The following is a 230,686-nucleotide window of genomic DNA, read 5'->3' as shown; positions in this document are numbered from 1 at the left end:
CTGCAAGGTATAATGCACCGCATTCATGGCGCTATCAGAAAAATCGGTAAGAAGTAATATACGTTTCATAAGAATGATGTAATTACTTAAAGTTACACAATTCTTTCAAGAAAAACCATGACGAAAGTCATTTATATAGCTTAATGACACTCAATGGCACTAGATGCCATATCTGCGATAGGAGCAGGAGAGAGGTAAGGAATACCTAAGCCTAAGCCTCTAAGAATGAATAATAAACCGATAATCACAACGGCAACAGGAATCGCTTTTTGAATGCGTTGTTTCATAGAGGTGTTTAGAAATTTACCAAGATAGATCGCTGTCGTCATCAATGGAATCGTTCCAAGACCAAACAATACCATATACAAACTGCTTTCTAAAGCACTTGCCATAGCCAAGGAAGCAAAAACGGCCATGTACACCAGTCCACAAGGTAAAAATCCGTTTAAAAATCCGATGGTCAATAAAGTGTCAGCCGATTTCTTTTTAAGGGCTTGTCCTAAAGCCGATTTCACCTTGGAAATGATACGATACAAGGGTTTTGAAAAATTGTATTTGTTGAAGGTTGTTGCAGGAATCAGAACGACAACAATCATCAAGATGCCGATAGCAATCGATAATTGTTGTTGGATGCCAAAAATATAAAGGCTTTTTCCTATTAGTCCGAAGAACAGTCCAATCAAGGCATAGGCCAACAATCGTCCTAAGTGATAGGTTGTAATCTGAGTGACTTTTCTAAACGAATTACTGCGATCTACTGGAAGCATAAAGGCAATTGGGCCACACATGCCTACGCAGTGAAAACTTCCCAATAAACCAAATATGACTGCAGACCATAACATCTAGTACACGATTTCCTTTTTGTATAGATACGATTTTCCTTTATATTGCCAATCGATTTTAATGTTCCAACGACCATCCAACAAACGTTTGTCAGGTATGAGCAAATTGTGGTCAGACAGAGAAATTGAGCTTTCAAAGTCTACTTGTTTGTTAGATGGTCTATATAGGAACACTTTTCCCTCAATAAATTTAGGTTCAAAGTTTTCAGGAAACTGGATCACCAAACCATCAATGGTGCGTTTCCAAGAAATATCAGTATCTAAAGCTTTGGAGTTTTTCTCTTTTTCAATATCGTTTTGATATTCCAACTCCGCTTTGTAATAGTTTTCATTAACCAGATCATGATCTAGCTTTTTATCGGTATGCATTGTGATAACGAAGTACAGGATAAAGCATATAAATCCAATAAAGGCTAAAACAATTCCGGTTCCCCAATTCATTTTCATAGTCTTATCTTTTTTGGCATTCACACATCAGCTCTGCTTCTGTGTGTCAGGCTTTCGGTAGTCGCTTTTTTGTGTTACAAAAAGAGCTCCAACAATACCTCAATCCTTAATGCGGTTTATTTTATTATTTGTTTTGCAACAAAAGTTAAATGATATACGTACATCTTTCCATTGGCATCTATCTCACTACTCATATCTCATTACTCTTAGTTGTAACTTCTCGGACCTAAAAAGTTGACTGTTGTGTTTTCGATTAATTTGTCGCCACTGTAGACGTCAATCATTAACTTCACCTTGTCGCTTTTTAAATCCTTTTGATCAATTTCTATGAACAGCGTGCCTTCAGCCAGTCCTTGTTCAGGTACTTCAATCTCACCAGTATTCGATACCAATTTGATGGTGCCTTCCATTTTTCGAAGCTTAAAATTGACATCCTCAATTTTCTCTGTGGTCTTATTGATCAGTTTATAGGTAAATACATTACTAATCATAGTCTCACCTTTGTGCTCATAGAGTTGTCCCGGTAATCTTAACACTCTAGCTTCAACATCATTACGTAATAAAAGCATACCAATCAACACACCAATCAAAATAATTAAAACGGCTGTGTAACCTTTCAATCGAGGCGAAAACTCAAATTTCTTTTTCTTTTCAATATTCTCCTCACTAGCATAACGAATCAAACCTTTAGGGAGATTGATGCTTTCCATAATGGTATCACACTCATCAATACAAGCCGTACAGTTTACACATTCCAATTGTGTTCCGTTTCTAATGTCAATACCTGTCGGACACACATGTACACACTGCAGGCAATCAATACAGTCGCCATGGCCTAAAGCCTCACGATCTTCATTCTTTCTAAATTTCTTTCTTCCGTTTTCACCTTCACCACGTTTATGATCATAGGCTACAACAATCGATTTGTTGTCTAATAACACACCTTGTAATCGTCCATACGGACAAGCAATGATGCAAACCTGTTCTCTAAACCAGGCAAAAATGAAATAAAACACACCTGTAAAGATGATTAATGGGAACAAAGTTCCTAGATGCTCCATAGGACCATCACTAATATATCTCAACAGTTTATCGCTTCCAATGAGATACGCTAGGAAAATATTCGCAATCAAAAAGGAGATGATCAAGAAAATGGTCCATTTCAAAAGCCGTTTTCTAATCTTTTCAGCATCCCATTTTTGACGATCGAGCTTACGTTGTTTATTTCGATCTCCATCAATCCAATACTCGATACGTCTAAAGACCATTTCCATGAAAATGGTTTGCGGACAAATCCAGCCACAGAAAATACGCCCAAAACCTACTGTAAACAATGTGATGAATACCACGCCAATAATCATTGAGATGACGAACAGGTGAAAATCCTGTGGCCAAAATGGGAAACCGAAGATGTTAAAACGACGTTCCAAGACGTTGAACATCAAGAATTGGTTGCCATTGATTTTTACAAATGGTGCTGCAAAGAGAAATGCTAATAAGATATAACTTACCAGTTTTCTTTTATCATAATACCTGCCACTTGGTTTTTTTGGATACACCCAAGCACGTTTACCTTCATCAGTTATGGTTCCAATGGAATCTCTAAACTTTTCGTTGTCCTCTGTATTCACAATTACATTTTTAAATTAAGGTTTGGTGTTGGCTGGTAATGTGACTTTTTACAGTATGGTTTTTAGTTGATAATATCGGTTGTTTCCACTTTAATAACCGAATCTGTTTTGATTTCCATGGCTTCTGTTGGAATGTCTTCAGCAGGTGCATCTTCTGCAACCCAAATGTCACCTTCTGCAGCTTTTGGTTCAGCTGGAGTAGTGCCTTGGAATTGTAAAACATAACTCGCAACCTGAGCCATTTCAGATGGTTTCAAACTTTGTTTCCAAGCTACCATACCTTTACCATCTCGACCACCTTCAGAAATAGTTTTAAAAACGTTTTTGATACCACCACCAAGAATCCAATGTTGATCGGTAAGATTCGGACCAATACCGCCACCACCATCAGCTTTGTGACAAGCGACGCAGTTGGTTTCAAAAATGGCTTTTCCAGCCTTTAGGTCATTGGCATCAGTAAGCACTTGTACCGTATTAAAATCTACAAGATCTTTTGCTGTTTTTTTGTATTCTTCAATCTCAATTTTTGCTTGAGCCAAACTCGCCTCTAATTCTTCAAATTGATTTTCACCATTGAAAATATGGAATCGCACCAAGTAAATAGCTGCAAAAACAATCGACGCGTAGAAACCGTAAAGCCACCATGGCGGAAGATTATTGTCAAGCTCCTTGATGCCATCATAATTATGGTCAAGAATAATCTCATGTTCTTCCTCCATAGGTTTGCCACCTTTGAGCTTTTCATAGGTGTCGTTAACCCATGCTACAAGCTTTGAAGGTTGTGATTTTTGAGTGTCAAATCGGGCTTTTGCTTCCTCATCCAAACTTTGGTAAAGTACATTTTTGATGGATGATACAATACCTTCAACCGCAAGGATAATCAGTAAAACTAATACTAAGAATAAAAGCACCATTGGTTCCTTGATAAATGCTGGCTTGTCACCAGAATCTATGGCGTATTCAACAATACCCATGATTATAAAGAATACGACAGGTACTCTTATCCAAGATGGAATAAAATTTCTCATAATTCAGTTGTATTTTGGTTGTCTAACGGAAGGTTACTCACCTTATTGATATAGTCTTTTTTTGCAGTTATTACCCACCAGAATAGGATGACGAAAAAACTGAAAAATATTAGTAAGGAAATCACAGGATATATCTCAACTCCTGTAATGGTTTCCATATGGTTTTTTACAAATTTTAGCATGACAAATTAGTTTTGTGTTGATGAAACTTCGTTATCCTTAACCTTAATATCGGTTCCTAATCGCTGTAGATAAGCAATAATGGCTACAATTTCACGATTGCGCATCTCAACAAAATCAGCTCCTCCTGCTTTTTTATCAGCTTCATAGGTTTCCGCAAAGTCAGGATCAGAATACAGGTTCTTTTCAATTTGCGTACCTTGTTCTGCCATCGACTGTTGTGCATTGGCAATGTCTTCTTCGGAATAAGGAACACCAAGTTTTACCATCGTTCTCATCTTGGCTTCAGTCTGAGTTTTATCTAGCTCATTTCTAATTAGCCATTGATAAGCTGGCATGATAGAACCAGAAGACGTACTTTGTGGATCATACATATGGTTGAGGTGCCAGTTATCGGAATACTTACCTCCTACACGATGTAGATCTGGTCCAGTACGTTTACTTCCCCAAAGGAATGGATGGTCGTAAACGTATTCTCCAGCTTTGGAGTATTCACCATAACGCTCAACTTCACTTCTAAAAGGTCTGATCATTTGAGAGTGACAACTTACGCAGCCTTCTCTAATATAAATATCACGACCTTCTAACTCAAGAGGTGTATAAGGTTCTACACTGCTAATTGTTGGTATATTGGATTTCACCATAATGGTAGGCACAATTTGTACAATACCACCAATCAAGATTGCAATAGTGGCATATATGGTTAATTTGATTGGCTTACGCTCTAACCAAGTATGCCAACCTTCACCAGCAACACGTCTTTTAGAGACACGTTGTAAAGCTGGTGCTTCAGCCAATTCGTCTGTAACCTTGCTTCCTTTGGAAATGGTTACGATAATGTTGTAAACCATGATGAGCATACCCGTTATGAATAGCGTACCTCCAATAGCACGCATCCAATACATAGGGATGATTTCAGAAACTGTTTCCAAGAAGTTACCGTAAACCAAGGTGCCATCAGGATTAAATTGTTTCCACATACTGGCTTGGGTAAATCCTGCAACATACATTGGCAACGCATACATGATGATACCTAAAGTACCAATCCAGAAGTGGAGGTTTGCCATGCCAACAGAGTAGAGTTTTGTTTTAAAGAGTCTAGGTACGAGATAGTAAATCATACCAAAGGTCAAGAAGCCATTCCACGCTAAAGCTCCAACGTGCACGTGGGCAATAATCCAATCGGTAAAGTGTGCAATCGCATTGACGTTTTTAAGGGAAAGTGTTGGCCCTTCAAAGGTAGCCATACCATAACCTGTAATAGCCACAACCATAAATTTTAGAACAGGATCGGTTCGAACTTTATCCCAAGCACCACGCAGTGTTAAGAGTCCGTTGATCATACCTCCCCAAGATGGCATCAATAACATGACAGAAAACGTCACACCCAAGTTTTGTGCCCATTCAGGAAGTGCTGTATATAATAAGTGGTGTGGTCCAGCCCAAATGTAAATAAAGATTAAAGACCAAAAGTGTACGATAGATAATCGATATGAATACACAGGTCTGTTAGCAGCTTTTGGAACAAAGTAGTACATCAACCCTAAAAAAGGTGTGGTCAAGAAAAATGCTACTGCATTATGGCCATACCACCATTGTACCAAGGCATCTTGTACACCTGCATAAACCGAATAACTTTTTAATCCATTAACAGGAAGTTCTAAACTGTTAAAAATATGAAGTACAGCAACGGTTACAAAAGTTGCGATGTAGAACCAAAGCGCAACGTATAAGTGACGTTGTCTACGCTTTAAGATGGTTCCAATGAGGTTCCAACCAAAGACCACCCAAACCAAAGCAATGGCAATATCGAAAGGCCATTCCAATTCAGCATATTCTTTAGATGTTGTATATCCTAACGGAAGTGTGATTGCAGCTCCAACGATAATTAACTGCCAACCCCAGAAATTTATTTTACTCAAAAGGTCGCTAAACATTCTGGCTTTTAGCAAACGCTGAGACGAATAGTACACACCCGCAAAAATGGCATTACCTACAAAGGCAAAGATAACAGCGTTGGTGTGTAACGGTCTTAATCGACCAAAACTCAACCAGGAATATCCATCTGTTAGGTTAGGGAATAAAAACATAAATGCCAGTAGTAGACCTACCAACATTCCTACAACTCCCCAAAGCATCGTTGCATAGAGGAAATTTTTAACGATTTTGTTATCGTAATGAAACTGTTGAACTTCCATAATAATTTAATTAGTCTTATTTGATTTAATAGATGGTTTTTGTTGCTTCTTGACGAGTTCATCTTCAAAAAGCATTCGTACAGATGGTGTGTAACTATCATCGTACTGTCCATTTCTTACAGCCACAATAAAGGCCACAAAAAAAATGACAGCTACTACAATGCTCACACTCAATAAAATATATATAACGCTCATACCTACTTGAAGTTATGGTTCAAAAATACTCTGATTTAGCAGCACATAATATGATTTTTGTCATGTTTGAAAAAAATTAAATGGTCATTGAAAATACTTGGGTTTCTGGTCGACTTTCATGAAGCCTTAAATCAAAGGCCATGCATATATTTCTAATGAAAGGTTTGGCTTCTTCCCTCACGATTAAATTAGTTTTATCAACCACAATCAATCCATCTTTTTCCGTTTCTTTTAAAGCTGATAAAACCGAATTCAATTTTGAGAATTTTAAGTTTTGGTCTTCCCACGAGGTTTCCAAATGACACATGATATTTAAAATATGTTGTCTGATTACAATGTCTTCTTCGGTTAAAATATGCCCTCTTAATACTGGAATCTCACCAGAATTGACTAGGTTTTCATATGCCTTTACGGTTTTGACATTTTGCGAAAATCCATACCAACTGTCACTAATAGCAGACATTCCTAAGCCTACCATTAATTGGGTCGTGTTGGTGGTATAACCCATAAAATTTCGGTGTAAGGTTTTATCAATCGTTGCTCGGTACAAGGCATCATTTTTTAAAGCAAAATGATCCATACCGATTTCTTCGTAACCCAAATCCATCAACTGTTGTTTGCCCATATCATACAAGGCTCTTTTTTGATCACCTTTAGGTAAATCCGCTTCGTCAAATCCGCGTTGTCCAACACCTTTAACCCAAGGCACATGCGCATAACTGTAAAATGAAATGCGATCGGGTTTTAAGGCTTTGGTTTTGTTTATGCTATCAGACATTGTTTCCAAGGTTTGAAATGGTAACCCAAAAATAAGGTCATGACTAATAGAGGTATAACCAATCTCTCGAGACCATTCGGTCACCTTTTTCACCTGTTCAAATGACTGTACTCTATGAATGGCCTCTTGAACTTTAGCATCATAGTCTTGAATGCCAAAACTAACTCTTGTAAAACCTAGATTGTAAAGAGTTTGCAATTGTTCTTTTGTTGTATTGTTTGGATGACCTTCAAAACTAAATTCATATTTGTCATGTAAATCGGCATCTTTTAGAAGTCCGAGCATCAACTTTTCCAAATTCTCAGCAGAAAAAAACGTTGGTGTTCCACCACCTAAATGGATTTCCTTGATGATGGGTTTCTTCTCCATTAAATTCAAGTACAGCTTCCATTCCTTTAAAACCGTTGCGATGTAAGGATCTTCAACAGAATGCCTTTTGGTAATATGCTTGTGGCAAGCGCAAAATGTGCACAAGCTTTCGCAAAACGGTAAATGAATATATATACTAATACCTTGATCTGAATTACTTTCAATAAAGGATTTTTGAAAGGTTTCAATCCATTTGTCTTTAGTGAATTTGGATTCATCCCAAAACGGAACGGTTGGATAACTTGTATATCTCGGACCAGGAACGTTGTATTTTTGAATCAGATTTGCAGTCATACTTTAGATAATTTTCTTCCTAAAACATTAGTAGCAATGGTTGTAAATACTACGATGCTGATAGAACTTAATGGCATTAAAATGGCAGCTATCACTGGAGCTAACTGACCTGTGACTGCAAAATATAAACCAATGGTGTTGTAGATAAATGATAAGACAAAGCTCCATTTAATGATAGAAATGGCACCTTTTGAAGCTTTTATAAACTCATAAAGTTGTTTGAATTTTGTCGCATCTAAAATTGCATCACAAGCAGGAGAAAAGACATTGACATTTTCTGAAATAGCGATCCCAACATCACTTTGAGCTAAAGCACCTGCATCATTCAAGCCATCACCAACCATCAGTACTTTTGCACCTTCCGATTGATGATACTTGATGTATTCCAGTTTGTCATCAGGTTTTTGATTAAAAATCAATTTAGTTTTTGAAGGCAATAGTTTTTTTAAATTTTCTTCTTCGCCTTCATTGTCTCCTGAAAGAATTACCAAATCGTAATCTGGTTTTAATCGGTTGAACAATTTAGACAAGCCTTTTCTATAGCTATTGTAAAAAGTAAACTTTCCTTTATAGGTATTATTGGTGCTAACATGCACAGTTGTATTTAAAACGGAAGATTCTTGAGCACCAACAAAACTGGCAGAACCGATTTTGATTTGTTCATTATTATACGAAGCTTCAATACCTTTACCTAAATGTTCTTCAAAATGGTTTAGAGGAATGATGTTGTGTTCATCTAAAATATCATACAAACTCCTACTTAAAGGATGGTTAGAACCTCGGAGTGTGTTTTTCAAGAGTTCTTCTTCGGAAGCTGTTAAGGCAATACCTTCATAATTAGCCGTACTTTTTCTATTAGAGGTAATGGTTCCGGTTTTGTCGAAAATAATAGTGTTTATAGAAGCTAATTGTTCAATGACAGAAGCATTTTTGACATAAAACTTAAGTTTTCCGAAGATGCGCAACAAGTTACCAAAAGTAAAAGGCGCTGATAAAGCAATGGCACACGGACAAGCAATTATAAGTACAGCTGTAAAGACATTCATAGCTTTGGAAGGGTCTACAAACAACCAGTAGGCTGTAGCAATAAAGGCAATGCTAAGCACTACAATGGTAAAGCGTTTGCTAATGGTATTGGTTAAATTTCGGAAACCATCTTCCTTGTTTTTAGAAAACACATCATTACTCCAAAGTTGTGTAAGATAACTTTGCTCAACAGAATTTATGGCTTCCATTTCAATCACTCCAGAAGTTTGCTTACCTCCTGCAAAGAGTTTATCGCCAGATGATTTTCTAACCGCTTCAGATTCACCAGTGACAAAACTGTAATCAATTTTAGCTTTTCCGTTTATTAAGATACCATCCACTGGAATCAACTCTTCATTTCGTATCAATAGACGATCTCCTTTTTTGATATCGTAAACCTGGATAGGTGTTTCTGTCTTATTGTTATCAATTTTTGTGATGGCAATTGGGAAATAGGATTTGTAATCACGTTCAAAGGATAGGAAAGTGTACGTTTTTTGCTGAAAGAACTTTCCGAGTAATAAAAAGAATACCAAACCAGTAAGGCTATCAAAAAATCCAGAGCCTAAGTCAAACGCAATATCGACAGTACTTCTCAAAAATAGAACTGCAATTCCAAGTGCAATAGGTACATCAATATTGAGCAGTTTTGATTTCAACCCTTTGTAGGCCGATACGAAATAATCTTGTCCAGCATAAAACACCACAGGTAAGGAATAGGTAAACATCAACCAACGAAATAGTGGCTTGTATTGTTCTAACCAATACTCACCAATTTCAAAGTATTCGGGAAAGGAAAGGAACATCACATTTCCAAAGGCAAATCCAGCAACACCTAACTTGTAGATCAAACTCCTGTTGACGTTCTGTTTTCCGGTTTTAAAATCGTCAAGAGAAATATAAGGCTCGTAACCAATGGAACTTAATAGTAGCACTACGTCCTTTAATGAACAAGCTTCAGCTTTATAAGTCACACGAACGGTTTTCTTACCAAAATTGACTTGAGAACTTGTAATATTGGGATTGAGCTTGTTGAGGTTTTCTAAAATCCATATACAGGAACTGCAATGGATATGAGGAATATAAAGCGTAGCAATTTGTGTTTGTCCGTCATTAAATTCCGTAAGCTTATCAATAATATTGTCTTGTGATAGAAAGTCGTACTTACCTTCGATTTCCTTTGGAATAGCTCCAGGCGACTCCTGTAGATCGTAGTAACACGTGAGATCGTTCTCAGAAAAGATTTCATAAACCGTTTTACAACCATTGCAACAAAACGGTTTGTCGTTATAAGTGATAACGTTTGTACCACAATCGTCACCACAATGGAAACATATTGTCTGCTCCATATTAATTTGCTCATTTATACCTGTGACAAAGGTTACATTAAAAGCCATAATAAAATATGATATTTGTCATGCTTTTATTAAATTTGAACAACGATTTTTTTACTAGGTATGAGTAAATGTGAACAATGCATAATAAGGGAGTTTAACTCGCTTAAAGCTTTGACAAAGGATGAGTTAATACGTATTTCTGGATGCAAAACTTCAAAGGAAATCAAAAAAGGCGATGTCATTTTTGAAGAAGGTGATACTATAAATGGTGTCTATTGTATTAAGGAAGGTATCTGTAAACTTTCCAAATTGAGTGCCAATGGTAAGGACCAGATTATTAAACTGGTTGTGAAAGGCGATTTGTTAGGTAAGAATTCTATTATACGAGAGGAAACCTCAAACCTAACAGCAACTGCACTTAATGATATGGAGGTCTGCTTTATACCAAAAAATGAGATTATTAATGATTTGAAAAAGAATACAGATTTCTCATTGGATGTATTGAAACAAATGGCAAAAGACCTCAAGGATTCAGACAATATTATTGTTAATATGGCACAAAAATCCGTAAAGCAACGTCTTGCAGATATTTTAGTGTACATCCATGAAAGTTTTGGAGTTGATGATGATGGTTATTTGAGTGTTATTTTATCAAGAGAAGATTATGCCAATGTGGTTGGAACTGCTACGGAATCTGCAATTAGAATTCTATCCCAATTCAAGAAAGAGGATCTAATTTCTACACATGGTAAACAGATTAAGATTATAGACCTTAATGGTTTAAAGCAAATGGAATAAAAAAAGCCCTATCGTCGATAGGGCTTTTTCTGTATCATTATTTATTTCACTAATCCAGACTGAATGTTTTGGTGTCTTTAAATCTTGATACTTCAATGGCTTCCATTTTGGTTTTATAAGCGCTCCAAGATTCATTAAAAAACGCATTTGTTTTGTTTAGTGCGTCCTTTACAGCTTCTTCGGCATGTAATAATAATGTTTTTTCTGTTTCGGTAATTCCGTTTTGTCTGGAACCAACATACCAATTAGCTGTTCCAATACGATCATTTACAGTAACTTCGGACGAGTTTGTAATGCCTTGGCGCTTATCGACTTTACCAAGATAAATGTCAATCAAACTATCTATTTTTTTGACAATGTCTTTCGAAGCGTTGATGTCGTCTTTATATTTATCCTTGTCTAATTTAGACAATTCCGATTTGAATGCATTGGCAATATCCTTGCTTTCAACCAATTGCTTGACCGCATCTGCAACAGTAGCTTGCATAGCTTCAATCTGTTTTGAGGCTGCATAGACTTCATTGATATTTTGTGTTGAAACCTTTAATCTAGGGTCACTTTTTACCGTAATCATTTCTTCTGAAGTTTGATCGCCAAAATGAAGTACCGCTTTGTATGTTCCTGGTTTTACTGAAACACCACTCGGTTCCCAATCTCGATTTCTGATACGTCTGGATGCTCTATCTACACCAGCTTCATCCATGTTCCATGTCCATTTATAAACACCTGTGGAATCTGGAGCTTTTTGTTTCAACGTTCTAATCAAACGTTCTCCATCATAAATTTTAAGATATAAGGAATCCCATGTAACTTCTGCATCTTTTATTTCAGTTTCTTTGTCTTCATTGTCTTCATTGTCTTCATCCTTGTCTTTGTCCTCTTTTGCCTTGTCTTCCTTTTTCATGGCATCAATTTTAACAAAGTAGGAGAATCGTGCACCATAACCTCTATTTTCTCCATGATACATCGCATCGGCACCAAAGCGACTTCCGGTTGGTTGCTGATAAGCTGCTTGGTAAGCAGTTGGAGGTTCAAAAAGTTCTAGTTTTTGATTTACTACGTTTTTGTCTTTAGCCATAGCACGTAACGGACGAATATCATCCAAAACCCAGGCAGCACGACCAAAGGTACCAATGATTAAATCATGTTCTCTTGGATGGATGACTAAGTCTTTCACGGAAACCGTTGGAAAACCATTGGTCCATTTGGTCCAATTTGTGCCAGCGTTAATCGAAATATACAAGCCATCATCTGTTCCCAAAAACATTAAGTTTTTCTCTATTGGGTCTTCTACAATAGACAAGGTGTAACTTTCTACGTCATCAGTATCTACAATACGCTCCCATGTTTTGCCGTAGTTTATGGTTCTGTAGGCATATGGTGTATAGTTAAAGCGTCTGTAATCATTGGCAATAAGAAGTGCTTCTCCTTTATTTTTATTGGAAGCTTTAATTTGAGGAATCCAACTGCCTTGTGGTAAGCCCTTAATGTTTTTGGTGACTTCAGTATAGCTTTGTCCACCATTTTGAGTATAGTGTACTCGACCATCATCGGTACCAACCCAAAACATGTTTTGCTCCACAGGAGATGGTTCGATAACTAGAATGGTACAATGATTTTCGGCTCCAGTAGCATCCATGGTTAAGCCACCACTTTCGTTTTGTTTTAGTTTTTCAGGATCATTGGTGGTAAGATCAGGAGAAATGACGGTCCATGTGTCACCTTTATCAGTCGATTTGTGTACAAACTGACTTCCAAAGTAAAGTGTATTATTATCAAAAGGATCTATGTTTATAGCTGCATTCCAGTTAAAACGCAATTCGACTTCCGGATCAGGATGCGTTGGTCTAACCGTATAATTGTTTCCCGTTTGCCAATCGTAGCGACTCACATACCCTTGTTGGCTCATAGACCATCCAAAGCGAGAATCATCTTTATCGGGAACGACATCAAATCCGTCACCAAAACTAATCTCTTGCCAGTAGCTGTTTCTAATACCTTGAACTCGCCATGTGTAAGCTGGTCCACGCCAAGAGCCATTGTCTTGCATACCTCCATAGACATTGTAAGGAATGTCGTTATCTACATTAATGTGATAAAACTGCGCTACTGGCAGGTTGCCAATAAAACGCCATGACTTACCACCATCTTTGGTGATATTCATGCCTCCATCGTTTCCATCAATCATAAAGGCGCCATTTTTAGGATGAATCCACCAAGCATGATGATCTGGATGCACTCCATTGCTTACGCCATAAGCAGGCATAAGTTGCTTGAAGTTTTTTCCTCCATCCTCAGAAACATTCACATATGTATATATGGAATACACGCGATTTTCATTTTGAGGGTCCACATAAATTTCAGAGTAATAAAAAGGACGATTGCCAATGTCGCTTTTGGAATTGATATTTTGCCATGTCATACCACCATCCTCACTTCTGTAAAGTGCATTTTTTTTGGCTTCAACCAACGCATAAACAATATTGGGTTTATTCTTTGCAATAGCGATTCCAATACGACCTAACTCTCCTTTAGGAAAGCCCTCTTTATCAGTGATTTTTTTCCAAGTCTTTCCACCATCATGAGTTATGTGTAGTCCAGAGCCTTCACCACCAGATTTAAAAAACCAAGGATCACGTTTGTGTTCCCAAAGTGCTGCTATAAGTTTGTTCGGATTAGTAGGGTCCATCACCAAATCAGCTGCTCCAGTCTTGTTGTTGGCAAAAAGGATTTTCTTCCAAGTCAGACCACCATCAGTCGTTTTATAAACACCGCGTTCGGGATGTATACCCCAAGGAGAACCAATTGCAGCTACATAAACCACATCGGGATTAGTAGGGTCAACAATAACACGATGTATGTGTCTTGTTTGTTCCAAGCCCATTAGCTTCCAACTTTTCCCAGCGTCAAGCGATTTATAAATGCCATAACCGCCATTCAGACTGTTTCTAGGATTACCTTCGCCAGTTCCTACCCATATTACACTTGGATTGGATTGTTGAATTGCCACAGCACCAATAGAAGCGGTTACTTCATTATCGAAAACAGGAGACCATTTTATGCCACCTGAAGTCGATTTCCAAAGTCCACCAGAAGCCGTTCCAACATACATAATATCTGTGTTATTGTGAACCACATCAATAGCGGTTACACGTCCAGACATGCCGCCAGGACCAATGTTTCTTGGTGTCATGTTTTTGATTAAATCCATTGAAATTTCTTGGGCAAATATTGAAAATGATGCAAAAAGCATCAAAAGAGGGTAAAGTTTTTTCATTTGTAGTTAATTAGTTTTTAAGAGTTCTAAAGATAAACAAAACTTATCATTGGATATCTAAAATAGATGTTAATGCTATTTACAGTCAAATCAAAAAATATTATTTTTATAATGCTATGAAATCACAGTCCAATTATAGAAAAGGCTTTATTTTTAAATCGTATGAAGCTCCAGAACAATCTCCTTTTGAAAAACTCTTTGAAATATTTAAAGAGCTCATCACATATACCTCTGGAGATTTTGATGAAGCTATAGATTGGCTTCGACAACTTGATGAGGAATACAATTTGACTACTGAAGACTATACGATAGAAGATTTTATAGAGGAATTAAAGAAAAAAGGGTATATCAAAGAAGACATCGATTCTGATGGAAATGGAGGCATGGTAATTACAGCCAAAACTGAACGTGCGATTCGTCAACAAGCTTTAGAGCATATTTTTGGTAAAATCAAACATAGTGGTCGAGGTAACCATAGAAGTAAAACCACTGGTTTTGGCGATGAGCATACAGGTGACTTTAGGGATTATCAGTTTGGGGATTCCTTAGATAAAGTCTCAATGACAGAAAGCTTACGTAACGCTCAGATTAATCATGGTATTGGAGCTTTCAATTTAACTGAAGACGATTTGGTGGTTGAAGAAACCCATCATAAGGCTCAAATGAGTACGGTTTTGATGATCGATATCAGTCATAGCATGATTCTTTATGGTGAAGATCGCATCACACCAGCAAAACGTGTAGCAATGGCATTGGCAGAATTGATTACAACTCGTTACCCAAAAGACACCTTGGATATTATTGTTTTTGGAAATGATGCTTGGCCAATAGAAATCAAGGATTTGCCCTATCTGAAAGTTGGACCTTATCACACCAACACTGTAGCTGGACTTGAGTTGGCGATGGATTTACTTCGAAGAAAGCGAAATACCAACAAGCAAATTTTTATGATTACCGATGGAAAACCGAGTTGTTTGCGTTTACCTGATGGACAATATTATAAGGATAGTGTTGGACTCAATCCTTACATTACCAATAAATGTTATGCTATGGCGCAACAAGCTAGGAAACTACATATTCCAATCACGACATTTATGATTGCTCAAGATCCGTATTTAATGAAATTTGTACAGGAGTTTACCCAAGCCAACAAAGGCAAAGCGTTTTACACTGGATTGAAAGGTTTAGGTGAAATGATATTTGAAGATTATGAAAACAATAGAATAAAACGAATCAAAGGATAAAATGATAGAAAACATAAAAACTTTAGGCGATTTAAAGAAAGCAGGTTACCAGTCGAAATCTATTAAAGATGAATTGAGAGATAATCTGATTGCAAAAATAAAAGCAAGGGAAACTGTTTTTCAAGGCGTGCATGGCTATGAAAACACAGTGATTCCAGAGTTGGAACGTGCCATTTTATCAAGACATAATATTAACTTCTTAGGTTTAAGAGGTCAGGCCAAAACACGACTAGCGCGATTAATGTTGAATTTATTGGATGAGTATATTCCTTATGTTGAGGGTTCAGAAATCAATGATGATCCATTTCAACCTATTTCTAGATATGCCAAAACACTCATTTCTGAAAAGGGAGACGAGACTCCAATTGCCTGGTTACATCGCAGTGAAAGGTTTTCTGAAAAGTTGGCAACTCCAGATGTGACTGTAGCAGATCTTATAGGAGATGTAGACCCAATCAAAGCAGCTAATCTCAAATTGAGTTATGCTGACGATCGCGTGATTCATTACGGGATGATTCCGAGAGCCAATCGCTGTATTTTTGTAATTAATGAGTTGCCCGATTTACAAGCGCGAATTCAAGTGGCTTTATTTAACATTCTTCAGGAAGGCGATATACAGATTCGCGGATTCAAATTGCGATTACCATTGGATGTACAATTTGTGTTTACGGCCAATCCCGAAGACTACACAAACAGAGGAAGTATCGTTACGCCTTTAAAAGATCGTATCGGAAGTCAGATACTCACACATTATCCTGTTGATATTGAAACCGCTAGATTGATTACAGAACAGGAAGCCAATTTAGATAAGAACCAAAAGGAAACCGTTATCGTTCCAGATTTGGCGAGGGATTTATTAGAGCAAATTGTATTTGAAGCTAGAGAAAGTGATTATATAGATGCCAAAAGTGGTGTAAGTGCGCGGTTAAGTATCACAGCTCTTGAAAATTTAATGAGCACAGCTGAACGCCGTGCTTTATTGAATGGCGACAAACAAACCATGGTACGATTAGGCGATTTTTTAGGTGTGATTCCTGCTATTACTGGTAAAGTGGAATTGGTGTATGAAGGTGAACAGGAAGGAGCCTCTGTAGTTGCTTATAATTTATTAGGTGAAGCGGTTAAAAGTTTATTCCCTGAGTTTTTTCCGAAGATTGAAAAGTTAAAGAAAGAAGACGATGAAACGCCTTATGATGATATTGTGTCGTGGTTTTTCAATCAGTCTGAAGGCTTTGAGATTTTAGACGATTTAAGAGACAAAGAATACCAGAGCCTATTGGATGCTATTTCGCCATTAGATGATTTATTGGGAACATACCAACCAAAATTAAAAAAGGAAGAAAGTTATTTTGTTAAGGAATTTGTGCTTTGGGCTTTGGTCGAATTTAAACAATTGAACAAATTCAGATTTACGGAAGGTATTCAGTTTAAAGACCCTTACGGAACCTTTATTAGCGGACTGTAACTGAATTTTAATCAGATTCTACTAAAACTGGCATATTTTCCTGGTCTTCCTTATTGGTCAATAACCATTGAGTACCATAGATGTCTTCGTATAGTATTTCAAAATCAATAGATCTTGTACTAAATACCTCCTTGAAGGCATTGCTACTTTGCTTACCGTAAATTTCAATGACATTTATAGATTCATTGGCTGGAAGTACAAAGCCTTTTACAAATGTACTGGTAACAGTTTGTACTGAATCTAAAGTTGGAGAAGAATTGAATAATTCCACAAAAAAATCATCTGTGTTGTCAAAAGATTTTTTTGAGTCTAATACGATATTGACATCCTTTATAAAAGCTGGTCCAACCCCTTTGTTGCCAATGATCACTTTGAAATTCCCATTGAGATCACTGTACCACTGATTGAGGTGTGGCAACACACTGGCACTTTGTTGTTTTTGAATAAGCTTGTTCTCTTCGCGAGCTAAGTAAGATTGATATAATAAAGCTATAAGGGAAATCACACTAATAAATAGTGCTGAGGTACTCATGATTTTATCTGTAGTCCAATTGACTTTCCAACGTTTTTTCTTTTTAGGCGTTTCTTCACTCATTTTCAATTACTTTAATGGTTTTAGTATTGACCTCTGGTTTTTATGTTTTTTATACATAACTCGATAATTTCTGTTATGCGTTTCTGTCTGGTGTTTTCTCTTTTAGCTTGATGTAGCCAATATAGATAACTTTTTTGGTATGAAGGTGCAAATGCTTTATAGTTAGTAAAAGCTTTTTTGTTTTTATTGAATGCGTTTTGTAAATCTTCAGGAATGATGCCATTTTCTACGTCATCAAGAGCTGACCAGCTACCGTTTTCCTTTGCAATTTTAATCTTGTTCAATCCGCTTTGATGCATCAAGCCAGCTTTTGAAAGCTCCTTTATATAAGATTTATTTAAGGCGCTCCAAGCACTTTTGTCGTTTCTCTCACAAAAATATTGTTGACGTTTGCCATTACCTAAACTTTTAACAGTTGAGTCAATCCAACCATAACATAAAGCTACTTTTACCGCTTCTTCCCATCGCATCGATGCGTTCTCATGTGCAACCTTATAAAAGATTAAGTAAATTCCTTTGGATGAATCATGATTATTGTGCAGCCATTCTCGCCATTCAATGTCATTTTTAAAATAGTATTCCATTAAACATTTGTGTAAATAATTGATTATTTGGTCGTTATATTGTAAAAGAATATAATTATGTGTTGTTTATCGATATTTTTAACAATCGCATTCAATTTATCGATTATTTTCCACAATTGAACAGTTTTTCAACATCTGAATCTATTTCTGCACATACTTTTACATCGTTATTGAAATCGTAATCAACATGTTACGAGGTATTCGGCCCCAAACCAATATTCCTTTTTAAGTTTCAATTTCTAGTTAATCCATCCTCCCTCAGCATTGAACAAGTTGTTCATACAAATTTTATAAACTAGAAAAACCTACTAATATGAAAACAATTACTCAATTAGGAATTTTTAACAACAAGATTGCTTCTTTAACTTATTTGTTTGTAATCTTTATTTCTTTAGGAACATTTGCCCAAAATACTGGTGATCCAAATGGTGAAGGTGATGACAGAATGAAAATCATCATGGAATTTACATCTACTGATTTGAATGTAAGAGAGATTGAAGTTATTGCTGATAATAATGCGACATCAAATTATGATTTAGATTTTGACGTTCAATTAAACAATGCATTGTCACAAGACATGTACTGGATGATAGGTGGTGCTAAATTCACGCAACAAGGTATTGACGAAATTTCAACTGAGACTGTTTTGCCACTTGGAATCAAAACAGATATGTATGGAATGAATAGTATTGCCATAGACAAATTGGAGAACATGCCATCAACCACAAAAACCTTTTTACACGATAAGGATTTAGATGTTTATTTTGATTTAGCCGATGGTGCTTATGAAGTAAATCTAGCTGCTGGTGAATATAACAACCGTTTTGAATTGGTTTTTCAAGCTCCTGAAACTTTAGGATTGACAAATTCTCAACTTAACGACAAATCAATCCGTGTTTTTTACAACAATTCAACATCACAGATCAATGTGCAAAATAAGTCTAATGTTAAGATAGAAGGAGTAGAGGTTTATGCAATTAACGGACAAAGAGTGTATGCAGAAAACACCATCAATTCAAGAGATAGCATTAAAGTGAATACATATAACATGGGTACTGGAGCTTACATTGTTTTAGCCAAAACAGAAACTCATGTAGAAACCCAAAAAATCATAATTCATTAGATTTTAGTTAGTTAGTTTTATTTAGTTGTGAAAGGGCTGCCAATTTTATGGTAGCCTTTTTTTTTATCTCATGACATCGTTTGGAAAGGTAACCACGCTCTCAAATCCGTTTGCTCCAACGGAAGCCACTCCAAAATAAAAATTATCGATAACAATACCTTCAAGTGTGAATTCAGTTGTATTTTCTACATATTTACTATGGTCCCAAGTTGGCGATGTGGTATCTCTCCAATAAATTGTATAGCCTTTGGCACCTTCAACAGAATTCCATTTCAATTTCACTGAAGCTTCAACAATACCGCCAATACTAACTGTTTTAGGAGCAGGTGGAGCAGCAGCGAGGCTTGCCAAATTTATGGCATTAACAGCCGTAAGCTTTTTGGCGTATTCAAAATTAACATGTTCATACGTATCACCATAGGCAATTCCATTTTCGATTCTGATGTCTTGGTGTTGTTGCGTGTAATTTTCATGAGCTTCCATAATTCGAACACCTGCAAAACCAACATCGTTAAATGGTCTGTGATGACCACCACGACCAAAACGATCTAAGCGATATACCATCATTGGATTCATTTCTGGCATATATGATTTTACGGTTTTATGTACATATCTTGCTAATTGTCTAGAAATACCATCAACTTCGCCGCCATAAAATCGTCGCATTCTTCGTTCCCGTTCTGTTTCAGTTGGTGGAACAGGTTCCGAAAATATTCTGAAAGTTCTGTTGTCAATAACACCATCAACTCCTTTGATGTTGCCTATCATATCATTATTAAGAATACCAATGATTTCCCACTGCTGCGCCTTGGCGTAATCAGCTAATCCTTTTCCACCGTACAAACCTTGTTCCTCACCAGACAAACCGACATAAATGATGCTACTTTCAAACTTGTATTTTGACAACACTCTTGCGGCTTCTATGGTGCCAGCCATTCCTGAGGCATTGTCATTTGCTCCAGGTGAATCTGAAGTGTAATTATTGGGATCAGATACTCGTGAATCAATATCGCCACTCATAATGATAAATCGGTTGGGATATTTTGTACCTCGTTGTATGGCCACAACATTAACGACCCATACATCTTTTACGATACGATCATTGTCACCTTTCTTGACGAAATTCTTTTGATTGAACACGTCTAAACATCCATTGCAATCTTCTGAAATCATTTCAAATTCCTTTTTGATCCACCGTCTTGCAGCACCAATACCTCTAGTTTCTGAAACCGTATCGCTTAGCGTATGTCGCGTTCCAAAATCGGCTAAAATCTTGATATCTTTTTTAATCCGTTCAGCGGAAACCGAATCAATAATATTATAAATTGCTGGTTGTTGTTGTCCTTGTCCGTAAGCGGAAAAGCATATACAAAATAGGAGGAGTAATATTCTCATGAAAAACTAGGATTTATGGATGAATTCATTCAGAATGTCTCGAACTTCATCGGTATTCTTAATATAGTATTTGGCACTGGTTTTTTGAAAGCCTACCTTGACAGTATATGCAGATTCGGGTAATTCCTTGAACATATATTCATCGGTCCAATCATCTCCGATACAAAACATAAAATCATAATTTGTTCCATTTAATAGTCTTGAGGATGCACGACCTTTGTTAACACTGCTGCTTTTTATTTCAATCACCTTATTTCCTTTGAGAACCGATAAATCGTTGTTGGATGTTAAGCTAGTCAATACGGTTTCTATTTCCAAGGTTCTGGTTTGTGCAAGTTCAGGATCGGCTTTTCTATAATGCCAAGCCAGAGAATATTTTTTAGCTTCAATAAATGTTCCAGGTGTTCGATCGACAAAGGTTTCCAAAATAGGCCTGATGTTTTCCATCCAATCATTTTTGAGACGTTCTAAGGCAACCCAATCCTTATTGGGCTCTTTCAGCCATACACCATGATCTGTAATTAAAGTATAAGGTTTGTGGGTAAACCATTCCGTAAAGGTTTCCTTATCTCGTCCACTAATAATCACTACGTGGTTTCTAGGATCAGATTGCAGTTCATCCAAGAGTTTGTAAAGATTTTGGTCCGGACTTGCATCTTTCGGATTGTCTTTAAAACTGGTTAAAGTTCCGTCGTAATCCAATAAAAATAGTCGACGTTCAGCAGCATTGAATCCAGAAATCATCTGCTTTTGAATAGTTTGGTTTAATCGGTTGGCGACAATTACTTCACCGAGATTTTTTGTAGCATGCAAGGATTTCATAAACTCTTCAGCCCATTTTTCAACGGTATAACGACGTAAGCGCTTCTGAAGGATTTTCATTCGCGATTGTTGCTCTTCCAATGGCATTTCCAAGGCATATTTTAAGGTGTCTGCTATTTGCTCGAAATTATTCGGATTGATAAGTATGGCTTCGTTCATTTCTTTAGAAGCTCCAGCCATTTCGCTCAACATCAACACACCATCTTGTTCTGTTCGTGTTGCCACATATTCTTTGGCGACCAGATTCATTCCATCTCGAACAGGAGTAATCATGGCCACATGTGATGAGGTATACAGATCAATAAGGTTTCCAAAAGGCATAGAACGATAGAAATACCAAATGGGAGTCCAGCTTACTGTGGCAAAATTTCCATTGATGCGACCAACGAGCTCATCCGTTTCGCGTTTCAATCGTTGGTATTGAGGTACATTTGATCGCGACGGAACAGCGAGCATAATCAATCGAACTTTCTCCTTAAATTCTGGATACTTGTTCAAAAAGTATTCAAACGCACGAATGCGATTTGGAATTCCTTTGGTATAATCCATCCGGTCAATCGATAAAATCATTCGTGCCTCAGTGCTAGATTGAATGTGGTCATCCAAACGTTTTTGTAGCTCTGATTTTTCTTCATTTTTCTGCTTTAGGGCAGAATTGTAAAACTTATCGTAGTCAATTCCCATAGGGAAAGAATCCACTTTAACAATGCGATCGTGATAGGTAATTTCATTAAAATTAACATCCAATCGCAAAATACGTTTCACAGAACTCAAAAAGTGACGTTCGTAATCATAGGTATGGAAACCAATTAAATCGGCTCCTAACATACCATGGAGCAGTTGCTCACGCCAAGGAAAAGTTCTAAAAATTTCATAGGAAGGATATGGAATATGTAAAAAGAAGCCTATAGTTGTGTTTGGTTTTTTATCTTTTATAAGTTTCGGAAGCAGTAATAATTGGTAATCGTGAACCCAAATGGTATCGCCATCTTCAACGTGCTCCAAAACTGCATCTGCAAATTTTTGATTAACGGTTTTATAGGATGCCCAAAATGTTTCTTCAAACTCTGTATATTCCATGAAATAGTGGAAGAGAGGCCAAAGTGTTCGATTACTAAAACCATAATAAAAATTGTCTAGATCATGCTGGCTCAAAGTCACGGTATCACACTTTTCCTTTTTAACTAAAGCCTTCACTTCCTTTGATAGTTCTGGTGTGAGTTCTTCTTCGGTAAGCCCAGACCAACCAATCCATAAACTTTTCCCATCTTGGTGAACCGACTTTAAACCCGTAGCGAGTCCACCAACACTTGGTGTAACCTCAAGTTTATTGTCTTCTAATTTTATCTGAAGTGGAAGTCGATTGGAAACAATTATTGTTTTATTCATTTGAAATCTTTAGTTTGTATTTTCTTAGGCTAATTAAAAAAGCGAGTGTTGAATTTTAATATATAAAAAAGATTTGAATAATAACTTAAACTACGGCATAATTGGTAATTGTAGAAGTGCAGCGTTGATTTCCAAAACTGGATCATTGGATTGGTGTTGCTTACCAGAATTTGATTCCTCTTCAGTTTTTGCAAAATTATTGGACGAAAATAAAGGTGGAAGCTTTGATATTTCAGTTGCAGATGAGTATAAAATTTCACAACACTATCTCAAAAACACCTGTATATTAATCACGCGCTTTGAAACAACATCTGATGCATTTGAAGTTCATGATTTCATGCCTCGCTATAGAAAAGAGAATAAAAAATATTATGCGCCACCAGAAGTCGTTCGCTATTTCAAACTTATTAAAGGGACACCAGAGTTTAAGATTAACTATAATCCGAAATTAGAGTATGCTATTGGAAATACCAATGTTTATATCAAGGAAGATTTTATCGTAAGTCTAACCGATAAGGAGAAATATGACACTTTGTTTTTATATACCAACTTTGACAAGGAAAAAGTTGTAGAAGGGAAACCGATAGTTTTGGAGAAAGATGGCTTTTGTCTTTTTGGTTATAATGAAAAATTGTTTTTACCTACAGTAGATAAAATCAGTTTAGAGTTAGAACGTACCAAAGTATATTGGCTCAATTGGATGGAACGTACACCAACCTACAATCTGTATAACGATTACATTTCTAGAAGTGCTTTAACTTTAAAATTACTCAGTTATGAAAAAACAGGAGCAGTTTTGGCTGCTGCTACAACATCATTACCAGAAACCATTGGCGAAGTCAGAAATTGGGATTATCGATTTTGTTGGATTCGTGATGCCTCTATGGTGATTAAAGTAGTATCTCATTTAGGGCATAAGCGCATGGCAAAGCGCTATTTGCGATTCATCACTAATCTGATTCCGGATAAGGATGAGAAATTACAAATTATGTACGGAATTAATGGCGAAAAACAGTTAACTGAAATTATATTGGACCATCTTGATGGTTATATGGGTTCAAAACCTGTTCGAATAGGAAATGCAGCTTATACCCAACGCCAAAATGATATCTACGGAATTTTAATGGATGTAATTCATCAACAACTCACATATTTTAGTACAGATATTGAAAATGGGGAAGAACTCTGGTCAATTACCAAGGGCATCGTTTGGGTTGTAAATAAACACTGGAAAGAAGCCGATAAAGGGATTTGGGAATTCAGAACCGAAGATCGCCATTTCACTTTTTCAAAAGTATTATGTTGGGTTGCGGTTGATAAAGCCATTAAGGTGGCTGAAATCCTAGGAAAAAACCACAAAAAGAGTAAATGGCAAAGTTTGGAAGAGGATATTCGCAATGATATCATGCAAAACGCTTGGAATGACGATGTACAAGCCTTTACACAAAGCTATGGTTCTACAGATTTAGATGCTTCGGTGTTGCTCATGGAGCCTTATGGATTTATTGATGCCAAAGATCCAAAATATGTCAGTACAGTTAAGGCGATAGAGCAGGAGTTGAGTAATGATGGCTTGTTATATCGTTATAAAAATAAAGATGATTTCGGATTGCCATCATCCTCCTTTACCATTTGTACATTTTGGTTTATCAATAGTTTGTTTAAAATTGGTGAAACCCAAAAGGCTAAATATATGTTTGACCAACTATTGAGTTACAGTAATCACTTAGGACTTTTTAGTGAAGATATTGATTTTGAAACCAAACGTTTGTTAGGGAATTTCCCTCAAGCTTATTCACATTTAGCATTGATAGAAACGGCAGTCAATTTATCAAAAATCACAGAAGAGGAAAAGGTCAAAGAATTTATTGGATAAGTGAAAATGTGATGAGTTGAATTATTTCTTATAACTGAACTTCACAATTTCAATGTCGCCATTATCATTTTCAATATCTACGAAAACATTCATTTGATTGTCGCTAACTTTTTCAAAAGTCATGCCTTCAAAAATAACTTGAGTTGCAGTGATTTTCTTAAGTGGAAAATCGACCGTTTCATTTTTGGTTTCCCAGCCTTTCAAATCATTATCGAAATGCTTGAGTTGTAATATAAGCGTGTTATTGATTTCTCTTATGACTTCAATTTCATAAAATGACACCTTTTCGTCAACAACAAGCTTAAAGGTAGCCATCATTGAATCGCCTAAAGGTGCACTCCAATTTTCTTCAACCTGTCCTCCAAAGGCTTCACCCTTCCAGTTTCCCGCAATCCATGCACAATTTTCCAATTTGGGTTCTAAAACCGTTTGACTTTGGCTGAAAGAAAAGGTCAATGACCATACAATGATTAATACAACTGATTTCATATTTATTGAATAAAGGTAACTTTAACGATTTTTCCATTTTCTACTTCATAAATGGCGACTGCATTAATAATTTGTCCGTTGGCAGTCACTTGTTCTTCATCTATGATTTTATTTTTGAACACGATTCGTTTTTTTACAAAGGCTCTCAAATCTGGTACGCCTTCAAACCAATCCTTATAACTTTTGCGCATGGCTTCTTTCCCTTCGGTTTGCAATGTGTTCGGATATGCGTATAACTTGACGTCTTCAGCATAGTCAGCCATAAACGCGTCTATATCTCTGTTGTTGTAAGCCTCTAAGTTTCTTTGTACAATGGCTTCAACAGTGGCTTCGTTACTAGTGCTGTTTTCACTAGTATTGGTATTTTCATTCGAATTTTCAGTTGTTTCTTCTGAAGTGGTGTTTTTTGTTGAAACTTCACCAGCAATAAGTAATTGCCCTTGTGTATTGTCTACTGCTAAGCGAGTAATGTTTGTGATTCCATAAGTACTCAAGTCTGAAACAGGTTTCCAATTGTTGTCACGTTTAAGTCTTAACTTGTATAATGTGCTTTCTTTTCCTGACAGAAGCGTTTTATCATCAAGCCAACAAATATCTTCAACGCCTTCAAGGGTATTGGCAATAACTTTAGTCACTCCAGTTTTTGGGTCTAAGGATTTAATTTGCCATTGATTTTCGTCACTTTTTGAAATGAAACTAACCAAGTTGGAGTTTGGGATTTTATGAAAAGAACGACCTACATTGGTGACATATTTTCTATTGATGCCATCGTGAATATTAGAGGTAAATAAATTCAGCTGATTGTCTTCAATAACTGCAGAAACAATAGTGTGCTCATCAAACCAAGTGTAATAAGCCACCACCAAATCTGGAATTAATTCTCTTGATTCTCCATTACTTCTATTATATGCGTACAATCGTTGTTTGCCATCAGAATCTAATCGTACAGCAGAAATATCTCTATTATTCGGAATCGCCAAAGGTGTATATTCTCCTCCTGGAGTGAAATTTATCCAAGTTTTGGAATCGTATCTTGTATCGTATTTGGCAATATCAGTTTGACCATTTCTTGTAGAAGAGAACAGGATGTAGCGGTCGTTTAAAAAAGACGGCTGATTGTCATAGCCTTCATTATTGGAAATATTTTTACCTTGACTGATTTCAATTTGGGAATCTTTCTGAAGGATATCAAATAAGAAGATTTCAGTGTTGGTTTGCCCAAAGCAAATGATGCTGATACATAGGAAAAGATAAAGGAATGGACTTTTCATGATATTAATTTTGAACTTTTTAAAGATAAGGAAATAAAAAAGCCAATTCAAAACATGAACTGGCTTTCTATTGTTTAAAAATTTGAATTAGCCTAAATCTTAAAAACAATATTTATTTTCAGCTTTCACTTTTTCAGCGATTTCGTTTCTTAGATCCACAATATCAGGATAGTTTTGATATTTCGTGAATCGTTTTAATCCCATAAGCATCATACGTTGCTCATCGCCTTCAGCAAAAGAAATAATACTTTCTTTGCCTTTTGCTTCCACAAGACTTACAGCATTGTATAAGTACAGTTTAGACATTGCAATCTGCACTTTTTGAGCCTCTTCACCAAAACGCTTAGCATTCTTTTCAGTTCTCAAAATGGCTGATTCTGCCATGTAGATTTCTATTAAAATATCAGCAGCAGCAATAAGCAGTTGTTGGTGTTTTTCCAAATCTGGACCAAACTTTTGAACAGCAGCTCCAGCAACCATTAAGAAGACTTTCTTAAGTTTGGCAATCATATCTTTTTCTTCTGAAAACAACTCTGAATAATCAGGTGTATCAAAAGAAGGAATGCCCATTAATTCTTCTTGAACTTTCATTGCAGGACCAAGAAGGTCAACATGCCCACGCATGGCTTTTTTAACCAACATACCAACACTCAGCATTCTATTAATTTCGTTGGTACCTTCATATATTCTTGCAATACGTGCATCTCTCCAAGCTGATTCCATTGGAGTTTCCTCTGAGAATCCCATACCACCAAAAATCTGGATGCCTTCATCTGCACAATTTTGAACATCTTCAGAAACTGCAACTTTTAAAATGGAGCACTCAATAGCATATTCTTCAACACCTTTAAGCTCTGCTTCTTGATGAGAATTTCCAGAGGCTTCTCTAATTGCAATTCGGTCCTCAATATTTTTAGACGCTCTATAAGTTGCAGATTCTCCAGCATAAGCATCAGTAGCCATTTTTGCCAACTTCATTTTTATAGCACCAAAATCTGCAATAGGTCTATTGAATTGCTTACGCTCATTGGCATATTGAACAGCAGTTGTTGTAATACGACGCTGAGAATCCAAACATGCAGCGGCCAATTTGATTCGACCAACATTAAGGGCATTCATAGCAATTTTGAATCCGTTACCACGTTCAGACAACATATTTTCTACTGGAACAACAGTGTCGTTAAAAAACACTTGACGTGTAGAACTTGCTCGAATACCTAATTTGTGTTCTTCTTCACCTAGAGTAATACCGTTTGATGGATCGTTTTCTACAATAAAACCTGTAATGTTTTTATCATCTTCAATTCTAGCGAATACAATAAATAATTTACAGAAACCAGCATTTGAAATCCACATTTTTTGTCCGTTGATCTTATAAGACTTTCCATCTTCAGTTAACTCTGCAGTGGTTTTTCCAGAATTTGCATCAGAGCCAGCGCCAGGCTCGGTTAAACAATACGCTCCGAACCACTCACCAGTAGCTAATTTTGGAACATATTTTTGCTTTTGTTCTTCAGTACCATATAAGGTGATTGGCATTGTTCCAATACCTGTGTGTGCGCCAAAAGCAGTACTAAAGGATCCAGTTCCAGAGGAAATGTAATCACAGGTTAATACTGTTGATACAAATCCCATTCCGAGTCCGCCATAAGCTTCAGGAACGGCAACACCTAAAAAGCCAAGTTCACCAGCTTTTTCCATACATTGCTCTGTAAAAGCAAAATCTTTAGCTTCAAAACGGTTTCTATGGGCAATGATTTCACGGTCGTTGAATTCCATAACCGCTTCTTTCATCATTTGTTGTTCTTCTGAAAAATCTTCAGGCGTAAATACGTCTTCACAGTTGGTTTCCTTAACCAAGAATTGACCTCCACGTAGGATATCCTTTTCAGTTGCTTCCATTTTTTATAATTGTATTAAGTTTTTTTTAGTTTAAAAATTCAAATATTCCGCAGGCACCTTGACCAGTACCAACACACATCGTCACTGCACCATAGTTATTTTTCATGTCACGCTTACGCATCTCGTCAAACAATTGAACGGATAGTTTAGTGCCAGTACAACCTAAAGGATGACCTAATGCAATAGCGCCACCATTCACATTGATGATATCTGGATTCAAGCCCAATTCACGAATCACAGCAAGCGACTGGGAAGCAAAGGCTTCATTCAATTCAATTAAGCCTAGATCGTTTTGGCTTAAACCTGCTTGTTTGAGTGCTTTTGGAATTGCTTTTACAGGACCAATTCCCATGATTCGAGGTTCTACACCTGCAGCAGCATAGCTCACCAACCTAGCAATAGGCTCGATGTTGAGTTCTTTAACGAGGTCTTCGCTCATAACCATAACAAAAGCAGCACCATCACTCATTTGAGAAGAGTTTCCAGCAGTAACACTTCCACCTTGAGCAAACACAGGACGTAATTTTGATAGAGCTTCAATGCTCGTACCTTGTCTTGGGCCTTCATCTTTGTTTACCGTATACGTTTTAGTCACTTTTTTGCCGTTTCCATCAATATAAGTTTGATCTACAGTAATCGGAACGATTTGATCTTGAAAACGATTTTCTGCTTGTGCTTTTAAAGCCTTCATATGTGAATTGTAAGCAAATTCGTCTTGATCTTCTCGAGAAACCTTAAATTGGTTGGCAACAGCTTCAGCCGTATTTCCCATTCCCCAATAATATTCTTCATGTCCAGCCTTAACCGTATCATAATTTAACTCAGGTTTAAAACCTGTCATAGGAACAGAACTCATGCTTTCAGATCCACCAGCTATGATACAATCTGCCATTCCTGCTTGAATTTTAGCTGTAGCAATGCCAATGGTTTCCAATCCTGAGGAACAAAATCTATTGACGGTAACTCCTGGCACGTCAACACTATTAAGCCCAATAAGTGAAATAAATCTTGCCATATTCAGTCCTTGAGAACCTTCTGGCATAGCATTTCCAACAATAACATCATCAATTCTTGAAACGTCAAGATTTGGCAACTCTTTCATCATGTATTGAATGGTCTCTGCGCCAAGTTCGTCAGCTCTTTTAAAGCGGAAAAGTCCTTTAGGCGCTTTTCCAACAGCTGTTCTATATGCTTTTACTATATATGCTTGTTTCATTGTATTAGTTTCTTAAAGGTTTACCTGTTTTTAACATGTGTTGGATGCGCTCTAGCGTTTTTCTTTCTGTACATAACGATAAGAATGCTTCACGCTCTAGATCCAATAAATATTGTTCGCTAACTAGAGTAGGTTCAGATAAATCACCACCAGCCATCACATAGGCAAGTTTATTGGCTATTTTTTGATCGTGTTCACTGATATAGTGGCTCGCTTCCATAGCATCTGTTCCAACTAGGAACATACCCAGGGCTTGTTTACCGAGAACCTTAATGTCTTTTCGTTTGACAGGTTGTGTGTATCCAGCATCAGCCATAAGTCGCGCATACGCTTTAGCAGTTGCTATTTGTCGGTCTTTATTGACAACTACAACATCCTTTCCTTTTTGAAGTACACCTAAATCGAAAGCTTCATAAGCCGAGGTTGCCACTTTGGCCATTCCGATAGTTAGGAAATATTCTTGAAGTACATTCAATTCAACATCACCTTTTCTGAAGGTGTCTTGAGCTCTTAGAGCCATTTCTTTAGAGCCTCCACCACCAGGAATCACACCAACACCGAACTCTACCAATCCAATGTAAGTTTCAGCAGCTGCCACCACTTTATCAGCATGCATAGACAACTCACAACCACCACCAAGAGTCATACCATGAGGTGCTGCAACGGTTGGAATAGACGAATATCGCATACGCATCATGGTGTCTTGGAAATACTTAATCGCCATATTGAGTTCGTCATATTCTTGCTCAACAGCCATCATAAAAATCATACCAATGTTAGCACCAACCGAAAAGTTAGCAGCTTGATTACCAACCACCAATCCGTCGAAATCTTTCTCAGCAATATCAATCGCCTTGTTAAGTCCGGCAAGAACATCACCACCAATTGTATTCATCTTCGATTGGAATTCTACATTTAAGATGCCATCGCCTAAATCTTCAACCACAACACCTGAATTTTTGAAAATCTCATTCGATTTTCTGATGTTGTCAAGGATAATATAGCTATCCTGACCAGGTATTTTTTCTTGGGATTTCTTCTGAATGTCATAAGCATAAGTTGCACCATCCTTTACAGTGTAGAACGATTTGCTTCCCGAAGCTAGCATCTCATTGACCCAAGCGTTTGGTTCAAGTCCTTCAGCTTTCATGATTTCGATGCCTTTTTCAACACCAATGGCATCCCAAATTTGGAATGGACCATGTTCCCATCCGAAGCCAGCTTTCATGGCATCATCAATCTTGTATAATTCATCTGAAATTTCAGGAATTCTATTGGATACATAAGCGAACATTGCCGCAAAGTTCTTGCGATAAAATTCTCCAGCTTTATCTTTTCCCTTAACCAGAACAGGAAAACGTTCGATAACCTTGTCAATAGGTTTGGTAAGTTCTAGGGTAGGGAAAGAGGCTCTCTTTTTTGAGCGATATTCTAAGGTATCAAGATCTAAAGATAAAATGTCACTTTTACCATCATCTGTTCTTACTTTTTTATAGAAGCCTTGCCCTGTTTTACTACCAAGCCATTTGTTGTCCATCATGGTTTTGATGAAATCAGGTAATTTGAACAGTTCATGAGCTTCATCGTTCGGACAGTTGTCATAAATACCATTGGCTACGTGCACCAAAGTGTCAAGCCCAACCACATCAACAGTTCTGAAGGTTGCCGATTTTGGTCGACCAATCACTGGTCCTGTTAATTTGTCAACTTCCTCTATGGTTAAGCCTAATTCCTTAACCTGATGGAACAAGGATTGAATACCAAAAATTCCGATTCTATTTCCTATAAACGCAGGCGTGTCTTTGGCAATCACAGAGGTTTTTCCAAGGAACTGTTCGCCATAGCCATTTAAGAATTCTAAAACTGAAGGGTCTGTTTTAGGACCAGGAATAATTTCAAATAACTTTAAATAGCGTGCAGGATTGAAGAAGTGTGTTCCGCAGAAATGTTTTTGGAAATCTTCGCTTCTGCCTTCACTCATGAACTTAATAGGAATACCTGACGTATTAGACGTAATTAAAGTTCCGGGAGTGCGATATTGTTCTAGTTTTTCAAAGACTTGTTTCTTAATGTCTAGACGTTCAACGACGACTTCCATAATCCAATCCACGTCTTTAACCTTTGCGATATCATCCTCAAGATTACCTGTAGTAATTCGGTCTTTAAAAGACGAATGATATAAAGGTGCAGGTTTTGATTTTATGGATGCTTCGAGTGCTTCGTTAACCAAGCGGTTTCTAACCACTTTGTCTTCAAGAGTTAATCCTTTGGCTTTTTCTTTGTCGTTGAGTTCACGTGGTACAATATCCAATAATAGGACATCGACACCAATATTTGCAAAATGACAAGCAATACCGCTTCCCATAATGCCTGAACCGATAATGGCAATTTTCTTAATTCTTCGTTTACTCATGTTATTTGATAGGTTCTTTTTGATTGTATATCTGTTTGTTTGAAATCATATTATTAATGATTTCGGTCACTTTATAAAAATTATTGAGTTCTTCTATTGAAACATTTTTTCGTATGACTTCATTGAACATTAACACTTTTTCACGTGAATAACTTCTTTTTTCCCTTCCAAAATCAGTAAGGTGAATAAGTACGCCACGACCATCTTCAGGATTGGGTTTGCGTTCTATCAATCCTTTTTCTTCCATGCTCTTTAAGGTTCTAGAAAGGCTTGTTGCCTCCATTCCCATTTTTGGTCCTAAAGACGTTGAAGGTGTTCCATTTTCAGGATCGATACTTAGTAAAGCAAAGCCAGTGGCCATGGTTGTACCGAATTGAGCTGCTTCTTCATTGTACATTTTATTAACGGCTAACCAGGTAGTCCTCAATACATAGTCAATGGTTTTGTCTTTCATGATTAAAAATTAGATGTCCAAATATACTAAAAAATACTATGCATGCATAGTATTTTGCAAAAATTATGCATGCATAGTAAATATAATTCTGATGAGTACGAGAAAGGACCTCAAACAGATGTTGAAGTCCTTAACTTAATTTTGGTTGGTAATATGTAATTTAATCTGTATTCATTTTACCGCTAATTGCACCAATCACTGCACCAGTTATGGCAGACATTACGAGTGTAATGATGATGTCTACACCAACCATTTCATAGGTTGTTTCTGGTTGCATGGCCAAATTGAAGAAATTGTAAAAGATGCCCATGAATAAGCCGATAATAGCACCTGCTTTAGCACCTGTTGCTGCCGTTGAAATCTGAGCCCATCTGTTAAAGATGTAAGACATAAAGAGACCGTAAGTAATACAGCCTAATAGAATAAATACGATCATACTTGTTGATTCCTCAGGTTGAGGAAAAAAGTCAGCTAGCAGAATGCCATAAAAGAGCCATCCCAAAAGCCAGTTCACTATGCCGCCAACAATACCAGCGACCAGAAAAGTTTTTGTTTTCATGCCAATGAATTTAATTAGTTAGTGTAATAAATGTACATTTTTAACACTAATAATTCAAAATTATTAACATAAATGTTAAAAAATTACCGAAGCATTAATTTCACCTGTAGATTTTATCGTATAAATCCTGATGGATTTTTTTGATGACATCCCGTTTCATTTTCATAGTAGGTGTCAGGTGGCCATCATCAATAGTCCATGCATTTGGAGTGAGTTCAAAACGTTTGATCTGTTCCCATTTGCCAAAACGCTTGTTGTATTTATCGATTTCTTTTTGAATACGTGCAATGACTGTTTCAGACATAGCGATTTCTTTTTCAGATTTACCTATGTTATGACCCTTATGTTCTATCCAATCACGAATAAATTCAAAGTTAGGCTGAATGATGGCTGCAGGCATTTTTTCACCCTCACCAATGACCATGATTTGTTCAATAAACAAGGATTGCTTCAAATCATTTTCCAGTAATGTTGGGATAATGTACTTTCCACCGGAAGTCTTGAACATCTCCTTTTTTCTTCCTGTTATTTTCAAAAAACCATCTTCATCAATTTCACCTTTGTCACCAGTATGGAAATAAGCACCAGTCATCACACTTGACGTTTTTTCTGAATCTTTATAATAGCCCATCATAACGTTAGGACCTTTGATCAATATTTCGCCATCCTCAGCAATTTTTACTTCTACATTGTCAATAGGCTTTCCAACAGTCCCAATTTTGTAATTATTTCCATCATACATGCCTACAGATACCACTGGAGATGTTTCGGTTAGGCCGTAACCTTCCATAACTTTCATTTGAGCTGCTCCAAATACTCTTGCCAATCTTGGTTGAAGTGCAGCACTACCAGAAACCATAGTACCGAGTTCGCCACCTAAAGCTTCTCGCCATTTACTAAAAATAAGTTTATTGGCAATTTTAAGTTTGAATTCGTACCAAGCACCATTTTTACCATAAGGTTCCCATTGTTCTCCAAGAGCTACAGCCCAAAAGAATAGTGCTTTTTTGATGCCTTTTAATTCTTCGCCTTTCAACATTATTTTATCGAATACTTTTTCAAGTAATCTAGGAACCACACTCATTAAGTTAGGATTTATTTCCTTAGCATTGTCTCCAATTTTATCTAAAGCTTCAGCAAAATAGATAGAGCTGCCTGCATACTGATATACGTATATTAAGACGCGTTCAAAAATATGGCAAATGGGTAAAAAACTCAATACGCGAGTTTCTCCATTTGGAGGTAGAGGAACTCTAGGCGAACTGTCCAGCACATTACTTGTGATATTCCAATGTGATAACATCACACCTTTAGGTTTTCCTGTAGTTCCAGACGTATAGATAATGGTGGCTAAGTCTTCGGGTTTAACCTCATCTTTTCGCTGTTGAACCTCATTTTGGTTGCTATCGTCTTTGCCAAGCTCAAAGAGTTCAGAATAATGTTTACAGCCTTCAATATGGTTAAAACTATAAACATCCTTAACTTTAGTATTTGCTTTAATTTTATTTACTTTTTCCAAGACTTCTTCATCTGAAACAAAGCAATAAATTGACTCACTGTGATTGAGAACATATTCATAGTCTTCTGAACTAATGGTTGGATAGATAGGAATGTTTTGCGCACCAACTTGAAGAACACCAATATCCATAATATTCCATTCGGTTCTGTTTGTTGATGAAATGACTGCGATTTTATCATTCTTTTGAACCCCTAATCTCAATAGGGCTCTACTTACGGCATTGGCTTTGTCCAAATACTCTTGTGTTGACATTGGAGTCCATTTCCCATCATATTTTGTGACTAAAGCACTTGCATTGGGTTTATTTTCTAATTGGTAATAAGGGAAATCGAAAAGACGGGTTACTTTAGTCATGTTTTATTAGCAAAATAATATTAGGAATATTACGAAAATAACAAATTTAACCCTAATAATTTGGCTTACTAAAAATAACTCCTTCTTTATTGACAGGATTTTAATGTTTTTCAATCCATAACCTTGCATTGACGAAGGCTTCAAGCCAAGGTGATACTTCATCGGTCCTATCTTTTGGGTAGTGAGCCCAATTCCATTGGAATGTTGAGCGTTCAATATGAGGCATAGTCACTAAATGTCTTCCAGAAGCATCGCACATCATTGCTGTGTTGAAATCGGAACCATTAGGATTGGCTGGATAGGCATCATAACCATACTTCGCTACAATGTCGTATTGATCTTCTGAATAAGGTAAACTGAATTTACCTTCTCCATGAGAAATCCAAACACCTAGTGTACATCCTGCCAAAGAGGACAACATGACGGAATTGTTTTCTTCAATCGTTACCGAAGTGAAGCTACTTTCATGTTTATGGGAATCATTATAAACCATTTTTCCATGAACCTCATGGTCAGGGTTGATGAGGTCCAATTCCATCCATAACTGGCAACCATTACAAATTCCAACTGATAAGGTGTCTTCTCTTTCAAAGAAGTTCTTAATGGTCTTGTTAGCATTTTCATTGTACTTAATCGCGCCAGCCCAACCTTTAGCAGAGCCTAATACATCAGAATTACTAAAACCTCCAACAGCGCCTAAAAACTGAATATCTTCTAGGTTTTCTCGTCCTGAAATCAAATCTGTCATATGTACATCCTTAACATCAAAACCAGCTAGGTACATGGCATTCGCCATTTCGCGTTCTGAATTGCTTCCTTTTTCCCGGAGGATAGCTGCTTTAGGTCTTGGCTTTGATGCATCAATAGTTGGTTGCTTACCGTTGAAATTTTTAGGGAAATGATATTTTAGAGGTTGTTTTGCATAATTTCTGTAACGGTCTTCAGCTAAATTATTAGCTGTTTGTTTTTGATCCAAAAGAAAAGATGTTTTAAACCACATATCTCTTAATCTGGAAATGGTCATGGTGTAAACTTCATCATGATTGATGATGCTTAGTACGTCACTGTTTGTAACCTTACCAATTTTTGCGAAATCAATTTTAGCGTCATTTAAAATAGTTTCAACAGAATCATCAACCGATTGGAACACGATTCCAGAATTTTCTGCAAACAGTACTTTTATGGAGTCTTTTTCCTCAAGTGAAGTGATATCCAGTTCAGCTCCTAAATTGGTATCTGAAAAACACATTTCAAGGAGTGTCGTTATCAACCCACCTGAAGCGACATCATGTCCAGCAACAATTTTATCAGATGTGATCAATTGTTGTAAGGTATTGAATATAGCCTTTACATAACTAGCACTTTGAACGTTTGGAGTCTCATTTCCGACGGTATTCAAAATTTGTGCAAATGAACTTCCGCCTAATTTAAATTCGTCTTTGGATATGTTGATATAATAAATGTCACCTGATTGCTTTTGAAAAACAGGCTCAACAACTTTATTGATATCGTTGCAATTTGCTGCTGCCGAAATAATAACGGTTCCAGGCGCAATGACTTCTCCATCAGGATACTTTTGCTTCATGGATAAGGAGTCCTTTCCTGTTGGGACATTGATGCCCAAATCGATAGCAAATTCGGAGACTGCTTGAACGGCTTCGTATAATCTAGCATCTTCTCCTTCATTCTTACAAGGCCACATCCAGTTGGCGGATAAGGATACAGATTTCAATCCTTCTTTCAATGGTGCCCAAACGATGTTTGTCAGTGCTTCGGTAATACTATTTTTACTTCCTGCTTTTGGGTCGATCAAACCAGAGATAGGTGAGTGGCCAATCGATGTTGCAATACCTTCTTTTCCTTGATAATCCAATGCCATAACGGCAACATTGTTAAGGGGCAATTGCAGTGCGCCAACACATTGTTGCTTGGCTACTTTTCCACCAACACAACGGTCGACTTTATTGGTCAGCCAATCTTTACAAGCAACAGCTTCCAATTGTAAGACTTGATCTAAGTAATCGTAGATAAGATCAGGTTTGTATGTAGGTTCTTGATACTGTCTTTTGACGGTAGTGTCATTCATAATTGTTTTTGGAGAGCTACCAAACATGTCAGACAATTCCAAGTCCATTGGCTTATGTCCATTGGTTTTGGACTCAAAGGTAAATCTTTGGTTTCCTGTAACTTCTCCAACATCATAAATAGGAGAACGTTCTCTGTCTGCAATTTTGTGCAGTACATCCAAATGCTTATCAGCAATCACAAGTCCCATACGTTCTTGTGATTCATTCCCAATAATTTCTTTATCGGAAAGTGTTGGATCTCCAACAGGAAGTTTGTCAAGATCGATATGGCCTCCTGTATCTTCAACTAACTCACTTAAACAATTCAAATGACCACCAGCACCATGATCGTGAATGGAAACGATATGGTTTTCTTCGCTTTCCACCATACCTCGAACCGCATTGGCAGCACGTTTTTGCATTTCTGGATTGGAACGTTGAACGGCATTTAATTCAATTCCAGATGAAAATTCTCCTGTGTCAGCAGAAGATACAGCTGCACCTCCCATTCCGATACGGTAATTTTCACCACCAAGAATCACCACTTTGTCTCCTGGTTTTGGTTGGTCTTTTAAGGCTTGATCAGCTTTTCCATAACCAATACCTCCAGCTTGCATGATCACTTTATCGTAGCCTAATTGTCGTCCGTTTTCCTTATGCTCAAAAGTAAGGACAGAACCACAGATGAGAGGTTGTCCAAATTTATTCCCAAAGTCGGAAGCGCCATTGGAGGCTTTAATCAAGATGTCGATAGGTGTTTGATATAACCATTGACGTGCAGGAAACTTTTGTTCCCATGGACGATCATTTTCCAATCTAGAATAAGCTGTCATATACACTGCAGTTCCAGCTAATGGAATAGAGCCTTTTCCGCCAGCCAAACGGTCTCTAATTTCTCCTCCTGAACCTGTTGCGGCTCCATTGAATGGCTCAACGGTTGTGGGGAAATTATGAGTTTCTGCTTTTAAGGAAATGACCGATTCAAAATCTTTTGTTGTATAATATTCAGGAATATCAGCACGTTTTGGAGCAAATTGCTGTACAATGGGACCTTTTATAAAAGCGACATTATCTTTGTAAGCTGAAACAATATCATTCGGGTTTTGTTTCGAGGTTTCCTTGATCATTTTGAACAATGATGTTGGTTTTTCCTCACCATCAATCACAAACGTTCCATTGAATATCTTGTGGCGACAGTGCTCTGAATTCACTTGTGAAAATCCGAACACCTCAGAGTCAGTTAAGGGACGACCAATTTTTTCAGCAACCTCATTCAAGTATTGGATTTCCTCGTCACTTAATGCCAAGCCTTCTTGTTCATTGTAAGCAGCAATGTCTTCAATGTCTAGAATAGCTTCAGGTTGAATATTTATAGTAAATGATTCTTGGTTCAGTCCACTGAATTTCTCAGAAATCATTGGGTCGTAATCTTTGAAATCTGCAGCAACATTTTCAAATTCTTCAATTCTCACAATGCCTTCAATACCCATGTTTTGGGTGATTTCCACAGCATTGGTGCTCCAAGGAGTAATCATTGCGGCTCTCGGACCAACAAAAAAAGCATCTAATGATGCTTGTTCTATTTTAGGTTGGTCGCCAAATAACCAAGTTAATTTTTGTATAGTTTCTGAAGAAAATTCTTTTGTTGCTTGAACAGCATAAACTTTGCTGTTTTGGTTTCCAAAGAAATGAATCATTATGTACTTGTTATAGTTGTGTGTTGAAAGAGCAAAAATACATTTTTTAGACCATAAACACCCATATTTTTTTCTGAAACCGAAGCTGTTGTCAACAGTTTTTTTAACAGTGATTAAAAGTATTTTGAAAGTATGGATGTAACCGAGCCGAAATATGACGATTCAAACAAAGTAGGATGTACTAACAGGTAATGCAATTGGTAGATTTCAATTCTATGATTGGTTTCTGAATTAAATTGACTTTCTTTTTCTGTGAAGTGATTAAAATAAAAAAGGCCATCAAAATTTGATGACCTTATATATGAGGTTTTGGAACCAAATTATTCTTTGATAAGTTTTTTGGTAATTATGTCATTTCCGTTGGAAAGTTTTAAGATGTAAACTCCAGCTTTTAAGTTCGCAACTGAAATGCTTCCATTGTTCAAAGGTCCTTTGCTGACTGCTTTTCCTAAGATGTCATAAATTTCGAAATTTAGAGATTCATTAGTTGAAACGTAAACGCTTTGGCCACGAACTGGATTAGGATACACTTTAAAATTGTCAAGGCTATTCTCAACGAGACTTAATGTCTGCGTATGTTCACCTAAATCATCACAATTATTGGAAGGAAAGGCATTCCATTCATTAATATCAAAAATTGTTGTAGGTCTGTCAACAGAAGGAATTCTTACCAAAGTTGTATTTTGGGCATAAACAGTATCATCTTGGAACACACCCAAAATATCTATAAGAATATCATTTTTAAATAAACCAACAGCATCGTTTCCATTGAATGATGTCATATCATTGTTAAGGTAGTCGTATTCACTAGTACAAACTCCTGAACCACCATTTGCAATAACATACACATCGCCATTGGCAATCGAAGCACTTCCAGGAAACGGTAAAGCTGGACCCCAAGAACTTGCTCCATTAGCGTTTAATTTAATAGTGTACGATGATAAATTTACAGTAGCTCCAGTAAAATTGGCAATTTCCAACACTTTATTGCTTCCGCTACCTTCAATGTATTCCGAAAAGAAAATATCTATATCACCACCTGAACTTCCGTTATTGGTTGTAGTTTCACAGGCCTCATTACTAAAACCAGACTCGTTACCAGAAGCATCTTTAGCCTTGATTGTAAAGCAATACTCGGTATCAGGAGATAAAGCTGTGGCAGTAAATGTTGTTCCTGTAGCGTTATAAGTTTGAACACCATCAAGGTAAATATCGTAAGATGCTACGCCAACATTATCGGTAGAAGCTATCCAAGACAAATCAATACTATTATCTGTTGGATTGAAAGCCATAAGGTTTGTAGGAGTAGAAGGTGCCTCTGTATCTGGAGTTGAATCCCAAATCATAGCGACATACTCAGGATGATCTACAAATGGATTTCTATTGTCCTGGTGATTGAAATAAATGTTATTGTTTCTATCAATCTCCTTTTGCGAGACAGGGTCGTTGTTATGCCATGTAATCAAAATATTTAAAAATGGATCAGCAATGGCCTTATCAGAACTGCCATCAAACATTGGATAAGCGTTCCATGAGGAAATTTGATCTTCATAACGTGTTACAAAATAAAAATAGATACGTGCAATATCACCTTTGAATTCATCAATTGGCTCAAAAACAGTTTGAGAATACCCAGCAGAATAACCACTGTTTAAATTATCGCCAAGCTTAGAGCCATTTTGGGTCGGATTTGAAATTCCAGACTGATTTACGAGTGCACTGTCATCAACACGACCAAATGGAAAATTACTTCTAAATCCGTTGACACGACCATCAGATGGAATCAAATGGTGTGCATCACTGTACATTGGTCCGTTAGAATCAAAAACCGATTGTGGGATCACGTGCTCTTTGTTATAACAATCTCCTTCAGAGTTGTAATTTCCACATTCATCAGAACCAGGTGTGTAGTTGTAAGGGTCAGCTCCAGCTGGATTTTCAGAATACATATCTAAGATTGTATTGCTTCCACTAACTTCATAATAAAAATCTCTTTCATAGGTAGAAATAAAACCATCCATTTGATTGTAGGTAGCAGGATCGTGTTCTACTTCAAAAGTATTATTGATTTCAGGATCGTCAACATTGTCGATGATTTGTTTCAATTGTGTTTTAAGCGTGTATCCGGTTCCAGTAGCATGATCGTAATATCCTGTAGGAATTTGAGCAGAAACCGTTAAGGTGGATAAGGCAAATAAAAAAGTATAAAATTGTTTCATTCTGTATGTATTCTTATGTGTTTTTTTCTAATAAAGCCATATAAAAGCCATCAAATCCAGATTGATAAGCCAATATATTTTGATCTTTTACAAAAGTAAACGCTTTTCCGTTTTCAGATGTTAAGAAGTTGTCAATTTGCTGTCTGTTTTCAGAAGGTAAAATAGAGCAAGTAGCATAAACCAGTTTGCCTCCAGGTTTTACCATTCGCGAATACTGTTGTAAAATCTCCTGTTGTGTGTGTTTGATTTCAGAAATAAATTCGGGTTGTAATTTCCATTTGGCATCTGGATTACGTCTTAAAACGCCTAAACCAGAACACGGCGCATCAATTAAAACACGATCTACTTTATCATAAAGTTTCTTAATGGTTTTAGTTGATTCAATTGGTCGTGTTTCAATATTGTGCGCACCATTGCGTTTAGCTCTTCGCTTCAGTTCTTTGAGTTTGTTATCGTAAATATCGAGTGCGATAACCTGTCCTTTGTTTTCCATTAAAGCTGACAGGTGAAGACTTTTTCCTCCAGCACCAGCACAAGTATCAACGACACGCATACCAGGTTCAACCTCCAAAAACTCAGCTACAAGCTGTGAAGAGGCATCCTGTACTTCAAAAAACCCGTTTTTAAAAGCTTCCGTTTGAAATACATTGGCACGTTCTTTTAATCGCAATGCATTTGGATAGCCCTTTATGGATTCTGATTCAATATCATTGTCAAATAAAAGGGCTTTTAGTTTTTGTTTGGTTGTTTTTAAAGTGTTGACACGTAAAATAACATCAGCTTGTTCGTTTAAAGCGGCAATTTCCTTGGTCCAAGTTGATTCACCTAATTCCTTAACTCCTAATTCATCAAGCCAGTCGGGAATAGACTCCTTGAACTTTCTGATTTGTGATAATTCGTCAAAGCGACCTTTGATTTTACGGGTCGGTGTAGATTCGAAATATTTCCAGCTAGGCAACTTAATTCCACGAAGAGTTGCCCAAACAGCAAATAATCTCCAAAGGTTATCTCTATCGAATGGTGCTTTGACATCTGCTATTTCTGCATACAAGCGTTTCCATCTTACGATATCATAAGTGGTTTCCGCTATAAAAGCACGATCGCGACTTCCCCAACGTTTATCACGTTTTAGGAGTTGCTGAATGACTTTATCTGCATATTGACCTTCATTGAAGATCAAGGTTAAGCCATCGATGACAGCAAAGCATAAATTTTTGTGTAATCGCATTTAAAAAAATTAAGCATGCAAAGGTACACTTAATTATGGATTGTTGAAGAGTTTAAAATGTTAATTGCTCTTTAAAAAGGGATTAGCTGTAAGAGGAATTATCTTCCGCGTCTGTCCTTAAAGTCTTTGAGGCGCTCGAGAAGCTTTCGGTTGAATTCATCTTCGGCTGCTTTAAGCAAAATAATTTTCTTAGAAGGAATGACACCTTTAAGCTCTCTGATTAGGTTTTTCTTAGCATTATGCATTTTGTCTTCAGCAGCTGTTAGACGTTCCAAAAGCTTGTCAGCATCTTTGTCTGACATATTGCTGTTATTGCGCATTTCTCTTTTGATGTCTTTTAAATCATTGCGTCGTACTTCTTCGGTTGTTTCCTCAAAGGCATTATAAATAGGCCAGAATTTTTCGGCTTCTTCGGAAGTTAAGCTCAGTTTTTCAGTGATGAAAGCAATTTTTTGAGACTTTATGCGCTCTTTCATTCTACCTTCGGGTTGCCCAAAAGTTGATAGGCTTAAGACAAAAAATAATATGGTAATTATTGGTTTCATGTAAAATTGATTTATTCAATAAATTGTTCAAGATCTGCATTTTCAAGCAGATAGGATTCTAGGTTTTCTTCAGAATAAGTGGTTTCAGTAATGATAAAATCTTCTTCTAACATTTCAGCTTCAGATAACAATTGTGCCAATTCATAGCTGTCTAAGTCACTGTTTTGAAAATAGGTTTCGACCATTTCAGCTGAAATTTCCTCATCGGAATCGTTGTTATTGATAAAGATAGCAAATAACAATAATAATGAAGCGGCAATACCAGTGAGGTAATAGAGCTTTGGTCTGGGTTTTAAGGTAATTACAGAAGGTTCGGATTTTATGTTACTTAAAATGTTACTATCGATCTCTTTGAAATAACCATCAGGAACTTTGAAAGCATGCCCATCAATATTATTGAGAATTTGATCACTGTGCAATTGATTCAAAACCTTTTCGTCAAAAGATTCAAAATAATTGTCAGGTGTTTTAAATCCTGAGTGAGTATCTTTATGTAATTTATTTTCTTTCATTGATATACTTCAAGTTGTAAATCATCTTAATATAAGACTTCGTTTTTTAATAAACGTTTAATCATGGGTTAAATAAGCTTCTATTTTTTTTACTGCAATGTGATAAGACGCTTTTAGGGCACCTTCACTAGTATCAAGTATTTCTGCCATATCTTTGTATTTGATGTCTTCAAAATATTTCATGTTAAATACCAACTGTTGTTTTTCTGGCAAAGTGGCAATCGCTTTTTGAAGCTTTAATTGTATCTCATCTCCTTCAAAATAAACATCTGCTTTTAAGTTTGTAATAGAATATTCTTGATAGGCTTCCGATGAGAGTTGCATGCGTTTAGCATTTCTGTTGAGATGTGTGATGGATTCATTTGTGGCAATGCGATACATCCATGAATACAATTTGCTGTCACCTTTAAATTTGTCAATACTCTTGTAGACTTTGATAAATGTATTTTGTAACACGTCGTCTGCATCGTCATGAGACTTCACAATATGACGAATATGCCAATAGAGTCGCTCTTTGTAAAGTTGCAACAACTCCCTAAAGGCTGAATCCTTGGTGTCTTGGGAAATTAATCTTGTAATTAACTCTTGTTCTTGTTCCAAAAACCGATTTTCTTATTTAGACCGTTGAAAATACTAAAAGTTTAACGAAATAATTTTATTTATATAAATAATTGATAATCAAATAATTGAATCAAAATATATCGATTAAGTGTTAAAAAAATACGATGAAATGCATTTTTTTCTTGTTTGTAATGTTTTTTTGTTCTATGTTTGTCTCAGCCTAACCTACTTACTTAATATTACCAGTGTCCCCAAATCTGGTAATAGAAATGAAAAGGACAGCAATTTATTGCTGTCCTTTTCTGGTTGTTAGAAGTAAATCTTTTTAATCGAAGCTTTGCATGTCGACAAGTTTTTTATAAACACCATTTTGGGCTATTAACTCATTGTGTGATCCTTGTTCTGCAATTTCACCTTTATGCATTACAATAATTTCATCGGCATTTTGTATGGTTGAAAGTCGATGTGCAATGACAATAGAAGTTCTGTTTTTCATCATATTTTCGAGAGCAATTTGAACCAAGCGTTCTTTTTCGGTATCTAGAGCAGAAGTCGCTTCATCTAAGATCATTATTGGAGGATTTTTTAAGACAGCTCTTGCGATACTCAATCGCTGTTTTTGTCCGCCAGAAAAATTATTTCCTGCATCGCCAACATTGGTATTCATGCCATTAGGTAAGTCCTGGACAAATTCCCATGCATTGGCAATCTTCAAAGCGTCTATGACTTCATCATCAGTGGCATCAGGTTTGCCTAATAAGATGTTATTTTTAATGGTGTCGTTAAATAATATGGATTCTTGGGTCACCAAGCCCATTAGGCCTCTCAGTGATTTTTTGGTCACGTTTTTAATATCAATTCCATCTATTGAAATACGACCTTCGTTCACATCATAAAAACGGGTTACAAGATTGGCAATGGTACTTTTCCCACTTCCAGATTGGCCAACTAGAGCAATTGTTTTTCCTTTTGATACTTCAATCGAAAAGTTTTTCAGGACATCTTCCTCGTCGTATTTGAAAGTAATATTATCGATACTGATCTTGTCTGTAAAACCTTCTATTTCAATAGCATTTGGATGATCTACCATGGTATCCTCCTCATGTAAGATTTCAAACACACGATCTGCTGCAGCAATCCCATTTTTTACTTTATAGGAGGCTTTGCTAATGGCTTTTGCTGGTGTTAAAATAGCATATGAAAGTCCCATAAACGCTATAAAAGTAGTCCCTTCAATGACCTTATCAATCAACACGAGCTTTCCACCATACCATAATAAAATGGCAATGGTTATGATGCCTAAAACTTCACTGACTGGTCCCGCTAAATTGTTTTTCAATCCGATTTTATTCCGAAGTCTTAAGATTCTGTCAGCAGATGCCGTAAAATTATTTTGAAAAATCTTTTCAGCAGTATAGCCTTTTACAATCTTTAATCCGGTCAAAGATTCCTCAACGATAGATATTAATTTACCGGATTCTTGTTGTGCCTTAAGGGAATTCTTTTTTAAACTCTTTCCAATTCTTGAAATTAAAAATCCGGCAATTGGAATGAAACACAATACAAATAGTGACAATTCCCAACTGATGGCAAACATCAAAATTAAAGAGAAAATAATGGTTGCAGGCTCTCTTACAATGAGTTCCAAAACTAGAAAGAATGAGTTTTGCATTTCATTGATATCACCTAATATTCGTGCCATTACATCACCTTTTTGACGCTTGGAATAAAAATTTACAGGAAGATTGATGATTTTATCATACATGGTTTTCCGCAAATCTGTTAAAACACCATTTTTCAGGTACATGACATGTTGCATTGCTAAGTACCCAAATAGATTCTTTATGAGGAAAGTTGATATTACTACCACTACAACTATAACCAATGCCATTTGGGCATTGCCATTTTCAATATAAGTACTCACCTTATAGTTCAATAGTTGTTCGCCATAATCCTTGATTTTTAAAATACCTTCCCATTTAGGTGCTTGTTTAACCACTACAGTTTTGTCAAATAAAACATTGAGCATTGGTATCAAGGAAATAAATGCTAACGCACTAAAAAGCGCATAAAGAAGGTTAAAAAACACATTAAAGAAAACATGTCTTTTATACTTCTTTATAAAAGGAAGTAATTGATTGATAATTTTTTTCATCTAATTGAGCTGCATATCTTTAAGAATAGCATCAATTTTAGCATCCAATTGCTGTTCCGTTTGTTTGAAATCTGCCACATTGTCTAATTTGGTATTGACGCTCACATAAAATTTAATTTTAGGTTCAGTGCCACTAGGTCTCAAGGCAATTTTACTTCCGTCTTCAGTATAGTATATCAAGACATTGGATTTAGGGATGTCAATTTTAGATTCGTTTCCAGTGATAAGATTTTTCTCAATAGATAATTGATAATCTTCAATCTTAATTACTTTAGAGCCATTTACTTCCTTTAAAGGATTTTCCCTTGCGTCAATCATCATTTGTTTGATTTCTTGAGCACCTTCAATCCCTTTCTTTGTCAATGACACCAATCGTTCTTTGTAAAATCCATGTTCAATATATAATTGGATAAGCTCCTCATACATAGATTTTCCGTTGGCTTTCGCTTGAGCCGCAATTTCGCATGCTAGAAGGGTAGAGGTGACAGCATCTTTATCACGAACAAAATCGCCAACCATAAAGCCAAAGCTTTCTTCGCCACCACCAATAAAATCCATATTTGGGAAATCTTCGATCATTTTGGCAATCCATTTAAAACCAGTCAGTCCGATTTTACATTCTACGTTGTAGGCTTCAGCCAATTTTGACATCATAGGTGTCGACACGATTGTAGAACCAATAAACTCATTGCCATCAATCTTGTTTGAAGTCTTCCATTGTTTTAATAAGAAATCGGTCATAAGAATCATGGTTTGATTTCCATTAAGAATCACTAATTCGCCATCGAGATTTCTTACGACGACACCAAGTCGGTCGCAATCAGGATCGGTTCCAATAACAATATCTCCATCATTTTTTTCAGCGAGTTCCATAGCCATTTTCAACGCTTCAGGTTCTTCAGGGTTAGGGGAAACCACTGTTGGAAAATCGCCATTAGGCTCGCGTTGTTCTTCAACAATTTGAACATTGGTGTAACCAGCACGTTTCAAGGTCTCTGGAATGGCCATAATCGATGTGCCATGCAATGAAGTAAATACAATATTGAGGTTTTCCTTTGCTTCCTTTGAAGTATTGAAACTTCCATTGGCAATAGACGCCGTTATAAAAGTATCATCAATACCTTTGCCTATGTATTCAATAAGTTCATCATTTGCGGCAAACTTAATTTCTGAATATTCCAACTTATTGATTTCTGAAATGATTTCAGCATCTTGAGGAGGCACCAATTGACCACCATCTTGCCAGTATACCTTGTAACCATTGTATTCAGGTGGATTATGTGATGCTGTTAGAACAATTCCACAATGACAGTTGAGGTGTTTAAGGGCAAAAGATAATTCAGGAGTTGGCCTTAAATCTTCAAACAGATAAACTTTGATGTTATTGGCAGAAAACACATCAGCAACAACTTTAGCTAAGCTTTTACTATTGTGTCTACAATCGTAAGCAATGGCCACTTTTACGGTATCTCCAGGAAATTGTGTATGAAGATAATTGCTAAGGCCTTGGGTATTTTTTCCTAGGGTATACTTATTAATGCGATTGGTTCCAATTCCCATAATACCACGCATGCCTCCAGTACCAAACTCTAAGTTTTTATAGAAACTTTCTTCGAGTTCTTTTGGGTTGGAATTGAGAAGCTGATTGATTTCTTCCTTTGTATGTTCGTCAAAGGTAGGAGATAACCAAGTTTTTACGCGTTCTAAAAGTTGTGGTTCTAATTGTTTCATGCTCTTAAGATATATTGCAAAAGTATGTATTTCGCTAGATGTGATACTTGTATATCACGTTAATTTGATGTCAAAAATTTAAAAATTGAGTTCTTGTTTTACAAGGTAACGTTGCTTGCTTTCCTTGGTTCTTAAAATGATTTCACCTAAAAATCCAGCTACAAAGAATTGAGTACCTATAATCATGGTAGCTAAGGCAATATAAAATTGTGGTCTTTGGGTAATGAGCCTTCCTGTTGGATTGATAAATAATTTGTCGATACCTAAATATAAGGCAAAGGCAAAACCAATTCCGAACATCAAAACGCCAAGGGCTCCAAAAAGGTGCATAGGACGTCTTCCAAAACGCGATATAAACCAAATAGTTATCAAATCTAGAAATCCGTGAATAAATCGGTTCATTCCGAATTTCGTTTCGCCATATTTTCTGGCTTGATGTTGCACTACTTTTTCGCCAATATTACTAAAGCCAGCATTTTTGGCTAAAACTGGAATGTAACGATGCATTTCGCCATTCACATCAATATTTTTAACCACATCAACATGGTAGGCTTTAAGTCCGCAATTAAAATCATTCAGCCGTACTCCAGAGGTTTTGCGAGCAGCCCAATTAAACAATTTCGAGGGTAGGTTTTTAGTAAGTACGGAATCGTATCGCTTTTTTTTCCAACCGGAAACCAAATCGTAGTTTTGATTCACGATCATGTCGTAAAGCTCAGGAATTTCATCTGGATTATCTTGTAAATCTGCATCCATTGTAATAACGACATCTCCTTTCGCCTTGTTGAATCCAGCATGTAAGGCTTGTGATTTCCCAAAGTTTTTCATGAACCGAATACCTTTTACATTATCATCTTCTTTTGAAAGTTGTTTGATAATAGACCAGGAATTATCGGTACTGCCATCATCGATGAAAATGATTTCATAAGAAAAACGATTGGACTGCATAACTTTTGCAATCCAATCGTATAACTCTTTTAAAGATTCTTGTTCGTTAAGTAGTGGTATGACTACTGATATATTCATCAAGTAATTTTAAATATTCGATATTCAAAAGTACTGATTTTTTTTAATGTGTATGAGGCTCTTTTTTCATAACTAGACCAGCTATCAGAGAAACGATAAGTCCAAAAATTAAAGATCCTAAAATAGAAGATAAACTAAAAAACGCTGAGTTCATGAAAATTCCACTAATATCCATAGCTTGGTTGATTTGTTCTTCAGTCATATTCGGATTCTGCTCAATCATTTGATTGTAAGCGACTTCTTTTTGCATTTCAATGAATTCTGGGTAAATAAACTCATAATGGAAATAGGAGTAAATAGCAGAAATCACACCTCCAACTACAGCAATAGCCAATCCAACTTTTATGGCTTGACCTAAGGTAAGAAATCCATTATTGCTTTTTTTGTATGCTTTAATTCCATAAACAAAAACAGCAATACTAAGCAATGCGCTGGCAATAGAAAGCGGCCAGCTTTTATCAATGTTAGCGACATACATAATTACCAACACGACAATACTGATTAAAGCTAAGTAGAGTCCGTATGAATAGGCAATTGGTTTGATTTTTGGTTTTTCTTGATCCATAATATTAAGTTAATTGATTAGTTAAATATGATTGTTAGTATCTATCTGTTTTGAAATGTTACAAAAATGTGAACATAAAAAACAAAAAATAATTATTGGTAATTTACAAAAAATACTTAAATTTGCACCTCGAAAAATGTAAAGCGATAAATCGGTTAAAGAGATGAAAAAAGGAATACATCCAGAAAATTATAGACTTGTAGCATTTAAAGATATGTCTAACGATGACGTATTCATTACAAAGTCAACTGCAGAAACTAATGAAACTATTGACGTTGATGGTGTTGAATATCCAGTAGTGAAATTGGAAATTTCAAGAACATCTCATCCGTATTACACTGGTAAATCTAAATTGGTAGATACTGCTGGTCGTATTGATAAGTTCAAAAACAAATACGCGAAATTTAAGAAATAAGCGTTTGATCATATTTTATAAAAGCCTTCAAGAGTTTCATCTTGAAGGCTTTTTTGTTTAGGGCAATTCATGTATTTTTGAAATACTAAATTTTAAATCATGAACTACATCCTCTTCGATGGTCCATCGCGTAACAATCTTTTGCCATTTACGTTTACCAGACCAGTGGCAGACATTCGTGTTGGGATTTTAACTATTAGGGAAAAGTGGGAAATGTATCTAGGTTATACCACTACAACACTTACCGAAGACTATTTGTCTGAAAAGTATCCTATGGTTGAAATGGATCATAACATCATGATCAATGCCTCATATTTACCTAATCATGAATTGGTGGCTATGGTCAAATCCTTGGAAGACAATCAAGCCATTTTTAACGAAGAAGAGGTTATTGCATTTTATTCTAAAGATACTCAAGAGGAAGTCGATTTTGATAGTTATGAAGCTATAGAGTTTGAATCTGAGGTTTTAAAAATTGAACATACTTGGGATATTTTTTCTAAAAATGGCGACGCCATTCAAGATGATTTTGAGCTTATCACTCATGACCGAAAATCGGAGTCTATCCCTAATTCAGTAAACGTTATTAATGGTCAAAATGTTTTTATTGAAGAAGGTGCCAAATTGGAATTTGTAACATTGAACGCTAGTTCTGGTCCGATTTATATTGGTAAAGATGCTGAAATTATGGAAGGTAGTGTAATTCGAGGCCCTTTTGCTTTATGTGAACACGCAACTGTTAAGCTTAGTGCCAAAATTTATGGTCCAACAACCATTGGTCCTCATAGTAAGGTTGGAGGCGAGGTTAATAATTCGGTCATTTTTGGATATTCCAATAAAGGTCATGATGGCTTTTTAGGAAACTCAGTGCTTGGTGAATGGTGTAATTTAGGTGCCGATACCAATAATTCGAATCTCAAAAACAACTATGCTGAAGTGCGTCTTTGGAATTACGAAACACAAGGGTTTGCTCGAACAGGATTGCAGTTTTGCGGACTAATGATGGGAGATCACAGTAAATGTGGTATCAATACGATGTTCAATACTGGTACAGTTGTTGGTGTTAGTGCCAATATATTCGGAAGTGGATTTCCAAGAAATTTTGTACCTAGCTTTAGTTGGGGCGGAAATTCAGGATTTACAACCTATTTAACAAAAAAAGCTTTTGAAGTAGCTGAAGTTGTCATGAAACGACGAAATATAGAATTTTCTGAAACCGATAAAGCCATTTTGGAGCATGTGTTTGAAATCACTAAACAGTGGCGTAAAAGCGACTCATAAATTTACATAAAATGAAACAATACCTACTTTTATTACTAATCGTTATGTCTTCTACGATTCAAGCCCAAGATCAATACACTTTAAAAAACCTTGCCATTAACGATAAACTTAGTCAATATGGTGTGGTCTATGTAAAAGATAGCATTGTCTTTTTTTCGAGATATAAGGTCAATAGTTTTGGATCTGTTGAGCGCAATAGTGGAAATCAGCAAATATTTACGCTCTATCAAGGGGTTATGAATCAAGATGGAGAAATCACGAATGCCAAGGAATTTGTGTCTTCAGATCGATTTGTGTTCAATAGTTCCAGTGCTGGTTTCAGTAAAGATGGAAAGTATATTTATGTAACGACCAATGAGAAGAAGAGAGGAGATGTATACAAGTATGATGATAAGACTAGAAACCTTAGAATGGAACTTGGTGAATATGTAGAGGGAAAAGGCTATATGAAATTCAAACCATTGCCATTTTGCGACGAAAGGTATTCGTATGCACATCCATCTGTTAGTCCTGATGGACAGTATCTTTACTTTACTTCAAACATTCCTTTGGCCAAAGGTCCGACCGATATTTTTAGGGTTAAGATTTTAGGCAATAATCGTTATGGAGATATTGAAAATATCGGAGCACATGTAAATTCTCCAAGAAAGGAAATGTTCCCTTTTATAACTGAAGGAAACGTACTGTATTTTTCTTCAGATCGTAATAAAGGTTATGGCGGACTGGATTTGTACCGAGTTGAAATGAAGGCAGATGGTACTTTTGGAGATCCTGTTTTAATGCCTAAGCCAATCAATAGCGAAGCCGATGATATGTGCTTTGAATTGTTGCCTGACGGAAAATCGGGTTTTTTTTCCTCAAATCGTGAAGGTGGAAAAGGGGAGGACGATATTTATTATTTTACAAAAGATTAACCTATATTTATTTTTTTCAAAAATAAGTAAAACCACAAACCAGAAATTATGTTAGGAATAATTCTCATAGTAATCATAGGAAGACAGTTTTTCAAATTAGCCGAACAGTATCGTCAAAACAAGTGGTTGTTTGCAATTCTTGGAGTTCTAAGTTATTATGTGGGTGCTTTGGTTGGCGGTGTTATTCTAGGTACTGTTGATGCTTTTGTTAATTTGGGTATTGATTGGGATAATAATCTTTTAATGACAGTAATTGCCCTTCCTTTTGGACTTGGTACAGCGTATCTTTTCTATTATCTATTGAATAAGAATTGGAGTAAAAATGTGGTTTTGGAAAAAACCAACGAGATTCAAGATATTGGAAAGGATGTTGATGACTTGGAAAATTACCGTTGAGTTTTTTTCACCCGTTTTAAATCCAATAAATTAATTGGATTGATGCCTAATCCTGAAACGTCCTTTCTTGTAAATCGTACGACCTCATCATAAAATAAGGGTACTACTGGTGTTTTAGCCATGACTAAACTATCCATTTTTGAATATAGGGATTCACGCTGTTTTACATCAGTAATAGAGAAGGCTTCTTCATACCAAGCATCAAATAGTTCACTTTTAAAATGGGTGTAGTTTGGACCATTTGGTGCAAAATTTTCACTGTAGTATAAAGAGAGGTAATTTTCTGCATCAGGATAATCGGCAACCCAACTTGCTCTAAACAAATCCAATTTGCCATTGGCCTTAGCATCTTTTAAGGTAGCCGCAGGAATCACATCTACATTGACATTGATGCCTATTTTTTGGAGCTCACGTTGAATGTATTCACAAAAGCTTAAATAATTACTTGTTGTAGTGATGGTGATTTCTGGATTCTGAATTCCAGTTTCAGTTTTAAAGTCTTGAACCAGCTCTTTTGCTTTTTCAGGTTGGTAGGAATATCCTATTGTAGCATTATATCCTGGAAGCCCTTTTGGAATAAAGCCTCCATGGGCAGGAATGCCAATGCCATTACGTAAATACGTCATCATTTTCTCTCTGTCAAATCCATAATTAATCGCTTTTCTAAGTAAATCTGATTGAATGGCCGAAACCTCAGTATCCATATAAAAAGCCAAATATTCTGTGTTGAGGTAAGGTCCGCGAATCATATTCACATTACTAGCATATTGTGATCTTAATTTGCCATCAGCAGTAAGAATTTCGTCTTTATATGAAGCGTCCAATCCAGAAACGAAATCAATATTGCCTTGGGCAAATTGTAAAAACTCACTTTGTTTATCTGGTAAAAATGTGATGGCAACAGCTTCTAGATAAGGTAGTTTAGTTCCAGTATTGTTAATTTCAAAATAATTGGGATTTTTTCTAAAGACCAACTTTAAATTTTCTTCCCAACGCTTGAATTGAAATGGTCCAGTACCTATTGGATGCGACCTGAAATCTGATTGATAATGCTCAACAATCTCCTTTGGAACCACAGAGCAATATTTCATGGTCAACAGTCCTAAAAATGCAGGAAATGCCTGCTGAAGCTCAATTTTGAAAATAGAGTCATTAACAGCTTCAAAGTCTTTAACCTTGTTTAAGGTCCAACTTCCTGGAGAAGCAATTTTTTTATCCAATAAACGATTAAAACTGTATTCAAAGTCACTAGCAACGACTGTTCGCGTAGAATCATTTCCAAATATATTGTGTTTGTGAAAAGAAACATCTTTCCTAAGTAGAAAAGTGTATGAAAGTCCGTCATCTGAAACAGTCCATTCTTTCGCAATACATGGCTGCACATTCATGTCACTATCCATTTGCACCAACCCATTGAATAATTGATTCACAGCCCAAATGTCTGCATTGTCTTTGGCAAACGCAGGATCTAATGATCCGATATTTTTGTGTTCATTATAGCGAAATACAAGATGGTCTTTATTGGAAGAGGTTGTATTGCTGCAAGAAATGAGAAGTAATATGTTGAAAACCCATAAAAAAGGCTTTAAAATCAAGGATTTATAAGGCTTAGATTTTAGGATATAACTCATTAATTGTAAATTTGCAGACTTTAAATTAGAAAACGAGTAAATATAATTAGATTTCCAAGGCTATGGAAATCCGTTGACAGGATATGAATAAAAAAGTTGCATTTTACACTTTAGGTTGCAAGCTAAATTTTTCGGAAACTTCTACAATTGCTAGAAATTTCTCTTCGGAAGGATTTGAGCGTGTAGATTTTAAGGAAATAGCAGATGTTTATGTTATAAATACCTGTTCGGTTACCGAAAATGCAGATAAGCGTTTCAAGTCCATTGTCAAGCAAGCTCAAAAGGTCAATCCTGATGCTTTTGTTGTTGCAGTTGGTTGTTATGCACAATTGAAACCACAAGAATTGGCAGATGTTGATGGTGTTGATTTAGTACTTGGTGCCACTGAAAAATTCAATGTCACTAGTTATCTCAACGATTTGACCAAAAATGATATGGGAGAGGTACACAGCTGTGAAATTCAGGAAGCCGATTTTTATGTTGGAAGTTATTCCTTTGGAGATCGCACAAGGGCTTTTTTGAAAGTTCAGGATGGTTGCGATTATAAATGTACGTATTGTACTATTCCATTGGCACGAGGCATTTCGAGAAGTGATACTTTAGAGAATGTCCTTAAAAATGCCAAGGAGATTTCTGATAAAAATATTAAGGAAATTGTCCTTACAGGTGTTAATATAGGCGATTATGGTAAAGGAGAGTTTGGTAATAAAAAGCACGAGCATACATTCTATGAATTGGTACAAGCCTTAGATGAAGTGGAAGGTATTGAGCGTCTACGTATCTCTTCTATTGAACCTAATCTGCTCAAAAATGAAACCATAGATTTTGTCGCTGAAAGTAATACGTTTGTACCACATTTCCACGTGCCACTCCAAAGCGGAAGCAATTCCATTTTAAAATTGATGCGTCGAAGATACATGAAAGAATTGTACGTTGATCGCGTGAATAGAATTCGAGAAGTGATGCCGCACGCCTGTATTGGTGTTGATGTAATTGTTGGATTTCCTGGAGAAACTGAAGAGCACTTTCTGGAAACCTATAATTTCCTTAACGAATTGGATATTTCGTATTTACATGTATTTACATATTCTGAACGTGATAATACCATTGCTGCCAATTTAGATGGTGTGGTTCCAAAACGTGTGAGAGCTAAGCGTAGTAAAATGCTTCGAGGTCTTTCAGCAAAAAAACGTCGTGCTTTTTATGAAAGTCAATTGGGAACGCAAAGAACAGTACTGTTTGAAGGCGAAAATAAAGAAGGCTATATTCACGGATTTACAGAAAATTACGTAAAAGTCAAAACACCTTGGAATCCAGAGTTGGTCAATACGTTGCAAGGTGTTGAACTCACTAAAATTGACGAGGATGGAATGGTGCGTTTTGAGTTTGTAAATGAAATTGCTGTATAACAAAAAGAGTCCAAAAAAAAGCCGAAGTAAAAACTTCGGCTTTTTTTATCCATTTAACTTATATACGAATGCCTACGGGCAACATTTTCTTGTATTTTCTATGCCTTCTGATAAATTTCGCAATCTCAGGACTTGTAGGTACGACACTAATATTGCGATCTGCAATGGTATCAAAAACCAACGTTAAAAAATCTTCTTCAAAATCGTCAGAATGTATAGTTTCTGGAATAATAAGCTTTGTTAAAAAAATCTTTCGATCTTGTAAAGCGTATTCAATTTTGGCAAGTTCAGTATCAACCTTTAATTCAAATTGACGTAAAAATTCATTGTCAATCAATTCTGCTGCATCAATCATAATAATTTTGTATTTAATTCAATGGTCGGTAGGGTAGAACTATAGATTTACATAGTTTTGTATTACAAAATTACAAAAAAAAAAGAAATTAAAAATCACTGATACCTAAATCCTTATGTCTCAGGAGCTCATACATGTTTATTTAATGCCAGGAATGGCTGCTAATCCTTCTATTTTTGAACACATCAAACTTCCGGAAGAGCAATTTCAGGTTCATTGGCTCGAATGGATGATTCCAGAATTACATGAAACGCTGGAATCTTATGCCAAAAGGATGATAGAAAAAATTGAGTATGATAACGTAGTGCTTTTAGGTGTTTCCTTTGGAGGTATTTTAGTACAGGAAATGAGCAAGTATATGACGTTGAGAAAACTCATCGTAGTGTCAAGTGTTAAGTGCAAGCATGAATTACCTAAGCGAATGAAGCTCATGAAATTTACCAAAGCCTATAAGCTTTTACCAACACAATTGGTTAGCAATATAGACGTTTTGGCAAAGTATGCTTTTGGTGAAATGGTTACTAAACGTATTGAACTTTATAAAAAATACTTATCTGTTAATGACAAGCGTTATTTAGATTGGGCCATAGAACAAGTTATTGAATGGAACCAGGAAGAGCCAAATCCGCAAGCCATATACATACATGGTGATAAAGATGCCGTGTTTCCACATTCGTGCCAAGGCAATTGCAAAGTTATTAAAGAGGGAACACACATTATGATTATTAATAAGTACAAATGGTTTAATGAAAATTTGCCAAAACTTATTTTGGAAGAGGTATAATGCCAAAAGAAAACTTTATATTTATAAAAAAAGACCATGAATACAATTAAGAACATATTTACTGCTATTGGTATCCTGTTTCTTTCAGGACTGTTCATCTATGCCATTCAAAAGGCTCCAGGTGAAGACCAAACCAAAACGAACCCAAACGCTCTAAACGAAAAGGCTGTAAAAGACTATAATGTATATGCCATTACACTGCCTGAGCAAATGGATTTTGCTGGTGAACAGGTACCACTAAACAATCCTGATATATTAGAACGACTCGATCGTGAGTTACTGGTCAATACATACTGGCAATCCAATGGATTATTAATGTTCAAACGTGCTGCAAAATATTTCCCAATAATTGAACCTATTTTGAAGAAAAATGGCATTCCAGAAGATTTCAAATATTTGGCTGTAATAGAGAGCGGACTCTCAAACGTGGTGTCTCCTGCTGGAGCAACAGGTGTCTGGCAGATCATGAAGGCAACGGGTAGAGAGAATGGTCTTGAGGTTAACTCAAACGTTGACGAGCGTTATCATTTGGAAATGGCAACTGAAGTGGCTTGTAAGTACCTTCAAAAAGCAAAGGATGATCTGGGAACGTGGACTCTAGCTGCTGCAGCTTATAATGCTGGAAATGCTGGAATTTCTAGACGATTGAAAGAGCAAGGTGTTAAAGGCTATTATGATTTATTATTAGGAGAGGAAACGGGTCGCTATCTTTTCAGAATTGTAGCAGTTAAGGAAATCTTGAATCATCCTAAAAAGTATGGCTTCAATTTCAAGTCAGAAGATCTTTATGCAAGTGTTCCTACTTACAAGGTTGAGGTTGATACTGCTGTGACCGATTTCTCAAAGTTTGCCAAGCAATTTGACATCAATTACAAAATATTGAAACTTCACAACCCTTGGCTAAGAGAACCACACTTGAATAATAGCTCAAGAAAACAATATTATATCGAGATACCTAAAAAAGGATATTATTCGGTCAAGCCTTAGATGTTAGAATATATAAAAGACCATATTTGGCCAATCGCCTTAATCGTCAACTATGTACTTGCTGCAGGAGTTGTTGTCCTGATTCTTTTAAAGAACATCAATCCCGCTAAAACACTTACGTATATTCTTGCTCTGATCTTTTTTCCTTTTATCGGACTTATTGTTTATTATTTGTTCGGACAAGAGTACAGGAAAACAAAAATTTTTAACCGAAAGGATATCGCTAACAGTAGTATTATCAAATCCGTTGGAGAAAACCTTAGAGTAAGAAAAAAAGATTTAGAGAACATCAATAAGGATTTGGATGACAAAATAAAATTGATCAAGCTTCTAAAATCGAGTGAAAAATCACCTTTGACCTTCAATAATGATGTTACGGTTTTAAGAAATGGAGAGGCAAAGTTCAAATTCTTATTGGAAGATCTAAAACAGGCCAAAAAATACATCCATATTGAATACTACATTGTTAAAGATGACGCTATAGGAACAGAGCTTTTGGATATTTTAACCGAAAAAGCAAAGGCTGGTCTCGAAGTCAAATTGATATATGATGATGTTGGAAGTGAATTGTCTTCTGCTATGAAACACCAACTCAAGGAAAGTGGTGTAGATCATTATCCGTTCATGCCTGTTATTTTTTCAAGTCTTACAGGAAAATCCAATTATAGAAATCATAGAAAAATCGCCATAATAGACGGATTGATTGGTTATGTTGGAGGTATTAATATCTCTGATACTTATGTCAATTATGAAAACCCCAAATTGTATTGGAGAGATACCCATTTAAGAATTCATGGTGAAGCAGTTAAAGTGCTACAATTTCATTTTTTAACGACTTGGGACTTTGTTACTAAAAATAAAATAGAAGTGAAGGAAGATTATTTTCCAGATGTTTCTGTAGATAAAAATGTGGCTGTACAGATTGCTGCTAGTGGTCCAGATACCAATTGGGCAAATATTATGTTAGCTATTTTGACAGCTATAAATAATGCAGAAGACTACATTTATATTACAACACCCTATTTTATTCCTAACGATGAAGTGTTAACTGCTTTAATGATAGCCTCTAAAGTTGGCGTTGATGTGAAATTGATTGTTCCTAAAGAATCAGATACTTGGATTGCAGGAAGAGCTACAGATTCCTATCTTGAAAATTTAATGGAGGCAGGTGTGCAGGTCTATAAATATTCCAAAGGATTTGTTCATGCCAAAACAATGGTTGTAGATGATGTTTTTTCTACTGTAGGAACTTGTAATCTAGACAACAGAAGTTTCAATATCAATTTTGAGATCAATGCACTTATCTACGATAAAGAGCAAGCACAAATTCTTAAATCTCATTTCATTGAAGATTTAGAAGATAGTGAACGCCTTTATTATGAAACATGGAAAGACCGTTCCAATGTATCCAAACTAAAGGAATCTTTTGCCAGACTCTGGTCACCTCTTTTATAAGGTTTATCGACGACGCATATTTCTGTTTCCGTAATGTTGCTTCGGAATTGAAGTCTTCTTCATCTGCTGCTTCATCATTTTGATTTGATCGGCAAGCATATCGCGTTTGTCAAGTTTTTTTGCTTCAGCTAATAGTTTTTGGGCCTCTTGTGGTCTTCGTTTGCTGAAGGCAATTCCAGCTAAGTTTAATTTTGCCATGGCTAAGTCGTGATCCATAGATAAACCTAAGCTTACGGCTTTCTTAAAATATTTTTCGGCATCATTCATATTGGTTTGGGAAACCATGATACCATGTAAAAAATTGTAATAACCTTCTTGTTTTTTTACCAAAGCCGCTGAAGGATTCTTAATTTTATTCAACCACTTTTTTGCGCCTTCAAAGTCTTGTTTTCTCAAACGAAGGAAAGCCAACAAGATAAATTCGTTTTTGAAGTACAAAAAGACAAATATCAATGAGAGAAGAATATACATGATGCCATTGCCTATGTAGCCTTCAATAAATTGATAAATAGCATAGGCAAAAATCAATATAGCAATTACTAATTTTATATTTTTATTGAACATTTTTCGGTTTTACAATTGGGTTGCAAAGGTAATAAAAACAATTGAAAATAATTTTAATTTAAGGTTTGGCAAACTAAAAACTCTTTGTATATTTGCACGCAGTTTTGAGGACTGCTCAATCTAAGTCGAAACAGAAACAAGGTATAATAAAGATATAAGACAATGAGTAAGAGAACATTTCAGCCGTCAAAGAGAAAAAGAAAAAACAAGCACGGTTTTAGAGAAAGAATGGCTTCTGTAAATGGAAGAAAAGTTTTAGCGCGTAGACGTGCTAAAGGAAGAAAGAAATTGTCTGTATCTTCTGAACCAAGACATAAAAAATAATGATTAACAATTGTTAATATTTTAAGGGTGTTACTTAGGTGTAACACCTTTTTTTGTACCTATATGTTACCTAATTTTGCAACCATAAAAATAGAAAGATGCCAAAAAACGAATCCCTAAAATCCATCCTTATTATTGGTTCTGGGCCAATTATTATCGGACAAGCTTGTGAGTTTGATTACTCAGGAACCCAAGCTTTACGATCGCTTCGTGAAGATGGAATTGAAACCATTCTTATCAACTCCAATCCTGCAACCATCATGACTGATCCTACAATGGCAGATCATGTGTATTTGTTGCCTTTAACTACAAAGTCTATCATAAAGGTCTTGAAGGAACATCCTCAAATTGATGCGGTATTGCCAACAATGGGAGGACAAACTGCATTAAATCTTTGTATTGAGGCTGATGAAAAAGGCATTTGGGAAGATTTTGATGTAAAACTTATTGGTGTCGATATTGAAGCGATAAATATTACCGAAGACAGAGAGCAATTCCGAGAACTGATGGGCAAAATAGGTGTTGGCATGGCACCTCAGGCTACAGCAAACTCTTATTTAAAGGGGAAGGAAATAGCTCAAGAGTTTGGTTTTCCATTGGTAATTAGAGCATCGTATACCTTAGGTGGTGCTGGTGCTTCTTTTGTATATAAGGAAGAAGATTTTGATGAGTTATTGACTCGCGGACTAGAAGCTTCGCCAATTCATGAGGTCATGATTGATAAAGCTTTAATTGGTTGGAAAGAGTATGAGTTAGAGCTTTTAAGAGATAAAAATGATAACGTTGTTATTATCTGTACCATTGAAAATATGGATCCAATGGGAATCCATACTGGAGACTCTATTACCATTGCTCCTGCCATGACACTTTCTGATAAAACTTTTCAGAGAATGCGTGATATGGCTATCCATATGATGCGTAGTATTGGTGATTTTGCAGGTGGTTGTAATGTCCAGTTTGCAGTAAGTCCAGATGAAGAAGAAGAGATTATTGCCATTGAAATCAATCCAAGGGTATCGCGTTCTTCAGCCTTGGCTAGTAAAGCCACTGGATATCCAATTGCAAAGGTTGCTGCTAAATTGGCTATTGGTTATACTCTAGATGAATTGAGCAATCAAATTACAGGCTCTACTTCAGCCTTGTTTGAGCCAACATTAGATTATGTAGTTGTGAAAATTCCACGTTGGAATTTCGATAAGTTTGAAGGTTCCGATCGTCAACTCGGACTCCAAATGAAAGCCGTTGGCGAAGTGATGGCTATCGGTCGATCATTTCAAGAAGCGCTTCATAAAGCAACACAATCCCTTGAAATTAAGCGTAACGGGTTAGGTGCTGATGGAAAGGGATACAAAGATTACCAGCAAATTATTGATAAATTAACCTATGCAAGTTGGGATCGTGTATTCGCCATCTATGATGCCATTCAAATGGGCATTCCGCTTAGTCGCATCCACGAGATTACTAAAATCGATATGTGGTTCTTAAAGCAATATGAGGAATTACATGAGCTCGAAAAAGAAATTTCAACCTATACTATCGATACCATAGATCGTGAATTGCTATTGGAGGCCAAACAGAAAGGCTATGGAGATCGTCAAATAGCGCACATGTTAAAGTGTTTGGAAAGTCAAGTGTATAACAAACGCGATGAATTCAAGATCAATCGTGTGTACAAGTTAGTAGATACGTGTGCTGCAGAGTTTAAAGCGCAAACGCCTTATTATTACTCTACTTTTGAAAATGAAGTGGAAACAGCAGATGGTCAAAAGTTTGCAGCCAACGAAAGTGTGGTTTCTGATAAAAAGAAAATCATTGTTTTGGGATCGGGACCTAACCGAATCGGACAAGGGATTGAGTTTGATTACTGCTGTGTGCATGGTGTTTTGGCGAGTTCTGAATGTGGTTATGAAACCATTATGATCAATTGCAATCCTGAAACGGTTTCAACCGATTTTGATATTGCTGATAAACTGTATTTCGAGCCTGTATTCTGGGAGCATATCTACGATATTATCCGTCATGAAAAACCAGAAGGTGTTATTGTTCAGCTTGGCGGACAAACAGCACTCAAATTAGCTGAAAAATTAGATCGTTATGGAATCAAAATCATTGGTACAACCTACCAATCATTAGATTTGGCTGAAGATAGAGGTAGTTTTTCAACCTTATTGAAAGAAAACAACATTCCTTATCCAGAATTTGATACGGCTTCAACAGCCGATGAAGCTTTAGCCGTTGCCGATCGATTGGATTTTCCAATATTGGTAAGACCTTCCTACGTTCTTGGTGGACAAGGTATGAAGATTGTCATCAATAAAAAGGAATTGGAAGAACACGTTGTCGATTTACTTCGTAAAATTCCAAATAATAAACTCTTGTTAGATCATTATCTCGATGGTGCCATTGAAGCGGAAGCCGACGCTATTTGTGATGGCGAAAATGTGTATATCATTGGTATCATGGAACATATTGAGCCATGTGGTATTCATTCAGGAGATAGTAATGCAACCTTACCACCTTTTAATTTAGGGGAATTTGTGATGCAGCAAATCAAAGACCATACGCATAAAATTGCACTAGCACTTAATACGGTTGGGTTGATCAACATTCAGTTTGCCATTAAAGATGATAAGGTATATATCATCGAGGCCAACCCAAGAGCATCTCGAACTGTGCCTTTCATTGCTAAAGCTTATGGAGAACCTTATGTGAATTATGCAACAAAAGTGATGTTAGGACACAATAAGGTGACAGACTTTGACTTTAAGCCACACTTGGAAGGATACGCTATCAAGCAGCCTGTGTTTTCATTTAATAAATTCCCTAATGTGAATAAGAAATTAGGTCCAGAAATGAAGAGTACAGGAGAAAGTATTCTATTTATTGATAGTTTGAAAGACGACGAGTTTTACAACTTGTATTCTAGGCGAAGAATGTATTTGAGTAAATAAGTTATTTTTTTTGATAAAATGTTAATCTTAGTTATCTAAAAATTACTAATTTAGCTAATGATTAAAGTGATGCTATGAAAACAAAACTACTATCAATATTATTTTCAATTGTTTCCTCTTTTGCATTTGCCCAGAATATTGCTGCTGGACAAACAAGTGATTTTTCTTCAGGTGTTCAAGGATGGATACATCAAATTTCTAATGCAAATGATCCTGTTCAAGTTCCTACTGGTGGACCTGCGGGAGCTGGTGATGCTTTTTTAAGAGTTACCAATTCAGTTATGACTGGTTCAGCTGGATCAAAACATCTTTGTATTAACATGGATGCTGAATGGACAGGTAATTATACAGCTGCTGGTATTGTAGCTATTACATGTGATGTTCAAAATCCAGGAACCGAGACATTGCATTTGAGAGTAGCTCTCAATAAATCGTTTCCTAATTGGGCAGCATCAGCAAATCCAATAGTGGTGCCTCCTGGTACTACTTGGACATCCATAACGTTTCCTTTGAATTCATCAGATTTGGTAATATCTCAAGGAGGTGCTACCATAGCTGATATTCTTGCAGATGTAGATCAAATTAGAATTGTGAGTAATGATGGTACTAGTCCAACCGATCCTATCCACAAAGGTCAAGGAGGTGTGGCTAGAATTTCTGAACTAGATAATATAACAGCTGTTGATGTTCTTGGAGTTTCACAATTTGAAACGTCTAAGGAGTTTTCTATATCTCCAAATCCCGCCACTTCTAAGTTGAATGTATATTTACCATCAAACACCGAAAATGCTGTAATTTCAGTTTTTGATGTATTGGGTAAACGCGTTTACAAAAGGGAGATTGATGCACTTACATCTTCATCAATTGATGTGTCAAATTGGAATAGTGGCGTATATTTAGTGAGAATTTCTACGGATCACAACACACAAACAAAACGCTTTGTGAAGCAATAATTGTTTTAATTTATATACTCAAAGCCATTGACAGATGTCAATGGCTTTTTTTGTAGTTTGATTTTTGATTTTCAATCCATTAAAAAAAATTGATTATCTTGTATCAAAAATTACAACCAAAAAAATCAAACTATGAAAAAAAATTACGTAATGAAATTTGTGTTAATGGCAACGCTATGCTTTTTTGCTATTAACACCTCAGATGCCCAAATCAGAATGGTCAATGTTGATCCAAGCACCAATGTTGTTCAAATCCACAATTACGGAGGTACAACCGTAGACGTGTCTTCCTATTGGTTTTGTCACTTGTTTACTTACTCTCAATTGAGTGGAGGAACTGTACAAAGTGGTTCTTTAAATCTAGCTCCTGGAGCAGATGTTGTTGTTCAAGCAAGTTCCAACTTTAATGCTTCTGCATCCGACTTAGGATTGTACAGTACCAATTCTTTTGGTTCGACAGCTGCCATGCAAGACTTCTTGCAATGGGGAAGTGGAGGATTAGGAAGAGAGAATGTTGCTGTAGCTAAAGGTATTTGGACTGCTGGAACTTTTATTAGTGTCACGCCTCCATACGAATATACTGGAGATGGTGCTCAAAACGGCTTTCAGTTTTGGGCGACTAGTTTGGGCCTAGATGATTTTGATGACTTGTTTAAATTTTCAATTTCACCTAATCCTGCTGCAACAGAAATGAAACTTATTGTTCCTGGTAATTTCCAAAATATTGCTACTGTAAGGGTATTTGATCTTTTAGGGAAGTTAATTGTTGAACGAGAATTGAATGGAAATGAATCGACTAACTTTGATGTGTCAAATTGGACTAGCGGTTTATATTTAGTTAGAATTTCTACAGAGAATAATACTGAAACCAAACGTTTTGTCAAACAATAAGAACCTTTAATGTCATATTAAGCCATCAGTTTCTGGTGGCTTTTTTTTATTCTGAACTATCAGGAAGTTCTATTTTGATGCGGTATTTTTTGAGCTCTTGTAAATAATCTGTTGGAGAAAAGTTTTCATGTTCAAACTCTATTTGTCTTGCTTGTTTTGTCGCTTTCCTTTTAATAGCTTTTAAGAAACGTTTGACTTCTAATTTATCATTGAGTATTAATCCTGGAACATCAACACTATTGCCAAATTTGTCCTTAGCAACCATTGTGAAATAAGAGGAGTTGCAATGCTTTATCTCTCCGTTTTGAATGTTTTCTGATTCCACACGAATCCCAACAACCATAGATGTTTTACCAACGAAGTTAATAGAGGCTTTCATGGTAACCAATTCACCAACCTCTATTGGATTTAAGAAATCGACCGTTTCAACTGAAGCTGTGACACAATAGGTTTCAGAATGTTTTGATGCACAAGCAAAAGCAATTTGATCCATGAGGTTTAAGATATAGCCACCATGTATTTTACCACTAAAATTTGAATGCGAAGGTTGCATCAATTGTGAGATGCTAACTCTAGTTGAATCAACTGTTTTATAATGTTTAGGTTGATTACTCATCGTCTTCGTGAGCTCTTTTTAAAATAGATTCAGGTAAAGCTTTTTTTGCTTTGGCACCCATTTTTTTGATTTTTTCCACTCTCGAAATAAGGTTGCCTTTACCTTCCACTAATTTATTCATTGCTGAAGCATAATCGGTTTTAGCAGCATCAATCTTTTTTCCTACATTGGTTAAGTCTGATACCAGTCCTTCAAACTTATCGTAAAGAGCACCTGCTTGCTTAGCAATTTCCATAGCATTTTGTTGTTGCTTTTCATTGTTCCACATGGTGTCAATGGTACGTAAAGTAGCCAAAAGCGTAGAAGGTGTTACGATAACAATATTCTTTTCAAAGGCTTTATTGTATAAGGTATTGTCTTCATTGATGGCAACTGCAAAAGCAGGTTCGATAGGAATGAATAACAAAACAAAATCTGGAGATTCAATATCGTATAAATCTTGATAGTTTTTTTCTGAAAGCTGATCAATATGGGTTTTGATGGAGTTGAGATGTCGCTTCAAAAACAAGGAACGTTCTTCATCCTCAGCATTGACCATTTGCTCATAATGGGTTAAGGAAACCTTGGAGTCGATGATCATTTTTTTGTTATCTGGCAAATGTAAAACCACATCTGGCATGGCACGACTTCCATCTTCTCTTGTGAAACTTTGCTGAACAAAATACTCTCGATCTTTTTCCAGACCTGATTTCTCCAAGACGCGCTCCAGTACCAATTCGCCCCAATTACCTTGCATCTTACTATCGCCTTTTAAAGCTTTGGTTAAATTGGTAGCTTCCTTGGTCATTTGTTGGTTGAGGTCTTTCAAATTCAATAATTGTTGCTTTAATGCTGAATGCATACTGATACTTTCCTTTTGGGTGTCCTCAACTTTCTTTTCAAAAATTAGAATTTTTTCCTGTAAAGGATTTAAGATATTCTTGATATTCTCCTTATTCTGAAGCGTGAACTTTTCAGATTTCTCATCGAGAATCTTATTGGCTAACAATTCAAAATCCTTACGTAGCTGTTCTTGGCGTTCTTCGAGTTCTTTGTCTCGTTTTAAGTTCTGTTCATGTAGATTTTGATACTCTGTATTTGTTCTGGTAAGTTCTGTATTTAGGTTTTCTTTTTCGCGACGTATTTCCTCCCGTTCAGATTCTAATCTGCTGATGTTTTGTTTGAGTTCCTCAATAGTTTTACCCATTTGGTTTTGTCGTTCTTCAAGCGTGCTTTGTTCGCTTTTGCTTTTCAGTTTAATAAATAACATACCTAAATAGGCTCCAACCGAAGCAGAAATAAGAATGGCAAAAAGTAAGATGAGTGTATCGTTCATAAAAGAATTCAAATTTACCCAAAGATAGGCAATTTGCATTTTAAGCTAAAGCCAAAGAAGGCTATATATTTTAAATTTAAAAAGCTTATTTTTTTACTTTAAATCGACCGGTTTTATTATCAAAACCAATAAGGTCTTTTGGAAATAAGGTTTCGAAGACGCCTTGCTCAATGAGTTTGCATGGCGCATCAGAAACAACAGTATCTTTAGTCATCACAATCATTTTGTCACACAGTTGTATGGCCAAATCTATTTCGTGTGATGAGAACAAAATGGTCTTTTGTGTATCTTTTGCTAATTGCTGGAGTAACTTCAAAATATAGGCTTTATGATACATATCGAGATGCGTTGTTGGCTCATCTAAAATAATTAAATCGGTGTCTTGAGTAAGCGCCCTAGCGATCATAACTTTTTGCAACTGACCATCACTCAATTCGAAGCATCTACGCGATTTTAAATCGGTTAAATGGGTTTGTTCCAAAGCTCTTTCAACAGCTGTATAATCGTTTTCAGAAAGAGTGCCAATCCAATTGGTATAGGGTTGTCTACCTAAGGCCACAAGTTCAAATACGCTTAGGTTTTTGGAAATGATTTGTTCTGTTAAGACCAGGCTCATGATTTTAGCCAATTCGATTGGAGAATGCTTATGAATCAATTTTCCATGGCATTCAATACTGCCGCTTAATGGTTTTTGAATAGCGCTTAAGGTACGTAGCAAGGTTGATTTTCCAATACCATTGGCACCAACCAATCCAATAAGTTCCCCTTTTCTTAGTTCTATGTTGATGTCATTGGAAACAACAATAGCCTCTTTCTTTGATTTATAACCAATGGATAGCTTTTCGGTTTTAAGGACACTATGTTGTTGCTGAATATTCAAAATCTAAAAGATCATTTTACGTTGTCGTACCAAAAGCCATATTACAACTGGAGCACCAATTAATGAAGTAATTGCATTGATAGGTAAAGTGTAATCGCTCATAGGTAATTGGGCAATACTATCGCAAATCAACATCACAATAGCCCCAAAAAGAAAAACTGCTGGTAATAGAATTTTATGGTTAGAAGTATGAAATAGTTGACGTGTTAAATGTGGAATGGCTAAACCTATAAAAGCGATTGGCCCAGCAAAAGCTGTTATGGTTCCTGCTAAAAGACTGGTTGAAAAAATAATGATCATTCTACTGCGCTTGATATGTAGTCCTAAACTTCTAGCGTAGTTTTCACCTAAAAGAAAACTGTTTAGTGCTTTAATAGAAACGATTGCAAGTAATAAACCTAAAAGATATATACAGAAAAAAATAAGGAGTTCAGACCAAGACAGGTTTCCTAAGCTTCCGAATCCCCAAAATATATACTGTTGTAATTGTTCCGCAGAACTAAAGTACGATAATACACTTACAACGGCAGCAGTAATACTTCCAAACATCAATCCTATAATTAAGATAGCCATCGTATCTCGAACTTTGGAAGACACTAAAAGTACGGCCAATAAGACCAAAAAACTTCCTAAGCTTGCAGCAATGACAATGCTCCATTTGGAAATCAAAACAGACGCCAAAATACCTCCAAAAAGTCCAGAACCCAATATAACCAAAGCCACGCCTAAACTCGCTCCAGAACTGATGCCTAAAACAAATGGACCGGCTAACGGATTTCTAAAAAGGGTTTGCATCAATAATCCTGAGATTCCCAATCCGGAACCTACTAGAATTGCTGTAAAGGCTTTAGGTAATCTATAATTCTGAATGATATATTGCCAAGATTCGTTTTCCAAACTACCGAATAAGCCGGCAAATACATCAGGTATTGGGATGCTTACAGAGCCTAAGCTGATGTTTAGCAAAAAGCAAAGCAGAAGTACAACAAGAAGCGTTATAAAAGGATATGTGTAATTGCTATTCAAAAGTTGTGATTATTCTAAAAATCGAAACATTTTGTCATTCAACACAAATGTAATACAAAAAGATGGTTAACTGTCTTTGCCTATTTGAGTGGCTTGAAAAATGTGGTTTTGTATTCTGGGAGTAGATTTGGATGACAAACCTTAATCATATCCTTCAATACCAAATCTGGACGTAAAACACCCAACTCGTAATATAAAACACCACCAGTTTCACCTTTGGTATTTGAAAAGGTATAGATGTTTTTACTTTGAAACGCCTTGAATTTGGTATAATGATCGTTCGAAGCTTTCAAGTCGTCATAACTTCCATAGTAGGACGGACTAATCCATAATTCGGCATCTTGAGCTTTTTCAAATACGGTTTCAAAACTTAAAGCCAAACTTCCAGAGGCTTCAGTATCGCTCCATAGATAATTGGTGTTGGCATCTTTCAATATTTGGGCTTCTGGACTGGTGCCATTAGGTAAATACCAAATGTCCTTATACATCGCACCACATAATACACTTGGTTTTTCTATAGCTTCTGATGCCATTTTTTTAGCATCCATATAATTAGTTTCAATAGTATTGAATACCATATTGGCTTTCTCACTTTTATCGAAAAGGATTCCAAAACATTTGATCCATTCTGCTTTGGCAAGAGGTGATTTTTCAACCCAATCACCATTGTAAATTACAGAAATACCTGACGCATTAATGGTTTCCAAGCTTTTATTCGAACCTTCAACACCGAACGACATAACAAGGTCTGGACGTAATTCCAAAAGGATTTCTGTATTGATGCCCTCATTACTTCCCAGTTCGCGAACTTGACCTGTATTGATGCGTGCTCTGGTTTTTTCAGAAGACACATAATCACAACCAGGAAATCCGATCAGTCGATTTTCTACACCAAGATGTTCCAAGGCTGGGATATGAGTGGTTGATGTGACTACGATAGTTTCAATAGGAATTGTGATGATGCCATCATAATCGTCTTTGTTCAAAGTGATTTTTGATTGATTTTCCTTTGGAACAAGTGCATATTTGAATTGTTTATCAGATTTTGGCCATGGATTTGTGATGTTTAAGATTTTATAATCTTGAAACTCTGTAATTGTAAATCCGCTTGCATATTTCATTTCTATTTGTTGAGGCTCAATATCTTGTATTGGTAATGCCTTTTTTTCTTCCTTGCAGCATAGAAATAGGATGCTTAAAAAAAAGATAGAAACTAGCTTTTTGTGTAACATAGGTAACGATTTAAAGTGCTTTGATTGATTAAATTTGAGCTACAAAAACTTTCATTATGCATGATAATTCAAATGTAACAATATATATAGTGGCTGCGGTTATAATCCTTCACTTTTTGGTTGGTTTTGCTTATTTGATTTATAAAATGAATAAAAAAAAGTAGGCGTCTTTTATTCTAAATCCATTTCACCTTTTTACATTTGTTCCGAATTTAGGTTCCATTTGATTTTTTGTCAAATGGATTAAAAGGGAATCTGGTGCAATTCCAGAACTGTTCCCGCAACTGTAAGCTAGAAAGCTTGCTATTACCTTCAATGTCACTGGATTTTTTCTGGGAAGACGAATAGCAAGACGCAAGTCAGGAGACCTGCCAAATTCAAACATAGAAGTCAAACTTTCGGGATAAAAGTTTTGGTGTGAACACTCATGCTATTCCGAGTAATTTTGTTTAACAATGAACACAAAATTAAAGGTGCTTGGTATACTGTCTCTTGGTATATCAAGTCTAGGTTATGCGCAAAAGCAAGCCGATTCACTAAAAATTGAACAATTGGAGGAAGTTGTCATTACAGACTCCAGATTCAATTTAAAAAGAGAAAATTCAGGAAAGGTCATTACGAAAATCACTCAAGATGACCTTAAAAATCTTAAAGGAAAGTCTGTTGCTGAAATCCTTAATACTACAGCAGGAATAGACATCAACGGAACCAGAAGCAATGCGGCTCAAAATTTAAGCTATTTTGTTCGTGGTGGACGTAATCGTCAGGTTTTGATTATGATTGATGGCGTGCCATTGACCGATGCCTCACAAATTTCAAACGATTATGATTTAAGATTGTTATCGGTTGACCAAGTAGAAAGTATTGAAATTCTTAAAGGCGCTTCAAGTACTCTTTATGGAACTGGTGCTGCGACAGCTGTGATTAATATTAAGCTTAAAAAGGCAAGTGATGATGTATTTAACTTAAGTCTCAATAGTAATTTCGGAACCAATCAATCTCAAGAGGATGATAAATATGCGCTTGAGCATTACAAAAACAGTGTTTCAATAAATGGGACTGTAAGTGATTTTTCTTATTTGGCTAGTTTTGGACATCAATTTACAGACGGACTTTCAGCCATCGATGAAGGAGAGGAAAATGATGCTTTTAATTCCCACAACGCCTATTTGAATCTAGCTTACAGGTTTTCTAATGCATTTAAGATAAAAGCTTATGGAAGCACAGATACCTTTAAAGCCGAATTTGATGAAGGTTTTTCTTTTGCTGATGCAGACAATCAATCGGTTACAAAACAGTATCGACTGGGATTGGCACCCGAGTTTCAATACAAGCATGGAAATATCACTTTGAATGCAGCTTACAATAATATTGAACGAGATATCCAGTCGAGTTTTCCAACGCGATTCAAGGCGAAAAGCTTTATAGGTGATTTATTTAATAGGTATAATTTCAATGATACGTTTTACACAGTTTTAGGTGTCAATGTTCAAGATAATCAAATAGAAAGTTATTCAATTCCTTTTGGTGAATCTGAGTTGTCCCAAGACATCAGTCCTGAGGATGCTTCCTTTACAATCGTCGACCCTTATGCTAATGTGGTGTATGTGTCAGATTTCGGATTAAATATCAATGCAGGAATCCGTTTAAACAATCATAGTGAATATGGAAGTCATTTTGTTTATAGTGTTAACCCTTCCTATAAAAAGACAACAGGTTTTGGTTATTTAAAAGGATTGGCGAGTTATAGTACAGCTTTTATTGCACCTTCATTGTATCAATTGTTTGAGCCAACGCATGGAAATTTAGAGCTTGAACCTGAGGAGAACAGAACTATTGAACTTGGTGCTGAAGTAAATTTTAAAGATAAAGCTACAATTAGTTTGGTGTATTTTAATAGGGAGGAGAAGAACTTTGTAGATTTTGTAGATCAGGGTAATTTTGTATTCCAGTATGACAATATTGATAAGGAATTTACTGCTAGTGGTTTTGAGCTTGTTGCTGATGTTCTTGTCACTAAAAAGTTGAAGTTTTTAGTGAATGGAAGCTATACGAAGGTAGAAGATGAGTTAAATCTTCGAATTCCTGAAGTGAAAGTCAATGCCAATTTGAATTATAATTTAAATTCCAAGACATTCATGAGTCTAAGCTATCAGTTCAATGATGATAGAAGGGATGCTTTTTACAATGAAACCACTTTTGCTACTGAAGATGTGACATTAAAGTCTTACAGTCTACTTGACTTTTATATCAGTCGGAAGGTTTTAAAAGATAAATTGACTTTGTATGTTAATATGACCAATATCTTGAATGAGGATTATCAAGAACTGTTAGGATATACTACCAAAGGAAGGAATGTGCTGTTCGGATTTAATTTGAATCTATAATAAAAAAGCCACTTTCAAAGTGGCTTTTTTTATGGTTATTGTTTGAAATCGATCCGTTCAAAATTTGTTAGTTCAGAATCAATATACATTCTTTGTTCTGTTTCAGATATATTGATTTCCTTTTTAACAGGTCTTACATCTGAAAACGGTTGGCTATATCTTCCTGAACCTTGAATGTCTAAAATTGCAGCAGCAAGTAATGGTTCGTTTTCATCTCCTAAAATACCGTAGTTTCTTGGCGATTCCAATACGGTAATATCAGGAACAATACCACTAGAAGGTACTTCTTGATCGTTTACATTGATTGAATTTGCAACTAAGGGTTGAAGTGCATAGGTGTGGCTAGGGTTGATGTCGTTTGGTCCCAAATCTGGTGAATCAAAAAGAGTTACAGACGCTTGTGTTTTACCAACAGTTGTGTCACCAATTTGAACAACATCGATATAGGCACCCAAACTGTTAATAATCAACTCACTTGCTGAAGCTGATGCATCAGTAGTTAAAACGTAAACTTTGTTAAGATTTAAACTGTTAATAGAATTTCCATTGAAACTATTCACAAATTCAACATTGGTATTACTGCTTTGTAAATCTTCATTGTATACCAATTTTGAAAAAACCTCTCCATTAAATTGTCCAGTAACCATACTTCCCAATAAGGCAGCTGTCGATATGATGCCTCCAGGGTTATATCTTAAGTCTATGACCAAATGCTGCACATTGTTAGCTTGAAATTGACCAAATGCATTATTAAGGCTATTCAAAAATTGATTGTTGTCGCCATTACTAAATCCGTTATATAATAAATAACCTACATTCTCGCCATCAACGTCTATAATCTCAGTGGTATGGACTGGGTTTTCAGTATAAACCACTTTGGAAATGTTGGTGGTGTTTGTTGTAGATTCGATAGTGTCATCAGTTACTTCTGGAGTGCCATTGTCATTGTATATGGCAAAGTTTAGCGTATAAGAAGTTTGATTTAATAAGCTAGCTAAGTTGTTTTCAGTCAATGGAACCCCATCAACAGCATCAAATATTTGTCCGCGTTGCAATCCAAGCATGTCACCTGAGCTGCCGTTTAAAACCAATCGAATAATTCCAAAAACCTCAGTTGCGCTTCCAGGTTTGAAATAAAAATCAAACTCTAATCCATTCGAAAGCGAAACACCTTCCTGACTTTGAAGAAAAGCGATGTAATTAGGAATGATAAAACTGAAACGATCTACCGTTTCACGTTCATATATGAGAGTTTCAAATAAGTCTTCAGGTGCCGAATATTGATTGAGGTAATCGGCATACTCATCATTAGAGGAAAATCTATTGTTTGCTAAATCTGGAATTTCTGCTTTGTACAGATAGGCAGCATTCATGGCTTTCCAAACAAAATCGTTAATTTCACTAGCCGTAACGGCATCATCGTCTCGATCTTTAAAGCAATTGGTAAATGTCAACCCAACAATAAGGAGTAGACATAATTTCTTAATTGTCATATCTTTTTCTTTTTTACAATTTTTACGGTCTATGTAGAATAGTCTTATAAAACATAAATTTACTTACATTATTGTAAACTAAAAAATTAAGTTGTTATGTTAACTTCAATGAAATTATTGTGTTTAACAACATATAAGTAAAAAAATAAATATGTCGTTGTAACAAAACTAACACCTATTCGTCGTAAGGATAAGAAGCAGTTTAACAACGGCTTTTACTAACAACCAAACAATGACACAGACTGATTTTGTAAAATTGGTAATGCCTTTTAAGGATAAGGTCTTTCGCCTAGCCAAACGACTTCTCGTTTCAAGGGAAGAAGCTGAAGATGCTACGCAAGAGATTTTAATGAAACTGTGGCGTAATAAACAGAAAATTAGTGAATACAAAAATGTAGAAGCGTTTTCAATGACAATGACCAAGAATTTTTGTTTAGATCGATTAAAATCGAAACAAGCACAAAACTTAAAGATTGTCCACAGTAATTATCAAGACAACAACACGTCTTTACAAAAGGAAGTTGAAAATAAGGACAGTGTTGATTGGGTTTCGAAAATTATTGAAGAGTTACCCGAACAACAAAAGATCATATTACAATTGAGGGATATTGAAGAATATGATTATGATGAAATTTCAAAAGTAGTAGATATGAATCCCACGGCAATTCGAGTCGCATTGTCGAGGGCAAGAAAAACAATACGAGAAAAATTAACAAACACACACAGTTATGGTGTTAAATAGTATAGAGAAATTATTAGAGAAGTATGACAATGGTGAAACTACGCTAAAGGAAGAGCAACAACTCAAGGCGTATTTTCAAAAGGAAGATGTTCCAGCTCATTTGGAATCTTATAAAGCCATGTTTCAGTATTTCAATACCACAAAACAAGAGTTGTATACCAAAGACGTTCCATTAAAACCTAGGAAAAACTATATCTATCAGTGGATTTCTGTCGCAGCCGTTGCAATTCTAATGTTGGGAATTTTTGTTCCCAAAGTGTTGGGAGGTGATCAACCAACAACTGTAGCGCAACTATCTGCTAAAGAACGTGAAATGTATTACCAAACCCAAGAAGCGTTAGCCCTGTTAGGTGCTAATTTTCAAAAAGGTACGTCTAGTGTGAATGCTCTAGGTCTGGTTTCAGACAATTTAGACCAAGGTGCTTCAAGTTTAAATGCCCTTCAAATGGCCTCTGAAAACTTTAATCTAGGTGTACAAAATGCCAGCTTTGTTAACAAATTTGGCAAGACAACAAACAAATTATTAAAAAACACAGAACGAAAACAAGTAAACAATTAAAAACAAGTAATCATGAAAAATGTAATCGTAATACTCGCATTAATGCTATCGTCAGTAACTTTAACTGCACAGAGCGTTTTTGATAAATTTGAAAATCTAGATGAGGTCACTTCTGTAGTGGTAAACCAAAAAATGTTTAAAATGTTGGCCACTATGGGAATAGATGTTGATGATCCTGAAATGCAAGGTTATCTTGATATGGCTGAAAGCATTACTAATTTTAAGGTATTCACTACTGGAGATGAAAAAATTTCAGCCGATATGAATGCTACGGTATCAAGCTATTTAAAAAGTTCTAAAATGGAAGAGTTGATGCGTGTGAAAGATGGTGATCAAACCGTGAATTTCTATGTGAGAGAAGGGAAGGATGAAAACCATGTTAAAGAGCTATTGATGTTCATAAATGGCATCAAGGAAATGACAAAAGATCAAGACATTACCATCAATGGAAAGAAAAGAGAAATCGAAACGGTTTTATTGAGCTTAACTGGAGATATCGATTTGAGACAAATTTCTAAATTGACAAATCAGATGAATATGCCAGGTGGAGATCAATTGAAAAAAGCTGGAAAAAATTAAGATTATGAATTCATCAATCAAAACCATAATCGCTTTGTTGATCTTGGTTGTAACCTTTCAAAGTTGCAACCAAGGCCCAACATTGCAAAGCTACTACGTCGATAGTGAATTGGCACCTGGTTTTACAACTTTGGATGTGCCTACTAGTATGTTAGATATCGATGAGGAAACTCTTACTGAAGAGGAAGCTGATGCCTTAGATTCTGTTGAGAAATTAAGTCTATTGGCTTATGTTTTAGACGATAGTACTGATACTGCAGAGTTTGAAGTTGAACTAGCGAAAGTTCAAACGATTTTGAAAGACCCTAAATATGAAGAACTCATGCGAGGCGGAAACAGTACAGATGGGAAGTTTGTGGTAAAGTTTCTCGGAGAGGAAGATAGTATAGACGAGATCATTTTAATGGGTCATTCACAAGATAAAGGTTTTGCTTTGGTAAGGGTTTTGGGAGATGATATGACAGCTAATAAAATCATGACGCTTTCAAAGGTTTTTGAGAAAGCCAATATCGACGATTCAGAATTAAAACGTTTTACCAATTTTTTTGAGTAAATAAATTGGAACTATTAGAATGTTAATTTGAATCACCTTGGGTAGTATTATTCGAGGTGATTTTTTTATTGGGTTCTTTTACGGCAATCCAAACCAATAGGGCACCAAGTATTCCAAAGCCAATAAATAATAGCGCTTTAACTATTAAGTAGTCTAATACATCAAAGATTCCAGATAGAAAAAAACTAAGGAGGATAATACCTGTGTAGATAAGCGCTAAAGAGTTTTTACTGAAGCTCATATTAAATTCCTGTATAGTTACTTGGACTAATCGCTTTCAATTCCTTTTTTATCGAATCGGAAACCTCTAAGGTATCAATAAAATTGGAAATCGTATCTTGATTAATCGCCTCGTTTGTTCGTGTTAATCCCTTTAAGGCTTCATACGGATTTGGATATCCTTCACGGCGTAAAATGGTTTGTATCGCTTCAGCAACAACAGCCCAGTTTTTTTCCAAGTCTTCTTCAAACTTAGCTACGTTCAATAATAGCTTATTTAAACCTTTAAGGGTAGATTTAAATCCGATTAAGGTATGACCAAATGGTACACCTACATTTCGTAAAACAGTACTATCCGTTAAATCGCGTTGCAATCTAGAGATGGGAAGTTTAGCAGCAAGATGTTCAAATATAGCATTTGCTATTCCTAAATTTCCTTCAGAATTTTCAAAATCTATCGGATTGACTTTATGAGGCATAGCACTACTGCCAACTTCGCCTTTTTTGATTTTTTGCTTGAAATAATCCATTGATACATAGGTCCAAATGTCACGGTCTAAATCAATGATGATGGTATTGATACGTTTCAAAGCATCAAATAGCGCTGCCATGTGATCGTAATGCTCAATTTGAGTTGTTGGAAAGGAATGCTGTAAGCCTAACTTTTCTTGCACAAAATTGGTTCCGAAAGTTTTCCAGTCCATATCAGGATACGCTACTTTATGCGCATTGAAATTACCTGTGGCACCTCCAAATTTTGCGGCACTTGGGATGTCGTTCAATAAATTGAACTGCTCTTCCAAACGCGTGACAAAAACTTGAATTTCCTTGCCCAATCGTGTAGGCGACGCAGGTTGTCCATGCGTTCTTGCCAGCATTGGTACCGAACTCCATTCTTCTGCAAGGGCTTTTAGTTTTTTCAGCAATTCAAAGTATTCAGGAACATAAACATCGTTCATGGCATCCTTAATACTCAAGGGAATTGCTGTATTATTGATGTCTTGGGAAGTTAGTCCAAAATGGATAAACTCCTTATGAGTGCTGAGGTTGAGTTTGTCAAACTGCTCCTTAATAAAGTATTCAACCGCTTTAACGTCATGGTTCGTAACACGTTCTATGTCCTTGATGGCTTTGGCATCTTCAGATGAAAACGAAGTGTAAACAGATCTCAAGTCGCTAAACACCTTAGGGTCTACATCAGCAAGTTGGGGTAATTTAGCTTCACAAAGCGCTATGAAATATTCTATCTCTACTTGAACACGATACTTTATAAGTGCCTCTTCTGAAAAATAGGGAGATAGTTTTTCTACTTTATTCCGGTAACGACCATCAATTGGTGAAATGGCGTTTAATGACGATATAGACATAAACAGATGAATTTGGATCTCAAAACTTAAAGACATCAAAGATACTTCTTTTCGTTGGAAGCATGGCATTGTAGATTGTAAGTTTTTGCGGATTTCTTAAATTTGTTCGTGTAAGTTTTCTACTTTTAAAGAGAGTGAAGCCTCAGAAACAATTATCCAGATCATTACATGTCTAAACCCATTGAAGATAAGTTAGAGAAAATCCCTGTAGTCAATCTATTGGTAAAGCTCTTTAAACAAATAAAACCAAAGGTTTTGGAGGGTTTATCATTGTATGACTTACTGGAACTTTACATCATTGGAATTGTTAAAGGAGCATTGAGTACCAGAGCGAGTGCTATTGCCTATAGTTTTTTTATGGCATTATTTCCTTTTTTGTTGTTTGTGATCATTGTAATTCCTTACATCCCGATTCAGGGCTTTGAAGATGAGTTTTTAAATTTCCTGCAATCGTTTTTGCCACCAACAACCACCGATTTTTTCCATGAAAATATTTTTGAGAACATCAAAGGTGGCGGACTGATTTCTTCGGTATTTCTGATTTCCATTTTGTTGATGGCAAATGGCGTGAATGCTGTGTTTTCTGGATTTGAAAGTTCCTATCACGAACAATTGACCCGAAATGTATTTAAACAATATATGTATGCATTAGGAATCGCTTTGATTTTGGCATTTTTGTTGATTCTTACTGTGGCTGTTTTGGGATTCTTTAATATTTATGTGGTTGAGAACATTGTGGAACTTGCTCATATTAAAAACCAAAATACCAGTCTGTTGGTATGGTCTCAATACCTCTTTTTTGTTATTATGGTTTATTTGGCAACAGCTACGCTATATTATTTTGGTACCAAGGAAGGTAAACAATTCAAGTTTTTTTCTATTGGAGCTCTGTTTACCACCTTACTCATTATCTTAACCTCATACCTGTTTGGAATCTACATTGAAAATTTTGCGCAATACAATAAACTATATGGCTCTATTGGTGCTTTATTGATTTTGATGTTCTATTTTTGGTTGAATGCCAATATCCTGTTGCTCGGATTTGAGCTTAATGTATCATTAACTAAATTGCGTAAACATAGATAATATGCGATATTTAACGGTTTTCTTTATTTGTTGTTTTTCATCTTTTTATCTCAATGGTCAAGACATCTTAGGTAAATGGAAGACTGTTGATGATAATACAGGTGAAGAAAAATCTATTGTTGAGATTTATAAAAAGAATGATAAAATCTATGGAAAAATCATCGAAATATTTGATGCTACAAAACGAGATTTGTCATGTGAGAACTGTGATGGAGAAGATTATAACAAGCCTATTTTAGGACTGGTCATAATCAAGGATATGGAAAAAGTTGATAAAGACACCTATAAAAAAGGAACCATTACCAATCCTGAAGATGGCAATATTTATTCATGTCGATTGAAATTAGACGACAATAACCCTGACAAACTTCAAGTTCGTGGTTACCTTGCATTCTTCTATAAGACACAGTACTGGGTAAGGATAGAAGGTTGATTTATTTAAAAACAATAGATTCTGAATAATTTTGTAGATGTCATATTGCCCATCCCTTTGGAAAAAAGCTTTACCTATGCCATTACGCCTGCTGAAGCTGATTTTTTACAACCTGGTATGCGTGTTTCAGTGCCTTTCGGAAAACGGAAAATTTATACTGGATTGGTGGAAAACATCCATCAAAAAGCACCTCAAGTTTACGATGCTAAGGAAATTCATCAAATTTTAGACGACACGCCAATTGTTACTAAAGTGCAATTGGAACATTGGAAATGGATTGCCAGTTATTATTTGTGTACTGTAGGCGAAGTCATGCGTGCGGCACTTCCAAATGCTTTTATTCTAGAAAGCGAAACAATTATTTACAGACAAGAGGATGTTCAGGTAAGTGATGAAGAATTACAAGATGATGAATTCATTGTGTATGAGGCATTACATCATCAATCTTCACTGAAAATCCAGGATTTGATGGATATTTTAGACAAAAAAAATGTTCTTCCTGTCATCAAGCGTCTTATCGATAAGGAAGTAATTCATGTGCAAGAGGAAATCTATGAAAAGTATAAACCGAAATTGGTTCGGTATATCAGATTGAACAATGCCTATACATCTGAAGCTGCTTTACAAAATTTACTGGAGGATTTAAGTCGTGCGCCGAAACAGCGCGATGTCGTGATGACTTTGTTTTCAATCTCAGCCAAGACTAAGAAGCCAGTAAAAGTTTCAGAATTAACCGAAGAGAGCAATGCCTCGTCAGCCATTATAAAAGCGCTTGTCGATAAGGGTATTTTAGAAGATTACCATATTCAAACCGATCGTATTCAATTTGAAGGTGAAGCAGAATCTGATTCAAAAGCTTTAAACAAACATCAAGAAATAGCTTTAAATAAAATAGAGCAATGTTTTGAAAAAGAGAATATTACGCTTTTGCATGGGGTAACTTCCTCTGGTAAAACAGAACTCTATGTAAAGCTCATCGAAAAGCAACTAAATAATCAAAAGCAAGTATTGTATCTGCTTCCCGAAATTGCTTTGACTACACAATTGGTTGAGCGACTTCAAGAATATTTTGGTGAGCAGGTTGCAGTGTTTCACAGTAAATATTCCTCTCATGAACGGGTTGAGGTTTGGAATCAGGTCTTGCAAAATTCAAAAAAGGCAAAGATTGTTTTAGGTGCCCGTTCTTCAGTGTTATTGCCATTTCAAGATTTAGGATTGGTTATTGTCGATGAAGAACATGAATCCTCTTTTAAGCAATTTGATCCAGCACCAAGATATCATGCAAGGGATACTGCCATTGTTTTGGCTACAATGTTTCAGGCCAAAACCTTGTTAGGTTCAGCAACACCCAGTTTAGAAAGTTATTTCAATGCACAACAGGGTAAATATGGTTTGGTAGAATTGAAGCATCGTTATAATAATGTGTTAATGCCAGATATTGAAATTGTTGATCTCAAGGATAAACACAAGCGGAAACGCATGACAGGGCATTTTAGTGATCGATTGATTACTGAAATACAAGACACCCTAAAAGAAAATCATCAGGTAATTCTGTTTCAAAATCGACGTGGCTTTTCACCTATTGTAGAATGCTTGACTTGTGGGCATTCACCTCAATGTCCAAATTGTGATGTGAGTTTGACTTATCATCAGTATCGCAATCAGTTGCGTTGCCATTATTGCGGTTACAACGTAGCTATGCCTAAAACTTGTGAGGCTTGTGGGAGTGTCGAATTAGATAGTAAGGGTTTTGGAACCGAGCAAGTTGAGGAGGAGGCGAAAGCCTTGTTTCCAGACCATAAGGTGGCTCGTATGGATTTAGATACGACACGTGGCAAGTATGGCTATGAAAAAATTATAACGGCTTTAGAACAAGGTGACATCGATATATTGGTTGGTACCCAAATGTTGACCAAAGGTTTGGATTTTAGAAATGTACGATTGGTTGGTATCATGAATGCAGATAATATGCTGAACTTTCCAGATTTTAGAGCGCATGAGCGAAGTTTTCAATTAATGGCACAAGTGTCAGGACGTTCAGGACGAACCAAGGAACGTGGTAAAGTAATCATTCAATCGTATAACCCTTATCATCGCATACTTCAGCAAGTATCAACCAACGACTTTGAGCAGATGTATACTGAACAGATGGAAGATCGCTATACTTATAAATATCCACCAATTTACAGAATGATCAAGATTACCTTTAAGCATAAGGATTATCAAAAGGTGAATGTTGGAGCAGAGTGGTATGCCAAATCCTTACGAACTGTTTTCCATGAGCATGTGCTTGGACCAGAATTTCCACCAGTAGCTAGAATTAGAAATCAGTACCTGAAGCATGTCTTGGTCAAGATTCCACAGAAACAGTCCTTGTCCAAAACAAAAGAAGCCATTGTTAAAATTAACAATAGCTTCTTAAGTGTGAAAGATTTTAGGGCAATTCGAGTAATACTAAATGTCGATAATTATTAAAGTTAAGTTAGGTTTAACGTTATATCTTCAAACGAGTAGTGCTCTTTGCCAATTACATATTGTTTAAAGCGTCCACAAGTTGGGTTTTCTTGTTTCTACTCAATGGGATTTCATAAGCACCCACTTCTACATTCTTACTGTTGAACCTATCGATTTTATCTAGATTCACGATGTAGGATTTATGGATTCTTAAAAATTTGCCTTCAGGCAGTTCTTTTTCAAAAGCTTTCATTGTAGACAAAACGACTAAGCTGTTTTCTTCGGTAACTAATTTCACGTAGTCACCTAGAGCCTCAATCCATTTAATGTCTTTAATGTAAACTTTACGTTTTTTCAGGTTACTCTTCACAAAGATGTGTTCACCGTCTGTTTCGTTAAAATCAAGCTTTAATTTATGTTGCTCAAGCGCTTTTTCTACTGATTGGTTAAATCGTTCCCTAGTGATAGGTTTTTGTAGGTAATCGGTGGCATCATAATTAAAGGCTTTAAACGCGTATTCGGTTTTTCCAGTAACGAAAATGATTTGGGGTTTGTTGTTGAGGACATCCAGCAGTTCGAAACCATTCAGTACAGGCATCTCAATATCTAAGAAGATCAAGTCTACTTTGTGTTTGTTAAGCCCATTTTTGGTTTCTAATGCGCTGCTGTATTCTGCAATCAAGTTAAGTGAGGAATGATTCTCAATTAACTTTACGATCGATAGACGTTGAATCGCAGAATCATCAACTACTACACAGTTTAAAGTCATAACATTATTATATTTTAGGTTAAGATATCGACAATAGTACGAAAAATTCGGATAAAAACCAAAAAACATCGGTAAACTGTGAATTTTAACAAAATTTTAAGAAATTTATCTTACCGTTATTTTTAGAGGGGAAAATGTTGTCAAATATAGAATTAATAGTTATTTTTGCACCCATTTTTAACTATAAATATACATTTAGTATGAATCATTATGAAACTGTTTTCATCTTAAATCCCGTTTTATCTGAAGATCAGATAAAGGAAACAGTAAAGAAATACGAAGATTTTCTTGTTTCTCGTGGAGCGAAGATGGTAGCAAAGGAAGATTGGGGCTTAAAGAAATTAGCGTACCCAATCCAAAACAAAAAAAGTGGTTTCTATCACTTATTTGAGTACACTGTAGATGGTGAGGTTATATCTCCGCTGGAAGTTGAGTTTAGACGTGATGAACGTTTTATGCGTCACTTAACTGTGAAATTAGACAAGCATGCCATTGCTTGGGCTGAGAAAAGAAGAACTAGAAACAAACAAAACGCGTAATTATGTCTTCAATTGAACAACAAGCAAAAGGAAAAAAAGACGGAGAAATCAGATATTTAACTCCGTTGAATATCGATACGACTAAAGCGAAGAAATATTGCCGCTTTAAGAAGTCTGGAATTAAGTACGTAGATTACAAAGATCCAGATTGGTTGTTAAACTTCGTAAACGAACAAGGTAAGATTTTACCAAGACGTCTTACAGGAACGTCTTTGAAATACCAAAGAAAAGTGTCTGTTGCTGTAAAAAGAGCGCGTCACTTGGCATTGTTACCTTACGTAACCGATTTATTAAAATAAAATACCAATAACTATGGAACTTATATTAAAACAAGACGTTGATAATTTAGGATTTAAAGACGATATTGTAACAGTTAAGAACGGTTATGGTAGAAATTATTTAATTCCTCAAGGGTATGCCATTATGGCTACTACTTCAGCTAAAAAAGTATTGGCTGAAACTTTGAAGCAAAGAGCATTTAAAGAAAAGTCTATCATTGAAGAGGCTGAAAAAACTGCCGAAGCATTGAAAGCTTTAGATATTAAAATAACAGCAAAAGCTGGTGCTGGTGCAACTGCTGGTGATAAGCTTTTTGGTTCTGTTACTAACATGGACTTGGCTAATGCATTTAAAAATGAAGGTCATGATGTTGATAAAAAGTACATCTCTATCGTAGGTGGAAATATCAAGCGTCTCGGACAGTACGATGCTGAAGTAAGACTTCACAGATCGGTTAATGTTGGCTTGACTTTTGAAGTGATTGCTGAAGCTTAATTCAAAATTTAACATATATATAAAGCCTCAACACATCGTTGAGGCTTTTTCAATTATAAGATTTAGGACAACGAGTTATGAAATATGCAAGATTGACCAAAGAACAGTTTGAAGAACTGCACCAGGAATTTATTAATTTTTTAGCAACACAATCCATTACTGCTGATGAATGGAAGGATATCAAAGCCAATAAACCAGAGGTTGCTGAGCAGGAACTGGATGTGTTTAGTGATTTGATTTGGGAAGGTGTATTGTCTAAAGTAGCATATTTGGAACATATTTCCCCTCAACAGATGCATTTGTTTCAGTGTACCGAAAAAGATATGCGCTTGATCGCTCTTAAAATCAAGAACAAAAATGTTGATATCACGACAACTGAAGGATATGAATGGTTGAGGAATAATCTGTTATCTGATGAAGTTGAGTTTTTCACTTCAAGAAAAGGGTATTCCGAAGAAAAAGGTCAGGATAAATTTAAGCTAATTCAAGAAGGCGCCAATATTACCAAAGGTGAATTATTCCAGTATTTTGAAACTATTATAGCTGGAAATTAACAGGAAGCTATTCGTAACGTAATGACTCTACAGGATCTAATTTCGATGCTTTAATGGCTGGAAGAGATCCAGATAACACGGCGACGATAAAGGTAATAATCACTGCGCTTATCATGGCTAGCCAAGGTGTGACAAATTGAAAATTGGCAATAGCGGAAATCCCTGCGCCAACTGATATTCCTAAGATTATTCCTAAAATACCACCTAATTGACCAATAATTAAGGTTTCAATAAAAAACTGCATGGCAATGGTACTTCGTTTAGCACCTAATGCTTTACGAACGCCAATTTCCCTTGTACGCTCAGTAACCGAAACAAACATCATATTAAGCAAGGCAATGGTTGAGCCAAAAATGGTAATAATGCTTATAATCCAAGCTACTGTTTCCAAAACACCAGTAATGCTGCCGATTCGATTGATTAAATCGTCACTGCGTTCGATACCAAAATTGTTGTCTTCAACAGGATTTAAACCTCTAATGTTTCTGAATAATAGGATAGCTTCATCGAGTGCACCTTCCATCATGTCTTTCTTATCCGATTTGACACTCAAGCTGTAATTAATATTGGGATTGGTAAATATAGTTCTCGCTTTTTGAAGTGGCATAAACACCCTTAAGTCTTGGTTGTTTCCAAAGGTGGATCCCTTTTCTTTTAAGACACCGATGACCTTAAATTTGGCGCCGCGAACACTGATGGTTTTGTTTAGCGGATTTACATCTTTCAGCAAAGCCTTTCTCAAATCACTACCAATCACACAAACACTATTGCTGTTTTGAACGTCAAAATAGTTCAAATCACGACCTAATTCAATTTCCAATCCTGAGTTGGTAATGTAATTTTCATTGACGCCTAAAACTTGTACTTCAGGATCTGTTTTTTCGTTTTCATATTTGACCTCAGCGCCATAAGTCCCAACAAATGAAATGGATGTTTTGGTATATGGAAAATTAAAGTCGTCTTCAAATGCCTTCACATTTCTATAGCTAATAACCGGATTGATTTTTTGTTTCTCATCATTTCTACGCTGCGTATTGAATTCATAGCGTTGAATATTGAAGGTGTTGGCTCCCATAGATGAGAAATCGCTTGAAATAGTGTTTTCCAACGCAGAAACAGCGCTTAAAATACCAACTAAGGCAGTAATTCCAATAGCAATGATCAAAACAGTGAGAATGGTTCGTAGCAATTGACTTTTGATGGCGTCAAAGGCGATTCTGATATTTTCCCTGAGTAATGAAAACATATATGCTTAAGTGTTGCTTTTTTATGTAAGACTACAAAACACCGATAAAGTTACTATAAAATTGAAATAACTTTCGACTGCCTTTAAAATTTATAATATTTTTGTGAAGAAATTAAGCTAATCCAATATTTATTCCCGCTACAATCGGAACAATTATGGCACAAAAACCAAGTATTCCTAAAGGCACAAGAGATTTTAATCCGCAAGAAGTTTCCAAGCGTAACTACATTTTTAATACGATAAAGCAACAGTTTGAGCTATTTGGCTTTCAGCCTATTGAAACGCCTAGTTTTGAAAATTCGGAAACCTTGATGGGAAAATATGGAGATGAAGGTGACCGATTGATTTTTAAGATTTTGAACAGTGGAGATTTTTTGAAGAAAGTCAAAGATGATCTATATGAAACCAAAGATTCCAATAAAATCACAGATAAGATTTCTGAAAAAGCCTTACGCTATGATCTAACTGTTCCTTTTGCACGCTATGTGGTACAACACCAAAATGAGATTGATTTTCCATTCAAACGCTATCAAATTCAACCCGTTTGGAGAGCCGATCGTCCCCAAAAAGGACGCTTTAGAGAATTTTATCAATGTGATGCTGATGTCGTTGGAAGTAATTCATTGTGGCAGGAAGTAGAATTTGTACAATTGTACGATGCGGTGTTTTCGGCTTTAGGTTTGGAAGGTGTCACGATTAAAATCAATAATCGAAAAATTTTATCTGGTATTGCTGAAGTGATTGGAGCTCAGGACAAATTGATTGATTTTACGGTGGCTTTAGATAAGCTCGACAAAATAGGAGAGGCAAAGGTTAAAGAGGAGATGTTGGATAAAGGTATTTCTGAATCTGGAATTGAAAAGCTACAGCCATTATTTAATTTGAAAGGTGATTTTTCTGCGCAAATAGAGGAATTAAAATCTATTTTAAGTGCTTCAGAAGTCGGACTTAAAGGTATTGAAGAGTTGGAATTTATAAATAATGGCGTGTCTTCTTTAGGATTGAAGACTGCTAAGCTTCAGTTGGATGTCACTTTAGCAAGAGGTTTGAACTACTATACAGGCGCTATTTTTGAAGTGGCAGCTCCTGAAGGGGTTGCTATGGGATCTATTGGAGGTGGCGGTCGCTATGATGACCTCACAGGAATTTTCGGATTGAAAAACATGAGTGGAGTCGGTATCAGTTTCGGATTGGATCGTATCTATCTTGTCATGGAAGAATTGGATTGTTTTCCAGAAACGGTTTCCGAAGGCACCAAAGTACTTTTTATCAATTTTGGAGACCAAGAGGCTATGGCATGCATAAAAGCTGTAAAAGCATTGAGGGAAAATGGGATAAAGGCTGAACTCTATCCTGATGCGGCTAAAATGAAAAAGCAGATGTCTTATGCTAACAATAGAAACATTCCTTATGTGGTGTTATTGGGTGAATCGGAACTGAATTCAGGTACGTATACCCTAAAAACCATGAAAACTGGAGACCAAGAATCACTTACTTTAAACGATCTGATTTCAACGATACAATAAAAAAAGCCTCAATTTTCATTGAGGCCTTTTTGTAAGTTAAGCTTAAGGTAGATTTGGGTCTATTATTTCACTAAAACTTTCTTGGATACTGAACCGCTCACAGTATGCATTTTCACAATATAAGTTCCAGAACTTAAGTGCTTAACTTCGTATTCAGAATAGTCCAGTTCTGAAATGTCGTTTATAGTATGTATCGATTGTCCAATTATATTGAATACCTCGATGGACTTAACTTCGGTAAAATTCGGATTGAGTAAAACCAGACTTTCTAAGTCATTAGAGTAGAAAATATCTAAAGTACTCAACTCATTTTCTTCAACGCTAAGTGTATCATTGGCATCTCTGAATGTAATTTCAAAACGATCTAAATATTCACCAGCCGAAAGGAAAATATCATAATCACTTTCTCTCAGGTTATGGTAGATATTGTTGTCAATATCGTGGACAAAAATATCTATATCGTTTGGCACGTTTTCAAGAGCATTAATACTGATTGTGTTTATTCCGTCTGAATCGGTTTTGATACCGATAGGGTAAACCGTGTCAATTTCTACGTCATTACTACCTTGTATGATGTATTTGTCTCCATCAATCATCCAGAACATGTCGTCCATTTGGGTTTCATTTAAGATTCCGTCATAACCAAGGTCAACTCCAGTAGTCGCATTTGAATCTATAGTTAATAATAACTGACGGTTGATTTCATTTACTGTATAGATACCAATTCTAAATTTCATTCTACCATCTGCATTGGCATCTGGCGCATCATCACTTGAGCTTGCTTCAGCAGTTCTCATGAATACAGAATCACCATTTAAAGTACCATCTTCCATCTGGAACACACGCTGGTCATTTTCAAAAACCACTTGTCCGCCAGAATCAGCAACAACAAAGAATCCTTGACTTACAGGTATGTATTGTCCTGGAGTTTTTCTCGCTGTACCAATGTTACTTATACCAGGAACCGGAACTCCTAAAGTTACAGCTGGTGTACCACCAGATAAGTTCATTAAGGCATATCCACCTTGATAATCTTGAAGGATGTGATTTCCTCCGCCCCAATGCTCCCAGAAGTATAGGGTTCCAGTTGTCACGCCTAAGTTATCATTGATAAACTCTACAGCATCAATAGCTGAAGGATAAGGGTTACCAACTAAGTAATCATTGGCAGCATTAAGGGTTAGATCAATATGGCCATTGTTTGGTTTTCCTCTAAACACATAGTTTTGATCGTCTACAAGCGCACCAGAACCAGGACCTTTCATTGTAAATCCTTCTCCAGCTTCAATATTGCCGTTACTTCTGATATGTTGCCATGCTGAGTAATCGCCATTTGGTAAGTTTGCAAATTTCCACACCCAATAATCAGCAATACGTAGAGGTGATGCAGTTCCATCATAACCAGAGGTTGAGAACGATACATTTTGCATAACATCAGGTAATGTATATCTGAATTCATTGGTTTCCATATCAGTTTGTCCAACAGGAGATGACCAATAGTTATAGGTATAGGTGTCAGCTGTTCCTTGTTGATCACGTTCCAATCGACCTGAACTTGCCACTAATAAGTCACTATCTTGTGTTTGGATTAGTTGTGATTCACCTTCAAGATCTATAGTTCCTGTTAAACTCAAATAGTGAGATATAGTGAGTCCAAAACCAAGATTGTTGGATGCATCTGTTAAACCATCTACTTCAAGTGTGTTACTATCAACCATAAGACCTAGCAACGATCTGTTTTTTGTGAAAGAAGGTAAGTCTGAGTTTGAATTTATGGAAACATTATGGCTTGTTCTTACAATATTCCAATCTACAGTGACATCACTATCAACTATTGAAGACGTTCCAGGTGTCGTTTGAACACCGCCATTCGCCCATGTTGTTGTGTCATTCCAATTACCAGGTTGGGTTGTTTCGTATGGTAGAGGAGCAGTTTGTCTATCAACTGTATTAAGATTTCTAAGTGCACCTTGGTTACCATTTCCTGAAGCATCTTCAGTATTGGTATAGGTGTATACTGACATTGGATAGTATCCAGCTAAGTCCGACCATGGAATTGTGGCAACCTCATTTTTAGTAATGGTAGTAGGTAATACTTTACCGCTTACAAATGAACTATTATCCTCAATTTCCTGGTTCATGATGAATCGCATTTGATCTACGCTTAGAGCGATATCCCACACACGTACTTCATCAATATTACCTCTAAAGTGCTGTGTTGGTGAACCTTTACCAGCAGCTGCAATGTAGAAGGACTCTGTTGTATCAACAGGAGCTGTTCTATTGGCTGTACTGTCTTCAATACCATCAATATAAATTCTAACCGTGGTTCCATCATAGATAACGGCAACGTGATGCCATTCATCATCAGGGATGCTGGTTGTAGATGCCAACGATTGGTTGCTTCCATTTTTCCAGAATATTTGAATACGGTTATCATTTAAGATTCTGAAATCATAACCTTGAGTAAAACCAGTATCTCTTTTTGATACAATAGACTTCGTTCCTGTATCAGCTGCATCTCTTTTGATCCATGCTGAGATAGTAAACTCAGAAGGATTTAAATCTAAAGCATCCTCCATATCCACATAGTCAACAGCACCATCGAAGTAAATTGAACGCTCTACTTCAATTTGAGGCGCATAACCAAAGGTGATATATTTAGTGTTATCAAAGTCGTATTCTGTTTCTAGGTTACCATTACCATCGCTAGTCATTACTCTATAATCAGCCGTTGGATCGAAAACACCTGTATCAGAAATAAACATATAGTAACTTCCTGGAGGAGAGATGTTTCTAAAAGCATCTTGAGGAATTCTAACTTTTACTGTTGGAATGTCTCCGCCGTTTTCAACTACTTTCCAAACACGTTGCATGGCTGTAAAAGTTACATTAGTAGTTAATGCAGGAGTAATACCAGCACTCATGTTTACGGTAACAGTCGTTGCTGCTAATGTTAAGTCAACACCGTTATTACCCCAAACAAGAAACTCTTTATCATTGAAAGTTGTTGGGTTCGTTGATTGATTTAATTTATTGGTATCATAGATATCTGTTAATCCAAAAGTTAAGATCCCTTCTGTACGACCATCTAAATCGGCAGCATTATTCACACTTCTAGATTGCTTTTGATTCAATTCTGAAGCATCATCTCTACCAATTCCAGCGATATCATAATTGTAACCGACGTTAGCAGATTGGTCCCAAATAACGGTTCCATCACTATCTACATAATCTTGAGTCGTACCATTAGTACCAAGTGTAATTCCGTATTTAATCGCAAGGTATGATTGAATTCTGTTACGCTCTTGGGTTAAGTTGGCGTCATCTTTTCTTGCAGAGTACGTAATTACTTCAGCAACTCTAGCATTAAGTGTCGCTTCCCATCCTTCTGAACGTCCAAGCCACCATCTAGAATCTTCAGTGTTTATATATTCAGCGATATCGTTTTGGTTCGTTCCAATATCATTAGCATTGTAAAACAATTCTTGTTGCGTATCTGCTGAATTATTTCTTGTGTTGATGATACCGACATTATCATAACTTGATCCTGTACCGATTTCAGCAACTGCATAACCATCTCCAGCTTCTGAAGAGGTATAAGAGTCATGTGCATAACAAATAACTTCACCGTTCACACGACCTGTATAATCTCCAAAACCAATTCCGGTTGCATCAGTTGCAGCAGTCTCTAAATGTGCATCACTACAGAATACATCCATATACCCGAAAGAGTTGTTAATTGGTGTGTCATCTGGAATAAGAACGATGAAAATATCCTGAGTGTAAAAACCGTAATCACCAGATAAGAACTCTGTTGTGGTACTATCGTGAGAATAGTTGCCATCTAAAGAGAACGAAGTATAGGTGTTATCAAATTCAACAACTGGATTAAAGTTTACATTCTTAGTGGTATTGTCATAATACGTCGGTCTTTGATTAGAGTTATTAACTCTAGCATCACTACCAAGTCCTTGGTCTACCCAAGATGATACACTTTGTCCGCTAGTATAACTTAAACCGTCATCAGCCTTAAGCCATAAAGCGAGATCTGAAGTCACACCACCAGGTGCTACTGTAGGTGTTGGTTTGTCGACCATTGATACCATATCAATAGCCATATCACTTCTTTGATTTGGACCTACTACACCTCTTATTCTAATTCTTATGGTTTGACCAACATAGCTAGTTAAATCTACACTAATTGGTGTGAATGACGATAAGCCATATCCATGCGATTGTGCCGATTGTGAGAATAGGAGCGTAGGATACGTCAATCCGTTATCGGTACTTAACTCCACATACAAATCGCCCATTGCTGAACCATACATATGATAGAAGAAGGTAAATCTTGGATTCGATGCACTTGATAGGTCAAAGCATGGGCTAACCAACTGTGCTGTATCATTGAAGTTACCATCAGATTCTGTGTAGATGTAAAACGTGCCATCTTGTGCAGAAGCTGGTCCTGTTTGACTTGTTGGCGTTGTTGAACTATTTCTAGACCAATCAAAATCGTCTGTAATGATATTTAAATCTTGTGTCCATTGTCCAAACCCAGACTCAAAACTTTCTGAATATGGATAGGCAGAAACTGTCGACGTACAAACACCTGGTGCAATACCTGTACCTTGTATGTCAAAAGTATAAGGGTTTTCATCACTGTCGTTGTTAACAATAGAAACAGTAGCAGTTCTCGTTCCAACAGCACTTGGGTCAAATTCAACATCGAATGTTGTTGAACCAGAAGCCGCAATTGATGCCGCTGGAGAAGATGTTACGGTAAAATCACCAGCATTTGCTCCAGTTATGTTAACAGCTGAAACAGATAATGATAACGTACCTGTATTTTCAATTGTGAAAGTATGTGTACTTGTTGATCCACTTATTGAAATAGAACCATACTCTGTATCATCTGTTACAGTTGGTGTTGTATCTCCATCAACAATCGTGATTCCATTTCCTGTGACATTAATCTCTGGAGAAGGCGTAATACCTGTACCTTGAATGTCAAAGTTGTATGGTGCTTCATTACTATCGTTATTTGCAATACTTACACTAGCAGTTCTTACACCATCGGCACTCGGATCAAAAGTAATGTCAAATGTCGTTGAACTTGAAGTTCCTACTGTCCCTGAAGGACTTGACGTTACGGTAAAGTCAGCCGCATTTGCTCCAGATATTGTAATCGCTCCAACTGTTAGAGAAGCTGTTCCTGTATTTTGAATTGTAAAGGTATTGACGTTAGTCCCACCAGTAGTGTTTACATTTCCAAAATCGGTATCATCAGTTACACTTGGTGTGGTATCTCCGTCAACAATACTGGTTCCGTTTCCAATAACATTAATTTCTGGCATTGGAGAGCCTGAAGCAGTCAGGCTAAAATTATCAATAGCCATATCACTTCTATAATCGTTTGTGGTTAATCCGATGAAACGGAGCATTACATTTTGACCAACATAAGGTGTCAAGTTGAGTGTTACTTGATTCCATGCCTGTCCAGAACTCGTTTGTACTTGTCCGCTTTGCGACCATAGCACTGTTGGCCAAGTCGCACCATTGTTAGTACTGATTTCAACTGACAAATCACCCATTCCAGAACCATACATGTGGTAGTAAAATGAGAAAGATGCTGAAAATTGTGAGGACAGATCAAAACAAGGACTAATAAGAATATGTGTATCGTTATAGTTTGGATTACTTCCTTCAGTATACATGTAATTTGAACCTTCATTGGCACCTGAAGGACCAGTGTTGTTGGAAGGTGTTCCGCCAGATCGGCTTCTCCAGTCTTTGTCATCACCTGAATCTTGAACCCATAAACCTAGTCCAGATTCAAAACCTTCAGCATAAGGAAAAGAGTTAACGGTTGATGTACATGTTCCCGCACATCCACCTGATACATTAAAGTACACAGGAGCTGCTCCACTTGGACTAGCTAAATCGCCATCGTCTTGATTTATGACAGTACTACCACTAGAGGTAATGGTTATATTATCTGATCCATTCCAACCATCTCCATATGTGTCATACATTATGAAATAATAGTTATTACCATCTGGAATACACCCAAGTGATATTGTTCCTGTATAACTGTTATTGGAACCACCTGTATAACCGATGTCAATAGTTGAAATAAGCGTACCTCCAGGGTTGTATATTTCAACGCGGTTTTCAGATGCCCAAGATGGCCAGTCTACAGTGACTTCAACAACGGAAGTTTGAGCAAATCCTAATTCGGATAATAAAAGCGTGCACAATATGAGTGCAAACTTTCTAAGTGAAAGTGTAGAAATTTTCATAAGCGGTTAAATTTTAGTTTTGGGACTAACTAATTTTGGTCAAATATATATACCAACTCCATAAAATGCAAATAAATTCGATGAAATACACAATGAATTTTTTAAGTAGTTGATAATCAATATAATGAAAAAGCTGAAAATTATTATAATTTTCAGCTTTTTCTGACATTCTAAATTTATTAACTATTGCTTAATCAATTGTTTAACAATTGAGCTATTGTTTTTATTATCTGTAATTTTCAGGAAGTATGATCCTTTGGTAAGGTTGTTCATGTTCTGCAAATGATACTCTCCATTAAGGATTGTTGTATTTGCTGAACTGAATATAGTTCTACCACTAATGTCATATAATTCAATATCGATATTTGATTCGGTAGTATTTGACATTTTTATAGTCACTATGTTTTTGAACGGGTTAGGGAAGACACTAACACTTTCTAAAGTATTATCTACAATTCCAAGTGTATCTTCAACAGTAACAACCACTTCCTTTCTGGCACTTTTGATATCTTCAAGGCTCCAATCATAGAAGAAATAGTAATAATCTAAATTATTGATGTTGTTGCCTTTAATCGTAATTGAACCGTTAGTATACGGATAGCTGGTACCTGCAGCAGTATTATTTCTCCACAAACTAAACCCTGAAGATAATTCTGCACTGGCAAGCCTAAGGTCATTTGCAATAGGAATCATGAAATTAAGTTCAATTTGCTGTACCCCTCCAGCTTCAATAAGAATCAAACGTGAATCGAGTACATTACCCGAACCATCTTGTAATTGTACTTCCATTTCACCTGCACTTTGCGCATTGATGGTTACTTCTTTCAGTAAAACTTCTTCTGTAGAATCAAATATTAAATAACGATCTGTAGTTCCTCCAGCAAAAAAGCTTCCATTTGCTGCATAATTTGTTGAACCTACATTACCCTTTGCAATAACATCTTCAACAAAATAAGATCTAGTTTCTGTCAAGATAGGAGTGGTGTAGCTAGCACCAGTAGCAACAGGAGAATCATCATCAATATTTTCATACCAATTTAAGGTTCCTGATCCAGTTGCTGTCAGTGTAGCCGTTTCGTTTTCAAAAATAGAAACATCATCAGCATTTGGTAAACTTGTATTGGCAACCATCGTTACATTTTGAATGGTTTGCACGTTATCTGTTATACTTACATTGATTGTTTGTGAGGCGTAACCAGGCGCTTCAAAGGTGACATTATAGTTTCCGCCTTTAAGAAGTCTGTAGTAATCACCAAAATCTGCATTTGAAAAGACAAATGAATTTTTATTGTCATGTCCAGCAATTGATATTTTAGCGACGACAGGATTTCCAGATTCATCAGAGACAATCCCTTGGAGTCCAAAATTCACTTGCTTCATAAAATCTAGAATAGCTTGTTTGTTGTAGGTCCAATGATCATTTATGGCACTACCTTGAATCCATTTGGTGTCAGATAGCTCAATGGTAACTTCTCTACCACCTCTGTAAAAATTCATATAATCTTGTCGTCCACCAAACACGCGGTACCATTCAGCACCATGCGTGACACCTGGACTTGGATACACGTCAGAATCTTCATCAACAGTCATATATCCTGAAGGACTATTATTCTGTGCATTTGTAGCATATTCAACTGAAATATATTCATACCAGTCGTGATCTGCATGTTGATCATAGGTATTATCCCATGGATAATTCACCAATTCTGTTCCGCCATGGAAATTTGCCGATAACACAATGTCATGAGCTGCTTCAAAGTTCATAAAAGCAAGGGTTTCAACCTCGTAAGTACCTTCATAATGAAGTCCAGCCATATTATCAACATAGTTTCGGTTTAAATCTTGTCCGTTGGCATTGGCACGTATCGGATTTGTAATCACATTGTTACCTGTATTTCTATAGGTTCCATCAGGATTTGCTAATGGATTGATATAGATAACCGTATTATTGACGATGCCATCAACTTCTGCATCAGAACCATAATTACTAAGTAAGTATTCTGCTAATCTGATCATTAAAGGATAGCCTGCAAGTTCATCACCATGCATTGATGAGGTATACATAAATTCTGGTTCGGCTTCGTTAGTATTGACATTATCAGAAATCTTCAACATTAGAATTTGTCTTCCGTTGTTTGTGTCTCCAATAGATTCCAAAGTACACAGATTAGGATAGGTAGTTGCAAAATAATTCATCTTATCTACATACTGAGAGTATGTTGGATAGGCATTCCAATCGACATCCCAAGCTTGGGTATCTTCTTCACTGGTTACATTTGGAGTAAACTCATTATCGTTGTCGTTGACTACAAAAGGTAATCCGTAAGCTAAAAATTGTTGAAATGTCTCTGCATTGGCAAAAGCTTCAACCTCTAGGGTTTCAGGATTCACATTATGACCAATGGATAAAAAGTTGGCGATTTCTTGAACTTGTTGTTCGTTATTAGCGGTAAATACAAAGCAAACTTCACCACGATTCGCAATGTAGTTTTGAGCTTTTTGAACGTTTGAAATTTGAGCATGTACGCTTGTAAACATAAGCAGAAGCAATACATACAAGAAAGTAGTTTTTCTCATTAGAGTAGGTGTTTAGGTAAATTTGGACTTAAAATTTGAGGCTAATATAGAATAAATTTCGCAGAATAATCTATAAAACGCATAAAAAACCGATGAAATGCACAATATTTTATAATATTGCCTACAAATTCAACACTATGTATGTGCATAGAATTATAAACTTGATTTTAGAAATGTTTGTGAATGATAATTATTGAAGGCATTTGGTCTTGGAAGATGATAATTCATCAACTCAAATTCTAGGCATCTTCACTGTTGAATTTACTTACCAATTCTGGTTTCACAGTTTTATTAAAAACTTCCAAAAAGGTATCATAAGTGATATCTTTCATGATTGGTTGTAGTTTTTTATGGAGATATGCTGGATCTTTTGTCAATCTAGGATATTTAATCAAAGTCACATCAGTAGTAGAATCTGATGTAGAAAGCATTAATTTATAGAGTTGATTTAACAAAACATGTTCTTGATTATTAGACTCAAGTGAATTGGTATGCCATGTGCCACCAGGAAAATTTACCTTATTAACACCTAATTTAATCAACATCCTTTTTGTTAGGGATTGTTTTTTGATGCCTTTCTTTGTAACGTTAATTCTACTTTGGGCTGCGGCGTTTAAGTTTCGTATAGGAATAAAAACATGCTCAACTAGAATGTCTTCACGAGCGAATATTTCATCTGCATAATCGCAAAACCAAGGGTTTTTAACGATATAAGGACAATTATCCTTTCTGATATCTTTTTCAAGTCCAGCATGGCTTAAATCATTTTTATTCTTTTTTAAGCTATCAGTGTTATAGCCAGTGTCTAAGCCAAGGTTTGTAAGAAGTTCCACAAGGAAACTGGTACCAGATCGACCTGTTCCTGAAATCATCACATGCCTTCTTTTGTTCATTGTTGTGCAGATACGTTTTGAATGTGTTTAAAAGATATTCAAAATTAAAATTTATTTGAAGAATGTGTCGTATTACTAGCTGAGATTTAAAACTATTTTTCTTTGCGTAGTATTTTTTCCATTTTACGGCCTTTAGCCAATTCATCTATCAACTTTTCCATTTGCCTACATTGCTTATACAATTCAAACTCTTCCTCAATATCTTCTATTCGATAGCCACAAACAACCCCTTTTATCATATGTTCATTTGGATGTATTTTAGCCTTTTGAAAGAAGGTTCTGAAAGTTACTTTTTCATCAATTAGAGATTGTAAAGTGTCTTGGTCAAAACCAGTAAACCATTCAATTACTTGGTCGAGTTCTTCTTTTGTTCTACCATTTTTTTCTATTCTATTAAGATAATGCGGATAGATGGAAGCAAATACCATTTTGGCAACTTGCTCATTTTTTTCGGTTGTGACTTTCATTTTATATGTTTTGTTTAGAGGTATTAAAATAATCTTTAGTTCAATGTCATTCAGAAAATCTTATTTTTCAATAATAAAAACGTGAGTATCTACATAACGCTTTGAAAGCCCATTGAATTCTGAATCGTCAATTTTTCGTCCGCCAATTTTACCCACCGCCTTTTGGGAACGTTTATTCTTTTTGTTCACTTTGAATATGATGGCATCAAAGTATTTAAAAGCGTGTTCAATCATCATTTTTTTTATGGAAGCGTTATAGGTTCCTCCCCAAAATTCCCGATCGATAAATGTCCAACCAATTTCTATCATTTTGGGAAAGCCATCAACTTTCATATATCTTGAGCTTCCAATGATGTCACCACTTTGTTTATCATAGATAATGAACGCTCCTTTTGATGCTATTGACTCAGCAAAAAAATTCTCAAAAACATCTCTAAGATAGCGTTTTACATGATGCTGTTCCCAAATCTTTGGATCTTTTGCTACTTGGTACAAAGCTTCCAGGTCAGTTTGCTCCAAAGGCCTTAAGCGCACTAATTCATTTTGTAATATTGGCTGTAAATCCATAGTTTTAAATGCAAGCATAAATCTACTGCTATTTTTTTAATTGTTTATGGGAACCATCACAATTTGGCATCCGTTTCGAAAGTCCACATACACAATCTAACATGCCTTTGCCATTGTAGATGCGCTCTTCATATTTTTCTATTCTGGAAATTATGGTTTTCGATTGCTTTGCAGCTGAAAAGTGTAAGAGATAACCTCTTTGTCTTCCTTTTGTTAAACTTGTAAAAGCCTTTTCAAGCTTAGGGTTTTCATTGAATTTTTCTATGAGTTCTTTAGGAAGTTTAAGCTCTTGATCTTTTTTATAATCAATTTTTAACCCTTTTCTTTCAATGTCTATAGCCTCATTGATGTAGCTTTTGATGATATCTTGATTTTTATCAATCTCTTTTTCAGATGTGAAGGAAAGGTATTTGGCAGATCTTGAATTAGGACCAGCTTTATGGAGTCTATTTTTTTGATCCTTTAGAAGTTCACCTTTTAGAAAACTGACTGTACAGAATTCCTTAGTGTAACCAAGTATAATGATGTTCTTTCCGTTATCTGTGTAGCAAGGGTTTCGCCATTTATATTCTTCCTCGAGTCCGCAATCTAAAATTAAATCTCGAAGTTTTGTAAGCTCCGGTTTCCATGCCTTGAGTTTGGCAAAATAGTGTTCGACTTTATCGTTCATGGTTTTATTTTTAATCTGATTTTACAAGTGATTTAAATCCACCATAGACCATTCTACTAGCATCAAAAATCAAATTTTCAGGATTAACCAAAGGTACTACCAAACTAGCCATTCTAGGATCTTCAGGCACTTTTTTATTGGCTAGATCTCGAATTTCTTTTGATGGAAATACGACCCAACCAAAAATGACTGCCTCATCTTCTTTCACGTCGATGGTTTCAATAAATGACTTGGTACCTTCTAGCGATAAGTCATCACCAATAAATTCGTTGTAGGCGATGGCGCCATATGATTTCCAAATTTCAGCCACTTTTTCAGCCACTTTTTTGTAGTCGTCAACATGAGCTCGAGGAATGGGTAAAACAAAGCCGTCAATATAGTTTTTCATATTCGTTTTTTTTTAGTCTTATAATATATCACTTCATACTTTTAAATCATTCCGTTCAGCCCATTCCGTCCAGGAGCCATCATATAATTTGGAGGTGTTTGTATATCCAATTCGGCACGCTAGTAAAACAATGCAAGCGGTCAATCCAGAACCACAAGAAAATACCAATTTTTTTTCTCCATGACATTTATGCTTAAAAAGTACTTTGAGTTCGTCTTTGGATTTAAACATACCGTCAGATAATACGTCTTGATGAGGGATGTTGACAGAATTGGGAATGTGACCACTTTTCAAATGTTTTCTCGGTTCTTGTTCAGTGCCATTGAAACGTCCTTTAGACCGAGCATCGACAATTAGGAAATCTTTTTTGATGATATTCTGCGAAACCTGTTCAAACGAAATAAGTAAATCCTTATTAAAATTGGCTTTGAAATTTCCAGTTTCGAATTTGGTAAGATGTGATTGCTCCGTTCGGAATCCATTTTGAATCCATTTTGGAAGTCCGCCATCAAGAACAGCAATGTTCTCATGTCCCATAACGTGGAATAGCCACCAAGCTCTCGGACTGGAATACATTCCATTGGCATCAAACACAACAATTTCAGAATCCTGATTGATGCCTAATTTTTGACATTCGCGTTCAAATATGTGAGGATTTGGAATGGTATTCGGAAATACACTTGAAGTATCAGAAAACACATTTTTTAAGTCGAATCGCCTCGCGTTTGGAATTGTGGATTCACTTTTCTCAAATACCTTTCCACTAGCATTAGAGGCTATGCTGGCATCGAGAATTATTAAATTCGGATGATCCAGATTTTGATTGAGCCATTTAGTGGAAACGATGTCTTTCAATACTGTGAGAAAAAAGGTTATAGGCTTTAAGTTATTTCAATTCCAGCTTCTTCAAAAATGATTTTCAATTCATTTTCGATTGGAAATGGCTTTAAAGGAGGCACATTCGCACCACCTGGATTTCCAACGGGAATTTTTCCAACAAACGATTTGACACCTCCAAAAACCAACCTAGGAATTTGACCGATGATTTCTTTCCCGTTTTTAATCTGAATTCCGAATTGTAGCATTTTCCAATGTACAAACGTATGCGCATAAGGATATTTTTGTCCAATGATATGCGCTCGTTCTAAATGATTCCAAGCATTACTTAAGTTCCCTTTAGATAATTCAGATTTATAATTATCTAATTCTGTATTATAAAAAGGCTTTAAGCCTTTTGGTATAGACGTATAGAATTTCATTGTTCCCTTTGTTTGTTCAAATATTGAAAACTGTTATGTAACCTAGAGGAAGTAAGTTACTAAAAAAGGGTAGAATAGAGGACTGATTTTAATAGAAATAGGTAATCCTCAATTTACATAGCATCAATTTTCAAAGAGGTCATGGTAAGGGAACCACCAACTGGCTTGTCATTAAAAATACTGATATGCTCGTTGTCATCTTTCAAAGCCAATGAATAGAGCAATGGTAAATAATGTTCAGGTGTTGGAATGGCGAGATCAAATGCTTTACCTTGAGATTGAAAATCTATTAAGGGTTGAAAATCACCACTCAAGATATGGCTTTTCATTTTTTCGTTTGCTTCTGTTGCCCAATCAAACGCAAATTCTTCATTAAGCCTTCTCCAAGCCACCATTCTAAGGTTATGAACCATGTTTCCACTACCAATAATCAATACGCCTTTTTGACGAAGCTGACTTATTTCTTTTGCTAGCTCGTAGTGATAACGGCCAGGTTTAGTATAGTCAATACTCATTTGAATGACAGGAATGTCTGCGTTTGGGTATAGATGTTTGATAACACTCCATGCGCCATGGTCAAGTCCCCATTTATCATCCAATTGCACACTTGTTTTAGTAACTAGTTTTTGGGCTTCTTTCGCCAGTTCAGGACTTCCAGGTGCTGGATATTGTACATCGAACAAAGCTTGCGGAAAACCTCCGAAATCGTGAATGGTTTTTGGATGTTGCATGGCAGTTACATAAGTGCCTCGAGTCTCCCAATGCGCTGAAATACAAAGTATGGCATTTGGTTTCTGGATATCTTTTCCAATCTTTCGAAAGCCTTGAACAAACTCGTTTTCCTCAATGGCGTTCATCGGACTTCCATGCCCCAAGAAGAGTACAGGCATTTTGCCTGTATTACTCATGTTAGAGGTCATTTTATTTAAATCTCTTAAATTCATTGTTGAACGTTCTAATGAACTATGGCGTTAGTTTGAATATTGGCTTATAGTTCTAGTGTTCCAATCCACGGATTGGTGAATCCTCTATTTGGGCAATACGTGATGCCGTAGACTTTACCGTTTTCTAAATATCCAGAGTGATAGTAATCATTACTTTGGTCTGCGGTTGAAAACGCAAAATATAATTTTGACCAATTCTGGTTAATGATTCCGTTTTTGATTTCGCTGCCATAAAAGGTTCCTGTAAACGTGTTTTCATTGATTTCCTTTACAACAAAGAATTGGTAATAGGCTTCAGATTCTGGAGTTGGTCTTAAATCAATTTTCCAGTTTCCGATGAGTAGATCTACTTTGGTGCTAGAGTTGGTATCTAGGTCTTGTGCAATGATTGTATTTGACGATAAAACGAACAAAAACAAAAATGTGAGATATCTTTTCATGAGTACATATTTTATGATGGTGAATGCGCTATTTGTTGATATATTTTTCAAAATCTTCAAAAGAATTAAATCGAGCTTTAATGTCTCCCTTAGTATTTAGGTGTAAATAGGTTGGAAAAGACCATATTGCCATAGCTTTCGTCATGGTTTCTAAAGAATCAATTTCTCTGTAATTGTTCCAATTGTAGCCATGTTCTTTGAGGTAATCTTTCCACTTGATATGGTCTTTGTCTGTTGAAATTCCAATCAATTCGATGTTGTGTTCGTTAAGGAATTCCAGTTTTTGGGAAATGAGCTTATGGTCTTTGATGCAAGGCGGACAATTAACAAACCAGAAATCCAAAAGATAGGTTTTTGAGTTGTCTAATTCTATGGAAGACATCTCATTATTGATATCTGCTAGTTGATATTCAGAAAAATCAAGTGTATTGACTTTAAGTATGTTTTCAATTCTACTATGGACACTAATAAAATGATTTTTCAACGTGTCGTTTTGTTCTGAAAGCTCATCAAATAATGTTCTGATTTTGTGTTGGTCATTTTGATTTCGGTAAATAAATTTATTCGCAACATCAAACGAAAAGGGATTGTTGATATTTTCACGAACCTTTTCCATTAAGAAATTATCAATTGTCAAGCTATCAGCATCATCTTTAATGAGTTTGCGAAAAGTTTGAGAAAAATCAATAGCGTTGTAATAAAGATCTGAATTCTGAATGGTATCGATATGTAATTTCTCTTTAAAGGTAGCATCAACGATCAAATGGTTTCCATTCAACCAAAATTGGCTTGTTTTAGAACCGTTTTCTGTAAAAACTTCAAGATTGTACAAGTCATTTAAACGTTTCTTGAAATCAACTTTTATGGTATCCTTGATGGGTAAAAAGAAACTTTCGGTTTGACCGATATCTGAAATCCATATACTATCAATCATAACATCAGACTTTAGAATGATATTGACATCGGCTAAATCTGTTTTTTTTGGTTTTGATTCCGATTTACAACTAAAAATGAAAAGGCTAAGTAAGATGATGATTGTTTGCTTCATGATTGAATTAGTGTTAAGCTATTATTTGATTTTATAATTCGGCTGTCATTTTACCAAGATTTATTTTTTCGGCTTTGGTGAATGTAATATCTCTTACATATTCCATTTTTTTCCATAGATACGTATTGCCTTTGAGTCCATTGGTCATTTTCATTCTTCTATTGAGTCGCTCTATTTCCTTATCGGTAGCCTTTCTCTTTTCTCCAAGCTTTCCGTAAAGTTTAACAGCCGGAAAACTTTTGAATTTTTCATGAAACAAGGCTTTAATCCAAAACATCCTTCCGCTATTCACAGCAAGTAAGCATACATTTGGGTTGTTGTTTGCGTGCTCAGGAAGTTTTGAAGGAAATTTTTCAAAGTAAAATCCGGTTTGGTCATCATTTAAAAACAACGAGCCAATAGGTGTTACAGTCGGATTGTTTTCAGAATCAACAGAAGCAATAGCGACATGAAAGTTAGAGCTGAAGCTTGTATTAAAATGCTTTCTTATGGTATTCCATTCGGTTTTAATGTTCACGTATTCATGTTTTTATTCAAATTGAATAATTCCTTTACTCTCCAATATTGTTCTTTTATCAAACTCAAAATCTATGTAGAGAGCTTCTCCTTTTTTTCCATTTATTTCTTTTGATATTCTGCCCACTTCGAGCTTTTCTTTATCATAAGCCTTAACAAAAAGCGTATCGGAAAAATCTTTTTCAAATATGATATAAACCGTTAATAGGTTGTCATTGCCACCATTTGAATTCTCTACATAGTATTTTCCTGTTGAGATTCCTTTGGTTTTAAGATCTTCTGATATTTCAATTTTTAGAGCTAAGGTTTTTTCGATGCCTTCACCAATGCCTTCTATGAATTCTGTTGCCGACTTTCCTACGGTTTCGCCACCTTTATTAATGGTCTCTTTCGTCTTGTTTTTTATGCGATTGCAGGAAGTAAAAGTGAATACAATTCCTAAGAATAAAGTTAATGTCAATAGTTTGTATTTCATGGCCTTTGTTTATAAGTAGCTTTGTATTTAGAAGTATCGGAATTTGTTTGAAAGATACCAAAAAAACAGAATAGAAGTAAATTGTATTTCATGGAAATTCTGAAATATTTCTATCAAAATGTTGGTTGCAAAGGTGGTCGTGTGGAGTTATTTTTCTTTGTTTAAATATTCGATTGCTTTGACAAGAACAGGATCCTTATTCTCAATGTAGTCTGAAAGTTTTTTGGTTACCTTAATATCTGGCTGAATTCCAATTCCTACAAACTCTCTACCATCAGGATACGTGTCTTTTTTTGTGCAAACCCTTGCGATTCCACCATTTGGCAAACTAAACATTAGTGGTTGTCCGGTGCTTCCATTGGTTGGATCTCCAATTTTAGTCATGTGCTTTTGATTGTCAGCATAAATTAAAAAATCCTCTGCTGCTGATCCGGTTCCGTGACCAATTAAAATTGCTGTTGGGATAACGATTCTAGTAGTTTTGAGTAAATTTCTATCACCAATACCTAAAGTGTCTGGTTTGTATTCAAAATTGTGGTAATAAGTGTTTTGATTCCAAGCTTTTAAGGTTGGAATGTGCAATCGACTTTGCATTTTTGGGCCATAAAATATGGTGTCATTTGTCAAGTGATGAAGTATAGTTTTTCCAATTCTCGAATTTCCACCTCCATTTTTTCTTAAATCTATAATCAAGGCTTTGGCTTTTTTTAACTCAGGTAAAATTTCGTTAAATCTCAATGAAATTTCCCAATCTGAAAATGAGTTAAGAGCGAGGTAAGCAGTATCATCGAACCATTTTAGATTTAGTAGTTCAGTGGATTCAAATGCTGGATAAACTTCCTCTTCTTTTGTCTTTGAATGTGAAACAGTTAACGATTTGAGTTTTCCATTAGGTAGTTTTAATTCTAACTCATAAGTCTTTCCAACATAACCTTCAAGCATATGCTTAATGGCTAAGTCTTTACGCACATGATCTGTTGAAGAAGAAATGTAAGGCATTACAAACTCATTGACGTATTTTTTGGTTTCTAGCCCATTAACTGATATTATTTCGGTTCCGATAGGAATCTCTTTTTTCTTGCTTTTGTTAACTCTTGTAATTATTGCTTTTTCAGCAATATTTGTTAAGAAAATTCTGTACTCTCCAAAGTTGGTATTGAAAATACTATCTCTAATTTCCTCAGGGAACCAAACATTTGTGTGTCCATCTTTTAGATAAGCGCTAAACTTTTGCAGTAAACGGTAATACTCATAATCGTTTTTGGTTTTTTGTACTTTCCCAATATATTCTTTGTATAATTTGTCCCATTCAGCTTGATTGACTTTATCAAAATAGATAAAGCTATAATTGACTTCTTGCCAGAATTTTGAAAGCCCAAAGATTTTGTCTTCGTTTGACAAGTTATTTGGAATTTGTCCGAAAGTTAGATTCAATGCCAAAAAAAGAAGTGAAAAAGTTATTTTTTTCATTAGATTGTTTTCAATACTAACGTGTATTATTTTGATTTGTTATTAGTTAGGTTATTTGTAATCACCTTATAAGAAACCAACAAGACTAATCACTTAAGTTCTTGACGCAATGTTTTGCCCAATTTTCAATACGGTCACCAAAGCATTCCAATATGGCATCTACACCCATAACAGAACCTTTTGCTAAACGTCCGAGAACAGCGATTGGTGTTCCGAAATTTTCAATTTTTGATTTTACGTAGGCGTTTTCGTCCGTTTCAATACCAAGATCTGAATGGATGGGTTTTACCAAATCATTTTTGAGTAAGTCTGTTACAATATTCGAATTGACCTTAAGCAATTCCGGAGGATCTAAAACGCTATTGATCATAACGGAAACCTCGATTGATTTTTGAGTTTCATTATTTAACAGGAAACCATTTTCTGTTAGTTTGATTTCAGGATCTTTCGTGTAATTTAAATCCAGTATGCCTTCATCAACTAATGCAATCAGTTGCTGCATGCTTTCTATTGGCGGACCGTAAGAAAACCGTTTGCTACGTTCATCAAGAGCAATTACTTTTTTTAACACTTCGTCCTTAAGTTTAGAATAGGAGAAAACCTTATAAAATGTTGGTTGACAATGGCGCCACACTTGCCAGACACAATAATCTAAGCTTGTTTTTTGTGTTCCCAAAGCCATATTGACATAAGATCTCATGAGTTCATAAGTCGGAACACTTTCATCTTGAATTAGCACATCTGAATAGTTATCATGCTTTAAAAAAGAACTTATTTTATGATAGATTTTTTTGCTTTTGAAACTATGATCTATAGCCTTGTCTTTTAAATCACAATAAACTCTTGTAGCGATTTTTGAAACAGGAGAAACCAAGAAATCTAAGTCTTCAACCTTCTTCTCAGATCTTGTAAAGAATGTTAATTCTTTTTCTAAATTTTTGAGTTCAGAATCTGAAGGTTTGTACCAATCATCAATGATTTTGTTCAAAGGCTTGGGAGCAAGTGGTAGGCCATCTAATGAAAAAGGAACAATTTTTAAGTTTTGGTCTTTGCTTGCGCTATATTCAAGTTTTTTGGTTACAGGATTTTTTAATTTAAAATCACCAAAATTATTTTTCACAAGATATCTTATGACATCAATTGATGCTAAACCGAACCCTCTGATGCCAATATTGATATTTTGTTTGTTTTTTAAATCATTAAGTTGCTCAACGGGATAGGCTTCGGAGAAAACAGAGCAATTTTCATTTTTGTTTGCATGCGTAATAAAAGCGTTCAGTTGATCTGAAAGTTCTGTTGGTTGATGACCAATGGTCAAGAGGACTTCATCAAAAGTGTAAACTTGATTCTTGGAAGCAGTCAATTTTAATAGTTTATCCTTAGGTTCAATTGTAGTAATCGTTTGTTGGTGCCTTTTGTAAAGTTGCGTTTTTAACAAACCCTTTTCAAGGGAATTAAATCTTTCATGTAAATACCTTCCCATTTTATTTCTTGGTGGAAATGTATCTGCTTCTTCTTTGTCCAAAGAGAAATTGCACCATTCATGGTATGATGCAAAACTTTCGATGGTTATGTTATGGTATTTAATTTCTGGTCTTTTGGTGATTCCAGAAAGTGCACGTTCTGTAATATTTATCCAATTTGAGTTTGACTGATTCGTGTTCCAGACTTGTCCAGCACCAGGTTGATCATTAGGTTCAAACACCTCAATATGAATTTGTTTGTCATTTTCACAAAGTTCAATCAATAGGTTTTCTAAAGCATATAAACCTCTTGGTCCAAGTCCGATAATTGCAAGTCGTTTCATAGGTTATTAAAGAAACAAAATCTAAATTAAATTAGTGTTTTATTTTTTAAAAAATGAGAAGTACTTTACCCTTTGTTAATGAACTGTCTAAAATAGAAAGCAAAAAAAATCCTATACAATTTTGTATAGGATTATTAATTGTAGCGAGATCGAGATTTGAACTCGAGACCTCCGGGTTATGAATCCGACGCTCTAACCAACTGAGCTACCTCGCCATAAATTCGGCTGCAAATATAAAAACAAAATTTATGGCAACAAACATTAAAAGCCTAAAATATTTTTTTGCACTTTAGTTTTAAACTCTCAATTATTTGTATATATTGAGCAACATAATTACAATACAAATGGACGATAAAGTTAAGTTTGAAATGGAGTTTCCTATACATGCATCTCCTCAACTTTTATTTCAATATATATCAACACCTTCGGGATTATCAGAATGGTTTGCAGATAATGTTAACTCTCGAGGCGAAATGTTTACCTTTATTTGGGATGGTTCCGAAGAAAAGGCCAAATTGCTCAGTAAAAAAAGTGGTGAGCGTATTAAATTTAGATGGCTAAGCGACCATGAGGAAGGCGAATCGTATTATTTTGAAGTCAGAATTCAAGTCGATGAAATCACTAAAGATGTGTCAATCATCGTGACCGATTATGCTGAAGAAGATGAGATAGAGGAAGCTAAAATGCTTTGGGACAATCAAATTTCAGATTTAAAACAAGTTTTAGGCTCGGCATAAGAGCTCTCTATCGTATAAGTTTTATATTTGTCCTGATGTTTAATCAGGACTTTTTTTATGGTAAATCTTAACGGAGAACTCCTTCAAAATTCACAACTTATCACGACTGAGAATAGAGGTTATAAATATGGTGACGCGGTCTTTGAAACCTGTAAGGTCGTACATGGCAAAATACTGTTTTGGGAAGATCATTACTTTAGGTTGATGGCCTCTATGCGAATTATGCGAATGGAAATTCCGATGAGTTTTACGATGGAATTTCTTGAAGCGGAAATCTTAAAAACCCTTGATGCCAACACACTTTTGAATTCGTCTGCAAGGGTTCGGCTTAATGTCGATAGAGGTGAAGGCGGAAAGTATCAACCTCAGCATAATGACATCAGTTATAATATTTCTGCGGAAGCCATCCATTCAGATTTTTACACACTTCCTAATCAAGAAAACTATACCGTCGATCTCTTTAAGGATTTTTTTGTGGCTCCTGGATTACTTTCTACCTTAAAGACCAACAATAAAGCCATTAATGTTTTGGGTAGTATTTATGCCGAAGAAAACGATTGGCAAAACTGTTTACTCCTGAATACTGATAAGCACATGGTTGAAGCCCTTAATGGTAATCTGTTTTTGGTTTTTGGGGAAACCCTAAAGACGCCTCCTTTGGAAGATGGTTGTTTGAAAGGTGTCATGCGAAAACAGCTTATAGAGGTTATTGTAAATTCAGGTGACTATGTGATTGAGGAAACCTCAATTTCACCATTTGAACTTCAAAAAGCTGATGAGATGTTTATCAGTAACGTGATTACAGGTATTCAACCTGTAATGAAATATCGAAAAAAGGAGTATGTAACGACCGTTACAGCAGATATACTGAAACGTCTGAATACGAAACTGCGATTGGCTTAATTATAACTCGGATTTTCTGGTGCGTTAGACCAAAGTAAATAGTTGCCACCCAGTTCTAGCATTTTTTCCTTCCAGAACGATTCACAGCTTTTTTCAATGAGCTGCTCTTTATATACGTTTTCAGAAACAATCCATGAGTTGGAAGACAGTTCGACTTCCAATTGTTGTGAATCCCAACCAGAATACCCTAAAAAGAAACGAATATCAGATTCGGTAAGTTTGTCTTCTTCAAGAAGTTTTAAAACCACATCAAAGTTACCACCCCAAAAAATCCCTAAGGAAATTTCAATGCTATCAGGAATCAATTCAGGCACCTGATGGATGAAATATAGGTTATCTTGTTCAACTGGACCTCCATTGTGAATTTTAAAATCAGAAGTCGTTCCAGGAACCAAATCGCTTAGCGAATAATCTAGAGGCTTGTTAAGAATAAAACCAATAGAACCTTCACTATTGTGATCTGCTAATAGAATGATAGACCTGTTAAAAGACATATCACCAATGATGGATGGTTCGGCAATTAATAAATCACCTTTTTTGGGCTTTATTGTAATCATATCAAATGATTTATGAATTAAATCTAAAACTTATTTTTTTAAAAACCAATTAATAGAAGTAAAAAAGCCTTCCGTTTGGAAGGCTTTTCATATTCTGTAGAGAAAAATCTTAGTTTACCGCATTCGATAAATCAGAACCAGCCTTAAACTTTACTACGTTTTTAGCTTTGATTTGTATAGTTTTTCCTGTTTGAGGGTTTCTTCCTTCTCTTGCAGATCTTCTAGAAACTGACCAAGAACCGAATCCTACTAAAGATACTCTGTTACCTTTTTGTAACGCTCCTTCAATATCAATTAATAAAGAGTCTAATGCTTTTTTAGCAGCTGCTTTAGTGATTCCTGCATTTTCTGCCATTCCATTGATTAAATCTGTTTTGTTCATAAAATTTAATTTTTAAATTATTATTAATTATAAGTGGTTAAACATTTCTGTAAAATCCTCTACAAATTTATATGTAAAATCCACCTATGCAAGTAATAGCAAGGGAAATACGGTTATTTGTTGATAACTTAGCGCATTTGTTAATAAAGAAAGTGCATTTTATCGGATTTTTTATAATATCAATGTACATAAGGGTTTAGAGCACTTTGGCGTTTTTTTCGAAATGGTATCCGTTCATAAGAGATTTTACATCCATTTTTCGTTTTCCTGGAAGTTGTATTTCCTTAATATGTAGGTATCCATTTTTAACGGCAATCTTCATTTCTTTCTCATGAACTACTATAGAACCAATAACTAAATCATGCTTAGCATGCTCCTTTTCAATACCAAAAATTTTAGCAGTCATTGTCTCGTCCCCATTTTGAAGGTAAGTCCAAGCCGAAGGAAACGGATTCAAGCCTCTAATTTTATTGTAAATGTCCTCTAAAGACATTGACCAATCTATTTTACAATTGTCTTTATTGAGTTTGTAAGCTGTCTTTAAATCTTCAGATTTTGGCTGAATGGTAGTTTCGACCTCTCCTTTTTCGATTAGTCTTACGGTTTCTAAAACCAACTTGCTTCCAATAATCATGAGCTTGTCGTGCAAGCTTCCAACAGTTTCCTTAGAATCAATCTCTATAGATTTCTGAAGGATCATGGCTCCAGTGTCAATTTTCTCATCTATAAAGAAAGTGGTCACACCAGTTTTAGTTTCACCATTAATGATCGCCCAATGAATTGGTGCAGCACCTCTGTAATCTGGTAAAAGCGAAGCGTGTAAATTGAAAGTGCCATATTTAGGCATGTTCCAAACGACTTCAGGAAGCATTCTAAAAGCCACGACAACTTGGAGATTGGCCTCTAGTGCTTTTAGTTCATTTACGAACTCATCGGCTTTGAGATTTGTGGGCTGAAGTACATTTAGACCAGCAGAGATGGCGTATTTTTTCACAGCAGATTCCTGAAGTTTGCGTCCGCGACCAGCAGGCTTGTCAGGTGCAGTAATCACACCAACAACATTATAATCGGCTTCAACCAATTCTTTCAATGTGGCCACAGCAAAATCAGGTGTGCCCATGAACACAATTCTTAAGGCGTCTCTTGTCATATTATTTTATAGGTATTAGATGCAGTTGTTGTAATGATTCGGTGTTCTAGTAAAAGTTTTAAGACTTCAAATATATCTTCTTCAGCATACGGAAGTTGTTCAACCAGTTGTCTTGAACTCATATTTTTTATTTTCAATTTCGAAAGGATCTCGGTCTTGATATCTCCTATTTCAACATTATTTCCTTTTTTAGAGGATGTGCATACAGAACAAATTCCGCAAGGTGTATCTGTTTGTTCTCCAAAATAACGCAATAGCTGAATGCTTTTGCAAATAGCGTCTGTGTAGATGTAATCTATAACCGATTGCACTTGTTGTTTTTTGATGTCGTGCTGTTGTTCAACTACCCTCGAAATTCTATTGATGGTCTTATCGTCTTCTCTTGGTTGAAGAAAGACTACTTCCGAATCGGTATTTGAAAATTTAAAATCTACCACGTCATCTTTATGTAATTGTTCAAGAACCCTCACAATTTCCTTTTCAGAAGTTGCCGCTTTCTGTGCTATCAACGACAGGTTAATGGCCAATTGGTGTTCAAAAATACCACCATACGTCCGTAAGATGCTTTTTATAATCGTGTCAAAATTTTGATGTTGTTCCAAATAGGAAAATAAAGCATGATTGCTGATGGTAAATTGTAAAGCTGATTTATAATTGAATTGTTGGTTTAATTTAATGATGCTATTTCGATCTAATATTTGAAGCGCGTTATAGGTTTGTGCCGATTTAAAATCGTAGGCTTTACAAAAGGTGTTAAAGTTGAAATAATGGGTTGTATTTTCACCTTCACCATAGGAAATCTGAAAAAAGTTACAAAGCTTTCTATAGACTACTTTTAGAAAATCTGTTGAAGGCAAAGCCTCAATAAACTGATTTTTGAGTCGTTGTTCATCCGAAGCATTTTTAAGTAAAAAAGCAAACGCAGGTTTATTGTTTCTTCCAGCACGACCGGCTTCCTGATAATAGCTTTCCAAACTTTCTGGCAAATTGATATGAAATACAGTTTTTACATCTGGTTTATCAATTCCCATTCCAAAAGCAGTGGTAGCAACCATAATGTCCTTTTGGTTGTGCATCCATTGGTTCAATCGACTTTGTTTTTCCTTTGTGGGAACCCCTCCATGGAAGAAAGTCGATTGAAACCCTTTTTTTTCAAGATATTGATGAATCTCAATACTTAATTTGCGACTTCTCACATAGATAATTGATGCGCCTTGATGCGCTTTCAAAAGCCGTTCAAGATCATAAAGTTTGTCTTCACTTTCAATAACATTGTAAGAAATATTCGGTCGGCTAAACGAAGCCTTGAAAACTTTTGGCGAGATAAAGTCCAAATTTTTAATGGTGTCTTCAATCACCTCAGGTTTTGCGGTTGCTGTTAGGGCAATCACGTTAACACTTGGTTGTAGTTCCCTCAAAATGGTAATATTCTTGTAAGCTGGCCTGAAATCATTTCCCCATTGACTAATGCAATGTGCTTCGTCAACAGCAATGAGGTTAACATTCATTTGTTGAATGCGTTGCTGAACGATTTTTTGTTGTAAGCGTTCAGGTGACAGGTATAAGAATTTATAGTTGCCGTAAATACAGTTGTCTAACAAAGTGTCTAATTCGTTATAGCTCATACCACTTGGAATGGCTAGCGCTTTGATACCTTTGTCCTTAAGGTTTTTGACCTGGTCTTTCATCAAGGCTACCAAAGGCGAGATAACGATACAGATGCCTTCCTTTATCAGTGCTGGAATTTGAAAGCAAACCGATTTTCCGCCACCTGTGGGTAACAGGACAAAAGTATCCTCATTATCTAAAACGGCATGGATAATCTCTTCCTGAAGCGGTCTAAACGAAGTGTGATTCCAATAACGTTCCAATATGTTAATAGGATGCGACATCGCTAAAGATCTATGGTGTCTAAAATGAAATCTGTACGGTTTTCAATACTTGTAAAAGGAACATCTGTTAACTGGTAACCAAAACGAGCATAGGTGTCTAATAAGGCATCATGGATTTGAACTGCTTGGTCAAAATTCTCATAACGTTCGCTATCGCTTGTATAAATCTCTTGCCAAGGTGCTAACACAAATACTTGATCATATTTATGGTCTTCACAAACTTGGTTAAAATGATCTGGATACGTATTATTGGCGTAATCCATATATGCCACAACGTCAGGTAATCCGCGATCAAGAAATACAATGTCACTTTCGCTAGACATAGCATCATGATATTGTTGGGTTCTGGCTTTAAGTAATAGTTCACTAAATAGCAAAGGTTCGGTCAAGAAGAGCTGTTCTATGCCCTTTTGTCGAGCCTCAAGGGTTACTTGTCTAGAAATTTCCTCAAAGCAATTATAATTGCGTTTAACCAGTTCGTTTATAATGGAAGATTTACCAGTACCTGGTCCACCTGTAATGACGATTTTACGTGTATTCAAATTGGCAAGGTTTTGGTTGTAAAATTAACAATAATAATGCAAAGTAAAATGTATATTTGCCATTGAAGAAAAATGATATGAGTGCACAGAAGAAAACAGAAGAATTTTATAAAAAGCTGAGAGTCCAATTGTATGAAACAGCCAGTTGGCCTTCAGAATATCTCTATAAATTTATTGTTCCAACAGATCCTAAAAAAATAAAGCAAATCGAAGAATTATTTGATAATTTAGGTGCTGTCATCACTACTAAGGAATCTGGAAAAGGGACTTACACAAGCGTGTCTGTAAATTTACAAATGGAAACTCCTGAAGCTGTCATCTTAAAGTATAAAGAAGTTGCCGTTGAGGTTGAAGGTGTAATTTCTCTTTAATTTATAGGTAGCTGACTATTTTTTTGTATTTTGCAAACAGATGCAGAAACACTTCATGCATAAACCATAAATACTACACAATTTAATATTTTGATTGACGATTTAGAATACAATACAGAGCGTGAACAGTTGATTATTCCTGAATATGGAAGACATCTTCAAAAAATGGTGAATTACGCCAAGAGCTTATCAGATAAAGAAGAACGAAATAAAGTAGCCAAATCCATCATTAATGTGATGGGTAACTTGCAGCCACATTTAAGAGATGTTCCTGATTTTCAGCATAAGTTATGGGATCAATTATTTATTATTTCCGATTTTGAATTGGATGTGGATTCCCCATATCCTAAACCTTCCAAAGAAGAATTGTCTGAACGTCCTGAACCTTTAAAATATCCTCAAAATCATCCTAAGTATCGTTTTTACGGTAACAATATCAAGACGATGATTGATGTTGCCAATACTTGGGAAGAGGGAGACATGAAGGAGGCTTTGGTATATACTATTGCCAATCACATGAAGAAGTGTTTTTTGAATTGGAATAAAGATACTGTTGAGGACGATGTTATTTTTAATCATTTATATGAATTGTCTGACGGAAAAATCAATTTGAAGGCGACTGACGAAGATCTTTCAGATTCTTCAAGCTTGATGCGCAATAAAAAACGCTATTCCAAGAAATCACATCATAAAAAGAATTCTAACCGAAGAAAACGCTACTAACCTTAGTTCATGTCAACATTTATTATTGAAGGCGGTCACCAACTCAAAGGAAGCATTCAGCCTCAAGGAGCCAAAAACGAAGCATTACAAATTTTATGTGCTGTTCTTTTAACAGCGGAAGAAATTCAGATAGATAACATCCCAGATATCATCGATGTTAACAAATTGATTGCCTTATTGAAGAAATTAGGCGTTAAGGTTAATAAGCTAGGCAAAGGTTCGTATACCTTTAAAGCAGATGAGGTGAATCTAAAATATCTCGAATCGGCAGAGTTTAAGGAAGATGGAAAAGGGTTACGTGGCTCTATTATGATTGTCGGTCCTTTGTTGGGTCGCTTCGGAAAAGGCTATATTCCAAAGCCTGGAGGTGATAAAATTGGTCGTCGTCGATTGGACACACACTTTGAAGGTTTTATCAATTTAGGCGCTAAATTTCGATATAATAGAGAAGATTATTTCTATGGCGTTGAAGCTGATAAGCTTACTGGAACTAAAATGTTGTTGGATGAAGCTTCGGTAACTGGTACTGCCAATATTGTTATGGCAGCGGTTTTAGCTGAAGGCACAACAACCATCTACAATGCTGCTTGTGAACCTTATTTACAGCAATTATGCAAAATGCTGAATAGAATGGGAGCCAAGATCAGTGGTGTTGGATCTAACCTCTTAACCATTGAAGGTGTTGAAACACTTGGTGGCACAACACATCGTATGCTTCCTGATATGATTGAAATTGGGAGTTGGATTGGTTTGGCTGCAATGACTAAAAGCGAGCTGACCATCACTAACGTAAGTTGGGATGATTTAGGTTTGATACCTAGTGTCTTCCGTAAAATAGGAATCACTATTGAACGTCAAGGTGACGATATCCACATTCCTGCGCATACTGATGGTTATGAAGTTCAAAGTTATATTGATGGATCGATTTTGACCATTTCAGATGCACCTTGGCCTGGATTTACACCTGATTTGTTGAGTATCGTTTTGGTGGTTTTAACCCAAGCTCGAGGTAGTGCTTTAGTGCATCAGAAAATGTTTGAGAGCAGATTGTTCTTTGTTGATAAACTAATCGATATGGGAGCGAAAATCATTCTTTGCGATCCGCATCGTGCTACAGTGATTGGCCACGACTTCAAGTCGCAATTAAAAGCTACGACGATGACCTCACCTGATATTAGAGCAGGAGTTTCCTTGTTGATAGCAGCTTTATCAGCTAAGGGAACGTCAACTATTCACAATATCGAACAAATCGATCGTGGTTACGAAAATATAGACGAGCGTTTACGTGCTATTGGAGCACATATTCAAAGAGTAGAAGGGAACTAATTCTAATTAAGAGCAGTTTTATATACTTTTAGACAGCGTTCGCGAGCCGCTTTATGGTCAACCATTGGTTCAGGGTAGCTGAGTTCTTGGTATTCTGGCACCCATTTTTTGATGTATTTATGGTCTTTGTCAAATTTTTTAATTTGTGTTGTCGGGTTAAAAATTCTGAAATAAGGTGCAGCATCAACTCCAGAACCTGCAACCCATTGCCAGTTTCCAATATTGCTAGCCATTTCGTAGTCGTGCAATTTTTCAGCAAAGTATGCTTCGCCCCAACGCCAATCAATGAGCAAATGTTTACACAAAAAACTGCCTACGAGCATCCGAACACGATTGTGCATAAACCCAGTTTCATTTAATTCTCGCATGCCAGCATCCACAAGCGGATAACCTGTTTTGCCGTCACACCATTTTTTAAATTCATCTTCATTATTTCGCCATTCAATCCTATCGTATTTCGACTTAAAGGATTCGTCTTTGGTGTGTGGAAAATGCCATAATATTTGCATAAAGAATTCTCGCCATATCAATTCTTGCCAGAAGATTTCATTTTCTTCTGCGATGGCTTTTTTAACCATTTTTCGAATACTGACCGTTCCGAAGCGCAAATGTGGACCAAGACGAGATGTTCCGTTCTTAGCTGGGAAATTTCTAGTGGCTTCGTAGTCTTGGATTAATGTTGGTGTAACTGTATATTCTTCAATTTTTTGATTAGAGGTTTCAAATCCAATATCAGAAAGGCTAAGGTTTGGTAAGCGCGAGTGTTCAACCAAATTTTTTAGGTATGAATTCGTATAGTAAATTTCAAGATCATGCGTTTTGAAGGTTTCTTTCCAAGTTTTCATGTATGGTGTGAACACAACGTATGGATCACCATCGTTTTTGACCACCTCACTTTTTTCGAAAATCACTTGGTCCTTAAAGGTTTTAAATTCGATGGACTTAGATTTTAAAAAGTCTTGAATTTCTTTGTCACGATTTCTTGCATAAGGCTCATAATCATGGTTGGTGTATACTGTATCTATTTCATAGTCATTTATAAGTTGTTTATATATTTCCAGTGGCTTTCCGTGGAATATGGCAATACTGCTTCCGTAGTCTTCTTGAAGTGTATTACGCATGGTCTGAAGCGTTTCATAAATGAAGGTCACTCGAGCATCATCTTTTGGTAAGGACTCAAGGATTTCTGAATCAAAGATAAAAATGGGCAGTACAGGTTTCCCACTTTTTAGCGCATGATAAAATCCGATATTGTCATCCAATCGTAGATCACGTCGAAACCAAAATATGTTCAGAGGTTGTGTCATAAAAGGTTGTTCTAATTTAGCTATTGTAGGTTCCGAAGAGTTCTTCCAACTTCGTTTTTCTATAGTTGAAGATTTCCTCTAATTTGGGTTTTACCAAAAATGGATGAACAAGTTGACCAATGATTCCAAAGGGAACTTTATAATCTATGATGTCTTCCATTTCAATACCTCCATCAATAGGTTTAATAAAATGCTTATGATGCCACAAGGCATAAGGACCAAATCGTTGTTCGTCAACAAAATAATGCTTATCTATCACATGTGTTATTTCGGTGACCCATTTGGTTTTAATACCCAAAACAGGTGTCACGATATATTGGATGATTTGACCAGCATACATAGGTCTATCGGCTCCAGACAAGATATGAAATCCCATGTAATCAGGTGTGATGGTTTTTAAATTTTTTGGATCTGAAAGGAAATCCCAAGCCGTTTCCACTGAAATGGGTAAGCATTGGGTTTTATGTAACCTGTAAATTTTCATACGCTAGTTGTAAATATAAATGTAAAGGTTTAGTGAAATGGCGATTAAAAGCCACAAAGCATAAGGAGCAATAAAAAAGGATTTTGATTTTAAATCTTTCCAATAGGTAATCAAAATCAAGTAAACAATACTAGTTAGTAAAATTAAGTTGATAAGACCTATGGTAATCAAATGTTGGTTAAAGAATAGGTAATTCCAACTGATATTCAAAACAAGCTGAACACCATAGATGATAGCTTTTCTTGAGGTCCATTGTTGTTTGTAAAGAAAAGCCATATAAAAGGCAAAGCAAAGCATAACTGTAAACCATGCGGCACCAAAAACCCAACCTTCTGGTGTCCAAGGCGCTTTATTGAGATTGGTATACCATTCTGATTGCGGACCATTATTCATCAACCAAGAACCAATACCCAAAGCACTAAAGTTCAGAATGAGAAATACCAAAAATGCATTAAGGAAAGACTTCATTAAATTTTAAAACTTACAATACCACAATCCATTTCAAATACTTGACCTGAGATGGTATGCGCTTTTTCAGATAGTAGAAAATCGGCCATTTCAGCTACATCATTTGGCTCAAGGAATTTTTTCATTGGATGACGCTGACTGATGTTCTCAACCATTTTTTCGTTTCGCAACAATTTGGAAGCCAAATCTGTATTGGTTACTGTTGGCGCAATGGCATTAATCCTTAAAGTCGTCGCCATTTCAGCACCAAGCGATTTTACCAAACCTTCCACACCAGATTTTGCGGCAGCGATACTGGTATGGAATGGCATTCCTAACTTTGCGGCAACTGTACTAAATAGAACAATTGAAGGTTTGTCACTCTTCTTAAGTATCGGCAAGTATTTTTGAATGCATTTTACGGCACCAATCACATTAATTTCGTAGTCTTCCCTAAACTCCTCAAGGCTAAACCGTTCAATAGGCTTCAAATTGATACTTCCAGGGCAGTAAACGAGTCCATCAGCACTATTTATATCAGGTAAATCCTCTGAAAGCACATAGCAAGACAAATGTTCTAAATTAGTATGGGATTGTTCAGGAGGCGTTCTGCTAATGTTTATGATTTGGTGGCCTTCGTCTAGTAATTTTTTAACTATTGCATTCCCAATTCCTTTACTACCACCAACAATAATGTAAGTTTTCATTTAACTGATTTTGATTCTAAATAGATTCTAATTAGCATTGCTTTAAGGAAATCTTATACCATTAAAGGTTTTCCTTTGAGACGTTTTTCGACTTTTTGCTTAATAGCTGTCAAACGCTTCATGATATCCATGATTTTTTGATCCTTTTTTTGTTTGTAAATAGTATTGAGTTCAAGAATCAATGATTTGGCCTCGCGCGATATTTTTACACGATCACTGGTTGATAATGACTTTCTTTTTCGTTGTTCAAACTCTAAAGCTCTATTTATAACATCCATAATATTAATTGTTTATATAGTTGTGTAATTCATTAATCTTTTGTGAAGAATTAAATCTACCACCATAATAGGTCGTTACAGTAGCAGAGGTATCATCCTTAACGCCTCTTGAGGAGACACACAAATGCTTGGCATCGATAATCACCGCAACATCTTCTGTCTCTAAAATTGATTTAAGTTCTTCTGCGATTTGATTGGTTAAACGTTCTTGCACTTGAGGTCGTTTGGCATAATACTGAACAATTCTATTTAATTTGGATAAGCCAATCACTTTACCCGAAGAAATATAAGCGACGTGTGCCTTACCAATGATAGGAACAAAATGATGCTCGCAGTTGGAGTAGAAGGTGATATTTTTCTCCACCAACATTTGATTGTATTGATATTTATTATCAAACAAAGCGACTTTAGGTTTGTTTTTTGGGTTCAGACCCGAAAAGATTTCATCTATATACATTTTAGCGACGCGTTGAGGTGTTCCCTTGAGGGAATCATCAGTAAGATCTAATCCCATGATATCCATGATTTCCTCAAATAAAATTGCAATACGTTCTTTCTTTTCTTCATCGCTTAATTTAAACGCATCAGATTTCATAGGAGTTTCCAGACCTGTGTAGAGATGTTCATCTCCAATTTCTGAAATTGAGAACCCGTTTAATTTGTGGCCGTTTTGTTTCATTTTTAATTCACTACTCATATGATCTTCTTTTTTATGTGCTGTCTTTAAAATTTAACTTGTAAAGCAAAGCACGTTATCGTTTTGAAATATTGTTATGGGTAATTTGTTTTTGACGTGAACATTTAAATCTACCCTCTCTAAATGTCCTTAATTTTTCATGTTTGGTGGCTCTGCCTTGAACACGCTTTCGCCACATTTTGAAACTTTTGGGCTTCATTTCCTTACGCATCAGTTCGATGACTTCTTGTTCTTTTAAACCGAATTGAAATTCGATTGCTTCAAAGGTGGTGCGATCTTCCCAAGCCATTTCTATAATTCGGTCTATATCTCTAGTGCTAAGTGTTATCATAAACCTTGAAATTCAAAGCGCTTGTCATAATTCACTTTTGCTGAAAACAACTTTTTGATAAAAGCGGCATTTTCTTTAAAAGTTCTATTTTTTTTAAATCGGATAAACTTTCCTTGCGAGTGTATGCTCGTGCCATCTGATTTATAAATAACCAGTTGGTAATAAGGAATAACCCAAGTATAGTTTTTAAGTCCTTTGTTGATATAAATCAGAATGCCATCTGACCGCATTTCGATATTCGCATAATTTATATCTGAAATTTTATTGAGATACTTATTCATATTTGGGCTCACTTGTTCAATAATCATTCGTTTCGATCCAACACCACCCATTTTTAAAGATTCCCAAAAAGAGTAAGGTCTTCCTATTAAATCACGAATTAATTTTTTGTGTTCTTTATTGCTATGTGTCGTATCTAAAATCAAATTTTGCACTTCTGAATTACTCAAATGTACAAAATGTTTAATCTTTTATCATTATAATTAAACAAAAAATTAACATACTATTATTTTAAGCTTGATTAAGGTTTTTAGTCTCTGACTTTAGGAGATTTGCAATGAAGTGTTTTTGCTTCTTAAGCTATGTTTTTTAATAATGCGCTTACTTTCGCTCTGTACCAGTTTGTTTTTTCTTAAATCCCATAGAATATCTGATGCCTTCTTTCGTGATTTTTCTACATCAACAATAGGTTTAGGGTAATCTTTTCCCAATTTGAAATTATAAAATTGTTGTTCTAACTCTGTCATGAGATAAGGTTCATGTGCAAAGGGAATTTCTAATGATTTCAGTTCTGGAACCCATTGCTTTATGAAGATTGCTTCAGGATCATGTTTCCAACTGTTTTTTATGGGATTATAAATTCGAATCATATTGGTTCCAGTTTCACCAGCTTGCATTTGCAGTTGAGGAAAATGGATGCCTGGTTCAAAATCCAAGAACATTTGAGATAAATGATGAGAGGCCGCTTGCCATGGTTGCCAAAGGTTATGTGTAAAGAATGAAACGACTAATGCTCGCATTCTGAAATTGAGATAACCTGTTTCATTTAAACAACGCATACAAGCATCAATTAAAGGAAAGCCTGTTTGACCTTTTTTCCATGCGTCTTGATAGTGCATTGAAATCTCTTTTTTTAACTTCCGATAGCCTTTATTGAGACTTTCCTTTTCCATGGTGTGTTCCATTTCAAATTTTTGGATAAAATGGGCTTGCCATCGCAATCGCGACATAAAGGCTTCTAAATCTGCTTTATTGGTAGCTGATTTTTTTGCTATGTATGCTTTTCGGTAAACTTCTCTAACTGATAAATTCCCCCATGCTAAATAAGGCGATAATCTACTGCATCCTGTTCTGGATAATGCGGGTTTAGAAATGTGAGACATGTAATTTTTACAACGTTTGTCTAGGAAAGAATCGAGATATTTCAGTCCAGTTGTTCGGCCTCCTTTCTGAAATGAAGTTTCCAAAGGGGTTTCTAGGTTTGGAATAGAGATTAAGTTTTCTAAATCTTCGATGGTTTCAATATCTAAAAGTTGGTTTTGTTGAGGGTTAAAAGTAAGAGGCTCTTTTTCAAAGTATGAATTGCATAATGTGGTCCATTCAGATCGATCCTTCAAACCTCGATGTACACCATTATTGATGTTTTCATGCCAAGTGATTAGGTTGTTTTTACAGAAACGCTTAAATGCCTTATCCCGATTGTAAGTCACTAAAATTCCTGTTTCTTGATGTGAATAGATATCTCTGATTTGGTATCTCGATAATAATAAATTTACAGTCTTTATAATATCTGCACGAACTGTAAAAACTTTAGTGTTGAATGGTTTAAGCTTATCATTTAAATCCCGAATGGATTCTTTGATAAAATTCCAATGACGTTCACTGTAGTGTTTATCGTTTATAAGAAGGTCTTCAAATGTATAGAGAAGAAGCGTTTGTTCACCTGAATTCAATGCATTGTAAATAGCCTCATTGTCTTCAAGTCGCAAATCACGTTTCAACCATACGATATTTAGTTTTGGAGCTTTAGTATTCATTTTGGTTTGCTATGATATGTTGTGCTCTTTCCTTAATCATTTGTACTTGGGTTTTATCCATTTTATCCAATACACTGTACATCATTCCCATTCTATAATTAGTTCCTAGTTGCTCTCGCTTTTCATCTAAGAAATTCCAATACAAACTGTTGAACGGACAAGCATCGTCTTCAGTTTTCTTCTTATGGTTGTAATGGCAGTTAGAACAATAGTTGCTCATTTTATTGATATAAGAACCAGACGAAACGTACGGTTTTGTAGCGATTTTACCACCATCAGCATACTGACTCATACCTCTGGTGTTGGTCAACTGAACCCATTCAATGGCATCGACATAAATACCTAGATACCAATCGTCAACTTCATCTGGATGGGTTTGTGTGAGCAAGGCATAGTTTCCAGTAATCATTAGTCTTTGGATGTGATGTGCATAGCCATTGTCTAGAGAATTAGTAATAGCATGTTTCAAACAGTTCATTTTTGTGTTTCCCGTCCAGAAGAAGTCTGCTAGCTTATTGGTATTATCAAGTTCATTGAGTGATTTATAATCTGGCATAAAAGCCCAGTACATGCCTCTCATGTATTCACGCCAACCAATTATTTGTCTTATAAAACCTTCTACTTGGGAAATGTCAATGTCGTCGCCATGTTTTCTGTAGTAATTCATAACAGTTTTTACGACATCTTTTGGAGATATCAATTTAAGGTTCATGGCGAAGGATAATCGTGAATGAAACAAATACGTTTCATCGGTGTGCATAGCATCTTGATACGTTCCAAAATGAATGAGTAATGCTTCGCAGAAGTATTTAAGCTGCTCTAAAGCTTGTGATCTAGTAATTGGATAGGTAAAGGTTTGCGTTTCAAAATTTCCAAAGGTTTCAATATCTAAATTCTTGATATCTTTTAGTATCTCTGAAACATCATTCTTAAACCATTTGTAATGCGGAATATCATCATCGCCATTCCATTTATTTCTATTGCTTTTATCATAATTCCATTTGCCGCCTTCGGGTTGATCTCCAACCATTAGGATATCGTGTTTTTTTCGCATATCTCTGTAGAAATTCTCCATGAGATATTGTTTTTTACCTTTAAAAAAGTTGGCTAAATCTTGGCGTTCAGTATAGAAATGTTCTGCTGAAACTGATTCAAAAGGGATTTTCAAGGTTTCACAAAATGTTTTCAATTGGTTATCCAATCGGTATTCATCAGGAAGTATGTATTCAAAACGCTCTATCTTATTTTTATCTAGGAGTTGATTCAAATTATCTGTCAGACTTTGGGTGTTTTCAGAAGCATTGATTTTATAATACACCACATTGTGACCTGCTTTTTGTAACGCTTCGGAAAAAGCTCTCATCGCAGCAAAAAAACCAATAACTTTTTGGATATGGTGTTTCACATAATCGGTTTCTTGTCGCATTTCAAATAAGCAATATAAGATGTCATCATTGGTTGTTTTAAACCAAGAATGTTTGCTATTGAGTTGATCGCCAAGTACAAGTCGAAGTGTTTTCATTTAAAATAAGGTTTCCTGAAGCCAGAGGTTTTGAAATTTTCCATTTGGGTCATAGCGTTCAGCCTGAAGCTCTACATTGAATTTTCGATCTCTCGGATCATTGCCAACACCAGCAACATACATCCAATTGCCATAATTGCTATGTACATCGTAATCTAAAAGCAATGATTCAAAATACGCAGCTCCAATACGCCAATCTAGTAGGAGGTCTTTTGAAAAGAAAGAAGCAACGTTTTGCCGACCACGATTGCTCATCCAACCAGTTTTTTTCAATTCTACCATATTGGCATTCACGAAAGCTGATGTGGTTTCACCATTGATCCATTGATTGATGCGATTTTGATCTGATTTCCATTCGTAGTCCTTTTGAAGGATGCCGCCAATTTTAAAAATTTCATTTTCATGTTTAAGCGATACATATTTGAAAAAATCTCGCCATATTAATTCAAAAATGAGCCAATAGGTTGATTGATTTTTAAAATGTAATTTTTCAAACTTTTTGACCTGCCAATAAATGGTTCTGGCAGATAAACTTCCATTGGCTAACCAAGGTGAAAATTTAGAACTGTAGTCTGTTCCGACCAGACCATTTCGAGTTTTCTTGTAAACGCCTAATTTTTTGGTTTCAAAAGCATAGGAGTGTAGTCGCTCAAGAGCTGCTGTTTCTCCACCTTTAAACGGAAATGCTGAATTTGGATGAATTCCAAAAGCTTCATAACCAAGATCTTCAATGCTGGGAATTTTGGTGTCATTGCTTATTCCTTCAATTGGTTCTGCCGAATCAATGTCAATGCAGGCTCTGACTTTAGCGTACTTTTCGATTTTTTTTCTGAAGACCGTAAACACCTTTGGGATGTTTTGAATGTCTGAAATAATATCATTTGGATGGTATAAAAACTGATCGTAAGTTTCGTGGTAGCTTACATGCTTCAGTAATTGGTTTTTTACATTTTCAAATACTTCTACTTCTTCGCTCGTCCATTCTTTTTGAAGATACACATCTGAAATAGAGTAAGATTCAATAAGAGCTTTTAAGGCTATTTCAGGATATTCATAATAAACAAAAAGCTCAATATTGTGATTTTTTAAATTTCGCTTTAAGTCGGAAATGGTTTCAATGAGAAATTTTGCCCTAAACTTTTCAGTTTTTTTGAATCCGAAGATATCTTTTTCAAATTGCCTTGGATCAAAACAATAGCAGGCTACAACCGATTTATGGTTTTGTAAGGCTAAAGATAATGAAGCATTGTCTTGGACTCTTAAATCGTTCCTGAACCAAATCAATCCTATGTTTTCTGTCTTCTGCATCGCTCGCTACAATATTTTACTTGTTCCCAATTCTTTTCCCATTTCTTTCTCCAGCTAAATGGTAAACCACAAGTTTTACAAATCTTTTTTGGTAAATATGGTTTCTTATGCATTGACATCTACCAATTTATTAATCATTCCATTGAAAATAAATCCATGAAATGGTAAAATGCTATACCAATACAATCGACCCCAAAGTCCGCGAGGTCTAAAGGTTGCTGTTTGCTTTAAAAGGCCGTCTTCAATTTTAAATTCTAACCAAGCCTCACCAGGCAATCGCATTTCAGCATAGAGCAGTAATTTTTGTTTGGTCTTATCGGCAAAAATAACACGCCAAAAATCTAAAGCATCACCAGCGTCTAGGTCTGTTGGACTCGTACGTCCGCGACGTAAGCCAATACCACCAAATAGTTTATCGATATGGCCTCTTAGTTTCCAAAGAACATTGCCATAATACCAACCGTTGTGGCCACCAATACTCCAAATTTTATCAATGGTTTTCTGTGTGTCAATAACTTTTCGCTCTTTATAATCCTTGAAGCATCCATACTTTGGTACATTCACATATTTATGAAGTTGGTTTCGCAATCGACCACTACTTACCATAGAATCTTTCCAGCTAGAAATAATGCTATTTTGCTCAATCTTTTCAAAAGCTAATTTGACGGCTTCTTTATAAGACATTGGATTGATATCGAGAAGTTGATTGATATTACTTGGTTTTCCAATAATTTGAACACCCATACTATCTACCAATGAAGTGGCTAATTTATACGACGTTGAGGTTACAAAATACAACCAATAGGAAGACAATTTAGGCGTCATGACTGGAACCGTTATAATGTAACGCTTCAAATCTCTAACATCTGCAAATTGTAAAAGCATTTCCTTGTAGGTCAAGATTTCTGGTCCGAATACATCATAGGCTTTGTTAAAAACTTCAGTTCGACCAGCGCTTTTGTGTAAAAATGAAAGTACATCTCTAACCGCTAAAGGTTGTGTTTTGGTATTTAACCATTTTGGAGCGATCATGACTGGAAGTTTTTCAACCAAATCCCTAATAATTTCAAAGGAGGAACTACCAGAACCTACAATAATACCTGCCTTAAATACAGTAAGTGCATAAGTATCAGATTTCAGTGTTTCTTCTACATTTTTTCGTGAACGTAGATGTTTTGAAAGTTCATCTTCATTTGTAATACCACTAAGGTAAATGACCTGTTTGACCTCTGTTTTTTCGATATACGATCTAAAATTGATAGCACAGCGTTCTTCCAATGATTCAAAATCCCTTGAGGAATTTGACATGGAGTGAATGAGGTAATAAGCAACATCGATATCTTTTGGAATGTTCGAGAGTGTTTCAGGTTTCAGAAAATCGGCTTCGACCACATCAATCAAATCATCTTCATTATAAGCTTTGTCTGCACGAAGTTTGTCACGAACAGCACAAACAATATGGTGTTCGTCGTTGGCCAATAACGGAATTAACCGCTTGCCAATGTACCCTGTTGCGCCTGTGACTAATATTTTCATGTTAGGATTCTTTGGGTCTTTGGTATCCGAAACGTGTCTTTAATTTTGGAATAGCGTATCCATCTAACCCGTTGATTGTTGCTATATTGGCTTTGGAAAGATTGATAAAGCCATCATCCTCCATAAGATCTTCTTTAACATAAAGTCCATTTATTTTTCCGATGACTAAAATAGTGTTATTGGCTTCGATTGGGTATTCTTCCACAAACGTCATTGCCAATTGTAATGGCGCATCTTTAACAAAAGGCGCTTTGAAATCTTGCTTGTATTCTGAAGATAGGTTTGTTTTGTCAAATTCAGAAACGTCTGCCTCATATTTGGCTGAGGTATGGTGCGCATCTTGAAGAATGTCTTGATGAATATGATTTATGGTATAACAACCGGTACTTTTAATGTTTTCGTATGTATTTCTTAAAACCGTTGTTGGTCTGAGGAAAAATCCAAGTAATGGTGGATTGGAGCCTAAGTGTGTTACAGAACTAAAAACTGCGACGTTTTCAATACCATCGTTAGAAATTGTACCGATTAGATTAGCCGACTTGTATCCCGAGCAACTATTGATGAGATTAATTCGGTAGATATGATGAAAATTGTCAATGTCTTCATGGCTTAAATACCTCATTATACTGTAGAAAAATTATTAATTTTAATGTCTTTGGCTTTTAAGTCATACATCAAATTATACAAACCGAAAAAGGTTCGGTTCATATATATAAAGTGCTTTGAGCCTCGATTGCCATTCATTTTACGTAATTCGGTGTTTTTAGAATACTTTTCACCTAACTCAGCAATCTTTCCGAAGAATTCATCATTAGAAAAGTCAAAAGTTTCACTGTGGAAAGGTTGGGTAAATAAGCTCAGCATTTCATGGAACATTTCAGTAAAAAATTCACGCTCTTGTTCAGAATCATCTTCACGCAAGATTTCCAATTCATACAATTTATCTACAAACTGTGTTTTATTGGAAATGTTTTCTTGTCTCGCCAATTCAAAATACGGAATATAAAATTCCTCAGGAATGGTTTTCATACAGCCAAAATCTAAAACAATGAGTTCTCCTTCTTTAGAAATCAAGAAATTACCAGGATGTGGATCGGCATGAACTTTTTTGAGCTGGTGGATTTGAAACATGTAAAAATCCCATAACGCTTGTCCCAGTTTATTTGAAATGTCCTGATTGTTATTATGTGAAACAAACTCAGATAGATGCTCGCCAGTCATGTAATCCATTGTAATGATACGTTCATTGGATAAGGCATCATAGTATTTTGGAAATTTAAGGTTTGGTATGTGTTGACAAGCTTTTGAGATTTCTTTGCTTTGCTGTAGTTCTAAAATATAATTGGTTTCTTCAACCAGTTTGTTTTCAACTTCCTTGAAATATTTATCAGATCCTTTTCCCTTGATATTAAACATGCTCATGGCAATGGGTTTGACCATAGCTAAATCTGAAGCGATACTTTCTGCAACGCCAGGATATTGGATTTTCACAGCAAGTTTTTTCCCATCCTTAGTTGCTACATGGACTTGTCCGATGCTAGCAGCATTAACTGACGTTGCATTAAAAGTATCGTATATTTCTTTTGGATTTTTTCCGAAGTAAGTTTTGAATGTTTTGACCACTAGTGGTGGTGAAAGAGGAGGAACTGAAAATTGCGCCAAGGAAAATTTTTCAACATAAGCCTGTGGCATGATACTTTTTTCCATACTTAACATTTGAGCAACTTTTAGAGCACTTCCTTTCAATTGTTTTAGACCATCATAAATATCTGAAGCATTGTTTTCATTTAAGCGATTTTTAGCTTCTTCTTCAGATTTAGATATTTTGTCACCATAATATTTTAGGTAGTTTATGCCAACTTTTGCACCTGTAGATACTAGCTTTGATGCACGTTGGATTTTGGAGGTAGGTATTTTATCAATCGTCTTCATAGGTTAGTTCATATGGATTTTTTCTTTATACAAAAACTTTCCTAAGTCTATTAAACTTTTTATTGGAGCTATAGCAATAACATCAAAGGTTGTGTTAACTGATTTTTCAATAAAAATATCGGTCTTTTCAAAATTAGGAGATTGATCTTCCATCCAAAATTTCATAGTTAACATTAATTGCAACCAAGCCGTATTTTTAAGAGTTTTACGTTGAAATTTGTCAATTTGTTCTTGTTTGGTTTCAATAAGCTCAATGCCTAAGTTGTCAATATATTTTGTGAAGGCATCTTTTAGTTCAGACAAAACCTTAAAATGTTTAAGACTGTTTTTGTGCTTTTCTAATGCATATATGACATAGCTTCTATTGGCCGAAAGGTTTTCAAAAAATGTAAAATAGAAACTCAACAATTTATTGCGAGCATCATAAGATTGGTAGTCTTCATTTTTTTCAAGAATAGCGACTGAATGGTCATAAAACACCTTGAATATTTGTTTTTCTATACTTTCAAATGATGTAAAAAAATGGTAAAACTTCGATTCTTCAAAGTTATTAGCCTTAGAAAAGCTATAAACATTTTTGGGCTGCTCGTTGTGCTCAAGCACATAATCCATATACATGGAAATGATATCGTTTGCGGTAATATTTTTCTTCTTTGCCATAATTAAACTATCTACTGTAAAGATATAAAATGTTTAATTATTTTTAATATTAGTTAAACAAAATTTAACAAGAATACCAATCTTTATTTGGCAAAAGTTGTGTGAAGATTTATATAACAGCTAGTAATTTATAGTTTTATTAACATCGAGAGGAAGGCTTCCTTCGTAAATTTACGTGAATTAAAACTAATCATTAAATCAAGCACAATGAAGAACTTATTACTCGCATTTGCTGTAGTTGCATTGACTTTTAATGCAAATGCACAATTTGAAACACCACAACCTAGTCCGACATCAAAATTGGAACAAAAGGTTGGATTAACTGATATTACCATTGAGTATTCAAGACCTGGCGTTAAGGGCAGAACTATTTTTGGTGGATTAGAGCCTTGGGGAACTATTTGGAGAACAGGAGCTAACAAAAATACAACTATCACGTTTAGTGATGATGTTACTATTGCAGGTCAAGATGTGAAGGCAGGAACTTATGCTATATACACCAGATTAAATTCTGCTAAGCAATGGGATGTCATGTTTTACAGTGATACCAATAATTGGGGAGCACCAAGGGAATGGGATGATAGCAAAGTTGTCGCAACAGCTAAGGTTGATGTTCAAGAAATCCCATTTAATGTTGAAACCTTTACAATTGATATCAATAACATTACAAACGATGGAGGAACCATTGATATGATTTGGGAAAAATCTTATGTAGGTATTCCTTTTACTGTTCCTACAGACAAAACTGTTTCTGCATCAATTGATAAAATTATGTCAGGACCTGGTGCGGCAGATTATTATGCAGCTGCACGTTATTACTTAGAAGCTGATAAAGACATCAATACCGCTGTTAAATGGATCGATATGGCTATCGATATGACTAAAGACGACCCACGTTTTTGGTGGTTACGCCAACAAGCTTTAATTCACGCTAAAGCAGGAAACAAGGACAAAGCGATCAAAGCCGCTAAAGCATCTATGGCTGGTGCTAAAGAGGCTAAGAATGATCAATATGTTAAGATGAATATGGAATCTCTAAAAGAATGGGGAGCTATGTAATCTGTTATAGAAGATTTAAAAAAAGCCTTTTGAATTTCAAAAGGCTTTTTTTTATGGATAGCTTAGACCAATCTTATCTCGTACACGATCTAAGAGTTTTATGAGTTTTTCACTAAAGTCAAAGGTCATGATGTTGCTTTCTGTTTTTTGGTCTCTTATGAGTTGATTGAAATGATCAATTTCATAACTATAACCAATGGTATTATATCCAAAGGTTTCAACAGTTTCTTCATGGTCTTTAATACATGTTACTGTTGAAGGCTCATGAAACCTAGAATTGATTTTAAGGGTTCCGTTTTCACAATGGAAAATCGCTTCTGTAGCAGTGTTTTCAATCAAAGTGCTTTTTAAATGTGCAGTTGCTCCGTTTTTATATTTGAAAAGCATGTTGCAGGAGGTGTCCACTTCATTATCTAAAAATGTTGCGCTAGCATCAATATCGTCTGGCTCACCTAACGTTGACAACGCAGAAAAAATAGGGTAGATGCCAATATCCAAAAGACTTCCGCCTCCAAGTGATTTTTTAAACAATCGCGATTCCATGTCTAATTCTGGCTTGAAACCAAAATCGGCTTCAATTTTCAAAAGTTTACCATAGGTTTCATTTTCAAGATGTTTTAAAACAAACTTGTAATGTGGTAAAAAGTAGGTCCATAAGGCTTCCATAAGAAGTGTTTGGTTGTCTCTAGCGCAGTCAATCATTTCCTGAACTTCATCATGGTTCATGGCTAGAGGTTTTTCACAGAGTACTGATTTTTTTGCTTTTAAGCACGCAATGGTATTTGATTTATGAAGTTTGTGAGGTGTAGCGATATAGACAGCATCAACATTTTTGTCATTGATTAATTCCTCATAGCTTCCATAAGCAATGGTTGCTTTATATTTTTTTTTGAATTTGTTTGCTTTTTTTTGATTTCTGGAGGCGACAGCATATAATTGACAATCTTCAACAGTTGCAAGATCTTGTGCAAATTTATGGGCAATTTTCCCCAATCCAATAATTCCCCAACGAATGACTTTAGGCTCTTGCATGAGTATTCGGATTTAAATATTGTAACAGGCATGCTATTGCAATCACAATTGCACATCCCACGAAATTCAACCAAAGGAATGGCAGATTGATAATTTCATATTGATTTAAGAAGAACAAACCGATCACTAGAACTTGAGTGATCAAGGCTGCCGTGAACACGGCATTTCCTTTAACAAATTTAAAAAAGAAACCAAGTAGGAAAATACCAAGCACATTTCCGTAGAAAATGGATCCAATGATATTTACCAGCTGGATTAAATTCTCGGCAAGATTAGCCACGCAGGCAACACCAATTGCAATCATTCCCCAAGCCAATGTGAACCATTTGGAAGCTTTAACCATTTCGGTTTCTGATTTTTCAGAGGTATTCCGTTTGTATAAGTCCATTGTTGTGGTACTAGCCAAGGCATTCAATTCACTAGATGTACTTGACATGGCAGCACTTAAAATCACGGCCAAAAGAAGTCCGATCAATCCTTTTGGTAGGTTTGTCAAAATGAAGTGAATAAACACATAGTCTTTATCATTGCTTTCCACTTTTATGTTTTGTTGCGTTCCAGCCTTTTCAATCAAGGTTCTTGCATCACTTCGAAGTTTTTCATTTTCAAAATTTAACAATGCTAACTTTTCTGAATTTCTGATGTCATCATTTGAAACTAATGATTCAATCAAAGCTTGTTTTTCCTTAAATAGGAGTTCTTGCTGACTTTGAATATCATTATAATCTTGGGCAAATTCTGAAGTTTGAACAATTTCAGTAGCTGCTGGATTGAAGTTTAAAGGAGCATTGTTAAATTGATAGAAAACAAATACCATAACGCCAACCATCAAAATAAAAAACTGCATAGGCACTTTCAGGAGTCCGTTGAACATCATGCCTATTTGCATCTCCTTAAGTGATTTTCCTGAGAGATAACGTTGTACCTGACTTTGGTCTGTTCCGAAATAGGACAGCATCAAAAATGTACCTCCTATAAGTCCGCTCCAAACGGTATATCTGTTATTGAAATCGAACGAAAAATCTAAGACTTCCATTTTTCCACTAGCTCCAGCGATTTCCAATGCTTTCGTAAACGTGATGTCTTCAGGAAGCTTATTCAGGATAATAACAAATGCGATGATCATACCAGTAAAAATAACAACCATTTGATGCTTTTGTGTGACATTGACAGCTTTGGTGCCACCTGAAACCGTATAAATAATGACTAAAACTCCAATGATGATATTCAATAGTAATAAATTCCAGCCTAAAACAGCTGAAAGGATAATAGCAGGTGCAAAAATGGTTATTCCAGCAGCCAAGCCACGCTGAATTAGAAATAGAATGGCGGCAAGGGTTCTAGTTTTTAAGTCGAATCTATTTTCAAGAAACTCGTAAGCTGTGTAAACCTTCAATCGATGATAAAGCGGAATGAATACCATGCAAATCACAACCATGGCAATTGGTAATCCGAAATAGAATTGAACAAAGCCCATTCCATCATTAAAGGCTTGTCCTGGAGTAGATAAAAAAGTAATCGCACTGGCTTGGGTAGCCATAACCGACAAACCGATAGTCCACCATTTTGAAGTGTTGCCTCCTTTTAAATAATCTTTTACATTTTTACTGCCACGCGATTGATAAGTGCCATAAATAACAATGAGTAGCAAAGTGCCAATAAGAACGATCCAATCTAGTGTTTGCATTCTTAAAAGGCTTTAGTGATAAAATAAAAGACGATAATGTAGATGACATTCGCGGCTAAGACTAAAGTGTACATTTTATTCCATTGGTATTTTTTCATGAAATTAATTGGTTTTAATGTCATTTTTACCCAAAGACAACATATTTGCAAATAGTCGGTAAGCGCCAGGAACACCAGCAGGAAATTCCCTGAAGAAACTTAATCCACTATAAACATAATAGCCTTTTCCATGTTTGGCTACAAGTAAGCTTCCAGATTTAGGTGTTTCCCCTTTATCGTTCATGGAGAGTATTGGTATAAATTCCTCAGACCACTCATTCGGGAAATAGAGTCCACGTTCTTGGGTCCAACCCTCAAAATCCTTAGCAGTAATCTTATTAGGATAATTGAGAACTTCATGGTCTGTTTCCAATAATCTAACTTCAGCTGTTTCATCTGTAACGCGATCTCTAGAAATCTTTAGTTCAAAAGGAGCTACTTGATCAACTTTCAAGCGACGGTTGGTGTTGTATTGAACGATCAAATTTCCACCTTGAGCCACATAATCAAATAAAGCTTGTTGTTTGAATTTTAAGTCGTCAACAGTATTGTAGGCTCTGATACCAATAACTATGGCGTCGAAAGAATTTAAAGTACTGGCAGAGATATCTTCTGGAGCAATGGTAGAAACTTTGTATCCGATTTGTTCCAAACTTTCAGGAATGACGTCACCTGCACCTTCAATATAGCCAATGTGCTGTCCTTTCGTTTTAATATCCAATCTAACGATTTTACTTTCACTTGGCAATAGCACAGTTTGTGTAGGAATATGGTCGTATTCAATTTCGGTGAGAGCTCTTGTATAGATATTATTTCCAATATGAACCATAGGTGTTATTAAACCTTCACTTTGTTCATTCGGAGGAATAACCGTAAAAATTAGTGAGGCTTCCTGTCCTTTGTTGGAAATATTCACCTTTTGTTTCTCTGGGAAAACTTTCCAGTTGTTAGGATGTGCAATTTGAACATAACCATCAATATTGTCTCGTCCAGCTTTAACAATGACTTCAACATCACGTTGTGAATCAGAATCAAAAATGATGACCTTTTCAGTAATATGAGCCGATGCTTCAGGAATGATTTCAAAAGGTTTGTAAACTTCACCTTTTACAGGGTCGTTGGTTTTATAAACTAAGGGTTTGGTGTAGCTTATATCAATATTTTCAATATTCAGATGAAACTCAAACACCAAAGGTCTAGGTGTTTCTGGTTTGCCGATTAAATTCTTGTCCTCAACTTTATACATTCCTAAAGATCCTTTTTTTGTCAACCAATAGGGTGTTGAAACGTTTTGATTTGCATTGACCTTTAATTTCTCCTTAAAATCGTAATTGACGTTATTCTTCAATTCAAGATTTTTGTCTATTGAAATGCCATTTGGGTTGTTGATCGATTTTAATACAATATTAGCATCACTTCGATTAATCACTTCCAGATTGAGGTCAATTTCAGAACCTGCAGTAGCGTGATTGGTATTTGCTGAAGCCTCTATATATAAACCAGCACAAGCCGCTATAATGTCTTTTATTTCTTTGGTTTTTATGGTCTTCCAATGTGTATCTGATAGATTTTGAATGGCTTTATAAGCTCTTACCAATTCAGGAATTGACGCTGAAGGATTATTAAAATCATAGTTTTCTTGTACAGCATGTAATATGTTACCTATTGCTTGTCCACCTTCAATACGATTCCAAGTAGTATCAATACCTTCAAAAATATTGGCTTTTTCATTTGGTAAATCACCTTTAATCAATTCAATATATTCCATTTGAGAACCACGACTTCCAGAACTTCCAAAGCCTTGGGATTTGTGCTGACTTCTACTTAAAGCTGCAATTTCAGGATTGCTCAAGCCACTGCTTGGAAAGAAAACACCTGTGTCGATTTCCAACAGGTTGGTTTTGTCAGCTTTTTCAAAGTTCTCTCGACTTCCATAAAACCACCATGAGGTGTTGAAAAATAAGCGTTTAGGTTGCCATGCTTCGGTAGTTTGTAACTGATTTGGGTATTTGCTTTTATCATTCACAATATCAAACGCCTCAATACTCAACATCGCAGAACTTGTGTGGTGACCATGGGTTGTTCCAGGATTTCTATGATTAAAGCGATTAATGATGATGTCTGGTTTGAATTTTCTGATGGCTAAAACCACATCGCTTAAGACTTCCTCTTTATTCCAAATAGCTAATGTTTCATCAGGATGTTTTGAATATCCAAAATCGTTGGCTCGGGTGAAAAATTGTTCACCACCATCAATTCGTCTGGCAGCTAAAAGTTCTTGAGTTCTAATAACGCCTAACAACTCTCTAATTTCTGGTCCGATTAAATTTTGTCCACCATCACCACGCGTTAGAGAAAGATATGCGGTTCTTGCTTTTACTTCATTGGAAAAATAAGAGATGAGTCGCGTATTTTCGTCATCTGGATGCGCAGCTACATATAAGACAGAACCTAAGAAATTAAGTTTTTTAATAGCTTCATAAATTTCTGAAGATGTTGGCTTTTGAGGTTGCTGAGCAAAAATATGTAAGGATGTAAATAGACAAAGAAGAGTAACTTGTAAAATTCTTTTCATAACAGATTAGTTAGCTAAAAATCAAATATAGCAAAGTAATCCTTGAAGTTTTTCCTTTTAAACTTTATTTAACTTAGATGCTTAATCTTGATGGATTATAAAAATTGCAGGACGCTTGTGAAGGTCTACTTTGGTGTTTTTCCATTCTTTTATAGTAAGTGTTTTTATGTATTCTGAAGGAAGTGTAATATCACAAGCCACACAAACTCTTGTTTGAGGATGGAGAACAGAGCATATGTCTTCTAGGACTTTATTATTCCGATATGGAGTTTCAATAAATAATTGGGTTTGGTTTTGTTCTTTTGATAAGCGTTCCATTTTTTTCAAATGTGCTTTTCGTTCTGCCTTATCAATAGGAATATAACCATTGAATGCAAAACTTTGACCATTCATACCTGAGCTCATCAATGCCAAGATTATCGAGGAAGGTCCGACCAAAGGAACTACTTGAATGTTGTTTTCGTGAGCTAATTTTACAATATCTGCACCTGGATCGGCAATACCTGGACAACCAGCTTCAGAAAGTAAACCCATAGGTTTTCCATTTTTACAAGCGTCTAAAAAACGAGGTAATTCTTCCGGTTGTGTATACTTGTTTAAAACTTCAAATGTGAGAGTGGATTGTTGTTTGCGGGAATCAATTTTTTTTATAAATCGTCTCGCTGTTTTTTCATTTTCAACAATGTAATGATCTACCATTTCGATAATTTTTTTCACCGAAATTGGCAACACTTCTAAAGGCGGATTGTCTCCTAATCGCGTAGGAATGAGGTAAAGTTTACCAAAGTTTGGGTTCATATTTTTAATTCACTACAAGTTTTCTAGTGCTTTTGTTTCCGTTAATGGAGTTAATCACAACAATATAAACACCACTTCTAAGGTCTTTGATGTTTATAGAAAATGATTGCTCTTCAAATCCGCTAACAGTTTTGACCTCTTTGCCTAGTACATCATAAAAACGTATGGACTCAATTTGGATAGACGTTCCGTTTCCATCAATGTTTAAAACATCATTTGCTGGATTAGGAAAAATTTTTACAGGATTTAAAGTTTCTTCATCAACACTTAGGTTGGAATCAACAATTCTTGAAATCTCTCCACTTGATAATCCGATGGTATATAGTTCTCCATTTAAATTTTCGGCAAAACCAGAGATACCTTCACCATTGAATTGAGTTTCAAAGGTCAGTTGAAAATTACCTGGAGAAATTTCTCTAACAATACCTATTTCATCACTACAGAAATCGGCAAAAAAGTATAGGCCTTGTAAAGTAGACTGTTGCGTGCCGCGATATCTGTAGCCTCCAGAAATCGAGCATCTAAAAGGGCTGCCGCCATAATTATATTCTGCTACTGGAAAAGTTAAGGTATTCATTGCAGGACATCCAGAGGTATTGTAGGTAGAATTTCCTTCATAACATCTCCAACCATAATTTTCACCACCTCCATCACTTGCGGGAACTCTATTGATTTCCTCTTTATTACTTTGTCCAACATCTGCTATCCACAAGTCTCCGTTATCGCGATCAAACGAAAATTTCCACGGATTTCTAAGTCCATAAGCCCAAATTTCATCTAGCACATTGCTGTCTGATACATAAGGATTATCCGCTGGAATCCCATAATTTCCATTACTGTTTCCATCAACATCAATCCTTAAAATTTTACCCAATAACAGTGTTGTGTTTTGCGCTCTATTTCCAGGATCGCCACCAGAACCTCCATCACCACTCGAGATATAGAGATATCCATCATTAGGACCAAAATGCATGTCGCCACCATTGTGATTACTGAACGGTTGATCGATAGTTAATAAAATGACTTCTGAATTCGGATCTGCAATATCATCAGTACTTCTGGTAAATCTTGAAACAACTGTATCGGAAGCACTATTGATATAGTTCACATAAAAGTAACCATTGTTAGTGTAATCTGGATGGAAAGCTAAGCCAAGAAGTCCTTGTTCATTTCCTGAATCATTGACTATAGATCGTATATCTAGAAATGGTGTTGGATTCGTTGCTCCATTAGCATTTAAAATTTTTATCATACCTCGTTGTTCGGCAACAAAAAGCCTGTCATCTCCTGCGTGTTTAACATTTACGGGTCTTGTAAATCCTGATGCAAAAAGCTCCAAGTCAATGTCTTGGGCAAAGCCAATAAAAGTTAAAAAATACAATAAATATTGGGTAATTTTTTTCATAGCATTTAGATTTTATGAGACTGCTTTTTGCTAAAAATACAAAAAAACCGATTATTTATTGAAGAAAATTCCTATAAAGAACTGTTCTGCAATTTATTTGCGAGTGTAGAGCATACTTTATTTAGGAGGGAAAAAACATTCTCAAAATCTGTAAGATTACCATAGTAAGGATCGGGAACTGAGGTTTCAGAAATGGTTTCATCTATATCAACAACGCATTTTACTTTGGCAATATCTGAATGACCTCTAGCTAATTTTACTACATTTTGGTAGTTGGATTGGTCCATAGTGAAGATATGGTCAAATGTATCAAAATCTGATACCTCAAATTGCCGGCCACGTTGATGTGAAATATCAATTTCATTAGATTTTGCAACAGCTATTGAACGATGATCTGGTGAATCACCAACATGATAGTTAGCTGTGCCAGCTGAATCCACATAGAAACGGTCACTTGGAAGTTTAGATTCTAAAATGCCATGGGCTAATGGTGAACGGCAAATATTGCCTAAACAAACCATTAAGATACGAGTCATGTTTTAAATATTATAAAGACAGTTTTTTGGAAAGGTCTTCTACGTATTTTCTAAATTGCTTATCTGTAGAGGAGAGGTTGTCAACTGTTTTGCAAGCATGAAGAACAGTAGCATGGTCACGTTTTCCTATTTGTGAGCCTATACTGGCCAAAGAAGCTTTGGTGTATTTTTTTGCAAAGAACATAGCCAATTGTCTCGCTTGTACAATATGACGTTTTCTGGTTTTGGATTGTAGTGTGCTGACATCCATTTGGAAGTAATCGGAAACCACTTTTTGGATGTAATCGATAGAAACTTCGCGCTTTGTGTTTTTGACAAACTTTTCAACAATTTCCTTAGCAAGGCTTACCGTAATTTCCTTTTTATTGAAAGAGGATTGAGCAATTAAGGAAATGATAGCGCCTTCAAGTTCTCTAACATTGGTTTTAATATGTTTTGCTACATATTCAATAATTTCCTCTGGCATTTCCACACCATCGCGATACAATTTATTTTTCAAAATTGAGACTCGAGTTTCGAAATCTGGACTTTGCAATTCTGCTGAAAGTCCCCATTTAAAACGAGATAATAAACGTTGCTCGATATCTTGCATGTCAACTGGAGCTTTATCACTAGTTAAAATGACTTGCTTTCCGTTTTGATGCAAATGGTTGAAAATATGGAAGAAAACATCTTGAGTTCCTGATTTTCCCGATAAGAACTGAACATCATCAATGATTAGTACATCAATAATTTGATAGAAGTGAATGAAATCATTTCTGTTATTCTTTTTAACAGAATCAATATATTGCTGTGTAAACTTTTCAGCAGAAATATATAGTACTGTTTTTTCAGGATACTTATCTTTGATATCAACACCAATAGCATGTGCCAAGTGGGTTTTTCCCAAACCAACACCACCAAAAATCAATAATGGGTTAAATGACGTGCCTCCAGGTTTGTTGGCTACAGCAATACCAGCATTTCTAGCCAAACGATTGGAATCACCTTCCAAGAAATTTTCGAAACTGTAGTTCGGATTGAGTTGCGATTCAATCTTAACATTTCTTATTCCTGGAATGATAAACGGATTTTTAAGTTCCGGACTTTTATTGTTTAAGGGAACATCAACTTCTTGCGATTTTAAAGCGCCACGATTCGAACTTGGGATTTTTTCTGTAAATGGTTGTTTGTTGCCATAGGTGTTTTCCATCTTGATGACATATACCAATTTAGCTGATTCGCCAAGTTGTTTAGTGAGGGCTACTTTTAAAATTTTTACATAGTGTTCCTCTAGCCACTCATAGAAAAATTTACTTGGTACTTGAATACTAAGGGCATTATCGGTAAGCTTAACTGCTACAATAGGTTCAAACCATGTTTTATAGGCTTGAGGTTGAATATTATCCTTTATAAAAGACAGACAGTTATTCCAAACCGATTGCGCAGTTATCTCCATTCTCCAAGTATAATTTTAAGTTGTTTGTTAGTTAGCAAAAAAAAGAGAAATACGGGTTTCTCTTGATAGAATTTTACACGACAAATATGTGAACAAATTTTTTAATAAAAAAATCAAAAAAGGTTGAATTTTAAGATTTTTTTGTGCATGTTTAAATTCCTTCGAAAATACAAAAAAAATCTGAGTATCGATGTCGAAAACGAGCAATTCTCATGAATTCCAATTTAGGGTACGCTATGGAGAGACCGACCAAATGGGCGTTGTCTATCATGGTAATTATGCACAATATTTTGAAATGGGCAGAACCGAGTGGTTAAGAAAAATGGGATTTTCCTACAAGCAAATGGAAGATGATGGAATTATGCTTCCTGTGATTTCATTGTTGATAAACTACAAAAAGTCAGCACGTTATGACGACCTTCTTAAAGTGAAAACTAAACTTGTAAAAAAACCAACTGCTAAAATCGAATTTGATTATGAAATCGTAAATGAAAACGACGAAATTTTGGCTACTGGAAATTCGGTTTTGGTTTTTATGGACATGAATAGGAATCGCCCTACAAGATGTCCAGATTATATTTTAGACCAACTGCAAAATTAATCGTTCAATGTTTTGATGTCTACTTCATAAAGTTGATCGAACACTTCAAAAATATCAGGAGCATCCATTAGTCTTACCGAAATCATCAATTCACAACTTAACTCTAGAATTTGATTTGTAACATTGATGTTTTTCTCTTTAATAATACGCATGACCTTATTCATATTTTTATAGTCAAAAGTAATACTGTAATCAATATTAATGGTTTCAGTCACAATTTTGGAAGCTTCCAATGCCATTTGTGCAGCAGTTTTGTAGGCGTTAATTAAACCGCTGACACCTAATTTGGTACCTCCAAAATAACGTACAACAACAATTAATATGTTAGTGACTTCAAACGATTGTATTTGTCCGTAAATAGGCATTCCCGCACTATTATTGGGTTCGCCATCGTCGTTGGCTTTGTAAATGAGGTTTTCATCTCGCTTCCCAAGCTGATAGGCATAGCACCAATGTCTTGCCTGATGATGTTGCTTTTTTAAGATTTCTAAATACTCTTTGATATCCTCTTCATTTTCTACTGGATAGGCATACCCAAAAAATTTACTGTTTCTATCCTTAAAGAGAACCTCAGGTGAAGCTTTAGTAATGGTTTTGTAAGTGTCTTTAATTTCCATTATGCTAAAGTTACCATTACTATTGCAATTATCGCTAAACCTATTCCTAACCAATTTGTTTTTGTTATGGATTCCTTAAACATAACGAGTCCTAGTAAGGTAGAAATCATAACTATTGCAACATTGTTAACTGTAAAAAGTGTAGAACTCTCCAAGGTGTCGTGATCTAAGGCTCTTAATAAATAGTAAATAGAGAAAAAATTGACAACACCCAATATGCATCCAGCGATAACTGCTTTAAATGTGATTGGAATAGGATTTTTAACGGATTTATATATTAGTATTGAAGCTCCAATTACAAAGGCAAACAGGAAGATTGTAGCTGAAAATAAGGCAATATCGTTTTTGCCAACATAGGTGGTTTCTAAGTATTTTATAGAAGTGTCAATAACACCAGATCCAAAAAATAATAATATTGGTAACCACAACCCTTTTGTGGTGTTTTTTGTGGTTTTAGGTTTGACAGAGGTTAGATAAACTGAAATCAATGCTAAAACAATACCGAGTATTTTCTGAAAACCAACCCCTTCCTTGTAAACATAAATCCCAAAGACAATAGGAATAATAACGCTCATTTTTGAAGCTACCGATGCCACTGAAAGTCCGTTTCGTTGGGCTGTGAGTGCCATAACATTGAATATGGCAATGAACAGGAAACCCAAACCAATGGCTCCATAAATCCATTTGGATTCAACAATAGTGTTAAGTTCAATGGGTGAGTCATAATTCCATAGTCCAAAAAGAAAAGCTGCTATGTAATTGATGACGATAACTTGAAGCGTATTGATGTTGTATCTACCTATCAATTTGAAAATGATAAATATTAAAGTGGAGGCCGTTATGCTGAGTATTAAATACATTAAAACAATTCTTTTTTGATGTAAAACAATGACCTTATGTCTTCCTTGGTTTCGTCAATATTCCAAACATGAATTCCCATGCGTTCTGCAGTATCAGTATTTTCTTTTGTATCATCAACGAATAGGCATTCCTGAGGCTTAAGCTGATTTTGGTCGAGTACAAATTCAAAAATATCCTTGTTTGGTTTTCGCAATTGAATTTCATGGGATAGATAAAACGCATCAAAAACCGATTTGAATTCCTCATAAAAAGCGACATGTTGTTTTACCCAGTCAATATGAAGTTCATTTGTATTGCTTAATAAAATCAACTGTAAATCATGGTTGCTTTTGAGCTGTTTCAAAAATTCCAATCGACCGATCGGAAAATCCTTCAGAATATAATTCCAAGCATCGATAATTTGATTTTTGTTCAACTCGGGAAAATTCTCGGTATAAAACGTCAGGAACTCTTCTGTCGAGATCAAGCCTTGTTCGTACAGTGTGTTGATGGCAATAAGTTCTTCAGGGAAAGTATCCAATTCAAAAAGCTGTAAAGCATTGTCCATAGCGCCTTGTTTGTCTAGATTGATAAACACATCGCCAAAATCGAATATGATAGATTTTAGTTTCAAATTGTTGGTATATAATATTGTAATGTATCGTTAATAATCTGTTCTTCTGACACCAATTGACCTTCAAAATGTGGTGCTTTAATTCCATTTCCAAATGAAATCTGCCCTTTAAAAACCCTTGCTTCATCCCAAAGGTTTTCGTCGATGAAAGTTTGAAGGGTTTTAGCGCCACCTTCCACAATAACCGAATTGATTTGTTCTTTATACAAGAAATCACATATTTCTTGAGCCAGTGTTTTGTAGAAATCAATGTTTTCTGAAGTCAATCGTAAGGTTCTTGCTTCTGAATTAAACACATTAAAATTTTCGGAAAGTTTGTGGTCTTTATCTATAACAATTCTAATAGGATGCTTGCCTGTCCAATGTCTGACCGTTAAACTCGGATTGTCCTCCACAACGGTTTTGGTACCCACTAAAATGCCTTGTTCTTCAGCGCGCCATTTATGAACTAATTGTTGTGAGTACACATTGCTAATCCAAACTGGTTCTTGTTTCTCTTTGCTTGGTGGTGCTATAAAACCATCTGCTGATTCTGCCCATTTTAAAATGATATATGGACGTTTCTTGTTGTGAAAGGTGAAAAAACGCTTGTGGTGTGCTTTGCATTCTTTTTGAAGAATACCAACAGTTACCTTACAGCCTGAGTTTTTCAATTTTTCGATACCTTTACCAGCAACCAAAGGGTTATCATCTAGACAGCCAATAACCACATTTGGGATTTGATGCGTAAGTATCAAATCAGAACAAGGTGGTGTTTTTCCAAAATGTGAGCAAGGCTCTAAAGTGACATAAAGTGTTGCGTCTTTTAAAAAGTCTTTGTTTTTAACAGAATTGATGGCATTGACTTCGGCATGCGGACCACCATAAGGACTTGTAAATCCTTCACCAATTATAGAATTATCAACAACAATAACACAACCAACCATCGGATTTGGAGCTGTGGTACCCAATCCGTGTTTTGCAATAGCAATGCAACGCTGCATGTATGTGTTGTGTTCGTTCAAATCAGAATTTTATTTTAAGATCTTCGGTCTTGTCAATAGAGTAGCTATGTGAAAAGCCAAAAACTTTATATTTGATGTCTCCTTTATACTGAACCTTGATTTTTTTACTTAGTAAGCTGCCTAATAAAGCCGTTAAGCTTTTGTCGCTCAACAAACTGTCAGTTGGAATTTTTGCTTTTAATGGAATTGAAAATTCCTTTTTTGCAGGTACTTCAAAACGTTCTGCAGACACCTGTGCCATTTCGTTGCCATTGACAAATACTTTGATTTCATCTGTTTGTAATTCGCCACCAATATCGTTCGGATTTTTAAAATAGGCATCAGCCGAAACTGTAATGGTATTTCTTGAAGTCTCAATGACATTAATGTTCTCAACAAATAAAAATTCTGGTTTTTCCTTAACCGAGCAGGATAAGAAAGTAACGAGCAGTGTTGATAATATTATAAGTTTTCGCATAACGTATTGTTGAGATTTGCACTATCTTCACATCGCAAAAATAGACTATTCAAGTGAGTAAAGATAACATTGTTATTAGAGAAATCCGACCAGAAGATAATCCGCAAATAGAAGCAGTGATTAAAGCCTGTTTTCCAGAATTTGATATTCCATTGAAAGGAACCGCTTATGAAGATGCCGAAACACCTTTTATGTATGAATCTTACCAAGGTGAACGTGAAGTTTATTTTGTAATTGCTAATGATTCTGAGGTTTTTGGAGGTGCTGGTGTCAAAGCATTGAAAGACTTTGAAGGCAATGTTTGTGAACTTCAGAAAATGTATTTTTCACCAAAGATTAGAGGTAAAGGTTACGGTAAGCAGTTGTTCCAAAAGTGTTTGGAAGTAGCAAAATCATTTGAATATGAGACCTGCTATCTGGAATCCGCTTCGCAATTAAAAGCCGCAATCCATATTTATGAGTCGTTCGGATTTCAGCACTTGGAACAACCTTTAGGGAATACAGGTCACTATTCATGTGGCGTTTGGATGACTAAAAAACTATGACTTTAAATTTACTTCGCCAGCGGTTTCATGATGCCTTGGATGCTCTCTACGGAAAGGAAGAAGTGCAAAGTTTCTTTTTTATGCTTTTGGAACACTTTTTAGGTGTCAATAGAATGACGTTTCATTTAGATCCCAATAAGGAAATTAATACCAACGACGAAATCAAATTCCTAGATGCCCTTGAACAGTTGAAACAGCAAAAACCCATTCAATATATTATTGGTGAGACCGAATTTTTCGGATTGCCATTTAGAGTCAATCAGAATGTCTTGATTCCACGACCTGAGACCGAAGAATTGGTCTCTTGGATTATTGATAGTTATTCAGAAAAAGCAACATCATCTCTTCAAATATTGGATATTGGAACAGGATCAGGTTGTATTGCTATTGCGTTGGCAAATCATTTTAGGTATTCGGCTCAAGTTACGGCTATGGATGTTTCTTCAGAAGCACTTTCTGTAGCTAAACAAAATGCAGAGTTAAATCAGGTTAAGATTCAGTTTTTGCATCAAGATATTTTGAAGTTTGATATGTCTTCTGAGCTAAATCAGTCTTTTGATATCATCGTTTCCAATCCGCCTTATGTGAGACAATTGGAAAAAACAATGATGCAACCTAATGTTTTAGACCATGAACCCGATTTAGCTTTATTTGTTGAAGATCATAATCCGTTATTATTATATGACGCTATATGCACTTTTTCAAGGAAAAACCTCAAACCTAATGGAACATTATTTTTTGAAATCAATGAATATTTAGGACAAGACATGATGCAACTGTTAAAGTCTTATGGTTTCAAGAATGTAGAGCTTAAAAAGGACTTGTTTGGTAAAGACCGAATGCTAAAAGGAACTCTTTGATTATTGAATAAATTGATTTAGCGTTTTAATTTTTAAATCGTCTAAGATGTCGCTTTCAGTATTAAAATCAATAGTGAGTGTTTCATTCGGAAGCAGATCAAAATAATTATCGCTAAAACGTCCTTTGTTGTTGGTGTATAGAAATACATTCTTTTGAAGTACCTCACTTTGTAGCGTGATACTGAATCCGTTTTCTGTTTTCTGAATAGTTTGTTTGATAGGAGCTTTGGTTAGTTTTAAAAACTTAGGTTTGACTAAAAAGGTATACGATGTTTGTGTTCCAATTGAGGTTATAACCACAGTATTTTCTCTATTTACTTCAATAGTATCTAAGTCCAATTCATGAATTTTGGAGCTGGAATTGGCAGAGACTGAAACCGTTTTTTCATCGCTCCAAATGTTGTTTCCATAAAAATCTATGATTCTAATGCTGAAAAGGTCTTCAAATCCTTTTCTGTTGTCATTGATGATGTAAGTAGATAAAATGTTGTCATTGATTTCAGAAGACGTTATGGTATTTTTAAACGCCTTTTTGGCGTGATAGTGAAGTGCTTTCCAATTCCCAAAGTAATCGATGCTCGACCATGATACAGCTGGCCAGCAATCGTTGAGTTGCCAATATAAGGTGCCCATATTATAAGGCTTGGCTCTGCGATGGGCTTCAATGCCTTTGCTGATGCCATAGGCTTGCAACAACTGACTCACATAGACATAATCCTCAGTGTTTTCAGGTACTGGAAAATCACGTGCCATATAGTCTTTTATGAGTTGAAATCCGCGTACATGCTTTTGATGGTTTTTAAAGCCTTCTGAAGATATATCAAGACTGTCCTTCTGACTTATGTATCTAATGGCTTCATAACTTGGAAAAGATTGAAATCCGAATTCACTCATAAACCTCGGAACGTTAGCTTCAAAATGTTCAAACGGATAGCCATCGTGCCAAACCCACCAATCATGTGCATCGCCTTCTGTTTTGTACTTCGAATTGCCTCGACCGTACTTTGGTGAGCTTTCCCAATAGTCAGTTTGAGAGAATTTTTCAACAGTTTGAGGTAAAATGGAATCAAAAACCTTCATATAATTGTTCCAAATCTCATCTCTTTCAAAATCATTAAAACCATCTTGCCAACCCCAACGATGCCAACCTTCGGAGCTTTCATTGTTGCCGCAAAATAAAGCTATACAAGCATGATTGCGTAAACGCTTCACCTGTTGTTGGGCTTCAATCGAAACATTTTTCAAGAAATCCTCATCACCTGGATAAATGGCGCAGGCAAACATAAAATCCTGCCATACCAAAATGCCTTTTTCATCGCATAGCTCATAAAACTCCTCATTTTCATAAATACCGCCTCCCCAAACCCGAAGCATGTTCATATTGGCAGCAACCACATCGTTCAGTAGTTGATCGTAGTGCGTCTTTAAAACTTGATCTTGTAGACTGTGTTGTGGAATGTAATTGGCACCTTTTATATAAACAGGCGCATTGTTTACCTTAAAATAAAATGATTGTCCGATGCGGTCATTATCGGTTACGAGTTCAACTGTTCTTAAACCTTTTTTTGTCGATATACTATCCAAGATTTTTTGACCGTCTTTAACCACAACCTTGATATCATATAGGTAAGGTTCTCCCAAATTATGAGGCCACCACAACTTCGGCTGTTCTATTGTTATTGGAATTTCAGGGTAACCTAAGTTTTTTGAATACAGTGAATCATTGACATAAACATCATAGTTTAGTTTTTCATTGCGAGATATGTCTTCTTCCAATCTCAGTGTTAAAGATGCTATAGACTCATTTAGCTGGTCTTGCTGAACATCAATGGCTTTAATTTTATAGTCATTCCAAGCTTTTAGCGTTATAGGTTTCCAGATGCCAGCTGTGTTGAGTTTTGGTCCCCAATCCCAACCATACTGAAATTGTGCTTTCCGAGTAAAAATACGATTGCCTTCAGGTAATTGATAAGGTAATGCTGATTGTTTTTGTTCTTCATGAATTGAAGTACGTTCGAATATAATATGTAATTCGTTTTCCAGTTGAAGTAGAGGTTTGACTTCAATCTTATAATTTCGAAACGCATTATCGGTTTTAAGAATCAAACTGTCGTTTAGGAAAATGGAGGCATAAGTGTCCAAACCTTCAAAGTTGAGTTCAATATGTTTTTTTTGAAGCATGTCTTCCGATATATTGAAACTCGATTTATATTCCCAATCGGTTTCAGAAATCCATTGCAGATCGTGTTCATTGTCACCAATAAATGGATGTTCAATAAGCTTGTTTTCCAACAAATTGGTGTGGACTGTTCCAGGAATAGTGGCTTTATGCCAAATGGAATCTGAAGTGGACTTGAATTCCCAATGGTCATCTAAGTTTATAGTTATCGGAAGGTCGTGTTTAGGCTCACAACTTGATAGCAGAAGAATTAATAAGAGGAAGCCTACACTAATCCGCATCAGAAATAACTTTTAAAAGTTCTTTAATGGTATCATAATTCGACTCTGTTTGTTGAACATTTCCAAACATATCTGATGTTTCTTTCAAGATTACTGTTGAGGCTGAGGCATGGATTTCAGTAAAACCAGAATCTCTAAATGCTTTCACATTTTCAGGATTAACTCCGCTGCCAACCAAAATGTTAATTCTGTTTTTAGCTTGCTTTTGCAAAACTTTGAGGTTTTCAAGTCCATCAATAGCTTTTACTGCCTGACCTGAAGTTAAAATACGATTAGCTCCTAATTTGATAAGTGTTTCAAGAGCCTCCAACGTGTTAGGAACCAAGTCAAAAGCACGATGAAATGTAAAGGGTAGAGGTTTTGAAAGTTCAATTAGGTCTTGGGTTCTTTTGATGTCAATAGTTCGGTCTTTGTTTAAAACACCTGATACAATACCATGGCAACTAAATGTTTTACAGATTTGTATATCTGATTTCATGATTTCAAACTCGACCTCGGAATAACAAAAGTTTCCAGATCTCGGACGAATCAGCACAAAGGTTTCAATATTTATTTCAGAGAGAACTTTTTTTATCAATCCGTAACTTGGCGTAATGCCTCCAACGCTTAACTCTGAGCAAAGTTCAATTCGATGTGCTCCAGCTTTTACTGCATTTTTAGCCGATTGGTATGAGTTTGCACAGATTTCTAAGGTCATAATTAATTGATTATGATTTCATCGATAAAGGTCCAGGCTTTATGACCTGCACCTTGTTTGCCTTCAGGAATCATTCCGTAGTTTGGGATTTTCAATGTAACGGATTTCACTTTTACCTCAAGGCTTTTTGGTGTTTTAAACTCGTAATTTAAATCTACCAGTATTTCATTATCCGGATTTAGATGAATGACATCCGTAACATGAGAACCGTCATCGAGTGTAAAATCAAAAGCAACCTCTCTTGGTGTGTAAATCCATTGTCCGTGGCCATTGTGAAAACGAGTTTTTATAGATTCCACTTCAATAGCATCACCAAAATCGATTTGAATTTCAATGTCCTTGCCCCAAAACCCTAACCACTCTTTGTCACCATATCTTTTATCACTCCCGGAAATTCCATTAATCAAACCACTTGCTCCACTTCCAGAATAGGCTTCGTTCGGTGTTTCATTGATTTGTATGGTCTTCCCAACAGCCTTGTGGTAATTGATGGTTTCAGAAAAAACTTTTCCTAGTTGTGTTTCAGAATCAAATACTGCAGCAGTAATCGTTATGCTTGAATCGATCGGAATAGGTGTTTTGTATACAGTGGATCTGAAGTTTGGGATACTACCATCTAATGTATATCGAATCTGTTTTCCTGAAGTAAGTGTTTTAAGAGTGTAAGACAGTTGACCATTGTTAGAAACCAAATCACCTTCAATGTCATAGAGATGATTGGCGTAATTGATGTTTAAAGCATCTAACCGCTTGTTGAAGTGCTCCAGTCGCAAAACAAAATCATTGTAATCCTTGTGATTAGGTTGTGTCCAGATCACTTCGCTAAGTGCCAACATTCTAGGGAATGCCATATATTCCAATTGTTTTTCCGTTGAGATGTATTCTGTCCATAAATTGCCTTGTGCGCCAAGGACATATTTGGATTCTTCTTTCGACATTTCTTCTGAAACAGGATCAAATCCATAGACTTTTTCTAAGGGTAAAAAACCACCAATGGCAATAGGTTCAGTAGGATTTGTAGATTGATAGTAGTCAAAATAACAGTGTGAGGTTGGCGTCAAGATAACATCATGCTTTTGCTTGGCAGCTTCAATCGCTGAGGTGGTACTTCGCCAAGACATGACAGTTGCGTTTGGCGCTAAGCCTCCTTCCAAAATCTCGTCCCAACCTATGATTTGTCGTCCTTTACTATTCAAGTAGTTTTCAATTCGAGAAATAAAATAGCTCTGCAATTCATTCTCGTCTTTTAGATTTTCATTTGCCATCAAGTCCTGACAATGCTTACAGTTTTTCCATCGGACTTTAGGAGCTTCATCGCCACCAATATGAATGTACTGTCCAGGAAATAAAGTCATCACTTCATCCAAAACGGTTTCCAAGAACGTAAAAGTGTTTTCTTTTGGACAATAAATGTCTTCAAAAACACCCCATTTGGTGGCAACATCAATAGCTTTTCCTGTACATCCTAATTCTGGATAGGCAGCAATGGCAGCTTGTGCATGACCTGGCATTTCAATTTCTGGAATGATGGTAATATGTCGTTTAGAAGCATAATTTACAATATCTTTAATCTCTTCTTGCGTATAAAAACCACCATAAACAGTATGGTCAAACTGATGTGGTTGATCACTGTAATGACCAATAAGGGTTTCTTTCCTAAAGGCAGCAACCTCTTGAAGTTTTGGAAAGGCTTTGATTTCAATTCGCCAACCTTGATCGTCGGTTAAATGCCAATGAAAGGTGTTGAGTTTAAGCATGGCGAGTGCATCAATATATTTTTTTATGAATTCTACAGGAAACATGTGCCGACTTACATCCAAGTGCATGCCGCGATATTGGAAACGAGGTGCATCTTCAATAGTCACACAAGGAATAAAAACATCATCAACTGTGGATTTGGTTTCAAATTCAACTGGAAGAAGTTGCCTCAAACTTTGCACAGCATAAAACGCACCTTGGTCGGTTTTGGCTTTGATGGTAATTCTTTTAGGTTGAATGTCTAGAGAATAGCCTTCATTATGTTCTAGAGTCGGATCTTTAATAAACCCAATGGTGTTATTCTTTTCTTGATTTTCATTGTCTTTGGGTTTAATGAAATCCACAAGAAATTCACCAGAGATTTTGAACTCATCTGGATAAGTAACTTTGGTATTGGAGTTTAAAAGAAATTTGCCTTTACCTAGAACAATGTTATTGGGAGCAGGAATAATTTTTGGCGGATCGGTGTTTTGAACTTCAGAAGAACAACTGAATAAAAAGCTTATAAAAAGACATAAAACTAGAATTCTCTTGACGTTCATTTTAGTATATTAGTGTGCTCTAAATATAAGTCAAAAAAGCTAATTTTTACGCCAATTTAATGAGTATAGAATCACAGATAAAAGCACTTCGGGAAGAATTGCGTGAACATAACTACAATTATTACGTTTTAGATAATCCAACCATAGCCGACTTTGAGTTTGATATGAAACTCAAGCAGCTTCAGGAATTAGAAGATCAATACCCAGAATATTACGATCCAAATTCACCAACCTTACGTGTTGGTGGTGAGGTGACCAAGAATTTTGAAACGGTTACCCATGATTACAGAATGTATTCCTTGGACAATTCCTATTCGAAGGAAGATTTACTGGATTGGGAAAAGCGTATCGAAAAAATCGTTGATGGTAAGGTTGAGTTTGTCTGTGAATTGAAATACGATGGCGCTTCCATTAGTTTGACCTATGAAAATGGGACTCTTTTACGAGCTGTGACAAGAGGAGATGGTACCCAAGGCGATGATGTAACAACGAATGTAAAAACCATTAAATCTGTGCCTTTACAACTGAAAGGTAATTATCCTGAGCGTTTCGATATTAGAGGTGAAATTGTGTTGCCTTACGACGGATTCCATAAAATGAATGAAGAGCGATTAGCAGCAGGAGAGGAGCCTTATAGAAATCCGAGAAACACAGCGTCTGGAAGTTTGAAGTTACAGGATAGTGCTGAAGTAGCTAAACGTCCGTTGGAATGTTTACTGTATAGTATGAAAGGTAGAGATCTCGGATTTGAAACCCAGTTTGAAGGTTTGGATAAAGCACGCCAGATGGGATTTAAGGTTCCAGAAGCGTCAAAGTTGGCAACATCGGTTGATGAGGTTTTGGAATTTGTAGAATACTGGGACGTGCATCGTCATGATTTGCCTTATGAAACCGATGGTGTTGTGATTAAGGTGAACAATCTTCAGCAACAAGAAGAATTAGGTTACACCGCAAAAGCACCACGTTGGGCCATGGCTTACAAATTTAAGGCAGAGCAGGTGTCTACGAGATTAAATGAGATCACCTACCAAGTTGGACGTACTGGAGCCATTACACCTGTGGCTAACTTAGAGCCTGTTGAACTTGCTGGAACTACAGTGAAAAGAGCCTCTTTACATAATGCCGATCAAATAAAGAAATTGGATGTAAGAGTAGGTGATGAGGTGTATGTGGAAAAAGGAGGAGAAATTATTCCTAAGATCATCGCTGTAGATTTCAGTAAGCGTCCTGCAGATTCCAAACCTACCGAATATATTACTCATTGTCCGGAATGTCAGACGGAATTAATTCGACAAGAAGGAGATGCCAAACATTATTGTCCGAATGAAAATGGCTGTAAACCACAAATCATTGGTCGTATCCAGCATTTTATTTCAAGAAAAGCGATGGATATTGAAGGACTTGGAGGTGAGACTGTAGCACTTTTGGTCAATGAAGGTTTGATTCAAAACTATTCAGATTTATATGTATTGACCAAAGAGGATGTGTTACCTTTAGAACGCATGGCAGAGAAAAGTGCGGAGAATTTGATTAATGGCATTGAGGCCTCGAAGCAAATTCCTTTCGAACGTGTCTTGTTTGCACTTGGAATCCGTTATGTTGGTGAAACAGTCGCTAAAAAATTAGCCAAGCATTATAAAAGTATTGAGGCGCTTTCTCAAGCTCCTATCGATGATTTGGTTTCTGTAGATGAAATAGGAGATAGCATTGCTGAAAGTGTTGTACAATTTTTCCAATCTGAAGAGCACAGAGGTATTGTATCCCGATTAAAGGATTATGGCTTACAATTGAAACTTTCAGAAGAAACACTTGCCAATCAAACAGACAAACTCAAAGGTTTATCAATTGTAGTTTCAGGAGTCTTTGAATCGGTCTCGAGAACTGAACTAAAAAAGCTAATTGAAGACAATGGAGGTAAGGTGTCCTCGTCTATATCTTCTAAAACCAATTATTTAGTCGCTGGCGATAAAATGGGTCCAAGCAAACGAACAAAGGCTGAATCGCTCAATATTCCAATCATAACCGAGAATGATTTTTTAGAATTAATTAAGTAAATTCTTACTTTTATTTACATTTTGTCGATTAAATAAGATTTTAATCGTTTATTTTCAGGTAATTAATATATTTGCTTCACTATTAATTCGATAATTACATGCAAGTAGGGAAGTTTTTAGGGGCTCTTGTATTAGCTCTTAGTTTATTTTTTCTTGGACTTCAGTTCAAAGGACTAGAAGTTGATGCAGCTGGTGTAAGGGCTTTAACTGTTACACTGCTTACAATATTATACTTACTAAGTGTAAAGAAACGTCATCCGCTCTTTTTAGCTTTTTTAATTGTTTTCACCATTTCTGAAATTCTAAATTATGCCACTTGGAATTTTACTCTTGAAACGGATGTTGATTATTTCTATTACATAGGTAATGGCTTGTACATTACGGCTTACCTCTTTTTAATTGCGAGGATCATTCTGCCTCTTGAAATGACCAAGGCAATTTCAAGGTTTCCAATACAAACTGCTTTGTTAACAATTTTAGGTTTATTCTTTGTGTACTATGTATCAGATACCACACGTAACGAATTACTATATCCTGAATATTACTTGGAATTACTATACAATTCTGTGATTATGTTCTTAATGGCAGTAGCACTACTTAATTATATGTATAGAGATGACAAAAAATCTATGAACCTCTTGATTGGCACGATATGTATTGTGTTCTCTGAAGTGATTCAGCTGGCCTATTTTTACATCTCAGATATGAATCTCTTGAATGTACTTTGTTCTATGTTTTTGGTTTTTGCCTTTTTATTCCTTTTTATTCAGTCGAAACTAGAACACCGACCAATTTTGCGTTATCAACAGCAAGATGTAAATGTATAATTTACAGTCTTTTTCCCAATAAAGGAATGTCTTTTCGGTACAGGTAAGCTATAATTCCAGAAAGTACAAACGTTACTAAAGCTGTTGTAAAAAGAACACCTTTATCGTTGTTGACTTCAATTCCTAGAGTTGTTAGATGCATCATAATAGCACCACCTAATATCCCTAAAGTTAATAGTGCTCCAGCCCAAGCTGTTTTTCTGAAAAGCAACAAGATGCCAGCAATCAATTCTGCTATCCCGATACCAATTCGACCAAAAGGTTCTAATCCAACCTTTGTAAAAATATAAACACTGTCTGGATGTGCAGTAAACTTAAAGCGTAAGGTTTGTATTAAAATGATGGCTACGATGATTCGTAATGCCAAAGGAAAGTATTTCTTCATGATTTTTATGGTTGTTTTGGGTTTAGACGAAAAAATCATTTAAACCTATTGCTAGATGAGTAATTTTGTGAAATAATCGATAAAATGTATAAAAACATCGTTGAAATTCATATTTTTTCATATATTTGTAGACCTGCTTAATTTAAAATACTATGAGAAATGCCCTCAGATCAAAGCCAAATTTTATATTGGCTACCATACTTTCAGTAGTTATTCTATGTTCTGCTGTGGCTGTATTTTTTAATACAAGCTTAGTTCCGCAAACGGTCAAGTTAATAACCATAACCATTTTGTTGACATTCTATTATTGTCAGCTAAATAAAATGGCCAATGTATTTTTGGTAGTTTTTTTATTGTTTTTTGTAGGAGATGCTTTTTCAGTATTTGATTTTGGAAATACTTCAGTTATTCTAGCTAAAAGTTTTTACATAGGTGCTTATTTATTGCTCATTTTTGTGTTATTGGGCAAGCTTAAAAAGATAAAATTTCAAGGTCTAGTATCGTATTACCTGATTTTTGTGTTGATATTGAATTCCTTCTTTTTATACCAGCTTTATGAGGTTTCCAAAGATAATTTTATAGATGACACAAATATTGTTGTGTATACTTTTCATGGTATTACTTTAGTTGCCTTGATGTATTTTGCTTTTGTGGTATATTTAAGTAAGGAAACAGGACAGTCTATTACCTATTTACTTATGGTGTTTTGTTTTGTGTTTTCAGATGTGTTGAATTATATCTGTAATTTATATATCCACTTTTGGTTGTTTGAGGTGTTTGAGAGAACCCTGCATATCCTTGGTCTTTTCATGCTTTACAAATATGTGTATGACTACCACACTTTAACCGATGAAGAGCAAAAGATGAACTTAAGTGAATACTTCATCCATACAACACAACAATTACGTGATATCAATGTAGAAAGTTCTATTGAAACCTGAATTAAACTGAAATAGAAATGCCTTTGGCCGACTTATTCTTGTCAGAATCAAAATAGAAATCAATTTTTCCTAAGTTAATACCATAACAACCTACCTGGTTAACCAAAACATCTTTTCCTTCTGAATTTTTTATAACGGTAGGTCTATCTAAAAATGTATGTGTGTGACCTCCAATGAATAAATCAATATTTTTCGTGATTTCAGCTAGTTTAATGTCACAGATTTTGTTTGGGATGTGAGTATAGCTATAACCAAGATGCGACAAACAGATTATAAGATCGCATTTTTCTTCTTCTTTCAAAACCCTACTCATATCTTGAGCAATTTCTGTAGGGTCTAAATAAACAGTTTCCTTATAAAGATTTTTATCCACAAGACCTTGAAGTTCAACACCAAGTCCGAAGATTCCAATTTTGATGCCATTTTTAACAATCACTTTATAAGGTTTTACATGCGTATCCATGATGGTATTTGAGAAATCGTAATTGGCAGATACAAAATCGAACTTAGCGTGTGGCAATTGCGCAAACAAACCATCAATACCATTATCGAAATCATGGTTGCCAATAGTTGCCACATCATATTTTAGCATGCTCATCAGCTTGAATTCCAATTCGCCACCATAGTAATTAAAGTAAGGTGTGCCTTGGAAAATATCACCAGCATCCAGCAATAAGGTATTTGGATTCTCTTGTCTAATGGCTTCAATCAAACTCGCTCGTCTAGCAACACCGCCTTTATTTGGATTACGACCATCATTCGGGCCAAAGGGATCAATATGGCTATGGACATCATTGGTATGAAGAATGGTGATTTTTTTAACATCAGATGAAAATGATGACAATCCGAGACCTCCAAGGGTTATTAAAGCACCAGTTGCTGTCGTTTGTTGTATAAAAGTTCTTCTGTTCATACTAGTCTTTAATTTGGATGAAGCGGTTATCTATTTGAGGAGCGATGGTGTCTTTTTTTGAAAAATAATCAATCAACACATTACGTATCTTATAATTAAGCATATGTAAACTATCGTTAGGTTTAAAAAAGGTCATACGATCTCCACCATTGTAGAGATAGTCGTTGGTAGCTACAAAATAAGTGTCATCTTGATTAATTGCCTTGCCATTTATAGTGGCAGATTTCAATTCTTTATTCGCGTCTAATGTAATTTGGAGGTTTTTAATTGGGTGGGCACGTTGCTCCTTAACCAAATAATCAACCAGTTCAAGTACCTTGTTGCCTTTCATTTGTACTACAACTACAGAGTTTTCAAATGGCATCACATTAAAAGCGGTTCTAATGGTAACATCTCCTTTAGAGATGATAGATCGAATACCACCATGATTGAGTAAAACCATATCAATATTCTTGCCTGTTCTAGAATTAAAGACCGGATTGCTCTCCTCAAAAACGGCATCAGCCATCATATTTCCAATAGCTGTATTGTATTCGCCATCAGCTTTTGAATAAGTGTCTTTGGCATAAGAAATAACACTGTCAAGACTTTCATTGATTCGTATACGATAAGGCTTAATGAAATTTTCAATATCCTGATTTGTCGCTAAACTATCGCTAATTGCTATTTGTTTGCCTTCAATTTTATAGAGTGTATTTGTTTTGCAAGCAGTTGCTAAAAGCAAAACGAAAGCAATACATATTATAGGGTTTTTCATAAGTTATTTATGCAAGTGTTAACAATAACTTGCAGTGACTTTTTACTACATTTGTACAAAGCATAAATATAAATGATTTTAAAGGCATTCAAAGCAAATTCAAATCAAAAATATGTTAACAAATTGCTTAGTGCTAGACAAGTTGCGGTAAGCAACCAAAAGATGGATAGCGTAGGCGTGATTTTGAACATGGCTGAGTTTTCAGACTTTGAAGCTTTTAGGGTTTTCTTTAAATCCCTTGGGTTACTGCCTTCACAAATTAAAATCATTGCTTTTGTAGAAGATGCCAAAGAAGCCAATCCGCTTTGGGATACTTATTTTAATCCAAAGGATTTTGGCTGGAAAGGAAAAATAAACAACATTGAACTGCAAACGTTTGTAGATACCAAATTCGATGTCCTTATAAGCTATTATACAAAGGATTCGTTAGAGCTTAAACTGATAACAGCTGCTTCAAATGCAAATTTCAAAGTAGGATTGACGAAACAAGACACACGTATGTTTGATTTGATGATAGATGTCAAAACAAAAGAATTCAAGTTGTTTTCCAAAGAATTAAAAAAATATTTAACCGTTTTAAATAAACTATAATGACAAAATTTAAAGGTACAGGAGTTGCGATAATAACACCTTTTAATGACGATTTAACCATTGACCATAAGGCATTGGCCAATTTGGTAAATTACAATATTGATAAAGGAACCGATTATATTGTGATTTCTGGTACGACAGGCGAAAGCGTTACCATAACGTCTGAAGAGAAAAAGGCAATCATTGCTACTATCGTTAATGCAAATAAGGGTAGAGTGCCTTTGGTTTTAGGTATTGGCGGTAATAATACAGCTCAGATTATCAATGAAATTGAAAATACCGATTTTAGTTCTATTGATGCTGTCTTATCGGTTTCACCATATTACAGTAAACCGACTCAAGAAGGCATATACCAACATTTTAAGGCCATATCTCAAGTGTCTCCTGTTGATATTATTCTGTATAATGTTCCTGGGCGAACCTCTTCAAATATGTCACCAGAAACAACCCTTCGCTTAGCAAAGGATTTTAAAAATGTGATTGCAGTGAAAGAGGCTGGGAATAATGTTCATCAGTATTTAAAGTTATTAAGGGATAAACCCGAAGATTTTCTTGTGATTTCTGGAGACGATGATTTGGTTCTTGGTGTTGTGCTTGCAGGTGGAGCAGGAGTGATTTCGGTTATCGGTCAAGCGTTGCCAGAGCAATTTTCAAAAATGATCCGACTTGGCTTGGAAGGAAAAGCAAAGGAAGCTTACAAAATCCATTTTGAATTGATGGAAATAACCAGTTTGATTTTTTCTGAAAACAATCCTGCTGGAATTAAAGCCGTACTGGAAGCTTTAGAGCTTTCAAAGGCAACGGTTAGATTGCCATTGGTTGAAGCAACTTCAGAGCTAAAAGGAAAAATAAAACAAGCACTTCAAACGATTAAAAGTTAAATAATACTTAAACATACAAAAGCTCTATTTTTAGCGTTTATTTTAGTGCTGATTTTTAGTTTTTATAATACGTTATAAATACGTATTTTTGCATCCTGTTTTTAGATATGAGAAAATTTATTTGCATCACATTATTAGCGCTAGTCACTTTATCTTGTAGTGAATTCCAAAAGGCATTGAAGTCTGAGGACACAAAAGTAAAGCTTGATATGGCTTCCAAATTATTCGAAGCCGGCAAGTATTCGAAAGCACATAGGCTATACAATCAGTTATTGCCTAAGTACAGAGGAAAGCCTCAAGCAGAGCGTTTGATGTTTAGAGATGCGATGTGTTCTTATCAAATGAAAGATTATCATATAGCTGCTTATCATTTTGAGCGTTTTGAGAACAGTTACCCTCGAAGTGATAAAGCGGAAGAAGCGGCTTTTCTTTCAGCTAAAAGTTATTACGAATTATCTCCTGTCTATTCAAAAGAGCAAAAGGAAACCATAGAAGCATTAGATAAATTACAGCTTTTTATCAATAAATATCCTGATTCTGAACATTTAGCTGAAGTAAACACTCTCATAAAGGAATTGGATTTTAAATTGGAGCGTAAAGCTTTTGAAATTGCTAAGCAATATAATAAAATTGCCTACTTTGAGTCTTCAGATTACGAAGCAGCCATTAAGGCATTTGACAATTTCTTGATTGATTTTCCTGGAACCAGTTTTAGGGAAGAAGCTATGTTTTACAGATTGGATTCAGCCTATAAACTAGCTGTCAACAGCGTAAGAAATAAAAAGGAAGAGCGCTTAAATATTGCCGTTAATTATTACAATACATTCCATAAATATTATCCTAATTCAGAGCGAACGGAAGCCGTTGAAAAGATGAATGAGGAAATGCAAACCCAATTAAAAGAAATTAATACAGAAAGTTAATACACGCATAATATCATGACAGATTTAAAGAAAACAAATGCACCTGTAACGACATTAACTTATGATAGAAATGTCATTGATGCGCCAACTGATAATATTTACGAGGCCATTTCAGTAATCTCAAAAAGAGCTGAGCAAATCAATACAGATATCAGAAGAGAGCTAGTAGACAAGCTTGAAGAGTTTGCTACTTACAATGACAGTTTAGAAGAAATCTTCGAAAACAAGGAGCAGATTGAAGTTTCTAAGTTTTATGAAAAACTACCAAAACCTCATGCGTTAGCTGTACAAGAGTGGTTAGAAGATAAAATCTACTACAGAAATACAGACGACGACGCTACGGAATAACATTCAATTATGTCAATCTTAAGCGGCAAAAATATATTATTGGGCATAACAGCCGGAATTGCTGCTTACAAGACACCTAATCTGGTTAGGTTACTTATAAAAGCAGGTGCTAACGTTAAAGTCGTTATGACACCTGCTTCTAAAGACTTCGTTACCCCTTTAACACTTTCCACTTTATCTAAAAACCCTGTACATTCTTCTTTTGTAAATGAAGAAAGTGACAACGCTATGTGGAACAACCATGTAGAGTTAGGGCTTTGGGCTGATTATTTCGTTATTGCTCCAGCAACTGCCAACACCTTATCTAAAATGGCTAATGGCACTTGTGATAATTTATTGTTGGCGACCTATCTTTCTGCTAAATGTCCAGTATATTTTGCCCCAGCAATGGATTTAGATATGTATAAGCATGAATCTACAAAAACTTCCTTTGAAACTTTAGAATCTTATGGAAACACTATGATTCCGGCGACTTCAGGAGAATTGGCTAGCGGATTGGTTGGAGAAGGAAGAATGGCTGAACCTGAGGATATTGTAGAGTTTATCGAAAATGATATTTTAGATCAGTTGCCATTACGAGGTAAGACTGTTCTCATTACTGCTGGTCCTACGTATGAAGCTATCGATCCTGTGCGTTTTATTGGAAATCATTCCAGTGGAAAAATGGGTTTTGAAATTGCAAAAGCAGCAGCAGATTTTGGAGCGAATGTAATATTAGTGTCTGGACCAACACATGAAACGGTTTCCCATAGTTTAATTGATGTCAAACGTGTTACCAGTGCTTCTGAAATGTATGATGTAGTCCATCAGTTTTACACGACGAGCGATATTGCTATTCTGTCAGCAGCCGTTGCAGATTACCGACCAAAAAATGTGGCAAGCCAAAAAATAAAAAAGAAAGAGGAAACGTTTAGTATTGAATTGGAGAAGACGAAAGATATATTAAAGTCCTTAGGCCAAGCAAAATCAAATCAATTCTTGGTTGGGTTTGCATTAGAAACCCAAAATGAAATCACTAATGCTAAAGGAAAACTGAAGTCTAAGAATTTGGATTTGATTGTACTCAACTCCTTAAATGATAAAGGTGCAGGTTTTGGTGGTTCGACAAATAAGGTTACATTTATAACGAAATCTGAAGAGATTATTGAACATGAATTAAAGTCTAAAGCTGAGGTAGCAAAGGACTTGATGCAACAAATTATTAAACAGCATGCGTAAAATTGTATACTTGGTAATATTGGCTTTCTCTTTGCAGTCACACGCACAAGAGCTCAATTGTGATGTGATTGTCAATGCACAACTTACAGGTAATGAAAATGTTCAGATTTTTAAAACCCTTGAACGTCAATTAAAGGAATTCATTAATAGCACCTCATGGACTAACAAATCCTTTAAACCACAAGAGCGCATCAATTGTAGTATGGTCATCAATGTTAATGATTATAACAATGATAATTTTCAAGCCACAATTCAAGTGCAGTCTTCAAGACCTGTTTATGGGTCTACTTACAGTACACCTGTTTATAATTATAATGACAAGGATTTTAATTTTCAATACCTTGAATTTCAAAACATGGTTTACAATCAAAACCAGTTTGAGTCCAATTTAATTTCGGTTCTCGCCTTTCATGTGTATATGATTTTGGGCATGGATGCTGATACATTTACTTTTAAAGGTGGTGACGAATACTACGCACAAGCACAGGTGATATTGAATTATTCCCGTCAAGGAAACTATAAAGGATGGAAACTAGAAGACGGTCAACAATCACGCTTTATTTTAATAGATAATATTTTATCAGACACTTATAAGGAATTCCGAAGTGTACTATACGATTACCATAGAAATGGATTAGACCAAATGCACAGTGATACTAAGGAGGGAAAACTGGCAATAGCTCAAAGTTTGTCTGGCTTATTGGCTATGAATAACAGACGTCCAAATTCCTATTTATTGCGTGTGTTCTTTGACGCTAAGGCCGAAGAGATAGAAGATATCTTCAGTGGAGGTCCAACAGTAAATATTTCCGATTTGGTATCAACACTTACCAGAATTGCTCCAATGCACGCTTCTAAATGGAGAAATATTAATTTCTGAAACAGTGTTTTTTATTAATTTTACTTTTTGATGGCTTCTTCTAAGCTATCTTTGTTATTATTTTAAATCACACTTGCATGCTAAATGGTTTAACCATAAAAAATTATGCACTAATTGATAACTTGAATGTGAATTTTCATTCTGGATTAACAATTATTACTGGTGAAACTGGTGCCGGAAAGTCCATTCTTTTGGGAGGCCTCTCGCTTATCTTGGGAAAGCGAGCAGATTTGAGTCATGTGAAGGATGCTTCCAAAAAATGTGTGGTTGAAGCTACATTTGATATTGCCAAGTACAACCTGAAACCTTTGTTTCAGTTGCATGATTTAGATTATGAACCGCAAACTATCTTGCGTCGTGAGATATTGCCCTCTGGAAGATCTAGAGCATTTATAAATGATACACCTGTTAATTTGGATAGCCTTCAGGTTTTAGGAGAACGACTTATCGATATCCATTCGCAGCACCAAACCTTACAATTAACAAACGATGATTTTCAATTTCAAGTAATTGATGCCTTAGCTGAAAATCGTAAGGATTTATCAGATTATGCCGAATTGTTGAAACAATATAAAGCTCTTAAAACTGAATTGAACCTGCTAAACACTCAAAAAAGTGCGCTTCTCAAAGAATTGGATTACAATACATTTCTATGGAATGAATTGGAAGAAGCCAAGTTGGTTGCAGGTGAATTGGAAACTCTTGAATCTGAATATGAAACCTTGAACAATGTTGAAGATATCAAGGAAAAATTAGTCTTATCACATAATCTGCTCAGTAACGATGATGTAGGAGTAATTCATAACCTTTCTGAAATCAAGGCATTATTTGCCAAACTTTCAAATTATGGCAATTCTTACCAAAGTATTTATGAACGTATCGAAAGCAGTTTGATTGAGTTAAACGATGTGTTTTCAGAGATGGAAGATTTGCAAGAGCAATTAGAAGCTGATCCGAATCGGTTAGATCAGGTCAATTCAAAATTGCAAATTCTGCATAACCTTACCAATAAGCATTCGGTTTCAACAGTTGAGGAATTAATAGAGATTAAGGAAGTCTTGGCTCAGAAAGTTTTTGACAGCGAACACTTGGAAAGCCGAATAACAGAAAAACAGAATCGTATAAACGAGGTTGAGTCGCATCTGAAATTAAAGGCAAAAGCAATTCACGATAAGCGTGTAAAAATAATTCCGAATTTAATATCACAGTTAGAATCGATACTTGCGGTTTTAGGAATGCCTAATGCTAAGTTTAAGATTGACATAAAGTTGACAGCAAATTTTCACCAAAACGGCTCTGATGATTTACAGTTTTTGTTTTCGGCTAACAAAGGCGGACAGTTTAACGAGTTGAAGAAAGCAGCTTCCGGAGGAGAATTGTCAAGATTGATGTTGGCTATCAAATCTATTTTGTCAAAATACACACAACTTCCAACGATAATGTTTGATGAAATTGATACAGGAGTTTCAGGTGAGGTTTCTAATAAAATGGCTAGCATCATGCAAGACATGAGCAAATCGATGCAAGTGTTCACCATAACGCACCTTCCACAAATTGCCGCTAAAGGAGATACGCACTTCAAGGTATTTAAGGAAGATGTTGATAATGAGACACAAACACAATTGAAGCAATTATCTACTGAGGATCGTGTGGTTGAAATTGCCCAAATGCTTGGAGGTTCAAATATGAGTACATCGGCAATTGCTCATGCCAAGCAACTATTAAATTAGTTGTAATTGTTAATAATGCATCGTCATTCAAAAAAATAAGGTTAACTTTGATTGCTAATACTAACACATCAAAATATTAAATTATAACATCTATGTCGTACAATTTATTAAAAGGAAAACGAGGAATCATATTTGGTGCTCTAGATGAAAACTCTATCGCTTGGAAAACAGCCGAACGCGTTCATGAAGAAGGTGGTACTTTTGTACTTACAAATGCGCCAATTGCTATGCGAATGGGACAAATTAATGAATTGGCTGAAAAAACAGGTTCTAAAATTATTCCTGCCGACGCCACATCAATTGAAGATCTTGAAAAATTGGTAAATGAATCCATGGAGATTTTAGGTGGAAAGCTAGATTTTGTATTGCATTCCATCGGAATGTCTGTTAATGTGAGAAAAGGGAAGCCTTATACGGATCAAAATTATGACTGGACACAAAAGGGAACCGATGTTTCTGCAATGTCTTTTCATAAAGTCATGCAAACGCTTTACAAGGCAGATGCCATGAACGAATGGGGCAGTATTGTAGCGCTGACTTACATGGCTGCACAACGTGTGTTTCCAGATTATAATGATATGGCAGACAACAAGGCTTATTTAGAAAGTATTGCACGTAGTTTTGGGTATTTCTTCGGAAGAGATAAAAAGGTTCGTGTCAATACCATTTCACAATCTCCAACGCCAACAACAGCTGGTCAAGGTGTTAAAGGATTTGATGGGTTTATTTCCTATGCTGAGAAAATGTCACCTCTAGGAAATGCAACAGCACTAGATTGTGCTAATTATACTGTGACTTTATTCAGCGACTTGACAAAACGCGTAACACTTCAAAACCTATATAATGATGGCGGATTCAGTAATATGGGTGTTAGTGATGCTGTCATGGAAAAATTCACGGAGTAGATATTCATATGTATTTAAAGATATTAAAAGGGTTTTGTTGAGTGCAAAGCCCTTTTGTTTTTTTGGGTTTTATTAGTAATTTCATATAATCTAAAAAAAACAAAGTGAAAAAGAGATTAGCCGTTGCTTTACTGTATTGCTTTTTTATAAACTACAATCAGGCACAAATAAATTTTGTGGATATGGCTACTGATTTGGGTATTGGAATTAGCTGCGGAGATGTTCCAATAGGAAACGGAATTACCTTTTACGATTACAATAATGACGGCTGGGATGATATTACATTACCAACAGAAGCTGGTCAGCCAATACGTTTTTTCAGAAATAATAATGGAGTTTTTGTAGAAGATTTTTTGAACCTGCCTGCAAATACCTTTCAGACTAAGCAGGTCAATTGGGTAGATTATGATAATGACGGTGATTTGGATTTGTTTGCTACGAGTAATGTCAATGGAAACAAACTATATCAAAATGATGGCGCCTTAAATTTTACCGACGTAACCGTTGTGTCCTTGCTTCCTACAAATAACATATTTACATATGGTGCTTCTTGGGGTGACTACAATAATGATGGTTTTTTAGATGTGTTTCTCAGCAATCGTGATGTTGCTGAAGTCATCCCTAATTATCTCTACAGAAACAATGGTAATGGAACATTTACAAATGTTAGCGAGTTGGCGGGAATTCTAAATACGAGTAATTTGTCTTTTTGTTCAGCTTTTTTTGATTTTAATAACGATGGTTGGCAAGATATATATGTATCTAATGATAGAGTGAACCATAGGAATGTACTTTATAAAAACAATGGTAACGGTACGTTTACCGATGTAAGTGAATCGTCAAATACAGGTTTGTATATCGATGCCATGTCGGTGACAGTTGATGATTACAATGCTGATAATTATTTGGACATGTATATCACCAATACACCAAGTGGTAATGTGTTTTTGCTGAATAATGGTGATGGGAGTTTCACCAATATTGCTAATACGAATGGTACTAGCTTTAATAGTATTGCCTGGGGAGCCGTGTTTTTAGATGCTGAGAATGATATGGATTTAGATTTATATGTTAGTGGATTGCTTGATGGTACAGTCTCTAGTTTATTGTCTGCCGCATTTTATGAAAATGATGGATTGGGTAATTTCTCAATACCAAATAATGGCTTTGTAAATGACGATCGAGAAAGCTACTCAAATGCCATTGGAGATGTTGATAATGACGGATTTTCAGAAATAGCTGTTAGTAATACTGACAACGATAATATTTTTATTTGGAAGAATACACAACCACAAACGAATAACTGGCTTAAGGTGAAACTGGAAGGCGTTCTTAGTAATAAACAGGGAATAGGATCAAAAATTGAAATTTCAATTAATGGGCAAAAACAATACCGCTATACGCTTTGTGGTGAAGGATATTTAGGCCAGAATTCCGCAACAGAAATTTTTGGTTTAGGAACAAACACGACGATTGATTATGTGCGTGTTTACTGGTTGAGTGGTGTGGTTGATGAAATTCTAAATGTAAGCTCCAATCAAGTACTGAATATCCAAGAAGGCAGTAATCTTTTATCAATAAAAAACTATGATAAACAAGATTTTCTGTGCTATCCAAACCCAGCCTCTGATTATGTTCATTTGGTGTCTAAGGTAACAATCAAATCACTAAAACTCTATAATGAATTAGGCCAATTGATTAAGACCAAAGAAGATATCAATGACTACCATTATAAACTCTTGCTTGAAGGTTGTAATAGTGGCTTATATGTTGTTGAGATAAATGCAGGGGAAGAAATATTCAATTATAAGTTCATAAAAAAATAATCAAAATACTGATAATTAGTCAGTTGTGCTTATTTAAAAATTTTATAATTCATATTATTTTTAAAAAGTTAAAATCTAATTTTTGTGCATTTTGTCGATTAACTGCATTATAGGTTTAGTAATTTATAGATTATCAATATATTTACTAAATTGTAAATCAATATTAACAAACAACTTAATTAACATGAAAAAAATTACTCTTTTATTATTTTCTTTGATTTTTTGTTTTAGTCTGAATGCTCAGGTTTTAAGCGAAAATTTTGATGCATTAGCCTTACCGGCTGGTTGGTCAAATGAATATGTGTCTGCTACTGTAGATTGGCAATTCACTGCTACAAACCAAAACGGTACTGTTGCACCTAGAAATGGTGCAGGTATGGCAGCATTTTGGTCTAACAACTATAATAGTGATGCAACAAGACTTGTAACACCATCGATGGACCTTTCAACATTGCCATCTCAAGTACTTTCTTTTTACTACACACAAGAAGATTGGGGAGGTGACCAAGATGTGTTAAGAGTTTACTATAAGACTTCTGCTGCTGGAGCATGGGTGCTTTTAGCTGAGTTCCTTAATGATACAAATCCAGTATGGACAGAAGTAAACTTAGTTTTACCTAACCCTTCTGCAGATTACTATATTGCTTTTGAAGGAACATCTGGTTATGGTCGTGGTATTACTGTCGATGATTTAGTAATCGACGATGCACCTTCATGTTTAACTCCTGGAAGTTTGAGTGTATTCGCTACATCTCCAACTGAAGCTGATCTAAGATGGGTAGCTGCAGGAACTGAAACAGATTTTGACTACGAATATGGAGCACCTGGTTTCACAGTTGAAAACAGTGAAGAAATAGGCTCTGGAAGTGTAACTGCTGAAAGCGCTTCAATTTCTGGATTGACTGCTGGAACGGATTACGAATTTTATGTAAGAGCAAATTGTGGAGGCGATGGAAATAGTTCTTGGGCTGGTCCTTTTGCTTGGACACAAGCTGATGCAGGAGAATCTTGTGGTACTGCTTTTGTAGCTACCTTAGAAGCAGATTGTGGTGTTGCTACACCAATTACTTTAGATTTTACTGGAGCACCAAGTAACATTTCTACAAGTTGTGATACGTTCAATAACTATGGATTATGGGTTACCGCTACAACAGATGCTAATGGTGGTTTAACCGTTAATGCTTCTGATGCTGTTGACATGGCTGTTTATGACATGTGTGGATCTGTAGATATCGCTTGTTACAATGCAGGAATTGATCCTTCTGTAGATTTAGTATTATCTCCAAACACTCAATATTATTTATATTTCTGGCAAGAAGGTACAGGTTCAACTGCAATGGTTGACATTTGTATTTCTTCTTATAGTCCGCTACCTGCACCAAATTGTGCTGAAGCTCCTATTTCACCAGCAGATATGGCTACAGGTGTATTGATTCCTAACGGTGAATTAACATTGACTTGGACTGCTCCTTCAGCAGGACCAGCGCCAACAGATTATGAGTTTTTCTTTGGAACAGCTTCAGGAACTCTTGTATCTCTAGGATTTGTAGGTTCAACAGATACTTTTATTGACTTAATCAATCTTGATTTCGAAACAACTTACTATTGGAGTGTTGTTCCTTATAACGGGTCTACACCAGCTGTAGGACCGTGTGCTGAGTGGAGTTTCACTACTGAAGATGCACCACCACCACCATCAAACGATGATTGCTCTGGAGCAATACCTTTAACTCCAGGAGCTGCTTTCGGTTCAAATCCAGTTGACGGAACTGTAGTTAGTGCTACTGCTGATGCAGAAGCTGCTAGTTGTGGATTAGATGGTCCAGGTGTTTGGTATTCTGTCGTAGTACCAGGTGATGGAAATATTACTATTGAAACAGGACCAGATGCAGCTACAAGTAATGGTGCGTTTGATTCAGTTATTGAAGCATTCTCTGGAACTTGTGGAAGTTTAGTGTCTATCGATTGTGATGATGATGGTGCTGATACAGGAAACTTCTCTATCTTAAATTTAACTGGTCGTACGCCTGGTGAAACAATTTATGTGAGAGTTTGGGAATACTTAGGTGATGAGGAAGAGCCATTCTCAGTTTCTGCGCATAACTCTACGTTATCAACAGTTTCTTTTGAGAATGAAAATGCATTCACATATTTCCCTAACCCAGTGAAAAATGAATTGACATTGAAAGCTCAAAGTAATATTCAAAACATTTCGGTTTACAACATGCTAGGACAGGAAGTTTTAAGAACTGCTCCTAAAGCATTAGAAACCAATCTTGATATGAACAGTTTAGGACAAGGTGCTTACTTTGTTAAAGTTACTATCAACGATGTAACTGAAACTGTAAGAGTTATTAAGCAATAAAAGCTTATAAATATCTTTTCAAAAGCCACCTTATAGGTGGCTTTTTTGTTTTGTTTCTTTACTTTTGTATAGCATGCAAACACTATCTTATTCCTTTATTATTCCTGTATTTAATAGACCTGATGAGGTTCAGGAATTGTTACATAGTTTTACGACCTTAGAGTTTGATCGTCCTTTTGAAATCGTTATCGTTGAAGATGGTTCAACTACAGATTGTAAAGCCATTGTAGATTCGTATCAAGATTATTTTAACATCGCTTATTACTACAAGCAAAATTCAGGTCCTGGTCCTTCAAGAAATTATGGAATGCGACATGCTAAAGGGAACTATTTTATCATATTAGACTCTGATTGTATACTACCACCTCAGTATTTAAGAAATGTTGATAATCAACTTCAAAAGAACTTTGTTGATTGTTTTGGAGGTCCTGATGCAGCACATCCTTCATTTTCAAATCTCCAAAAGGCCATTAATTTTTCAATGACCTCAATACTAACCACAGGAGGTATAAGAGGAGGAAAATCTAAAGATCAAAAATTTCAGCCTAGAAGTTTTAATATGGGACTTTCCCAAGTAGCATTTGAAGCGTCTAATGGTTTTGGAAATATTCATCCAGGTGAAGATCCTGATCTTGTGTTGAGGCTTTTAAACCTGGGATTTAAAACTCAATTGTTTCCTTCGGCATTTGTATATCACAAAAGAAGAATTTCATGGTCTAAATTTTATAAGCAGGTCTATAAATTTGGATTGGTCAGACCTATATTGAATCATTGGCATCCACATAGCGAAAGGCTTATATACTGGTTGCCAACACTATTTTTAATGGGATTTTGTTTTTCGTTGGTATTTGCAATTTATGGCTTTCCATATTTCTTGTTTATTTATGTGCTGTATTTTGGCATCTCTTTTTTGATGGCTTTACTTCAAACAAAACGAATTGTTATAGCCTTAATGTCTATCTTAGCAATAGGAATTCAATTTTTAGGTTATGGCTATGGATTTTTAAAGTCCACCATTGCTATCAAATTTTTGAATAAGGAACCTGAAAAACGATTCCCTAATCTGTTTTTTGAAGATGTTAACTGATATCAAGTCAATTTGGAGAAAATCACTGCAGAACAAGAAGCTTAATGTTTTTGGACTGTTTTTGTTGTTTTCGTTTTTGATTTTGATTTTAAGCAAGTTATCAAAATCGTATAATGAAACTTTGTACCTCAATATTAATCATTTCAATGTTCCCGATAACCGTTTATTGACTTCCGAAGATAATAGCAATAAACAATTGGAGGTTTCGGTTGCTACCTACGGATTTAATTTATTGGCGTTGTATTTTTATGATACTTCTGTTGATCTGGATTTTGTAAAAGAAACTTATGTTGATGGGAATAGTTACGTATGGATCACTGAAAAAGCCATTCCTAAATTAGAAACTCGATTGGGTAGAAATTTTGAAATCAAACAGGTTCAACCAGATACTATGAGATTTCCTTTTAGCACTATGGCCGTAAAGAAAGTCCCAATTATACTACAATCTGAAATAACTTATGCTTCAGGTTTTGATTCTTTGGAAGGGATTCGTATCGAACCAGATTCAGTAGATATTATAGGTTCTGAAGATGACATTGCAGTTATTGAACAAATACAGACATCAAAACTATTGTTGAAATCTGTTAAAAAGAATATCGAATCCAAAGTCAACTTGATACTGCCTGATCAAGGTTCGAGCTTAAAGTTGTCTGAAAACGAGGTGCTTGTCACTGCTCAAGTTGAAAAATTTACAGAAGGAACTATGGACATCCCTGTTGAAATTGAAAACTTACCATTACAGCAAGAAATCAACTATTTTCCTAAGACCATTAGAGTTACTTACGATGTCAGTCTAGACAATTATAAGTCTATCAAACCTTCAGACTTTAGGATACTCTGTGATTATCAGGACGATAGGTCTCGTCAGCAATCATTTTTGGTTCCACAGCTTGTTCAATTTCCCAAAACGGTCAAGCGTATAAAGATGAAACAAAACAAAATAGAATACATTATTACACAATGATTATAGTAGGTCTTACAGGAGGAATTGGAAGCGGGAAAACAACAGTATCACAATTGTTTAAGGGTTATGGTGTTCCTGTTTATATAGCAGATAAAGAAGCAAAGCTTTTAATGAATCATTCCGAAGAACTTAAGCAAAAGCTTATTGTGTTGTTTGGGACAGAGGCCTATAAAAACCAAGAGTTGAATAGAGCTTATATAGCGAGCAAAATTTTTAAGGATAAGCATCTGCTAGATCAGATGAATGCTATTGTTCATCCTGAAGTCGGAGCCCATTTTAAGGGCTGGTTAAAAACGCAGGAAACACCTTATGTGATTAAAGAAGCTGCGATAATATTTGAGCAAAACATGCAATCTGAATACGACTTAATTATTACGGTGATTGCAGATGAAGACGAACGTATCAAACGTGTTGTTAATCGTGATAAAAGTAATTCTGAAAAAGTCAAAGCTATTATTAAAAATCAACTGAGTGATTCTGAAAAAGCAAAGCAATCTGATTTCGTAATAGTAAACAATCACTTAGAAACTCTTGAAAATCAAGTAGCTAAAATACATAAGTCTATTTTAGAATTTATCAGTGGTTCTCCCAATTAGTTTTAGTGTTAATGTAAGGTTAAAGGGCAGTACATGTAAATGTTAAAATGTTAAATTTGAGCGATGGGCAAAAAGCTATTCATTTTATTGGTGGTTTTGATGAGTTTGTCACTCATAGGCATCATCTTTGTACAGGCGTTTTTTATTAATAATACTCTAAAAAACGAAGAGAAGAATTTCACACTTAATGTGAAAAGATCTTTGAGTTCTGTTTCTCGAGCAATTGAAGATAAAGAGTTTGAAGTGTACACCAATAAACTTCAAAATCTTATTGAGAGTGGTGTGGATCCCGATTCAACCACAATCAGACAGGTTTTTATTCTCGAACAAGATGATTTATCGAATGAAACTAGAGTTTATGGAAATTCCATCTCTGAGGAAAGTTTTAAGGTCCCATCATTGTTCTTTGACATTGGTTTAGACAGTTTTAATTTAAGTCGTGTTAGAAATACCAGAATTACTGAAACCTACGATAACGCCACTATTGATGGAAGTAAAGCTGTAAGCTTGCAAAAATCGATTAAAAATATCAGTAATCTTACGTATCTGGAAAAAGCTCAATTTGAATCTATTACTAGAGATTATTTTAAGAATATTCCTGTTTATAAAAGGGTTTCTGCAGATCAAGTTTCAGCGCTTTTAGCACTTCAGTTAGATAATAATGGAATCAATACCGATTTCGAATTTGCCATCTATGATCGCGATCTTTCAACGAAAGTACAGTCTGAAAATTTTGATTTAAATCCAGATTCAACCATTGGAGTTCCTGTGTTTTTAGACAACAACAATAATAGTGATTATATGCTTTATGTAGATTTTCCTCAAAGACGAAAGTTCTTACTATCGTCTATTTTAGGAATGATCGCACTTTCAATATTGTTTACTTCTGTTATTGTTATCGCCTATTCAAGTGCCATTTATCAGTTGATAAAACAACGTCAGATTTCTCAAATCAAGACTGATTTTATCAATAATATGACACACGAATTCAAAACACCGATAGCAACCATTAATTTAGCTTTGGATTCGATTAAGAATCCTAAGGTAAGCGGAGATGAGGAAAAATTAAAGCGCTACCTTCAAATGATTAAGGACGAAAACAAGCGTATGCATGCGCAGGTTGAAAACGTCCTTCGGATTTCAAAATTAGAGAAAAACGAACTTAACATCAGTAAGGAACGAGTGAAGCTTCACGACTTAATCGAAGATGCTATTACGCATATCGAGTTGATTGTTGAAGATAGAAAGGGTTATGTTAAAACGCATTTAGAGGCTGAGAAATCATCGGTTTTGGCTAATGACACCCATTTTACAAATGTGATTGTCAATATTTTAGACAATGCCGTAAAATATAGTGATGAGGCTCCTAAAATTGATGTGTACACTGAGAATGTAGGTAATAATATTTTACTGAAAATCGTAGATCAAGGTAATGGAATGTCTAAACAAGTACAAAAACGTGTGTTCGAAAAATTTTATCGAGAACATACAGGAAATGTACATAATGTTAAAGGTCATGGGCTTGGTTTAGCCTATGTTAAAAGAATAGTTGATGACCATCAAGGTCATATATCAGTAGAAAGTGAAAAAGGAAAAGGTAGTGAGTTTACAATCAAGCTGCCATTAATATCATAAATTATGGAAGAACAAAACAAGAAAATACTTTTAGTAGAAGATGATCCAAACTTCGGAACAGTTTTAAAAGACTACCTTAATATGAATGACTATGATGTTGTTCATGCAAAAAATGGAATGGAAGGCTTTGAAAAGTTTAAAAAAGATGATTTCGACTTATGTATTTTAGATGTCATGATGCCATATAAAGACGGATTTACCTTAGCTAAGGAAATTCGGGAAAAAAACACAGATGTGCCAATCATTTTCTTAACCGCAAAAGCGATGAAGGAAGATGTTCTAAAAGGTTATAAAGTTGGTGCTGATGATTATCTTAATAAGCCTTTCGACAGTGAAGTGCTGTTGATGAAAATTAAAGCCATCATGCAACGTAAGGCTACCGATTCAATTGCAGATAGCAAGCAGTTTGAATTTAAGATTGGTAAATTTGATTTGAATTCTAAATTGCGCTTTTTGAAATTTAACGGAAAAGACCCTATCAAATTATCTCCAAAAGAAAATGAACTGTTACGTTTGTTGGCTCTCCATGAAAACGATTTAATGCCAAGAGAATTAGCATTAACTAAAATATGGCGTGATGATAATTATTTTACGTCACGTAGTATGGATGTCTATATTGCCAAACTGAGAAAATACTTAAAGCTTGATCCAGAAGTGGAAATTTTAAATATCCATGGTGAAGGTTTCCGTTTGGTTGTGAATAACAAGGAAGCTTAGGCCTTACGAAAATATGATATTAAAGCCAATCTTAGGATTGGCTTTTTTCGTTTAATTCGTTAGTTATTTTAGAAATAATTGAGCTTACATCTGTTTCGAAATCAAACCAAAGCGTTGTTTCATTCTTTCTGAACCATGTTAGTTGCCGCTTAGCAAATCGCCTCGTGTTTTTCTTGATTTCTGAAATAGCAAAATCAAGCGTCCATTCTCCTTCCAGATAAGAGAAGAGTTCTTTGTAACCTACAGTATTTAATGCATTCAAGTGTTTTTTTGGAAGTAGTTGTTTGACCTCCTCAAGCAAACCTTCTTTAACCATGAGATCAACACGTTGATTGATTCGGTCATAGATAATGTTGCGATCTGCTGTCAAGCCTATGGAAATGGTCTCGAACTCTCTTGGTTTTTCTTTCGAAGTTAAAAATGAAGAATAGGGCTTTTTACTTCCTATACTAACTTCCAAAGCCCTAATGACACGATGTGGATTATCGATAGCGATTGTACGATAAGATTCAGGATCTAATTTCTTAAGTTGTTCTTGAAGGCTTTCCAATCCTTCAGTTTCTAAGATAGTATTTAACTGTACTCTAATTTTGGAATCTACTTTAGGAAAATCGTCAAGACCTTTGGTTACAGCATCAACATACAGTCCAGAACCACCAACCATGATGACAATATCATGCTTTTGAAATAAGTGCTCTAATGTTGTAATGGCATCTTTTTCAAAATCACCAACTGTATAGTTTTCTTCAATCGATTTATGATGGATAAAATGGTGTGGCGCTGCATGCAATTCAGAAGATGTTGGAGCAGCAGTGCCTATTTGCATTTCCTTATAAAACTGACGGGAATCAGCCGAGATGATTTCGGTATTAAAGTGTTGCGCAAGCTTAATGCTCAAGTTCGTTTTTCCAATTGCTGTTGGACCAATAATGGAAATAAGGGTTTTAGTCATGATGTAACTTGCAACCACATTTAAAACAATACTCGGCACCATCTCTGTGCGTTTCTTCTAAGCAGTTGGCACAACATTGGGTATTGAGATGCACCTCCTCCAATATGTTAATTTCCTCGTCAGATAAACCATTGTCATCTGTATTGGTTGCCTTGGTATATTCAGCAGAAACGATTCCAGTTGGAACAGCAATAATACCATAACCTAAAATCATTATGATAGTAGCTATGAATTGACCAAGAGGTGTGGCAGGAGCAATGTCACCAAATCCTACAGTGGTAAGCGTTACAATACACCAATAGACACTTTTTGGAATGTTTGTGAACCCATTTTCTTCGCCTTCAACCATATACATAATCGTTCCAAAAATGACTGAAGCAATTAGAACAGCAAATAAGAAGACAGCTATTTTTGCTCTACTGGCTTTAATGGCATTAGCCAAGTGGTTTGAAGCACCAAGATATCGCGCCAGTTTTAAAATTCTGAAGACACGTAACAATCGAAGTGCTCTTAATGCAATGAGCGCATGGGTTCCAGCTAAAATCAAAGAAATGTATTTAGGAACGGTTGATAAAAAATCAATGATGCCGTAAAAGCTGAAAATATACCTGATAGGCTTTTTAACACTAATGATTCGAGCAATGTACTCCAAAGTAAACAAAATGGTAATAATCCATTCTGAAATATTTAGGAATGTATGATACTTAGTATCAAAGCTATTGATACTTTCTAGCATTACTAATACTATACTGGCAAGAATTGCTATTAGTAAAATGATATCAAATAACTTTCCGGCAGGCGTATCTGCTTCATAAATAATTTCATGAAGCTTTTCTCTCCAACCTATATTTTCATTTTGATTGCTCACAATACCAAATGTACTAAAAAGATCATTCTTTTTTGCTAAATACAATTAAGGTGTTCTTTTGTTTATCAATCACAACACTCATAAGTTCCTTTAGAGATTGATAAAAAGCAGGCTCGTAAATTGCTTTGTTAAACGTTAATTTAAAATATATGGTGACATCAGTTTCACTGGCTTGGTAATTTACAGTAAGTAAACCAGACTTTTCTGGCAGACTAATATTTTGTGTTTCAGGAAGTGACTCTACGGAATAATTTTCACCAAAACTAATCTTAGCTAAATAGGTATAACTTTGTTTATAACCAAAATCTACAGGATAGCTACGTTCCTGAAGATTAAATGGATTCTCTTGAAAGAAGTCAACGATATAAGGGTTTAAATACAGCTTATCACCAATAATTTCTGGTGTAGCTGAAATATCAAAGTTGATTTTGACGTTATCGTCGCTTTTTTGCATTTCGTTGTAATTCACATTATCAATGGAGACAATACCTTTACTATTGACTAAATTGTTGATAAAGTTTTCAGAATCACTAAAGTATCTTTTCTTAAAGAAATAGGCTTTATAGTCTGAAGCTAGCAATTCCAAGTGTCCATTTAATTGTGCTGATTCATCTAAAAAGAGCTCACCACGATAACTCATAGAACTTATTTGACTAGGCTCAAAATCATACCAAGAACTTCCACTTTTATAATTAAATCGCCTCCCGAATTGGTTTAGGCATTGAAACGGAATTTGGCCAAAACTCAAGTATTTATCGTTTGCATCTAGAATATAGTTCTCTCCACCAATACTAACATGCACTAGAGTGTAATTGAAATCAGATAAAACTGGGTAAAGCCTCGTGGCAAAGCCATGTTCTCTTGTTGAAATCAACAGAGGTTTAGCATCAATGTCATAAGATACCAAAATGTTGTACAAGAGCATATTGATTTCGCTGGCACTACCACTTTTGTCATTTATTGGGTTTCTAAGAGACACCTCATTGAAAAGATCATATTTGCCATTCCAATTATAATGTTCTCTCACAAAATCATAAATGAATTTTGTTTTATCTAAATCACTTTTTCCAGCTAATGATTCTTCTTCAATTAGGTTTTTGGCAGTACTGGTTTTTCTAATCATTCTTCCAAAATCGGTTTCTCGTCTAACCTCTTGATCGGTATCGCTCCATGATTTCGTGATATGATCGATTGAACCATCAAATCCTCTCAGTGTTTTTAATTCGTATTCGATTCTAGCCAAATAATTGGTTTTGGCAGTCATAAAACTTTCGTTTGTAAAGGCAGGAATGTCTTTCATAACATATTTGCTAACCATACAGTTTGCCGAACCATTAGAAACTCGTAAGCACCTTTCTTCAAGATGCGATTTTGATTCAGAAAGTTTTCGTCCACCAACTAGTTTTACATGATAAGACCAATTTCCAGGAATACTGGTATTGTATTCGCTGTATAATTTTGGTATATCAGCTTGAAAATTCCAGCTTTTATATTTGTACATAAAAGGTGAAATAAAATTATAGCTATACTTTACGATGCTTCCTTCCTTGACATTAGGAAATGTAAACTTGACGATGGTGTAATTATCATTGTATTTTTCTTCAATGATATCATCTTCAGAAAGCTCCGTTTTTTCAATAACGTCACCATTTAAATTATAAACTGTAGCGCTAATGTTTTCTACGATTTCTTTTCTGCCCTTATCGTTTTTATATAACCATATTTCTTCTGTAGCATGATCAAATCCTTCTTTGTTAAGGATTTTTAGTTTGCGATGCAATTCAAAATGGAGTTTAAAATCATCTTTACCAACATTGCTATGTCCTGTTTCATATATAACAAGCGCATTTGCTGTGCTATCTTTTGGATAGATGTTTTGTTTCAGTTCGGATTGGGTTACCAGAAGGCTTTCAGAATTAAATCCATTTTGGGCATAAAGGCTCGAAATGAATATAAAAGAAAAAACCAAATAGAATAGATGTTTCATTAATTAGGAAGCTTTATGATTTTAACGTGCTTGCTACGTCTGATGTAACTTTGAATAATATGTTGTGTATCTCTATTGTTTTGCATTGGTGTAATAATAGACTGAAGCACTTCTTGATTGGTGATTTGATAGTTCAGATCAAAAAAGCCTAAACCTTTAAACTGACCGTTTTCAATATATACCAAACTGCGTTCATCAATATCACGACCTCTATCAACAATAATCATGTTTTGGTTTTCGTAGCTATAATTATGTATTAGTTGCTCTACACGTTTATTGTAGATGTCTGAAGGTTCTTTTGAAATACATGCACCATGGCATTGTTTTATGGTATAGTTGAAACAATTACTTTCAGAAGGGTAGAGACCAGTTAGTTTCTGACAGAGTTCATAGTTTTCAAGAACATTGTTTAAAAAGCTTTTTGCCGATTGTATATTCCCGAATGTTGTGATAGGCTTGTGTCCGTTTTTAGCTTTATCAATCTTTAGATTGAGATATCCTGAATCATCAATGAAACTGTATAGCGCATGTGTAAAAATATTCCGCTTTAAAGCCCTATTATGCATTGGCTTATTGCGTTTGATCTCTTCACTTTCCTTGAGTAAAGCTATAAGTTCACTACCAGTTTTCTCATAGGTCACCGAAGCGACTTGAAGCTGGATTTTTTTAGATTTAGGATTGGAGTCTGTAAGGTGCTGATTGATTCTGTGTTTGATATTTTTACTTTTTCCAATATAGATGATCCGACCTGTATTATCATGAATATAATAGACACCAGTTTCCGCAGGTAAACCTTCTATAATCGATTTATGATTTGGATGTAAACGCTTTTCGGAAACCGCTTTTTTTACATTGTCCTTAATAATATTTTTGTCTAAGTCTTTGCTCAAAAGCATTTTGAACAACTTGACCGTAGCCATAGCATCACCATTGGCACGATGTCTGTCGGTAACTGGAATTCCCAACGATCTTGTCAGTTTTCCTAAACTATAAGACGACTGATTAGGAATTAGTTTTTGTGAAAGCTCAACAGTACAAAGTGTTTGTCTTTTAAATCCGAACCCTAGACGTTTAAATTCAGTTCGAAGGATTCTATAGTCGAAATCGGCATTATGTGCAACAATGATACAATCCTCTGTAATTTCAACAACACGTTTGGCAATTTCATAAAATTTGGGAGCCGATTTCAACATGTTGCTATTGATGCCAGTAAGATTTACTACAAAAGGCTGGATTTCCCGCTCTGGATTTACTAGACTGATAAACTTATCAACTACTTTATGGCCATCAAACTTATATATGGCAATTTCTGTAATGCCTTCTTCATTGTACTTGCCACCAGTAGTTTCTATGTCTAATATTGCGTAAATAATCGTGTTTTATCGGTTTAACATTGAGCTGCTATTTTAGCCGTAATTTCTAGCTCCAAATATACTACTTCCAACACGAATCATGGTACTGCCACAGGCAATTGCAATTTGATAATCGCCACTCATGCCCATTGAAATGGTTTTTAGCTTACAATTATCGGAAGAATAGACTTTAAGCTCATCGAAAATATGTTTTAAGCGTTTGAACTCTTGTTCAATTTGTTGATTGTCTTCCGTAAATGTCGCCATTCCCATCACACCTGTAATACATACATTTTTTAATCCAGATAATTCTGAAGATGTGATCAACGTTTTGGCATCCTTGGCTGACATTCCAAATTTACTGTCTTCTTCAGCAATTTTAATTTGTAAAAGACAATCAATGATGCGCTCATGTTTTTTGGCTTGCTTATCAATTTCTTTAAGAAGTTTTAGCTTATCCACACCATGAATCAAACTTACAAACTCAGCCATATATTTGACCTTATTACTTTGTACATGTCCAATCATGTGCCATTGCACATCTTTAGGCATCTGTTCATATTTCTCAACCATTTCCTGGATCTTGTTTTCACCAAATACGCGTTGTCCAGCTTTATAAGCTTCCATAAGCTCTGGAACAGGTTTTGTTTTTGAAACTGCAACTAAGGTAACATGCTCTGGTATGGATGATAAAATGGTTTTGAGATTATGTTTGATGTCTGTCATAATTCGTAAATCGTAATTCCACTGCGTAATTTAGGAAGAATGTAAGTGCTTTTAGGAGGCATTTTTAAGCCTTCATCGGCAATTTGTTTCATTTGTTCTACAGTAGCAGGACACATGCCAAAACCAACTTCAAACTCACCACTGTCGACACTGCTTTTAATAGTGATCATTTCGTGACGACCATTCACATATTCAATTCGGTTGTCATTTCTTAAATCCTGTATTCCTAAAATAGGCTGTAAAACGGTTTTATATAATAATTGGGCATCCAAGCGGTCTAAAGCTGTATGAAATTCATAGCGAGCCTTTCTTAAATATAATGAATAAAATTCACCATCCAAATACATACTGAAATGATGCTCTTTTGAAGGACTGTATGGTATGTCACCGCGATTTTCTATGCGATACAATTCATCAAGTTTAATTAGAAATTCCTCTTTACTTAAACCATTTAAGTCTTTTATCAGTCGATTGAATTCATGGATCACTAAATCAGATTCAGGTATAAGATACGACATGAAATAGTTGTAATTTTCTGTCCCTTTATGATTCGGATTGTTGGCTTTTTCATCGAGGTAAAGCAAACCAGAAGAAGCCGATCTGTGGTGACCATCTGCAATATAGATGGTTTTCATTTGTTCGAATTCATTTTGAATGGTCGCTAAAGTATCAGCATCGTCAATTTTCCAGAGGTAATGAGTATCTCTATAGGTCATTGTAAATTCAAATTCGGCATGACCTTTTTGGGTGTTTTTGATAATTTCAGATAAAACGGAATTATCAGGATAGGTAAGGAGGACAGGTTCAGCATTAAAACCAACGGTTTGTAAATAGGTTTTAAATGTTTTTTCCCGAACGGTTATGGTGTCTTCGTGTTTTTTGATGACATCATTTACATAATCCTCAGCACTTGTAGCGGCAATGATGCCATTAAATTCTTGTCCGTGACGATTTACAATTTTATAGACATAAAAAGAGGGCTTGTTATCTTGAATGAAAATGCCATCTTCTTTAAATTCCAAGTATCTGTTTTTTACCAATTTATAACGATCTTCTCCAGTAATGACTTGATCATATTTATATCCAGGATTTACAATGTGAAGAAAACTAAACGGGTTGTAATCCATTCTAGATTCACGTTCATAAACGGTATAGCTCTGATAAGGTCGTGAAGCGACTAAGCCAACAATGGCTCTTGTAGGTCTGACCGCTTTAAATGGAATGACTTTAGCCATAAAAAGTAATAACTTTTAAAGGTGCTAAATAATTGTTTTTAGGCAAATTGCTTAGATACTTTTTCAGCTTTTCTACTTTCTGAATAATCATAAAATCCTTCTCCAGACTTCACACCTAATTTTCCAGCACGAACCATATTAACCAAAAGTGGACAAGGCGCATATTTTGGATTTTTGAATCCATCGTACATCACGTTTAAAATGGATAAGCATACATCCAATCCGATAAAATCAGCCAGTTGCAATGGACCCATTGGATGTGCCATGCCTAATTTCATGACGGTATCAATTTCTTCAACACCTGCAACACCATTGTATAAGGTTTCGATAGATTCGTTGATCATTGGCATTAAGATTCTATTAGCAACAAAACCAGGATAATCATTTACTTCAGTAGGAATCTTACCTAATGTTTTGGACAGTTCCATAATCGTTTCAGTAACTTCATCGCTAGTATTGTATCCACGAATGATCTCTACCAATTTCATAATTGGTACTGGATTCATAAAGTGCATTCCGATGACCATTTCTGGTCGAGATGTGACCGCTGCAATTTGAGTAATAGAAATAGATGAGGTATTGGTAGCGAGAATGGTATCTTCAGGACAAGCCTCGTCAAGTTGTTTGAAGATATCTAGTTTGAGATTGATGTTTTCTGTAGCAGCTTCAACAACCAAACTGGCATATTCAACACCTTCTGTTAAGTTGGTAAAGGTTGAAATATTATTTAAAGTCTGTTGTTTATCCTCTTCGGAAATCTTTTCCTTAGCAACCATTCTATCCAAGTTTTTTTCAATGGTTGCCATGCCACGTTTTAATGAGGCTTCGCTAATATCTATGAGTTGAACTTTAAATCCGGATTGGGCAAACGTATGGGCAATTCCATTTCCCATAGTTCCAGCTCCAATAACTGCTACATTTTTCATATCTGTATTTTGGTTTATTCTTTTAAAATTGGTTTATAATCATGTTTGCAACACGTAAGGCTTCTGTACCATCTTGAAGTGTTACAATAGGTGTTGTGTTGTTGTTGATAGCTTCCGCAAAGGTTTCCAATTCGTCTAAAATGGCATTGTTGTTGGAAATATTTGGATTGTCGAAGTAGATTTGCTTTTTGATCCCTTCTGCATTTTGAAGAATCATATCAAAATCGCCTGGTTGCTCTGGTGCATCTTTCATTTTGACCACTTCACATTTTTTTTCTAGAAAGTCGACAGAGATGTAAGCGTCTTTTTGGAAAAATCGCGTTTTGCGCATGTTTTTAAGGGAAATCCGACTAGCTGTTAAATTGGCAACACATCCATTTTCGAATTCTATTCGAGCATTTGCAATATCTGGTGTGTCACTAATAACGGAAACACCACTGGCAGATATATGCTTTACTTTAGATTGTACCACACTTAGAATGATGTCAATGTCATGAATCATCAAATCCAAAACCACAGGAACATCGGTTCCTCTAGGATTAAATTCGGCTAATCGATGGGTTTCAATAAACATCGGATTGTTAATCTGTTCCCTTACAGCAATAAATGCTGGATTGAAACGCTCTACATGACCAACCTGACCTCGAATATCATGTTGAGCCAAAAGCTCTCTTATGTGTTCGGCCTCCTCAACTGTATTAGTAATGGGCTTTTCAATAAAAATATGTTTCCCTTTAGCAATAGCTTTTTTGGCACACTCGTAATGAGAGAGTGTAGGTGTGACAATATCGACCATATCGACAGCATCGATTAAGTCTTCAATGTTTTCAAAATACTTGTAACCAAACTCGTCAACTACCTTTTTGGCATTGACAGGGTCGGCATCATAAAAACCAACCAGTTCATATTTTTCAGATTGATTCAACAACCTTAAATGTATCTTTCCAAGATGACCAGCACCAAGTACTCCTGCTTTTAACATCGTTTTGCGTTTTCAACAAAAATAAGATTTTTAAAAGTAATTTTATGAGATTTATGCATTAAATCAATGCAGTTTTTAATAGGTTGATAAATCTCTAAAATTTAATTTTCAGCATCGCTTTCTTTGGTTTATTTTTACAATGAAAAACCGGAATTTTGAAAGATACATTTAAACATAAAGGACTTCGTCAAAAGCTAGTAGCTACTATAAAAGCTAAGGGAATTACTGATAAAAAGGTTCTTGAAGCCATTGGTATCATACCAAGACACTTGTTTATGGACTCTGGTTTTTTAGATCATGCCTATCAAGATAAAGCGTTTCCAATTGCTGCAGACCAAACTATTTCACAACCTTTTACTGTTGCCTTTCAAACGGAATTATTACAAGTGCAACCTGGTCATAAAATTTTAGAAATAGGTACAGGTAGTGGTTATCAAACCGCTGTACTTTGTGAGCTTGGTGCAAAAGTGTATAGCATAGAACGTCAACACGAACTGTATAAAAAAACTAGTAAATTTTTGCCAAGACTAGGATATAGGGCTAAAAAGCTCATTTTTGGCGATGGCTACATCGGTTTGGAAGATGAGGCGCCTTTTGATGGTGTGATTGTGACTGCTGGTGCACCATTTGTTCCAAAACCATTATTAAGTCAATTACGCATTGGTGGTCGACTTGTGATTCCTGTTGGTGAAGAGGTTCAAGTCATGACTTTATTTATTCGTAAAGGACCTAAAGAATTTGAACAGCACGAGTATGGTGAGTTCCGATTTGTACCTTTATTGGAAGATAGAAATTAGAAGAATTTGAGTCCGAAAACGATGGCATCACTTATAAAACCACTTTGGTACGAACGTACGTAATCAACTCTTAAAAAACGCCATTTTCCCCAACCAATATTATCCAATCCAACCGTAAACTCTTGATAAGGTTTTCGATTGGCTGTGGCTAAGGAATGGGCACCAACCACCAAATTGAAATTTAATTTTTTCAATAATGGCACGCGACTTAAGATAAATCCATTGAAGTCGTGTTCAGCATGAATTTCAAGATAGGAATCATTAGTGCTTAGGTCATAATAGCCAAGATTATTAAACACGTCTGTGTAATTTCCTCGTCTGCTGAAATGCGTTTGATTTCCATTAAAATGTTGGAAATCCATAAAAGCGATATCGTCGGCATTGAAAAATTTTCCAGCTCTAATATTATAGCTCAATCGACCTTTATTGGAAACGGTAAACGATTGGTATAATCGTGCTTTGATTTGATCAAAGTTGTAATCGTCAATATTGGAAGCCAATCCTTTCTCATAGCCTAATACCAATGTTGGATAATCACTATTGTTCATATTGAATTTGCTATCAGGATAGCTCAAATATTTTTGTCCGAAATTAATTCTTGCCAACACATTTAATTTAACTATGTTGTGGGTTTCAAAAGGTGCTATACCATAAGCGGTTTCATCGATTGGATTGTTACTTGTATAAACATCATCACCTTCAGGGAAAGCCACCTGATCTGTGGTATTAAATAAAGCTTTTCGCCTTTCATAACTAAGGGTAGAAAACAATCGAAGTCCGTTGAAAATTTCTTCGGAATAACTAGCTTCCACAAAACTTCGGTCGTAAAGTTTCATATAATTATCCTCAAAAAATAAGGAGCTCACAGTATTTTCTAGTCTTGAAATAGGCTGTGAACTATTAAATTGGCGGGTTTCAACACCACCAGCAATGGACAAAAAAGGCCGACTTATATCGTTGAATTTATATGTGGCCGAAAGTGTACCGCGTAAGCGATCATCGCTAAACCCATAATTTGCGTTTCCATTAATACGCAAAAAGCGTCGGTACTCATCAAAATTTTTCATAAAAAACCCTCCAATGTTACCATTCCAACCTTGCACAGTGTTAAAAGCTACAGCTTCTAGTGGAGAAGAAAATCCAGCTCTCCAGTTTTCATAGGTGTTAGAGTAGGTGTAACCACTTATGATGTTACCTAGTTTAAATTTGTTATTAACACTATCAATTGAATCTTTATAGGTTTTGGAATCCCTTACAACTTGGATGCTGTCTTTTTTGATGTAATCTTTAATTTCCTCGTCGGTTAAAGGAACAGGTCGGATAGAACTCCAAAAGACAGAATCTTTTTTGTTGGCTTCTCTTTCAAAGGAAACAATTTCCTTGGTAAAATCTTTTTTGGTCAAACCTAGATTGATGTCATAATTACTGTATACAGCTGTAAATCGACCATCGCCATTAAAACCAAACAATCCGTATTTAAAATCGATATTTTGTGAAATTTTTGTCCATAATTTATTCTCTTCCGAAAACGAATAGTTTTGGGTTACTCTGATTTTATCAACGGCAGGTAATTTGGCTTGGATTCCAGTAACGTCCAATTCTGCTGCATAGATGGTCCATTGGTCTTCAACAATATATATGAAACCTTCGAATACAGGATCGTTTTCACGTTTTGGAGTCACTTTTATCTTGTTGATTAAATGCGCTTTGTCATCATAAAACACGCCTTCCAGTTGGTAACGATAATATCCAAAGGCATTATTCGCAATTGGTGAAATGATTTGATTACCAAGTTCTATGGTTTTGTGATACAGGTCAAATTCGACATCTAAAGCTGTATTGAAACTAAATCCGTTATCATCACCACTTACCTTTGAAGCGATGATATTTTCTTTGAGATTGTCCGGTCTCAGAAACTCTAGTTTCGAGATGGTTTCAGATAAATAGATGACACCACTTCTGGTTGAATCAAGTCCACCACCAAGATCTCCTATTTCCTGGCCTAATATTTTCTCTGGCGCATCCTTGATACGAATCAAGCCACGTGAATAGAAATCAGCCTTATAGCTTCGAATTTTCTCGAGGTTTTCCTTACGTTTTTCAATAGCTTTTCTAATAATAGCATTTGCAGGATTTTCCTCAGAATTGATAACTACTTCATTCAGGGTAATTTCTTCATCTTCTAGAACTGTATCAAGAGTGAAGGGAAATGAATCTATTGAAATCGTTTTCTTGACTGTTTTATAGCCTAAATATTGAAATACAACAGTATAGGTATTCGGCTTTGAGATGTTGAGTTCATAGATACCATCCTCATTTGTTGTGGTACCTTTGTAGGTGTTTTCAATATAAACATTGACAAACGCTAATGGTTGGTCTTTAGAATCGACAACGGTTCCTTTGATTTGACTATAACCAAATAAAAAACTAAAGAATGTAAAAAAGGTAAGTAGTGTTAATCTCATAAACTAATTGGTATTTTATATCTAGACGTTTGGGATTTGAAAAGGGTTGCCTGTAAGTTGAATTATCTGTAAACTTTTTGGATACGATCAAGATTTCGTTTATTGTCTCTATCTTTTATAGTTTCTCTTTTATCATATAGTTTTTTACCTTTTCCGAGAGCAATTTCCAATTTAGCCAAACCTTTATCATTGATGAACAATCGAAGCGGAATGATAGAATTTCCTTTGATATTGACCTGTTTTTCAAGTTTTTTCAATTCGCGTTTGTTCAAAAGAAGTTTTCGTTCTGCCTTAGGCTTGTGGTTGTAATAGTTGCCATGAATATATTCTTGAATGGTCATATTGATGACAAACAATTCACCGTCTTTGTTAAATTCACAAAAACTTTCAGCAATGGAAGCCTTACTATCTCTAATCGATTTGATTTCGGTTCCAGTAAGGACAATTCCAGCAACGAATTTATCGAGAATCTCATATTCAAATTTTGCTTTTTTGTTCTTTATGTTAATTGGTTTTTGCATAAAGTCAAAGGTAATTATTTTAAGATTTAATCAATCGTTAGAACTTGATCTGTTTTGTACTCACCAACAACAGTCACGATAAAAAGACTGCTATTGTCTGATTCAGCCATGTTTTGATATTTGCTTTCTCCAAGTATTGCGTTTACGAACATAGGCGTGGTATTGCCATGGCCCACAACCAAAACTGTTTTGCCTTTGGTGTTCTCAACAAAATCTTTTGGGTTCAGTTGTCTTGGATCGTAAATTTCTATCTCTAATTCTTGCCCAGTGGCAGTAGGTTGGGCTGTTTGAAGCGTTCTGTTGTAGTTTGTGGAATAGACAAGATCAAAATCAACCGTTTTAAAAACCGTATTCCATTTTTCAGCTCTGGCTTTTCCAGTTTCAGTAAGATTTGGATTCCTATTGCTTTTATCACTTGTATCCTTTTCGGCATGGCGAATAAAATAATACGTTGTTGCATCAGTTTGTGATTCTTGTGCAGACACTGAAAAAAATGTGCTAAAAACAATAGCTAAGAGTAATAGTGGTTTCATGATAAAAGGTTGTTTTGGTAAAAATAGAAACCACTTCTTTTTAGACTGCCAAAATGTTGTTAAAGTTCAGTTTATGCCAATTCTAAGGCAATCTCTATCATGTTTTTAAATGTGGTTTCCCTTTCTTTACTGGAGGTGTGCTCGCCTGTAACCAAGGAATCAGAAATGGTAAGTATGGCAAGAGCTCTTACATTGTGCTTTGCTGCTATGGTATATAATCCAGCAGCTTCCATCTCGACACATAGCACACCAAATTGGGACCATTTTTTGTAAGAGTCTATACTGTCTTCATAAAATTCATCAGAAGAAAGGACGTTGCCTGCTTTTATTGGAATGTTTTTGTTTTTAGCAATTTCCACAGCTTTTATGAACAATTCAAAATCTGCAGTTGGCGCATAATAAGCACCTTCAAACCTTGAGCTATTAATACCGGAGTTTGATGAGGCAGCCATGGCAATGACGATATCGCGTAGTTCAACATCTTTGTGGTAGGAGCCAGCACTTCCAACACGAATAAGATTTTTAACACCATAGTCAACAATCAATTCGTGCGTGTAAATTGAGATGCTCGGAACACCCATTCCTGTTCCCATTACTGAAATAGGGTTACCTTTATAGGTTCCAGTATAACCAAGCATACCTCTAACTTTATTGAAACATTTAGGATTGTCAAAAAATGTTTCAGCTATCCATTTAGCACGTAAGGGATCACCTGGCAATAGGATGGTTTCTGCTATGTCGCCTTTTTTGGCTTCGATGTGAACGCTCATGGTCTAAAGATAGAAAAAAAAGACGATAAAATTAGGCTTCAGATAATTGTTCGTTTACAATATTGACACCTTTGGAAGTTCCTATGCGGTCAACACCAATATCAATATACTTTTGGGCTGTTTCAAAATCACCTATTCCTCCAGAAGCTTTAATTTTAGCTTGATCCTTAACCGTCTTTTTCATGATTTTTACGGCTGTTAATGTAGCGCCACTTTTTGAAAAACCAGTTGAGGTTTTTACAAAATCGGCTTTCGCATCCAAACAGATTTCACAGGCTTTTACAATATCGTTTTTAGAAAGTTCACTAATTTCAAGAATAACTTTTAAAGTAGTTTTTCCGATGGCTAATTTAACATCGCTAATATCTTTAAAGACTTCAAGGTAATTTTTACTCTTTAAAAAGCCGATATTGATTACCATATCGATTTCTTGAGCACCAGCTTCAATAGCTTGTTGGGCTTCGAATACTTTGGTTTCTGTAGCAGTGGCTCCTAAAGGAAACCCGACAACTGTACATATTTTAACAGAAGAACCTTTTAGAAGTTGTTTTGCTAATGGGATATAACAGCTATTGATACAAACTGAAAAAAACTTATACTTTTTTGCATCATTACAAAGGTCTATGATATCTCGTTCGGTAGCTGTAGGCTTTAGTAGAGTGTGGTCAATATATCTATTTAACTCCATTATTTTGTGTTAGTAGGTTTAAACAATATAACTATTCAAGTAGAGGGATTACTTGGATAATTAATTAATATTAAAATGTGAGTTGGAATTAATAGCGCTTCAAAGTTAATATTTATCTATAAATACTAATGTTAAAACTTATATTTTATTGTGCACTTAATCGATTTTATGATAAAATTAGTAGCTCAATACATCTTAAAGCCTTAAAACACAATTGGTTGGTTATAGCCTAAAGTTTCTTCTAAAAAACTAGGGTATTGATTGCTTGAAAATCCTAAAAAACATTATTACCAAACAATGACTTTTGTCAGTCTTTACGGACTATTTCAACTATATTTTTGTAATAAATATTAAATACATTTATTATGAAAAAACTATTCTTAGGATTAATTTTATTTGGTTTGGCAATATTTAATGTTCAAGCCCAAGATGATACGCAATCTGACGATTTCAGCAAATGGCAAGCCCGATTTAGAATTATATCTATTGTACCTTCTCCAGATGATGACATTGATGGTGCTGATGTTGATATTTCTACTGCTTTTGTACCTGAATTGGATTTCACTTACTTTTTTAATAAAAACTTAGCTGCCGAATTGATTTTAGGTACGGCCAAGCACAATGTTGAGATTGAAAATGGCGCCGATTTAGGGCATGTATGGTTATTGCCGCCAACACTTAATTTACAATATCATTTTTATGCTGATGGTTTCAAGCCTTATGTTGGAGCTGGTGTGAACTATACCATCTTTTACGGTGCAGACGCAGGTGATTTAGATGATATCGAATACGACAGTGCCATTGGATTTTCTTTGCAAGCAGGTTTAGACTATGATCTTAACGACAAATGGTTCTTGAATTTGGATATTAAGAAATTATTTTTGAAAACTGATGTTACAGTAAATAAAACAGCTGAAGCAGAAGTTAATATTGATCCTTTAATTATAGGCTTGGGTGTTGGAATGAAGTTTTAGTTGAAGGAATTTGAATACTCATAAAAAGCCTCATTTTTGAGGCTTTTTTTATGGTTATCTATTTTTGTGCTATTGGTTTTTATTTAAAAATATGCATGTTATCCACGGTTTAATGCATTTTTTGAGTTAAACCTTAAAATTTATTTTTTTTTATGTTTTATACGATCAATATTTGTATTAAAATTTAAATCACATATATTGTAATCAAAATAAAATATTAATTATGAAAAAAGTTTTCCTTTTTGTGCTTTTAGTAAGCTTATTTGCTGTAGATGGACAGGCTCAAGTTGTTAAGGCTGAGTATGAATGGCAAGCACGTGTTAGGGCTGTTTATGTTGCTCCTGCACCATATTTTTATAGAAGTATTAGTAATGTTGAGGTAAACATATCTGAAACGGTTGCTCCAGAGATTGGTCTTTCTTATTTCTTAAGTAAAAAAATGTCAGCCGATTTAACTGTATCAATGTCTACTCATGATGTGGAAGTTGAAGGCGGTTCAAATCTTGGAAGCATTTCATTATTGTCACCAACACTTGCTCTTCAGCATCATTTTTATGCCAATAACTTTAAGCCATACATTGGAGCAGGAATCAATTATACCTCATTTTTCAATGAAGATCCTGGAGATTTAGATAGCATTGAGTACAAAAACCAAGTTGGTTATGTGCTTCAAGCAGGAATTGATTATAAAATCAGTGATAAATGGTTTATCAACCTAGACTTCAGAAAAATGTATTTAAAGACTGAAGTTACTGGAAACAACGATTCTGATAATTCCTCAGAAGTAAATGTTGATCCATTGATTTTAGGATTTGGAGTTGGGATGAAATTCTAAATAGTATTCTAGCAAAAGATATTGAAGACCACATTTGATGTGGTCTTTTTTTATGCTTAAAAACAGAAAAGCAACACATGTTTTTTTTAGAACACATATTGCTTTTCAACTAACCAACCACTTAAAAGACTATTTCATAATCTATTTGTTACAATAGAAATTAAAATTCCTCTGTTACTATACTAGCTTCATTTCTAAAGACTAATTTATCATCAAAGGCATCTAAAAGTATGATGCTATCAGTTGTTACTTTCCCAGAAAGAATTTCCTTACTCAAAGCATTTAAAACTTCTTTCTGAATGACTCTTTTTACTGGTCTTGCACCATACTCTGGATTATATCCTTTTTCAGCTAAATAAGCTTTAGCTTCTGGTGTCGCGTCAAACGTAATGCCTTGTTTGGCAATCATCTTCTGAACACCCTTAAGTTGTAATCCAACAATATCTTCAATGTTTTCCTTGGTTAAAGGGGTAAACATAATAGTATCATCAATTCGGTTCAAGAACTCAGGACGCACACTTTGTTTCAATAAGCCTAAAACATCTACTTTGGCTGCTTCCATAGCGGCATCAATATCCTTAGTAGCTTCAAATCGCTCTTGAATGATATGGCTTCCCATGTTTGAGGTCATGATGATGATCGTATTTTTAAAATCAGCAACACGCCCTTTGTTATCCGTCAAACGACCTTCATCTAAGACTTGCAATAAAATGTTGAAGGTATCAGGATGTGCCTTTTCAATTTCATCCAAAAGGACTACTGAATATGGTTTTCTACGAACCGCTTCAGTCAATTGCCCACCTTCATCATAACCTACATATCCTGGAGGCGCACCAACCAATCTGCTTACACTATGACGTTCTTGATATTCACTCATATCAATTCTGGTCATGGCGTTTTCATCGTCAAATAAATATTCAGCCAATGCTTTGGCCAACTCGGTTTTACCAACGCCTGTGGTTCCAAGGAAAAGGAAAGTTCCTACTGGTTTTTGCGGATTCTGTAAACCTGCTCGAGAACGTCTTACAGCATCACTCACAGCTGTAATGGCTTCTTCCTGACCAATGACACGTTTGTGTAATTCATCTTCAAGTTTGAGTAATTTATCACGTTCACTTTGAAGCATTTTGGTTACAGGTATACCTGTCCATTTTGCAACAACTTCTGCAATATCATCATAGGTTACCTCTTCTTTAATCAAAGAACTTTCACTTTGACTTTCTTGAAGCTCTTTTTGAAGTGCTTCAAGTGTTTCTTGGGCTTCCTTGATCTTTCCATATCTGATTTCAGCTACTTTTCCATAATCACCTTCACGTTCGGCACGTTCCGCTTCAAGCTTGTATTCTTCAATGTTGGATTTAGTCGTTTGGATGTTGTCTACAACTTCTTTTTCACTCTTCCATTTCGCATTGATTTCATTGCGCTCTTCCTTAAGATTCGCCAAATCAGCTCGAAGCGCTTTCAATTTCACTTCATCCTTTTCACGTTTAATGGCTTCAATTTCAATTTCCAGTTGCATGATTTTTCGATCCAAAACATCCAATTCCTCAGGTTTTGAGTTGATTTCCATACGCAATTTTGAAGCAGCTTCATCCATAAGGTCAATGGCCTTATCAGGTAAGAAACGATTAGTGATATAACGTTCTGAAAGTTCCACAGCACCAATAATGGCCTCATCTTTAATACGAACCTTGTGGTGCGTTTCATATTTTTCCTTGATTCCTCTTAAGATTGAAATCGCACTTTCAGTATCAGGTTCATCAACCATTACCTTTTGGAATCGACGTTCTAAAGCTTTATCCTTTTCAAAATATTTTTGGTATTCGTCAAGTGTGGTTGCACCAATAGCTCTTAGTTCACCTCTTGCCAATGCTGGTTTCAAGATATTTGCAGCATCCATAGCTCCTTGTCCGCCACCTGCACCAACTAGTGTATGGATTTCATCTATAAACAAGACAATATCACCTTCACTTGTGGTCACTTCCTTGATGACCGCTTTAAGTCGTTCTTCAAACTCACCTTTAAACTTCGCACCAGCAATCAGTGCGCCCATATCGAGTGCATAAATTTGTTTGTTGACCAAGTTTTCAGGTATATCACCATCGACAATTCTGTGTGCTAACCCTTCAGCAATAGCTGTTTTACCAGTACCAGGTTCGCCCACTAAAATCGGATTGTTTTTAGTTCGTCTTGACAAGATTTGAAGAATTCGTCTAATTTCTTCATCTCTACCAATAACAGGATCTAGTTTTCCATCTTTGGCCAATTGATTCAGGTTTTTAGCATACTTATTCAATGAGTTGTATGTGTCTTCCTGACTTTGGGAGGTTACACGATCACCTTTTCGCAATTCTTCAATAGCAGCATTCAACCCTTTTTCTGTGACACCTTGGTCTTTGAGCATTTGAGCAATTTTGCTGTTGGATTTAAAAATGGCTAAGATCAAATGTTCAACAGAAACAAAGTCATCATTCATTTTTTTGGCAATGATAGAAGCTTCATTAAGGGCTTTTGCAGCTTCTCTCGAGATCATGATGTCAGCACCAGACACTTTAGAGAAGCTTTCAATTTGCTTATCTAATGCTAGTTTTAAAACATTGACATTAACATTGAGCTTTTTCAATATGAATGGCAACACGTTTTCATCAACCTCAAAAATGGCTTTGAAAATATGCTCATTCTCAATTTGCTGATGTCCCAAGCTTTGAGCAAGCTGTTGGGCTTGCTGGATTGCCTCTTGGGATTTTATGGTATAATTATTAAAGTTCATATCTATTAATCAGTTTTATTTGTAATTTCGAAAACATTAAGTCAATAACCTTACCAATTCTGAAGTATAGAAAATAAGCGACAAAATGACCGCTTTTTCATGAATTGTAATGACGTTTCGACAGATTAGTAAGTATTAAACTGTTTGCTGACTTTAATATTTGATTGAACCCAAAATATGTTATTCAATTCCATTGATTTTGCAGTTTTCCTACCAATATGCTTTATTATTTATTGGTTGTTTAGAAAGCATTTGAGACTTCAGAATGTATGGATATTAATAGCCAGTTATGTATTTTACGGTTGGTGGGATTGGCGTTTTTTGTTTTTGATTTTCTTCAGTACAGTAGTCGATTATTTTGTCGGTCAAAGATTGATGAATCGCAAGTCTGAAAAAGGAAGAAAACACTTACTTTATATAAGTGTTTTTGTGAATATAGGCTTATTGGGATTCTTCAAATATTTCAACTTTTTTCTGGATAATTTTGTTACAGCCTTTACTTTTTTTGGTGCTAAAATAACACATAGTTCTCTCAACATAATATTACCAGTAGGTATCAGCTTTTATACCTTTCAGACCTTAAGTTATACCATAGATGTATATAAAAAGAAGCTAGATGCAACTCGTGATTTTGTTGCTTTTGCTGCCTTTGTTAGCTTTTTTCCACAATTGGTTGCAGGTCCTATCGAACGCGCGAAACATTTGTTGCCACAATTTTTCAATCATCGTAAATTTAATAAGGTATTGGCTAAAGATGGTCTGAGGCAGATGCTATGGGGTTTTTTTAAGAAAATGGTCATTGCCGATAATTGTGCCATTTATGTAAATGATATTTTTAATAATTCATCAGATTACTCAGGAAGTACCTTGGTTTTGGGTGCTTTTTTGTTTGCTTTTCAGATTTATGGAGATTTTTCAGGTTACTCAGATATTGCCATTGGAACCTCACGTTTGTTCGGATTTGACTTAATGAAAAACTTTAATTTCCCATACTTTTCTAGAGATATTGCTGAATTTTGGAGACGATGGCACATTTCTTTATCTACCTGGTTCAGAGATTATCTGTACATACCTTTGGGTGGAAGTAAAGGGAGTAGAAGTAGGATCGTTCGAAACGTGTTTATTATTTTTCTGGTTAGTGGGTTTTGGCATGGCGCTAATTGGACCTTTATAGTTTGGGGATTTTTGAACGCCTTATATTTTTTACCATTGCTATTGACCAATAAAAATAGAAAACACATTCATGGAATAGCTGAAGCCAAAATGTTCCCAAGCTTTCGAGAAGGTGTAGGTATGTTATTTACATTTGGTTTGACGGTTTTTGCATGGATATTCTTTAGAGCGGATTCCATTGGACATGCGTTTCAAATCATTTCTGAAATCCTATCGCAATCGTTGTTTGTTTCGTTTGAAATTCTACCTTCGGGAGTACTCATTTTAATACTCATTTTTGTAATTATTGAATGGTTTAACAGACATAGGGAATACGGTTTGGAATATTCACAAACCACTAATAGAGTGAAAAAAATTGGAGATATAGTATTGGTGTCATTTGTATTTTGGGCTGTCGTGGTTTGGCATGCCAATAAAGAAGTTGAATTTATTTATTTTCAATTCTAGATGAGGAAAAATATTAAAATAATAGGTACAATTCTTATTTTCTTGGCTGTTGGTGAACTTCTAATAAGACTCAATAAGACTTATGATATTTTAAGTGATGCGCCTGAGATTATTTCTATCGAAATGGAAAACTCAGAACTTAAGAATGCTTTAGATCAGAATGCATTTAACGTTAATGAAAATCAGTTGCGTATTTTGGTGCTTGGCGATTCATACATTAATGGAGGAGGAGTAAACCCAAAGGATAAGTTTTCAAGGGTCTTAGAGAAACATCTGAATACTTCTGATTCGGTTAAAAAAGATATTTTGGTCTTAGATGTTTCCAGACCAAGCAACAATACATTCGATAATTATCAAACCTTTAAATTCTATCAAAATAGATTTCAGCCACAGGTGGTTTTTTGGGCGTATAATTTTAACGATGTACTTGGCTCATTTAAAAGCAAGGATTCTATAGATACATTGCGCACAGGAAAAAAGCAACCTAAGCGACAAAAAAAACAATTCAGGAATAATTCCAAAGCCTTTGTGAATAATATTTATTCCAAATCTGAATTATTGCGATTTATTTCTGTCAATACACAAAAGGAACTCAAATTAAAAGGTTGGGTTATGCCTTTTGGAGATTTTTATTATCTAACAAATGAAGCCTACGTTGATGATGGTCCGAAATGGAAACAAACCCAAGATCTATTGAAGGATGTGGCTAAAACTTGTAAAGCTGATTCGACGACATTTATTCTGTATAAAATTCCAGAATTTAATCTTTTAGGACAAGCGAAACTCTTTTCGATGGTAAATTCAAAATTGAGTTCCTTTTGTGAATCATCAAACATTTTGTTTATTAATGGGGACGATGATTTTTCAGACCCTGAAAACGGACTTTTCAGACTATCGCGATATGATGGCCATCCAAATGCATTAGCCCATAAAAAAATGGCTGTTAAAATGAAAGACTATATCTTAGAACAATTACAAAGAACAGATTAAATACATCGATACTAAAAACTATTAATGATTATGGGTTTTTTTAAAAACATATTTGGCGCTTCAGAACCTAAGGAAAAAAAGGTCTTACCTTGGCAAGAGCTGACCGAAATTTCTCAATTGGATGAAATTGCGAAACGATCTCAAACCAAAACACAAGTGATATTTAAGCATTCCACAAGATGTGGAATTAGTAGTATGGTATTGAATCAATTTGTTGATGCTTATGATCTTGAACTTAATTTCGATTTGTATTATCTGGATCTTTTGAGTTATAGAGATGTTTCCAACGAAGTAGGTTACAGGTTTCAAGTGATGCATCAATCACCACAACTATTGATTATTAAAAATGGAAACACTGTATGGCATGCTTCCCATGGTGCTATTAATAATATTCAGTTGGAGCAGTTTGAATAAAAAACTCCCTAAGAAAATCTTAGAGAGTTTTATGTTAGCTTCGTCTTAATTGATAAGAATTAATAAGCTTTTTTAATCTTAGCTTGATGTCTTCACCGGTGTCATAAACCATTTGAGCATCTGTTGGAAAATACAATGGTTGCTGTTTCGTTAAATCGTATTCTCTATTATTTAAAGCTCGTACATCGCCTTTAAAGGTGGCATAAACGTGTTCAAAAATGAATTCGCTATCAATTGGAAACACATCCATGACATGATTGTTTTTCAAGTCTGTATAAGCTACATCTGCAACAACATGAGCAGATTTGAATTGATGGGTTTCAAAGTATCTGGCTCTCACGTTAATGATTTTATCTACTTTAATCTTATTTCCTAGACTATCGGTCACTATTTGTCCGTATTCGTCCTTCAAGAACTTCCAGCCATCAACAATCTCCTTTTGCTTCAGTACTTGTGTTGTATTTACTTGCTCTGGAGAAACATTGATTTGCTTCAGTTGCAGTTGCATGGCATAGTCATAATCAATCTGATTTGATGGATTGGCATGATAAACACTCCAAAACTGATCCAATCCATACGTATTGAAATTCAATAAATCTGCTTCCAATTGTTGTGGAAGGATTTGATGGGTTTGATTTTCAATGGTGACCAACACATAATCCGTTCCCTTTTCATGGGCTTCACTCATTAGTGCTCTAGTCTCCTCAAAATTTGGATTGATCTCTTCAATGTATCGAAATATCTTATAGGCCTTTCTAGCATTAGATTTATTGTCTGTATCTAAAAGTGCAATACCTTCATCAATTAAATAGTCTGAGGTTTTGTATCTATAATCTACAATTTCCGAAGAATAATCATTGAATTTAAGATTAAGGTCTTTACCATCGATTTGTAATGGTAACACTCGTTTGATGGCATTCTGCCTTGCATCTAAATCCAAATACATTTCATAAATGATTTTGTATTGCTCCGGATTTCCATCTTTTTTAAGATGCGCAATATCTCTTAAATCTTCAGCTAAGACTTTGTAATAGGCATCTTCAAGCATGATGATGAAATCCTGCTTTCTTTTTTTGTCCTTGTTATTTTCAAGTTTGCGTAGCGCGTTTGCAATAGCTTGGTCATAGTTACCATGGCTAATGGCTTTTTCAATTTGCTTTCTTCCGCTACACGAGGTTAGTACCAGAAGAAGTGCTGCTGTAAATAGTAGTAGTTTTTTCATAATTCTGGATTTTTAATGATTATACCTTTTAAAATCCAAATATGGTGCCAAAAAAACACCTTCACAAGAGTGAAGGTGTTCAAAGCCCTAATAATTAACTAACTAGCTAACCAAAAATAATCCATACACTAATAGCTATTAATGCATAGAATAAAAATAAAAACAACTCCAATTTATATTTCAATTGTTTATTATTACTCATTATTCAGAAATCATAAGTTTTTTTGAGATGACTCCTTCTAAGGTTTTAATCTTCAGGATATACAAACCACTACCTAATAAAGAGATGTCATAGTGGTTTTGATTTTTGTTAAAAACTTTCACCTGTTTTCCTAAGGTATCGAAAACTTCAATACTCACTATCTCTGTTTTCGAATTGATTTGAAAATAGGAACTTGTTGGGTTTGGATAAAGTTTTATTCTAAATCCATCATTCTCAATGTTATTTAATCCCAATACGGCATCATTAAATTTATAAATACTGTTAGTGGTTGAAAATATTAGTTCCCCATTGAACGCAGTCAAGTAATCAGGAAAACTTGATGCAGAGCCAGGCTCTAGATCGGCAACCATGGCAGTTCCTGTTACTGTGCCATTGGTCACCCAAAGTTCTCTTCCATTTGTGCCATCATCTGCAGCAAAATATATTCGGTTATTAAGAAGTGCTCCGATAGTTGCAAAAGAAGATCCTGTTGGGTTGATATCAAAAATTGAAACTTGATTTGTGATGAGGTCAAGTTTAAATAATTCAGCTCCATTAATGCCATCAGTAGCAGAAAAAAACAAATTACCATTTAATTCCATAAAACCATTGGGAAAAGAATCTCCACTTGAATTTATATCTGCAACCATTTGAACTGAATTTGTATTGCTGTCATAAACCCATAATTCTCTACCATTGGTACCATCATTGGCTTCAAAGAACATTTTATCCTGAACAGAATAAAATTTTGTTTCGGCAATTAACCCATCAGAGGCACCAGGATTAATATCGGCAAACATAAATGTCCCTGAAGTTGTTCCATCTGTAACCCAAAGCTCAAGACCATTTACTCCATCATCAGCTTGAAAAAAAAGGAGTCCATTATGGACATGTAATGATTGTGGATAACTACTGGAATTTCCGGGATTGATATCGTAGAATAAGTTAGTGCCTGAATTTGTCCCATCAGTAACCCACAATTCAAATCCGTTATTTGATGCACCACCTCCATTGCTGGCATTAAAATAAACTAGTCCATTAAATAAAGTCTTTAAACTTGGATTTGAACCGTATTGAGAACCAGGTAAAATTTCTTTAAGTAGCGTTGTGCCAGTTTCTGTACCATCACTTGTAAACAATTCAGCATTAGCGCCATTTTCCCTTGCGGTAAAAATCAAATCATTATTAAGTATTATAAAATCACTTGGATAGCTACCATCAGTTGGTGATAAATTGATTTCCTTGAATAGAATGGTGCCTGATTCAGTTCCATCAGTTATATAAAGCTCTGAATTGTTTGCCGTATTAATGGCATTAAAGTAGATTTTTCCTTGGTATTCAAAAAAACCGTTAGCCCAACTGTTGGAAGTGCCTAAATTAATATCTTTCAGATTTACAACATCTGTACCATCGAAAAAATAGGGTTCAATACCAATATCTGCATTAGATCCTGTAAAATAAAGGCCATTAGCTGTTTTTAATGGTTGAAAAGTCATGTTGACTTCTGAATTGACAATTTCTACTTGTGCTTCAAGACTAAACAGTGACAAAATAAAAAGAATGAAGTAGAATTTTTTCATAATATAAATAGATTTAAGTGTGATTTGGACTTAAAACTATCTATAGATGAAAAATTGGGCAAGAGTACTTAAATAACTGTTAAGCAGAAATTGATAACTGCTATGGCTTATTTTATAACTGTTAGACAATAAAAGCAATATTTAAATAGAAATTATTGTTAACATAGGTTTTCAAGATACGATGTGATCGTAGTTGATTTTCTCGAAGAAACAGGTATGGTTTCTCCATTTTTAAGTGTTAAGCCGCATTGGGCATGTCTGTGAAAGGTTTTTATGAAATTTGGATTGACTAAATGGGAGTGGTGTACTCTTAAGAAACTAGATTCTTTTAATAGTTCACAAAAGTGTTTTAAATTTTTAGACGCTAAGTATTTTCCGTTTGTGGTCAAGATCTTTGTGTAAGCACCATCAGCTTGGAGCCTAATAATGTTTTCGGTTTCCAATACAATGGATTTATCTTGATTTTTTACAACTATTTTTTTAGAATCTTGTTGGGTTGTTTCTTGAGGTTTTTCAGATAAAATAAAATTAATGATTTTTATTAAATCGAAAGGGTTGATAGGTTTTAGTAAATAACCATAAGGTCTAAGCTTTATGGCTTTTAAAGCATATTCCTTATGCGCTGTGATGAAAATCAATTTAAAGTCAATATTTGAAAATAGATGGATTAAATCCAATCCAGTTCCATCTCCCATTTCTATGTCTAACAAGACAATATCTGGTTTAAATTCCAAAATCAATTGATGACCTTTCAAAACACTTTGAGCCTGTTTAATTTCAAATAAATTTTTGAAATTATGTTCTAAGATGCTTGCCATAGCACTCCTTACCGATTTATTGTCATCAATGATGGCTATTTTTCTCATTTAGTATTTGGAATTTTTAAAATTACCTCGTAACCAGTTGCTAATTTTCTGCATATTAAAAAATTTTTGGCCAAATGGTATTTTGAATAAGAATTTATGATACGCTGTTTTATAATATCCGTCGATCTCGATTTATGTGAGGCTATATGATTTTTAATCACTTTTCCATTGTCGTTAATTTGGATTTTAATATTAGAGTCTTCCTCAGAGATTTTAATGCTTATTATGGCTTTTTCTATCAGATTGGTAAACCCATGAACAAATGCGTTTTCAATGAATGTTTGTGTGACTAATGATGGGATGTTTACTTCAAAAAGAACTTCCTCGCAATCAATATGGAGTTCAAACGGAATATCCATCTTAAGCTCCTGAATTTTACAATACTGCTTGATGAAATCAAGTTCCTCCTTTATGGTCCAATGTGTTTCAAATGTAGAATCCAATATACTTCGTATCATTTGAGACAAGTCAGACAGATAAGCTGCCGCTTTATTGGGATCTGATTTGTCGTATAAAAAAGGGTAAATGGCATTGATGCTATTGGAGATGAAATGCGGATTTATTTGCGATCTTAAAAGTTTGGCTTTCGTATTTACTAAATCTAATTCCGTAATCAATACTTTGTTTTTCTTTTTAAAATATAAAATACTTAATACTGAAAGGCTCAGTATGGCAACGATACCAATGATAAAGTAGTTTGTTCTAGCTTTGTGCTTTAGGGTTTCATTCTTTAATTTTTGTTTTGCTATCTCTGCATCCTTTTTCTCGGTATTGTATTTAACTTCTAGTTCATTTAAAGCTTCAATTTGTTTTTTGTCCTTAGCTAGATTGAAATAATGATTCATTTTTTCAAAATACTCTATGGCCAGATCTATCTTTTTCGCATGAATACTGATGTAGTAAGCAAATCTGTATAATTCTCCTTTCCTATACAAGCTTGTTTCTTTTTCTGCATCTTGTAAAATAATGTCTTTGTAAGCAAACCCTTTTTCGATATTGTTTTTTTTAATGTATAAATGCGCCAATTGATGATAAAGATTCAATAAGGACAAAGGCGGGATGGATTCTTTGTATTTTAGAGCTTTGTAATAAAACTCTTCAGCTTGATTCAATTTATCAGCATTGTATAGTAATTTTCCCTTGAGTCCTAAAAGTTGCACTTTAACAATTGGATAATCAACTGTATTTGTAAGTATAAGTCCTTCATCTATATATAAATGAAGCGAATCAATGACCTTTTGGTCTTTTGGATAGTTATATCTTAAATGCTCAAAATAATCTACCATATTGGCATAAATTTCAAGTGTGATGTATGGGTCAATAAGAGTTGATTCGTCCTTAACTAATCTAAAAGCTTTATCTATATAGTCTTTATATTTAAAGTTATCGTCATAAAAAGCGAACACTTTCGAAAGTGTGTTGTATGCATCAGCCATGACACTTTTATCTGTAGTGCGTTCAGCAATTTCCACACTTTTAATTCCAAATGTTGTTGCTAATTCTAAGTCATTGTTTTTAACATGGAAATGATTAAATTGAATAAGTGCTTTTGCTATTGATAATGTGTCATTTACTTGTTTTGCAAACTCATAGGCTTTATTTGTGTATAAATAAGATGAATCGATATTGTTTTTGTACAAATAAGCAGCTCCAAGATTATTATAGGCTTCAAATAATGCGTTTTGATTTTCTGATTTTTTTGAAAGATGAATTATTTGCTTTCCTACAGATATTATAGAGTCTAATTTATAGTGAGTACGATTAGTAATCAGTTCATCTAGAAGAAGCTGAAGCTTTAAACTGTCAGTTGTAACATTTTTTATCTTATCGTCAATAGTTTCATGTTTTATGACGCCATCTTGAGAAAAGATAAACGAAAGTTGTAAAAACAAAGCAAATAGACTCAAAAGTTTTTTGTAACAAGTATTTATGTCTTCTTTACACATTTATAGATATTCGCTATCATATGAAGTTTGCAATCAATAATCTGAAAATAGTAATAAAAAAACAAAACCTACAAACAAGGTCTGTAGGTTTTTGATAGTAGATGTGAAAAATGTTACTTCTTTTTCTTCGGATTAAAAACAGGTAACAATTGTGTTTTAACCTGTCCGAAGCCAATTCGTACGTCATCATTTTCGCAGTGTGCTCTCATAATTACTGTATCATAATCATTAATGAACTTGCGTTCTGAACCATCCTTTAATTTGATAGGCTTGCTGCCTTTCCAGGTTAATTCCAACATAGATCCATAGGAGTCTTCTGTTGGACCAGAAATGGTTCCGCTACCCATCATGTCACCTGAATTTACTGGACAACCATTAACGGTGTGATGGGCTAACTGTTGTGCCATGTTCCAGTACATGTATTTAAAGTTGGTTTTGCATACCAAAGTTTCTTTGCCGCCTTTTGGTTGAATACTTGCTTCCAACTGAATATCAAAACTCTTTTTTCCTTTCGTTTGAAGATAGGGTAAAGGTTTAGGATCTTGTTTCGGACTTTCAACACGGAAAGGTTCCAAGGCGTCTAGAGTTACAATCCATGGCGACATAGAAGACGCAAAGTTTTTACCTAAAAACGGTCCTAAAGGAACATACTCCCATTTTTGGATATCTCTTGCAGACCAATCGTTGAATAACACCAACCCAAAAATATACTCTTCTGCCTCTTCTACAGGAATCGGTTCACCTAAATCATTGGCGTCGGTTGTAATGAAAGCCATTTCTACTTCAAAATCGACTAATTTACTTGGACCAAAAACTGGTGTGTCAGCACCTTCAGGCATTGTTTGCCCTTGTGGTCTATGAATAGGAATGTGTGTTGTAACTATGGATGAGCTTCTACCATGATAACCAACAGGCATGTGAACCCAATTAGGCATTAAGGCGTTTTCAGGATCCCTGAACATAGAGCCTACATTGGTCGCATGTTCCTTGCTGGCATAAAAATCGGTGTAATCGCCCACAAGAATAGGCATCTGCATTTCGATTTCATCTAGTCTAAAGCAGATGATTTCCTTATGCTTTGTGTTATTCTTTAGCGTATCATTATTGGCATCGAAAATTTCAGCCACCCGATTTCTGACTGCTCGCCATGTTTTTCTTCCGTCAGCAATAAAATCATTTAACGAATCTTGAAGAAAAATATCATCTGTTAATGGAATTCCATCAAAATAACCTAATTGGTGTAAGGCACCTAGATCAATTGCGGTATCTCCAATTCTAGTACCTATAGTAATAATATCTTCTCTGGTTAAAAAGACACCAAAAGGAATGTTCTGAATTGGAAAATCTGAATATTTATTGACGTATAACCAAGATGTTCTATTGGGATCATTAGCTGATAAAAGCATAATTTTTTGAATTGAATAGTTTATTTTTTCTATTCAAACCTACATATTTTTTTTGTTTTTGAACCTATAAAACCTCAAAATTTTAATGTTAATAACCTGCTCATAAAACATTGTATTAAACCTAGGTTTTTAAAATGGTTTGAAGAGATGATTTACTATTTTTGATAAATTTTAATTTTTACCATTTATGCAACGCGATCAACAAATTTTTGAACTTATTGAAGCCGAAAAAGAACGACAAATTAACGGATTGGAACTTATTGCGTCAGAAAATTTTGTCAGTGACCAAGTTATGGAAGCTGCTGGTTCTGTTCTTACCAATAAATATGCTGAAGGATACCCAGGAAAGCGTTACTATGGTGGTTGCGAAGTTGTTGATGAGGTCGAGCAAATAGCGATCGATAGAGCAAAAACCTTATTTGGTGCCGCTTGGGCAAATGTACAACCACATTCTGGAAGCCAAGCCAATACAGCCGTTTTTGCTGCGTGTTTAAAACCTGGTGATAAAATTTTAGGATTCGATTTGTCCCATGGAGGTCATTTAACCCATGGCTCACCAGTTAATTTTTCTGGAAAGCTATACAATCCGGTATTTTACGGTGTTGAAGAAGCTACAGGTCGATTGAACTACGACAATATTCAAGAGATTGCATCAAGGGAAAAACCGCAAATGATTATCGCTGGTGCTTCAGCTTATTCACGTGATATTGATTTCAAGCGATTTAGGGAAATAGCCGATAGTGTTGGTGCTTTGTTATTAGCCGATATTTCGCATCCTTCAGGATTGATTGCTAAAGGGATTTTAAATGACCCTTTACCACATTGTCATGTCGTAACAACGACGACTCATAAAACCTTACGCGGACCAAGAGGTGGATTGATTATGATGGGTCAGGATTTTGAAAATCCATTTGGTATAAAATTAAAAAATGGGAACCTAAGAAAAATGTCTTCCTTATTGGATTCAGGTGTTTTTCCAGGCAACCAAGGTGGACCGCTTGAGCATATCATAGCCGCTAAGGCAATTGCTTTTGGTGAAGCCTTAACCGATGAATTTATGCACTATATTCTTCAAGTCAAGAAAAATGCAGATGCCATGGCCAAAGCTTTTGTGAATAGAGATTATCACTTGATTTCTGGTGGAACCGACAATCATATGATGTTGATTGATTTGAGGAATAAGGACATCACAGGTAAAGCTGCTGAGGAAGCACTTGGTAAAGCAGATATTACTGTAAACAAGAACATGGTGCCTTTCGATGATAAAAGTCCGTTTGTAACGTCTGGAATTAGAGTAGGAGCAGCTGCTGTAACAACAAGAGGCTTAAAGGAAGATGACATGGAAACGATTGTTGGTTTTATTGACGAAGCTATTCAAAACCATGAGAATGATACCAAATTAGAAGCCATTGCAGGCAAAGTCAATGAAATGATGTCGGGAAGACCGTTGTTTAGTGTCTAGGGCTATATTTCAACTCAATTCTTATTTTTTGTTATTGATGGTGTTCCAAAAGGTGTCCTTGTAAGTGCCTCCAATAGGAATGTGCTTACCATCGATAACAATGCGATTACGTTCTACATATTCAATATGTTCCAAACTAACAATATAGGATTTGTGTACGCGTAGAAATTTTTGTTTGGGCAGCGTCTGTTCAAAATCTCTCATGTTTTGAAGCGTTAAAATCTTGCCTTCCTTAGTTTGGATAGCCACATAGTCACTTAGTCCTTTCAGGTATAATATGTCTGAAAAAAACAGTTTTTGATGACGGTATTCCGTTTTAATAAAACAATACTCAAGATCTTGTTGCGTATTGGATTCTTGAGGTTTGTTTCTGATTTTTTCAATAGCTTTTAAAAAGCGTTGAAAACTAATCGGTTTCAGCAAATAATCCACAGCATTAAGCTCATAGCTTTCCAAGGCATATTCAGAATAGGCTGTGGTAAAAATAACCTTAACGTTAGGGTTTATGATCTTTTTAAATTCCACACCAGTAATTTCAGGCATTTGAATGTCCAAAAAGAGCAAATCTACTTTAGTTTCCCTAAGCAATTGAAGCGCCTCTAATGGATTATTATATGATCCAAGGAGTGTGAGGTCTTCAATTTTTGAAACGTAAGACACCAGTAAGTCAATCGCTAAAGGTTCATCATCTATAATAATACACTTCATATTGGTATTTGTAATTGTGCCTTAAAGATATTGTTATTTGTTGTACAAGAAAAGTGGTGCTGTTTTGGAAACAATAATTCTAATCGCTTTTTAAGATTGTCTAGACCTAAGCCACCAACTTTATCTTTTTCCTTTTGTTCAATGGCATTGGTAACCTCATAAAATAAATAGGTTTCTGTTGCTTTAATATGTATCTGAATGGGATCTGTTTTACTTTGTAACTTTCCATGTTTGAAGGCATTTTCAATAAAAGGAAGTAAAATGAATTGAGGCACTTGAATGGATGGCTTAGTGCCCTCTATTTTGATATTAATCTGAGGCGGTTCTTTGTGCCTTAAACTTTCTAGATCGATAAAGTTTTTAATTTGCGAGATTTCATCATCAAGTGCAACCTCTTTTTTGGTGCTGTATAGCGAATATCGCAATAAGTCGGATAACTTTTCTGTAGCGTATTGCGCTTTGTCCTGATCTTTGTGAATCAAGGCATAGATATTATTGAGCGTATTGAACAAAAAATGCGGATTTGTTTGGGAGCGGAGTAGGTCTAATTCCATTTGTTGGTTCTTGAGCATTAGCTGGTTGCTGCGTTCGTCCTTAAATTTTGAATATTGCCAAAAGTAAAAGATGATACCTAAGGCACAATATTGAAAGACATAATAGAAGTTGTCTAAAAAATAATAGGAGAGTGATACACCTTTTTTATAATTGCCGAAACCAAATACATTTCTAAAGAATATTTCTTCAATAAAAAATCTCAACCCAACTATAACTGCTGCCGAACAAATAATGATTATTATGTTTTGCCAAAAGGAATGTGCTGAGTGCCATTTGAAAAAAATGGTGTATGAAGAAAGCGCATACAGGAAGAATATAAGACTTACTGATAGCGTCAGTGCAATCATCCAAGGTTGTAAATGATATTCAATGGCTTCCGAGATGGATTCAGCATCAAATAGTTCACCAATCACATCAGTTACTACATAATAGATGAAAAACCAAGCACTAAGTTTTTTGATATCAAATTTCATACACGCTAAACTAATAAAAACAGAACTTGAATTGTAAAACGATCTGTGTAATGGCTTTTTTTATCTGTGAACTTTTATAAAGTTTCCATAACAATCTCTCGACATAAATTTACAGAAGTCTTTTGCTTGTTTGCAGATTACCTTTTCATAAAAGGATCTTGTTTAAGAATTTTGTATAAGACATTAAATATAAAAGCTATGTTCAAAATATCTAAACTATTAATAATCCTATTCGTATTTAAGTTTGTTTCAGTAACAGCTCAGGAACAACAAGAAATCTTAATTGTTGGTGATATGCATCAATTGCCAGGCATTGTAAAACGAGCCTATAAACCAATGGTGAAAAAAATCTTAAAATACAATCCACAGTTAATAATGGCTGAGTACTCTAAAACTGGTGATACGGCAGCTATGGGAGAGTGGAATTCAAGATTTAAGGACGCTTATCTCAAAGCAAAGGATTCCCTCAAATTTGACAAAAATGAAATCAGAAAACTAATAGCGCTCCCAAATAGGGATTTAGATAGTCTATCGTTTAGAAAGCTCCAATCATATTTTTTAAGTATTGGAGACCAAGGAAACCATAGGATGTATGGGTATTTTTCTAAGCATGGAGTTACTAATAAGTTTAAGCCTTATGGTAATCAAAATCCAGATTTGACTTTTCGGTTAATGCGTCAACTCGATTTGAAAAAGGTTTATGGTGTAGATAGTCATGCAGGTTACCAAGGCTATTGGCCTGCGTGGCAAAGGGCTCTAAAGTCTGGAACAAAAGAAGGGCAAAAGGCCTTTAAAAAAGCTATGCGAAAAGATTCTTGGGGAAATATTTTTGCAGGCTTAACAGGTTCTCTAGGAAGGTATGTCAATAAACCTTCAACCTTAGATTCGTATTTGAGAATCAATTCTTTACGTTATGAAGGGTTTTCAGGTGAGGATTATAAAACGCAAATAAAGAAATGGGATGATCGCAATACGAATATGGCGAAGAACATCATAGAAGTTTTAAAATCCAACACGGTAAAGCGAAGTGTTTTAATAGTTGGAGCTGGTCATGCTAAAGCTGTTAGTGAAGAATTACAACGCTTAGCTCCCGAACTTAAAGTCATCATGTATAACAACCTAAAACAACATTTAAAATGAAAAAATTGATACCATTCATTATCCTGCTTGCCCTTATTCCTTTTGGAAGTTTTGCACAAGATAGTTTGACAATTGAACAATTGAAGCCATTTACGTATACGTTTGATGTTGTTGATGGAGAAATTGTTGGTGAAGCCAAAGCCTTTTTTGAGCAAGAGATGGCAAAAGCACAATTTACAATGTTAGGAGAGTACCATGGTTCAAAGCGTATTTCTGAATTTACTACTGCCATAATTCCAATTTTAGACAAGATGAATTATAAGACTATGGCTTTGGAAGTTGGTCCAATTACTGGTCATCAGTTACACCAGATGGAAAGTCCAGTGACATCAAAAATTAATCAGATGCATAAACAATACCTGACGTTGGATGTCGATGGCGATGAGAATTTAGCTTTTCCTTTTTTCAGTATTAAAGAAGATGCTAAATTCCTTGATAGGGCAAAACAGTTTTCGTGGAATGTATTCGGAATCGATCAGGAATTTTATAATGCCTATGTAATGTTATCAGATTTGATGTTTGAAAACTTATCAGAAAAACAAAAAAATGACTACAAAATCTTGCATTCAGAAGTAAAAGAACAGCTCTATGAATTTTACAAAAATGACGACAATGATGTTGAAAATTTCCATGTTGCCTTATCGCAATCAAATACCTTTAAGGATTTTCTTAAGGCCATGCAACAAGTTGAAGAAAACAGCCCAATTATTGATGCCATGCATGCTAGTAGTGCCATTTATTTATTATACCACCACCGAAAATGGTACGAGAATAACGCTACACGTATAAAATATATGAAATCACAATTAAGGCAAGGGTTGTCCAATTTTGGTTTTGACCTTTCGAAAGATAAGCTTCTTATAAAAATGGGCAGCTATCATTTAGGTAAAGGGTTTTCTCCCTTAAGCCTTTATGAGGTTGGAAATACACTTAATGAAATTGCAGCATACCATGGAAATTCTGCATTGAATATTGCATTTACATCAAGGTTTTGGGAAAATGATAATAGAGTAGAAGATAATTTGAATTCTGAAAGACAATACTTCAAAAACCAAAGAGAATTACTGCAAATGGGACAGGAAAACCAATGGGTTGTCATTGATTTACGACAATTGATAAAAGGGTATTTTTATCATCCTAAACAATACAATTTCAATCCTACAATTGAAAAACTTGTTGAGCGTTATGATTTGATTGTGATCCCTAAAACCGAAGTTGAGGGAATTCCAAACTATGACTGAGTTGTGAAGATACTATTGAAAAGCTTTAGTCTTCTTCAGGTACAAATTGATAGGCTCCCAAATCGATGTTTGGACTAATTCTGGCTTCTCCAAGAATGTCGTTAGGGACTTGACTCGCAAATATTGAATTTCCAATGCCTATAGCTGCTGAACTTTCATTGAGTCGCAGATCATTTTCAAAAGGAAGCTTGAATTCTGGATCTTCATTAAGAGTGATATTGTTGTAGTGTACAGGATCATCAAAATCAATCGGATCTCCAAAGGCTTCAAAACGAATCAAACAATCTGTAAACAGATAGTTCAAGGCACTTTCACTTTCGCCTGAGATGTCTATTTCAGCATTGTCATTTCCATAGATAATGCAATTGTTGAAATTGGCTTCCTCTAAATCGTTTGTGAAAATTGTGTTGTCTTCATTCACAATAAAATTGTTCAATAATAAGGATGGGAATTGTCTAAAACTTGTATTCCAATAATTGGCAATGGTACAATGTGTAAAATTGTATTTTCCTCCTAAAGTCCCTGCAAAAGATGATTGACCAGAATTGTTAAACACTACATTTTCAGCTCTTATTGAAGTTGCTCTACCTAGAATACCGAAATTACTGGAGTTGTAAATTTTAGAATTTCTAATAGTTAGCTTGTCTGAAACGGCATCTTGGTTACCTTCACATAAAATTCCAACAGTACTATTCAAAATGGTGGCATAATTAATTTCATTGTCAACGCTTCCGTTAAATAAATAGATGGTAGACCATTGTCCGGGAATATCAGTGTACAAAGGTTCTAATCGATCACCTTCAAAAATCACTTCGTTTTCCAAAAGATCTTGATCCATACTAAGGTCGCCATTCACTTTAAGAGAGGCATTGTTGGTCACCAACAATCCAGAATTGGCATGAAAATGCACACGAGCTCCAGCTTCAATAGTTAACACATCACCTTCATCAACAGCTGCAAAACCATAAATAACATAAGGTTTTTCGTTGGTAAAGGTCAATTCGTCATCTTCCAAAAAACGACCTTGCAAAGCGGTTTCATCAGGAGTACCATCACCATCAACGTCAAATTCTAAGGTTTCAATAACTCCTGTGTTATTATCGCGATTCGGATAGATAAACACAGCATCTTTAACCAAAGTCACCAATTCTACTTTTTGGTAATTATCACCACTATCAAATTCAATAGCATCTGTATATAGAAATTGATTATCGGCAGCCACTACAGATTGAATATCGAACGTTGTTTCAATAAAGATAAAAAGACTATCATTGGCTAAAAGCTCAACATCTTCAAATACTTTCCCAGGCATTCCATCAACATTTAAGCGATAACTTGAGCTTTCGCCTTGAGCAAGTCTAACACTGGGAATGGAGATGTCATCATCACTTCTATTATAAACCTTGAGATTGTAAGTGCTGGAACCAATATTGGTAAAAACGGTATCGAGATAAACCGTATCTTTTGAAAAGCCTAAATTTCCAGTACTTGGAGAAAAGTCAAAATCCTTACGACATGAACTCCATAGCATGAGTATTGCAATTGAAACAAAAAAGTAGAGTAGTCTTTTCATAATTATAAAAACATTCGGTTGTAACACATTAATTTTTATATGCATTTTGAAGCACTAAAAATATAACTTTTGCTTTCAATATAAATTATAAAAACTACTTTTTAAGTAAAATAGTATGCCTAATGGTCTTTTTTGGCTTCTTCAATAATATTATGAAACTCTTGACTTGCTACGACGATTTCTTCTAACAGCTCCATCTGTTTTTTGGAATCTAAAAGTTTAGTGTCGATGTTTTTGGTTTCCAAATAATCAAAAAACAAGTAGTGATAGTCTTCGGGAATATTGAGATCGACCATTAGAAGGGTCTTGTTAAAGAAATTACTTTTAGAAAAAAGGGAATCCATACGCTTATAGGAAATCGGTGTAAAGAGTTCTTTTTTGCGTTTCTTTTTGAAAAGTTTGCCAATCATCTTGGCAATGGCAACAAAATCAATATTACCACTGGGCTGGTGACCATATTTCCAAGGATTTCTTTTAATGTCTTCAGCGATTTGGTTTTTGACTTGGGTATTAAATCGAATGGTGTCGAATTGTTTTTCGCGTTCATCACGTAATAAAACAGCATCTAGTTCATTGATGGCTTTTTTTACTTCAATAATCATGATGTCTTCAAAATCTGAAGCCTTGATGGCAACTAATGCTTTTGTATGAAACAAGGAACTCACATACAAGGTATCTTTAATTTGAGCTGAAATGCTAAAGTCACCTTCATCATTGGTATAGGTCATGATATTTTGTGAGATGTTGACGACCAGTGCACCTTTTACAGTACTTTCAGCATCATAAACCTTACCTTTTAAGTTTTGGGAACTTAAATTAGACGTAACAAGAAATAAAATAAAAAATGGTAATAATCTTTGCAAGACTTAGTTGGTTTGATATTTCAAATATGTATAAATATCGACAGAAAGTATTGAGGATTAAGATTATTTAACACAGAGGTTTTCATTTTTTTAACTAAAAACAGAGATGATTTCTTGTGTGATTCTTGCAGGTCTTTTTGTTTCGTGTGAGATCAAACACCAAATGGTTTCTGATGTTGTCAAAAGTTTCCCTGTGTCCTTGTTGTATATATCTACCATACGGATAGATTTTACGCCTTCTGATGTTTTGACATAGGTTTTTAATAGTAGAACATCACCTAGAACAGCTTCCGATTTGTATTGAATGTGGTGACTTATCATGACCCAAAAAAATAGGGATCTTAGGTCTTCTGAAGTATTTGAAGTCCAATCTGCTTCAGCGATATCTTGAACCCATTGTACATAGCGTACATTATTCACATGGTTTCTAGAATCAAGATCACTTTCAGTAACAGTTATGGTTTTTTCGTAAACCTTCATAATTATTTCTCGAATACTTCAACTTCAAAAAGTTTATCCCAACGTTTTCCAGTAATGAAAAGAGTTTGTGTTTCAGGATTATAAGCAATTCCGTTTAAAACGTCCAATCCTTGATGTTGGGTAACCATAGACCGCAAAGGAGAAAAGTCAATGACACCTTCAACAGCACCATTTTCTGGATTGATAATGGCTACACCGTTTTTTTGATAGCGATTGGCAAAGATTTTACCATTGACCCATTCCATTTCGTTGATGCCAATAATTTTCCCTTTATTGGTGTATACTTGAATTTTAGAGTCTTCAGTTAGAGTCTCTGGATTGAGCAACCAGATATTTTCGGTGCCATCACTTTTGTAGAGTATAGAACCATTGTTGCAAATTCCCCAACCTTCTTTGCTTTGGCCATATTTAAAACTATTGGTTTTTTCGAAGGTATTGACATCGTAAACGAATCCTATATTTTCTTGCCAAGTGAGTTGGTAAATCTTATCATTCAAAATCGTTAGTCCTTCACCAAAATAAGAACTGGATAAGTCAATATTTTTAAGCACTTCTCCAGTTTTGAAATCAACTTTTCTCAATTTTGATTCTCCATACTGTCCTGTGCTTTCATATAACTCGCCATTGTAAAATTCTAAACCTTGGGTGTAAGATGTGATATCGTGTGGATATTCATTTATGATCTTATAGCCATAAATTTTTGGTAATTGATTGTTCAAGATGGTAATTTTTGTACTGATAGCTTCGGAAGTATCTCCAAGATCAATCGTTGCAGTAACGGTTTGGACTCCCAGTTTAAAATTTGAAACCTCTAGGTTTTCTTGTATGGGCTTGTCATCAAGTTTATAGCTTACTGATTTTATATCAATGTTTTCAGGATTATTGATTGAAAACTTGATGGTATTTCCAAGAGCGACAGCGTTGTCTTTAGCATTTGTACTAATAGATAAGGATGAAATCTTTGATTTTGAGTCGCCACAAGACACAAAAAACAAACCTATTACAATGATTATGAGAAATTTATTGATTGACATTTATGTTTGAATTTTAATGCAAGGTATTTAATAAAATTCGCTTTAAAAAATCATTGTAAAAGTATTAAAAGATTGTATCTTTGCAGTCGGCAAGTCCTACACAACCAGCTCCTGCTTAATCCTCCAGGTCGGGAACGAAGCAAAGGTACGCGGTCGTAGCGGTGTGATGTAGGTAGCTTGCCTTTTTTTGTGCGCTAAATTCAGCATTTATTCATAAAATTGAATTTTGAATTTGTATTTTACCAACAGAAACGCAGTATCATGTCTAAAGTTGTTTTAATAACAGGAGGATCTTCAGGAATAGGTAAAACTGTTGGTGAATTTTTATTTCAAAAGGGGTTTAAAGTCTTTGGTACCAGTAGAAATCCAGAACGTTATAAAAATTCAAGTATAGATTTAGTGGCATTGGATGTGACCGATTCTAATTCTATTAAAAAAGCGATAGCTACTGTTGTCGAAAGAGCTGGACGAATTGATATTCTTATCAACAATGCTGGAGCAGGTATAACTGGTCCGATGGAAGAGATTCCACTACAGGAAATGAAACGCAATTTCGATACTAATTTTTTTGGTCCGATAGAAGTCATTAAAGCCGTGCTTCCTCAAATGCGCTCTCAAAATTCAGGTTTAATAATCAATATCACATCAATCGCTGGATATATGGGATTGCCATATAGAGGTGTGTATTCTGCAAGTAAAGGTGCTTTGGAATTGATTACGGAAGCCTTCAGAATGGAAATCAAGGATTTTAATATCAAAATGACCAACTTGGCACCTGGCGATTTCGCTACAAATATTGCAGCTGGAAGGTATCATGCTCCAGTAGTTAAAGGGTCGCCTTATGAAACTAAGTATGGAGAGGTTCTGAAATCTATTGATGAAGATGTTGATAGTGGTAATGATCCACTTATGGTGGCAAAAGCTGTTTATAAAATCATAAACACGAGTACACCTAAAATTCACTATAAGGTGGGTGCTTTCATGCAAAAATTTTCAATTGTTTTAAAGCGCATTCTACCAGATAAAGTTTATGAAAAATTATTGTTGAATCATTACAAGCTCTAGTATGTGGTATGTTTTTTGAGGTAGATTTTTTAAATCTTTCATCATGAAAAAACAGCTACTCTCATTTTTTCTTTTATCCCTTTTTTGTTTTACCAGTTGCGATAATGTATTGGAATGCGTTTTCAATAAGCGACCAGAAATTCACGATACCACTTTTGGAAGAGGTCAAGTAGGTGTGTATTATTATGCCGAAGTCACGACTGAAATTAAAAACGAAGCTAACGATGACGATTATGGTTACAATTATGAACTTTATGGCGACCTTCCCGATGGCATCCAAATGTTTGTAAATTACAGGACAGTTTCATTTGAAGGATTGCCCGAAGTAGCTGGACGATATACGTTTACATTATTGTTGTACGTGGATCCACCTTTGGTTTATGATGAGTATTCAAATTCCTATCAAGACAATATGTGCTCGCATTCGACTTCCAAGGATTTTTCAATCGTCATTGAATAATACCTGTTGTTAATATATTTTTATAAAAACTTGGAATGAAAGCTAGGTTAAAGTTGTAATTTCGCAGCAATAATTAACACAACAGAATCGCTTAAAGCTTTTTATAGTTCTAATGCGATTGAATTCAAATCAATCTTTATGAAATTTTTTATTGATACTGCAAATCTTGATCAGATCAAAGAAGCCCAAGACATGGGTATCTTAGATGGTGTTACAACCAATCCATCATTAATGGCTAAAGAAGGTATTACAGGCCATGATAACATTATGAAACATTATGTAGATATCTGCAATATTGTTGATGGTGATGTTTCTGCTGAAGTCATCTCAACTGATTTTGAGGGTATGGTTAGAGAAGGGGAAGCCTTGGCTGAACTTCATGATCAAATCGTCATTAAATTACCAATGATCAAGGATGGTGTCAAAGCTTGTAAATATTTTAGTGATAAAGGCATTAAAACCAATGTAACTTTGGTGTTTTCTCCAGGACAAGCACTATTGGCAGCCAAAGCAGGAGCTACTTACGTATCGCCATTTATTGGTCGTTTAGATGATATCTCTACCGACGGATTGAATCTAATCGCTGAAATCAGAATGATTTATGATAATTATGGATTTGAAACTGAGATTTTAGCTGCTTCAGTTCGCCACACGATGCACGTTATAGATTGTGCTAAATTAGGAGCTGATGTTATGACTGGACCTTTAAGCTCTATTGCAGGATTGTTAAAACATCCTTTGACAGATATTGGTTTGGAAAAGTTTTTAGCCGACTATAAAAAAGGAAATTAAGCGTATTGAATCAACAATACTTTTATAAGCGCTCTTTACTTGGTTATTGAGCGCTTTTTAAATGTTCTGGAGTTAAGCTTATTGAGATAATCATATATATCATCACTGAACAAACTTACATTGGAGTTGACAATTTGTCCGCCTCCATTTACAATAAAAATCTTGTGGGTAAAGGTGATAACATAAGTATCTATAGCTTCATTTGGATTTGAGAACTTGTACTCTTTAATGGTTGGATAGTTTAAACTTCTAACTGTTTTTTTCCAATATTTAAAATCGTTGTCATTAAAATTAATAGCCACAAAATTGATGTTTGGGAATTCAGATTTTAGCTTCTTGATTTTATAATGACTATTTCTTGAGTGTAGCTTGAAGTTTGAAGACCAACAATAAAAAACGGTTGGTGAATCTATTAAATTTATGAGGTTTGTTTTAGTACCATCAATGCTGATTAATTCAGTGTCTGGGATAATATTGCCAGGTCTTAAGTTATTGACACGTACAACTAAATTTTGTAATTCTGTCTTGTCATCAGTATTTGTGCTTTTCTTCAGATAAAAATCGGCTATCTCATTGGTTTCATCTTGATCATCCGAATTAAGTACAAAATCTCTTGTGATGTGTTTCAGTAAATAATTTTTAATAGTAGAATTGGTTAGGCTGCTATCAACAAGTCTTAGCTTTTCAATATTATAGTCTAAAGCCATTCTATCAAAAGTATGATGTCTACCTTCTTGGTAATACTCTTTTAGGGCGAGATTGTTAAAATGCCAAAATAAGAATCGGTTGTAGACATACAATTCTTTTAAACTTTCATCATTTAAATCAACGTCTTTTCTAAAATCATAAAAGCCCTCTGGTAAATCCTTAAAATGAATCAACTGTTTATTGCCATAATATCCGAATGGATACATTTCGTGATAGGCGTAATAGTTGTAATTAATGCTATTGGTTGCAATGGTCTTGAATAGGTCTGTGCCAGATTTTTTTGAAAGAAACTCGTCTAAGTACTCAAGTTTACGTTCGCGAAGTTTGTCCATGTGCTCCACAAATACTTCAGGTTCAAAATGACTGGTTTTTCTGAATTCTTTATTTTCAGCTTCATTATCTAAAAAAGATTGAATAAAGTAATTGTTCTTTTTTGAACCAATACCAGTAAAAACAAGAGATTCATCAAAATCATTGGTGTTTAGTCTAAATAATAAACTATCCTTAGGTTCAAGAAGAATCATTTGGTATTCACCACCATGTGTAAATGTGTATAATCCAGGTTGTAAATTATCAACTTTATGAACAAAGCGGTTATTGTCGTCAAGATATATCGTATCCTTACCTCCAGAAACTCTACTAAGCGTCACATAGTTATTACTCGGATTGATAATTTCACCACCAAAATAAGCGTAATTTCCTTTAGCAGAATCGGTGTTTCCACAACTCACTAAAACGAAAGCTAAGAAAGTAATAAACGCGAAATGTTTCATGTACATGATGTAGGCAGTTCAATATCGTAACAAAAATAGAGTATGCAAGTGCAATCTCTTGTTAATACGTTGTTAAATATTGTATTTGCAAGCTTTTCGAGCGCTTCTGTAGAAACTTATTAATGTTATTGTCTTCATTCAATCAATAGAATTTTCTACTTTTGCAAAAAATTTAAATACACATTTATGTTATCAGTGTCAAACCTCTCTGTGCAATTTGGAAAACGAGTTCTCTTTGATGAAGTGAATACGACATTCAATAATGGAAATTGCTACGGAATTATTGGAGCTAATGGTGCCGGAAAATCAACGTTTCTGAAAATCCTCTCAGGTAAACAAGAACCAACTTCAGGACATGTACATTTAGAGCCAGGAAAACGTATGTCTGTTTTAGAACAAAATCATAATTTATATGATGAGCATACGGTTTTGGAAACTGTAATCATGGGAAACAAACCTTTGTTTAAGTTAAAATCTGAAATCGATGCTTTGTACGCAGATTATACAGATGAGAACGCAGAAAAGATTGGTGAGTTGCAAGTGCAGTTTGAAGAAATGAACGGTTGGAATGCAGATAGTGATGCTGCTGCATTACTTTCTAATCTTGGGATTAAAGAGGATTTGCACTATTCCATGATGAAGGACTTAGATGGTAAACAAAAGGTTCGTGTCTTGTTGGCACAAGCCCTTTTTGGAAATCCTGATGTACTGATTATGGATGAGCCTACCAACGATTTAGATTATGAAACGATTTCTTGGTTAGAGAACTTTTTGGCAAATTATGATAACTGTGTTATAGTGGTATCTCACGATAGACACTTTCTCGATGCGGTTTGTACACATATATCAGACATTGATTTTGGAAAAATCAACCATTATTCAGGAAACTATTCGTTTTGGTACGAATCCTCACAATTAGCTGCTAGACAACGTGCTCAGCAGAATAAAAAAGCTGAGGAGAAAAAGAAGGAATTAGAAGAATTCATTAGAAGGTTTTCTGCCAACGTCGCTAAATCAAAACAGGCGACCAGTAGAAAGAAAATGATTGATAAATTGAATATTTCAGATATCAAGCCTTCAAGTAGAAGATATCCAGCGATTATATTTGAGCGAGAGCGTGAAGCTGGAGATCAAATCTTAAATATTGAAAACTTATCGGCTTCCATTGATGGTGAAATCTTATTTCAAAATGTAGACATCAATCTAGCTAAAGGTGATAAAGTTGTAGTTTATTCAAAAGACTCAAGAGCTACTACTGCTTTTTATGAAATTATAAATGGTAAGGAAAAAGCAGATTCTGGATCGTATTCTTGGGGTGTCACGACCACGCAATCATACCTTCCATTAGATAACAGCGACTATTTTAAGAATAAATTGACCTTGGTTGATTGGTTGAGACAATGGGCTACAACTGAAGAAGAAAGAGAAGAAGTATATATAAGAGGTTTTCTTGGTAAAATGATTTTCAGTGGTGAGGAGGCCTTGAAAACGGCCGATGTGTTATCTGGTGGTGAGAAAGTACGTTGTATGTTGAGTCGTATGATGATGGTAAGAGCTAACGTGCTTATGCTAGATGAACCAACCAACCATTTAGATCTTGAAAGTATTACGGCATTCAATAACTCTTTGAAGAATTTTAAAGGAACAGTAATGTTGACAACACATGATCATGAGTTTGCTCAAACCGTTGGTAATAGAATTATTGAATTAACACCTAAAGGTGTTATTGATAGATATATGACATTTGATGAATATATGGCAGACAAAAAGCTGAAGGAACAGCGTGACAAAATGTATGCTGTGACAGCTTAAATAAAAAACCCTGAAAATATTTTCAGGGTTTTTTATTTACTGGTTTGCTTCTAGTTCATTTCGAACAGTATCTATTATAGGCTTTGCTTTTGTAAGTTCTTCATCACTAACATAAAGCTCTTGAAAACCTTGAATCGAAGCCCCAAAACCGGCAAGTCGACCTGATTCTGATTCGTCCTTTATAATGGCGTTGATACCAGCATCTTCTAATCGTTGCTTAACAAGTTGTACCATTATAAAACTACCTGAAAACACTTTTATATAATCTTGATTTGTCATTGTTATCATAAATTAAATGTAACTGTAATTTACGAAAAAAATCTTGTTTATGTAAATAATTAAAGATTGGAATGAATGTTAAATATTTGATAATAGATATGAATTTTTGTTTAATTATTATGTATATTTGTTGAACAAAATATAATTATCGCTAGATAATATTTTGATTGATTTAGTTAGGTTGTTGAAAAGCCATGTTCTTTCGAGCATGGCTTTTTGAGTATTTATCTGTCCGTTTTTAATCAATATCCAATAAGTTTCTTAAATAATTACAGGATTAATAAATTTTGTCAATTTCAATATTAGATATTGGAATCTTTCTTCACTGTAAATTCGTTTTCAAATGTTTTAAATTTATGGAAACAAAAAAATAATAAAATGGATAATACACACAACTACGACATCAATGAAAGTGATGCCAACAAATGCCCTTTTTTAAGTGGAACACAAAAGAAAGTAGCAGGTGGTGGTGTCAAAAACAGAGACTGGTGGCCAAATGAATTGAAACTTAATATTTTGCGTCAGCATTCTCCAGAGTCAAATCCTTACGGTAAAGATTTCAACTATGCCGAAGCTTTCAACAGTATTGATTTTGCAGAACTTAAAAAAGACGTCATTAACTTGATGACTGACTCCCAAGATTGGTGGCCAGCAGATTATGGACATTATGGTGGATTTATGATTAGAATGGCTTGGCATAGTGCCGGAACTTACAGAGTAGGTGATGGACGTGGAGGTGCAGGTGGTGGAAATCAACGATTTGCACCGATCAATAGTTGGCCTGATAATGGAAACTTAGATAAAGCACGTTTACTATTGTGGCCAATAAAGAAAAAATATGGTAAGAAAATTTCTTGGGCCGATTTGATGATTTTAGCTGGAAACTGTGCATTGGAATCTATGGGATTCAAAACTTTTGGTTTTGCTGGTGGAAGAGAAGATATTTGGGAACCTGAGCAAGATGTGTATTGGGGAAGTGAAACAGAATGGGGAGCTAATGATGATCGTTATGGTAGTAGTGATGATTATGAAAATCGTGATTTAGAGGATCCTCTTGCAGCTGTAATGATGGGTTGGATTTATGTGAATCCGGAAGGACCAGATGGAAAACCTGACCCTATGGGTTCAGCTAAAGATGTAAGGGAAACTTTTGGTCGTATGGCCATGGATGATGAAGAAACTGTTGCGCTTGTCGCTGGTGGACATACCTTCGGAAAGGCTCATGGTGCAGCAGATCCAGGAAAATATGTTGGGGCAGAACCGCATGGCGCTTCCATTGAGGAAATGAGTACAGGTTGGAAAAACACCTTTGGAACAGGTGTTTTAGATGATACCATTACTAGTGGTATTGAAGGTGCTTGGACGCCAAACCCAACACAATGGGATCATGATTATTTTGATGTACTTCTTAATTATGACTGGGAATTGACTAAAAGTCCAGCGGGCGCACATCAATGGACACCAACAAAAGAATCTAATGCAAGAATGGCTCCTAAAGCTGGAGATCCAAACGGAAAGCAAGCATTGATGATGACAACAGCAGATATCGCACTAAAAACAGATCCTGCTTATCTTGAAATTTCAAAGCGTTTCCATAAAGATCATAAAGCATTTGAAGATGCCTTTGCTCGTGCTTGGTATAAATTGACACATCGTGATATGGGACCTATCGATCGTTATTTAGGTCCAGAAGTTCCGAGTGAAGAATTATTATGGCAAGACCCAATTCCAAAAGTAGATTATAAACTTAGTGATGCTGATATTGACAAGCTTAAAAACATGATTCTAGCGTCTGGTTTAACCGTATCACAATTGGTAAGAACCGCTTGGGCTTCTGCTTCAACATTTAGAGGATCAGATAAAAGAGGTGGTGCCAATGGAGCAAGACTTCGACTAGAACCACAACGTAGCTGGGAAGTAAATAATCCTAATGAACTAAATAAAGTATTGAATGTTTATGAAGGCATTCAAAAGGATTTTAGTAGTGAGGTCTCAATTGCCGACTTAATCGTGCTTGGTGGATCTGTAGGTGTTGAAAAAGCTGCTAAAAATGCAGGTTACAATATTGAAGTGCCTTTTTCTCAAGGTAGAGGAGATGCTACTCAAGAACAAACCGATATTGAAGGGTTTAACTATCTTCGACCGCTTGCTGATGGATTCAGAAACTATATTAAGAAAGACCTAGAAGTTGCAGCTGAAGATTTATTGGTTGACAGAGCCAATCTTTTAACATTAACGGTTCCAGAAATGACTGTTTTAGTTGGAGGATTAAGAGTTCTAGGCGCTAACTATGATGGCTCAAAATATGGTGTGTTTACGGATAATGTTGGTAGCTTAACCAATGATTTCTTTGCAAACTTATTGGATTTCAGTATCACTTGGAGAGCGACTTCAGAAGACGACAGATATTTTGAAGGACGTGATCGTAAGACAGGTGAAGTGAAGTTCACAGGTACTCGTGCCGATTTGATCTTTGGTTCTAATACCGAATTGAGAGCGGTTTGTGAAGCTTATGGAGCTAGTGATGGAGAAGAGAAATTTGTAAAGGATTTCGTTGCTGCATGGACTAAAGTCATGAATTTAGATCGTTATGATCTAAAATAGATTTCTTTAGAATAGTAATAACCTTAAAAGGAATGAGAGATAAATTATCTCATTCCTTTTTTTATAAAATTTTAAAATGGACGATATTGATTTGTTTTTCGAAGCTATAAGATCTAATGATAAAGACCGAATTGAGGCCTTGTTGAACATTAATCCATCATTGGTGAATGGAAAAGACATGAGAGGGTTTACTCCTTTAATCTTTGCTTCATATTTTGATAATCTTCAAGCTGTTAATATACTTTTAAAGCACAAAGCTCAGATTGATGGAAAAGATACTTCTGGAAATACGGCTTTAATAGGAGTTTGTTTCAAAGGAAATACAGAAATTGTTGATACTTTGATCCAAAATGGCGCAAATGTGAATGCTGTAAACAATAACGGAACGACACCTTTGATGTTTGCAACAATGTATGACAAGAAAGCGGTTATTGAAAAACTTCTCAAAAATAAAGCGGATACTTCAATTAAAGACAATGAAGGTAAAACAGCTTATCATCATGCTAAGGAAAAAGGATTTGAACACTTAAGTGAGCTCCTGGAAGCATAAGCATAATAAAAATAAAAGCCACTTCATATGAAGTGGCTTTTAACTTAAGATAATTATAATTTAGTTATCAATAGAACCCATAACACGTTGCATAAATGCATTTAGAGCGTCCTTTTTAGGTTGGCCTTCACGCATCATTTTGTGCACTTCAAGAGCACCATACATATTAGAGATGAGCTCTCCAATAACATCTAACTCTTCATCTTTTAATGAAGGAACTTCAGTTAGGTTTTCAAGAGTTTCAATACTTTCAACCAAAAAGTCCTCATCATTGTCTTCAATAAACTGTGTCAGGTGTTTAATTACTGGTAACTTCATTGACTAAATCTTTTAAAACTTCAAACTTGTTGGTTTGGGTTTGGTTTACAAAATCACCTTTCTTAAAGGTTGCAAACGTAGGTAAATTATCTACGGTTGCTAGCTTTCTTGATTCAGGAAATTTTTCTGCATCAGCCAAGATAAAAGCCACACCTTCATTTTCAGTTGCTAGCTTTTTGAATTTAGGCTTCATGATTCTACAGTTGCCACACCAACCAGCTGAATATTGAACTACCACAGTATCGTGCTCAGATACCAATTCAGATAAATTGTCTAATTCTAATTCCTTGACCATAAGTTCTTAGTTTAAATGTGCTTTAAGGTAATTAGCAGTGTCTTTAGCATTAGGCTTCATAGCTTCTTTACCTTCTTCCCAGTTTGCTGGACAAACTTCTCCTTTTTCCTGAACATGAGTATAGGCATCAATCAAACGTAAAAATTCATTGACGTTTCTTCCTAATGGCATGTGGTTCACACTTTCGTGAACAACCGTTCCTTCTTCATCAATAATGTATGTTGCTCTGTACGTTACATTGTCACCTTCAACAGTCACTAGGCCTGTTTCCTCGTTGTAAGTTTCGTTCGTGATGTCTAAAATTCCAAGTGCAGATGCTAAGTTTCTGTTAGAATCGGCTAAAATTGGATATGTAACACCTTCAATACCTCCATTGTCTCTAGCGGTATTCAACCATGCAAAGTGCACTTCAGGAGTATCACAAGAAGCTCCAATAACAATCGTGTTTCTTTTTTCGAATTCAGCTAAAGCGGCTTGGAAAGCATGTAATTCTGTCGGACAAACAAATGTGAAGTCTTTTGGGTACCAGAACAGTAATACTTTTTTGTTGTTGTTAACGGCTTCTTCTAAAACATTTAGTTTGAAAGTGTCGCCCATGTCATTCATTGCATCGACGTTCAAGTTTGGGAATTTTTTTCCTACTGTTGCCATAATTTTGTATAGTTTAAGTTGTTTGTTACAATTTTCAGTACAAAACTACTTACAAAAAAAGGCCTTCTATATAAGTGTTAATTATATAATGTTATTTCAATATAGCAATGGAATATGGCTTCAAAATGAAGGTGTATATTTTATCGATTTGATAAAATGAACATTGAGAAAATAACAACTTGACAATAATGATGGCAATTCAGTAAAAGAATCCTTAAGCCGTTCTTCTAAGTTGCTTGATCTTAATTTGAAATGCAGCAAAAAATAAGGTTGTGAACGGACTCAACCAGTTGAAAATGGCGTACACAAAATAGTCATCAACTCCTACACCAAGTACTCCTGATTGGTAAGCGCCACAAGTGTTCCAAGGAATTAATACCGAAGTAACTGTTCCCGAATCTTCAAGGGTTCTACTCAAGTTCTCAGGTGCTAATCCTTTATCGTCAAATGCTTTTTTGAACATTTTACCAGGAATAACAATCGCTAAATACTGATCAGAAGCAATTGCATTTAAACCTAGGCAGCTAAATACGGTGCTTGCAAACAACCCGAAAATTGTGGTTGCAACCGACAATAAGGCTTGAGTGATTCGCGATAAGGCACCAATAGCATCCATAATACCACCAAAAACCATAGCGCATATAATTAAAAAAATAGTCCACAACATACCTTGCATGCCACCTGCTGAAAACAAATCATTTAAGGTTTCATTATCTGTTTCAATAGTTGTGTCGGTTAAAATAGAAGTGATGACAGCATCCAACTTTGAAGTCGATAACTGCGTTAAAATTTCAGACTGGAAAATAAACGCAAAAATGGCAGCTAATATCACACCAGCTCCTAATGCTATTAAGGGCTTTGTTTTCAAAAGTATTAAAGCAATTACTACTGTAGGAACTACAAATAGCCATGGCGTTATATTGAAAGTTGTCCCAATGGAACCTAATAAATTACTAATATCTGTTTTTCCAGATGTTTCTATAGTGAAGCTCAAGATGCTAAATGCAATTAATGTGATAATAATGGTTGGTACAGTGGTAACTGTCATATAACGAATATGCGTGAACAAATCTGTTCCAGCCATTGCTGGCGCCAAATTTGTGGTGTCACTCAATGGCGACATCTTATCTCCAAAATAGGCACCTGAAATGACAGCGCCAGCAATCATTCCTGGATGAATACCAAGTGCAGTACCAATACCAACAAGTGCGATGCCAACGGTTGCTGAGGTTGTCCATGAGCTTCCTGTTGCTAACGAAATGATGGCAGAAATCACTACTGAAGCAGGTAAGAAAATTTCTGGACTTAAGACTTTGAGTCCGTAATAGACCATAGCGGGAATTACACCACTCACGAGCCATGTTCCAGCCAAAGCACCAACTAGTAAAAGAATCATGATAGGGATAAAAACACTTTTTAAATTTTCCCAAACTTCAGCAATCATTATAGAGGGTTTGACTTTATTCATAAAGCCACCAATCATAGCCACAAAACCGCCAATCAATAAAATAATTTGATTGGTATAAGCTCCAAACCATTCTTGATCTTCAACAAAAAAGATATTGTAAGTCAACAATCCCATTAAAATCACAACCGGAACAAGCGCTTCAAAAATATTGAGCTCTTTGTTCTTTACAATGTTTTGTTTGTCGGCTTTAAATTTGGAAATATTGTCGTCTTGCATAGTTGGTAACTTTAAGTTTTGTAATGTTACGATTTTGTAAAGCGAATTGCAAATACAAGTGAGAGTTGCCCATGTTTAAAAAACAAATTTGTATAAAGTACTTAACTACATAATCACCATTATGGTCAGGTAAATGATTTTAGGTATATTAGTTTGGTGCTAAATACTTTAACTCACTTGAATATGTACTCCTTTTTAAAAACCTTGAGATCAAAAAATGTAATACTTATAAGTTTGTTTTTGTTGATTTCGTTAATGGCTAACAGTCAAAATCCAGATAAACAAGTTAGAAAAGGATTGAAGGAGTTCATGCAAACCGATAATCCGAGAAAAGGAATTGATAATTTACGGTCATTAGAAGATATCATCATCCAAACCAGTGATTCGTTACAAGGTCAGTTTTATCTTAATTTAGGAATTGCTTACGGACAAGTAAACCATGCGGATTCTTCTTTTTGGTATCTTGACAAAGCTGAAAAAATTGCCCAAAAGACAGATTCAGACTTTTTGATGGCTATGATAAATAACACTCGTGGATTAGTGTATATGGGTAAAGCGGATTACGAAGCGTCTTTAAATTCCTATCAAGAAGTTATGAAAATAGCTGAAGGAAAGAATGACCCACAACTGAATGATGTGTTGAGTAAGACTTATGGAAATTTGGGAGGTGTTTATTACCAATTGGGTCAAGTTGACAAGGCTTTGGAAACCACAAAAAAGTGTTTAAGTCTTTCTGAAACCATTCAAGATACAACTGATATTGCACTTAATCATTTGCGATTGGCAATGGTTTATAATGATTTGAATGAATTAGATAACGGAATTAGTCATTTAACCATGGCTAAAGATTTTTTTGAAAATCTCAACAATCCTGCAATGTTAGTCTATTCTGAAAGTAGCTTGGGTAAAATATTCTTAAAAAAACAATTACTCGATAGTGCTTATTCACATTATGAACAAGCGTACAAATATTCTAAAGTTCTGGGAGACCAAGAAGAGAGTATTACCACCTTGTTGGCAATGTCGAATGTGAAATTAGAACAATCAAAAGTTTCAGAAGCTCAAGAGTTTGCTCAAAACGCACTTCAAAAAGCAAAATCAAATGGATTTGCCAATAGCGAGCAAAAAGCTTACGAATTATTGTATAAAATCGCTCGTAAAAAAGGAAATACCAGTGAAGCTTTAGACCATCTTAATGCATCCATAGTACTAAAAGACTCATTAGGCAATGTAGATGTCAAAGCTCGAATAGCTGAATTGGAAACACAATATGAAACCACTAAAAAAGAAAAGGAGATTCAAAAGCTCACTTATGAAAGTCAGTTGAAAAGTGCCAATCTAGAAAAAGCTAGAAATGAAAAAATAATGCTGATAGTTGGAAGTCTTGCAATTATTGCTTCACTCATATTATTCTTTATAACAAAACACAAAAAAGAAAAAGCAGAACGTATAGCTCAATCATTACAAGTTGAGGCGTTGCAAAAGCGCTTTATGGAATTGCATAGTAGTCCATCTGAACTTTCTGTGGATTTGAATATGGATGAATTGAATCATAAACTTCAAACGCCTCTTACAGAAAGAGAATTTGAAACACTTAAGCTATGTATTGCTGGAAAAACGAATACAAGCATTGCAGATGAGATGTCTGTTACGGTAAGTACTGTAAAGTTTCATTTGAGAAATGCCTACAGCAAATTAGGTGTGAACAATAGGAAGGAAGCCTTCAAATACATGTTGGAGTCCATTTAGATGATATTTTTTTGTGTATTTATGATCATTTTGCAAAGTTTATTTCTATGGTTATAAATAACTGACAATCAATCGGTTAAATATTGATTTTAAAATACTAACCCATAAGGTTAGGCTCTATTATAAGAAAAAAAGGCAGTTTTAGTTTCAAAACGAACTAAAATCAAGTTGCCATCCAATGAAACATTTACTGCTAGTTGCTGTTTTTTACATTTTACATATCTCTGTCTTTTATGCTCAAGTAGGAATTGGAACCACAAATCCTGAGACGTCATCCATTTTAGATATTACCTCAAATGATAAAGGTGTGTTGGTTCCGAGAGTTAATTTAATTGATGTCACCAATGGTACAACACCAATAGCTACACCTGCTACCGGATTATTAGTGTGGAATACTAATGCAGGTGTCACAGGAGGAAATGGTATTGGTTTTTATTTTTTTAACGGATCCCAATGGGAACCAATTCAACAACCTCAAACAAATGACCATGATTTTTATGAAGAAGGCACTTCAGCTGCTCCAGACAATATCAATGATGATACATATACATTTGGTAATGTTGCCATAGGTAAAAACACAGCAGATTACCCATTGGACATTCTAAGTGATACGGCTCCCATTGGCGTACAACTTGCACTAGGAGGAACTGATAACGCTAATCGAACAGCTTATAACACCGTACTTTCCAACACAGGTGATGGGAGACATTATGGTGTCAGCACATTGTTAAATGGGAGTGGTTCGGGAGAGCATGCTGGTCTATATGCTATTTTGGGAGGTACAGGAAATGGTAAACAGGCTGGAATGATTTCTGCCATTAGTAATTTGGGATCTGGAGCGCACTTTGGTGTAGACAATTTGATAAGTGGGCCTGGTTCTGGAGAACACTATGGTGTTAGAAACCGGATTTTAAATAATGGGAATAATGTCCACTATGGTGTGTCTAATTTACTCTCTGGAACGGGTAGTGGAAGGCAATATGGAATTCACACTGAAATAACAAATAACGGAAACGCAAACCATTTTGGGTCTTACAGCATTCTCAGTGGTACAGGAACGGGATCGCATTATGGCAATTGGGTAACCTTGGAAGGTAATGGTTCTGGAAATCAAATAGGAGACTATAATTACATTAGTAACTCTGGAGATGGTACTCATTATGGTGAGTTTATCAGAATTGAAGGTAATGGAACTGGAACACATAATGGAACTGAAATACAGATGTCAGGATCAGGATCTGGCGCTCAGTTGGGTACTATCAATGTCATTGATAACAGTGGTGATGGGTTACACTATGGCTCTTATAATGTGTTAAGAGGAACTGGAACTGGAACACATTATGGTAATTGGGCGCGACTTCAAAGTACTGGAGCAGGTAACCAAATAGGGAATTTTGTAAATATTTCTAATTCAGGTAATGGTAATCACTATGCAAATTATGCAGATATGAATGGCTCTGGTACTGGGGGGCATTATGGAAGCTATTATAGATTTTTTAATAATAACAGTATTGTTCAAGTTGGGTATTATGCGTTGTTTAATAATAGTAGTACTAATAGTCAATATGGATTAAATCTTCAAATAGGTGGTGATGGTGATGGCGAGAAGTACGGTACAACTAATACAGTTTACAATTCAGGTAATGGTCAGCATTATGGCATCTACAATTGGCTTACTGGTACAGGAACTGGTAATAAATTTGGTAGTTTTAATCTCATTCCAAATACAGCTGGTGGGAATCATTACGGAGTGTATTCCAATGTATTGAAACCAGGAAGTTACGCAGGTTATTTTCTTGGTAATGTTTCTATAGGTACAAATTCTGGAAATAGATATATTTTGCCGGCTTCAAGAGGGGCAGCGAATCAAATCATGCAAACTGATAGTGTAGGTAATGTAAGTTGGGTTGACGATCCATCACCTTCCTATTGGTCGCGTACAGGATCTGTGCTCAATCTTCTTAATTCTGGTGATGATATTACCTTTACAAGTGACCAAACCTCGATTACATTTCCATCAACTACAGCTACTGCTGCTCCTATGTTCTATATGTTTGCAAGTGGGTTTAGTAATCCAGATCGAATGATCTTTTCGCATTCAACTGGTGCTCCTAATTATGGATTGTTATATGATGATGTTGATGATTCTTTTCAGTTCTTGAGGAATGGAGTCAATGTTGTTGAAATTGACATATTCGGGACAACAGATGTGCTGACGGTTAATGGTAATATTAGAGTTAATGGTGATATTATTACAGATACGACTACCTATCCTGATTATGTGTTTGAATCCTATTTTGATGGTAAATCAGACATAAATAAAGATTATAGTTTTACATCACTTGAAGATCTTGAGTACTATTTAAGGACCCAGAAACACTTACCGAATGTCAAATCCTATAAAGAAATTAAAGACAGCGGAATGTCAATAAGTGTTGGAGATATGGCAATTACCAATCTCGAAAAGATTGAAGAAGCTTATCTGTATATTGTTGAGCTCAAAAAGGAGAATGATGTGCTAAAAAATAAACTAGAAGCCCAACAAAACGAAATTGATGAGGTCAAGCGTTTGTTGAAATCAATAAAAGAAAATTAATTTCAATATAAATGAGTTGCGTATTTTAGCACGCAATGGATTCGTTAACTCAAATTGTTTTAGGTGCTGCTTGTGGTGAAGCGGTTTTAGGAAAGAAAATAGGGAATAAAGCCTTACTTTTTGGTGCCATAGGTGGCACTATTCCTGACTTAGATGTCATGATTGGCAGTCTGTTGTATGGTAATGAAATAGATGCCATGCTCTTTCATAGAGGGTTTATGCATTCCATCGTTTTTGCCATTTTAGCTGCTTTTGCCTTGGGTTGGCTTACGTTCAGAATATACAATACGAAAAGTAGGGTTGCTCAAACAACAATGAAAGATTGGGTTCACCTATATTTTTGGGCTTTATTCACGCATCCTATTTTAGATTGTTTTACACCTTATGGAACACAGCTGTTTGCGCCTTTTTCAAATTACCGAGTAGCTTTTAACAATATTGCGGTTGCTGATGTGCTCTACACAATTCCTTTTTTGCTGTGCATGATTGTCCTCATGTTTTATAAAAGAAGTCATAATCGTAGAAGATTGTGGCTTAAATTAGGTATTGGAATAAGCGCTGCGTATATGTTGTTTACCATTGTCAATAAAATCTATATTGATTCTGTTTTTAAGGATTCGCTTTCTGATATAAAGCTAGAGTATTCACGCTTTAGTGCTCAACCGACCATCCTGAACAATATTTTGTGGTATGGTATCGCTGAAACAGAATCCGATTATCAAGTGGCGTTTTATTCTTTACTAGATACTTCCAATCGTTTTTCTGAATGGATGGTAATTCCGAAAAAGCGTCTAGCAGATTCAAGGTTTGAAAAGGATATGTCTTGCCTGTCTTGGTTTAGCAATGGCTATTATAATATAAAGGAAACTTCCGAAGGTGATTTTACTTACTACGATTTAAGATATCCAATGGTTCACACTAAGGAAGGGTATAAGCCTGTTTTTAATTTAAATCTTTATGAATCCAATAACCGTTTGGATATGAAACCTTTTGAGCCTGAGACAGAGGATTTGAAGTTTACAATGACCTCATTATGGTATCGTTTAAAAGGTAAATAAAAAAGCCTCTCATATTAAATTGAAAGGCTCTCTTTAAAAGTCTAAGACTTGAAATTTTTATACGGTTGTAAAAGACTCTTTTGGTTCCAAGATGTTTAGTTCAACCATACAGGCTCTCATCATGTTGTAGGTACGTTCAATATCAGCATCCAAACCAATAGAGAAACGAATCAAACCATCGCTTAATCCCATGTCTTTTTGCTCGTCCTCTGGAATTTCCGAAGAGGTTGAACTTCCAGGAGCTGAGAACAGGGTTTTATAAAACCCTAAACTTACAGCCAAATAGCCTAAATTCTTTTCTTGCATCATTTCCATCAAAGCATTAGCGGTATCCAATGATCCAACATCAATGGTGAGCATACCTCCAAAGCCATATTTGTCGTTCATCATTGATTTGAATAACTCATGTGACGGATGCGATGCCAATCCAGGATATACGGTTTTTAATCCGTCTTGCTCAAACTTTTCAGCTAGATATTTAGCGTTTAAACTGTGTTGTTGCATCCTGATATGAAGTGTTCTCAAGTTTTTCAATACGGAAGCCGAGCGTAAACTGTCCATGGTTGAACCTAATAACATAGAAGCACCATCGTTTACATTTCGAAGTTGGTCTATAAATTCTTGAGTACCACAAACAACGCCACCAACAGTGTCACTTGACCCGTTGATAAATTTTGTCAAACTGTGAATGACGATATCTGCGCCGAGTTTTGCTGGAGAAATCGATAGTGGCGAAAACGTATTATCAACTACAAGTTGTAGATTGTGGCGTTTTGCAATGTCTGCTAACCCTTTAATATCAGCGACTTCCAATAACGGATTGCTCACCGATTCACAGTATAGAATTTTTGTTTTTGAAGTAATAGCCTGTTCTACAACATCGAGGTTAGTGATATCCACAAAACTGGTTTTGATATCAAATCGAGGCGTAAAATTTTTCAAAAAAGCATAGGTTCCACCGTAAATGGTTCTGCTCGATACTATATGGTCGCCAGCTTCACAAAGTTGAAGAATGACAGGTGTGATAGCTCCCATTCCTGAAGCCGCAACATTTGCGGTTTCAGTGCCTTCCATGGCTGCTAAAGCTTCACCTAGATAAAGATTGGAAGGTGAGGAGTGTCTGCTGTACAAATAACAACCATCTGCATTGCCCTCAAAAGTATCGAACATGGTCTTGGCAGATAAGAAGGTATAAGTTGAAGAATCTGAAATAGATGGATTCACGCCTCCAAATTCACCAAAATATTGAAGGTCTTGTATGTTGTTGGCAGGTTTAAAGCCCATTAGATTAAATTTAAATAGTTTCTATAACACCAAAATTCAAA

Annotated in this window: 208 protein-coding genes, 1 tRNA gene, 1 other RNA gene and 1 riboswitch (1 of these 211 running past the window's edge); of the genes, 76 read left to right on the top strand and 134 right to left on the bottom strand. The window is 35.5% G+C overall.

The window, feature by feature from the left end; translation table 11 throughout:
• From AB9K26_RS08570 to AB9K26_RS08525, 10 genes are all read right to left on the bottom strand, one after another.
• Positions 1-69: the 5' portion of a universal stress protein gene (locus AB9K26_RS08570; RefSeq protein ID WP_369972143.1), read on the bottom strand. It extends 762 nt beyond the left edge of the window; the window shows 69 of its 831 coding nt (coding positions 1-69); its start codon is at positions 67-69; its stop codon lies off the left edge, out of view.
• Positions 70-140: 71 nt separating this feature from the next.
• Complete coding sequence (locus AB9K26_RS08565) at positions 141-842, bottom strand: sulfite exporter TauE/SafE family protein (protein ID WP_369972142.1); 702 nt, start codon at positions 840-842, stop codon at positions 141-143.
• Positions 843-1,283, bottom strand: a complete 441-nt coding sequence (locus AB9K26_RS08560) for a FixH family protein (protein WP_369972141.1) — start codon at positions 1,281-1,283, stop codon at positions 843-845.
• A gap of 212 nt (positions 1,284-1,495) precedes the next feature.
• Positions 1,496-2,920, bottom strand: coding sequence for a cytochrome c oxidase accessory protein CcoG (gene ccoG, locus AB9K26_RS08555; protein ID WP_369972140.1), 1,425 nt, complete (start codon positions 2,918-2,920; stop codon positions 1,496-1,498).
• A gap of 62 nt (positions 2,921-2,982) precedes the next feature.
• Positions 2,983-3,948 carry a cbb3-type cytochrome c oxidase N-terminal domain-containing protein gene (locus tag AB9K26_RS08550; RefSeq protein ID WP_369972139.1) on the bottom strand — a complete coding sequence of 322 codons (966 nt, stop codon included), beginning with the start codon at positions 3,946-3,948 and terminating at the stop codon, positions 2,983-2,985.
• Positions 3,945-4,130, bottom strand: coding sequence for a CcoQ/FixQ family Cbb3-type cytochrome c oxidase assembly chaperone (locus AB9K26_RS08545; protein ID WP_369972138.1), 186 nt, complete (start codon positions 4,128-4,130; stop codon positions 3,945-3,947). The genes AB9K26_RS08550 and AB9K26_RS08545 overlap by 4 nt, the downstream gene beginning before the upstream one ends.
• A 6-nt stretch (positions 4,131-4,136) precedes the next feature.
• The gene (ccoN, locus tag AB9K26_RS08540; protein WP_369972137.1) at positions 4,137-6,326 is read right to left on the bottom strand and encodes a cytochrome-c oxidase, cbb3-type subunit I; all 2,190 of its coding nucleotides are present in this window, start codon (positions 6,324-6,326) and stop codon (positions 4,137-4,139) included.
• Between the two features lie 6 nt (positions 6,327-6,332).
• The gene (gene ccoS, locus AB9K26_RS08535) at positions 6,333-6,521 is read right to left on the bottom strand and encodes a cbb3-type cytochrome oxidase assembly protein CcoS (protein ID WP_369972136.1); all 189 of its coding nucleotides are present in this window, start codon (positions 6,519-6,521) and stop codon (positions 6,333-6,335) included.
• 76 nt (positions 6,522-6,597) lie between these two features.
• Positions 6,598-7,962 (bottom strand): oxygen-independent coproporphyrinogen III oxidase, encoded by a 1,365-nt coding sequence (hemN, locus tag AB9K26_RS08530; protein WP_369972135.1) that lies wholly within the window; start codon positions 7,960-7,962, stop codon positions 6,598-6,600.
• Positions 7,959-10,337, bottom strand: coding sequence for a heavy metal translocating P-type ATPase (locus AB9K26_RS08525; RefSeq protein ID WP_369972134.1), 2,379 nt, complete (start codon positions 10,335-10,337; stop codon positions 7,959-7,961). Before AB9K26_RS08525 ends, hemN begins: the two co-directional genes overlap by 4 nt.
• 108 nt (positions 10,338-10,445) lie before the next feature.
• On the opposite strand from AB9K26_RS08525, the gene AB9K26_RS08520 reads away from it, so the two are divergent.
• Entirely contained in the window at positions 10,446-11,123 is a 678-nt protein-coding gene (locus AB9K26_RS08520; protein ID WP_369972133.1) for a Crp/Fnr family transcriptional regulator, read from the top strand.
• Between the two features lie 49 nt (positions 11,124-11,172).
• On the opposite strand, the gene AB9K26_RS08515 is transcribed toward AB9K26_RS08520, so the two are convergent.
• A complete protein-coding gene (locus tag AB9K26_RS08515) occupies positions 11,173-14,400 on the bottom strand; it encodes a WD40/YVTN/BNR-like repeat-containing protein (RefSeq protein WP_369972132.1) in 3,228 nt (1,075 codons plus the stop codon).
• A gap of 116 nt (positions 14,401-14,516) precedes the next feature.
• Here AB9K26_RS08515 and AB9K26_RS08510 point away from each other — a divergent pair, with 116 nt between their 5' ends.
• Both AB9K26_RS08510 and AB9K26_RS08505 read left to right on the top strand, forming a co-directional pair.
• A complete protein-coding gene (locus tag AB9K26_RS08510; RefSeq protein WP_369972131.1) occupies positions 14,517-15,644 on the top strand; it encodes a VWA domain-containing protein in 1,128 nt (375 codons plus the stop codon).
• Between the two features lies 1 nt (position 15,645).
• Positions 15,646-17,109, top strand: a complete 1,464-nt coding sequence (locus tag AB9K26_RS08505; protein ID WP_369972130.1) for a sigma 54-interacting transcriptional regulator — start codon at positions 15,646-15,648, stop codon at positions 17,107-17,109.
• A 7-nt stretch (positions 17,110-17,116) separates the two neighbouring features.
• On the opposite strand, the gene AB9K26_RS08500 is transcribed toward AB9K26_RS08505, so the two are convergent.
• The gene (locus tag AB9K26_RS08500; RefSeq protein WP_369972129.1) at positions 17,117-17,704 is read right to left on the bottom strand and encodes a hypothetical protein; all 588 of its coding nucleotides are present in this window, start codon (positions 17,702-17,704) and stop codon (positions 17,117-17,119) included.
• Between the two features lie 20 nt (positions 17,705-17,724).
• Positions 17,725-18,288, bottom strand: coding sequence for a YdeI family protein (locus AB9K26_RS08495; RefSeq protein ID WP_369972128.1), 564 nt, complete (start codon positions 18,286-18,288; stop codon positions 17,725-17,727).
• 313 nt (positions 18,289-18,601) lie between these two features.
• Between AB9K26_RS08495 and AB9K26_RS08490 the strand changes: the two genes are divergently transcribed.
• On the top strand, positions 18,602-19,411 hold the full coding sequence (locus AB9K26_RS08490; RefSeq protein WP_369972127.1) for a T9SS type A sorting domain-containing protein: 810 nt from the start codon (positions 18,602-18,604) through the stop codon (positions 19,409-19,411).
• 63 nt (positions 19,412-19,474) lie between these two features.
• Here the strand turns inward: AB9K26_RS08490 and AB9K26_RS08485 are convergent, their stop codons facing one another.
• Positions 19,475-20,806, bottom strand: coding sequence for a M28 family peptidase (locus AB9K26_RS08485; RefSeq protein WP_369972126.1), 1,332 nt, complete (start codon positions 20,804-20,806; stop codon positions 19,475-19,477).
• Between the two features lie 6 nt (positions 20,807-20,812).
• Entirely contained in the window at positions 20,813-23,017 is a 2,205-nt protein-coding gene (locus AB9K26_RS08480) for a bifunctional alpha,alpha-trehalose-phosphate synthase (UDP-forming)/trehalose-phosphatase (protein ID WP_369972125.1), read from the bottom strand.
• A 73-nt stretch (positions 23,018-23,090) separates the two neighbouring features.
• Here AB9K26_RS08480 and AB9K26_RS08475 point away from each other — a divergent pair, with 73 nt between their 5' ends.
• On the top strand, positions 23,091-24,893 hold the full coding sequence (locus AB9K26_RS08475; protein WP_369972124.1) for a glycoside hydrolase family 15 protein: 1,803 nt from the start codon (positions 23,091-23,093) through the stop codon (positions 24,891-24,893).
• A 21-nt stretch (positions 24,894-24,914) separates the two neighbouring features.
• On the opposite strand, the gene AB9K26_RS08470 is transcribed toward AB9K26_RS08475, so the two are convergent.
• The 18 genes from AB9K26_RS08470 to AB9K26_RS08385 all read right to left on the bottom strand — a co-directional run bounded on the left by AB9K26_RS08470 (position 24,915) and on the right by AB9K26_RS08385 (position 49,375).
• Positions 24,915-25,382 (bottom strand): DUF6265 family protein, encoded by a 468-nt coding sequence (locus tag AB9K26_RS08470; protein WP_369972123.1) that lies wholly within the window; start codon positions 25,380-25,382, stop codon positions 24,915-24,917.
• A gap of 2 nt (positions 25,383-25,384) precedes the next feature.
• Entirely contained in the window at positions 25,385-26,653 is a 1,269-nt protein-coding gene (locus tag AB9K26_RS08465) for a nuclear transport factor 2 family protein (RefSeq protein ID WP_369972122.1), read from the bottom strand.
• 99 nt (positions 26,654-26,752) lie between these two features.
• Positions 26,753-28,555 carry an acyl-CoA dehydrogenase family protein gene (locus tag AB9K26_RS08460; RefSeq protein ID WP_369972121.1) on the bottom strand — a complete coding sequence of 601 codons (1,803 nt, stop codon included), beginning with the start codon at positions 28,553-28,555 and terminating at the stop codon, positions 26,753-26,755.
• 25 nt (positions 28,556-28,580) lie between these two features.
• Complete coding sequence (locus AB9K26_RS08455; RefSeq protein ID WP_369972120.1) at positions 28,581-29,771, bottom strand: acetyl-CoA C-acyltransferase; 1,191 nt, start codon at positions 29,769-29,771, stop codon at positions 28,581-28,583.
• 4 nt (positions 29,772-29,775) lie between these two features.
• Positions 29,776-32,184, bottom strand: a complete 2,409-nt coding sequence (locus AB9K26_RS08450; protein ID WP_369972119.1) for a 3-hydroxyacyl-CoA dehydrogenase/enoyl-CoA hydratase family protein — start codon at positions 32,182-32,184, stop codon at positions 29,776-29,778.
• A gap of 1 nt (position 32,185) precedes the next feature.
• On the bottom strand, positions 32,186-32,638 hold the full coding sequence (locus tag AB9K26_RS08445; protein WP_369972118.1) for a MarR family winged helix-turn-helix transcriptional regulator: 453 nt from the start codon (positions 32,636-32,638) through the stop codon (positions 32,186-32,188).
• A gap of 160 nt (positions 32,639-32,798) precedes the next feature.
• Positions 32,799-33,197 (bottom strand): hypothetical protein, encoded by a 399-nt coding sequence (locus AB9K26_RS08440; RefSeq protein WP_369972117.1) that lies wholly within the window; start codon positions 33,195-33,197, stop codon positions 32,799-32,801.
• Positions 33,198-33,297: 100 nt separating this feature from the next.
• Positions 33,298-35,070: a long-chain fatty acid--CoA ligase gene (locus tag AB9K26_RS08435; RefSeq protein WP_369972116.1), complete on the bottom strand. Its 1,773-nt coding sequence runs from the start codon at positions 35,068-35,070 to the stop codon at positions 33,298-33,300.
• 100 nt (positions 35,071-35,170) lie between these two features.
• Complete coding sequence (gene purL, locus AB9K26_RS08430; protein WP_369972115.1) at positions 35,171-38,833, bottom strand: phosphoribosylformylglycinamidine synthase; 3,663 nt, start codon at positions 38,831-38,833, stop codon at positions 35,171-35,173.
• A 320-nt stretch (positions 38,834-39,153) separates the two neighbouring features.
• Positions 39,154-41,052 carry an endonuclease gene (locus AB9K26_RS08425; RefSeq protein ID WP_369972114.1) on the bottom strand — a complete coding sequence of 633 codons (1,899 nt, stop codon included), beginning with the start codon at positions 41,050-41,052 and terminating at the stop codon, positions 39,154-39,156.
• A gap of 13 nt (positions 41,053-41,065) precedes the next feature.
• Complete coding sequence (locus tag AB9K26_RS08420) at positions 41,066-42,280, bottom strand: RsmB/NOP family class I SAM-dependent RNA methyltransferase (protein WP_369972113.1); 1,215 nt, start codon at positions 42,278-42,280, stop codon at positions 41,066-41,068.
• Positions 42,281-42,378: 98 nt separating this feature from the next.
• Positions 42,379-42,825, bottom strand: coding sequence for a sensor of ECF-type sigma factor (locus tag AB9K26_RS08415; protein ID WP_369972112.1), 447 nt, complete (start codon positions 42,823-42,825; stop codon positions 42,379-42,381).
• An 11-nt stretch (positions 42,826-42,836) separates the two neighbouring features.
• Complete coding sequence (locus tag AB9K26_RS08410; protein ID WP_369972111.1) at positions 42,837-43,337, bottom strand: hypothetical protein; 501 nt, start codon at positions 43,335-43,337, stop codon at positions 42,837-42,839.
• A 57-nt stretch (positions 43,338-43,394) separates the two neighbouring features.
• Positions 43,395-43,937, bottom strand: a complete 543-nt coding sequence (locus AB9K26_RS08405) for an RNA polymerase sigma factor (RefSeq protein WP_369972110.1) — start codon at positions 43,935-43,937, stop codon at positions 43,395-43,397.
• 286 nt (positions 43,938-44,223) lie between these two features.
• On the bottom strand, positions 44,224-46,053 hold the full coding sequence (locus AB9K26_RS08400; protein ID WP_369972109.1) for an ABC transporter ATP-binding protein: 1,830 nt from the start codon (positions 46,051-46,053) through the stop codon (positions 44,224-44,226).
• Positions 46,054-47,784 (bottom strand): phospho-sugar mutase, encoded by a 1,731-nt coding sequence (locus AB9K26_RS08395; protein ID WP_369972108.1) that lies wholly within the window; start codon positions 47,782-47,784, stop codon positions 46,054-46,056.
• Between the two features lie 78 nt (positions 47,785-47,862).
• On the bottom strand, positions 47,863-48,810 hold the full coding sequence (locus AB9K26_RS08390) for a glycosyltransferase family 2 protein (protein ID WP_369972107.1): 948 nt from the start codon (positions 48,808-48,810) through the stop codon (positions 47,863-47,865).
• 43 nt (positions 48,811-48,853) lie between these two features.
• Positions 48,854-49,375 (bottom strand): DUF4199 domain-containing protein, encoded by a 522-nt coding sequence (locus AB9K26_RS08385; protein ID WP_369972106.1) that lies wholly within the window; start codon positions 49,373-49,375, stop codon positions 48,854-48,856.
• 163 nt (positions 49,376-49,538) lie between these two features.
• Here AB9K26_RS08385 and AB9K26_RS08380 point away from each other — a divergent pair, with 163 nt between their 5' ends.
• The 4 genes from AB9K26_RS08380 (at position 49,539) to AB9K26_RS08365 (ending at position 52,381) form a co-directional block, all read left to right on the top strand.
• Complete coding sequence (locus AB9K26_RS08380; protein WP_369972105.1) at positions 49,539-49,790, top strand: type B 50S ribosomal protein L31; 252 nt, start codon at positions 49,539-49,541, stop codon at positions 49,788-49,790.
• Between the two features lie 99 nt (positions 49,791-49,889).
• The gene (locus AB9K26_RS08375) at positions 49,890-51,071 is read left to right on the top strand and encodes a GlmU family protein (RefSeq protein ID WP_369972104.1); all 1,182 of its coding nucleotides are present in this window, start codon (positions 49,890-49,892) and stop codon (positions 51,069-51,071) included.
• A gap of 11 nt (positions 51,072-51,082) precedes the next feature.
• Entirely contained in the window at positions 51,083-51,985 is a 903-nt protein-coding gene (locus AB9K26_RS08370; RefSeq protein WP_369972103.1) for a TolB family protein, read from the top strand.
• Positions 51,986-52,033: 48 nt separating this feature from the next.
• Positions 52,034-52,381 (top strand): hypothetical protein, encoded by a 348-nt coding sequence (locus tag AB9K26_RS08365; protein WP_369972102.1) that lies wholly within the window; start codon positions 52,034-52,036, stop codon positions 52,379-52,381.
• Here the strand turns inward: AB9K26_RS08365 and AB9K26_RS08360 are convergent.
• Positions 52,372-54,012 (bottom strand): ABC transporter substrate-binding protein, encoded by a 1,641-nt coding sequence (locus tag AB9K26_RS08360; protein ID WP_369972101.1) that lies wholly within the window; start codon positions 54,010-54,012, stop codon positions 52,372-52,374. The genes AB9K26_RS08365 and AB9K26_RS08360 overlap by 10 nt on opposite strands.
• Positions 54,013-54,095: 83 nt before the next feature.
• Between AB9K26_RS08360 and mtaB the strand changes: the two genes are divergently transcribed.
• Positions 54,096-55,421: a tRNA (N(6)-L-threonylcarbamoyladenosine(37)-C(2))-methylthiotransferase MtaB gene (gene mtaB / locus AB9K26_RS08355; RefSeq protein WP_369972100.1), complete on the top strand. Its 1,326-nt coding sequence runs from the start codon at positions 54,096-54,098 to the stop codon at positions 55,419-55,421.
• Positions 55,422-55,479: 58 nt separating this feature from the next.
• On the opposite strand, the gene AB9K26_RS08350 is transcribed toward mtaB, so the two are convergent.
• On the bottom strand, positions 55,480-55,776 hold the full coding sequence (locus AB9K26_RS08350; protein ID WP_369972099.1) for a GNAT family N-acetyltransferase: 297 nt from the start codon (positions 55,774-55,776) through the stop codon (positions 55,480-55,482).
• A gap of 115 nt (positions 55,777-55,891) precedes the next feature.
• Here AB9K26_RS08350 and AB9K26_RS08345 point away from each other — a divergent pair, with 115 nt between their 5' ends.
• Genes AB9K26_RS08345 through cls form a run of 3 tightly spaced genes read left to right on the top strand, consistent with a single transcriptional unit; the run spans position 55,892 to position 59,002 of the window.
• Entirely contained in the window at positions 55,892-56,560 is a 669-nt protein-coding gene (locus AB9K26_RS08345) for an alpha/beta hydrolase (RefSeq protein WP_369972098.1), read from the top strand.
• A gap of 36 nt (positions 56,561-56,596) precedes the next feature.
• Positions 56,597-57,547, top strand: a complete 951-nt coding sequence (locus AB9K26_RS08340) for a lytic transglycosylase domain-containing protein (RefSeq protein ID WP_369972097.1) — start codon at positions 56,597-56,599, stop codon at positions 57,545-57,547.
• A complete protein-coding gene (gene cls, locus AB9K26_RS08335; protein WP_369972096.1) occupies positions 57,548-59,002 on the top strand; it encodes a cardiolipin synthase in 1,455 nt (484 codons plus the stop codon).
• Positions 59,003-59,005: 3 nt separating this feature from the next.
• Here cls and AB9K26_RS08330 read toward each other — a convergent pair whose 3' ends face one another.
• On the bottom strand, positions 59,006-59,566 hold the full coding sequence (locus AB9K26_RS08330; protein ID WP_369972095.1) for a DUF2892 domain-containing protein: 561 nt from the start codon (positions 59,564-59,566) through the stop codon (positions 59,006-59,008).
• A 162-nt stretch (positions 59,567-59,728) separates the two neighbouring features.
• Here AB9K26_RS08330 and rpmH point away from each other — a divergent pair, with 162 nt between their 5' ends.
• The 4 genes from rpmH to AB9K26_RS08310 all read left to right on the top strand — a co-directional run bounded on the left by rpmH (position 59,729) and on the right by AB9K26_RS08310 (position 64,685).
• Entirely contained in the window at positions 59,729-59,890 is a 162-nt protein-coding gene (gene rpmH / locus AB9K26_RS08325) for a 50S ribosomal protein L34 (protein WP_369972094.1), read from the top strand.
• A 98-nt stretch (positions 59,891-59,988) separates the two neighbouring features.
• Positions 59,989-62,841 carry a carbamoyl-phosphate synthase large subunit gene (carB, locus tag AB9K26_RS08320; RefSeq protein WP_369972093.1) on the top strand — a complete coding sequence of 951 codons (2,853 nt, stop codon included), beginning with the start codon at positions 59,989-59,991 and terminating at the stop codon, positions 62,839-62,841.
• A 74-nt stretch (positions 62,842-62,915) separates the two neighbouring features.
• On the top strand, positions 62,916-63,794 hold the full coding sequence (locus tag AB9K26_RS08315) for a T9SS type A sorting domain-containing protein (RefSeq protein ID WP_369972092.1): 879 nt from the start codon (positions 62,916-62,918) through the stop codon (positions 63,792-63,794).
• Positions 63,795-63,926: 132 nt separating this feature from the next.
• Positions 63,927-64,685: a T9SS type A sorting domain-containing protein gene (locus AB9K26_RS08310; protein WP_369972091.1), complete on the top strand. Its 759-nt coding sequence runs from the start codon at positions 63,927-63,929 to the stop codon at positions 64,683-64,685.
• A gap of 46 nt (positions 64,686-64,731) precedes the next feature.
• Here AB9K26_RS08310 and AB9K26_RS08305 read toward each other — a convergent pair whose 3' ends face one another.
• The 5 genes from AB9K26_RS08305 to AB9K26_RS08285 form a co-directional block, all read right to left on the bottom strand.
• Entirely contained in the window at positions 64,732-65,301 is a 570-nt protein-coding gene (locus tag AB9K26_RS08305; RefSeq protein WP_369972090.1) for an acyl-CoA thioesterase, read from the bottom strand.
• On the bottom strand, positions 65,294-66,616 hold the full coding sequence (rmuC, locus tag AB9K26_RS08300) for a DNA recombination protein RmuC (protein WP_369972089.1): 1,323 nt from the start codon (positions 66,614-66,616) through the stop codon (positions 65,294-65,296). Before rmuC ends, AB9K26_RS08305 begins: the two co-directional genes overlap by 8 nt.
• An 85-nt stretch (positions 66,617-66,701) precedes the next feature.
• Entirely contained in the window at positions 66,702-67,496 is a 795-nt protein-coding gene (locus tag AB9K26_RS08295; protein ID WP_369972088.1) for an ABC transporter ATP-binding protein, read from the bottom strand.
• Between the two features lie 3 nt (positions 67,497-67,499).
• The gene (locus tag AB9K26_RS08290) at positions 67,500-68,522 is read right to left on the bottom strand and encodes a FecCD family ABC transporter permease (RefSeq protein WP_369972087.1); all 1,023 of its coding nucleotides are present in this window, start codon (positions 68,520-68,522) and stop codon (positions 67,500-67,502) included.
• A gap of 80 nt (positions 68,523-68,602) precedes the next feature.
• Positions 68,603-69,754, bottom strand: coding sequence for an ABC transporter substrate-binding protein (locus tag AB9K26_RS08285; protein ID WP_369972086.1), 1,152 nt, complete (start codon positions 69,752-69,754; stop codon positions 68,603-68,605).
• Positions 69,755-69,951: 197 nt separating this feature from the next.
• Positions 69,952-70,145: riboswitch (cobalamin riboswitch) on the top strand.
• A 64-nt stretch (positions 70,146-70,209) separates the two neighbouring features.
• Here AB9K26_RS08285 and AB9K26_RS08280 point away from each other — a divergent pair.
• Positions 70,210-72,141 (top strand): TonB-dependent receptor plug domain-containing protein, encoded by a 1,932-nt coding sequence (locus tag AB9K26_RS08280; RefSeq protein WP_369972085.1) that lies wholly within the window; start codon positions 70,210-70,212, stop codon positions 72,139-72,141.
• A 35-nt stretch (positions 72,142-72,176) separates the two neighbouring features.
• Here AB9K26_RS08280 and AB9K26_RS08275 read toward each other — a convergent pair whose 3' ends face one another.
• Positions 72,177-73,634, bottom strand: a complete 1,458-nt coding sequence (locus AB9K26_RS08275) for a S41 family peptidase (protein WP_369972084.1) — start codon at positions 73,632-73,634, stop codon at positions 72,177-72,179.
• A 232-nt stretch (positions 73,635-73,866) separates the two neighbouring features.
• On the opposite strand from AB9K26_RS08275, the gene AB9K26_RS08270 reads away from it, so the two are divergent.
• From AB9K26_RS08270 to AB9K26_RS08255, 4 genes are read left to right on the top strand one after another with little or no spacing between them, the layout of a single operon-like run.
• Positions 73,867-74,376, top strand: a complete 510-nt coding sequence (locus AB9K26_RS08270; protein WP_369972083.1) for an RNA polymerase sigma factor — start codon at positions 73,867-73,869, stop codon at positions 74,374-74,376.
• The gene (locus tag AB9K26_RS08265; protein WP_369972082.1) at positions 74,363-74,935 is read left to right on the top strand and encodes a hypothetical protein; all 573 of its coding nucleotides are present in this window, start codon (positions 74,363-74,365) and stop codon (positions 74,933-74,935) included. The genes AB9K26_RS08270 and AB9K26_RS08265 overlap by 14 nt, the downstream gene beginning before the upstream one ends.
• A 12-nt stretch (positions 74,936-74,947) precedes the next feature.
• Positions 74,948-75,514: a DUF4252 domain-containing protein gene (locus AB9K26_RS08260; protein ID WP_369972081.1), complete on the top strand. Its 567-nt coding sequence runs from the start codon at positions 74,948-74,950 to the stop codon at positions 75,512-75,514.
• Between the two features lie 4 nt (positions 75,515-75,518).
• Positions 75,519-76,067 carry a DUF4252 domain-containing protein gene (locus AB9K26_RS08255; protein WP_369972080.1) on the top strand — a complete coding sequence of 183 codons (549 nt, stop codon included), beginning with the start codon at positions 75,519-75,521 and terminating at the stop codon, positions 76,065-76,067.
• A 22-nt stretch (positions 76,068-76,089) separates the two neighbouring features.
• Here AB9K26_RS08255 and AB9K26_RS08250 read toward each other — a convergent pair whose 3' ends face one another.
• Both AB9K26_RS08250 and purB read right to left on the bottom strand, forming a co-directional pair.
• A complete protein-coding gene (locus tag AB9K26_RS08250; protein WP_369972079.1) occupies positions 76,090-76,308 on the bottom strand; it encodes a hypothetical protein in 219 nt (72 codons plus the stop codon).
• Position 76,309: 1 nt separating this feature from the next.
• A complete protein-coding gene (purB, locus tag AB9K26_RS08245) occupies positions 76,310-77,653 on the bottom strand; it encodes an adenylosuccinate lyase (protein WP_369972078.1) in 1,344 nt (447 codons plus the stop codon).
• Positions 77,654-77,821: 168 nt separating this feature from the next.
• Here purB and AB9K26_RS08240 point away from each other — a divergent pair, with 168 nt between their 5' ends.
• From AB9K26_RS08240 to priA, 3 genes are read left to right on the top strand one after another with little or no spacing between them, the layout of a single operon-like run.
• Positions 77,822-78,739: a YihY/virulence factor BrkB family protein gene (locus tag AB9K26_RS08240; protein ID WP_369972077.1), complete on the top strand. Its 918-nt coding sequence runs from the start codon at positions 77,822-77,824 to the stop codon at positions 78,737-78,739.
• A gap of 1 nt (position 78,740) precedes the next feature.
• Positions 78,741-79,172 (top strand): DUF2147 domain-containing protein, encoded by a 432-nt coding sequence (locus tag AB9K26_RS08235; RefSeq protein ID WP_369972076.1) that lies wholly within the window; start codon positions 78,741-78,743, stop codon positions 79,170-79,172.
• A gap of 21 nt (positions 79,173-79,193) precedes the next feature.
• Positions 79,194-81,647: a primosomal protein N' gene (gene priA / locus AB9K26_RS08230; RefSeq protein ID WP_369972214.1), complete on the top strand. Its 2,454-nt coding sequence runs from the start codon at positions 79,194-79,196 to the stop codon at positions 81,645-81,647.
• A gap of 52 nt (positions 81,648-81,699) precedes the next feature.
• Here priA and AB9K26_RS08225 read toward each other — a convergent pair whose 3' ends face one another.
• The gene (locus AB9K26_RS08225) at positions 81,700-82,395 is read right to left on the bottom strand and encodes a LytR/AlgR family response regulator transcription factor (protein ID WP_369972075.1); all 696 of its coding nucleotides are present in this window, start codon (positions 82,393-82,395) and stop codon (positions 81,700-81,702) included.
• Positions 82,396-82,595: 200 nt separating this feature from the next.
• Here AB9K26_RS08225 and rpsF point away from each other — a divergent pair, with 200 nt between their 5' ends.
• The 4 genes from rpsF to AB9K26_RS08205 all read left to right on the top strand — a co-directional run bounded on the left by rpsF (position 82,596) and on the right by AB9K26_RS08205 (position 84,262).
• Positions 82,596-82,934, top strand: coding sequence for a 30S ribosomal protein S6 (gene rpsF, locus AB9K26_RS08220; protein ID WP_369972074.1), 339 nt, complete (start codon positions 82,596-82,598; stop codon positions 82,932-82,934).
• Entirely contained in the window at positions 82,934-83,233 is a 300-nt protein-coding gene (gene rpsR / locus AB9K26_RS08215) for a 30S ribosomal protein S18 (RefSeq protein ID WP_369972213.1), read from the top strand. The genes rpsF and rpsR overlap by 1 nt, the downstream gene beginning before the upstream one ends.
• Before the next feature lie 13 nt (positions 83,234-83,246).
• Positions 83,247-83,708 carry a 50S ribosomal protein L9 gene (gene rplI, locus AB9K26_RS08210; protein ID WP_369972073.1) on the top strand — a complete coding sequence of 154 codons (462 nt, stop codon included), beginning with the start codon at positions 83,247-83,249 and terminating at the stop codon, positions 83,706-83,708.
• A 77-nt stretch (positions 83,709-83,785) separates the two neighbouring features.
• Complete coding sequence (locus tag AB9K26_RS08205) at positions 83,786-84,262, top strand: DUF6495 family protein (protein WP_369972072.1); 477 nt, start codon at positions 83,786-83,788, stop codon at positions 84,260-84,262.
• A gap of 7 nt (positions 84,263-84,269) precedes the next feature.
• Here the strand turns inward: AB9K26_RS08205 and AB9K26_RS08200 are convergent, their stop codons facing one another.
• Positions 84,270-85,508 carry an ABC transporter permease gene (locus AB9K26_RS08200; RefSeq protein ID WP_369972071.1) on the bottom strand — a complete coding sequence of 413 codons (1,239 nt, stop codon included), beginning with the start codon at positions 85,506-85,508 and terminating at the stop codon, positions 84,270-84,272.
• Between the two features lie 155 nt (positions 85,509-85,663).
• Between AB9K26_RS08200 and hisS the strand changes: the two genes are divergently transcribed.
• Complete coding sequence (hisS, locus tag AB9K26_RS08195; protein WP_369972070.1) at positions 85,664-87,034, top strand: histidine--tRNA ligase; 1,371 nt, start codon at positions 85,664-85,666, stop codon at positions 87,032-87,034.
• Between the two features lie 62 nt (positions 87,035-87,096).
• Here hisS and AB9K26_RS08190 read toward each other — a convergent pair whose 3' ends face one another.
• The 17 genes from AB9K26_RS08190 to AB9K26_RS08110 form a co-directional block, all read right to left on the bottom strand.
• Positions 87,097-93,336, bottom strand: coding sequence for a choice-of-anchor D domain-containing protein (locus tag AB9K26_RS08190; RefSeq protein WP_369972069.1), 6,240 nt, complete (start codon positions 93,334-93,336; stop codon positions 87,097-87,099).
• 183 nt (positions 93,337-93,519) lie between these two features.
• Positions 93,520-95,913: a M14 family zinc carboxypeptidase gene (locus AB9K26_RS08185; RefSeq protein ID WP_369972068.1), complete on the bottom strand. Its 2,394-nt coding sequence runs from the start codon at positions 95,911-95,913 to the stop codon at positions 93,520-93,522.
• 239 nt (positions 95,914-96,152) lie between these two features.
• Positions 96,153-96,806: a hypothetical protein gene (locus AB9K26_RS08180; protein ID WP_369972067.1), complete on the bottom strand. Its 654-nt coding sequence runs from the start codon at positions 96,804-96,806 to the stop codon at positions 96,153-96,155.
• A gap of 92 nt (positions 96,807-96,898) precedes the next feature.
• Positions 96,899-97,273, bottom strand: a complete 375-nt coding sequence (locus AB9K26_RS08175; protein WP_369972066.1) for a DUF2200 domain-containing protein — start codon at positions 97,271-97,273, stop codon at positions 96,899-96,901.
• Positions 97,274-97,333: 60 nt separating this feature from the next.
• A complete protein-coding gene (locus AB9K26_RS08170) occupies positions 97,334-97,858 on the bottom strand; it encodes a GNAT family N-acetyltransferase (RefSeq protein ID WP_369972065.1) in 525 nt (174 codons plus the stop codon).
• A 10-nt stretch (positions 97,859-97,868) separates the two neighbouring features.
• Positions 97,869-98,510 carry a DUF1801 domain-containing protein gene (locus AB9K26_RS08165; RefSeq protein ID WP_369972064.1) on the bottom strand — a complete coding sequence of 214 codons (642 nt, stop codon included), beginning with the start codon at positions 98,508-98,510 and terminating at the stop codon, positions 97,869-97,871.
• 10 nt (positions 98,511-98,520) lie between these two features.
• Positions 98,521-98,898: a DUF1428 domain-containing protein gene (locus AB9K26_RS08160; RefSeq protein ID WP_369972063.1), complete on the bottom strand. Its 378-nt coding sequence runs from the start codon at positions 98,896-98,898 to the stop codon at positions 98,521-98,523.
• Between the two features lie 33 nt (positions 98,899-98,931).
• Entirely contained in the window at positions 98,932-99,753 is an 822-nt protein-coding gene (locus AB9K26_RS08155; protein WP_369972062.1) for a sulfurtransferase, read from the bottom strand.
• Between the two features lie 26 nt (positions 99,754-99,779).
• Positions 99,780-100,157, bottom strand: coding sequence for a DUF3703 domain-containing protein (locus tag AB9K26_RS08150; RefSeq protein ID WP_369972061.1), 378 nt, complete (start codon positions 100,155-100,157; stop codon positions 99,780-99,782).
• 113 nt (positions 100,158-100,270) lie between these two features.
• Positions 100,271-101,101: a 4,5-DOPA dioxygenase extradiol gene (gene ygiD / locus AB9K26_RS08145; protein ID WP_369972060.1), complete on the bottom strand. Its 831-nt coding sequence runs from the start codon at positions 101,099-101,101 to the stop codon at positions 100,271-100,273.
• 44 nt (positions 101,102-101,145) lie between these two features.
• Positions 101,146-101,541, bottom strand: coding sequence for a hypothetical protein (locus tag AB9K26_RS08140; RefSeq protein ID WP_369972059.1), 396 nt, complete (start codon positions 101,539-101,541; stop codon positions 101,146-101,148).
• A gap of 28 nt (positions 101,542-101,569) precedes the next feature.
• Positions 101,570-102,589, bottom strand: coding sequence for a TlpA family protein disulfide reductase (locus AB9K26_RS08135; RefSeq protein ID WP_369972058.1), 1,020 nt, complete (start codon positions 102,587-102,589; stop codon positions 101,570-101,572).
• A gap of 31 nt (positions 102,590-102,620) precedes the next feature.
• Positions 102,621-103,106, bottom strand: a complete 486-nt coding sequence (locus AB9K26_RS08130) for a pyridoxamine 5'-phosphate oxidase family protein (protein WP_369972057.1) — start codon at positions 103,104-103,106, stop codon at positions 102,621-102,623.
• A gap of 12 nt (positions 103,107-103,118) precedes the next feature.
• Entirely contained in the window at positions 103,119-103,580 is a 462-nt protein-coding gene (locus tag AB9K26_RS08125; RefSeq protein ID WP_369972056.1) for a hypothetical protein, read from the bottom strand.
• A 147-nt stretch (positions 103,581-103,727) separates the two neighbouring features.
• On the bottom strand, positions 103,728-105,050 hold the full coding sequence (locus AB9K26_RS08120) for a S41 family peptidase (RefSeq protein WP_369972055.1): 1,323 nt from the start codon (positions 105,048-105,050) through the stop codon (positions 103,728-103,730).
• Between the two features lie 85 nt (positions 105,051-105,135).
• On the bottom strand, positions 105,136-106,857 hold the full coding sequence (locus AB9K26_RS08115) for an FAD/NAD(P)-binding protein (protein ID WP_369972054.1): 1,722 nt from the start codon (positions 106,855-106,857) through the stop codon (positions 105,136-105,138).
• A 141-nt stretch (positions 106,858-106,998) separates the two neighbouring features.
• Positions 106,999-107,072, bottom strand: a tRNA-Met gene (locus AB9K26_RS08110).
• Positions 107,073-107,201: 129 nt separating this feature from the next.
• Between AB9K26_RS08110 and AB9K26_RS08105 the strand changes: the two genes are divergently transcribed.
• Both AB9K26_RS08105 and AB9K26_RS08100 read left to right on the top strand, forming a co-directional pair.
• Entirely contained in the window at positions 107,202-107,594 is a 393-nt protein-coding gene (locus AB9K26_RS08105) for an START-like domain-containing protein (protein WP_369972053.1), read from the top strand.
• Between the two features lie 57 nt (positions 107,595-107,651).
• The gene (locus AB9K26_RS08100; protein ID WP_369972052.1) at positions 107,652-108,497 is read left to right on the top strand and encodes an aminotransferase class IV; all 846 of its coding nucleotides are present in this window, start codon (positions 107,652-107,654) and stop codon (positions 108,495-108,497) included.
• On the opposite strand, the gene AB9K26_RS08095 is transcribed toward AB9K26_RS08100, so the two are convergent.
• From AB9K26_RS08095 to AB9K26_RS08075, 5 genes are all read right to left on the bottom strand, one after another.
• Positions 108,494-109,054 (bottom strand): YqgE/AlgH family protein, encoded by a 561-nt coding sequence (locus AB9K26_RS08095; protein ID WP_369972051.1) that lies wholly within the window; start codon positions 109,052-109,054, stop codon positions 108,494-108,496. The genes AB9K26_RS08100 and AB9K26_RS08095 overlap by 4 nt on opposite strands.
• Positions 109,055-109,163: 109 nt before the next feature.
• Positions 109,164-109,436, bottom strand: coding sequence for an HU family DNA-binding protein (locus AB9K26_RS08090; RefSeq protein WP_369972050.1), 273 nt, complete (start codon positions 109,434-109,436; stop codon positions 109,164-109,166).
• 196 nt (positions 109,437-109,632) lie between these two features.
• A complete protein-coding gene (gene fmt, locus AB9K26_RS08085) occupies positions 109,633-110,586 on the bottom strand; it encodes a methionyl-tRNA formyltransferase (protein ID WP_369972049.1) in 954 nt (317 codons plus the stop codon).
• A complete protein-coding gene (locus AB9K26_RS08080; protein ID WP_369972048.1) occupies positions 110,583-112,478 on the bottom strand; it encodes an ATP-dependent DNA helicase RecQ in 1,896 nt (631 codons plus the stop codon). The genes fmt and AB9K26_RS08080 overlap by 4 nt, the downstream gene beginning before the upstream one ends.
• A gap of 2 nt (positions 112,479-112,480) precedes the next feature.
• Positions 112,481-113,020: an AAA family ATPase gene (locus AB9K26_RS08075; protein ID WP_369972047.1), complete on the bottom strand. Its 540-nt coding sequence runs from the start codon at positions 113,018-113,020 to the stop codon at positions 112,481-112,483.
• A 77-nt stretch (positions 113,021-113,097) separates the two neighbouring features.
• Here AB9K26_RS08075 and AB9K26_RS08070 point away from each other — a divergent pair, with 77 nt between their 5' ends.
• The 3 genes from AB9K26_RS08070 to murA all read left to right on the top strand — a co-directional run bounded on the left by AB9K26_RS08070 (position 113,098) and on the right by murA (position 115,440).
• Positions 113,098-113,391, top strand: coding sequence for a DUF493 domain-containing protein (locus AB9K26_RS08070; RefSeq protein WP_369972046.1), 294 nt, complete (start codon positions 113,098-113,100; stop codon positions 113,389-113,391).
• Between the two features lie 90 nt (positions 113,392-113,481).
• Entirely contained in the window at positions 113,482-114,114 is a 633-nt protein-coding gene (locus AB9K26_RS08065) for a DUF4290 domain-containing protein (protein ID WP_369972045.1), read from the top strand.
• 9 nt (positions 114,115-114,123) lie between these two features.
• Positions 114,124-115,440: a UDP-N-acetylglucosamine 1-carboxyvinyltransferase gene (gene murA, locus AB9K26_RS08060; RefSeq protein ID WP_369972044.1), complete on the top strand. Its 1,317-nt coding sequence runs from the start codon at positions 114,124-114,126 to the stop codon at positions 115,438-115,440.
• Between the two features lie 2 nt (positions 115,441-115,442).
• On the opposite strand, the gene AB9K26_RS08055 is transcribed toward murA, so the two are convergent.
• The 16 genes from AB9K26_RS08055 to AB9K26_RS07980 form a co-directional block, all read right to left on the bottom strand.
• Complete coding sequence (locus tag AB9K26_RS08055; RefSeq protein WP_369972043.1) at positions 115,443-116,747, bottom strand: deoxyribodipyrimidine photo-lyase; 1,305 nt, start codon at positions 116,745-116,747, stop codon at positions 115,443-115,445.
• A gap of 16 nt (positions 116,748-116,763) precedes the next feature.
• The gene (locus AB9K26_RS08050; protein WP_369972042.1) at positions 116,764-117,231 is read right to left on the bottom strand and encodes an SRPBCC family protein; all 468 of its coding nucleotides are present in this window, start codon (positions 117,229-117,231) and stop codon (positions 116,764-116,766) included.
• Positions 117,232-117,234: 3 nt separating this feature from the next.
• Positions 117,235-117,699, bottom strand: a complete 465-nt coding sequence (locus AB9K26_RS08045) for a TspO/MBR family protein (RefSeq protein ID WP_369972041.1) — start codon at positions 117,697-117,699, stop codon at positions 117,235-117,237.
• Positions 117,699-118,385, bottom strand: a complete 687-nt coding sequence (locus AB9K26_RS08040; RefSeq protein WP_369972040.1) for an SDR family NAD(P)-dependent oxidoreductase — start codon at positions 118,383-118,385, stop codon at positions 117,699-117,701. Before AB9K26_RS08040 ends, AB9K26_RS08045 begins: the two co-directional genes overlap by 1 nt.
• A gap of 53 nt (positions 118,386-118,438) precedes the next feature.
• Positions 118,439-118,663: a hypothetical protein gene (locus AB9K26_RS08035; protein ID WP_369972039.1), complete on the bottom strand. Its 225-nt coding sequence runs from the start codon at positions 118,661-118,663 to the stop codon at positions 118,439-118,441.
• 4 nt (positions 118,664-118,667) lie between these two features.
• The gene (gene folE / locus AB9K26_RS08030; RefSeq protein ID WP_369972038.1) at positions 118,668-119,360 is read right to left on the bottom strand and encodes a GTP cyclohydrolase I FolE; all 693 of its coding nucleotides are present in this window, start codon (positions 119,358-119,360) and stop codon (positions 118,668-118,670) included.
• A gap of 55 nt (positions 119,361-119,415) precedes the next feature.
• On the bottom strand, positions 119,416-119,691 hold the full coding sequence (locus AB9K26_RS08025; protein WP_369972037.1) for a TIGR03643 family protein: 276 nt from the start codon (positions 119,689-119,691) through the stop codon (positions 119,416-119,418).
• A complete protein-coding gene (locus AB9K26_RS08020) occupies positions 119,688-120,140 on the bottom strand; it encodes a hypothetical protein (RefSeq protein WP_369972036.1) in 453 nt (150 codons plus the stop codon). Before AB9K26_RS08020 ends, AB9K26_RS08025 begins: the two co-directional genes overlap by 4 nt.
• Positions 120,141-120,233: 93 nt before the next feature.
• On the bottom strand, positions 120,234-121,727 hold the full coding sequence (locus AB9K26_RS08015) for a deoxyribodipyrimidine photo-lyase/cryptochrome family protein (RefSeq protein WP_369972035.1): 1,494 nt from the start codon (positions 121,725-121,727) through the stop codon (positions 120,234-120,236).
• The gene (locus AB9K26_RS08010) at positions 121,717-123,249 is read right to left on the bottom strand and encodes a cryptochrome/photolyase family protein (RefSeq protein ID WP_369972034.1); all 1,533 of its coding nucleotides are present in this window, start codon (positions 123,247-123,249) and stop codon (positions 121,717-121,719) included. Before AB9K26_RS08010 ends, AB9K26_RS08015 begins: the two co-directional genes overlap by 11 nt.
• Complete coding sequence (locus tag AB9K26_RS08005) at positions 123,250-124,557, bottom strand: DASH family cryptochrome (RefSeq protein WP_369972033.1); 1,308 nt, start codon at positions 124,555-124,557, stop codon at positions 123,250-123,252.
• The gene (locus AB9K26_RS08000) at positions 124,536-124,670 is read right to left on the bottom strand and encodes a DUF2256 domain-containing protein (RefSeq protein WP_369972032.1); all 135 of its coding nucleotides are present in this window, start codon (positions 124,668-124,670) and stop codon (positions 124,536-124,538) included. Before AB9K26_RS08000 ends, AB9K26_RS08005 begins: the two co-directional genes overlap by 22 nt.
• Positions 124,663-126,093, bottom strand: a complete 1,431-nt coding sequence (locus tag AB9K26_RS07995) for an SDR family oxidoreductase (RefSeq protein ID WP_369972031.1) — start codon at positions 126,091-126,093, stop codon at positions 124,663-124,665. The genes AB9K26_RS08000 and AB9K26_RS07995 overlap by 8 nt, the downstream gene beginning before the upstream one ends.
• A gap of 1 nt (position 126,094) precedes the next feature.
• On the bottom strand, positions 126,095-126,715 hold the full coding sequence (locus AB9K26_RS07990) for a flavin reductase family protein (protein ID WP_369972030.1): 621 nt from the start codon (positions 126,713-126,715) through the stop codon (positions 126,095-126,097).
• On the bottom strand, positions 126,715-128,025 hold the full coding sequence (locus tag AB9K26_RS07985; RefSeq protein ID WP_369972029.1) for an ABC1 kinase family protein: 1,311 nt from the start codon (positions 128,023-128,025) through the stop codon (positions 126,715-126,717). Before AB9K26_RS07985 ends, AB9K26_RS07990 begins: the two co-directional genes overlap by 1 nt.
• 3 nt (positions 128,026-128,028) lie before the next feature.
• A complete protein-coding gene (locus AB9K26_RS07980; protein WP_369972028.1) occupies positions 128,029-128,685 on the bottom strand; it encodes a TetR family transcriptional regulator C-terminal domain-containing protein in 657 nt (218 codons plus the stop codon).
• A 207-nt stretch (positions 128,686-128,892) separates the two neighbouring features.
• Between AB9K26_RS07980 and AB9K26_RS07975 the strand changes: the two genes are divergently transcribed.
• On the top strand, positions 128,893-129,744 hold the full coding sequence (locus AB9K26_RS07975) for a DUF2911 domain-containing protein (RefSeq protein WP_369972027.1): 852 nt from the start codon (positions 128,893-128,895) through the stop codon (positions 129,742-129,744).
• A 51-nt stretch (positions 129,745-129,795) separates the two neighbouring features.
• Here AB9K26_RS07975 and AB9K26_RS07970 read toward each other — a convergent pair whose 3' ends face one another.
• The 7 genes from AB9K26_RS07970 to dnaA all read right to left on the bottom strand — a co-directional run bounded on the left by AB9K26_RS07970 (position 129,796) and on the right by dnaA (position 139,253).
• The gene (locus tag AB9K26_RS07970) at positions 129,796-130,776 is read right to left on the bottom strand and encodes a Gfo/Idh/MocA family protein (RefSeq protein WP_369972026.1); all 981 of its coding nucleotides are present in this window, start codon (positions 130,774-130,776) and stop codon (positions 129,796-129,798) included.
• Positions 130,763-132,463 (bottom strand): sodium:solute symporter, encoded by a 1,701-nt coding sequence (locus AB9K26_RS07965; protein ID WP_369972025.1) that lies wholly within the window; start codon positions 132,461-132,463, stop codon positions 130,763-130,765. Before AB9K26_RS07965 ends, AB9K26_RS07970 begins: the two co-directional genes overlap by 14 nt.
• A 102-nt stretch (positions 132,464-132,565) precedes the next feature.
• A complete protein-coding gene (locus tag AB9K26_RS07960) occupies positions 132,566-135,076 on the bottom strand; it encodes a PIG-L family deacetylase (RefSeq protein WP_369972024.1) in 2,511 nt (836 codons plus the stop codon).
• Between the two features lie 81 nt (positions 135,077-135,157).
• Complete coding sequence (locus AB9K26_RS07955; protein ID WP_369972023.1) at positions 135,158-135,874, bottom strand: SAM-dependent methyltransferase; 717 nt, start codon at positions 135,872-135,874, stop codon at positions 135,158-135,160.
• Positions 135,875-135,878: 4 nt separating this feature from the next.
• Complete coding sequence (locus AB9K26_RS07950; RefSeq protein ID WP_369972022.1) at positions 135,879-137,279, bottom strand: PQQ-dependent sugar dehydrogenase; 1,401 nt, start codon at positions 137,277-137,279, stop codon at positions 135,879-135,881.
• Between the two features lie 71 nt (positions 137,280-137,350).
• Positions 137,351-137,815, bottom strand: a complete 465-nt coding sequence (locus AB9K26_RS07945) for a low molecular weight protein-tyrosine-phosphatase (protein WP_369972021.1) — start codon at positions 137,813-137,815, stop codon at positions 137,351-137,353.
• A gap of 10 nt (positions 137,816-137,825) precedes the next feature.
• Positions 137,826-139,253 (bottom strand): chromosomal replication initiator protein DnaA, encoded by a 1,428-nt coding sequence (gene dnaA, locus AB9K26_RS07940; protein WP_369972020.1) that lies wholly within the window; start codon positions 139,251-139,253, stop codon positions 137,826-137,828.
• 190 nt (positions 139,254-139,443) lie between these two features.
• Between dnaA and AB9K26_RS07935 the strand changes: the two genes are divergently transcribed.
• The gene (locus tag AB9K26_RS07935; protein ID WP_369972019.1) at positions 139,444-139,854 is read left to right on the top strand and encodes an acyl-CoA thioesterase; all 411 of its coding nucleotides are present in this window, start codon (positions 139,444-139,446) and stop codon (positions 139,852-139,854) included.
• Here the strand turns inward: AB9K26_RS07935 and AB9K26_RS07930 are convergent.
• Genes AB9K26_RS07930 through AB9K26_RS07910 form a run of 5 tightly spaced genes read right to left on the bottom strand, consistent with a single transcriptional unit; the run spans position 139,851 to position 143,406 of the window.
• A complete protein-coding gene (locus AB9K26_RS07930) occupies positions 139,851-140,471 on the bottom strand; it encodes a YigZ family protein (RefSeq protein WP_369972018.1) in 621 nt (206 codons plus the stop codon). The two genes, AB9K26_RS07935 and AB9K26_RS07930, sit on opposite strands and share 4 nt — an antisense overlap.
• Positions 140,471-141,331 carry an EamA/RhaT family transporter gene (locus tag AB9K26_RS07925; protein WP_369972017.1) on the bottom strand — a complete coding sequence of 287 codons (861 nt, stop codon included), beginning with the start codon at positions 141,329-141,331 and terminating at the stop codon, positions 140,471-140,473. Before AB9K26_RS07925 ends, AB9K26_RS07930 begins: the two co-directional genes overlap by 1 nt.
• Positions 141,331-141,945 (bottom strand): HAD family hydrolase, encoded by a 615-nt coding sequence (locus AB9K26_RS07920; protein WP_369972016.1) that lies wholly within the window; start codon positions 141,943-141,945, stop codon positions 141,331-141,333. Before AB9K26_RS07920 ends, AB9K26_RS07925 begins: the two co-directional genes overlap by 1 nt.
• The gene (ribD, locus tag AB9K26_RS07915; protein WP_369972015.1) at positions 141,942-142,949 is read right to left on the bottom strand and encodes a bifunctional diaminohydroxyphosphoribosylaminopyrimidine deaminase/5-amino-6-(5-phosphoribosylamino)uracil reductase RibD; all 1,008 of its coding nucleotides are present in this window, start codon (positions 142,947-142,949) and stop codon (positions 141,942-141,944) included. Before ribD ends, AB9K26_RS07920 begins: the two co-directional genes overlap by 4 nt.
• 1 nt (position 142,950) lies before the next feature.
• Entirely contained in the window at positions 142,951-143,406 is a 456-nt protein-coding gene (locus AB9K26_RS07910) for an LEA type 2 family protein (protein ID WP_369972014.1), read from the bottom strand.
• 53 nt (positions 143,407-143,459) lie between these two features.
• Between AB9K26_RS07910 and AB9K26_RS07905 the strand changes: the two genes are divergently transcribed.
• Positions 143,460-143,951 carry a GNAT family N-acetyltransferase gene (locus AB9K26_RS07905; RefSeq protein WP_369972013.1) on the top strand — a complete coding sequence of 164 codons (492 nt, stop codon included), beginning with the start codon at positions 143,460-143,462 and terminating at the stop codon, positions 143,949-143,951.
• Complete coding sequence (gene prmC / locus AB9K26_RS07900) at positions 143,948-144,811, top strand: peptide chain release factor N(5)-glutamine methyltransferase (RefSeq protein ID WP_369972012.1); 864 nt, start codon at positions 143,948-143,950, stop codon at positions 144,809-144,811. The genes AB9K26_RS07905 and prmC overlap by 4 nt, the downstream gene beginning before the upstream one ends.
• On the opposite strand, the gene AB9K26_RS07895 is transcribed toward prmC, so the two are convergent.
• Genes AB9K26_RS07895 through AB9K26_RS07885 form a run of 3 tightly spaced genes read right to left on the bottom strand, consistent with a single transcriptional unit; the run spans position 144,812 to position 150,268 of the window.
• Positions 144,812-147,271 carry a glycoside hydrolase family 2 protein gene (locus AB9K26_RS07895; protein ID WP_369972011.1) on the bottom strand — a complete coding sequence of 820 codons (2,460 nt, stop codon included), beginning with the start codon at positions 147,269-147,271 and terminating at the stop codon, positions 144,812-144,814. It lies immediately after the preceding gene.
• On the bottom strand, positions 147,261-147,968 hold the full coding sequence (locus AB9K26_RS07890; protein WP_369972010.1) for a copper homeostasis protein CutC: 708 nt from the start codon (positions 147,966-147,968) through the stop codon (positions 147,261-147,263). The genes AB9K26_RS07895 and AB9K26_RS07890 overlap by 11 nt, the downstream gene beginning before the upstream one ends.
• A 2-nt stretch (positions 147,969-147,970) precedes the next feature.
• Entirely contained in the window at positions 147,971-150,268 is a 2,298-nt protein-coding gene (locus AB9K26_RS07885; protein WP_369972009.1) for a beta-N-acetylhexosaminidase, read from the bottom strand.
• A 59-nt stretch (positions 150,269-150,327) separates the two neighbouring features.
• Here AB9K26_RS07885 and ligA point away from each other — a divergent pair, with 59 nt between their 5' ends.
• Positions 150,328-152,322, top strand: a complete 1,995-nt coding sequence (gene ligA, locus AB9K26_RS07880) for an NAD-dependent DNA ligase LigA (protein WP_369972008.1) — start codon at positions 150,328-150,330, stop codon at positions 152,320-152,322.
• Between the two features lie 98 nt (positions 152,323-152,420).
• Entirely contained in the window at positions 152,421-153,149 is a 729-nt protein-coding gene (locus tag AB9K26_RS07875) for a hypothetical protein (protein ID WP_369972007.1), read from the top strand.
• Position 153,150: 1 nt separating this feature from the next.
• Here AB9K26_RS07875 and AB9K26_RS07870 read toward each other — a convergent pair whose 3' ends face one another.
• The gene (locus AB9K26_RS07870) at positions 153,151-153,534 is read right to left on the bottom strand and encodes a DoxX family membrane protein (RefSeq protein ID WP_369972006.1); all 384 of its coding nucleotides are present in this window, start codon (positions 153,532-153,534) and stop codon (positions 153,151-153,153) included.
• Between the two features lie 152 nt (positions 153,535-153,686).
• On the opposite strand from AB9K26_RS07870, the gene AB9K26_RS07865 reads away from it, so the two are divergent.
• Positions 153,687-154,475: a hypothetical protein gene (locus AB9K26_RS07865; RefSeq protein WP_369972005.1), complete on the top strand. Its 789-nt coding sequence runs from the start codon at positions 153,687-153,689 to the stop codon at positions 154,473-154,475.
• Between the two features lies 1 nt (position 154,476).
• On the opposite strand, the gene AB9K26_RS07860 is transcribed toward AB9K26_RS07865, so the two are convergent.
• Both AB9K26_RS07860 and AB9K26_RS07855 read right to left on the bottom strand, forming a co-directional pair.
• Complete coding sequence (locus tag AB9K26_RS07860) at positions 154,477-155,388, bottom strand: bifunctional UDP-sugar hydrolase/5'-nucleotidase (RefSeq protein WP_369972004.1); 912 nt, start codon at positions 155,386-155,388, stop codon at positions 154,477-154,479.
• A 1-nt stretch (position 155,389) separates the two neighbouring features.
• Positions 155,390-156,145, bottom strand: coding sequence for a 5'-nucleotidase C-terminal domain-containing protein (locus tag AB9K26_RS07855; protein ID WP_369972003.1), 756 nt, complete (start codon positions 156,143-156,145; stop codon positions 155,390-155,392).
• A gap of 72 nt (positions 156,146-156,217) precedes the next feature.
• On the opposite strand from AB9K26_RS07855, the gene AB9K26_RS07850 reads away from it, so the two are divergent.
• The 15 genes from AB9K26_RS07850 (at position 156,218) to AB9K26_RS07780 (ending at position 172,811) form a co-directional block, all read left to right on the top strand.
• On the top strand, positions 156,218-156,736 hold the full coding sequence (locus AB9K26_RS07850; RefSeq protein WP_369972002.1) for a hypothetical protein: 519 nt from the start codon (positions 156,218-156,220) through the stop codon (positions 156,734-156,736).
• On the top strand, positions 156,736-157,617 hold the full coding sequence (gene dapA, locus AB9K26_RS07845; protein ID WP_369972001.1) for a 4-hydroxy-tetrahydrodipicolinate synthase: 882 nt from the start codon (positions 156,736-156,738) through the stop codon (positions 157,615-157,617). Before AB9K26_RS07850 ends, dapA begins: the two co-directional genes overlap by 1 nt.
• Positions 157,618-157,724: 107 nt before the next feature.
• On the top strand, positions 157,725-158,540 hold the full coding sequence (locus AB9K26_RS07840; protein WP_369972000.1) for an outer membrane protein assembly factor BamD: 816 nt from the start codon (positions 157,725-157,727) through the stop codon (positions 158,538-158,540).
• Positions 158,541-158,555: 15 nt separating this feature from the next.
• On the top strand, positions 158,556-158,888 hold the full coding sequence (locus tag AB9K26_RS07835; RefSeq protein WP_369971999.1) for a DNA-directed RNA polymerase subunit omega: 333 nt from the start codon (positions 158,556-158,558) through the stop codon (positions 158,886-158,888).
• Between the two features lie 9 nt (positions 158,889-158,897).
• Positions 158,898-160,106 (top strand): bifunctional phosphopantothenoylcysteine decarboxylase/phosphopantothenate--cysteine ligase CoaBC, encoded by a 1,209-nt coding sequence (coaBC, locus tag AB9K26_RS07830; RefSeq protein WP_369971998.1) that lies wholly within the window; start codon positions 158,898-158,900, stop codon positions 160,104-160,106.
• Positions 160,099-160,986 (top strand): DUF4835 family protein, encoded by an 888-nt coding sequence (locus AB9K26_RS07825; RefSeq protein ID WP_369971997.1) that lies wholly within the window; start codon positions 160,099-160,101, stop codon positions 160,984-160,986. Before coaBC ends, AB9K26_RS07825 begins: the two co-directional genes overlap by 8 nt.
• Positions 160,987-161,063: 77 nt before the next feature.
• Positions 161,064-162,716 carry a DNA repair protein RecN gene (gene recN, locus AB9K26_RS07820; RefSeq protein WP_369971996.1) on the top strand — a complete coding sequence of 551 codons (1,653 nt, stop codon included), beginning with the start codon at positions 161,064-161,066 and terminating at the stop codon, positions 162,714-162,716.
• A 92-nt stretch (positions 162,717-162,808) separates the two neighbouring features.
• Positions 162,809-163,621 carry an enoyl-ACP reductase gene (locus tag AB9K26_RS07815; RefSeq protein WP_369971995.1) on the top strand — a complete coding sequence of 271 codons (813 nt, stop codon included), beginning with the start codon at positions 162,809-162,811 and terminating at the stop codon, positions 163,619-163,621.
• Positions 163,622-163,725: 104 nt separating this feature from the next.
• Positions 163,726-165,447: an FG-GAP-like repeat-containing protein gene (locus AB9K26_RS07810; RefSeq protein ID WP_369971994.1), complete on the top strand. Its 1,722-nt coding sequence runs from the start codon at positions 163,726-163,728 to the stop codon at positions 165,445-165,447.
• Positions 165,448-165,631: 184 nt separating this feature from the next.
• Complete coding sequence (locus tag AB9K26_RS07805) at positions 165,632-167,812, top strand: T9SS type A sorting domain-containing protein (RefSeq protein ID WP_369971993.1); 2,181 nt, start codon at positions 165,632-165,634, stop codon at positions 167,810-167,812.
• A 73-nt stretch (positions 167,813-167,885) separates the two neighbouring features.
• The gene (locus tag AB9K26_RS07800) at positions 167,886-168,899 is read left to right on the top strand and encodes a glycosyltransferase family 2 protein (RefSeq protein ID WP_369971992.1); all 1,014 of its coding nucleotides are present in this window, start codon (positions 167,886-167,888) and stop codon (positions 168,897-168,899) included.
• Positions 168,889-169,863, top strand: coding sequence for a CdaR family protein (locus tag AB9K26_RS07795; RefSeq protein WP_369971991.1), 975 nt, complete (start codon positions 168,889-168,891; stop codon positions 169,861-169,863). Before AB9K26_RS07800 ends, AB9K26_RS07795 begins: the two co-directional genes overlap by 11 nt.
• A complete protein-coding gene (gene coaE / locus AB9K26_RS07790) occupies positions 169,860-170,459 on the top strand; it encodes a dephospho-CoA kinase (protein ID WP_369971990.1) in 600 nt (199 codons plus the stop codon). The genes AB9K26_RS07795 and coaE overlap by 4 nt, the downstream gene beginning before the upstream one ends.
• 63 nt (positions 170,460-170,522) lie before the next feature.
• Positions 170,523-172,094 carry a sensor histidine kinase gene (locus tag AB9K26_RS07785; protein ID WP_369971989.1) on the top strand — a complete coding sequence of 524 codons (1,572 nt, stop codon included), beginning with the start codon at positions 170,523-170,525 and terminating at the stop codon, positions 172,092-172,094.
• 3 nt (positions 172,095-172,097) lie between these two features.
• Positions 172,098-172,811 (top strand): response regulator transcription factor, encoded by a 714-nt coding sequence (locus AB9K26_RS07780; RefSeq protein ID WP_369971988.1) that lies wholly within the window; start codon positions 172,098-172,100, stop codon positions 172,809-172,811.
• A gap of 31 nt (positions 172,812-172,842) precedes the next feature.
• Here AB9K26_RS07780 and miaA read toward each other — a convergent pair whose 3' ends face one another.
• From miaA to AB9K26_RS07740, 8 genes are read right to left on the bottom strand one after another with little or no spacing between them, the layout of a single operon-like run.
• Positions 172,843-173,805 (bottom strand): tRNA (adenosine(37)-N6)-dimethylallyltransferase MiaA, encoded by a 963-nt coding sequence (miaA, locus tag AB9K26_RS07775; protein ID WP_369971987.1) that lies wholly within the window; start codon positions 173,803-173,805, stop codon positions 172,843-172,845.
• A complete protein-coding gene (locus AB9K26_RS07770; RefSeq protein ID WP_369972212.1) occupies positions 173,756-174,610 on the bottom strand; it encodes an ion transporter in 855 nt (284 codons plus the stop codon). The genes miaA and AB9K26_RS07770 overlap by 50 nt, the downstream gene beginning before the upstream one ends.
• Before the next feature lie 43 nt (positions 174,611-174,653).
• Positions 174,654-176,618 (bottom strand): DUF3857 domain-containing protein, encoded by a 1,965-nt coding sequence (locus tag AB9K26_RS07765; protein WP_369971986.1) that lies wholly within the window; start codon positions 176,616-176,618, stop codon positions 174,654-174,656.
• Entirely contained in the window at positions 176,618-177,988 is a 1,371-nt protein-coding gene (locus AB9K26_RS07760; RefSeq protein ID WP_369972211.1) for an exonuclease domain-containing protein, read from the bottom strand. The genes AB9K26_RS07765 and AB9K26_RS07760 overlap by 1 nt, the downstream gene beginning before the upstream one ends.
• A gap of 36 nt (positions 177,989-178,024) precedes the next feature.
• The gene (locus AB9K26_RS07755) at positions 178,025-178,696 is read right to left on the bottom strand and encodes a YggS family pyridoxal phosphate-dependent enzyme (protein ID WP_369971985.1); all 672 of its coding nucleotides are present in this window, start codon (positions 178,694-178,696) and stop codon (positions 178,025-178,027) included.
• A complete protein-coding gene (locus AB9K26_RS07750) occupies positions 178,693-179,931 on the bottom strand; it encodes a DUF1015 domain-containing protein (RefSeq protein WP_369971984.1) in 1,239 nt (412 codons plus the stop codon). The genes AB9K26_RS07755 and AB9K26_RS07750 overlap by 4 nt, the downstream gene beginning before the upstream one ends.
• A 38-nt stretch (positions 179,932-179,969) precedes the next feature.
• On the bottom strand, positions 179,970-180,857 hold the full coding sequence (locus AB9K26_RS07745; protein ID WP_369971983.1) for a 3-hydroxyacyl-CoA dehydrogenase family protein: 888 nt from the start codon (positions 180,855-180,857) through the stop codon (positions 179,970-179,972).
• Between the two features lie 22 nt (positions 180,858-180,879).
• Complete coding sequence (locus tag AB9K26_RS07740; RefSeq protein WP_369971982.1) at positions 180,880-181,839, bottom strand: Gfo/Idh/MocA family protein; 960 nt, start codon at positions 181,837-181,839, stop codon at positions 180,880-180,882.
• 155 nt (positions 181,840-181,994) lie between these two features.
• Here AB9K26_RS07740 and AB9K26_RS07735 point away from each other — a divergent pair, with 155 nt between their 5' ends.
• Positions 181,995-182,636 (top strand): protein-L-isoaspartate(D-aspartate) O-methyltransferase, encoded by a 642-nt coding sequence (locus tag AB9K26_RS07735; protein WP_369971981.1) that lies wholly within the window; start codon positions 181,995-181,997, stop codon positions 182,634-182,636.
• Here AB9K26_RS07735 and AB9K26_RS07730 read toward each other — a convergent pair.
• The 5 genes from AB9K26_RS07730 to deoC all read right to left on the bottom strand — a co-directional run bounded on the left by AB9K26_RS07730 (position 182,633) and on the right by deoC (position 187,613).
• The gene (locus AB9K26_RS07730; RefSeq protein ID WP_369971980.1) at positions 182,633-185,101 is read right to left on the bottom strand and encodes a DUF5686 and carboxypeptidase regulatory-like domain-containing protein; all 2,469 of its coding nucleotides are present in this window, start codon (positions 185,099-185,101) and stop codon (positions 182,633-182,635) included. The two genes, AB9K26_RS07735 and AB9K26_RS07730, sit on opposite strands and share 4 nt — an antisense overlap.
• A gap of 62 nt (positions 185,102-185,163) precedes the next feature.
• A complete protein-coding gene (gene smpB, locus AB9K26_RS07725; protein WP_369971979.1) occupies positions 185,164-185,622 on the bottom strand; it encodes an SsrA-binding protein SmpB in 459 nt (152 codons plus the stop codon).
• Between the two features lie 26 nt (positions 185,623-185,648).
• The gene (locus tag AB9K26_RS07720) at positions 185,649-186,155 is read right to left on the bottom strand and encodes a histidine phosphatase family protein (protein ID WP_369971978.1); all 507 of its coding nucleotides are present in this window, start codon (positions 186,153-186,155) and stop codon (positions 185,649-185,651) included.
• 71 nt (positions 186,156-186,226) lie between these two features.
• Complete coding sequence (gene deoD / locus AB9K26_RS07715; RefSeq protein WP_369971977.1) at positions 186,227-186,925, bottom strand: purine-nucleoside phosphorylase; 699 nt, start codon at positions 186,923-186,925, stop codon at positions 186,227-186,229.
• A 31-nt stretch (positions 186,926-186,956) separates the two neighbouring features.
• A complete protein-coding gene (gene deoC, locus AB9K26_RS07710; RefSeq protein WP_369971976.1) occupies positions 186,957-187,613 on the bottom strand; it encodes a deoxyribose-phosphate aldolase in 657 nt (218 codons plus the stop codon).
• 365 nt (positions 187,614-187,978) lie between these two features.
• Here deoC and AB9K26_RS07705 point away from each other — a divergent pair, with 365 nt between their 5' ends.
• A complete protein-coding gene (locus tag AB9K26_RS07705) occupies positions 187,979-188,587 on the top strand; it encodes an OmpW family protein (protein WP_369971975.1) in 609 nt (202 codons plus the stop codon).
• A 223-nt stretch (positions 188,588-188,810) separates the two neighbouring features.
• A complete protein-coding gene (locus tag AB9K26_RS07700; protein WP_369971974.1) occupies positions 188,811-189,422 on the top strand; it encodes an OmpW family protein in 612 nt (203 codons plus the stop codon).
• A gap of 160 nt (positions 189,423-189,582) precedes the next feature.
• Here the strand turns inward: AB9K26_RS07700 and clpB are convergent, their stop codons facing one another.
• Complete coding sequence (gene clpB, locus AB9K26_RS07695) at positions 189,583-192,192, bottom strand: ATP-dependent chaperone ClpB (RefSeq protein WP_369971973.1); 2,610 nt, start codon at positions 192,190-192,192, stop codon at positions 189,583-189,585.
• Between the two features lie 177 nt (positions 192,193-192,369).
• Between clpB and AB9K26_RS07690 the strand changes: the two genes are divergently transcribed.
• From AB9K26_RS07690 to ytxJ, 3 genes are read left to right on the top strand one after another with little or no spacing between them, the layout of a single operon-like run.
• Positions 192,370-193,812 (top strand): MBOAT family protein, encoded by a 1,443-nt coding sequence (locus AB9K26_RS07690; protein ID WP_369971972.1) that lies wholly within the window; start codon positions 192,370-192,372, stop codon positions 193,810-193,812.
• Complete coding sequence (locus tag AB9K26_RS07685) at positions 193,813-194,802, top strand: hypothetical protein (RefSeq protein WP_369971971.1); 990 nt, start codon at positions 193,813-193,815, stop codon at positions 194,800-194,802.
• 30 nt (positions 194,803-194,832) lie between these two features.
• The gene (ytxJ, locus tag AB9K26_RS07680; protein ID WP_369971970.1) at positions 194,833-195,216 is read left to right on the top strand and encodes a bacillithiol system redox-active protein YtxJ; all 384 of its coding nucleotides are present in this window, start codon (positions 194,833-194,835) and stop codon (positions 195,214-195,216) included.
• Between the two features lie 34 nt (positions 195,217-195,250).
• Here ytxJ and AB9K26_RS07675 read toward each other — a convergent pair whose 3' ends face one another.
• From AB9K26_RS07675 to fahA, 5 genes are all read right to left on the bottom strand, one after another.
• Positions 195,251-196,438 (bottom strand): hypothetical protein, encoded by a 1,188-nt coding sequence (locus tag AB9K26_RS07675; protein ID WP_369971969.1) that lies wholly within the window; start codon positions 196,436-196,438, stop codon positions 195,251-195,253.
• 201 nt (positions 196,439-196,639) lie between these two features.
• Positions 196,640-198,220, bottom strand: coding sequence for an ELWxxDGT repeat protein (locus AB9K26_RS07670; RefSeq protein WP_369971968.1), 1,581 nt, complete (start codon positions 198,218-198,220; stop codon positions 196,640-196,642).
• A gap of 158 nt (positions 198,221-198,378) precedes the next feature.
• Entirely contained in the window at positions 198,379-199,086 is a 708-nt protein-coding gene (locus AB9K26_RS07665) for a LytR/AlgR family response regulator transcription factor (protein ID WP_369971967.1), read from the bottom strand.
• Positions 199,083-200,993 (bottom strand): histidine kinase, encoded by a 1,911-nt coding sequence (locus AB9K26_RS07660; RefSeq protein WP_369971966.1) that lies wholly within the window; start codon positions 200,991-200,993, stop codon positions 199,083-199,085. Before AB9K26_RS07660 ends, AB9K26_RS07665 begins: the two co-directional genes overlap by 4 nt.
• Before the next feature lie 152 nt (positions 200,994-201,145).
• Positions 201,146-202,438: a fumarylacetoacetase gene (fahA, locus tag AB9K26_RS07655; protein ID WP_369971965.1), complete on the bottom strand. Its 1,293-nt coding sequence runs from the start codon at positions 202,436-202,438 to the stop codon at positions 201,146-201,148.
• Positions 202,439-202,625: 187 nt separating this feature from the next.
• On the opposite strand from fahA, the gene glyA reads away from it, so the two are divergent.
• Complete coding sequence (glyA, locus tag AB9K26_RS07650; protein ID WP_369971964.1) at positions 202,626-203,900, top strand: serine hydroxymethyltransferase; 1,275 nt, start codon at positions 202,626-202,628, stop codon at positions 203,898-203,900.
• Positions 203,901-203,921: 21 nt separating this feature from the next.
• On the opposite strand, the gene AB9K26_RS07645 is transcribed toward glyA, so the two are convergent.
• Together AB9K26_RS07645 and AB9K26_RS07640 are read right to left on the bottom strand one after the other, a co-directional pair.
• The gene (locus tag AB9K26_RS07645; RefSeq protein WP_369971963.1) at positions 203,922-204,608 is read right to left on the bottom strand and encodes a LytR/AlgR family response regulator transcription factor; all 687 of its coding nucleotides are present in this window, start codon (positions 204,606-204,608) and stop codon (positions 203,922-203,924) included.
• Positions 204,605-205,636, bottom strand: a complete 1,032-nt coding sequence (locus AB9K26_RS07640; RefSeq protein ID WP_369971962.1) for a sensor histidine kinase — start codon at positions 205,634-205,636, stop codon at positions 204,605-204,607. The genes AB9K26_RS07645 and AB9K26_RS07640 overlap by 4 nt, the downstream gene beginning before the upstream one ends.
• A 198-nt stretch (positions 205,637-205,834) precedes the next feature.
• On the opposite strand from AB9K26_RS07640, the gene AB9K26_RS07635 reads away from it, so the two are divergent.
• Positions 205,835-206,776 carry a DUF5694 domain-containing protein gene (locus AB9K26_RS07635; RefSeq protein ID WP_369971961.1) on the top strand — a complete coding sequence of 314 codons (942 nt, stop codon included), beginning with the start codon at positions 205,835-205,837 and terminating at the stop codon, positions 206,774-206,776.
• Entirely contained in the window at positions 206,773-208,017 is a 1,245-nt protein-coding gene (locus tag AB9K26_RS07630) for a hypothetical protein (RefSeq protein WP_369971960.1), read from the top strand. Before AB9K26_RS07635 ends, AB9K26_RS07630 begins: the two co-directional genes overlap by 4 nt.
• A 25-nt stretch (positions 208,018-208,042) precedes the next feature.
• Here the strand turns inward: AB9K26_RS07630 and AB9K26_RS07625 are convergent, their stop codons facing one another.
• The 4 genes from AB9K26_RS07625 to AB9K26_RS07610 form a co-directional block, all read right to left on the bottom strand.
• Positions 208,043-209,590 carry a right-handed parallel beta-helix repeat-containing protein gene (locus AB9K26_RS07625; RefSeq protein ID WP_369971959.1) on the bottom strand — a complete coding sequence of 516 codons (1,548 nt, stop codon included), beginning with the start codon at positions 209,588-209,590 and terminating at the stop codon, positions 208,043-208,045.
• 119 nt (positions 209,591-209,709) lie between these two features.
• Positions 209,710-210,453: a hypothetical protein gene (locus tag AB9K26_RS07620; RefSeq protein WP_369971958.1), complete on the bottom strand. Its 744-nt coding sequence runs from the start codon at positions 210,451-210,453 to the stop codon at positions 209,710-209,712.
• A gap of 90 nt (positions 210,454-210,543) precedes the next feature.
• Positions 210,544-210,933 carry an acyl-CoA thioesterase gene (locus AB9K26_RS07615; RefSeq protein WP_369971957.1) on the bottom strand — a complete coding sequence of 130 codons (390 nt, stop codon included), beginning with the start codon at positions 210,931-210,933 and terminating at the stop codon, positions 210,544-210,546.
• A gap of 2 nt (positions 210,934-210,935) precedes the next feature.
• Positions 210,936-211,967, bottom strand: a complete 1,032-nt coding sequence (locus tag AB9K26_RS07610; RefSeq protein WP_369971956.1) for a glutaminyl-peptide cyclotransferase — start codon at positions 211,965-211,967, stop codon at positions 210,936-210,938.
• An 87-nt stretch (positions 211,968-212,054) separates the two neighbouring features.
• Here AB9K26_RS07610 and ffs point away from each other — a divergent pair.
• The 4 genes from ffs (at position 212,055) to fsa (ending at position 214,284) form a co-directional block, all read left to right on the top strand.
• Positions 212,055-212,153: signal recognition particle sRNA small type (gene ffs / locus AB9K26_RS07605), an RNA gene on the top strand.
• A gap of 75 nt (positions 212,154-212,228) precedes the next feature.
• A complete protein-coding gene (locus AB9K26_RS07600) occupies positions 212,229-213,032 on the top strand; it encodes an SDR family oxidoreductase (RefSeq protein ID WP_369971955.1) in 804 nt (267 codons plus the stop codon).
• 43 nt (positions 213,033-213,075) lie between these two features.
• A complete protein-coding gene (locus AB9K26_RS07595) occupies positions 213,076-213,492 on the top strand; it encodes a hypothetical protein (protein WP_369971954.1) in 417 nt (138 codons plus the stop codon).
• A 138-nt stretch (positions 213,493-213,630) separates the two neighbouring features.
• A complete protein-coding gene (fsa, locus tag AB9K26_RS07590; protein WP_369971953.1) occupies positions 213,631-214,284 on the top strand; it encodes a fructose-6-phosphate aldolase in 654 nt (217 codons plus the stop codon).
• A gap of 35 nt (positions 214,285-214,319) precedes the next feature.
• Here fsa and AB9K26_RS07585 read toward each other — a convergent pair whose 3' ends face one another.
• Entirely contained in the window at positions 214,320-215,765 is a 1,446-nt protein-coding gene (locus AB9K26_RS07585) for a TlpA family protein disulfide reductase (protein ID WP_369971952.1), read from the bottom strand.
• A gap of 186 nt (positions 215,766-215,951) precedes the next feature.
• Here AB9K26_RS07585 and AB9K26_RS07580 point away from each other — a divergent pair, with 186 nt between their 5' ends.
• Positions 215,952-217,577: an ABC-F family ATP-binding cassette domain-containing protein gene (locus AB9K26_RS07580; RefSeq protein ID WP_369971951.1), complete on the top strand. Its 1,626-nt coding sequence runs from the start codon at positions 215,952-215,954 to the stop codon at positions 217,575-217,577.
• 36 nt (positions 217,578-217,613) lie between these two features.
• Here the strand turns inward: AB9K26_RS07580 and AB9K26_RS07575 are convergent, their stop codons facing one another.
• Positions 217,614-217,856, bottom strand: coding sequence for a putative signal transducing protein (locus AB9K26_RS07575; protein ID WP_369971950.1), 243 nt, complete (start codon positions 217,854-217,856; stop codon positions 217,614-217,616).
• 378 nt (positions 217,857-218,234) lie between these two features.
• Here AB9K26_RS07575 and katG point away from each other — a divergent pair, with 378 nt between their 5' ends.
• Together katG and AB9K26_RS07565 are read left to right on the top strand one after the other, a co-directional pair.
• Entirely contained in the window at positions 218,235-220,460 is a 2,226-nt protein-coding gene (katG, locus tag AB9K26_RS07570) for a catalase/peroxidase HPI (RefSeq protein WP_369971949.1), read from the top strand.
• Between the two features lie 76 nt (positions 220,461-220,536).
• The gene (locus AB9K26_RS07565) at positions 220,537-221,010 is read left to right on the top strand and encodes an ankyrin repeat domain-containing protein (RefSeq protein ID WP_369971948.1); all 474 of its coding nucleotides are present in this window, start codon (positions 220,537-220,539) and stop codon (positions 221,008-221,010) included.
• Between the two features lie 60 nt (positions 221,011-221,070).
• Here the strand turns inward: AB9K26_RS07565 and AB9K26_RS07560 are convergent, their stop codons facing one another.
• The 4 genes from AB9K26_RS07560 to AB9K26_RS07545 form a co-directional block, all read right to left on the bottom strand.
• A complete protein-coding gene (locus tag AB9K26_RS07560; RefSeq protein ID WP_369971947.1) occupies positions 221,071-221,328 on the bottom strand; it encodes a hypothetical protein in 258 nt (85 codons plus the stop codon).
• Positions 221,309-221,623, bottom strand: coding sequence for a thioredoxin family protein (locus AB9K26_RS07555; protein ID WP_369971946.1), 315 nt, complete (start codon positions 221,621-221,623; stop codon positions 221,309-221,311). The genes AB9K26_RS07560 and AB9K26_RS07555 overlap by 20 nt, the downstream gene beginning before the upstream one ends.
• A 6-nt stretch (positions 221,624-221,629) precedes the next feature.
• Positions 221,630-222,274: a peroxiredoxin gene (locus AB9K26_RS07550; RefSeq protein ID WP_369971945.1), complete on the bottom strand. Its 645-nt coding sequence runs from the start codon at positions 222,272-222,274 to the stop codon at positions 221,630-221,632.
• A 214-nt stretch (positions 222,275-222,488) separates the two neighbouring features.
• The gene (locus tag AB9K26_RS07545) at positions 222,489-223,958 is read right to left on the bottom strand and encodes a Na+/H+ antiporter NhaC family protein (protein ID WP_369971944.1); all 1,470 of its coding nucleotides are present in this window, start codon (positions 223,956-223,958) and stop codon (positions 222,489-222,491) included.
• A 255-nt stretch (positions 223,959-224,213) separates the two neighbouring features.
• On the opposite strand from AB9K26_RS07545, the gene AB9K26_RS07540 reads away from it, so the two are divergent.
• The 3 genes from AB9K26_RS07540 (at position 224,214) to AB9K26_RS07530 (ending at position 229,361) form a co-directional block, all read left to right on the top strand.
• Positions 224,214-225,707, top strand: a complete 1,494-nt coding sequence (locus tag AB9K26_RS07540) for a tetratricopeptide repeat protein (protein ID WP_369971943.1) — start codon at positions 224,214-224,216, stop codon at positions 225,705-225,707.
• A gap of 178 nt (positions 225,708-225,885) precedes the next feature.
• On the top strand, positions 225,886-228,303 hold the full coding sequence (locus AB9K26_RS07535; RefSeq protein WP_369971942.1) for a hypothetical protein: 2,418 nt from the start codon (positions 225,886-225,888) through the stop codon (positions 228,301-228,303).
• Positions 228,304-228,338: 35 nt separating this feature from the next.
• Positions 228,339-229,361, top strand: a complete 1,023-nt coding sequence (locus AB9K26_RS07530) for a metal-dependent hydrolase (RefSeq protein WP_369971941.1) — start codon at positions 228,339-228,341, stop codon at positions 229,359-229,361.
• A 57-nt stretch (positions 229,362-229,418) separates the two neighbouring features.
• Here the strand turns inward: AB9K26_RS07530 and AB9K26_RS07525 are convergent, their stop codons facing one another.
• Positions 229,419-230,645, bottom strand: coding sequence for an aminotransferase class I/II-fold pyridoxal phosphate-dependent enzyme (locus tag AB9K26_RS07525; protein WP_369971940.1), 1,227 nt, complete (start codon positions 230,643-230,645; stop codon positions 229,419-229,421).
• Positions 230,646-230,686: the final 41 nt, after the last annotated feature.

Origin of the sequence: Psychroserpens sp. XS_ASV72, assembly GCF_041224425.1 — a bacterium.
Taxonomy (GTDB): Bacteria; Bacteroidota; Bacteroidia; order Flavobacteriales; family Flavobacteriaceae; genus Psychroserpens.
Note: the sequence above shows the minus strand (reverse complement) of the source record. Positions and strands in the feature narration are given on the sequence as shown.

Excerpts from the sequence above, each read along its gene's own strand:
- AB9K26_RS07840 (WP_369972000.1), top strand. The coding sequence starts at position 157,725 with ATGAGAAAATTTATTTGCATCACATTATTAGCGCTAGTCACTTTATCT.
- AB9K26_RS08180 (WP_369972067.1), bottom strand. The coding sequence starts at position 96,806 with ATGAACAAAAGAAGGCATGTGATGATTTCAGGAACAGGTCGATCTGGT.
- AB9K26_RS08160 (WP_369972063.1), bottom strand. The coding sequence starts at position 98,898 with ATGAAAAACTATATTGACGGCTTTGTTTTACCCATTCCTCGAGCTCAT.
- AB9K26_RS08450 (WP_369972119.1), bottom strand. The coding sequence starts at position 32,184 with ATGAGTAAACGAAGAATTAAGAAAATTGCCATTATCGGTTCAGGCATT.
- AB9K26_RS08265 (WP_369972082.1), top strand. The coding sequence starts at position 74,363 with ATGGTGTTAAATAGTATAGAGAAATTATTAGAGAAGTATGACAATGGT.
- AB9K26_RS08280 (WP_369972085.1), top strand. The coding sequence starts at position 70,210 with ATGAACACAAAATTAAAGGTGCTTGGTATACTGTCTCTTGGTATATCA.
- AB9K26_RS07945 (WP_369972021.1), bottom strand. The coding sequence starts at position 137,815 with ATGACTCGTATCTTAATGGTTTGTTTAGGCAATATTTGCCGTTCACCA.
- AB9K26_RS08285 (WP_369972086.1), bottom strand. The coding sequence starts at position 69,754 with ATGTTACACAAAAAGCTAGTTTCTATCTTTTTTTTAAGCATCCTATTT.
- AB9K26_RS08055 (WP_369972043.1), bottom strand. The coding sequence starts at position 116,747 with ATGACACAACCTCTGAACATATTTTGGTTTCGACGTGATCTACGATTG.
- AB9K26_RS07730 (WP_369971980.1), bottom strand. The coding sequence starts at position 185,101 with ATGAGATTAACACTACTTACCTTTTTTACATTCTTTAGTTTTTTATTT.
- AB9K26_RS07565 (WP_369971948.1), top strand. The coding sequence starts at position 220,537 with ATGGACGATATTGATTTGTTTTTCGAAGCTATAAGATCTAATGATAAA.
- AB9K26_RS08395 (WP_369972108.1), bottom strand. The coding sequence starts at position 47,784 with ATGAAACAATTAGAACCACAACTTTTAGAACGCGTAAAAACTTGGTTA.
- purB (WP_369972078.1), bottom strand. The coding sequence starts at position 77,653 with ATGTCTATATCGTCATTAAACGCCATTTCACCAATTGATGGTCGTTAC.
- AB9K26_RS08465 (WP_369972122.1), bottom strand. The coding sequence starts at position 26,653 with ATGAAAAGTCCATTCCTTTATCTTTTCCTATGTATCAGCATCATTTGC.
- carB (WP_369972093.1), top strand. The coding sequence starts at position 59,989 with ATGCCAAAAAACGAATCCCTAAAATCCATCCTTATTATTGGTTCTGGG.
- AB9K26_RS08255 (WP_369972080.1), top strand. The coding sequence starts at position 75,519 with ATGAATTCATCAATCAAAACCATAATCGCTTTGTTGATCTTGGTTGTA.
- AB9K26_RS08330 (WP_369972095.1), bottom strand. The coding sequence starts at position 59,566 with ATGTTCAATAAAAATATAAAATTAGTAATTGCTATATTGATTTTTGCC.
- AB9K26_RS07640 (WP_369971962.1), bottom strand. The coding sequence starts at position 205,636 with ATGAAATTTGATATCAAAAAACTTAGTGCTTGGTTTTTCATCTATTAT.
- coaE (WP_369971990.1), top strand. The coding sequence starts at position 169,860 with ATGATTATAGTAGGTCTTACAGGAGGAATTGGAAGCGGGAAAACAACA.
- AB9K26_RS08420 (WP_369972113.1), bottom strand. The coding sequence starts at position 42,280 with ATGCGATTACACAAAAATTTATGCTTTGCTGTCATCGATGGCTTAACC.
- AB9K26_RS07980 (WP_369972028.1), bottom strand. The coding sequence starts at position 128,685 with ATGGCAAAGAAGAAAAATATTACCGCAAACGATATCATTTCCATGTAT.
- AB9K26_RS08165 (WP_369972064.1), bottom strand. The coding sequence starts at position 98,510 with ATGAACGATAAAGTCGAACACTATTTTGCCAAACTCAAGGCATGGAAA.
- AB9K26_RS07955 (WP_369972023.1), bottom strand. The coding sequence starts at position 135,874 with ATGAACCCAAACTTTGGTAAACTTTACCTCATTCCTACGCGATTAGGA.
- AB9K26_RS08150 (WP_369972061.1), bottom strand. The coding sequence starts at position 100,157 with ATGAAATTCTATACGTCTATACCAAAAGGCTTAAAGCCTTTTTATAAT.
- AB9K26_RS07785 (WP_369971989.1), top strand. The coding sequence starts at position 170,523 with ATGGGCAAAAAGCTATTCATTTTATTGGTGGTTTTGATGAGTTTGTCA.
- AB9K26_RS07685 (WP_369971971.1), top strand. The coding sequence starts at position 193,813 with ATGAGGAAAAATATTAAAATAATAGGTACAATTCTTATTTTCTTGGCT.
- AB9K26_RS08485 (WP_369972126.1), bottom strand. The coding sequence starts at position 20,806 with ATGAGAATATTACTCCTCCTATTTTGTATATGCTTTTCCGCTTACGGA.
- prmC (WP_369972012.1), top strand. The coding sequence starts at position 143,948 with ATGACTTTAAATTTACTTCGCCAGCGGTTTCATGATGCCTTGGATGCT.
- AB9K26_RS07975 (WP_369972027.1), top strand. The coding sequence starts at position 128,893 with ATGAAGAACTTATTACTCGCATTTGCTGTAGTTGCATTGACTTTTAAT.
- AB9K26_RS08470 (WP_369972123.1), bottom strand. The coding sequence starts at position 25,382 with ATGAAATCAGTTGTATTAATCATTGTATGGTCATTGACCTTTTCTTTC.
- AB9K26_RS08565 (WP_369972142.1), bottom strand. The coding sequence starts at position 842 with ATGTTATGGTCTGCAGTCATATTTGGTTTATTGGGAAGTTTTCACTGC.
- AB9K26_RS07745 (WP_369971983.1), bottom strand. The coding sequence starts at position 180,857 with ATGAAAAATGTAGCAGTTATTGGAGCTGGAACTATGGGAAATGGAATT.
- AB9K26_RS08140 (WP_369972059.1), bottom strand. The coding sequence starts at position 101,541 with ATGAAAAGATATCTCACATTTTTGTTTTTGTTCGTTTTATCGTCAAAT.
- ytxJ (WP_369971970.1), top strand. The coding sequence starts at position 194,833 with ATGGGTTTTTTTAAAAACATATTTGGCGCTTCAGAACCTAAGGAAAAA.
- AB9K26_RS08135 (WP_369972058.1), bottom strand. The coding sequence starts at position 102,589 with ATGAAGCAAACAATCATCATCTTACTTAGCCTTTTCATTTTTAGTTGT.
- AB9K26_RS08435 (WP_369972116.1), bottom strand. The coding sequence starts at position 35,070 with ATGACTAAAGTAACCCGTCTTTTCGATTTCCCTTATTACCAATTAGAA.
- AB9K26_RS08380 (WP_369972105.1), top strand. The coding sequence starts at position 49,539 with ATGAAAAAAGGAATACATCCAGAAAATTATAGACTTGTAGCATTTAAA.
- AB9K26_RS07585 (WP_369971952.1), bottom strand. The coding sequence starts at position 215,765 with ATGAAACATTTCGCGTTTATTACTTTCTTAGCTTTCGTTTTAGTGAGT.
- AB9K26_RS07575 (WP_369971950.1), bottom strand. The coding sequence starts at position 217,856 with ATGACAAATCAAGATTATATAAAAGTGTTTTCAGGTAGTTTTATAATG.
- AB9K26_RS08125 (WP_369972056.1), bottom strand. The coding sequence starts at position 103,580 with ATGAAATACAAACTATTGACATTAACTTTATTCTTAGGAATTGTATTC.
- AB9K26_RS07910 (WP_369972014.1), bottom strand. The coding sequence starts at position 143,406 with ATGCGAAAACTTATAATATTATCAACACTGCTCGTTACTTTCTTATCC.
- AB9K26_RS08095 (WP_369972051.1), bottom strand. The coding sequence starts at position 109,054 with ATGATTACAATAAAGCCCAAAAAAGGTGATTTATTAATTGCCGAACCA.
- AB9K26_RS07815 (WP_369971995.1), top strand. The coding sequence starts at position 162,809 with ATGTCGTACAATTTATTAAAAGGAAAACGAGGAATCATATTTGGTGCT.
- AB9K26_RS07615 (WP_369971957.1), bottom strand. The coding sequence starts at position 210,933 with ATGAAGGTTTACGAAAAAACCATAACTGTTACTGAAAGTGATCTTGAT.
- AB9K26_RS07755 (WP_369971985.1), bottom strand. The coding sequence starts at position 178,696 with ATGACAGACATCAAACATAATCTCAAAACCATTTTATCATCCATACCA.
- AB9K26_RS08385 (WP_369972106.1), bottom strand. The coding sequence starts at position 49,375 with ATGGATCAAGAAAAACCAAAAATCAAACCAATTGCCTATTCATACGGA.
- cls (WP_369972096.1), top strand. The coding sequence starts at position 57,548 with ATGTTAGAATATATAAAAGACCATATTTGGCCAATCGCCTTAATCGTC.
- AB9K26_RS07950 (WP_369972022.1), bottom strand. The coding sequence starts at position 137,279 with ATGAAAAAAATTACCCAATATTTATTGTATTTTTTAACTTTTATTGGC.
- purL (WP_369972115.1), bottom strand. The coding sequence starts at position 38,833 with ATGATTCATTTCTTTGGAAACCAAAACAGCAAAGTTTATGCTGTTCAA.
- AB9K26_RS08340 (WP_369972097.1), top strand. The coding sequence starts at position 56,597 with ATGAATACAATTAAGAACATATTTACTGCTATTGGTATCCTGTTTCTT.
- AB9K26_RS07970 (WP_369972026.1), bottom strand. The coding sequence starts at position 130,776 with ATGCAAGAGCCTAAAGTCATTCGTTGGGGAATTATTGGATTGGGGAAA.
- AB9K26_RS08495 (WP_369972128.1), bottom strand. The coding sequence starts at position 18,288 with ATGGAATACTATTTTAAAAATGACATTGAATGGCGAGAATGGCTGCAC.
- AB9K26_RS07535 (WP_369971942.1), top strand. The coding sequence starts at position 225,886 with ATGAAACATTTACTGCTAGTTGCTGTTTTTTACATTTTACATATCTCT.
- AB9K26_RS07740 (WP_369971982.1), bottom strand. The coding sequence starts at position 181,839 with ATGTTAAAAGCAGGAGTACTTGGTGCTGGTCATCTTGGAAAGATACAT.
- AB9K26_RS08270 (WP_369972083.1), top strand. The coding sequence starts at position 73,867 with ATGACACAGACTGATTTTGTAAAATTGGTAATGCCTTTTAAGGATAAG.
- AB9K26_RS07610 (WP_369971956.1), bottom strand. The coding sequence starts at position 211,967 with ATGTCAATCAATAAATTTCTCATAATCATTGTAATAGGTTTGTTTTTT.
- AB9K26_RS07560 (WP_369971947.1), bottom strand. The coding sequence starts at position 221,328 with ATGAAGTTACCAGTAATTAAACACCTGACACAGTTTATTGAAGACAAT.
- AB9K26_RS07780 (WP_369971988.1), top strand. The coding sequence starts at position 172,098 with ATGGAAGAACAAAACAAGAAAATACTTTTAGTAGAAGATGATCCAAAC.
- AB9K26_RS08360 (WP_369972101.1), bottom strand. The coding sequence starts at position 54,012 with ATGAGTTATATCCTAAAATCTAAGCCTTATAAATCCTTGATTTTAAAG.
- AB9K26_RS07700 (WP_369971974.1), top strand. The coding sequence starts at position 188,811 with ATGAAAAAAGTTTTCCTTTTTGTGCTTTTAGTAAGCTTATTTGCTGTA.
- AB9K26_RS08010 (WP_369972034.1), bottom strand. The coding sequence starts at position 123,249 with ATGAAAACACTTCGACTTGTACTTGGCGATCAACTCAATAGCAAACAT.
- AB9K26_RS08350 (WP_369972099.1), bottom strand. The coding sequence starts at position 55,776 with ATGATTGATGCAGCAGAATTGATTGACAATGAATTTTTACGTCAATTT.
- AB9K26_RS08310 (WP_369972091.1), top strand. The coding sequence starts at position 63,927 with ATGAAAAAAAATTACGTAATGAAATTTGTGTTAATGGCAACGCTATGC.
- AB9K26_RS08015 (WP_369972035.1), bottom strand. The coding sequence starts at position 121,727 with ATGAATACTAAAGCTCCAAAACTAAATATCGTATGGTTGAAACGTGAT.
- AB9K26_RS07870 (WP_369972006.1), bottom strand. The coding sequence starts at position 153,534 with ATGAAGAAATACTTTCCTTTGGCATTACGAATCATCGTAGCCATCATT.
- AB9K26_RS08050 (WP_369972042.1), bottom strand. The coding sequence starts at position 117,231 with ATGAAAATTTACAGGTTACATAAAACCCAATGCTTACCCATTTCAGTG.
- AB9K26_RS07925 (WP_369972017.1), bottom strand. The coding sequence starts at position 141,331 with ATGTATTTAATACTCAGCATAACGGCCTCCACTTTAATATTTATCATT.
- AB9K26_RS08250 (WP_369972079.1), bottom strand. The coding sequence starts at position 76,308 with ATGAGCTTCAGTAAAAACTCTTTAGCGCTTATCTACACAGGTATTATC.
- AB9K26_RS07795 (WP_369971991.1), top strand. The coding sequence starts at position 168,889 with ATGTTAACTGATATCAAGTCAATTTGGAGAAAATCACTGCAGAACAAG.
- AB9K26_RS08190 (WP_369972069.1), bottom strand. The coding sequence starts at position 93,336 with ATGAAAATTTCTACACTTTCACTTAGAAAGTTTGCACTCATATTGTGC.
- ligA (WP_369972008.1), top strand. The coding sequence starts at position 150,328 with ATGAGTATAGAATCACAGATAAAAGCACTTCGGGAAGAATTGCGTGAA.
- deoC (WP_369971976.1), bottom strand. The coding sequence starts at position 187,613 with ATGGAGTTAAATAGATATATTGACCACACTCTACTAAAGCCTACAGCT.
- rpsF (WP_369972074.1), top strand. The coding sequence starts at position 82,596 with ATGAATCATTATGAAACTGTTTTCATCTTAAATCCCGTTTTATCTGAA.
- AB9K26_RS07855 (WP_369972003.1), bottom strand. The coding sequence starts at position 156,145 with ATGAAAAACCCTATAATATGTATTGCTTTCGTTTTGCTTTTAGCAACT.
- AB9K26_RS07990 (WP_369972030.1), bottom strand. The coding sequence starts at position 126,715 with ATGAGGTATTTAAGCCATGAAGACATTGACAATTTTCATCATATCTAC.
- AB9K26_RS08170 (WP_369972065.1), bottom strand. The coding sequence starts at position 97,858 with ATGCTTGCATTTAAAACTATGGATTTACAGCCAATATTACAAAATGAA.
- AB9K26_RS08205 (WP_369972072.1), top strand. The coding sequence starts at position 83,786 with ATGAAATATGCAAGATTGACCAAAGAACAGTTTGAAGAACTGCACCAG.
- AB9K26_RS08045 (WP_369972041.1), bottom strand. The coding sequence starts at position 117,699 with ATGAAGTCTTTCCTTAATGCATTTTTGGTATTTCTCATTCTGAACTTT.
- fahA (WP_369971965.1), bottom strand. The coding sequence starts at position 202,438 with ATGCTTTTATCAGCTAATGATCCCAATAGAACATCTTGGTTATACGTC.
- AB9K26_RS07530 (WP_369971941.1), top strand. The coding sequence starts at position 228,339 with ATGGATTCGTTAACTCAAATTGTTTTAGGTGCTGCTTGTGGTGAAGCG.
- recN (WP_369971996.1), top strand. The coding sequence starts at position 161,064 with ATGCTAAATGGTTTAACCATAAAAAATTATGCACTAATTGATAACTTG.
- AB9K26_RS07750 (WP_369971984.1), bottom strand. The coding sequence starts at position 179,931 with ATGGCTAAAGTCATTCCATTTAAAGCGGTCAGACCTACAAGAGCCATT.
- fsa (WP_369971953.1), top strand. The coding sequence starts at position 213,631 with ATGAAATTTTTTATTGATACTGCAAATCTTGATCAGATCAAAGAAGCC.
- AB9K26_RS07890 (WP_369972010.1), bottom strand. The coding sequence starts at position 147,968 with ATGACCTTAGAAATCTGTGCAAACTCATACCAATCGGCTAAAAATGCA.
- AB9K26_RS08505 (WP_369972130.1), top strand. The coding sequence starts at position 15,646 with ATGATAGAAAACATAAAAACTTTAGGCGATTTAAAGAAAGCAGGTTAC.
- AB9K26_RS07625 (WP_369971959.1), bottom strand. The coding sequence starts at position 209,590 with ATGAAAAGACTACTCTACTTTTTTGTTTCAATTGCAATACTCATGCTA.
- miaA (WP_369971987.1), bottom strand. The coding sequence starts at position 173,805 with ATGGTGCCGAGTATTGTTTTAAATGTGGTTGCAAGTTACATCATGACT.
- AB9K26_RS07555 (WP_369971946.1), bottom strand. The coding sequence starts at position 221,623 with ATGGTCAAGGAATTAGAATTAGACAATTTATCTGAATTGGTATCTGAG.
- AB9K26_RS08105 (WP_369972053.1), top strand. The coding sequence starts at position 107,202 with ATGGACGATAAAGTTAAGTTTGAAATGGAGTTTCCTATACATGCATCT.
- AB9K26_RS08040 (WP_369972040.1), bottom strand. The coding sequence starts at position 118,385 with ATGAAAACTTACATTATTGTTGGTGGTAGTAAAGGAATTGGGAATGCA.
- AB9K26_RS08410 (WP_369972111.1), bottom strand. The coding sequence starts at position 43,337 with ATGAAAGAAAATAAATTACATAAAGATACTCACTCAGGATTTAAAACA.
- AB9K26_RS07825 (WP_369971997.1), top strand. The coding sequence starts at position 160,099 with ATGCGTAAAATTGTATACTTGGTAATATTGGCTTTCTCTTTGCAGTCA.
- AB9K26_RS08445 (WP_369972118.1), bottom strand. The coding sequence starts at position 32,638 with ATGAAAGACAAAACCATTGACTATGTATTGAGGACTACCTGGTTAGCC.
- AB9K26_RS07885 (WP_369972009.1), bottom strand. The coding sequence starts at position 150,268 with ATGAACGTCAAGAGAATTCTAGTTTTATGTCTTTTTATAAGCTTTTTA.
- AB9K26_RS07930 (WP_369972018.1), bottom strand. The coding sequence starts at position 140,471 with ATGGAAATTAAAGACACTTACAAAACCATTACTAAAGCTTCACCTGAG.
- dapA (WP_369972001.1), top strand. The coding sequence starts at position 156,736 with ATGACAAAATTTAAAGGTACAGGAGTTGCGATAATAACACCTTTTAAT.
- AB9K26_RS07545 (WP_369971944.1), bottom strand. The coding sequence starts at position 223,958 with ATGCAAGACGACAATATTTCCAAATTTAAAGCCGACAAACAAAACATT.
- AB9K26_RS07635 (WP_369971961.1), top strand. The coding sequence starts at position 205,835 with ATGTTCAAAATATCTAAACTATTAATAATCCTATTCGTATTTAAGTTT.
- AB9K26_RS08400 (WP_369972109.1), bottom strand. The coding sequence starts at position 46,053 with ATGAAAAAAATTATCAATCAATTACTTCCTTTTATAAAGAAGTATAAA.
- fmt (WP_369972049.1), bottom strand. The coding sequence starts at position 110,586 with ATGACAAGAGACGCCTTAAGAATTGTGTTCATGGGCACACCTGATTTT.
- clpB (WP_369971973.1), bottom strand. The coding sequence starts at position 192,192 with ATGAACTTTAATAATTATACCATAAAATCCCAAGAGGCAATCCAGCAA.
- glyA (WP_369971964.1), top strand. The coding sequence starts at position 202,626 with ATGCAACGCGATCAACAAATTTTTGAACTTATTGAAGCCGAAAAAGAA.
- AB9K26_RS08120 (WP_369972055.1), bottom strand. The coding sequence starts at position 105,050 with ATGAAAAAAATAACTTTTTCACTTCTTTTTTTGGCATTGAATCTAACT.
- AB9K26_RS08545 (WP_369972138.1), bottom strand. The coding sequence starts at position 4,130 with ATGCTAAAATTTGTAAAAAACCATATGGAAACCATTACAGGAGTTGAG.
- deoD (WP_369971977.1), bottom strand. The coding sequence starts at position 186,925 with ATGAGCGTTCACATCGAAGCCAAAAAAGGCGACATAGCAGAAACCATC.
- AB9K26_RS08175 (WP_369972066.1), bottom strand. The coding sequence starts at position 97,273 with ATGAAAGTCACAACCGAAAAAAATGAGCAAGTTGCCAAAATGGTATTT.
- AB9K26_RS07595 (WP_369971954.1), top strand. The coding sequence starts at position 213,076 with ATGAAAAAACAGCTACTCTCATTTTTTCTTTTATCCCTTTTTTGTTTT.
- ccoS (WP_369972136.1), bottom strand. The coding sequence starts at position 6,521 with ATGAGCGTTATATATATTTTATTGAGTGTGAGCATTGTAGTAGCTGTC.
- AB9K26_RS07600 (WP_369971955.1), top strand. The coding sequence starts at position 212,229 with ATGTCTAAAGTTGTTTTAATAACAGGAGGATCTTCAGGAATAGGTAAA.
- AB9K26_RS07540 (WP_369971943.1), top strand. The coding sequence starts at position 224,214 with ATGGCTAACAGTCAAAATCCAGATAAACAAGTTAGAAAAGGATTGAAG.
- AB9K26_RS08480 (WP_369972125.1), bottom strand. The coding sequence starts at position 23,017 with ATGAATAAAACAATAATTGTTTCCAATCGACTTCCACTTCAGATAAAA.
- AB9K26_RS07850 (WP_369972002.1), top strand. The coding sequence starts at position 156,218 with ATGATTTTAAAGGCATTCAAAGCAAATTCAAATCAAAAATATGTTAAC.
- AB9K26_RS07805 (WP_369971993.1), top strand. The coding sequence starts at position 165,632 with ATGAAAAAAATTACTCTTTTATTATTTTCTTTGATTTTTTGTTTTAGT.
- AB9K26_RS08510 (WP_369972131.1), top strand. The coding sequence starts at position 14,517 with ATGAAATCACAGTCCAATTATAGAAAAGGCTTTATTTTTAAATCGTAT.
- AB9K26_RS08415 (WP_369972112.1), bottom strand. The coding sequence starts at position 42,825 with ATGAAACCAATAATTACCATATTATTTTTTGTCTTAAGCCTATCAACT.
- katG (WP_369971949.1), top strand. The coding sequence starts at position 218,235 with ATGGATAATACACACAACTACGACATCAATGAAAGTGATGCCAACAAA.
- AB9K26_RS07550 (WP_369971945.1), bottom strand. The coding sequence starts at position 222,274 with ATGGCAACAGTAGGAAAAAAATTCCCAAACTTGAACGTCGATGCAATG.
- AB9K26_RS07690 (WP_369971972.1), top strand. The coding sequence starts at position 192,370 with ATGTTATTCAATTCCATTGATTTTGCAGTTTTCCTACCAATATGCTTT.
- AB9K26_RS08525 (WP_369972134.1), bottom strand. The coding sequence starts at position 10,337 with ATGGAGCAGACAATATGTTTCCATTGTGGTGACGATTGTGGTACAAAC.
- AB9K26_RS08520 (WP_369972133.1), top strand. The coding sequence starts at position 10,446 with ATGAGTAAATGTGAACAATGCATAATAAGGGAGTTTAACTCGCTTAAA.
- AB9K26_RS08235 (WP_369972076.1), top strand. The coding sequence starts at position 78,741 with ATGCGATATTTAACGGTTTTCTTTATTTGTTGTTTTTCATCTTTTTAT.
- AB9K26_RS08440 (WP_369972117.1), bottom strand. The coding sequence starts at position 33,197 with ATGAAAACAAAAACTTTTCTGGTCGCTGGTATTGTTGGCGGCATAGTG.
- ccoN (WP_369972137.1), bottom strand. The coding sequence starts at position 6,326 with ATGGAAGTTCAACAGTTTCATTACGATAACAAAATCGTTAAAAATTTC.
- AB9K26_RS07935 (WP_369972019.1), top strand. The coding sequence starts at position 139,444 with ATGTCGAAAACGAGCAATTCTCATGAATTCCAATTTAGGGTACGCTAT.
- AB9K26_RS08100 (WP_369972052.1), top strand. The coding sequence starts at position 107,652 with ATGGTAAATCTTAACGGAGAACTCCTTCAAAATTCACAACTTATCACG.
- AB9K26_RS08080 (WP_369972048.1), bottom strand. The coding sequence starts at position 112,478 with ATGTCGCATCCTATTAACATATTGGAACGTTATTGGAATCACACTTCG.
- AB9K26_RS07895 (WP_369972011.1), bottom strand. The coding sequence starts at position 147,271 with ATGCGGATTAGTGTAGGCTTCCTCTTATTAATTCTTCTGCTATCAAGT.
- AB9K26_RS08425 (WP_369972114.1), bottom strand. The coding sequence starts at position 41,052 with ATGAAACAATTTTATACTTTTTTATTTGCCTTATCCACCTTAACGGTT.
- AB9K26_RS07995 (WP_369972031.1), bottom strand. The coding sequence starts at position 126,093 with ATGAAAATATTAGTCACAGGCGCAACAGGGTACATTGGCAAGCGGTTA.
- AB9K26_RS08225 (WP_369972075.1), bottom strand. The coding sequence starts at position 82,395 with ATGACTTTAAACTGTGTAGTAGTTGATGATTCTGCGATTCAACGTCTA.
- AB9K26_RS07720 (WP_369971978.1), bottom strand. The coding sequence starts at position 186,155 with ATGAAACCACTATTACTCTTAGCTATTGTTTTTAGCACATTTTTTTCA.
- murA (WP_369972044.1), top strand. The coding sequence starts at position 114,124 with ATGTCAACATTTATTATTGAAGGCGGTCACCAACTCAAAGGAAGCATT.
- AB9K26_RS07630 (WP_369971960.1), top strand. The coding sequence starts at position 206,773 with ATGAAAAAATTGATACCATTCATTATCCTGCTTGCCCTTATTCCTTTT.
- AB9K26_RS07865 (WP_369972005.1), top strand. The coding sequence starts at position 153,687 with ATGAGAAATGCCCTCAGATCAAAGCCAAATTTTATATTGGCTACCATA.
- AB9K26_RS08070 (WP_369972046.1), top strand. The coding sequence starts at position 113,098 with ATGAGTGCACAGAAGAAAACAGAAGAATTTTATAAAAAGCTGAGAGTC.
- AB9K26_RS07985 (WP_369972029.1), bottom strand. The coding sequence starts at position 128,025 with ATGAAGACGATTGATAAAATACCTACCTCCAAAATCCAACGTGCATCA.
- AB9K26_RS08375 (WP_369972104.1), top strand. The coding sequence starts at position 49,890 with ATGAACTACATCCTCTTCGATGGTCCATCGCGTAACAATCTTTTGCCA.
- AB9K26_RS08550 (WP_369972139.1), bottom strand. The coding sequence starts at position 3,948 with ATGAGAAATTTTATTCCATCTTGGATAAGAGTACCTGTCGTATTCTTT.
- AB9K26_RS08035 (WP_369972039.1), bottom strand. The coding sequence starts at position 118,663 with ATGGATGTTATAAATAGAGCTTTAGAGTTTGAACAACGAAAAAGAAAG.
- AB9K26_RS08490 (WP_369972127.1), top strand. The coding sequence starts at position 18,602 with ATGAAAACAATTACTCAATTAGGAATTTTTAACAACAAGATTGCTTCT.
- AB9K26_RS07835 (WP_369971999.1), top strand. The coding sequence starts at position 158,556 with ATGACAGATTTAAAGAAAACAAATGCACCTGTAACGACATTAACTTAT.
- smpB (WP_369971979.1), bottom strand. The coding sequence starts at position 185,622 with ATGCAAAAACCAATTAACATAAAGAACAAAAAAGCAAAATTTGAATAT.
- ygiD (WP_369972060.1), bottom strand. The coding sequence starts at position 101,101 with ATGAATTTAAGAGATTTAAATAAAATGACCTCTAACATGAGTAATACA.
- AB9K26_RS08200 (WP_369972071.1), bottom strand. The coding sequence starts at position 85,508 with ATGTTTTCATTACTCAGGGAAAATATCAGAATCGCCTTTGACGCCATC.
- AB9K26_RS08000 (WP_369972032.1), bottom strand. The coding sequence starts at position 124,670 with ATGCATAAGAAACCATATTTACCAAAAAAGATTTGTAAAACTTGTGGT.
- AB9K26_RS07645 (WP_369971963.1), bottom strand. The coding sequence starts at position 204,608 with ATGAAGTGTATTATTATAGATGATGAACCTTTAGCGATTGACTTACTG.
- AB9K26_RS08005 (WP_369972033.1), bottom strand. The coding sequence starts at position 124,557 with ATGCAGAAGACAGAAAACATAGGATTGATTTGGTTCAGGAACGATTTA.
- AB9K26_RS08390 (WP_369972107.1), bottom strand. The coding sequence starts at position 48,810 with ATGAATATATCAGTAGTCATACCACTACTTAACGAACAAGAATCTTTA.
- AB9K26_RS07860 (WP_369972004.1), bottom strand. The coding sequence starts at position 155,388 with ATGAACAGAAGAACTTTTATACAACAAACGACAGCAACTGGTGCTTTA.
- AB9K26_RS07960 (WP_369972024.1), bottom strand. The coding sequence starts at position 135,076 with ATGAAAAGAATTTTACAAGTTACTCTTCTTTGTCTATTTACATCCTTA.
- hisS (WP_369972070.1), top strand. The coding sequence starts at position 85,664 with ATGGCACAAAAACCAAGTATTCCTAAAGGCACAAGAGATTTTAATCCG.
- coaBC (WP_369971998.1), top strand. The coding sequence starts at position 158,898 with ATGTCAATCTTAAGCGGCAAAAATATATTATTGGGCATAACAGCCGGA.
- mtaB (WP_369972100.1), top strand. The coding sequence starts at position 54,096 with ATGAATAAAAAAGTTGCATTTTACACTTTAGGTTGCAAGCTAAATTTT.
- AB9K26_RS08305 (WP_369972090.1), bottom strand. The coding sequence starts at position 65,301 with ATGAGTAATCAACCTAAACATTATAAAACAGTTGATTCAACTAGAGTT.
- AB9K26_RS08365 (WP_369972102.1), top strand. The coding sequence starts at position 52,034 with ATGTTAGGAATAATTCTCATAGTAATCATAGGAAGACAGTTTTTCAAA.
- rplI (WP_369972073.1), top strand. The coding sequence starts at position 83,247 with ATGGAACTTATATTAAAACAAGACGTTGATAATTTAGGATTTAAAGAC.
- AB9K26_RS07705 (WP_369971975.1), top strand. The coding sequence starts at position 187,979 with ATGAAAAAACTATTCTTAGGATTAATTTTATTTGGTTTGGCAATATTT.
- AB9K26_RS08260 (WP_369972081.1), top strand. The coding sequence starts at position 74,948 with ATGAAAAATGTAATCGTAATACTCGCATTAATGCTATCGTCAGTAACT.
- AB9K26_RS07965 (WP_369972025.1), bottom strand. The coding sequence starts at position 132,463 with ATGCAAACACTAGATTGGATCGTTCTTATTGGCACTTTGCTACTCATT.
- AB9K26_RS08500 (WP_369972129.1), bottom strand. The coding sequence starts at position 17,704 with ATGAGTGAAGAAACGCCTAAAAAGAAAAAACGTTGGAAAGTCAATTGG.
- AB9K26_RS08560 (WP_369972141.1), bottom strand. The coding sequence starts at position 1,283 with ATGAATTGGGGAACCGGAATTGTTTTAGCCTTTATTGGATTTATATGC.
- AB9K26_RS07670 (WP_369971968.1), bottom strand. The coding sequence starts at position 198,220 with ATGAAAAAATTCTACTTCATTCTTTTTATTTTGTCACTGTTTAGTCTT.
- AB9K26_RS08315 (WP_369972092.1), top strand. The coding sequence starts at position 62,916 with ATGAAAACAAAACTACTATCAATATTATTTTCAATTGTTTCCTCTTTT.
- AB9K26_RS07800 (WP_369971992.1), top strand. The coding sequence starts at position 167,886 with ATGCAAACACTATCTTATTCCTTTATTATTCCTGTATTTAATAGACCT.
- hemN (WP_369972135.1), bottom strand. The coding sequence starts at position 7,962 with ATGACTGCAAATCTGATTCAAAAATACAACGTTCCTGGTCCGAGATAT.
- dnaA (WP_369972020.1), bottom strand. The coding sequence starts at position 139,253 with ATGGAGATAACTGCGCAATCGGTTTGGAATAACTGTCTGTCTTTTATA.
- AB9K26_RS08185 (WP_369972068.1), bottom strand. The coding sequence starts at position 95,913 with ATGAGAAAAACTACTTTCTTGTATGTATTGCTTCTGCTTATGTTTACA.
- rpmH (WP_369972094.1), top strand. The coding sequence starts at position 59,729 with ATGAGTAAGAGAACATTTCAGCCGTCAAAGAGAAAAAGAAAAAACAAG.
- AB9K26_RS08345 (WP_369972098.1), top strand. The coding sequence starts at position 55,892 with ATGTCTCAGGAGCTCATACATGTTTATTTAATGCCAGGAATGGCTGCT.
- folE (WP_369972038.1), bottom strand. The coding sequence starts at position 119,360 with ATGAGTAGTGAATTAAAAATGAAACAAAACGGCCACAAATTAAACGGG.
- AB9K26_RS07580 (WP_369971951.1), top strand. The coding sequence starts at position 215,952 with ATGTTATCAGTGTCAAACCTCTCTGTGCAATTTGGAAAACGAGTTCTC.
- AB9K26_RS07875 (WP_369972007.1), top strand. The coding sequence starts at position 152,421 with ATGCAAGTAGGGAAGTTTTTAGGGGCTCTTGTATTAGCTCTTAGTTTA.
- AB9K26_RS08240 (WP_369972077.1), top strand. The coding sequence starts at position 77,822 with ATGTCTAAACCCATTGAAGATAAGTTAGAGAAAATCCCTGTAGTCAAT.
- AB9K26_RS08090 (WP_369972050.1), bottom strand. The coding sequence starts at position 109,436 with ATGAACAAAACAGATTTAATCAATGGAATGGCAGAAAATGCAGGAATC.
- AB9K26_RS08455 (WP_369972120.1), bottom strand. The coding sequence starts at position 29,771 with ATGAAACAAGCATATATAGTAAAAGCATATAGAACAGCTGTTGGAAAA.
- AB9K26_RS08115 (WP_369972054.1), bottom strand. The coding sequence starts at position 106,857 with ATGAAACGACTTGCAATTATCGGACTTGGACCAAGAGGTTTATATGCT.
- AB9K26_RS08275 (WP_369972084.1), bottom strand. The coding sequence starts at position 73,634 with ATGACAATTAAGAAATTATGTCTACTCCTTATTGTTGGGTTGACATTT.
- AB9K26_RS07525 (WP_369971940.1), bottom strand. The coding sequence starts at position 230,645 with ATGGGCTTTAAACCTGCCAACAACATACAAGACCTTCAATATTTTGGT.
- rmuC (WP_369972089.1), bottom strand. The coding sequence starts at position 66,616 with ATGAACGATACACTCATCTTACTTTTTGCCATTCTTATTTCTGCTTCG.
- AB9K26_RS08370 (WP_369972103.1), top strand. The coding sequence starts at position 51,083 with ATGAAACAATACCTACTTTTATTACTAATCGTTATGTCTTCTACGATT.
- AB9K26_RS08515 (WP_369972132.1), bottom strand. The coding sequence starts at position 14,400 with ATGAAAAAACTTTACCCTCTTTTGATGCTTTTTGCATCATTTTCAATA.
- AB9K26_RS07765 (WP_369971986.1), bottom strand. The coding sequence starts at position 176,618 with ATGAAACATCTATTCTATTTGGTTTTTTCTTTTATATTCATTTCGAGC.
- AB9K26_RS07665 (WP_369971967.1), bottom strand. The coding sequence starts at position 199,086 with ATGAGAAAAATAGCCATCATTGATGACAATAAATCGGTAAGGAGTGCT.
- AB9K26_RS08460 (WP_369972121.1), bottom strand. The coding sequence starts at position 28,555 with ATGGAAGCAACTGAAAAGGATATCCTACGTGGAGGTCAATTCTTGGTT.
- AB9K26_RS07675 (WP_369971969.1), bottom strand. The coding sequence starts at position 196,438 with ATGAAAAAACTACTACTATTTACAGCAGCACTTCTTCTGGTACTAACC.
- AB9K26_RS08025 (WP_369972037.1), bottom strand. The coding sequence starts at position 119,691 with ATGATAACACTTAGCACTAGAGATATAGACCGAATTATAGAAATGGCT.